General features: G+C 64.6%; 199 protein-coding genes, 1 tRNA gene and 6 pseudogenes (1 of these 206 cut by a window edge). 91 read left to right on the forward strand and 115 right to left on the reverse strand.

Annotated features, from left to right (window positions below; all coding sequences use genetic code 11):
• Positions 1-543: 543 nt before the first annotated feature.
• The 8 genes from QW861_RS15110 to ubiE all read right to left on the reverse strand — a co-directional run bounded on the left by QW861_RS15110 (position 544) and on the right by ubiE (position 10496).
• Positions 544-1266, reverse strand: a complete 723-nt coding sequence (locus QW861_RS15110) for a nucleotidyltransferase family protein (RefSeq protein WP_315751761.1) — start codon at positions 1264-1266, stop codon at positions 544-546.
• 150 nt (positions 1267-1416) lie between these two features.
• Positions 1417-1722, reverse strand: coding sequence for a PilZ domain-containing protein (locus QW861_RS15115; protein ID WP_315716899.1), 306 nt, complete (start codon positions 1720-1722; stop codon positions 1417-1419).
• A gap of 184 nt (positions 1723-1906) precedes the next feature.
• Positions 1907-3460, reverse strand: a complete 1554-nt coding sequence (tsaE, locus tag QW861_RS15120) for a tRNA (adenosine(37)-N6)-threonylcarbamoyltransferase complex ATPase subunit type 1 TsaE (RefSeq protein ID WP_316193231.1) — start codon at positions 3458-3460, stop codon at positions 1907-1909.
• A complete protein-coding gene (locus QW861_RS15125; protein ID WP_316183706.1) occupies positions 3457-5964 on the reverse strand; it encodes a sensor histidine kinase in 2508 nt (835 codons plus the stop codon). Before QW861_RS15125 ends, tsaE begins: the two co-directional genes overlap by 4 nt.
• A 189-nt stretch (positions 5965-6153) precedes the next feature.
• Positions 6154-6612 carry a dUTP diphosphatase gene (gene dut, locus QW861_RS15130; protein WP_315825659.1) on the reverse strand — a complete coding sequence of 153 codons (459 nt, stop codon included), beginning with the start codon at positions 6610-6612 and terminating at the stop codon, positions 6154-6156.
• Positions 6609-8036, reverse strand: coding sequence for a bifunctional phosphopantothenoylcysteine decarboxylase/phosphopantothenate--cysteine ligase CoaBC (gene coaBC / locus QW861_RS15135; protein ID WP_316193232.1), 1428 nt, complete (start codon positions 8034-8036; stop codon positions 6609-6611). Before coaBC ends, dut begins: the two co-directional genes overlap by 4 nt.
• 127 nt (positions 8037-8163) lie before the next feature.
• Positions 8164-9738, reverse strand: a complete 1575-nt coding sequence (gene ubiB, locus QW861_RS15140) for a 2-polyprenylphenol 6-hydroxylase (protein ID WP_315716904.1) — start codon at positions 9736-9738, stop codon at positions 8164-8166.
• A complete protein-coding gene (gene ubiE / locus QW861_RS15145) occupies positions 9735-10496 on the reverse strand; it encodes a bifunctional demethylmenaquinone methyltransferase/2-methoxy-6-polyprenyl-1,4-benzoquinol methylase UbiE (RefSeq protein ID WP_315716905.1) in 762 nt (253 codons plus the stop codon). Before ubiE ends, ubiB begins: the two co-directional genes overlap by 4 nt.
• Positions 10497-10601: 105 nt before the next feature.
• On the opposite strand from ubiE, the gene mutM reads away from it, so the two are divergent.
• Complete coding sequence (mutM, locus tag QW861_RS15150) at positions 10602-11483, forward strand: bifunctional DNA-formamidopyrimidine glycosylase/DNA-(apurinic or apyrimidinic site) lyase (RefSeq protein ID WP_315825657.1); 882 nt, start codon at positions 10602-10604, stop codon at positions 11481-11483.
• 78 nt (positions 11484-11561) lie between these two features.
• Complete coding sequence (locus tag QW861_RS15155; protein WP_315825656.1) at positions 11562-12044, forward strand: cyclic nucleotide-binding domain-containing protein; 483 nt, start codon at positions 11562-11564, stop codon at positions 12042-12044.
• Positions 12045-12166: 122 nt separating this feature from the next.
• Here the strand turns inward: QW861_RS15155 and QW861_RS15160 are convergent, their stop codons facing one another.
• Together QW861_RS15160 and QW861_RS15165 are read right to left on the reverse strand one after the other, a co-directional pair.
• Positions 12167-12970 carry a ParA family protein gene (locus tag QW861_RS15160; protein ID WP_315751768.1) on the reverse strand — a complete coding sequence of 268 codons (804 nt, stop codon included), beginning with the start codon at positions 12968-12970 and terminating at the stop codon, positions 12167-12169.
• A 451-nt stretch (positions 12971-13421) separates the two neighbouring features.
• A complete protein-coding gene (locus QW861_RS15165) occupies positions 13422-14780 on the reverse strand; it encodes a peptidoglycan-binding protein (RefSeq protein WP_315751769.1) in 1359 nt (452 codons plus the stop codon).
• 153 nt (positions 14781-14933) lie between these two features.
• Here QW861_RS15165 and QW861_RS15170 point away from each other — a divergent pair, with 153 nt between their 5' ends.
• A complete protein-coding gene (locus QW861_RS15170; protein WP_315751770.1) occupies positions 14934-15737 on the forward strand; it encodes a molybdopterin-synthase adenylyltransferase MoeB in 804 nt (267 codons plus the stop codon).
• Between the two features lie 219 nt (positions 15738-15956).
• Here the strand turns inward: QW861_RS15170 and QW861_RS15175 are convergent, their stop codons facing one another.
• A complete protein-coding gene (locus QW861_RS15175) occupies positions 15957-16961 on the reverse strand; it encodes an aldo/keto reductase (RefSeq protein ID WP_315751771.1) in 1005 nt (334 codons plus the stop codon).
• Between the two features lie 122 nt (positions 16962-17083).
• On the opposite strand from QW861_RS15175, the gene QW861_RS15180 reads away from it, so the two are divergent.
• Positions 17084-18028 (forward strand): LysR family transcriptional regulator, encoded by a 945-nt coding sequence (locus QW861_RS15180; RefSeq protein ID WP_315751772.1) that lies wholly within the window; start codon positions 17084-17086, stop codon positions 18026-18028.
• A gap of 111 nt (positions 18029-18139) precedes the next feature.
• Here the strand turns inward: QW861_RS15180 and QW861_RS15185 are convergent, their stop codons facing one another.
• Positions 18140-19141, reverse strand: a complete 1002-nt coding sequence (locus QW861_RS15185) for a D-glycerate dehydrogenase (protein ID WP_315716913.1) — start codon at positions 19139-19141, stop codon at positions 18140-18142.
• Between the two features lie 413 nt (positions 19142-19554).
• On the opposite strand from QW861_RS15185, the gene QW861_RS15190 reads away from it, so the two are divergent.
• Positions 19555-20040 carry an SH3 domain-containing protein gene (locus tag QW861_RS15190; RefSeq protein WP_409977910.1) on the forward strand — a complete coding sequence of 162 codons (486 nt, stop codon included), beginning with the start codon at positions 19555-19557 and terminating at the stop codon, positions 20038-20040.
• Positions 20041-20147: 107 nt separating this feature from the next.
• Here QW861_RS15190 and irrA read toward each other — a convergent pair whose 3' ends face one another.
• Positions 20148-20618 (reverse strand): iron response transcriptional regulator IrrA, encoded by a 471-nt coding sequence (gene irrA / locus QW861_RS15195; RefSeq protein ID WP_315716966.1) that lies wholly within the window; start codon positions 20616-20618, stop codon positions 20148-20150.
• 456 nt (positions 20619-21074) lie between these two features.
• Here irrA and fabA point away from each other — a divergent pair, with 456 nt between their 5' ends.
• From fabA to QW861_RS15215, 4 genes are all read left to right on the forward strand, one after another.
• Positions 21075-21596: a 3-hydroxyacyl-[acyl-carrier-protein] dehydratase FabA gene (fabA, locus tag QW861_RS15200; RefSeq protein ID WP_315716914.1), complete on the forward strand. Its 522-nt coding sequence runs from the start codon at positions 21075-21077 to the stop codon at positions 21594-21596.
• A 76-nt stretch (positions 21597-21672) separates the two neighbouring features.
• Positions 21673-22896, forward strand: a complete 1224-nt coding sequence (gene fabB, locus QW861_RS15205; protein WP_315716915.1) for a beta-ketoacyl-ACP synthase I — start codon at positions 21673-21675, stop codon at positions 22894-22896.
• A gap of 147 nt (positions 22897-23043) precedes the next feature.
• Positions 23044-23844 carry an enoyl-ACP reductase FabI gene (gene fabI / locus QW861_RS15210; RefSeq protein ID WP_315751773.1) on the forward strand — a complete coding sequence of 267 codons (801 nt, stop codon included), beginning with the start codon at positions 23044-23046 and terminating at the stop codon, positions 23842-23844.
• A 224-nt stretch (positions 23845-24068) separates the two neighbouring features.
• The gene (locus QW861_RS15215) at positions 24069-26054 is read left to right on the forward strand and encodes an autotransporter outer membrane beta-barrel domain-containing protein (RefSeq protein WP_315751774.1); all 1986 of its coding nucleotides are present in this window, start codon (positions 24069-24071) and stop codon (positions 26052-26054) included.
• Positions 26055-26072: 18 nt separating this feature from the next.
• Here QW861_RS15215 and QW861_RS15220 read toward each other — a convergent pair whose 3' ends face one another.
• The 4 genes from QW861_RS15220 to pnp form a co-directional block, all read right to left on the reverse strand.
• Positions 26073-26855: a hypothetical protein gene (locus tag QW861_RS15220; protein ID WP_315751775.1), complete on the reverse strand. Its 783-nt coding sequence runs from the start codon at positions 26853-26855 to the stop codon at positions 26073-26075.
• A 109-nt stretch (positions 26856-26964) separates the two neighbouring features.
• Positions 26965-27801 carry a hypothetical protein gene (locus QW861_RS15225; RefSeq protein WP_316193233.1) on the reverse strand — a complete coding sequence of 279 codons (837 nt, stop codon included), beginning with the start codon at positions 27799-27801 and terminating at the stop codon, positions 26965-26967.
• 114 nt (positions 27802-27915) lie between these two features.
• Entirely contained in the window at positions 27916-28386 is a 471-nt protein-coding gene (locus tag QW861_RS15230; RefSeq protein WP_315751777.1) for a GNAT family N-acetyltransferase, read from the reverse strand.
• Positions 28387-28527: 141 nt separating this feature from the next.
• Positions 28528-30684, reverse strand: a complete 2157-nt coding sequence (gene pnp, locus QW861_RS15235; RefSeq protein ID WP_315716921.1) for a polyribonucleotide nucleotidyltransferase — start codon at positions 30682-30684, stop codon at positions 28528-28530.
• Between pnp and QW861_RS15240 the strand changes: the two genes are divergently transcribed.
• Positions 30683-30835 carry a hypothetical protein gene (locus QW861_RS15240; protein ID WP_315751778.1) on the forward strand — a complete coding sequence of 51 codons (153 nt, stop codon included), beginning with the start codon at positions 30683-30685 and terminating at the stop codon, positions 30833-30835. The two genes, pnp and QW861_RS15240, sit on opposite strands and share 2 nt — an antisense overlap.
• A 211-nt stretch (positions 30836-31046) precedes the next feature.
• Here the strand turns inward: QW861_RS15240 and rpsO are convergent, their stop codons facing one another.
• The 7 genes from rpsO to rimP all read right to left on the reverse strand — a co-directional run bounded on the left by rpsO (position 31047) and on the right by rimP (position 39054).
• On the reverse strand, positions 31047-31316 hold the full coding sequence (gene rpsO / locus QW861_RS15245) for a 30S ribosomal protein S15 (protein WP_009025947.1): 270 nt from the start codon (positions 31314-31316) through the stop codon (positions 31047-31049).
• A gap of 2 nt (positions 31317-31318) precedes the next feature.
• The gene (gene truB, locus QW861_RS15250; protein ID WP_315751779.1) at positions 31319-32425 is read right to left on the reverse strand and encodes a tRNA pseudouridine(55) synthase TruB; all 1107 of its coding nucleotides are present in this window, start codon (positions 32423-32425) and stop codon (positions 31319-31321) included.
• Positions 32425-32841, reverse strand: coding sequence for a 30S ribosome-binding factor RbfA (gene rbfA / locus QW861_RS15255; protein WP_315716923.1), 417 nt, complete (start codon positions 32839-32841; stop codon positions 32425-32427). The genes truB and rbfA overlap by 1 nt, the downstream gene beginning before the upstream one ends.
• Before the next feature lie 160 nt (positions 32842-33001).
• Complete coding sequence (gene infB, locus QW861_RS15260; protein ID WP_315751780.1) at positions 33002-35761, reverse strand: translation initiation factor IF-2; 2760 nt, start codon at positions 35759-35761, stop codon at positions 33002-33004.
• A 94-nt stretch (positions 35762-35855) separates the two neighbouring features.
• The gene (locus QW861_RS15265; RefSeq protein ID WP_315751781.1) at positions 35856-36569 is read right to left on the reverse strand and encodes an RNA-binding protein; all 714 of its coding nucleotides are present in this window, start codon (positions 36567-36569) and stop codon (positions 35856-35858) included.
• Positions 36570-36649: 80 nt separating this feature from the next.
• On the reverse strand, positions 36650-38272 hold the full coding sequence (gene nusA / locus QW861_RS15270; protein WP_315716926.1) for a transcription termination factor NusA: 1623 nt from the start codon (positions 38270-38272) through the stop codon (positions 36650-36652).
• Between the two features lie 14 nt (positions 38273-38286).
• Positions 38287-39054 carry a ribosome maturation factor RimP gene (rimP, locus tag QW861_RS15275; protein WP_315716927.1) on the reverse strand — a complete coding sequence of 256 codons (768 nt, stop codon included), beginning with the start codon at positions 39052-39054 and terminating at the stop codon, positions 38287-38289.
• A 425-nt stretch (positions 39055-39479) separates the two neighbouring features.
• On the opposite strand from rimP, the gene QW861_RS15280 reads away from it, so the two are divergent.
• On the forward strand, positions 39480-40556 hold the full coding sequence (locus QW861_RS15280) for a DUF2336 domain-containing protein (protein ID WP_316193234.1): 1077 nt from the start codon (positions 39480-39482) through the stop codon (positions 40554-40556).
• A 21-nt stretch (positions 40557-40577) separates the two neighbouring features.
• Here the strand turns inward: QW861_RS15280 and QW861_RS15285 are convergent, their stop codons facing one another.
• The 16 genes from QW861_RS15285 to murJ all read right to left on the reverse strand — a co-directional run bounded on the left by QW861_RS15285 (position 40578) and on the right by murJ (position 56245).
• Positions 40578-41312 (reverse strand): tRNA (guanine(46)-N(7))-methyltransferase TrmB, encoded by a 735-nt coding sequence (locus QW861_RS15285; protein ID WP_316193235.1) that lies wholly within the window; start codon positions 41310-41312, stop codon positions 40578-40580.
• Complete coding sequence (locus tag QW861_RS15290; RefSeq protein WP_316193236.1) at positions 41309-42439, reverse strand: M20 family metallopeptidase; 1131 nt, start codon at positions 42437-42439, stop codon at positions 41309-41311. Before QW861_RS15290 ends, QW861_RS15285 begins: the two co-directional genes overlap by 4 nt.
• 322 nt (positions 42440-42761) lie before the next feature.
• Positions 42762-43178, reverse strand: a complete 417-nt coding sequence (locus QW861_RS15295) for a helix-turn-helix domain-containing protein (RefSeq protein WP_006615449.1) — start codon at positions 43176-43178, stop codon at positions 42762-42764.
• Between the two features lie 232 nt (positions 43179-43410).
• Positions 43411-45021, reverse strand: coding sequence for an apolipoprotein N-acyltransferase (gene lnt, locus QW861_RS15300; protein ID WP_315751784.1), 1611 nt, complete (start codon positions 45019-45021; stop codon positions 43411-43413).
• The gene (locus QW861_RS15305; RefSeq protein ID WP_315751785.1) at positions 45018-46187 is read right to left on the reverse strand and encodes a hemolysin family protein; all 1170 of its coding nucleotides are present in this window, start codon (positions 46185-46187) and stop codon (positions 45018-45020) included. The genes lnt and QW861_RS15305 overlap by 4 nt, the downstream gene beginning before the upstream one ends.
• A gap of 2 nt (positions 46188-46189) precedes the next feature.
• The gene (gene ybeY, locus QW861_RS15310; protein WP_315751786.1) at positions 46190-46699 is read right to left on the reverse strand and encodes an rRNA maturation RNase YbeY; all 510 of its coding nucleotides are present in this window, start codon (positions 46697-46699) and stop codon (positions 46190-46192) included.
• Between the two features lie 63 nt (positions 46700-46762).
• Positions 46763-47740 carry a PhoH family protein gene (locus QW861_RS15315; RefSeq protein ID WP_315716934.1) on the reverse strand — a complete coding sequence of 326 codons (978 nt, stop codon included), beginning with the start codon at positions 47738-47740 and terminating at the stop codon, positions 46763-46765.
• Between the two features lie 64 nt (positions 47741-47804).
• Positions 47805-49202, reverse strand: a complete 1398-nt coding sequence (gene miaB / locus QW861_RS15320; RefSeq protein WP_315751787.1) for a tRNA (N6-isopentenyl adenosine(37)-C2)-methylthiotransferase MiaB — start codon at positions 49200-49202, stop codon at positions 47805-47807.
• A 56-nt stretch (positions 49203-49258) separates the two neighbouring features.
• Positions 49259-49978, reverse strand: coding sequence for an HAD family hydrolase (locus QW861_RS15325; protein WP_315751788.1), 720 nt, complete (start codon positions 49976-49978; stop codon positions 49259-49261).
• Positions 49971-50423 (reverse strand): Fur family transcriptional regulator, encoded by a 453-nt coding sequence (locus QW861_RS15330; protein ID WP_315716937.1) that lies wholly within the window; start codon positions 50421-50423, stop codon positions 49971-49973. Before QW861_RS15330 ends, QW861_RS15325 begins: the two co-directional genes overlap by 8 nt.
• Before the next feature lie 43 nt (positions 50424-50466).
• Complete coding sequence (gene rimI / locus QW861_RS15335) at positions 50467-50949, reverse strand: ribosomal protein S18-alanine N-acetyltransferase (RefSeq protein WP_315751789.1); 483 nt, start codon at positions 50947-50949, stop codon at positions 50467-50469.
• Positions 50946-51647, reverse strand: coding sequence for a tRNA (adenosine(37)-N6)-threonylcarbamoyltransferase complex dimerization subunit type 1 TsaB (tsaB, locus tag QW861_RS15340; RefSeq protein ID WP_315716939.1), 702 nt, complete (start codon positions 51645-51647; stop codon positions 50946-50948). Before tsaB ends, rimI begins: the two co-directional genes overlap by 4 nt.
• Positions 51648-52221: 574 nt before the next feature.
• Positions 52222-52791, reverse strand: a complete 570-nt coding sequence (locus QW861_RS15345) for a NifU family protein (RefSeq protein ID WP_315716940.1) — start codon at positions 52789-52791, stop codon at positions 52222-52224.
• A 108-nt stretch (positions 52792-52899) separates the two neighbouring features.
• Complete coding sequence (locus QW861_RS15350) at positions 52900-53394, reverse strand: universal stress protein (RefSeq protein WP_315716941.1); 495 nt, start codon at positions 53392-53394, stop codon at positions 52900-52902.
• A 190-nt stretch (positions 53395-53584) separates the two neighbouring features.
• The gene (gene trpS, locus QW861_RS15355; RefSeq protein ID WP_315751791.1) at positions 53585-54637 is read right to left on the reverse strand and encodes a tryptophan--tRNA ligase; all 1053 of its coding nucleotides are present in this window, start codon (positions 54635-54637) and stop codon (positions 53585-53587) included.
• A gap of 48 nt (positions 54638-54685) precedes the next feature.
• Positions 54686-56245 carry a murein biosynthesis integral membrane protein MurJ gene (murJ, locus tag QW861_RS15360; protein WP_315716943.1) on the reverse strand — a complete coding sequence of 520 codons (1560 nt, stop codon included), beginning with the start codon at positions 56243-56245 and terminating at the stop codon, positions 54686-54688.
• Positions 56246-56315: 70 nt separating this feature from the next.
• Between murJ and QW861_RS15365 the strand changes: the two genes are divergently transcribed.
• Positions 56316-57317 carry an adenosine kinase gene (locus QW861_RS15365; RefSeq protein WP_315751792.1) on the forward strand — a complete coding sequence of 334 codons (1002 nt, stop codon included), beginning with the start codon at positions 56316-56318 and terminating at the stop codon, positions 57315-57317.
• 188 nt (positions 57318-57505) lie between these two features.
• Here the strand turns inward: QW861_RS15365 and QW861_RS15370 are convergent, their stop codons facing one another.
• Complete coding sequence (locus tag QW861_RS15370) at positions 57506-58699, reverse strand: serine hydrolase domain-containing protein (protein ID WP_315751793.1); 1194 nt, start codon at positions 58697-58699, stop codon at positions 57506-57508.
• Between the two features lie 341 nt (positions 58700-59040).
• Here QW861_RS15370 and QW861_RS15375 point away from each other — a divergent pair, with 341 nt between their 5' ends.
• Both QW861_RS15375 and QW861_RS15380 read left to right on the forward strand, forming a co-directional pair.
• Positions 59041-59361: a hypothetical protein gene (locus QW861_RS15375; RefSeq protein WP_011942561.1), complete on the forward strand. Its 321-nt coding sequence runs from the start codon at positions 59041-59043 to the stop codon at positions 59359-59361.
• A 152-nt stretch (positions 59362-59513) separates the two neighbouring features.
• A complete protein-coding gene (locus tag QW861_RS15380; RefSeq protein WP_316173108.1) occupies positions 59514-61007 on the forward strand; it encodes an NAD-dependent succinate-semialdehyde dehydrogenase in 1494 nt (497 codons plus the stop codon).
• A 28-nt stretch (positions 61008-61035) separates the two neighbouring features.
• Here the strand turns inward: QW861_RS15380 and QW861_RS15385 are convergent, their stop codons facing one another.
• On the reverse strand, positions 61036-61638 hold the full coding sequence (locus QW861_RS15385) for a hypothetical protein (RefSeq protein WP_315751795.1): 603 nt from the start codon (positions 61636-61638) through the stop codon (positions 61036-61038).
• Between the two features lie 298 nt (positions 61639-61936).
• Between QW861_RS15385 and QW861_RS15390 the strand changes: the two genes are divergently transcribed.
• The 7 genes and pseudogenes from QW861_RS15390 (at position 61937) to QW861_RS15420 (ending at position 67052) form a co-directional block, all read left to right on the forward strand.
• Entirely contained in the window at positions 61937-62620 is a 684-nt protein-coding gene (locus tag QW861_RS15390; RefSeq protein WP_315751796.1) for a phytanoyl-CoA dioxygenase family protein, read from the forward strand.
• Between the two features lie 194 nt (positions 62621-62814).
• A complete protein-coding gene (locus QW861_RS15395; RefSeq protein WP_316193328.1) occupies positions 62815-63309 on the forward strand; it encodes a glutathione binding-like protein in 495 nt (164 codons plus the stop codon).
• A gap of 4 nt (positions 63310-63313) precedes the next feature.
• Positions 63314-63982 (forward strand): HAD hydrolase-like protein, encoded by a 669-nt coding sequence (locus tag QW861_RS15400; RefSeq protein WP_315751951.1) that lies wholly within the window; start codon positions 63314-63316, stop codon positions 63980-63982.
• A gap of 121 nt (positions 63983-64103) precedes the next feature.
• Complete coding sequence (locus QW861_RS15405) at positions 64104-64781, forward strand: nitroreductase (protein ID WP_315751798.1); 678 nt, start codon at positions 64104-64106, stop codon at positions 64779-64781.
• Between the two features lie 188 nt (positions 64782-64969).
• On the forward strand, positions 64970-66055 hold the full coding sequence (locus QW861_RS15410; RefSeq protein WP_315751799.1) for an alpha/beta hydrolase family protein: 1086 nt from the start codon (positions 64970-64972) through the stop codon (positions 66053-66055).
• A 144-nt stretch (positions 66056-66199) separates the two neighbouring features.
• Positions 66200-66753: pseudogene (locus QW861_RS15415) on the forward strand (IS5 family transposase); the annotation flags it as partial.
• Entirely contained in the window at positions 66744-67052 is a 309-nt protein-coding gene (locus QW861_RS15420; protein WP_315751800.1) for a DUF1833 family protein, read from the forward strand. The pseudogene QW861_RS15415 and the gene QW861_RS15420, both read left to right, overlap by 10 nt.
• Here the strand turns inward: QW861_RS15420 and QW861_RS15425 are convergent, their stop codons facing one another.
• The gene (locus tag QW861_RS15425; protein ID WP_315715002.1) at positions 67053-67448 is read right to left on the reverse strand and encodes a hypothetical protein; all 396 of its coding nucleotides are present in this window, start codon (positions 67446-67448) and stop codon (positions 67053-67055) included. It lies immediately after the preceding gene.
• A 250-nt stretch (positions 67449-67698) separates the two neighbouring features.
• On the opposite strand from QW861_RS15425, the gene QW861_RS15430 reads away from it, so the two are divergent.
• Entirely contained in the window at positions 67699-68157 is a 459-nt protein-coding gene (locus QW861_RS15430) for a hypothetical protein (protein WP_315751801.1), read from the forward strand.
• A gap of 21 nt (positions 68158-68178) precedes the next feature.
• Here QW861_RS15430 and QW861_RS15435 read toward each other — a convergent pair whose 3' ends face one another.
• Positions 68179-68316, reverse strand: coding sequence for a hypothetical protein (locus QW861_RS15435; RefSeq protein WP_315751802.1), 138 nt, complete (start codon positions 68314-68316; stop codon positions 68179-68181).
• Between the two features lie 555 nt (positions 68317-68871).
• Between QW861_RS15435 and QW861_RS15440 the strand changes: the two genes are divergently transcribed.
• Positions 68872-69402 carry a 2'-5' RNA ligase family protein gene (locus QW861_RS15440; RefSeq protein WP_315751952.1) on the forward strand — a complete coding sequence of 177 codons (531 nt, stop codon included), beginning with the start codon at positions 68872-68874 and terminating at the stop codon, positions 69400-69402.
• Between the two features lie 885 nt (positions 69403-70287).
• Here the strand turns inward: QW861_RS15440 and QW861_RS15445 are convergent.
• On the reverse strand, positions 70288-70581 hold the full coding sequence (locus QW861_RS15445; RefSeq protein ID WP_316193237.1) for an Lrp/AsnC family transcriptional regulator: 294 nt from the start codon (positions 70579-70581) through the stop codon (positions 70288-70290).
• A gap of 136 nt (positions 70582-70717) precedes the next feature.
• Here QW861_RS15445 and QW861_RS15450 point away from each other — a divergent pair, with 136 nt between their 5' ends.
• Positions 70718-71110 carry a nuclear transport factor 2 family protein gene (locus QW861_RS15450; RefSeq protein ID WP_315751804.1) on the forward strand — a complete coding sequence of 131 codons (393 nt, stop codon included), beginning with the start codon at positions 70718-70720 and terminating at the stop codon, positions 71108-71110.
• An 828-nt stretch (positions 71111-71938) separates the two neighbouring features.
• On the opposite strand, the gene QW861_RS15455 is transcribed toward QW861_RS15450, so the two are convergent.
• Entirely contained in the window at positions 71939-72853 is a 915-nt protein-coding gene (locus QW861_RS15455; protein WP_315715007.1) for a phosphoribosylaminoimidazolesuccinocarboxamide synthase, read from the reverse strand.
• A 42-nt stretch (positions 72854-72895) separates the two neighbouring features.
• On the reverse strand, positions 72896-73813 hold the full coding sequence (locus tag QW861_RS15460; protein WP_315751805.1) for a pirin family protein: 918 nt from the start codon (positions 73811-73813) through the stop codon (positions 72896-72898).
• A gap of 138 nt (positions 73814-73951) precedes the next feature.
• Here QW861_RS15460 and QW861_RS15465 point away from each other — a divergent pair, with 138 nt between their 5' ends.
• Both QW861_RS15465 and QW861_RS15470 read left to right on the forward strand, forming a co-directional pair.
• Positions 73952-75004, forward strand: a complete 1053-nt coding sequence (locus tag QW861_RS15465) for a helix-turn-helix domain-containing protein (protein WP_315751806.1) — start codon at positions 73952-73954, stop codon at positions 75002-75004.
• Positions 75005-75145: 141 nt separating this feature from the next.
• On the forward strand, positions 75146-76552 hold the full coding sequence (locus QW861_RS15470; RefSeq protein WP_315751807.1) for a serine hydrolase: 1407 nt from the start codon (positions 75146-75148) through the stop codon (positions 76550-76552).
• An 8-nt stretch (positions 76553-76560) separates the two neighbouring features.
• On the opposite strand, the gene QW861_RS15475 is transcribed toward QW861_RS15470, so the two are convergent.
• Positions 76561-77931, reverse strand: coding sequence for an MmgE/PrpD family protein (locus QW861_RS15475; RefSeq protein WP_315751808.1), 1371 nt, complete (start codon positions 77929-77931; stop codon positions 76561-76563).
• A gap of 121 nt (positions 77932-78052) precedes the next feature.
• Here QW861_RS15475 and QW861_RS15480 point away from each other — a divergent pair, with 121 nt between their 5' ends.
• Entirely contained in the window at positions 78053-79195 is a 1143-nt protein-coding gene (locus QW861_RS15480; protein WP_315751809.1) for an FUSC family protein, read from the forward strand.
• Between the two features lie 5 nt (positions 79196-79200).
• Here QW861_RS15480 and QW861_RS15485 read toward each other — a convergent pair whose 3' ends face one another.
• The 9 genes from QW861_RS15485 to dnaA all read right to left on the reverse strand — a co-directional run bounded on the left by QW861_RS15485 (position 79201) and on the right by dnaA (position 92864).
• The gene (locus QW861_RS15485; protein WP_315751810.1) at positions 79201-80586 is read right to left on the reverse strand and encodes an MATE family efflux transporter; all 1386 of its coding nucleotides are present in this window, start codon (positions 80584-80586) and stop codon (positions 79201-79203) included.
• Between the two features lie 769 nt (positions 80587-81355).
• Positions 81356-81835, reverse strand: a complete 480-nt coding sequence (locus tag QW861_RS15490; RefSeq protein ID WP_315751811.1) for a DUF2867 domain-containing protein — start codon at positions 81833-81835, stop codon at positions 81356-81358.
• A 142-nt stretch (positions 81836-81977) separates the two neighbouring features.
• On the reverse strand, positions 81978-83273 hold the full coding sequence (gene murA / locus QW861_RS15495; protein WP_315751812.1) for a UDP-N-acetylglucosamine 1-carboxyvinyltransferase: 1296 nt from the start codon (positions 83271-83273) through the stop codon (positions 81978-81980).
• Between the two features lie 173 nt (positions 83274-83446).
• Entirely contained in the window at positions 83447-85882 is a 2436-nt protein-coding gene (gene gyrB / locus QW861_RS15500; RefSeq protein WP_315751813.1) for a DNA topoisomerase (ATP-hydrolyzing) subunit B, read from the reverse strand.
• Between the two features lie 282 nt (positions 85883-86164).
• Positions 86165-88306 (reverse strand): hypothetical protein, encoded by a 2142-nt coding sequence (locus tag QW861_RS15505; RefSeq protein WP_315751814.1) that lies wholly within the window; start codon positions 88304-88306, stop codon positions 86165-86167.
• A gap of 131 nt (positions 88307-88437) precedes the next feature.
• Complete coding sequence (gene recF / locus QW861_RS15510; RefSeq protein ID WP_315751815.1) at positions 88438-89574, reverse strand: DNA replication/repair protein RecF; 1137 nt, start codon at positions 89572-89574, stop codon at positions 88438-88440.
• A gap of 63 nt (positions 89575-89637) precedes the next feature.
• Positions 89638-89925 (reverse strand): GIY-YIG nuclease family protein, encoded by a 288-nt coding sequence (locus QW861_RS15515; protein ID WP_315751816.1) that lies wholly within the window; start codon positions 89923-89925, stop codon positions 89638-89640.
• Between the two features lie 69 nt (positions 89926-89994).
• Positions 89995-91113: a DNA polymerase III subunit beta gene (gene dnaN, locus QW861_RS15520; RefSeq protein ID WP_315751817.1), complete on the reverse strand. Its 1119-nt coding sequence runs from the start codon at positions 91111-91113 to the stop codon at positions 89995-89997.
• A 311-nt stretch (positions 91114-91424) separates the two neighbouring features.
• Positions 91425-92864, reverse strand: coding sequence for a chromosomal replication initiator protein DnaA (gene dnaA, locus QW861_RS15525; protein ID WP_315715023.1), 1440 nt, complete (start codon positions 92862-92864; stop codon positions 91425-91427).
• A gap of 490 nt (positions 92865-93354) precedes the next feature.
• Between dnaA and QW861_RS15530 the strand changes: the two genes are divergently transcribed.
• Positions 93355-93675, forward strand: coding sequence for a hypothetical protein (locus tag QW861_RS15530; RefSeq protein ID WP_315715025.1), 321 nt, complete (start codon positions 93355-93357; stop codon positions 93673-93675).
• A 539-nt stretch (positions 93676-94214) separates the two neighbouring features.
• Here the strand turns inward: QW861_RS15530 and rpsT are convergent.
• On the reverse strand, positions 94215-94481 hold the full coding sequence (gene rpsT / locus QW861_RS15535) for a 30S ribosomal protein S20 (RefSeq protein ID WP_315715026.1): 267 nt from the start codon (positions 94479-94481) through the stop codon (positions 94215-94217).
• A 357-nt stretch (positions 94482-94838) separates the two neighbouring features.
• Here rpsT and QW861_RS15540 point away from each other — a divergent pair, with 357 nt between their 5' ends.
• The 3 genes from QW861_RS15540 to QW861_RS15550 all read left to right on the forward strand — a co-directional run bounded on the left by QW861_RS15540 (position 94839) and on the right by QW861_RS15550 (position 96891).
• Positions 94839-95156: a hypothetical protein gene (locus tag QW861_RS15540; protein ID WP_315715027.1), complete on the forward strand. Its 318-nt coding sequence runs from the start codon at positions 94839-94841 to the stop codon at positions 95154-95156.
• Between the two features lie 184 nt (positions 95157-95340).
• Positions 95341-95997 (forward strand): peptide-methionine (S)-S-oxide reductase MsrA, encoded by a 657-nt coding sequence (msrA, locus tag QW861_RS15545; protein WP_315751818.1) that lies wholly within the window; start codon positions 95341-95343, stop codon positions 95995-95997.
• A 177-nt stretch (positions 95998-96174) separates the two neighbouring features.
• Positions 96175-96891, forward strand: coding sequence for a polysaccharide biosynthesis/export family protein (locus QW861_RS15550; RefSeq protein WP_315715029.1), 717 nt, complete (start codon positions 96175-96177; stop codon positions 96889-96891).
• A 99-nt stretch (positions 96892-96990) separates the two neighbouring features.
• Here QW861_RS15550 and QW861_RS15555 read toward each other — a convergent pair whose 3' ends face one another.
• Positions 96991-97662, reverse strand: coding sequence for a dienelactone hydrolase family protein (locus QW861_RS15555; RefSeq protein ID WP_315751819.1), 672 nt, complete (start codon positions 97660-97662; stop codon positions 96991-96993).
• Between the two features lie 31 nt (positions 97663-97693).
• Entirely contained in the window at positions 97694-98008 is a 315-nt protein-coding gene (locus QW861_RS15560; protein ID WP_409998654.1) for a hypothetical protein, read from the reverse strand.
• 296 nt (positions 98009-98304) lie between these two features.
• Between QW861_RS15560 and QW861_RS15565 the strand changes: the two genes are divergently transcribed.
• The 4 genes from QW861_RS15565 (at position 98305) to QW861_RS15580 (ending at position 103814) form a co-directional block, all read left to right on the forward strand.
• Entirely contained in the window at positions 98305-98793 is a 489-nt protein-coding gene (locus QW861_RS15565) for a (2Fe-2S)-binding protein (RefSeq protein WP_315715032.1), read from the forward strand.
• Positions 98790-101072 (forward strand): xanthine dehydrogenase family protein molybdopterin-binding subunit, encoded by a 2283-nt coding sequence (locus tag QW861_RS15570; protein WP_315751821.1) that lies wholly within the window; start codon positions 98790-98792, stop codon positions 101070-101072. Before QW861_RS15565 ends, QW861_RS15570 begins: the two co-directional genes overlap by 4 nt.
• A gap of 218 nt (positions 101073-101290) precedes the next feature.
• Entirely contained in the window at positions 101291-102400 is a 1110-nt protein-coding gene (locus tag QW861_RS15575; RefSeq protein WP_315715034.1) for an HD-GYP domain-containing protein, read from the forward strand.
• Positions 102401-102512: 112 nt separating this feature from the next.
• Positions 102513-103814 (forward strand): cytochrome P450, encoded by a 1302-nt coding sequence (locus QW861_RS15580; protein ID WP_315751822.1) that lies wholly within the window; start codon positions 102513-102515, stop codon positions 103812-103814.
• Between the two features lie 8 nt (positions 103815-103822).
• Here QW861_RS15580 and QW861_RS15585 read toward each other — a convergent pair whose 3' ends face one another.
• Complete coding sequence (locus QW861_RS15585) at positions 103823-105397, reverse strand: AMP-binding protein (RefSeq protein ID WP_315751823.1); 1575 nt, start codon at positions 105395-105397, stop codon at positions 103823-103825.
• Between the two features lie 155 nt (positions 105398-105552).
• Here QW861_RS15585 and QW861_RS15590 point away from each other — a divergent pair, with 155 nt between their 5' ends.
• Both QW861_RS15590 and QW861_RS15595 read left to right on the forward strand, forming a co-directional pair.
• Positions 105553-106377, forward strand: coding sequence for an RnfABCDGE type electron transport complex subunit D (locus QW861_RS15590; protein ID WP_315751824.1), 825 nt, complete (start codon positions 105553-105555; stop codon positions 106375-106377).
• Entirely contained in the window at positions 106374-107702 is a 1329-nt protein-coding gene (locus QW861_RS15595; protein ID WP_315715038.1) for a DUF2330 domain-containing protein, read from the forward strand. The genes QW861_RS15590 and QW861_RS15595 overlap by 4 nt, the downstream gene beginning before the upstream one ends.
• Before the next feature lie 18 nt (positions 107703-107720).
• Here the strand turns inward: QW861_RS15595 and QW861_RS15600 are convergent, their stop codons facing one another.
• A complete protein-coding gene (locus QW861_RS15600; protein ID WP_315751825.1) occupies positions 107721-108131 on the reverse strand; it encodes a VOC family protein in 411 nt (136 codons plus the stop codon).
• A gap of 112 nt (positions 108132-108243) precedes the next feature.
• On the opposite strand from QW861_RS15600, the gene QW861_RS15605 reads away from it, so the two are divergent.
• From QW861_RS15605 to QW861_RS15645, 9 genes are all read left to right on the forward strand, one after another.
• Entirely contained in the window at positions 108244-109218 is a 975-nt protein-coding gene (locus QW861_RS15605; protein WP_315715040.1) for a tripartite tricarboxylate transporter substrate binding protein, read from the forward strand.
• Between the two features lie 208 nt (positions 109219-109426).
• Positions 109427-109720, forward strand: coding sequence for a DUF3551 domain-containing protein (locus QW861_RS15610; protein ID WP_315715041.1), 294 nt, complete (start codon positions 109427-109429; stop codon positions 109718-109720).
• A 144-nt stretch (positions 109721-109864) separates the two neighbouring features.
• The gene (locus QW861_RS15615) at positions 109865-110482 is read left to right on the forward strand and encodes a hypothetical protein (protein WP_315715042.1); all 618 of its coding nucleotides are present in this window, start codon (positions 109865-109867) and stop codon (positions 110480-110482) included.
• Complete coding sequence (locus QW861_RS15620; RefSeq protein WP_315715043.1) at positions 110469-110849, forward strand: transcriptional regulator; 381 nt, start codon at positions 110469-110471, stop codon at positions 110847-110849. The genes QW861_RS15615 and QW861_RS15620 overlap by 14 nt, the downstream gene beginning before the upstream one ends.
• A 36-nt stretch (positions 110850-110885) precedes the next feature.
• Positions 110886-111629: a di-trans,poly-cis-decaprenylcistransferase gene (locus tag QW861_RS15625; RefSeq protein WP_315751826.1), complete on the forward strand. Its 744-nt coding sequence runs from the start codon at positions 110886-110888 to the stop codon at positions 111627-111629.
• A gap of 69 nt (positions 111630-111698) precedes the next feature.
• A complete protein-coding gene (locus QW861_RS15630; protein ID WP_315751827.1) occupies positions 111699-113645 on the forward strand; it encodes a tetratricopeptide repeat protein in 1947 nt (648 codons plus the stop codon).
• 152 nt (positions 113646-113797) lie between these two features.
• Positions 113798-114898: an HlyD family secretion protein gene (locus QW861_RS15635; RefSeq protein ID WP_315751828.1), complete on the forward strand. Its 1101-nt coding sequence runs from the start codon at positions 113798-113800 to the stop codon at positions 114896-114898.
• A gap of 8 nt (positions 114899-114906) precedes the next feature.
• Positions 114907-117654, forward strand: coding sequence for a ribosome-associated ATPase/putative transporter RbbA (gene rbbA / locus QW861_RS15640; protein WP_315751953.1), 2748 nt, complete (start codon positions 114907-114909; stop codon positions 117652-117654).
• Positions 117655-117657: 3 nt separating this feature from the next.
• Entirely contained in the window at positions 117658-118782 is a 1125-nt protein-coding gene (locus QW861_RS15645) for an ABC transporter permease (protein WP_315751829.1), read from the forward strand.
• A gap of 81 nt (positions 118783-118863) precedes the next feature.
• Here QW861_RS15645 and QW861_RS15650 read toward each other — a convergent pair whose 3' ends face one another.
• Positions 118864-119685, reverse strand: coding sequence for a porin family protein (locus QW861_RS15650; protein ID WP_315715048.1), 822 nt, complete (start codon positions 119683-119685; stop codon positions 118864-118866).
• A 331-nt stretch (positions 119686-120016) separates the two neighbouring features.
• Between QW861_RS15650 and QW861_RS15655 the strand changes: the two genes are divergently transcribed.
• Together QW861_RS15655 and QW861_RS15660 are read left to right on the forward strand one after the other, a co-directional pair.
• Positions 120017-120286, forward strand: a complete 270-nt coding sequence (locus QW861_RS15655) for a hypothetical protein (RefSeq protein WP_315715049.1) — start codon at positions 120017-120019, stop codon at positions 120284-120286.
• Positions 120287-120438: 152 nt separating this feature from the next.
• Positions 120439-121800 carry a UDP-N-acetylglucosamine-peptide N-acetylglucosaminyltransferase gene (locus tag QW861_RS15660; RefSeq protein WP_315751830.1) on the forward strand — a complete coding sequence of 454 codons (1362 nt, stop codon included), beginning with the start codon at positions 120439-120441 and terminating at the stop codon, positions 121798-121800.
• A 27-nt stretch (positions 121801-121827) separates the two neighbouring features.
• Here QW861_RS15660 and QW861_RS15665 read toward each other — a convergent pair whose 3' ends face one another.
• Complete coding sequence (locus tag QW861_RS15665; protein WP_315751831.1) at positions 121828-122388, reverse strand: hypothetical protein; 561 nt, start codon at positions 122386-122388, stop codon at positions 121828-121830.
• A 90-nt stretch (positions 122389-122478) separates the two neighbouring features.
• The gene (locus tag QW861_RS15670) at positions 122479-124068 is read right to left on the reverse strand and encodes an ATP-binding protein (RefSeq protein WP_315751832.1); all 1590 of its coding nucleotides are present in this window, start codon (positions 124066-124068) and stop codon (positions 122479-122481) included.
• 277 nt (positions 124069-124345) lie between these two features.
• On the opposite strand from QW861_RS15670, the gene QW861_RS15675 reads away from it, so the two are divergent.
• The 4 genes from QW861_RS15675 to QW861_RS15690 all read left to right on the forward strand — a co-directional run bounded on the left by QW861_RS15675 (position 124346) and on the right by QW861_RS15690 (position 127823).
• Positions 124346-124807 (forward strand): nuclear transport factor 2 family protein, encoded by a 462-nt coding sequence (locus QW861_RS15675; RefSeq protein WP_315715053.1) that lies wholly within the window; start codon positions 124346-124348, stop codon positions 124805-124807.
• A gap of 13 nt (positions 124808-124820) precedes the next feature.
• Positions 124821-125384 carry a TetR/AcrR family transcriptional regulator gene (locus QW861_RS15680; protein ID WP_315751833.1) on the forward strand — a complete coding sequence of 188 codons (564 nt, stop codon included), beginning with the start codon at positions 124821-124823 and terminating at the stop codon, positions 125382-125384.
• Positions 125385-125517: 133 nt separating this feature from the next.
• Positions 125518-126531, forward strand: a complete 1014-nt coding sequence (locus tag QW861_RS15685; RefSeq protein WP_315751834.1) for a formamidase — start codon at positions 125518-125520, stop codon at positions 126529-126531.
• Positions 126532-126626: 95 nt separating this feature from the next.
• Entirely contained in the window at positions 126627-127823 is a 1197-nt protein-coding gene (locus QW861_RS15690; protein ID WP_315751835.1) for an acyl-CoA dehydrogenase family protein, read from the forward strand.
• Positions 127824-127875: 52 nt separating this feature from the next.
• Here QW861_RS15690 and QW861_RS15695 read toward each other — a convergent pair whose 3' ends face one another.
• From QW861_RS15695 to QW861_RS15735, 9 genes are all read right to left on the reverse strand, one after another.
• Entirely contained in the window at positions 127876-128343 is a 468-nt protein-coding gene (locus QW861_RS15695; protein ID WP_315751836.1) for a hypothetical protein, read from the reverse strand.
• Between the two features lie 431 nt (positions 128344-128774).
• A complete protein-coding gene (locus QW861_RS15700) occupies positions 128775-129422 on the reverse strand; it encodes a hypothetical protein (RefSeq protein WP_315751837.1) in 648 nt (215 codons plus the stop codon).
• Positions 129419-130705 (reverse strand): type II and III secretion system protein family protein, encoded by a 1287-nt coding sequence (locus QW861_RS15705; protein WP_315751838.1) that lies wholly within the window; start codon positions 130703-130705, stop codon positions 129419-129421. Before QW861_RS15705 ends, QW861_RS15700 begins: the two co-directional genes overlap by 4 nt.
• A gap of 62 nt (positions 130706-130767) precedes the next feature.
• A complete protein-coding gene (locus QW861_RS15710; protein WP_315751839.1) occupies positions 130768-131460 on the reverse strand; it encodes a tetratricopeptide repeat protein in 693 nt (230 codons plus the stop codon).
• A 76-nt stretch (positions 131461-131536) separates the two neighbouring features.
• Positions 131537-133537: a flagellar biosynthesis protein FlhA gene (locus tag QW861_RS15715; RefSeq protein WP_315751840.1), complete on the reverse strand. Its 2001-nt coding sequence runs from the start codon at positions 133535-133537 to the stop codon at positions 131537-131539.
• Between the two features lie 69 nt (positions 133538-133606).
• Positions 133607-134596, reverse strand: a complete 990-nt coding sequence (locus QW861_RS15720; protein WP_316193238.1) for an FHA domain-containing protein — start codon at positions 134594-134596, stop codon at positions 133607-133609.
• Positions 134597-135109: 513 nt separating this feature from the next.
• Positions 135110-135562 carry a hypothetical protein gene (locus QW861_RS15725; protein WP_315751842.1) on the reverse strand — a complete coding sequence of 151 codons (453 nt, stop codon included), beginning with the start codon at positions 135560-135562 and terminating at the stop codon, positions 135110-135112.
• Positions 135563-135888: 326 nt separating this feature from the next.
• Complete coding sequence (locus QW861_RS15730) at positions 135889-136101, reverse strand: hypothetical protein (RefSeq protein ID WP_315751843.1); 213 nt, start codon at positions 136099-136101, stop codon at positions 135889-135891.
• 61 nt (positions 136102-136162) lie between these two features.
• Positions 136163-136759: a nodulation protein NolW gene (locus QW861_RS15735; protein ID WP_315751844.1), complete on the reverse strand. Its 597-nt coding sequence runs from the start codon at positions 136757-136759 to the stop codon at positions 136163-136165.
• 342 nt (positions 136760-137101) lie between these two features.
• Here QW861_RS15735 and QW861_RS15740 point away from each other — a divergent pair, with 342 nt between their 5' ends.
• The 21 genes and pseudogenes from QW861_RS15740 to QW861_RS15840 all read left to right on the forward strand — a co-directional run bounded on the left by QW861_RS15740 (position 137102) and on the right by QW861_RS15840 (position 162791).
• A complete protein-coding gene (locus tag QW861_RS15740; protein WP_315751845.1) occupies positions 137102-137539 on the forward strand; it encodes a hypothetical protein in 438 nt (145 codons plus the stop codon).
• A 2-nt stretch (positions 137540-137541) separates the two neighbouring features.
• On the forward strand, positions 137542-138399 hold the full coding sequence (gene sctJ / locus QW861_RS15745) for a type III secretion system inner membrane ring lipoprotein SctJ (protein WP_315751846.1): 858 nt from the start codon (positions 137542-137544) through the stop codon (positions 138397-138399).
• Positions 138400-138462: 63 nt separating this feature from the next.
• A complete protein-coding gene (locus QW861_RS15750; protein WP_315751847.1) occupies positions 138463-139125 on the forward strand; it encodes a SctK family type III secretion system sorting platform protein in 663 nt (220 codons plus the stop codon).
• Positions 139122-139739 carry a type III secretion system stator protein SctL gene (gene sctL / locus QW861_RS15755; protein WP_315715069.1) on the forward strand — a complete coding sequence of 206 codons (618 nt, stop codon included), beginning with the start codon at positions 139122-139124 and terminating at the stop codon, positions 139737-139739. The genes QW861_RS15750 and sctL overlap by 4 nt, the downstream gene beginning before the upstream one ends.
• Positions 139739-141082 (forward strand): FliI/YscN family ATPase, encoded by a 1344-nt coding sequence (locus tag QW861_RS15760; protein WP_315729338.1) that lies wholly within the window; start codon positions 139739-139741, stop codon positions 141080-141082. Before sctL ends, QW861_RS15760 begins: the two co-directional genes overlap by 1 nt.
• A gap of 32 nt (positions 141083-141114) precedes the next feature.
• Positions 141115-141567 carry a hypothetical protein gene (locus QW861_RS15765; RefSeq protein WP_315751848.1) on the forward strand — a complete coding sequence of 151 codons (453 nt, stop codon included), beginning with the start codon at positions 141115-141117 and terminating at the stop codon, positions 141565-141567.
• Positions 141564-142631, forward strand: coding sequence for a type III secretion system cytoplasmic ring protein SctQ (gene sctQ, locus QW861_RS15770; RefSeq protein WP_315751849.1), 1068 nt, complete (start codon positions 141564-141566; stop codon positions 142629-142631). The genes QW861_RS15765 and sctQ overlap by 4 nt, the downstream gene beginning before the upstream one ends.
• Before the next feature lie 9 nt (positions 142632-142640).
• Positions 142641-143288, forward strand: coding sequence for a type III secretion system export apparatus subunit SctR (gene sctR / locus QW861_RS15775; RefSeq protein WP_315751850.1), 648 nt, complete (start codon positions 142641-142643; stop codon positions 143286-143288).
• A 24-nt stretch (positions 143289-143312) separates the two neighbouring features.
• Complete coding sequence (sctS, locus tag QW861_RS15780; RefSeq protein WP_315715074.1) at positions 143313-143582, forward strand: type III secretion system export apparatus subunit SctS; 270 nt, start codon at positions 143313-143315, stop codon at positions 143580-143582.
• A 51-nt stretch (positions 143583-143633) separates the two neighbouring features.
• Entirely contained in the window at positions 143634-144452 is an 819-nt protein-coding gene (sctT, locus tag QW861_RS15785) for a type III secretion system export apparatus subunit SctT (RefSeq protein WP_315751851.1), read from the forward strand.
• Positions 144449-145498, forward strand: coding sequence for an EscU/YscU/HrcU family type III secretion system export apparatus switch protein (locus tag QW861_RS15790; RefSeq protein WP_315751852.1), 1050 nt, complete (start codon positions 144449-144451; stop codon positions 145496-145498). The genes sctT and QW861_RS15790 overlap by 4 nt, the downstream gene beginning before the upstream one ends.
• Positions 145499-145770: 272 nt before the next feature.
• Positions 145771-151410, forward strand: coding sequence for a LysM peptidoglycan-binding domain-containing protein (locus tag QW861_RS15795; protein ID WP_315751853.1), 5640 nt, complete (start codon positions 145771-145773; stop codon positions 151408-151410).
• A gap of 702 nt (positions 151411-152112) precedes the next feature.
• Entirely contained in the window at positions 152113-155019 is a 2907-nt protein-coding gene (locus QW861_RS15800; RefSeq protein WP_315751854.1) for a helix-turn-helix transcriptional regulator, read from the forward strand.
• Positions 155020-155278: 259 nt separating this feature from the next.
• On the forward strand, positions 155279-155992 hold the full coding sequence (locus tag QW861_RS15805) for a GntR family transcriptional regulator (protein ID WP_316193239.1): 714 nt from the start codon (positions 155279-155281) through the stop codon (positions 155990-155992).
• 173 nt (positions 155993-156165) lie between these two features.
• Positions 156166-158007, forward strand: a complete 1842-nt coding sequence (locus QW861_RS15810) for an ATP-binding protein (protein WP_316173590.1) — start codon at positions 156166-156168, stop codon at positions 158005-158007.
• Positions 158008-158025: 18 nt separating this feature from the next.
• Entirely contained in the window at positions 158026-159384 is a 1359-nt protein-coding gene (locus tag QW861_RS15815) for a sigma-54 dependent transcriptional regulator (RefSeq protein ID WP_315715081.1), read from the forward strand.
• A 283-nt stretch (positions 159385-159667) separates the two neighbouring features.
• Positions 159668-160945 carry an MFS transporter gene (locus tag QW861_RS15820; RefSeq protein ID WP_315751954.1) on the forward strand — a complete coding sequence of 426 codons (1278 nt, stop codon included), beginning with the start codon at positions 159668-159670 and terminating at the stop codon, positions 160943-160945.
• Positions 160946-160957: 12 nt separating this feature from the next.
• Positions 160958-161737, forward strand: a complete 780-nt coding sequence (locus tag QW861_RS15825) for a GntR family transcriptional regulator (protein WP_315715082.1) — start codon at positions 160958-160960, stop codon at positions 161735-161737.
• A gap of 302 nt (positions 161738-162039) precedes the next feature.
• A pseudogene (locus tag QW861_RS15830) lies at positions 162040-162231 on the forward strand (conjugal transfer protein TraA); the annotation flags it as partial.
• Positions 162232-162298: 67 nt separating this feature from the next.
• Positions 162299-162397 (forward strand): annotated as a pseudogene (locus tag QW861_RS15835) (conjugal transfer protein TraD); the annotation flags it as partial.
• 82 nt (positions 162398-162479) lie between these two features.
• Complete coding sequence (locus tag QW861_RS15840) at positions 162480-162791, forward strand: hypothetical protein (protein ID WP_315751956.1); 312 nt, start codon at positions 162480-162482, stop codon at positions 162789-162791.
• 787 nt (positions 162792-163578) lie between these two features.
• On the opposite strand, the gene QW861_RS15845 is transcribed toward QW861_RS15840, so the two are convergent.
• The 3 genes from QW861_RS15845 to QW861_RS15860 are packed head-to-tail and all read right to left on the reverse strand — an operon-like array spanning position 163579 to position 171964.
• Positions 163579-165126 carry a diguanylate cyclase gene (locus QW861_RS15845; protein ID WP_315751856.1) on the reverse strand — a complete coding sequence of 516 codons (1548 nt, stop codon included), beginning with the start codon at positions 165124-165126 and terminating at the stop codon, positions 163579-163581.
• A complete protein-coding gene (locus tag QW861_RS15850) occupies positions 165126-170417 on the reverse strand; it encodes a filamentous hemagglutinin N-terminal domain-containing protein (protein ID WP_410052330.1) in 5292 nt (1763 codons plus the stop codon). Before QW861_RS15850 ends, QW861_RS15845 begins: the two co-directional genes overlap by 1 nt.
• The gene (locus QW861_RS15860; RefSeq protein WP_316193242.1) at positions 170417-171964 is read right to left on the reverse strand and encodes a ShlB/FhaC/HecB family hemolysin secretion/activation protein; all 1548 of its coding nucleotides are present in this window, start codon (positions 171962-171964) and stop codon (positions 170417-170419) included. The genes QW861_RS15850 and QW861_RS15860 overlap by 1 nt, the downstream gene beginning before the upstream one ends.
• An 814-nt stretch (positions 171965-172778) precedes the next feature.
• On the opposite strand from QW861_RS15860, the pseudogene QW861_RS15865 reads away from it, so the two are divergent.
• Together QW861_RS15865 and QW861_RS15870 are read left to right on the forward strand one after the other, a co-directional pair.
• Positions 172779-173875: pseudogene (locus tag QW861_RS15865) on the forward strand (IS256 family transposase).
• 631 nt (positions 173876-174506) lie between these two features.
• Complete coding sequence (locus QW861_RS15870; RefSeq protein WP_316193243.1) at positions 174507-175922, forward strand: tyrosine-type recombinase/integrase; 1416 nt, start codon at positions 174507-174509, stop codon at positions 175920-175922.
• A gap of 356 nt (positions 175923-176278) precedes the next feature.
• On the opposite strand, the gene QW861_RS15875 is transcribed toward QW861_RS15870, so the two are convergent.
• The 5 genes from QW861_RS15875 to QW861_RS15895 are packed head-to-tail and all read right to left on the reverse strand — an operon-like array spanning position 176279 to position 180621.
• Positions 176279-177796, reverse strand: a complete 1518-nt coding sequence (locus tag QW861_RS15875) for an SAVED domain-containing protein (RefSeq protein WP_316193244.1) — start codon at positions 177794-177796, stop codon at positions 176279-176281.
• A 32-nt stretch (positions 177797-177828) separates the two neighbouring features.
• Positions 177829-178728 (reverse strand): CBASS oligonucleotide cyclase, encoded by a 900-nt coding sequence (locus tag QW861_RS15880; RefSeq protein ID WP_316193245.1) that lies wholly within the window; start codon positions 178726-178728, stop codon positions 177829-177831.
• Positions 178728-179234: an HORMA domain containing protein gene (locus QW861_RS15885; protein WP_316193246.1), complete on the reverse strand. Its 507-nt coding sequence runs from the start codon at positions 179232-179234 to the stop codon at positions 178728-178730. The genes QW861_RS15880 and QW861_RS15885 overlap by 1 nt, the downstream gene beginning before the upstream one ends.
• On the reverse strand, positions 179231-179701 hold the full coding sequence (locus tag QW861_RS15890; protein ID WP_316193247.1) for a hypothetical protein: 471 nt from the start codon (positions 179699-179701) through the stop codon (positions 179231-179233). Before QW861_RS15890 ends, QW861_RS15885 begins: the two co-directional genes overlap by 4 nt.
• Positions 179702-179703: 2 nt before the next feature.
• Positions 179704-180621, reverse strand: coding sequence for an AAA family ATPase (locus QW861_RS15895; RefSeq protein ID WP_316193248.1), 918 nt, complete (start codon positions 180619-180621; stop codon positions 179704-179706).
• 155 nt (positions 180622-180776) lie between these two features.
• Here QW861_RS15895 and QW861_RS15900 point away from each other — a divergent pair, with 155 nt between their 5' ends.
• The 3 genes from QW861_RS15900 (at position 180777) to QW861_RS15910 (ending at position 188737) form a co-directional block, all read left to right on the forward strand.
• Positions 180777-181661: a WYL domain-containing protein gene (locus QW861_RS15900; RefSeq protein WP_410052273.1), complete on the forward strand. Its 885-nt coding sequence runs from the start codon at positions 180777-180779 to the stop codon at positions 181659-181661.
• A gap of 94 nt (positions 181662-181755) precedes the next feature.
• Positions 181756-187596: a hypothetical protein gene (locus QW861_RS15905; protein WP_316193250.1), complete on the forward strand. Its 5841-nt coding sequence runs from the start codon at positions 181756-181758 to the stop codon at positions 187594-187596.
• A gap of 160 nt (positions 187597-187756) precedes the next feature.
• Positions 187757-188737, forward strand: coding sequence for a hypothetical protein (locus tag QW861_RS15910; protein WP_316193251.1), 981 nt, complete (start codon positions 187757-187759; stop codon positions 188735-188737).
• A 548-nt stretch (positions 188738-189285) separates the two neighbouring features.
• Here the strand turns inward: QW861_RS15910 and QW861_RS15915 are convergent.
• Positions 189286-189507, reverse strand: coding sequence for an AlpA family transcriptional regulator (locus QW861_RS15915; protein WP_316193252.1), 222 nt, complete (start codon positions 189505-189507; stop codon positions 189286-189288).
• Positions 189508-189635: 128 nt separating this feature from the next.
• On the reverse strand, positions 189636-192647 hold the full coding sequence (gene traA, locus QW861_RS15920) for a Ti-type conjugative transfer relaxase TraA (protein WP_316193253.1): 3012 nt from the start codon (positions 192645-192647) through the stop codon (positions 189636-189638).
• A gap of 171 nt (positions 192648-192818) precedes the next feature.
• Between traA and QW861_RS15925 the strand changes: the two genes are divergently transcribed.
• Both QW861_RS15925 and QW861_RS15930 read left to right on the forward strand, forming a co-directional pair.
• A complete protein-coding gene (locus tag QW861_RS15925; protein WP_316193254.1) occupies positions 192819-193145 on the forward strand; it encodes a conjugal transfer protein TraD in 327 nt (108 codons plus the stop codon).
• 1 nt (position 193146) lies between these two features.
• Positions 193147-193413 carry a conjugal transfer protein TraD gene (locus QW861_RS15930; protein WP_316193255.1) on the forward strand — a complete coding sequence of 89 codons (267 nt, stop codon included), beginning with the start codon at positions 193147-193149 and terminating at the stop codon, positions 193411-193413.
• A 276-nt stretch (positions 193414-193689) separates the two neighbouring features.
• Here the strand turns inward: QW861_RS15930 and tnpB are convergent, their stop codons facing one another.
• The 8 genes and pseudogenes from tnpB to QW861_RS15970 form a co-directional block, all read right to left on the reverse strand.
• On the reverse strand, positions 193690-194040 hold the full coding sequence (gene tnpB / locus QW861_RS15935; RefSeq protein WP_316193256.1) for an IS66 family insertion sequence element accessory protein TnpB: 351 nt from the start codon (positions 194038-194040) through the stop codon (positions 193690-193692).
• Positions 194037-194354 (reverse strand): annotated as a pseudogene (gene tnpA / locus QW861_RS15940) (IS66-like element accessory protein TnpA); the annotation flags it as partial. The gene tnpB and the pseudogene tnpA, both read right to left, overlap by 4 nt.
• A gap of 143 nt (positions 194355-194497) precedes the next feature.
• Positions 194498-194962: pseudogene (locus QW861_RS15945) on the reverse strand (PHP domain-containing protein); the annotation flags it as partial.
• Between the two features lie 94 nt (positions 194963-195056).
• A complete protein-coding gene (locus tag QW861_RS15950) occupies positions 195057-196511 on the reverse strand; it encodes a hypothetical protein (RefSeq protein ID WP_316193257.1) in 1455 nt (484 codons plus the stop codon).
• Positions 196512-196530: 19 nt separating this feature from the next.
• The gene (locus QW861_RS15955; RefSeq protein ID WP_316193258.1) at positions 196531-196887 is read right to left on the reverse strand and encodes a hypothetical protein; all 357 of its coding nucleotides are present in this window, start codon (positions 196885-196887) and stop codon (positions 196531-196533) included.
• Between the two features lie 383 nt (positions 196888-197270).
• Positions 197271-197621: a hypothetical protein gene (locus QW861_RS15960; protein ID WP_316193259.1), complete on the reverse strand. Its 351-nt coding sequence runs from the start codon at positions 197619-197621 to the stop codon at positions 197271-197273.
• 195 nt (positions 197622-197816) lie between these two features.
• Positions 197817-197996 (reverse strand): hypothetical protein, encoded by a 180-nt coding sequence (locus QW861_RS15965; protein WP_316193260.1) that lies wholly within the window; start codon positions 197994-197996, stop codon positions 197817-197819.
• Between the two features lie 43 nt (positions 197997-198039).
• The gene (locus tag QW861_RS15970) at positions 198040-198522 is read right to left on the reverse strand and encodes a hypothetical protein (protein ID WP_316193261.1); all 483 of its coding nucleotides are present in this window, start codon (positions 198520-198522) and stop codon (positions 198040-198042) included.
• A 177-nt stretch (positions 198523-198699) separates the two neighbouring features.
• On the opposite strand from QW861_RS15970, the gene QW861_RS15975 reads away from it, so the two are divergent.
• Entirely contained in the window at positions 198700-198936 is a 237-nt protein-coding gene (locus QW861_RS15975) for a multiprotein-bridging factor 1 family protein (protein ID WP_316193262.1), read from the forward strand.
• 195 nt (positions 198937-199131) lie between these two features.
• Here the strand turns inward: QW861_RS15975 and QW861_RS15980 are convergent.
• The 10 genes from QW861_RS15980 to QW861_RS16025 form a co-directional block, all read right to left on the reverse strand.
• Positions 199132-199208, reverse strand: a tRNA-Arg gene (locus tag QW861_RS15980).
• A gap of 311 nt (positions 199209-199519) precedes the next feature.
• Positions 199520-199924 (reverse strand): YccF domain-containing protein, encoded by a 405-nt coding sequence (locus QW861_RS15985; RefSeq protein WP_315715111.1) that lies wholly within the window; start codon positions 199922-199924, stop codon positions 199520-199522.
• Between the two features lie 145 nt (positions 199925-200069).
• Entirely contained in the window at positions 200070-203171 is a 3102-nt protein-coding gene (locus tag QW861_RS15990) for an EAL domain-containing protein (protein ID WP_316193263.1), read from the reverse strand.
• 203 nt (positions 203172-203374) lie between these two features.
• Positions 203375-204445 (reverse strand): branched-chain amino acid ABC transporter permease, encoded by a 1071-nt coding sequence (locus QW861_RS15995; RefSeq protein WP_315715113.1) that lies wholly within the window; start codon positions 204443-204445, stop codon positions 203375-203377.
• On the reverse strand, positions 204442-205452 hold the full coding sequence (locus QW861_RS16000; RefSeq protein WP_315715114.1) for a branched-chain amino acid ABC transporter permease: 1011 nt from the start codon (positions 205450-205452) through the stop codon (positions 204442-204444). Before QW861_RS16000 ends, QW861_RS15995 begins: the two co-directional genes overlap by 4 nt.
• Entirely contained in the window at positions 205449-206171 is a 723-nt protein-coding gene (locus QW861_RS16005) for an ABC transporter ATP-binding protein (protein WP_315715115.1), read from the reverse strand. The genes QW861_RS16000 and QW861_RS16005 overlap by 4 nt, the downstream gene beginning before the upstream one ends.
• Entirely contained in the window at positions 206168-206932 is a 765-nt protein-coding gene (locus QW861_RS16010) for an ABC transporter ATP-binding protein (protein WP_315751883.1), read from the reverse strand. The genes QW861_RS16005 and QW861_RS16010 overlap by 4 nt, the downstream gene beginning before the upstream one ends.
• A 66-nt stretch (positions 206933-206998) precedes the next feature.
• Complete coding sequence (locus tag QW861_RS16015) at positions 206999-208192, reverse strand: substrate-binding domain-containing protein (RefSeq protein ID WP_315715117.1); 1194 nt, start codon at positions 208190-208192, stop codon at positions 206999-207001.
• Between the two features lie 133 nt (positions 208193-208325).
• A complete protein-coding gene (locus tag QW861_RS16020; RefSeq protein WP_315751884.1) occupies positions 208326-210104 on the reverse strand; it encodes a putative bifunctional diguanylate cyclase/phosphodiesterase in 1779 nt (592 codons plus the stop codon).
• Positions 210105-210295: 191 nt separating this feature from the next.
• Positions 210296-211264 (reverse strand): sensor histidine kinase, encoded by a 969-nt coding sequence (locus tag QW861_RS16025; RefSeq protein ID WP_315715119.1) that lies wholly within the window; start codon positions 211262-211264, stop codon positions 210296-210298.
• A gap of 181 nt (positions 211265-211445) precedes the next feature.
• On the opposite strand from QW861_RS16025, the gene QW861_RS16030 reads away from it, so the two are divergent.
• Positions 211446-212288, forward strand: coding sequence for a glucose 1-dehydrogenase (locus QW861_RS16030; RefSeq protein ID WP_315715120.1), 843 nt, complete (start codon positions 211446-211448; stop codon positions 212286-212288).
• Between the two features lie 173 nt (positions 212289-212461).
• On the opposite strand, the gene QW861_RS16035 is transcribed toward QW861_RS16030, so the two are convergent.
• The 4 genes from QW861_RS16035 to QW861_RS16050 all read right to left on the reverse strand — a co-directional run bounded on the left by QW861_RS16035 (position 212462) and on the right by QW861_RS16050 (position 216367).
• A complete protein-coding gene (locus QW861_RS16035; RefSeq protein WP_315751885.1) occupies positions 212462-213838 on the reverse strand; it encodes a cytochrome P450 in 1377 nt (458 codons plus the stop codon).
• 908 nt (positions 213839-214746) lie between these two features.
• Entirely contained in the window at positions 214747-214905 is a 159-nt protein-coding gene (locus QW861_RS16040) for a hypothetical protein (protein WP_213737209.1), read from the reverse strand.
• Between the two features lie 216 nt (positions 214906-215121).
• Entirely contained in the window at positions 215122-215433 is a 312-nt protein-coding gene (locus tag QW861_RS16045; RefSeq protein WP_315715122.1) for a hypothetical protein, read from the reverse strand.
• Between the two features lie 115 nt (positions 215434-215548).
• Positions 215549-216367: an outer membrane protein gene (locus QW861_RS16050; protein WP_315751886.1), complete on the reverse strand. Its 819-nt coding sequence runs from the start codon at positions 216365-216367 to the stop codon at positions 215549-215551.
• Positions 216368-216656: 289 nt separating this feature from the next.
• Here QW861_RS16050 and QW861_RS16055 point away from each other — a divergent pair, with 289 nt between their 5' ends.
• On the forward strand, positions 216657-217067 hold the full coding sequence (locus tag QW861_RS16055; RefSeq protein ID WP_315751887.1) for a response regulator: 411 nt from the start codon (positions 216657-216659) through the stop codon (positions 217065-217067).
• A 212-nt stretch (positions 217068-217279) separates the two neighbouring features.
• Here the strand turns inward: QW861_RS16055 and QW861_RS16060 are convergent, their stop codons facing one another.
• Both QW861_RS16060 and QW861_RS16065 read right to left on the reverse strand, forming a co-directional pair.
• Positions 217280-218521: an LLM class flavin-dependent oxidoreductase gene (locus QW861_RS16060; RefSeq protein WP_315751888.1), complete on the reverse strand. Its 1242-nt coding sequence runs from the start codon at positions 218519-218521 to the stop codon at positions 217280-217282.
• Positions 218522-218566: 45 nt separating this feature from the next.
• The gene (locus QW861_RS16065) at positions 218567-218848 is read right to left on the reverse strand and encodes a hypothetical protein (protein ID WP_315751889.1); all 282 of its coding nucleotides are present in this window, start codon (positions 218846-218848) and stop codon (positions 218567-218569) included.
• A 134-nt stretch (positions 218849-218982) separates the two neighbouring features.
• On the opposite strand from QW861_RS16065, the gene QW861_RS16070 reads away from it, so the two are divergent.
• A complete protein-coding gene (locus QW861_RS16070) occupies positions 218983-220440 on the forward strand; it encodes a PHB depolymerase family esterase (protein WP_315751890.1) in 1458 nt (485 codons plus the stop codon).
• A gap of 44 nt (positions 220441-220484) precedes the next feature.
• Here the strand turns inward: QW861_RS16070 and QW861_RS16075 are convergent, their stop codons facing one another.
• Positions 220485-221153, reverse strand: a complete 669-nt coding sequence (locus QW861_RS16075; RefSeq protein ID WP_315751891.1) for an MBL fold metallo-hydrolase — start codon at positions 221151-221153, stop codon at positions 220485-220487.
• 153 nt (positions 221154-221306) lie between these two features.
• Here QW861_RS16075 and QW861_RS16080 point away from each other — a divergent pair, with 153 nt between their 5' ends.
• The 3 genes from QW861_RS16080 to QW861_RS16090 all read left to right on the forward strand — a co-directional run bounded on the left by QW861_RS16080 (position 221307) and on the right by QW861_RS16090 (position 224114).
• On the forward strand, positions 221307-222905 hold the full coding sequence (locus QW861_RS16080) for an alpha-amylase family glycosyl hydrolase (RefSeq protein WP_315751892.1): 1599 nt from the start codon (positions 221307-221309) through the stop codon (positions 222903-222905).
• Between the two features lie 239 nt (positions 222906-223144).
• Positions 223145-223486, forward strand: a complete 342-nt coding sequence (locus QW861_RS16085; protein ID WP_315715129.1) for a hypothetical protein — start codon at positions 223145-223147, stop codon at positions 223484-223486.
• A complete protein-coding gene (locus QW861_RS16090; RefSeq protein ID WP_315715130.1) occupies positions 223458-224114 on the forward strand; it encodes a nucleotidyl transferase AbiEii/AbiGii toxin family protein in 657 nt (218 codons plus the stop codon). The genes QW861_RS16085 and QW861_RS16090 overlap by 29 nt, the downstream gene beginning before the upstream one ends.
• Before the next feature lie 27 nt (positions 224115-224141).
• Here QW861_RS16090 and QW861_RS16095 read toward each other — a convergent pair whose 3' ends face one another.
• On the reverse strand, positions 224142-225863 hold the full coding sequence (locus QW861_RS16095; RefSeq protein ID WP_315751893.1) for an alpha-amylase family protein: 1722 nt from the start codon (positions 225861-225863) through the stop codon (positions 224142-224144).
• Between the two features lie 124 nt (positions 225864-225987).
• Between QW861_RS16095 and QW861_RS16100 the strand changes: the two genes are divergently transcribed.
• Positions 225988-226470, forward strand: a complete 483-nt coding sequence (locus QW861_RS16100) for an MmcB family DNA repair protein (RefSeq protein ID WP_316193264.1) — start codon at positions 225988-225990, stop codon at positions 226468-226470.
• 156 nt (positions 226471-226626) lie between these two features.
• On the opposite strand, the gene QW861_RS16105 is transcribed toward QW861_RS16100, so the two are convergent.
• The 3 genes from QW861_RS16105 to QW861_RS16115 all read right to left on the reverse strand — a co-directional run bounded on the left by QW861_RS16105 (position 226627) and on the right by QW861_RS16115 (position 227488).
• A complete protein-coding gene (locus QW861_RS16105; RefSeq protein ID WP_315715133.1) occupies positions 226627-226887 on the reverse strand; it encodes a DUF1488 domain-containing protein in 261 nt (86 codons plus the stop codon).
• A 103-nt stretch (positions 226888-226990) separates the two neighbouring features.
• Positions 226991-227233, reverse strand: a complete 243-nt coding sequence (locus QW861_RS16110; protein WP_315751895.1) for a hypothetical protein — start codon at positions 227231-227233, stop codon at positions 226991-226993.
• A 117-nt stretch (positions 227234-227350) separates the two neighbouring features.
• Positions 227351-227488, reverse strand: coding sequence for a hypothetical protein (locus QW861_RS16115; RefSeq protein ID WP_172115158.1), 138 nt, complete (start codon positions 227486-227488; stop codon positions 227351-227353).
• A gap of 504 nt (positions 227489-227992) precedes the next feature.
• Here QW861_RS16115 and QW861_RS16120 point away from each other — a divergent pair.
• The 3 genes from QW861_RS16120 to QW861_RS16130 all read left to right on the forward strand — a co-directional run bounded on the left by QW861_RS16120 (position 227993) and on the right by QW861_RS16130 (position 229135).
• Positions 227993-228262 carry a hypothetical protein gene (locus tag QW861_RS16120; protein ID WP_172115156.1) on the forward strand — a complete coding sequence of 90 codons (270 nt, stop codon included), beginning with the start codon at positions 227993-227995 and terminating at the stop codon, positions 228260-228262.
• Entirely contained in the window at positions 228255-228551 is a 297-nt protein-coding gene (locus QW861_RS16125) for a hypothetical protein (RefSeq protein ID WP_315751896.1), read from the forward strand. Before QW861_RS16120 ends, QW861_RS16125 begins: the two co-directional genes overlap by 8 nt.
• A gap of 218 nt (positions 228552-228769) precedes the next feature.
• A complete protein-coding gene (locus QW861_RS16130) occupies positions 228770-229135 on the forward strand; it encodes a hypothetical protein (protein WP_315715136.1) in 366 nt (121 codons plus the stop codon).
• A gap of 24 nt (positions 229136-229159) precedes the next feature.
• On the opposite strand, the gene QW861_RS16135 is transcribed toward QW861_RS16130, so the two are convergent.
• On the reverse strand, positions 229160-229714 hold the full coding sequence (locus QW861_RS16135; RefSeq protein ID WP_315715137.1) for an ActR/PrrA/RegA family redox response regulator transcription factor: 555 nt from the start codon (positions 229712-229714) through the stop codon (positions 229160-229162).
• 175 nt (positions 229715-229889) lie between these two features.
• Positions 229890-230686 carry the 3' portion of an ActS/PrrB/RegB family redox-sensitive histidine kinase gene (locus tag QW861_RS16140; protein ID WP_315751897.1) on the reverse strand. The gene runs 559 nt beyond the window's last position, so 797 of the gene's 1356 nt are visible here — the last part of the coding sequence; its start codon lies off the right edge, out of view — the gene reads right to left on this strand; its stop codon occupies positions 229890-229892.

Raw genomic sequence — 230686 nt, forward strand, 5'->3', positions numbered from 1 at the left:
AACTCCAGCAGAAGCGCTTGACGAGCTGCTGTCACGAATGAAAACACTTGGTGTTGCGACCACCGCTTGAGCCCGCCACCCGGCCTTCCCTGCGCGACGGTGTTACGGCTTATACGTCCTCTCCTCGGTGTGCCGGCTTGTAGCCACCGTCGCCCGCGCGCGGCGTCAGCAGCGGCGCGAGCTTGGCATCAGCGTCGGGATGCCGGGACCTTACGATTTCGCCGTCCTGCCCGAACCGTTCGTCCGCGCACCCGAAAGCACGCTGCAATCCTGACAGGCCATCGCATCCCGCGCTCAACGTCCGTGACGACCGCGATACGCCCCTCGCAACGAGGCGGGATGCGCATGAGAGAACATGAATTCTGTAAAAGCGAAAGAAGAATCTTGTGCGCGTCGGACGCGACGAGCGGGATCGGGTTGAATGTGCGGACGAAAATCGTTTCTCGACGCAGATGATTTGAGTGATCCCAGCGCAGGGTCGGCGCCAACGAGGTGGAGCAAATCGCGCAACGCGCCGACCTGATTCGCCCGTCGGGCAGTCCGCTACGCCGCACTCTCCATCAGAGCCTCTTCCGCTTCCGCCACCGCGGCCGGCGTGCCGACATGCATCCAGACGCCTTCGAGGCGGAGGCCGAACAGGCGGTCCTGCTCGTTCGCCTTGTCGAACATCTTCGTCAGCGAGAACTCGCCCTTCGGCGCGCCGTCGAAGATCGATGGCGAGATGATCGCGGCGCCCGCGTAGACAAACGGCACCACCTGATGCTCCCGCCGCTTGCGCAAGGTACCGTCGGCGAGCATCGCGTAGTCGCCTTGACCCGCGTAGCCGATCGAGGTCGCGGTCGGCGCCATCAGCAGCATGATGTCCATGCGTTCGGGATCGAACGCGTCGGCGAGCCGGGAGAGGTTCTGGCGCACGCCCTCGATCCACATCGTATCGGAGTTGACGTGGAAGAACGGCTCGTGGCCGAGCAGCGGCAGCGCCTTGACGACGCCGCCGCCGGTGCCGAGCACCTGGTCGCGCTCGTCGGAGATGATCACGCGGGGCGTGCTGCGCGCGGCCGTGTGCGCGATGATCTGGTCGGCGAGATAGTGGACATTGACGACGGCTTCGGTGACGCCGGCTTCGGCGAGGCGGTCGAGCACATGGTCGAGCAGCGGGCGACCGGCGACGCGCACCAGCGGTTTGGGCATCGTCTCCGTCAGTGGGCGCATGCGCAATCCGAGACCGGCGGCGAGGACCATGGCTTTGTGCGGCTTGACGGGCATCTTCAGGGCATCTCGATCAACGGTGGCATGTGCGAATCATACCACGCAAAAACATCTATCGTCTCGGCCGGTTGCGATAGCCCGGGCCGATGACGAATATGCGACGGCTGCCCGGCCATCGTGATGCAAGATGCCGCAGTCGTGGCTCGGTCAGGCTTCGGCCGCGGCGCGCTTGTTGGTCTTCTTCTTGCCTTGCTTCAGGAAGGTGACGCCGATCTGGTCGCCATTGACCCAGGCCAGCTCGCAGCGCCGGTAGGCCAGGCCGGTCGACGACAACAGCAGGAAGAACTCCTTCAGGTGAAGGCCTTCGACCGAGCCCTCGACCGTCAGCTTCGCCCCGGTCTCCGAGACGTCCTCGATGGTGCAGTTGCGTCGCCAGGTGCCGTCGATGCCCATCATGAAAGCCGGGATGCCGCGCTCGAAGACGACGCGTTCGCCCTTCATCCGCTCTGCCATCGCAACCTCCATTCACGCGCGGCGCGCAACCGGCGCCACGGGCGCAAGGTAAAGGGGGATGGCTAAGAACCGGTAAAGCCACGGAGGTGCGCGGTTTTGGCGCGTTCTCTTTCCACGGCGGCGATCGGCTCCCCTCCCCGCAAGGGGGAGGGGGAGCGCACCGGTGGTGCTGCGAGACGCTGCCTTAAGCCACCCCTGCCGGTGGCGGCACGTTGGCCGCGTACCAGTCGCGGACTGGGTCGAGCGCCGCGTGCGCCAGCGACCGGTGGAGATAGTCCCAGATGCGAGGCTGGTGCTTGAGGTAGTGCGGCTTGCCGTCGCGGCGGTTGAGGCGGGCGAAGGTACCGAGCAGGCGGGTGTTGCGCTGGACGGACATGATCGCGTAGTGCGCGCCGAATTCGTCGGCGTCGAAGTCCGTCGACGCCGCTTGGCGTGCGGCGATGTAGCGCTCTCGGAGCGCCCGCTCGAGTTCTGCCGACACGTCGATTCGGGCGTCCTGCGCCAGGGAGACCACGTCGTAGGCCGGCGGTCCCATCACCGCGTCCTGGAAGTCGATCACGCCCACGTGGGCGATGCCTTCGCGCGCGGGCAGCCAGAGCAGGTTGGGCGAGTGGTAGTCGCGGATCACCCAGGTCGGCTTAGATGTCGGCTTAGATGTGGGCTTGGCCGCGAGCGGCGTCTCCAGCAACTCGCGCCATATTTCCAGGAATTCGGCGCGTAGCACCTGCGACAGCTCCACGCCACGGTCGGGCAGGTACCATTCGAGCATCAGGCCGATCTCGATCAGCATGGCTTCGACGTCGAAGGTCGGGACCTCGTAGGTCACCTGCGGCGCCAGCGGCAGCACCGAGGGGACGTCCTGCGCGTGCAGCGCGGCCAACAGATCGGTCGCGGCCTCGTAGCGCTCCACGACCGGTCGTGGCGGGTCTCCCTCGATCACGCCCTCGCGTCCGAGATCCTCGGTGATGAGAAAGCCGTGGCCGAGATCGGCGTCGTTGATCTTCGGCGCCGAGATGCCGCGCCCGCGCAAGGCGGCGGCGATCGCGACGAATGGGCGGACGTCCTCGGCGAGATGCACGGCGCCGCTATAGGGCTTGCCGTTGTAGATCGCCGGGCCGTCGGGCCGCTTCGGCGAGTTCATCAGGATGGAGACGCGCTCGCCCTTGTGGAGCCGCGCATAGGAGCGGGTCGAGGCATCGCCGGCCACGCGCTCGCGGCGCGATTTGGCGTGCCCGGCCTCGGCGAGGAATTCGCGCAAGGCTTTCAGCCGTGCAACCACCGCGGCCGCCTTGCCGCTGCCGGTGATCTCGGCGCTGCGGGCGGTGTCGCCCTGCGATGGATCGTGGCGCAGCGCGATGTCGACGCGATCCAGCGGGAGAGTGCCGCCGGCGCGCTCCGGCCATTCGATCAGCACGACGGTCGCCTCCGGCAGCGGCGACAGGCCGATCTCCTCGAGCTCCGATGCATCGCTGATGCGATAGAGATCGGCATGCACCAGCGGGAAGCTCGGCAGGTCGTAGCTCTGCGCCAGAGTGAAGGTCGGACTCGGCACCTCCAGCTCGTCGTCGCCGGCGAGATAGCGGATCATCGCCCGCGCCGCCGCCGTCTTGCCGGCGCCGAGATCGCCCGTGAGCGTGATCAGTGCACCCGGGCCGATCAGCAGCGCGAGATCGGCCATCAGGGCGGCGGTGGCGGTCTCGTCCGCCAGCGTGGTGGTGAATGTCAGCTGGTCCGTCATTCCGCGGCGTTGCGTTGCGCGACGTGGTCGGTCGGGAAGTCACAGGTGACCGTGGTGCCCTTGCCGACCACCGAATCCATCCGCACCCTGCCGCCATGCAGCTCGACGAAGGAGCGCACCAGCGACAGTCCGAGGCCGGCGCCGCGATGGCGCGAGCCCTGCGAATGGCTCTCGAACCATTCGAACACCTTGTCCTTCACCTCGGGCGGAATGCCGGGGCCGGAATCGGTGACCGCGAAGACGACGCTGTGGTCGGTGCGGCGGGCGCTGACGACGACGCTCGAATCCGGCGGCGAGAAGCCGACGGCATTGGCGAGCAGATTGTAGAGCACCTGCACGACGCGGCGCTCGTCGCCGACGAAGGAGCCGACATCAGGGTCCACCGCGATCGTCAATCGGATGCGATCCGTGGCAAGCCGGTCCTGCACGCCCTCGGCGGCGGCCTCGATCGCCTTGGCGGCGTCGACCGGCCCGAGCTCGAGCTTCATGGCGCCGGCATCGATGGTGGCGAGGTCGAGAATGTTGTTGGTCAGCGCCAGCAGCGCGTTGGTGGATTTGGTGACGTAGTCGAGATACTCGGCCTGCTTCGGGGTCAGCGGCCCGGTCGACGGATCGGACAGGAAATGCGCGAAGCCGATGATCGTCGTCAGCGGCGCGCGCAGCTCGTAGGATACGTGGTGGACGAAGTCGATCTTCATCTGGCCGGCGGCTTCGAGCGCCTCGTTGCTCTCGCGCAGGGCTCGCTCGACATTCTCGGTGTCGGTGATGTCCTGGAAGGTCAGCATGGTCGCGCCGTCGGGCAGCGGGCGGCTCATGCAGTCGAGCACGCTGCCGTCCTTGCGCTCGAGCTTCAGCGCAACGTCGAGCCGGTTCTCGATCGACGTGATCGCCTCGCGGATGGTGCGCCAGGCGACCGCATCGTCATAGAGCTGATGGCACCAGGATTCCACGGTGTCGATGTGCGGATGCTCGCGCAACTGATCCGGCGACAGCCGCCACATCTTGGCGAAGGCCGGATTGAACAGCTCGACCCGGCCGTTCGAGCCGAACACCGCGACGCCCTCGGCAAGGCTGTCGAGGGTCTCGCGCTGGACCCGGATCAAGCCGTCGAAGCGGCGGGCAAGCGCGAAGCTCTCGGTGACGTCGTCGAACAGATAGGTGACGCCGCCTTCCGGGTTCGGCGTGGTGACGACCGACAGCGCGCGGCCGTCGGGCAGGAACCAGGTGTCCTTGGCGGCCTCGACGGCGCGATAGGCCTCGTGAAGCTTGGCCTTCCAGGCCCGGAAGTCGGCCTGCTCGGGCAACTTGCGCGCGGCGCGAAGACGGTCGAGCACCGACGAGTCATCCGGCTGGCTGTCCAGGAAGGCGGGATCGAGACGCCACAGCCGGCGATAGGAGTCGTTGTAGAAGGCGAGCCGGCGCTGGCCGTCGAACACGGCTACGCCCGAGGACAACTGATCGAGCGTGCGCCGGTGTGCTTCCCGCATCCGCACCACGGCCGCGTCCAGGGCCGCCGCCTCGCTGGCGTCGATGGCGACGCCAGCGCTGCCGTTTCCCAGCATGAAGGCGCGCACGTCGTACATGCGGCGCTCGCCGCCGGTCACGATCGGCAGCCGGCCCTCGAAACGGCCGTTGGTGGCGAGCGCGCGCTGCAGGTCGATACGGTCGGCCGAGTCGAGCAGCTCGATGTTGCGGCCGATCGCGTCCGGCACGTCGCGGGCATCGGCGGCACGGGCATAGGCGGCGTTGACGTAAGCGAGAGCGCCATTGGCCTGCCGTGCCCAGATCGGCCACGGCAGCGCCGCTGCCAGCGCGCGCAGCGACTCCGTCTCCTCGCCGAGCGCCTTGAAGCGGAGCTGCGTCTCGGCGAGCTCGCGGCGCAGGCCGGACAATTCGCGGATGCGCACGATGGCCTGGCCGCCGATGGCGCGGCCCATCGCCTCGATCGCATGGCCGTGCGAGGTGGTGAGATTGAGCATGAAGCCTTCGCCCGCCTCGCGCAGCGCGTCGACGGCGCGGTCGAGCTGCAGCGCGGGCTCCGGCGGCAGCCAGGTTCCAAAGGCGAGAATGCGCTGCGGCTGATCCTGCGGCACCAGCATCGAGGTGTCGCCGGAGATCTGCGGACGGTGGCCGCCGGCCGGCCAGGCGATCAGGATCTGCGGCTCGGCGAACAGCAGCGCACGGTAGCGATCGGCCTGCAATTGCAGCCCGGCGACGTCGGCGCGCAGCCGCGCTTCCTTCCGGCCGGCCGCCAGACGCGTGCGCACCAGCGCGACCGCGGCGACGACGGAGAAGCCGAGCAGCGCCAGCATCGCCGTGACCTCGGCGATATCAGGACGGCTCAGCTCGAACAGCGTCGTGATCGCATCCGGCGGCACGCCATCGCCTGCGAAGCCCGGTGTCGCCGGCGCAAGCGCAGTCGCAGCGAGACCCATCAGGCCCTTGCGCGCAAGTGACGTGCACGACAGCAGCGTCTGACGCATCACCACGATCACGCCCGACATATTTGCCCCAAACCGCACGAAGTTCCGCGCGGCGCCGATCGCGTCGACCGCGCCGTCTCACGAATCAATCAACCATAACCGCTTCGGGACTCCAGCGGTAAGAGTCCAGACCGTGAACGATGGTTGCGCCTGAGGAAAATGCGTCCACCGATCGACTCTTTCGAGTCGGAACAGTGGCAAGCCCGTAGTTCAACGGCCCGTCGAGCCGAAGCCGCCGCTGCCGCGCGCGGTCGTCGTCAAGGTTGTCGCGAGGCTGAGCTCGGCGCGCGCGACGGCGGCGATCACCATCTGCGCGATGCGCTCGCCGCGGCGGATCGTAAACGGTTCCTTGCCGTGGTTGATCAGCAGCACGCAGATCTCGCCGCGGTAGTCCGCGTCCACTGTGCCCGGTGAGTTCAGCACTGTGACGCCGTGCCGCGCAGCGAGCCCCGAACGCGGCCGCACCTGGGCCTCGTAGCCGTCGGGCAGCGCGATCGACAATCCCGTCGGCACCATCGCATGGCTGCCCGACGCAAGGACGAGCGGCGCATCGGGCGGAACCGCGGCGAGCAGATCGAGCCCCGCGGCATGTGCGGTCTGATAGGCCGGCAGCGGCAGGCCCTCGCCATGCGGCAGGATCTGCACGTCGATCGAGATCGTCTGTGTCACGCAACGGGTCCCATGGTTCTGGCGATCTCGGCGACGAGCGCAGTCGCGACCTCGTCCTTGGTCATGATCGGCCAGGACGCGACATGGACGCCATCGGCGTCCTTCGTCAAGAGATGTACGGTGTTGCGGTCGCCGCCCATCACGCCGGTCGCGGGCGAGACGTCGTTGGCGACGATCCAGTCGCAGCCCTTGCGGGCGAACTTTGCCTTCGCGTTGTCGATCAGGTGCTCGGTCTCGGCGGCGAAGCCGATGACGAGACCAGGCCGCTTCTCCTTCAGCTTCGAGATCGTGGCGAGGATGTCGGGGTTCTCGACCAGCGTCAGCGGCGGGATCGCCTTGTCCGTCTTCTTCAGCTTCTGGCCGCCCTCATTGGCGACGCGCCAGTCGGCCACCGCCGCGGCGAAGATCGCGACGTCGGCGGGCAGCTCGGCCTCGACGGCGTCGAGCATCTGCCGCGCCGATTCGACGTGGGTGACGCTGACGCCCTTGGGGTCGGCGAGCTCCACCGGTCCTGCGATCAGCCGCACGTCGGCGCCGGCGGCCTGCGCGGCGGCGGCGATCGCAAAGCCCTGCTTGCCGGAGGAGCGGTTGGCGATGTAGCGCACCGGGTCGATCGGCTCGTGGGTCGGGCCCGCGGTGATCAGCACGCGGCGGCCGGCGAGCGGGCGCGGCACAGGCGGCTTGAGCATGGCGACGACGGCGTCCGCAATCTCGGTCGGCTCGGCCATGCGGCCGACACCGGCCTCGCCCTTCTCCGCCATCTCGCCGGCGTTCGGCCCGATCATCTGGACGCCGTCGCGCTGCAGGGTCGCGGCGTTGCGGCGCGTCGCCGGATTGCTCCACATCATCGGGTTCATCGCCGGCGCCAGCAGGATCGGCCGGCTCGCCGCGAGCAGGATGGCGCTGGCGAGGTCGTCGGCGGCGCCGTGCGCCATCTTCGACATCAGGTCGGCGGTCGCCGGTGCCACCACGATGAGATCGCAGTCGCGCGCGAGCCGGATGTGGCCGACGTCGAACTCGCTGCGCGCGTCGAACAGATCGGTGAAGACACGATCTCCCGACAGCGCCGATGCGGCGAGCTCGGTCACGAATTGCGTCGCCGCCTTGGTCAGCACGCAGCGGACGTGGATGTGGCGCTCCTTGAGCCGCCGGATCAGGTCGAGCGATTTGTAGGCGGCGATGCCGCCGCCGATGATCAGGGTGACGCGAGCCTCGCGCGCCTGGCCGGGCTGGGGGACGAGCGGAGCGGACAGGTTGGCTGGAGCAGGCGGCGCCATCGGCGGCTCGGATGGATCGGCGGGCTCGATCAGCGCGCGCAGGATGACCCGGACTTCCTCTTCGACGGAGCGCCCGTTCTGCGCCGAGCGCAGTCGCAGATAAGTCTTGAGAGAGTCGTCCAGCTTGCGGATGGTCAGGCTCGCCATGACCGCCTCCCCAGCATTGCCCTTGTGAAGGCAATGCTAGCAGAAAATGACAGCAGTGCAATCAGAGGAAGGTGGGCAAAGCGGCCGCCATGGGCGGCAGCGCTGCGCCTTTGCCCAGGCTGCGAGTCTAAAGCCTGAGCACCGCGAACAGAATGCCGATGAAGGTCAGCGCGATGACCCACAGCGCGATGGCGCGCCAGCGGCTCTTCTTGCCTTCGGTGCGGCCCATGGCGGCGATGGTTTCCGGCGACAGGCGCAGGCCGTCGCGGGTCATGGTCTCCATGTGCTCCAGCACGGCGGCGGCGCGGGCGGCGAGCACGGGCAGGGTCGCGCTGAGCCGGACCAGGTCGCCGACGCCGGACACGGCGCCTTCGATGCGGCCGAGCGGGCCGAGATTGCGCTCGATCCATTCGCGCACCACGGGATCGGCGACCTTCCAGATGTCGAGCTTGGGATCGAAGCCGCGCGCGACGCCCTCGACCACCACCATGGTCTTCTGCAGCAGGATCAGCTCCGGCCGGGTGCGCATGTCGAACAGGCCGGTGACCTCGAGCAGCAGGGTCAGCAGCTTGGCCATCGAGATTTCTTCGGCCGTGCGGTTGTGGATCGGCTCGCCGATGGCGCGGATGGCCTGGGCGAAATTCTCCACCGAATGATGCGGCGGCACGTAGCCGGCCTCGAAATGCACTTCGGCGACGCGGCGATAGTCGCGGGTGATGAAGCCGAGCAGGATCTCGGCGAGGAAGCGCCGCTCCTTCATGCCGAGCCGGCCCATGATGCCGAAATCCACCGCGACCAGCCGTCCCTGCTGGTCCAGGAACAGGTTGCCCGGGTGCATGTCGGCGTGGAAGAAGCCGTCGCGCAGCGCGTGGCGGAGAAAGCTCTGGATCACCTTGCGACCGACGTCGGGCAGATCGACATTGGCCTCCGCGAGCCGGGCGTGATCGTTCAGCGCGATGCCGTCGATCCACTCCATCGTCAGCACGGTGTTGGCGGTGCGATCCCAGTCGACCGTGGGTACGCGGAAGTCCGGATCGTCCTTGATGTTTTCCGCCATCTCGGAGAGCGCAGCGGCCTCCAGGCGAAGGTCCATCTCCATCGCGACCGAGCGCGACATCGTGTTGATGACCTCGACCAGCCGCAGCCGCCGCGCCTCCGACGAATGCGCCTCGGCCTTTTCGGCGACGAAGAAGAAATCGGAGAGGTCGCGACGGAAGCGCGAGGCGACGTTCGGCCGAAGCACCTTCACCGCGACTGGACGACGAATGCCGTCGCGCTCGACCTCGCCGCGATGCACCTGCGCGATCGAGGCGGCGGCGACCGGAGGACCGAGATGCGTGAACAGCTGGCTGATCGGGCGCTCGAGCGCGGTGGCGATGACCGCCTCGGCCTCGGCCTGCGGGAATGGCGGCAGCCGGTCCTGCAGCGATTCGAGGTCGCGCGCCATGATGACGCCGACGACGTCGGGCCGCGTCGCCAGGAACTGGCCGAGCTTGAGATAGGCCGGGCCCATGCGCTCGAGCGCCCGCGACAATCTTGGCCCGGACTTGGCGCCGGGGCGCTCGACGAGGCGCGCCAGCTTCAGCGCGAGCTGGCCCGGCGGTGGCGCCAGGCTCGGATCGACGGCGCCGAACACGCCCTCGCGCGCGAACACGAAGGCGGCCCGGGCGAGCCGCGTAATGTGGGTGAGTGCGGAGATCACAAACGCCAGCCGGAATGAAGCGCGACGATGCCGCCGGAGAGAGTCTGCCAGGACACGCGGGAGAAGCCGGCCGCCGAGATCATCTCGGCGAAGGCGCTGGGGCGCGGAAACTGGCGGATCGATTCGACGAGGTAGCGGTAGGACTCGGCATCGCCGGTGACGGCGCGGCCGAGCTGCGGGATCACATTGAAGGAGAACAGGTCGTAGAGCTTGTCGAGCCCTGGCATCTCGACGGTGGAGAACTCCAGGCACAGGAAGCGGCCGCCATGCTTGAGCACGCGGAAGGCCTCGGCGAGCGCGAGCTCGATCTGCGGCACGTTGCGGATGCCGAAGGCGATCGTATAGGCGTCAAAGGAGCGGTCGGGAAAAGCGAGCTTTTCGGCATTGCCCTCGACGAACGAGACCTTGTCGTCGAGATATTGCTTCAGCGCCCGCTGGCGCCCGACCTCGAGCATGTCGCTGTTGATGTCGCACACGGTGGCATGGAAGCCGGCGCCGGCCTTCCTGGCGGCGCGGAAGGAGATGTCACCGGTGCCGCCGGCCACGTCGAGCAGCGCAAACGGCGCATCGCTCTTCGGCGGGTTCAGCGTGTTGATCATGATGTCCTTCCAGACGCGGTGCAGTCCGCCCGACATCAGGTCGTTCATCAGGTCGTAGCGCTGTGCCACGCTGTGAAACACGTCGTTCACCAGCGTCTGCTTCTCGCCCAGAGGCACGTCCCTGAAGCCGAAATGAGTGGTTTGGTCCGGCTGATCCATCACCCTTACTCCGATACGGCACCATAGCGCTGATGCGGCCAAGGCGCTATCACGTCAGCCGGACAAGGTGAATGGTTGCGGATGCAAAAGGTGAAATGAGCCGGCATGCCTGAGCTGCCCGAAGTCGAGACCGTCCGGCGCGGGCTGCAGCCCGTCATGGAAGGCGCCGTCATCGTCAAGGCCGAGGCCCGGCGCGGCGATCTCAGGTTTCCGTTCCAGCCCGATTTTGCGAAGCGCCTGCAGGGCCAGACCGTCAGGGGACTCGGCCGGCGCGCCAAATATCTGCTGGCCGACCTTGGCTCCGGCGACGTGCTGCTGATGCATCTGGGCATGTCCGGCTCGTTCCGGGTGATCAAGCCGGAGCACGAGGAGACGCCGGGCGAGTTTCACTATCCGCGCGGCAAGGACAGCGTGCACGACCATGTCGTGTTTCACATGTCGTCTGGCGCCGACATCGTGTTCAACGATCCGCGCCGCTTCGGCTTCATGAAGATCATCGGCCGCGGCGAGATCGAGACCGAGCCGCATCTGAAGGATCTCGGGCCCGAGCCGCTCGGCAACGAATTCGATGCCGCCATGCTGGCGCGCGCCTGTGCCGGCAAGAAGACCAGCCTCAAGGCGGCGCTGCTCGACCAGCGCGTCGTCGCCGGGCTCGGCAACATCTATGTCTGCGAGGCGCTGTTCCGCGCCCATCTGTCGCCGCGACGGCTGGCGGCAACGCTGGCAACGAAGAAGGGCGAGCCCACGGATCACGCCAGGCGTCTGGTGGAAGCGATCCACGCCGTGCTCAACGAGGCCATCCGCGCCGGCGGCTCGTCGCTGCGCGATCACCGCCAGACATCAGGCGAACTCGGCTATTTCCAGCACTCGTTCCAGGTCTATGACCGCGAGGGCGAGCCGTGCCGGACGGATGGCTGCGAGGGCGTGGTGAAGCGTTTCGTGCAGAACGGGCGGTCGACGTTCTGGTGCCCGAAGTGCCAGAAGTGATGCAGCGGCCGACGAGCCGGCATGGCCGGCTTGCCCCAGTCTGCTTGTGACGGACGGGGGTGGGGGTATACTGCCGCCATGGCTGTCAGCTCGCCCGATCTGAAAGCATTCCTGCTCGCGACGCCGTTCTTCGGCGGCCTGCCCAATGCGAGCCTCGATCTGCTGGTCTCGATGCTGGTCGCGCGTGAGTTCGAGAGCGGCGCCGTGGTCGTCGCCGAAGGCGAGGCGGGTCGTTCGATGTTCGTCGTGCACAGCGGCACGCTGGAGGTGAGCGAGCGCCTGGAGACGGGCGTTGCGATCCATATGTCGCGTCTCGAGCCCGGCGATTTCTTCGGCGAGATGACCCTGCTCGACATGCAGAACAGATCGGCCACCGTCGTCGCGGAAGCGCCGACCGTATTGTACGAGCTGACGGCGCAAAAGCTGTATGCCTTCTACAAGGCTGACATCCACGCCTATGTGATCGTGCTGCAGAACATCAATCGCGAGCTATGCCGCCGCCTGCGTCGCGCCGATGCGCGGATCAAGCAGCTGGAGATGCGCGAGGCTGGAGAGCGCTAGGCCCGGTTGGATTCGGTGGACTCGATCCCGCGGTCGGTGATGTTTCCCTCGCTCCGCTTGCGGGGCGAGGGAGCGCACCGCATTTGCGGTAGCTCGTATCCGATGACGACCACAGCCCGCCTTTACAGCCCCGCCTTCCAGTTGATGCCATTGTCGGCCCAGGTCGGGTAGGCCCGCGTCACCGGCAGCTTCGCTTCCTCGGCGGGCGGCGTCAGCATGATCGGGAATTCGACCTCGGCGTGCTCGCTCGCGTCCTTCAGCTCGCCAGCGTCATGCATGACGTGGTCGCCGGCGAGCTTGCCCGCGGTCCAGCGCCACAGGCTGCGAATCTCCTGCGCCGACTTGCCGGCCGCATCGAATTCGCTGACGCCGAGACCGGCGGCGAGCGCGTCCTGGTGGTCGTTGCGCATCATGATGAAGGGCTGCGCCAGCACTTCTGCGATGTCGCGCGGCGCGTCGGCGTCGAGTGCAGTCGTCGCATCGGTGACGCGATGGCCGCCGCGGATCGGGGCCTGGTTGAGCACGAAGGCAAACGGCTTGCGCCAGGCGCGCACGACGCTCAAGGTCGGTGCCGTCGCTTCGATGTCGGCGACGCTCGGACGCGCCGGAATGAGGCACAGATCGCAGTGGCGGATCGCGGCCGTTGTGGATGCCGTGATGCCGGCCCCGGTGTCGATCACGCAGAGGGTGACGCCGTCGCGGGCCAGCGCTTCGAGGCGAGGCTCGATCGTCTTGGCATCGTAGACGGCTTCGACGATCGGCTCGCTCGCGGCGCGGCGCGCCTGCCATTTGGTCAGCGTGCCCTGACGGTCGGTCTCGATCACGCGCACCTTGTGGCCGGCCTGCTGGGCCGCCACGGCCAGACCAATCGCCAGCGTGCTCTTGCCGCTGCCGCCCTTCTGCGTGGCCAAAACGATCGTGTACATCGGGAGACAGTCCTTCGGATGTTGACGGAACTTATGAGAACGCCAAAGCTGAGCGCATCGCGATCGCGGTGCAGAGCTATTCTCGCTCAGGACAGTCCCGGCCCGATCCAACTCATGAAGAGCGATCGCGGTGGTCCGAATCAGCACGCCGACAAAACTGTTCGAACTATTTCACGCTCGGCCTGTGCCTGCACAGACCGGTTGACTACGGCGGGAGCCGTTCCGAGTTGATAGCAAGGTGCTAGGAAGTTGAGTGGCAGCGAGCCGCGGGCGAGCGATCGGCATCGCCGAGCATCATCCCATGCAGTCGCGATGCTGCACGTCCGATCCCCGCCGGCCGCCGTTGGGCCCTTAATTTTTTCTAAAACGACATGCTTAACATTGCGTAAACGCCGCCGCGCCGCAGGGCGCGGCGGCATGATCGCGATGCCGGACCGGTTTGGCGCAGGCGCTACTTCCGCACGCAGATCACGCGCACCGTCGCCGCCTTGGCGTCGAGCGAGGTTCCGTCGGGCTTGACGCCATGCGTGGCGAGAAAGGCGCGCGTCGCATCGGCGCTGACCATCACGACCTGCGTCGATGGGATCAGCGCCGTGCCGGCGAGGACGCCGGGCTTGAGCAAGGTGACGCCGGCGAACTTGCCGTCGCCGTCGAGCGCCGCCGCTCCGGAAAAGCCGAGCCCGGGCGCCGGCGCCAGCGAGGCGTCGCCGGCGCCATTGCCGGCGAGCTGCGCCTTGACGGTGCTGATCGCGGCACCGCCGCCCTGGCTCTGCGGATCGGCGATGCCGACGATGTCGACCGACGATTTCGCACTGCCGCCCGACAGCGCCAGCGGCTTCAGGCCGCGCGCGCCGTAGATGCGCAGCAGCGCCAGGCCGCGCTCCTTGTCCTCGGCCACGCGCTCGGCATGGCCGAAACCGGGAATGGTGATCGCCACGCAGGCATCGGTCACCTCGCGATCGGCGATGATGGCGCCGTCCTGGGTAGCGATGATGCCGGTGCCGTAATCGACGCGGCGCCGTGGCGCGGGCTGCGCGGCCAATGTCGACGGAAACGCGGTGAAAGCGCTCGACATCGCGATCACGACCGGCTCGACCGTGTTCTCGGTGGCCTGATCGTAGAGGATGGTCAGGATACGCACCTCGTCGCCCCGAAAGGTGCCGCGGATGTAGAACTTCTTCAGGTTCTGCAGGCCCGAGAGCACGAAGAAGTCGGGCTTCACCACGCTGTAGTCGACGGTGCGGCCGGGCTCCTTCTTCTCGCGGTCGGCGAGCGCCGCGGTGGTCGGGTTCGCCTCCTTGCGGCGTGACAGCACGACCTGCACGGTGCCGGTGGGCGAGGTCCATTTCGAGCCGGTGCCGTCGCTGGTCTGTTGCGGCACCAGCTTTGCGGGAATGCCGAGCCGTGCGCCGCTGACCGGCTCGGTCACGAGCTTCCAGCCGACGCCCTCCTGCTTGCGGCGCGCGGTGTCGGCGAGCACGGCGCGCTCCTGCGGGTTCAGCACGCCGGTCGGCTTGCCGCCGACGAGCTTCTGGTATTCCTTGATCGCGTTGACCATGCGCTCGCTGACGTCGCCGGTGATCGCGCCATTGTACTGGCCGACCCAGGCGAGATCGGATTGCAGCGCGAGCCGCTCGGCCTGGCTCATCGCATTGGCGGTGTCGGCGGGAGCCTGCACGCCCGGGCGCGCCGGCTGGGTCGCGACGGGCTTGGGCTTGGCGCCCGGCGACGCGCCCTGCGGCGTCTGTGCCTGCGCCGACGCGCATGCGGCGATCCCGCAGATGAAGGTTGCCGTGGCCAGCCGTCTCATGACAAATCCCGATGCTCTTGCCGCGCCGCTAAATAAGCACATCTGCTTGGTCGGTCACAATCCGGCGAGGGTTCAGTGCGGAGATCCGCCGTCTTCGCCATGGGCCGGCAATGGGCTGACAGCGGTGCGGCAGCGGAAGGGCGTGGTGGAACGATGCTGAGCGACGAAGAAGTGGAGCGCTATGCCCGTCACATCGTGCTGCGCGATGTCGGTGGTCCCGGTCAGGCGGCGCTGAAGCGCGCTGCGGTGCTGGTGGTCGGCGCAGGCGGCCTCGGCGCACCGGCGCTGATGTATCTCGCCGCGGCTGGCGTCGGCACGATCGGCGTGGTCGACGACGACGTCGTGTCGCTGTCGAATCTGCAGCGCCAGGTCATCCATGCGACCCCCGACATCGGCAGACCCAAAGTCGAGAGCGCTGCCGAGCGCATCAACGCGCTCAATCCGCATGTGAGCGTCATGGCGCATCGGACCTGGCTCAATGCCGACAACGCCCTCGATCTGATCGGCGCTTATGATCTCGTGCTCGACGGCTCCGACAATTTCGACACCCGCTATCTCGTCTCCGATGCCTGCTTTCTGGCCGAGAAGCCGCTGATCACCGGCGCGCTCGGCACCTTCGATGCGTCGCTGACGACGATCCGCGCGCATGAGCGGAATGAGAAGGGCCAGTTTAATCCGACCTATCGCTGCCTGTTCCCCGAGCCGCCGCCGCCCGGCACGGTGCCCGCCTGCGCCGAAGCCGGCGTCATGGGTGCGCTCGCCGGCATGCTCGGCTCGATGATGGCGCTGGAGGCGATCCGCGAGATCGTCGGCTTCGGCGAGGGGCTGGTGGGACGGCTCTTGATGCTGGATGCGCGCACGATGCGGTTCGAGACCCTGCGCTATGGGCGCGATCCGACGAATCCGCTGAACGGTGATGGACCTGTCATTGCGGACTTGAGCGCGCATCGGAAGTGACGGCCGCTTGAGTCGAGAGGCGCGCCACAAATTCACTGTCGTCCCGGACAAGCCCGGCGACGCAACGCGTCGTCGGGCGCCGATCCGGGACCATACTCCGTGTATGCAATGAGGCGCGCGGAACGGGTCATCTGCCTGTTCCAGACATCACGCGGTATGGGTCCCCGCGTTCGCGGGGACGACACCGAGTTTGTTGCGCGACCTGGACTCGCATGACGCTCAGCCCGGCTGACCGCGCTCGCTGTCCATATGCACCAACTGCGCCTCCGGATAGCGCTCTCCGGCGGCGACACCAATCGGGAACGCCTTGTCCAGCGCGGCGAGTTGGATCTCGGTGAGCTTGACGCAGAGCGCGCCGAGCGCCTCGTCGAGACGGTCGCGGCGGCGGGCGCCGACCAGCGGGACGATGTCGTTGCCCTGCGCGGCCACCCAGGCGATCGCGACTTGCGCCGGCGTGGCGCCGACCTCGCCTGCCAGGCTGCGCAGCGTGTCGACCAGGCTGAGATTGCGATCGAGATTGTCGCCACTGAAGCGCGGCGAATGGCCACGGAAGTCGGCAGCGTTGGCGCGGTCCTTCGACCAGTGCCCGCTGATCAGCCCGCGCGACAGCACGCCATAGGCGGTGATGCCGATGCCGAGTTCGCGGCAGGTCTGCAGGATGTCGCTCTCGATGCCGCGCGAGATCAGCGAATATTCGATTTGCAGATCCGAGATCGGGTGCACCTTGTGCGCCCGGCGAATCGTCTCTGAACCGACCTCCGACAACCCGATATGCCTGATGTAGCCGGCCTGTTTCAGCTCGGCCATCGCGCCGATCGTGTCCTCGATCGGCACCTTGGGATCGAGCCGCGCCGGGCGGTAGATGTCGATGGCGTCGACGCCGAGCCGCTGCAGCGAATAGGACAGGAAGGTGCTGATGGCCTCGGGCCGGCTGTCATAGCCGAGCCAGCTCCTGTCGGGGCCGCGCAGCGCGCCGAATTTTACCGAGATCCGGACGTTGCGCGGACCTGCGGACGCCAGCGCCTCGCGGATCAGCATCTCGTTGTGGCCCATCCCGTAGAAGTCGCCGGTGTCGAGCAGCGTGATGCCGGCGTCGAGCGCGGCGTGGATGGTGGCGATGCTCTCGGACCGGTCGGTGGGGCCGTAGAAGTCCGACATGCCCATGCAGCCTAGTCCGATGACCGAAACGTCGGGGCCGGTCGAGCCGAGTTGGCGGGTTTGCATGATCAATCTCCTCTTGCTGGCGCAGGCGGCCTGCTGGCCCGCCCGGACAACGCGGATATCGGCGCATTTCCTCGGTTCGATAAGCTGGACAATTTCGAATGGACTGTTCAACATATCGAACAATGAGCGAGCCGGACCTCCGTGATCTTCAAGCCTTCGCTGCCGTGGCTCGCAGCGGCAATTTCCGCCGGGCTGCGCGCGAGCAGGGCCTCGCGGCATCCAGCCTCAGCCAGCGGCTCAAGGAGCTGGAGCAGCGGCTCGGCGCCCGGCTGCTCAACCGGACCACGCGAAGCGTCGGCCTGACGCAGGCCGGCGAGGCGCTGCTGGCACGGCTCGAGCCGGCGCTGTGCGAGATCGAAGCGGCGATCCATCAGGTGCGCGGCCAGCAGCAGGTCGCGGCGGGGCGCCTGCGCATCAATGCGCCGCCGCCCGCGGTCGATCTGGTGCTGGCGCCGATGGTCGCGCCGTTCCTTCAGGCCTATCCGCTGATCGAGCTCGAGATCGTCGCCGACAGCGGCTTCGTCGACATCGTGCAGGCCGGGTTCGATGCCGGCGTGCGCTATGGCGAGCACCTGGCGCAGGACATGATCGCCGTGCCGCTCGGCGAAACGCAGCGCTACGCCATCGTCGCCTCACCGCACTATGTGGCGCAGCATGGCCGTCCCGCGCATCCGCGCGACCTGCTGCAGCATGGCTGCATTCGCACGCGCTTCTCGTCCGGTGCGATGCTGGATTGGGAGTTCGAGAAGGACGGGCAGGTGATCAGGATCGCGCCGCCGGCCCGGCTGATCGCGGTCCAGCTCGGTCTGGCCTTCCGTGCCGCCTGCGACGGGGTCGGCTACTGGGCGACATTCGAGGGACATGTGCGCGATGCGCTGGCGGCAGGCCGCCTCGTCAGCGTGCTGGACGACTGGTGCCCGCCGTTCCCCGGACCGTATCTATATTACCCGAGCCGCCGGCAACCGCCGCCGGCGCTGGCGGCGTTCGTCGCGTTCGTCGGGGAGGGGCGGAAGCGCGCGGGCGCCCCGCACCCAGCTGCCGTCCCGGCCTTGAGCCGAGACCCATAACCACCAGCGTGAACGAGACGATGACGACCAGCGATGTCCCACGCGGGCATTACGCGGTACGGGTCCCTGCGTTCGCAGCGGCGACGCTGATTATGGGGTCGAGTGACCGGCCTACAACATGCTCGGCAGCACGCGGTCCGGCGGGCGGTGGTTGTCGAGGAAGGTCTTGATGTTGATGATGACCTTCTCGCCCATCTCGACGCGGCCTTCGATGGTGGCCGAGCCCATGTGCGGCAGCAGCGTCACCTTGCCGGCCTTGGCGAGCCGGACCAGGCGCGGATTCACCGCGGGCTCGTGCTCGAACACGTCGAGACCGGCGCCGGCGATGTCGCCGGCCTCGATCAGCCGCGTCAGCGTCTCCTCGTCGATCACCTCGCCGCGTGCGGTGTTGACGATGTAGGCGTCCTTGCGGATCAGCTTCAGCCGGCGTGCCGACAGCAGATGGAACGTCGCCGGCGTGTGCGGGCAGTTGACCGAGATGATGTCCATCCGCGCCAGCATCTGGTCGAGGCTCTCCCAGTAGGTAGCGCCGAGCTCGTCGGCGATCACGGGAGCGACCGGGCGGCGGTTGTGATAGTGGATCTGCAGGCCGAAGGCGCGGGCACGCCGCGCCACGGCCTGGCCGATCCGGCCCATGCCGATGATGCCCAAGCGCTTGCCGCCGATGCGGTGGCCGAGCATCCAGGTCGGCGACCAGCCCGCCCAGTTCTTGCCCTCGGTGAGGATCGAGGCGCCCTCGATCAGCCGCCGCGGCACGGCGAGGATCAGCGCCATGGTCATGTCGGCGGTGTCCTCGGTAAGGACCTTCGGCGTGTTGGTGACGGTGATGCCGCGCGCCACCGCCGCCGCGACGTCGATGTTGTCGACGCCGTTGCCGAAGTTGGCGATCATGCGCAGCTTGCAATCGGGCTGATTGAGGATGTCGGCGCTGATGTGGTCGGTGACGGTCGGAACCAGCACCTCGGCGGTGCGCACGGCGTCGGCGAGTTGTTCCTGGCTCAACGGCTCGTCGTCGAGATTGAGCCTGGCGTCGAACAGCTCGCGCATGCGCGTCTCGACCGAGTCCGGCAGCTTGCGTGTCACCACGACGAGGGGCTTTTTCCTACCTGACATGTGCTGCTCTCATGAGATCCTTCAGACCTCATTAACCGGGTTCGCCGAAACTACCGTCGTCGCCTGAGAGCGGCGCTTCCCTGGACTGGTCGTGTCGGATCTCGCAGGTGGGCCGATCCGTCCCTGACAGGGCTTCGCGAGCGATTCTCAGGCGCTTCCTGGCCGCTTGTGTTCGGTCCTGTCTAGCAGAAGGCCCGGCCAAGACAAGAAGCCAACGGCAGGTCGGGACTGGCGCTTTCGGCAAGCCCTCTCCGAGCACGAAGGGGGGCAGCCGGGCGGTTCGATGGGGATCGGGCGAAGGATCGCAACGTAATCCGCTTTGATCGGAGCGCGGGTCGATCCTTTCGAGGGAGAGTGAGTTGAGTAAATTGACGTTGTGGCGTTTCGGTGCTGTCGTGGTGCTGCTGGTCTGTCTGTTCGACGTTGCCGTCGGCAGGGGCGGCGTTGCGGCGAAGGACTCCGTTCTCACCACCAGCGGCCTGCCGGTGCCGCGCTATGTCAGCCTGAAGTCGGATCATGTGAACGTTCGCGCCGGTCCGACCAAGGACAACGACGTGGCCTGGGTCTATACGCGCTCCGGCCTGCCGGTCGAGATCACTGCGGAATATGAGAACTGGCGCCGCGTGCGCGATTCCGAAGGCTCGGAGGGGTGGGTCTATCACTCGTTGCTGTCGGGGCGCCGCACGGCGGTGGTCACGATGAAGAACAAGGACGATCTCGCCCCGATCTACGAGAGCGCCGACGCGACCAGCGCGGTCACCGCGCGGCTGCAGGCCGGCGTTGTCGCGCAGGTGAAGAAATGCGGCAACGGCTGGTGCCGCGTGCTCGGCAATGGTTTCGAAGGCTGGATCCAGCAGCAGCGGCTGTGGGGCGTCTACGCCGACGAGCAGGTCAATTGAAGGCCCAGGTCAGCGCAATGCGCTGACCTCCATCCTGACGCGCTCCCGACACAAAAATGCCCGCAGCGGGTGCGGGCATGGTGCTTCGATGAAGACCTTCCGGAGGCTCAGCGCTTCTTGCGCAGCCGGACGACCATGTCGATCCGGGCGATCTCGTAACCTTCGGGCGCCTCCGGCAGCTTCGACAGCGCCAGATGCTGGTCCGGGATGTCGACCAGCTCGTGGTTGTTCTCGAGATAGAAGTGATGGTGGGCGGTGACGTTGGTGTCAAAATACGTCTTCGTGCCGTCAACGCTGACCTGGCGCAGCAGGCCGGCGTCGGTCAGCTGGTTCAGCGTATTATAGACCGTGGCGAGCGAGACCGGAACCTTGGCCAGCGTCGCTTCCTCATAGAGCATTTCGGCGGTCAGATGCCGCGCGCCCTTGCCGAACAGCAGCCAGCCGAGGGCCATGCGCTGGCGGGTCGGGCGCAGCCCGGCCGCCTGCAGCATCTCGTTGACGTCGTGCCATGGGCAGCCATTGAGTGCTGGCTGCCGGCCGTTCCCGAGATCCGGGTTGCCGCGGTCATGACCACTCATCGAGGCGTTGTTGCTGACATCCACTTCAAGCACCGCACAATCTCGCTCTCATCCACAACCGATATAGGAAGAAACCCATTCAGATGCAAGCTTATCGCAACTAACGTATCTAGAACGCTCCTAAACTGCATTTGCCGCCCGGTTCGGGCGCCGGCCCTGGTGCTGCGTCGATTTACCTGGATACGCGCATTGACGCCGCAATCCTCTATGTTAGAGAGCGCCCGGACCCGATTTGCCCTGCCATGGTGAGCGCCGCCGGCCGTGATGGCCATGTGCGCGAATCCAGGCGTCGTTAGGCCCGCCGCTGACAGCGGTCATGTTCGCCAAGTGCGATGGCCCAGCCTTCGTGCCGACGCGATGACCGGCCAGCGCGGCGCGGAAGGGGGCGGCGCGCGGGAAGGGTCCATGTCGCGCGGCACAAATTCCACCGGGGATCGTTGAGAAAGGCCACCAAGCATGCTGGATCGGCGCAGCGCATATGAATACGAGGACCTGCTGGCCTGCGGCCGCGGGGAGCTGTTCGGCCCCGGCAATGCACAACTGCCGCTGCCGCCGATGCTGATGTTCGATCGGATCGTCGAGATCTCCGAGACCGGCGGCGAGTTCGGCAAGGGCGTCGTCCGCGCCGAGCTCGACGTGAAGCCGGATCTCTGGTTCTTCGGCTGCCATTTCAAGAATGATCCGGTGATGCCGGGCTGTCTCGGCCTCGATGCGATGTGGCAGATGGTCGGCTTCTACCTCGGCTGGACCGGCGGCGCGGGGCGCGGCCGTGCGCTGGGCCTCGGCGATCTCAAGTTTTCCGGCCAGGTGCTGCCGACCGCCCGCAAGGTTGTGTACAACGTCGACATCAAGCGCGTGATGCGCTCAAAGCTGGTGCTCGGTATTGCCGACGGGTGGCTTTCGATGGATGGCGAGATTATCTATCGCGCCAAGGACCTGAAGGTCGGCCTGTTCAAGCAGGGCGCCGCGCCGACTTGAACCGGCAGGCTGCGACCACAGACAGTGCAGCAGGCACGGCTGCAACACAACACACGAGCAAGGTGAGGCGGACATCATGAGGCGGGTTGTCATCACGGGCATGGGCATCGTCTCATCGATCGGCAACAACACCCAGGAGGTGCTCGCCAGCCTGTACGAGGCGAAGTCCGGTATCTCCCGCGCCGAGAAATATGCCGAGCTTGGTTTTCGTTCGCAGGTGCAAGGTGCGCCGACGCTGAATCCCGCCGATGTGGTCGACCGCCGCGCCATGCGCTTCCTCGGCGAGGGGGCGGCGTGGAATCATGTCGCCATGGAGCAGGCCATCCTCGATTCCGGGCTGGAGCCGACCGACGTCTCCAACGTCAGAACCGGCATCATCATGGGCTCAGGCGGGCCATCGACGCGCACGCTGGTGGAAGCGGCCGACATCACCCGCACCAAGGGCCCGAAGCGCGTCGGTCCGTTCGCCGTGCCGAAGGCAATGTCGTCGACGGCCTCGGCGACGTTGGCGACCTGGTTCAAGATCAAGGGCGTCAACTACTCGATCTCCTCGGCCTGTGCGACGTCCAATCATTGCATCGGCAATTCCTACGAGATGATCCAGTACGGCAAGCAGGACGTGATGTTCGCCGGCGGCTGCGAAGAGCTCGACTGGACGCTGTCGGTGCTGTTCGACGCGATGGGTGCGATGTCGTCGAAGCACAACGACACGCCTGCGACCGCGTCGCGGCCCTATGACGTCACGCGCGACGGCTTCGTGATCGCCGGCGGCGCCGGCGTCCTCGTGCTGGAAGAGCTCGAGCACGCCAAGGCGCGCGGCGCCAAGATCTACGGCGAGATCGTGGGCTACGGCGCGACCTCGGACGGCTACGACATGGTGGCGCCGTCGGGCGAAGGCGCCGAGCGCTGCATGCAGCTCGCGCTGTCGACCGTGAAGACGAAGATCGACTACATCAATCCGCATGCGACTTCGACGCCGGCCGGCGATCCGCCGGAGATCGAGGCGATCCGCAAGGTGTTCGGCCGCGGCGAGAAATGTCCGCCAATCTCGGCGACCAAGGCGCTGACCGGCCACTCGCTCGGCGCCACCGGCGTCCAGGAAGCGATCTATTCGCTGCTGATGATGAAGAACGGCTTCATCTGCGAGAGCGCCAACATCACCGAGCTCGATCCCGCCTTCGCCGACATGCCGATCGTGCGCAAGCGCATCGACAACGCCAAGCTCGGCACCGTGCTGTCGAACTCGTTCGGCTTCGGCGGCACCAACGCGACGCTGGTGTTCAAGCAGCTCGACGCCTAAGATTTCCAACAGCAGTGGTTTCGTCGGCGTCATGGCCGGGCAGCAGCGCGAAGCTCATTCTTCGCACCGATGTCCGGCCATTGGCGTCTCGAAGGCGGAACGATCATCCTGGCTGGGTCGATCCCGGCATGACGAAGGAGAGACATCATGCAGGGACTGATGGCAGGCAAGCGCGGCCTGGTCATGGGCATCGCCAACGACCATTCGATCGCCTGGGGCATCGCCAAGACGCTGGCTGCGCATGGCGCGGAGATGGCCTTCACCTATCAGGGCGACGCGCTCGGCAAGCGCGTCCGTCCGCTCGCCGACGAGCTCGGCGTCAAGCACGTGTTGCCTTGCGACGTCGAGGACATCGCCAGCGTCGACGGCGTGTTCACCACATTGCGCGAGGCCTGGGGCGGGCTCGACTTCGTCGTCCATGCGGTCGCCTTCTCCGACAAGAACGAGCTCAAGGGCCGCTACGCCGACACCTCGCGCGAGAATTTTGCGCGCACGATGCTGATCTCCTGCTTCTCCTTCACCGAGATCGCCAAGCGCGCCGCCGAGCTGATGCCGGAGAGCGGCGGCAGCATGATCACCTTGACCTTCGACGGCTCCAACCGCGTGATGCCGAACTACAACGTGATGGGTGTCGCCAAGGCCGCGTTGGAAGCCTCGGTGCGCTATCTCGCCGCCGACTACGGCCGCCGCAGCATCCGTGTCAACGCGATCTCGGCCGGCCCGGTGCGCACGCTGGCGGGCTCGGGCATCGGCGATGCCCGCTTCATGTTCGCCTTCCAGCAGAAGCACTCGCCGCTCGGTCGCGGCGTGACCCTGGAGGAGCTTGGCGGCTCGGCGCTCTATCTGCTGTCGGAGCTGTCCGGCGGCGTCACCGGCGAGATCCACTACGTCGATTCCGGCTACAACGTGATCTCGATGCCGCGCCCCGAGGATCTCAAGGCGGACTGACCTCCCCGCGCATCGGCGGTATCAGGGGAACGCGAGACTCCGTCCCGCGATCGACCCAAATTTTCCCAGTTGAAGGCGATGTTCCTGAACGGCTAATCAGGAAGCATTGGCGCGACTCGTGTTGGTTGTTGCGACGACGCTGCGATGCATCATGACCGGTGCATCGGCCGCGGCCGTCAGCCAGCCGCTCGCGCCGGCAGCAAGACAAGTCGTGGGGGCGATTGATGCTGCGTTCGAAGGCCCGTGTCATCGCTCTCTGCGCGATGACCGGCATTGCGCTTGTGGCAGGGGGCGCCGGGCCGGCGCAGGCGCAATCGAGCGTCTGGGACTCCACGATCTCCAACACCAGCTGGTATGTGCCGACGGCGCAGCTGCTCGCGTACATGTCGCCGAAGACGGGCTTCTCCAATCCGGTCCCGATCGGTGACCAGACGTTGTGGACCTTGGGCACCGCGACCAACGGCGCCTTCACCGGCACCAGCGTCGCGCAGCTCAGGATCGGGCTGGCGCTGCTGACGGACACCTCGACCATCCAGGGCTTCGTCACCACCAGCGGCCAGATCACCATGCTGTTCACGCCGACCGGCGGCGGCACCGTGACGGTCGGACTCGGCTATATGCGCAACGTCAACGGCGTGACCAGCATGGAAATGCAGATGATCACCGGCGACAGCCTGCTGGTGACGCATTGGGCCTACATGCTGCCCTATGATCCCGCGACCTTCACGCCGCCGCCGTCAGCACCGGTGCCGGCCAACTCCGTGCCGCAATGGGCGTGGACCGCCGGCACGCCTTGGCGGATCGTCAGTCCGACGTTGTTCGGCACGCAGGCGCCGGGCCGTTTCGTCATCACCAACTATCAGAACGGCTATTTCTGGGGTGCGGGCGTCGCACCGCCCGGCAGCGCCGCGGCGGGCTTCACGCTGCTCGGCTCGGTGACTCCCGAGGGCAGCCTGCTGTTCAACACCCTCTCGCGCGGCACCCTGACCAGCCTCTATGGCACGGCGAGCGGCAACGCCGCGGGCGCGCAGATGCTGGTGTCGACCTACGACCTTACCGGGAATTTGACTGGAGGACTGGCGACGATGTCGCTGATCCGGCCTTATGCGGATACGCTGCGGTCTGCAGGCGGCCGCGTCGGCTTGGAAGCGGCTGACGTACTGTACCGGCTGTCGATGACGTCGGCCGGCTGGACCGGATCGATGGTCTCGGGCTTTGCCGCGCTTGATAATCTCAGCGGTCCATCTCTCAGCGCCGCCGTGAAGCAGACGTTGCCGGTGTTGACCGGGGCGGCCTCGCAGGCGACCCATGTCAGCCAGCAGGCGTTCCGGCAGACGATGACCAACAGGCTCGACGATGTCGGCAGCATCGGCTGGGCCGCTGGTCGCAATGTCTGGATGCAGCCCCTCGGCAGCACCGCGCAGCAGACGGGGCGCGATGGCGTTCCCGGCTATGACGCCTCCGGCGGCGGTCTGGCGTTCGGCGCCGACGTCGCAGTCTCGTCCCGCGCCATCATTGGCGGCGTTCTCGGTTATTCTCATCACACGATCACCGGAAGCGACGCCGCCGTGCCGAACCGTCTCGGTCTCGCCTCCTATCAGCTCGGGCTCTATGGAGCCTACGCGATCACCCGTGATGTCCTCTTCGACTATCAGCTCGATGGCGGATCGACCGATAACGGCGAAAACAGGTCGCTGAGCTTCATGGGCGCATCCGCCGGCGGCAGCTATCGTTCCTACAGCGGCCATGCCGGCGCAGGCATCAAGACGCGCATTCCGCTGCAGGACCGATTCGCGCTCGTTCCAGCACTGCGCCTGGACTACGGCACGGTTCGCAGCAATTCCTACGGCGAGAACGGTGCCGGCGGTTTCAGCCTCAACGTCGATCCTCAGATCTATCAGGAGCTCGTGACGACGGCGCAGCTGAAAGCGGTCTACGCGCCCACCAGGCAGATTCGTCTGACCAGCGATATCGGCGTCGGCTACAACACGCTGAATCAGCCATTGCAGATCCGCGCGACGTTCTCGGGCGGCGGCGAGAGCTTTGTCACCCATGGCCTCGGCCTGTCGCCATGGATCTATTCGGCGGGCCTTGGTCTTGTGGCCGCCGGCAACGACCGGCTCGACCTCAGCATCCGCTATGGCATCAACGCGACATCGTCCGGTCTCGTCCAGCAGTCGGGCCACGCGGTGCTGAAGATCAGGCTGTGACGCGCCGAGCTCGTCGTTCTATTCGCGCCCGAAATAGGCCGGCAAGCGCTGGTCGAGCCGGAATTTAAGCATCGAACGCGCCATGTCGCGCAGCACATTGTTGTTCGCAGCCTCCGGCGGCGAAGCGGGGAATGCGGAGTTGTCGACGTCCCCGGCGTGAGACGGCGGTCCGACGCCGGACGTCAGCCGTGAGAGCAGCGATCTGGAGCTCGTGGCAGGCTCGCGCGTCTCGAACGTCGCGCCGTCATAGAGCTGGATATCGATCATGGTGAAGACGTGGCTGATCCGGCCGAATCCCTCGCCCCGGTTGATGACACCGACGCCGGTAACCTCGTCGTTTGTCGAGGGTTCGCTGTCGGTCCGGCGGGTGATCACGAGGTAGCGAGCGCACCCTGCCGTGCCGGCCACCTTCCTGACGATGGGCGTGAGCTTCCCGTTCTCGGCCTTGACCGGTGGCGACTGATAGAACGGATCGAATGCGCCCTTGGGGACGCTGATGCGGCGGATCCCGCTATCACCCGCGGCTGCCTTCACACGCGCGTAGACGATGTCGTCGAAACCCCAGGACACCGGCACTTCGGCGTACTCGTTGCCCAGGCGGGTCATGCCGTTCTTCTGCACCGTGAAGGCATCGCCGAGCGCGGCGATCACCCCGACCTCGCACGGTCCGCCCTCGCGAAGGGCCGTCGTCGGCTTGGCTGCCTTGGCAGCGGTGCCCGCGGTCTTTGGCGCTGTTTTGGCATTCAGCGGCGCCGGCGCCGATTGCGCCAGGGCATTGGTGCACGACCAGATCACGGCCATGAACAGCGGCGCCAGTCGGCGAGAGATTGTCACTGGGAGAGCTCGTCGCATAAGGGAGGGGATTGGGCCAATGAAGCTCGTTCGAACCGTGTGAACGCGGGCGACGGCATCATTCGATCTTCAGATAGCTCGGCAGGTCGCGATCGAGCTTCGCCGCGACCAGGGTGCGCAGCCGCTCGCGCAGGACCGTGCTGGAGGCCGCAGCTGCGAGAGGCTCGGGGAAGTCGGCATTGTCGAGCTTGTTGAGAGGGTCTTCGGTGAGCCTCATGGTTTCGGCAAGCCTGGCGCCGGTGTCGGCCGAGAACGAGCTGATCTTCTCGTAGGACTGGCCGTCGATGAGCGTGATGTTGACGTTCGCAAACAGATGCGAGTGCCTGAGGATCGATCCGACCCCCTGATTGTAGGCGCCGATGCCTCTGAGCCTCAGGGTCGTGTTGGGAATGGTCGTCTCGAACCTGGTGACGACGAGGTAGCGTGTGCAGTTGGCATTCGTGGTGACGTTGCGCACGATGGATGTCAGGCTCTCCTTCGGATCGGGCAGGAAGCGCGACGTCGGATGGTAGTAGGGCTCGAACGCGCCTTTCGGATAGCCGATCCTGTGCACGGTCGGGGCGCCGCCGGTGGCCGCGCGCACGCGCGCCATGGCGAGGTCGTCCAGTCCCCATCCCGGCAACGTGACTTCGTCCTCTTCGATTTCGAACACGGTGAGGCCGAACTTGCTGACGGCGAGCTGGTCGCCGAGTGCGGAAATGACGCCAAGACGGCACGGACCGCTTTCGATGGCGCCTGGTTTCGCCATTGCCTTTGTCTTGCCGGAGGGTTTCTTGGCCGCGGGGGCGGCCTTGGGCGCCGTTGCTGACGGAGCCTGGGCCCAAGCCCCGGTTGCGAAGGCAGCGGCGAGGACGGCGAGCGCAAGACGACGGATCGGCAGGAGCGGCACGGACATGGGGACGGTTCGAGAATGCAAGGTCGTCGGGAACTCGAACTTAGTTCGCCTGCGAAGGCGCACGCAACGGTTTCCGGTCGCCACGCGCAAGATTTGCGCTTGCACGCTCTGCGATCAGGAGGCCGCCGCCTGACCGTCACGCTTCCAGCGATAATATTTCATGATCCGGCCGTGCAGCGGGTCAGCTTCCTCCTTTTCCAGCACGAAGCCCTCGCGCTCGTACCAGCGCCACGCCTTGTCGTTGCCCTTCGCGCAGCGCAGCCACACTTCGTCGGGGAGCAGCTCGCGGGTGAAGGCGAGCAGCCGGCGGCCGAGCGAGCGGCCCTGATGGGACGGGGCGATCATCAGCTGGTCGAGATAGAGCGTGGGGACGTTGATCGCGAGCATCGCCGCGAGGCCGCCGCAGTCGTCGGCGACATACAGGCTCCAACCGCCAGCGACTTCGCGCGGCACGCGCTCCCTGAGGACCGCGAGCAGCCTCTCGCTCTGCGTTTCCAGGCCCGTCGAACACCAGCTCTCCATCCAGAGCCTGGCGACGGCGTCGTATTCGTCCGGGCGGGCAGGGCGGATGATAGGATGGTGCATGTGGGGTGACCTTAAGCGGGGTGACGGCCTCTGCATCCGCAGCCGTGACCCGGGACGCGCGAGGGTGCGCGACCAATAGGACAACAAAAAAGGGCGGCTCGAAAGCCGCCCTTTGTGTTTCACTGGAATGGTGCCGCGGCTTTACTCGCCGGCGGCTTCGCGCGCCTCGGCGGGCGCGTCCTTCTGCTTGGCCTCGAGATCCTCGCCGGTGGTCTGGTCGACCGCCTTCATCGACAGCCGGGTCTTGCCGCGGTCGTCGAAGCCGAGCAGCTTGACCTTGACCTTGTCGCCTTCCTTGACGACGTCGGTGGTCTTCTGCACGCGCTTGTCGGCGAGCTGCGAGATGTGCACGAGGCCGTCGCGGGTGCCGAAGAAGTTCACAAAGGCGCCGAACTCCATCACCTTGACGACGGTGCCGTCATAGATCTGGCCGACCTCCGGATCGGAGGCGATCGACTTGATCCACTTGATGGCGGCCTTCATGGCCTCGCCGTCGTTGGAGGCGACCTTCACGGTGCCGTCGTCCTCGATGTTGACCTTGGCGCCGGTCTTCTCGACGATCTCGCGGATCACCTTGCCGCCGGTGCCGATCACTTCGCGGATCTTGTCGGTCGGGATCTTGAAGGTCTCGATGCGCGGCGCGTATTCGCCGAGCTCGGCGCGCGCGGCGGTCAGCGCCTTGGACATCTCACCCAGGATGTGGATGCGGCCTTCGCGGGCCTGGCCCAGCGCAACCCGCATGATCTCCTCGGTGATCCCCTCGATCTTGATGTCCATCTGCAGCGAGGTGATGCCGCTCTCGGTGCCTGCGACCTTGAAGTCCATGTCGCCGAGATGGTCCTCGTCGCCGAGAATGTCGGACAGCACGGCGAAGCGGCTGCCTTCCAGGATCAGACCCATCGCGATGCCCGCGGTCGGCCGCTTCAGCGGCACGCCTGCATCCATCAGCGCCAGCGAGGAGCCGCAGACGGTGGCCATCGACGACGAACCGTTGGACTCGGTCACCTCCGACACCACGCGCGTGGTGTAGGGGAACTCGTGATGCGGCGGCAGCACCGGGTGGATGGCGCGCCAGGCGAGCTTGCCGTGGCCGATCTCACGGCGCTTGGTGCCGCCGAGACGGCCGGTCTCACCGACGGAGTAGGGCGGGAAGTTGTAGTGCAGCAGGAACGTCTCTTTGTACGTTCCCGACAGCGCGTCGATGTACTGCTCGTCCTCGCCGGTGCCGAGCGTGGTCACGACCAGCGCCTGGGTCTCGCCGCGGGTGAACAGCGCCGAACCGTGGGCGCGGGGCAGCACGCCGACCTCGCAGACGATGTTGCGCACGGTCTTGGCGTCACGGCCGTCGATACGCTTGCCGGTGTCCAGGATGTTCCAGCGGACGATCTTGGCCTCGAGCTCCTTGAACACGGCGGCGATACGGAGCTTGTCGTATTTCGGCTCCTGCCCCTCGGGGAAGAAGTAGGCCATCACCTTTTCCTTGACGGCGCCGACGGCGGCATAGCGCTGCTGCTTGATCGGAATCGCGTAGGCGTTGCGCAGGTCCTGCTCGGCGATCCCAAGCATCTCCTTCTCGATCGCGCCGTTGTCGATGATCGCGACGTCGCGCGGCTCCTTGGCGGCCTTCTCGGCGAGCTCGATGATCGCGTTGATCACCGGCTGGAAGTGACGGTGACCGAACATCACCGCACCGAGCATGATGTCCTCGTTGAGCTCCTTGGCCTCCGATTCCACCATCAGCACGGCGTCCGAGGTGCCGGCGACGACCAGGTCGAGCTGGGTGTCGGCCATCTCGTCGAGGGTCGGATTGAGGATGTATTCGTCATTGGCGAAGCCGACGCGGGCCGCGCCGATCGGGCCCTTGAACGGAACGCCCGACAAGGTCAGGGCGGCCGACGCGCCGACCAGCGCCACGATGTCCGGATCGTTCTCCATGTCGTGCGACAGCACGGTCACGATCACCTGGGTCTCGTTGCGCCAGGCATCGACGAACAGCGGGCGGATCGGGCGGTCGATCAGGCGGGAGACCAGCGTCTCCTTCTCGGTCGGACGGCCCTCGCGCTTGAAATAGCCGCCGGGAATGCGGCCCGCGGCGTAGGTCTTTTCCTGATAGTCGACGGTCAGGGGCAGGAAGTCGACGCCCTCGCGCGGCGCCTTGGCGGCGACGACGGTCGCGAGCACGACGGTCTCGCCATAGGTGGCGACGACGGCGCCGTCAGCCTGGCGGGCGATCTTGCCGGTTTCCAGCCTGAGCGGACGCCCACCCCAGTCGATCTCGACGGAATGCTTGGTAAACATGGGTATCTTCTTTCATGAGATGATCGAAGGCGGACTCCCCGGAAACAAAAAAACCATGCGCAAGATTGCAGGGCGCTGGAAAACGATCAGCGCCCTGCGATCCTGCCATGGTTTTCTTATTTCGGATGGCGTCCATCCTTCTCGTAAATAACGGGCACCTTGCCCGTTACGCCCAGCGGCCGGATTGCTGCTGAGGCGTACTGCATGGTCCGGGCAGGATCAGGCGAAGAGCGTATCTGCCTCTTTCCAGACCCAGCCGGACCGCACGATCCCGGACTCGCGAACGCCGCGATCGAAGCGGCGTCCTCGGCATCATGCCATCAACGCGCGCAATACCGCGCGCGCCCATTCCAACGCGAAGCTCAACGACGGATGTTGTGCTTCTCGAGCAGCGCCTTGTAGCGCGCCTCGTCGTTCTTCTTCAGATAGTCCAGCAGCGAACGGCGGGTCGACACCAGCTTCAGGAGGCCGCGGCGGGAGTGGTTGTCCTTGCCGTGGGTCTTGAAATGGCTGGTCAGGTTGTTGATGCGTTCCGACAGGATCGCAACCTGCACCTCGGGAGAACCGGTATCACCGGCCTTGGTGGCGTTCGCCTTGATGATTTCCGCCTTGCGCTCTGCGGTCACCGACATCGTCAGTCTCTTTCGTTGCGACCGGAGCTGGCAGTCAGTCCGGTCAGGTTGAACACGCGCTTGGGGATGAGTTCGCCATTGCCAATTTCGGCAAGCGCCAGAAGGCGGCCTGCGACCGTGACATAGACTGTGCCGCTACTATTGGGCGCATCCCGTCCGCGCAACAAAACGGCCTGGCCCCTGTGGAGCCTTGCCGCATCAGCCCGAGTGACGGCCAGTGCCGGGATGTCGTCCAGCGCGGTCTCAACGGGCAGGAGTGCGTCGGCGAGGCTTCCCTCACCGGACGCGGCTCTATTGCACAAAGCCTCCAACTGTTCCAGCGGAATCATGTCGTTCTCGGTAAACGGACCCACCAGGGTCCGCCGGAGCGCGCTGATATGGCCGTAACAGCCGAGGAGGCGGCCCATGTCGCGGGCCAGCGCCCGGACATAGGTTCCCTTGCCGCATTCCGCCTCGAATACCGAATGGTCGGGGTCGGGCTGGTCGACGAGGGTCAGTTCATGGATCTCGACCGGGCGCGGCTGGAGCTCGACGACCTCGCCGTCGCGGGCGAGATCATAGGCGCGCTCGCCCTGGATCTTGATCGCGGAATAGCGCGGCGGCGTCTGCTCGATCCGGCCGGTAAATTGCGGCAGCAGCGCCCGGATCGCCGCGGCATCCGGCCGGCCGTCGCTGGTCTCGACGACCCGTCCTTCGGTGTCGTCGGTATCGCGCTCCTCGCCCCAGGTCACGGTGAAGCGGTAGCGCTTGCGGCCGTCCATCACGAAGGGAACCGTCTTGGTGGCTTCGCCCAGCGCGATCGGCAGGCCGCCGGAGGCGAGCGGATCGAGCGTGCCGGCATGGCCGGCGCGCTTGGCCTGGAACAGGCGCTTCACCACCGCCACGGCCTGGGTCGAGGTCATGCCGATCGGCTTGTCGAGCACGACCCAGCCATGGACGTCGCGACGATCGCGGCGCGGCTGGTTGCCCTGACCGTTCCCTTGGCGCGGCTTGTTGCGCGGATCGTTGTTGTCGCGCGGCGGGCGTCCGTCGGCAGAATGGATCGTCTTGGCCGCGGTCGGTTCGGCGCTCGGCGCGTCGACAGTGCCGGTTTCGGGGGGAATGGTCATCAGCTCTCTTCCGAATCCGAATTGAGGTCTCTCTGCACCGCGGGTGTTCGCAGTAATTTCTCGATCCGTTCCGCTTCGTCGAATCGCTCGTCGACGCGGAAGCGGATGTCAGGTGCAAATTTCAGGTTAACGCGCCGCGCGATGTCGCCGCGCAGGAACTTCTTGTTGCGCTCCAGCGCCGTGAGCACCACGTCCGTATCCTGTCCGCCGAGCGGCATGATGTAGATCGTGGCGAGCTTCAGATCGGGCGACATGCGGACTTCGGGCACCGTAATGATGTGTCCCTCCAGGTCCGGGTCGTGCACGTCACCGTGGCTGAGAATGTCGGCGACAGCGTGACGCACGGTCTCGGCCACGCGCAACTGACGCTGCGAGCCGCCGGAAGCGGCGCTTCCCCTCTGGTGATGGCGAGGCATTTTTCAAAAATCCAATGGATCGTCGCCCGGCGTGAGCACGGGCGAGAGGATCATTCTGATTGAGTTCAACGACGCTTCGTTAAGTTCAAGAGGCGCGGCGATTCCGCAGGTGCACGGAATCGCTGCTCGCTCGAATTGCAGCGCTCTGTAGGATTCGGACTTACAGCGAGCGCTGGATGGTCTCCACGCGATAACACTCGATGACGTCGCCGACACGCATGTCGCCGTAGCTCTCGAAGGCCATGCCGCATTCCTGGCCGGCCTGCACTTCCTTCACTTCGTCCTTGAAGCGCTTCAGGGTCGACAGCTTGCCCTCGTGAACCACGACGTTGTCGCGGATCAGGCGGACATTGGCGCCGCGTTCGACAGTGCCGTCGGTGACGCGGCAGCCGGCGACCTTGCCGACCTTGGAGATGTTGAACACCTCCAGGATCTGCGCATTGCCGAGCATGGTTTCCCGAAGCGTGGGGGCCAGGAGGCCGCTCATCGCCTTCTTCACGTCATCCACGAGGTCGTAGATGATGTTGTAGTAGCGGATCTCGATGCCGTTGCGCTTGGCGAGTGCGGCCGCTTCCTTGTTGGCTCGCACCGAGAAGCCGATGATCGCGGCGTTGAAGCCTTCGGCCAGCGTGACGTCGGACTCGCTGATGCCGCCGACGCCGGCATGCAGGATGCGGGCGGCGACCTCCTCGGTGCCGAGCTTCTCCAGCGAGCCGAGAATGGCTTCCAGCGAGCCCTGCACGTCGGCCTTGATGATCAGCGGGAATTCCTTGCGGCCCACAGTCTTCAATTGCGACATCATCTGTTCGAGCGAACCGCGCATGCCGGAGATCGAGGCTGCCGCGTTCTCGCGCTTCTGATGCGCGCGGTAGCTGGTGACCTGGCGGGCACGGGCTTCGTTCTCGACGACGGCGAGGCGATCGCCAGCTTCCGGCGGACCGTTGAAGCCGAGCACCTCGACCGGCACCGACGGGCCTGCCTCCTGCAGCGTCTCGCCCTGGTCCGAGATCAGCGCGCGGACGCGGCCCATCTCGGCGCCGGCGACGATGATATCGCCGACCCGCAAGGTGCCGCGCTGAACCAGCACGGTGGCGACCGGGCCGCGGCCGCGATCGAGCTTGGCTTCGATCACGGTGCCTTCGGCCGGGCGATCCGAATTGGTCTTGAGGTCGAGGATGTCGGCCTGCAACGCGATCATCTCGAGCAGACGATCGAGATTGGTCTTGTTCTTGGCGGACACCTCGACGTCGACGACCTCGCCGCCCAGCGATTCGACCTGCACCTCGTGCTGGAGCAGCTCGGTGCGGACGCGCTCGGGACGGGCGTCGGGCTTGTCGATCTTGTTGATCGCCACGATCATCGGCACCTTCGCCGCCTTGGCGTGATTGATCGCCTCGATCGTCTGCGGCATGACGCCGTCATCGGCCGCGACCACCAGCACGACGATGTCGGTGACCTTGGCTCCGCGGGCGCGCATCGCGGTGAACGCGGCGTGGCCGGGCGTGTCGATGAAGGTGATCTTCTTGCCGGAATCCGGCGCGGTCACCTGATAGGCGCCGATGTGCTGGGTGATGCCGCCGGCTTCACCCGAGACCACATTGGCGTGGCGCAGCGCGTCGAGCAGCGAGGTCTTGCCGTGGTCGACGTGGCCCATGACGGTGACGACCGGCGAGCGCGGCTCGGTGTCGGTCGAATCGTCGACGACGTCGAACAGGCCCTCCTCCACGTCCGAGGCGGCGACGCGCTTGACGGTGTGGCCGAGTTCTTCCGCGATCAGCTGCGCGGTGTCGGCATCGATCACGTCGGTGATCTTGTGCATCGCGCCCTGGCGCATCAGCAGACGGATCACGTCGACCGCGCGCTCCGACATGCGGTTCGCCAGCTCCTGGATGGTGATGGCTTCCGGAATCGTCACCTCGCGGACGAGCTTCTCCTTCTGCTCGTTGGCGGCATGGCCCTTCAGGCGCTGCGTGCGGCGGCGGAACGACGCGATCGAGCGCTCGCGCACATCGTCGGCCGTGAGCGCCGTGACCACCGTCAGGCGGCCGCGCTGCTTCTGCGGGCCCGGCTTGTGCGTGGTCTTCGGCGGCGGCGCGGGACGTGCGGCTCCGCCGGGACCCCTGCGGATCTGGCGCGGACCCTCATCCTCGTCCGGACCGGCGGCAACCGCCGCCGGCGCGCGGCCGAGCGGACCGCCGGCGGCAGGACGGGCGCCGGCCGGGCGTGCGCCCGCCGGCTGAGCGCCACCGGGCCGCGAGCTCGGACCACCAATCTGCTGCGGCCGGCTGCCCGGTGCGCCGACGGGCCTGCCGGGGGCGGGCGTCGAGCGGGCCGGTGCGGCTGCGGCGGGCTGGGGCGCGGATGTCGCCGGACGGGGCGCCTCGCCTTCACCGAACCGCTTCTTGGCTTCGAGCTCGGCCTTGCGCTTGGCTTCCTCTTCGTGACGGTGCCGCTCTTCCTCGGCCTTGCGGCGCGCCTCGGCAGCCTCGCGCTCGGCGCGTTCGGCGGCTTCGCGCTCGGCGCGGCGGCGGGCTTCCTCTTCGGCCTGGCGGCGTTCCTCGATGTCGCGCACGCGGGCATCAGCCAGCGCGCTGGCGCGCGCCGAGCGCTCGTCCTCGGTCAGGGTGCGGAGCACGACGCCGGACCCGCCGCGCTGCGACGAGCCGGATGGGCGCGGTCCGGATGAGCGCGGCGTTGGCGGGGGCGGCGGCGCCTTGGCGACGGTCGGCTCCGGTGCATGCGGAGCATCGGGCCCCCCATCGCCGACGCGGCGCTTGCCGCGCTTCTCGACCACCACCTGCTTGCTCCGGCCATGTGGGAAGCTCTGGCGTACCGTGCCGGTCTCGACGCGCGGCTTCAGCGTCAAGGTCTTGCTCGGGACACTCAGTTTCTTGTCGCCCGGAGTGTTGTTGTCGGCCATTCAGTCGTCCTAATCTCGTTACCAGCGTGCGGGCTACCGCACCGTCTCATTCGTGCAATCGTCGCGATGTCTTCGTAGCTATGGCTTCAAAGTGCTATGTCTTCGAAGTCGAAGCAGATTTCGTGGCCGCGGTTCCGGCAATCTTGTCAGCGTCGGCCGACCGGTATCGGACCAGTGTCTGGCTGCGCGACAGGAATGTCCTGCTCGCCGGGCCTGCGAGCACGGCAGCATGTATCACATTTGAGCGCCCAAGTGCCAAATCCAATTCTGCCGAAGTGAGACAGCAGATGATCGGAATTGTCGGGGCTTGGTCCTGACCCCCGTCGTTCGGCCGCACCAGCGCGTCGAGCTTGCGGATCCCGTCGGCTGCGCCGTCCGCGGCATGGACGAGGGCTGCCAATGTCGACCGTGATGGCCGCTGCGACAGCGCCGCTTCCACCTTGGAGAAACCGGAGACGACCTGACCGGCCTTGGCGGCAATCCCCAGCGCTTCGATCGCGCTGCGGGCCAGCAAGGCTTCCAGGTCTTCGGCAAGGGTTGGCGGGACGCGGACGTTGGTCTTGAAGCCCCGGCTGAAATGGTGACGCCGCACCGCCTCCGCAACCGCCTGGCGCGAGGCGGTGATCCACAAGCCCCGTCCGGGCAGCTTGCGCTTGATGTCGGGCACGACCTCGCCCGACGGGCCGACGACGAAGCGGATCAGCTCGCCGATCGGCCGCACTTCGCGGCTGACCGCGCACATGCGCATGGTCGCGGACTTCTCGGTCCGCGGTCCATTGTCGAGCTCGGGGTCGGCCAAAGCGAGCATGCGGTGATGCGGCTCCTCATCTCACGCGAGCTGGGTCAGGGTGGGGGTCATCGTGGTGTCCATGGGGCGAGCCAAGCGGGTCAGGCGGGCTGTCCTTCGGTCGTTTCGTCCTCATTCTCGGGTTCGGCTTCGGCCTTGGCGAGGTCAGCCTCACTGACCCAGCCGGCCTTGACGCGGGCCTGCATGACCATGGCCTCGGCATCGTCGCGGGAGATATCGAGACCGTCGAGAATGCCGGGGAATTTGGTGGCTTCGCCACCCTCCTTGCGCTCGGTCCAGCCGACCAGATCGTCGGTCGCGCAGCCCGCGAGGTCCTCGACCGTCTTGATGTCGTTCTCGCCGAACTTGACCAGCATCTTGGTGGTGACGCCGGGCACGTCCTTCACCGCGTCCTCGACGCCGAGCTCCTTGCGCCTGGCCTCTAGCTCGGCTTCCTGCTGCTCGAGGAATTCGCGGGCGCGGGTCTGCAGCTCGGTCGCGGTCTCCTCGTCGAAGCCCTCGATGCCGGCGAGATCCTTGAGGTCGACCAAGGCGAGCTCCTCGACCGAGGTGAAGCCTTCGGACGCCAGCAGCTGGCCGACGACCTCGTCGACGTTCAGCGATTCCATGAACACGCGGGTGGAATTCTCGAAGTCGGCCTGGCGGCGCTCGGATTCCTCCTGCTCGGTCAGGATGTCGATGTCCCAGCCGGTCAGCTGCGAGGCGAGGCGGACGTTCTGGCCGCGGCGGCCGATCGCCAGCGAGAGCTGGTTGTTGGTGTCGGGCACCACGACCTCGATGCGCTCGCGGTCCTCGTCGATGACGACCTTGGCGACCTCGGCCGGCGCCAGCGCGTTGACCACGAAGGTCGCGATGTCGGGCGACCACGGAATGATGTCGATCTTCTCGCCCTGCAGCTCGTTCACCACCGCCTGCACGCGCGAGCCGCGCATGCCGACGCAGGCGCCGACGGGGTCGACCGAGGAGTCGCGGGAGACAACGCCGATCTTGGCGCGCGAGCCGGGGTCGCGAGCGACCGCCTTGATCTCGACGATGCCGTCATAAATCTCCGGCACCTCCTGCGCGAACAGCTTGGCCATGAACTGCGGATGGGTGCGCGACAGGAAGATCTGCGGGCCGCGGGTCTCGCGGCGGACGTCGAAGACGTAGGCGCGGACGCGGTCGCCGTTGCGGAACACCTCGCGCGGCAGCATCTCGTCGCGGCGGATGATCGCCTCGCCGCGCCCGAGGTCGAGGATCACGCTGCCATATTCGACGCGCTTGACGACGCCATTGACGATATCGCCGATGCGGTCCTTGAACTCCTGGTACTGCCGGTCGCGCTCGGCCTCGCGCACCTTCTGCACGATGACCTGCTTGGCCGACTGCGCGGCGATGCGGCCATATTCCAGCGGTGGCAGGGTGTCGGCGATGGTGTCGCCGATCTGCGCGCCCGGGTTGGCGCGGCGCGCATCATCCAGCGAGATCTGGTTGGAGGGGTTCTCGACCTTCTCGACCACCAGCATGTGGCGCGACAGCCGCAGCTCACCCTTCTTCGGATCGATCTCGGCATGAACGTCGGTCTCGCTGCCGTAGCGGGCGCGGGCGGCCTTGGCGATCGCGTCTTCCATCGCGGCGATCACGATGCCGCGGTCGATCGACTTCTCGCGCGCGACGGCGTCGGCGATCTGCAGCAGTTCCAACCGGTTGGCGCTGACGGCCATGGCTCAAATCTCCTCTAATCAGGATCGATCTCGCCTCTGCGCGCGCGATCGGCGGCGAGGCGATGTTTCTTGGTATTGGTCGGCAGCGGCTTCTTGGCCGGCTTGTCGTCTTTTGCTTTCGGCTTCGGCTTGGGCTTCGCCTGGGCCGCCGGCTTGGCGTGCGGCGCCAGCGGTGGGACGATTCCAAGCTCGCGCTTCTTCTCGCGCTCGGCCGCCTTGCCGCGGCGCATGGATTCGGCGATCAGCTCGTCGGTCAGCACCATCTTGGCGTCGCCGATGTCGGCCATCGGCAGCACGACATCCGGCTCCTGGTCCTTGGCCACGTCATCGCGGGTGATGCGCACGCCGTCGCCTTCGACGCCGGCGATGATGCCGCGGAAGCGTTTGCGGTTCTGATGTGCCACCGCCATCTCGATCTTGACGAGATGACCGATGTGACGTTCGAAATCGGAGCGGCGGACCAGCGGCCGGTCGATGCCCGGCGAGGAGATCTCGAGCCGATAGGCACGGTCGATCGGATCGGCGATGTCCAGCACCGGCGACAGCGCCCGCGACACCGCCTCGCAATCCTCGATCTGCATCGTGCCGTCGGGACGCTCGGCCATCACCTGGACCGTGCAACCACCTTCGCCCGAAATGCGGATCCGCACCAGGCGGTACCCCATTCCCTGCAGCACCGGGTCGGCCACCGCCGCCACGCGCGCCGCGACGCCCGGCTCGACGACGAGGCGGGGCTCGGTCAGGAGGTCGGTGTCAGCGGTTGCGAACGTAGGTTCCGTCATCGAGGCGTCGATCGCGTGTCTTGCTTGGTTGGGCCGTCGGGCCTGTTCGATCGCGCTCACCGGACCGATCCCGCCCGTGGCGGAGCGATCCAGGTAACAAAAAAGAGCGGGTCCGGAAGGGCCCACCCTCACTACGCGATCGTATATGAGATGATGTTTGATGGCGCTCATATAGCCGCTTTGCCGCCTGACGGCAAGGGTCGTGTCGCCTCAAACGGCGCCTGGAACTGGGAATTTGCTCCGCGCCCGGACTGCGGATCGGATCGTTTTCCCTGACCGGGAACGGCCGAATGCCGCAGGGTCTAACCCTTCATTCACCAAGATCGCTTAAAAATGAGCTGAGTTCGTGCTTTTCGCCCCCGTCGTCGTGCCGCACGGAGTGGAGCGCACGGAAACGTGGCGTGTTGCGTATCGAGTAGACGTCCATGACCCCGGCAACCGCGCTGATCCCCGGCCTCGGCGGGATCGTCAGGCAGGGCAATGCTGAACGCGGCCTCGAGGCCACGCGCCGCATCGCCGACCTGTTCTTCGAGGATGCGACGAAGCTGCGTCCCGAGCATATCAATCTGTTCGACGGTCTCCTGATCGATCTGGTCCCGTTCGCGGATCTGCCGACGCGGATCGATCTGGCGGAGCGGTTGTCGCGGCTCCTCAAGGCGCCCCGTGCCGTCGTCAGCCGGCTGGCGCGCGACGACGAGGTTGCGGTGGCGGGTCCGCTGTTGCGCCGTTCGCTCGTGCTCGACGATCCCGTGCTCATCGCTATTGCGCGCGACAAGAGCCAGGGTCATTTGCTCGCGATGGCAGAGCGGACGCGCCTATCGGCCGATACGACCGATGTGCTGGTGCGCCGAGGTGATCGCGACGTGGTGCGGCGGACCGCTGCCAATGACGGCGCAGCATTTTCCCCGCGCGGCTATGCCGCGCTGATCCACCGCGCGAGTTCAGACGGCGTGCTGACGCTCACGGTCGGCCGGCGCGCAGATGTTTCCGACGATCATCTGAAACAACTGCTGGCCGGCTCGCTCGATGTCATCAGGCGGCGGCTGTTCGATGTCGTGCCGCCGGACAAGCAGGCGAGGATCAGGCAGGCTCTCGCCGAACTCGCCGATGCGGAGCGTACAGCGCATAGCACGCGCGATTTCGTGCCGGCGCAGCGGACCATCCTGTCGCTGTATGAAGCCGGTGCCTTGGACCAGTCGGCGTTGTTCGGCTTCGCATCCGAGCACAAATACGAGGAGGTCATCGCGGCGCTCGCCGCAATGACGGGATTGAAGATCGCGACGCTCGACCGGCTGGTATCGGGCGATCGTCACGATCCGCTGCTGATCCTGGGGCGCATGATCGGGCTCGATTGGCGCACCGTGCACGCACTGATCCTGCTGCGCCTCGGACCGAAACGCGTGCCGGCGCCGCGCGATATCGATGCGATCAGGGTCAACTACGCGCGCCTGCTGCCATCGACCGCCGAACGCGTCGTCGCGTTCTGGAAGACACGACACTGAGTGACCTCGCCGGCGCAGCGGTCAGCGCCGGCTGAAGATCAGATAGTTGGCGACGCGGCCTTCGCGCGTGGCCTTCCGCCCGTAGCGCGTCATGGTGTAGCCCAGCCAGGGCAGACGCCAGTCGTCGGCGCGCTCGGCCGTCCAGGCGAACTCCGGCGAACGCAGCAGATGCCACAGCGTCCAGGCGCAATAGTCGGCGATGTCGCTGACGAAGCGGAACTCGCCGCCGGGCTTCAGGACGCGCGCCATCGCTGCGATCGTCGCATCCTGCACGAAACGCCGCTTCCAGTGCCGCCGCTTCGGCCAGGGATCGGGATGGATCAGGTCGATGCGCTGCAGCGACTGCGGCGGCAGCCAGGCCAACAGCTCGGCGGCGTCGCCCGCCACCAGCCTGATATTGCCGATGTTGTCGGCCTCGATGGCCGACAGGATCTTGGCCATGCCGTTGACATAGGGCTCGCAGCCGATGAAGCCGGTGGTCGGACACGCCTTCGCTTCGGCGGCAAGATGCTCGCCGCCGCCAAACCCGATCTCCAGCCGCAGCGCGTCGACCGGCGGATGGTACAGCGTGGGCAGCACGGCTTCCGCGGGCGCGGCGAGATCGAGCGCGAGGTGCGGCAGCAGGTTGTCGACGAGGCCGGCCTGATGCGCCCGCAGCTTGTGGCCCTTGCGCCGGCCGAAGAACGAGCCCTGACCGTGCAGGGCCTCGGTGCCGGTGTGATCGTCGTCGACGGGCATGTTGATCGCGGGGCTCATCGCAGGGTTTGATAGAGACGGTAGAGCAGCCTTGTCCGCGGCTCGATCGAGGAGATGTACATCTGCTCGTAATGCGTATGCGCGCCCTTGCCATCGACGCCGAGCCCATCGAGCGTCGCCGTGAACGGTGCGGTGAAATTGCCGTCGGATCCGCCTCCGGTATAGGTGTCGACCAGCTCGAAGCCGATCTCGTCGGCCAGGGATTTCGCATGCTCGAACAGGGCGGCGCCGGCGTTGCCCTTGACGTAAGGCGGCCGGTTCACCTCGCCGCTCACTTCGACCGTGACGCCATCGCTGCGCGAGGTCAGCCCCAGGATCTTGGGCAGGATCTCCTCGGCGTCGGCAGGCGTCGGCAGCCGTGCATCGACCTCGGCATAAGCTTCCTCAGCGATCACGTTGGGACGGGTGCCGCCGCGCACGACGCCGACATTCACGGTGATGCCGCGGGCGGGGTCGTTGAGCGCTTCGAGCGCATGGATGACGTTGGCGAGTTCGCGGATCGCACTGCGTCCATCCTGTGGACGCGCGCCGGCGTGCGCGGGCACGCCGCGGATTGCCACGTCGAACCGCGCCACGCCCTTGCGTCCGGTCACGATCTTGCCGCCGTCGCGCGCCGGCTCGGTGACGAGGACGTATTTGGCCTTGCGGCCTTCCTCCTCGATCAGCGCGCGCGAGGTCGGGCTGCCGATCTCTTCATCCGAGACGAACAAATGAGTAATGCCGAGCGGCGATTTTTGACCCTCTGCGCAGAGCTGACGAAAGGCGTGAAAGGCGAGATAGGCGCCGCCCTTCATGTCGTAGATCCCCGGACCGTACGCAACGTCGCCGTCGACTGCGAACGGCAGCCGCGCGATGAACCCGATCGGATGCACCGTGTCGAGATGGCTCAGGACCAGGATGCCCGGCTCGTCCTGTCCCCACGACGACCGTGCGACGAGGTGGTCGCCGCAGCCGTCGCGTCCGGCGATCCGTTCGATCGTGACATCGAGCCCGCGATAGCCGTCCGCGACAAGGGAAGCCAGCTTGTTGACCTGATCAGGCGCCTCGGTCGGGGTCTCGATCTCGACCCATTGGCGGATGCCTTCGAGAATTGTGCGACTATCGAACGGGCTGCTGTCGGCGGTCATGAGCTTTGTAAATCGTTCTCGATGGTTACGAAGTGGTAGCAGGCGGTGGACGCGCTGGCGCGTCGCTGGGCGGGTTGGCGGCTGGGACGCCGGAGTTCCAGGCCACATGTGCATAAAAAGATTTAGAGCGCGATAGCCTTTCCCGAAGGGGAGCCATCGCGCTCTATTGGTCGTGATCCAACCTGTCTATCGGCTCATTCGTCCGGCGGAACGCAGCGTGCCCAGCGCGTCGTCCGCAAACGTGCCCCGCTGATGGCCCCCCGAGGGCGCTGACATTCCTATGAGAGTGATCACGATAGGAATGTCAGCGCCGGCGCATCAGCTAGCCTTCTTCCGGAGCTTCGCGATCAGCGATCTGCTCGACCAGGTCGACGATGCTGCGACGAAGCTTCGAATCGTGGATCCGCGTGAATGCGCGGGTCAACGCCAGTCCTTCGGAGGTTGCCAGGAAATCAGACACATAGGCGGGCGAAGCGCCTTCGCCGAAAGCTTCACCGTTGGTCCCGCCACTCGGGACCCCTTCGAACAGGAAGGAGACCGGGACCTGCAGAACCTCCGAGATCTGCTGAATCCGGCTGGCGCCGACTCGATTGGTGCCTTTTTCGTACTTCTGTATCTGCTGGAACGTGAGTCCGAGAGCCTCACCGAGTTTTTCCTGGCTCATGCCCAACATGATACGGCGCATCCGCACCCGGCTGCCGACATGCTTGTCAACAGGGTTGGGCGCTTTCGTCGACATCTCTCAACTCCTTAGAATGGGCCTCGGAACGAGGCGGTCGCAGTATGCCTCAGGCGCTCACACCGTCAATTTATGTTCGCATGTCGTACTAACGAAGACGGCCGAGCAACGAACTGGACGGCTCATGCTGCCGCGCGAGAATGCGAATTGCAGCAGCTATCTGTCAACACTTGGGGTTTTGCTTGTCAAAAAAAATCTTACGGACCCGGAAAGAATCGAGATCTTGCTGTCGTCAGGGAAGCTTTTGAGCAACACGTCTGCGAACGACGGTGCTCAGGGCGATCACTAACAGGATCGCAACCGGAATGTCGCCGAGCCTTGCATAGGCTGTCGGCTGCAACGCAACAGGCAGCGCGGAATCCAGCACGCCCTCTGCGCCGAGAGGCAATTGCTTAACGATACGGCCGACGGGATCGATCACTGCGGAGATGCCGGTGTTCGCAGATCGAACTAATGGAAGTCCTTGCTCGATCGCGCGCCACTGCGCTTGCTGCAGATGCTGATGAGGCCCAGTCGAAATGCCGAACCAGCCATCGTTCGTCAAGTTGACGATCCAGCCCGGTCGTTCTTCGGTCGGCACGCTGTCACTCGGAAAGATCGCCTCGTAGCAGATCAAGGGAAGAACACGCGGAGCGTGTGGCACGTCCAGGTTGCGTCGCGCCGTGCCGGGGATGAAGCCGCCCTGCACCCGCGTGAGTTGCTCGAGCCCGATCCGCTCCAGCAGATTCTGGAACGGCAGGAACTCGCCGAACGGGACCAGATGGAGCTTGTCGTAGACCGACAGCACGGTGCCGTCGTGATCGATCACGTAGATCGAATTGTAGGCCCGGGTGATGGGGGTGTTGCGAGGCGCGTCAGGGGCGCGGACCGAACCGGTGATCAGCACCGTGCCCGGCGACAGCAGGTCGGCGATCTGGCCCATCGCGTCCGCCTCGCGGGTCAGGAAGAACGGGAACGCCGATTCCGGCCAGATCAGGACGTTGGTGTCCCGGACACCGGTGGCGTTCGGGCCGGAGGCGCGGTCCGACAGCGCCAGATAGCGGCGCATGACATCGGCCTTGGCGCCATAGTTGAACTTCACGTCCTGCTGCAGGTTCGGCTGCATGATCCGCAGCTTGAGGTCGGCGACGAAGGCTGTCGGATGCAGGCCGAGCCGGATGGCGCCGAACACGCCCATCATCACGAGCAGGGCGGCGGCCGCGGCCGGCGCCCGCCAGCGCTCACGCCATGTCTTGCCGTCGATCAGCACCGCGGGGCTGGCAAAGATCGCGATCGCCAGGAACGTCATGCCCCAGATCCCGATCAGCGAGGCCGTCTGCGCCAGCGCGAGCGGCTGCGACAGGGCATAGCCGAACGTGTCCCAGGGGAAGCCGGTGAGCGCGTGGCCGCGCAGCCATTCGCTCGCGGTCAGGCAGACGGCGAGCGCCAGGATGCGGGTTGCATCACGCGTCCAGATCAACCGGGCCAAGGCGAAGCCTAGGGCCGGAAACAGCGCGAGATAGGCCGGCAGGCCCAGCACGGCGAACGGCATCAGCCAGGCGAAGGTGTCGGCATCGACCAGGAACGCGTTGCCGATCCAGTAAAGGCCGGGCACGAAATAGCCCATGCCGAAGCAGAAGCCGGTGAAGGCGGCAGCCGGGATGCCGCGCCGCCGTCCCGCCGCGGCGCCATCGATCAGCCAGACCAGAACAGGGAAGGTGATCGCAAGCACCGGCCAGGCGTTGAACGGGGCCATCGCGAGCGAGGAGAGCGCGCCGGCGGCGAGCGCGATCGCCGCACGCTTCCAGCCCCAGGCCAGGACAACGCCAATGGCGAGGCCGCGAATCGTCGATGGGCGGATCACTGTGAGCTGGCTCCATCGCCCCGTGGCGGGCTGCTATCGTCGTGGACCGGCGCAGGGCCGGCCTCTGTCGGCGGCGGCTCGGCCGGGACGTCCGTGTCCGCCGGGGTCACTTCCGGCGCAACGTCTCGACGCCGGCTTTCGCGCTGCGGGCGGGGCGTCGGGCGTTCCTTGCGCGGCGCGATGCGCAGGCGCTTGACCCGGCGCGGATCGGCATCGAGCACCTCGACCTCGAAATTGCCGGGGCCGGAGATCAGCTCGCCGCGCACCGGCAGCCGGCCGACATGGTTGACGAGATAGCCGCCGAGCGTCTCCACCCCTTCGCCCGCCTCTCCCGTCACGAACTCCTCGCCGATCACCCGGCGTACGTCGTCGAGGCTGGCGCGGGCGTCCGCGATGAAGGCGTTGTCGGCCTGCCGCACGATCGCCGGCGGCTCGTCGCTGTCGTGCTCGTCGTCGATCTCGCCGACGATCTGCTCGACGATGTCCTCGATGGAGACCAGCCCGTCGGTGCCGCCATATTCGTCGACGACCAGCGCCAGATGGATGCGCGAGGCCTGCATTTGCGCCAGCAGGTCGATCGCGCGCATCGACGGCGGCACGTAGAGCAGCTTGCGGATGATGTTGGCCTCGAACAGCGGCATCGACAGATCGACGGCCTTGAGATCGAGGCCGGCGGGCAGCGGCTTCTTGCGCCGCGCCTTCACCTCGTCGGAGACCCGGGCCTGCGCCGTGGTGAAGGCAAGCAGGTCGCGGATGTGCACCATGCCTTCGGGGTCGTCGAGCGTGTCGTTGTAGACGACGAGGCGCGAATGCGATGCGCTCTCGAACAGGCTCATCAGTTCGCCGAGCGTGATGTCGCGCCGGACGGCGACGATATCTGCACGATGCACCATCACGTCGGCGATGCGCCGCTCGTGCAAATCGAGGATGTTGCGCAGGAGCGTGCGCTCGACCGCGGAGAAGCCGATGTCATCGGGCGTCGAGGCATCGAGCACGACCTGCAGGTCGTCGCGAACCGAGCCGCCGCCTTTCCAGCCGAACAGGTTGCGCAGCGCGCGAATCAGCCAGTTCTCGCCCGGCGAGCGGCCGAGCTCGGCCGGCGGCACCACGGCCGGCAGATTGCGCGTCTGGCGCGGATTGTCATGGATGGGCTCGGAATCGGCCATGGTCAGGTCATCCGTTCCCGATCGGCATAGGGATCGGGGATGCCGAGATGGGCCAGGATCTCGGTCTCCAGCGCCTCCATCTCCTCGGCCTCGTCATCGGTCTCGTGATCGTAGCCGATCAGATGCAGGAAGCCGTGCACGGCGAGATGGCTGAGATGATGCTCGAACGGCTTCTGTTCGTCGTCGGCCTCGCGCCGCATCGTCTCATAGGCGATGGCGATGTCGCCGAGCATGCGCGGGGCATCATCCTCGCCGCGCGGTCCGGTCGGCTGCAGCGCCGGAAACGACAGCACGTTGGTGGGCTTGTCGATGCCGCGCCAATTGCTGTTCAGGGTGCGGATGCCCTGGTCGTCCGTCAACATGACGGCGATCTCGGCGTCGCCGACATCGGCATCGACCATCTCGGCCGCGGCGAGAATGGCACGTTGTATGACGTCCTCGGCGTCAGGCTGGTCCTGCCAGCAATCGGCTGCGACGATCACCTCGGTCGTTGGAATGGGACTTTGTGGCATCCTGGTCGATATCTGTGCGGATGGCGCTGGAACGACGCGACCATCGGCGTGCTTGCTCTCGCGTCAGCGGGCTTTCGGCCCCTCATAGGCGGCGACGATGCGCGCCACCAATTCGTGGCGGATGACATCCTCGCCGGTGAACCGGACCTGTGCGATCCCCTCGACACCGTCGAGCAGGCGCGCGGCTTCGGCGAGTCCGGAGGTCTGGCCGTTCGGCAGATCGACCTGCGAGGGATCGCCGGTGATGATCATGCGGCTGTTCTCGCCGAGACGCGTGAGGAACATCTTCATCTGCATCGATGTGGTGTTCTGCGCCTCGTCGAGGATGATCGCGGCGTTGGTCAAGGTGCGCCCGCGCATGAAGGCGAGCGGCGCGATCTCGATCTCGCCGGCCTGCAGCGCGCGCTCGACGATGCGCGCGTCCATCAGATCGTACAGCGCGTCGTAGATCGGGCGCAGATAGGGATCGACCTTCTCGCGGAGGTCACCAGGCAGGAAGCCGAGCCGCTCGCCGGCTTCGACCGCCGGGCGTGAGAGGATGATGCGGTCGACTTCCTTCCGCTCGAAGAGCTGCGCGGCATGCGCGACCGCAAGCCAGGTCTTGCCGGTGCCGGCCGGGCCGATGCCGAACACGAGCTCGTGCCGCTTCAGCGCGCGGATGTAGGAATCCTGCGCGGCGGTGCGGGCGCGCACCGGGCGCTTGCGCAGGTTGATGCTCTCGAACGCGTTCTTGGCGTTCTTGGCGTCGAACTCGAACAGCGAGCCCTGCGCCACCACGGCGCGGATCGCGCCCTCGACGTCGCCCTGCGCCAGATCGTGGCCCTTCACGGCCTGCGCATAAAGCGATTCGAGCACGCGCCGCGCGGCATCGCAGCCGTCGCGTGTTCCGCCGATGGTGATGTGGTTGCCGCGGGAATCGACGACGACGCCGAGCCGTCGTTCGACCAGGGCCAGATTCTGGCCGTAAGGCCCAACCAGGGCGGAGGCGGCACGGTTGTCGTCGAAATCGATGACGACCTGGGTCTCGGGGGGCATGGACATGTCGCGGTCGTACTTGCGGCTGGGAGCGAGGGAAGACGGATCCGATGCGCTCTTGGGCAAGTGCTCAGCCTCCGATGGACACGAGGGGCGTGGGGGAGATCACTGCCGGCGCGGCCGTGACGAGCTCGCCGAGCAGGCTGTAGCGTTCGAGACTGTCGATCCGCACCGGCAGAACCTGGCCGATGATGTCGTCGGACGCCATGACGTGGGCCGGTTGCAGATACGCGGTCCGTCCGACCAGTTGCCCGGGCTTGCGCGCTGGCCGCTCGAACAACACGTCGACGACCTGGCCGATCGCGGCCTTGTTGAAGGCTGCTTGCTGGCTGTCGATCAAGCTCTGGAGGCGCTCCAATCGCTCGTCCATCTCGGTCGCTGACACCATCTCCGGCATGTCCGCTGCCGGAGTTCCCGGGCGCGGCGAATACTTGAACGAATACGCCGCAGCGTAGCCGATTTGGTCGATCAGGGCGAGGGTGGCGCGAAAATCTTCCTCGGTCTCGCCCGGGAACCCGACGATGAAATCCGAAGAGAATGCAATGTCGTGACGGGCGGCGCGAAAACGGTCGACGACTTTGCGATAGTCAGTCGCCGTGTGTTTGCGGTTCATGGCGTTCAGGATGCGGTCAGATCCCGACTGAACCGGCAGATGCACGAACGGCATCACCGCTTCGAGATCGCGATGCGCCGCGATCAGGCTGTCGTCGACGTCGTTGGGATGGCTGGTCGAGTAGCGGATCCGCGCCACGCCCGGAATCTCGGCGATCCCATGGAGCAGCCGCCCCAGCGTCCAGGGCCGGCCGTCAGGGCCTTCGCCGTGATAGGCGTTGACGTTCTGGCCGATCAGGGTGATCTCGCGAACGCCATTGTCGACGAGCTGCGTCACGTCGTCGACGATGCGTGTCACCGCACGCGACATCTCGCTGCCGCGCGTATACGGCACCACGCAGAAGGTGCAGAACTTGTCGCAGCCTTCCTGCACGGTCACGAAGGCCGAGACGCCGCGGGCGCGGATCGCCTCGCGGCTGGGCTTCGCCAGGAAGCCGAACTTGTCCTGGGCCGGGAATTCGGTCTCGATCGCCCGCTCGCCGCGGCGGGCCTGGGCCAGGAGCTGCGGCAGATGGTGGTAGCTCTGCGGGCCGACCACGACGTCGACGGTGGGGGCGCGGGCGATGATCTCCTCGCCTTCCGCTTGCGCCACGCAGCCGGCCACGGCGATCTGCATCGTCCGGCCGGCCCGCGCGGCGTCCTCCTTCGCGACCCGCAGCCGCCCGAGCTCCGAATAGACCTTCTCGGAGGCCTTTTCGCGGATGTGGCAGGTGTTGAGGATCACGAGATCGGCGTCGCCGGCCTCGGCGGTCTCGACGAAGCCCTCAGGCCCCAGCGTGTCCACCATGCGCTGGGCATCGTAGACATTCATCTGGCAGCCATAGGACTTGATGTGCAGCTTGCGCGGCGGCGTCATGAACCCTTGCATGCAGTCGGAGGCGCGCCCAATTCGGCGCCGCGCTCAGATATAGGCTAGGGGGCCGAAAATCCAGCGATCGCGGGCTTTTTCTCGGCCAGCCGGCTCAGAATCGCCGGCAACTGCCGCATGTCGTCGAAAACCACGGTGGCGCCGGCCGCTCGCAGGTCGTCGGCGTGCCCGGGCCGGCAGTGGCTGCCGCCGTGAAACCCGAGCACTGTCATGCCGGCCGCGACACCGCCCCGGATACCGGCCGTGCTGTCCTCGATCACCACGCAGGCCGCGGGACGCGCCTTCATCTGCGCTGCCGCGAACAGGAACAGATCGGGCGCGGGCTTGCCGTTCTCGACTTGGGAGGATGAGAAGATGTGCGGGGCGAGGCGATCGTAGAGCCGGGTGGCGCCAAGGCTGACGCGCATGCGCTGGTGCGAGCCGGAGGAGGCGACGCACACCGGCACGTCGATGGTGTCGAGCGCCTCCGCGATCCCGTCGATGGCCGCGAGGTCCTGCTCGAAGGCGCGGAACAGGCGATCCTGCAGTTTCGGGTTGAAATCGTCGGGCAGGGAACGACCGAGCTCGGCCTCGACCTCGAGCTTCGCCTGTTTCAGGGAGCGGCCCAGGAACCGCGCGAACACCTGCTCGGTCGTGATCGGATAGCCGCACAGGCTGAGCACGTCGGCGTGCGTCTGACAGGAGATCACCTCGCTGTCGACCAGCACGCCATCGCAATCGAAAATGACGAGATCGAGGTTCGAAGCCGGCGCCGCGTCAGCCATTCGTCTCTTCGTCGAGCGGCACGCAATACAGCTCCAGCCGGTGATCGACCAGCTTGTAGCCGAGCTTGCGGGCGATCTCGGCCTGCAGCTTCTCGATCTCCTCGGAGGTGAACTCGATCACCTTGCCGTCGCGCAGATTGATCAGATGATCATGATGGCTGTCGCGCATCTGCTCGTAGCGGGCGCGACCCTCGCGGAAATCATGGCGTTCGATGATGCCGGCATCCTCGAACAGCTTCACGGTGCGATAGACCGTGGAGATCGAGATCTTGTCGTCGACGGCGACGCAGCGCCGGTACAACTCCTCGACGTCGGGATGGTCGCAGGCTTCCGCGAGCACGCGGGCAATGACCCGGCGCTGCTCGGTCATGCGCATGCCGGTGGCGGCACAGCGGGCCTCGATTCCGGTGGAATTGAGCGCTGGCGTGGTTTTCAAGGAGGTCATCGTGTCTCGCCTCAAGGATGCGCTTTCTGCCACCAAGCGCAGGTTACGACAAGTCCCGGCGCATCAGAAGCGCATTCAACTGTTCCCCGCCGGGCTGAAGGTAATAGCGTTCCCGACGGCCCACGGTCGCAAATCCGGCGCGTTCATAGAGTCGGCGGGCCGGCTGGTTGTTTTCCTCCACTTCGAGAAAGACCGTCCGGACCCCGCGCCCCGCGAGGTGCCCGAGATGCTGCAGCAACAGATCACGAGAAAATCCGCGGCCGCGCTGATTTGGGTCAAGTGCAACTGACAATATTTCCGCTTCGTCCGCGCCGATTCGCGAGACGATGAAGCCGATGAGCTTCCGCCCGAGCCGCAGCCGATGGATCATGGTGTTGCGCTCGGCCAGCATCGCCTCGAACTCGCCTTCGCCCCAGCCGCGGTGAAACGAGGCGGCGTGGATCTGGGCGAGCCTGGCGGCGTCGCGCGGCGCGGCCGCTTCGACCAACGGTTTGGGGCTGCCGAGCCAGCGGAAGAACATGTTCATGACGAGACGGCCGTCTGCGCCGGTTGACGCGCCGCACCGGCGGGCGGCTTGACGTCGGGCGCGCGCAGATAGAACGGCCGCGCCGGCGCGTGCGCCGGGTCGGCGGCCGCGCCGAGCCAGGCGACCCAGCCGATGTCGGGCCCGTCTTGCGAGTCGACCGCAACTGGCGCGGCTGCGTCCTTGGGCCACCGCTCGGCCAGCAGCGCCGCGGCGTTGCCGACGAGGTGCGGGGCGCCGAGCCGCGCGGCCGCCAGGACGTCGTCTGTCGCAGCGACCTGGGGCGCGACCAGTTCCTCGCCGCTGCCGCTCACGACTTGGTAGTAGACATGGTCGTGCCGGGCATCGATCGCCGAGATCACCGGGTTGGCGCGGTCCTCGCTGACGATCGGCGCCGCGTAGGCGGACAGCGTGGTCACGCCGACGACCGGCTTGTGCGCCGCCAAGGCAATGCCGCGCGCGGCGGAGAGGCCGACGCGCAGCCCGGTGAAACTACCAGGACCCGTCGTCACCGCGATGCGGTCGAGCTCGTGGAAGCCGACGCCCGACTGGCGCATCACGCGCGCGATCAGCGGCATCAGCGCCTCGGCGTGGCCGCGCTTCATCGGCAGCGTTTCCTCGGCGCGCATCGCGGCCGAATCAGTGTCCAGAACGGCAGCCGCGCAATGGTCGAGGGCAGTATCGATGGCGAGGATCAACATCCGGTCAGATTCACATTGAAAGGAGCGCCGAATACCTTTTTGGGGCTTTGATAAAGTCGGTTGCCGCTTTCTTACATCCTGATCGGGAAAAACGCATCACGGCGCACGACCGCAAACTACTGAATTGGCGCTCATTCAAGCAAATCTTTCCGGGCTGTTGGATTGATCGTCCGGTTCGACGTTCAGGCCGCCGCGCCATCCCGGTGGCAAAGGCGATGCCGGCGCGATGGGGCCGGGTCGAGGCGATCAATCGCTCGCAAGCCGGTGCTCGGGTTCGGCACCGATGGCATGGGGGTCGCCGCCTCATCCGGACCAGCCTCAAACGCCCAATTCCGCTCGGTCAAGTTCGAGCGCAGTGGGGGGCGACGAACAGGTCCGGCGAAAGTACCGATTGGCGCAAGTCTGGGCGGCGCCGGCGAAGCCGGTCGGCACGCCGAGCGCGGTGACGAGCGAGATACCGTCGAGCATGCGGTGGGGGCGGCCGTGGCCGCCACCCTCGGCAGCGCAGCGTGAGCAGAGGCAAATGCTGATTAGCGCGCAGATCTGTTCGCCAACCCCATTCGCCATTGCCTTCCTACATCGGCCGGACTTCAACCACCTCGGGCACGAAGTGCTTCAGCAGGTTCTGGATGCCGTGCTGCAGGGTCGCGGTCGACGACGGGCAGCCCGAGCAGGCGCCCTTCATGTTGAGATAGACGATGCCGTCCTTGAAGCCGCGGAAAGTGATGTCGCCGCCGTCATTGGCTACGGCCGGGCGGACGCGGCTCTCGATCAGGTCCTTGATCATGCCGACCGTCTCGGTGTCGGCCTCGTCGTAGAACTCGTCGTCCTCGTCGGCGGATTCATCATTGGCGGCGCTGCCGTCGGCGAGCAGCGGCGCGCCCGACATGTAGTGCTCCATGATCGCGCCGAGGATCGCCGGCTTGAGGTGCTGCCACTCACCGTCGCTCTTGGTGACGGTGATGAAATCGGCGCCGTAGAACACGCCGCTGACGCCGTCGACGGCGAACAGGCGCTCGGCCAGCGGGGAGCGCGCGGCGGCGTCGCGGCTGCCGAACTCCATCGTGCCCGCGGGCAGCACGACGCGGCCCGGGATGAACTTCAAGGTGGCGGGATTGGGGGTGGCTTCGGTCTGGATGAACATGGTTTTCTCCGGCAGCGCCGGTTCAAGGCCGGCCTGTGGTGTCCTCATAGCAGATGGCGCGAACGCGCGCACGATCAAGGGGGCATGGCCGGCGTTTCCGATCTAAGCCTATGAAAGGGCGTCGAGATCGGCGTCACCGAGATCGCCCGGCACGATCACCAGCGGGATCGGGAAGGCACCGCTCGTCTTGGTGACATGGGTGACCAGGGGGCCGGGGCCCTCGGGGCCGGAATGGGCGGCGAGCACCAGCAGCGCGATGTCGCTGTCGTGCTCGATCGTCTCCAGGATCTGCGCCGTCGGCTCACCCTCGCGGATCACCCGTTCCGGCGCGGTCACGCCGATCGCCGACAGCAGCGCCGCGGCCTGGTCGAGCTCGGCATGCGCCTGCTCCTGCGCCTCGGCCCGCATCAGATCGGCGACCCCCAGCCATTGCTGGTTCTGGTCCTCCGTCTCGATCACGTGCAGCATGACGATACGGCCGCCGGAACGGACCGCCCAGCGGCCGGCATAGCGGACCGCGCGGTCCCACTCCTCGCTGTCGTCGACCACGACCAGGCATTTCGGCGCATGGCCGGTCTGGTAGCTCTGCCGCTGCGCCGCCATCGCGTTCCCGCCTGCTGCTGCGAGTCGATCCGACCGCGATGCTGCCACAGCCCATCTCCGTTGGGGAGAGGGCTGCGGGTTCCATCGCGCCCGCAACGACAGCGGTGGTGCGGCTCCTAGTAGCGAGGATGCCGCTTCGCTCATCCGGGCTACGGCCGCAAGGCCGACTCCGGAGCGCGCGCCGTGCTGCTCAGGGCTTGCGGATGAAGCCGACGATGTCCTTGGCCGTCTTCATGGTCTCCGCGGCGATGGCCTGGGCGCGGTCGGCGCCGTCGACCAGCACGGACTCGACGTAGCCGGGATCGGCGGTCAGGCGCTTCATCTCCCCGGCGATCGGCCCGAGCTTGGTGACGCACAGCTCGACCAGCGCGTTCTTGAAACTGGAGAACTGGCCGCCGCCGAAATCCCTGAGCACATCGGCCTTGCTGCGGTCCGACAGCGCCGCGTAGATGCCGACGAGGTTGTCGGCCTCGGGACGCGCGTCCAGCCCCTTTTCCTCGGTCGGCAGCGGCTCCGGATCGGTCTTGGCCTTGCGGACCTTCTGCGCGATCGTATCGGCATCGTCGGTCAGGTTGATGCGCGAATAGTCCGAGGCATCGGACTTCGACATCTTCTTGGTGCCGTCGCGCAGCGACATCACGCGCGTCGCGGGACCGGTGATGAAGGGTTCCGGAAGCGGGAAGAACAGGCCGTCGCCGAAGCCGTGGCTGCGGATCGAGTCGCCGTAGTCATTGTTGAACTTCTGCGCGATGTCGCGCGAGAGCTCGAGATGCTGCTTCTGGTCCTCGCCGACCGGAACATGGGTGGCGCGGTACAGCAGGATGTCGGCGGCCATCAGCACCGGATAGTCGTACAGACCGACCGATGCGTTCTCACGGTCCTTGCCGGCCTTCTCCTTGAACTGCGTCATGCGGTTCAGCCAGCCGATGCGCGCGACGCAGTTGAAGATCCAGGCGAGCTCGGCGTGCCCTGAGACCTGGCTCTGGTTGAACACGATGTGCTTCTTCGGATCGATGCCGGCGGCGATGAAGGCGGCGGTGACCTCGCGGGTGTTGCGCGCGAGTTCGGCGGGGCCGCCCCAGACATCGATCGGCATGGTGATCGCGTGCATGTCGACGACGCAATAGATGCAGTTGTGGGTCTGCTGCATCTTCACGAAGTTGACGATCGCGCCGAGATAGTTGCCGAGATGCAGGTTGCCGGTCGGCTGGACGCCCGAGAAAACCCGTTCCACGAAGGCCATGGTCACTGTTCCGGATGAATGGATTTGGGGTCGTTTGGCACGTGCGCCTCAAAGGTGCAAGTCGCCGGCGGGCTTTTGCCGGATCGCCCGGACGGTTTCGCGCCAGCTTACGGCGCCCAGGGACAACAGAAGCACGCCGTAGAGGATGATGGCGCCGCTGATCAGGGCGGCGAGCAGGGCGGCCGCGCCGAGATGGCTGCTGCTCCACGTGCCGGCGAAGCGTCCGGCGACGGTCCAGAGGACCGCGCCCATGACCATCGCAGCCAACGTGATGCGCGGCAGCCGGCGCCGCGAGGCAGGGGGAAGCGCGAAACCGAAGCGCGTGGCGCCACGCCGGATCAGGACCGCCGCATTGGCCCAGGCACCGAGCGCGAGCCCTGCCGCGATGCCACTTGCCGCAAACAATTGTGCGAGCAGGAACGCCAGCGCGATCGCGACACCGCATCCGATCAACGTCGCGCGCAGCGGCGTCCGCGTGTCCTCGCGCGCGAAGAAGGCGGGCTGCAGCGCCTTGGTCAGCACCTGCGCCGGCAACGCTGCCGCGAGCCAGGTCAGCACCTGCGCCGTCGCGGCGGCATCGTCCGAACTGAATGCGCCATGTTCGAACAGCAAACGAATGATCGGCTCGTTCAGGATCATGAGTCCGAGCGTCGCAGGCAGCGCGAGCCCGATCGTCAGCTCGAGGCCGCGCGATTGCACCTCCGCCAGAGCCTCCTCGTTGCCCTCGTGCAGCGCGCGCGTCAGCTCCGGCACCAGCACCGTGCCCATGGCAACGCCGACGAGCCCGAGCGGCAGCTCGATCAGGCGGTTGGCGAAATACAGCCACGACACCGCGGAAGGCGAGGTGGAGGCGATGACCGCGCCGCCGACCGCGAGCAATTGCGGGCCGGCGCTGGCGACCATGCCGGGCAGCGCCTTGGCGAAGAAGCCGCGCATTTCGCCATGGAAGGTGACGCGCACCGGCGAGGCGAGGGGGCCGTCGCGGCCTCGCCGCGCGAGCATCGCGAGCTGCAGCAGCCCGGCGACACCGATCGTGGCGGCGAGCAGCAGCGCGGCGCTTCCAGGGTCCGGATGTTGCATCAGCAGCACGATGGTCACGCTGATCAATGCCACGTTGAACAGCAGCGGGGCGAAGGCCGCGAGCGCAAAGCGTCGTTGCGCGCTGGACAGTGCGAGCAGCACCGTCGAGGGGCCGGCAAAGGCGAGATAGGGCAGCATCAGCCTGGCATCGTTGACGGCCAGGGTGAGCGTCTCTTCACCGGCGAAGCCCGGCGCGAGCACGGTCATCACGAACGGCATCAGCAGCGCCAGCACCAAGGTGGCGGCGAGCAGGCCGGCGCTGACGGTGCCGAGCACGCGGCCGGCAAAAGCTGCCGCATGTGTCCTACCAGACTGCTGGTATATTCGCAGCCAGGCCGGCACCAGGGCTGCATTGAGCGCGCCCTCCGTCAGCAATCGCCTGACGACGTTGACGAGCTGAAACGCCGCGAGAAATGCGTCCGCGACCGGACCGGCGCCGAGCAGCGCGGCCATCAGCGCATCCCGGACGAAGCCGAGCAGGCGCGAGGCCAGTGTTCCTGACAACACAGTCACGAATGAGCGGATCATCAGGCTTCTATAGCAGCGCCGCTTGTGATAGGCCGCAGCGTTTGCAAAACGCCGTAAACGGGGCCAGTGGATGACTGACGCGAAATACGATGTTCTCGGGATCGGCAACGCGATCTTCGACGTGCTGGTGCATGCCGATGAAGCCTTTCTCACCCGGCACGGCATGACCAAGGGCAGCATGGCGCTGATCGACGAGGCCCGCGCGGCCGCGATCTATGCCGATATGGGTCCGGCCACCGAGATGTCCGGCGGTTCGGGGGCCAACACCATCGCTGGCCTCGCCAGCCTGGGCGCGCGTGCCGCTTACGTGGGCAAGGTCAAGGACGACCAGATCGGCCGGATGTACCGGCATGATATCCGCGCCGCCGGCGTCACCTTCGATACCGTGCCCGCTGCCGACGGCCCGGCGACCGGCTGCTGTTACATCCTGGTGACGCCGGACGGCGAGCGCACCATGAACACCTATCTCGGCGCCGCGCAAAATCTCACCGCCGCGGACATCGATCCCGCGCAGATTGCGGCGGCGCGCATCATCTATCTCGAAGGTTATCTGTGGGACCCGAAGGACGCCAAGGATGCGTTCGTGAAGGCGGCGGCGATCGCGCATGACGCCGGACGCGAGGTCGCGCTGACCTTGTCGGATTCGTTCTGCGTCGATCGCTATCGCGAGGAGTTTCTCGACCTGATGCGCGGCGGCACCGTCGATCTCGTCTTCGCCAACGAGGCCGAGCTGCATTCGCTGTACCAGACCTCGGATTTCGACGGCGCGCTGAAGCAGCTGCGTGAGGACGCCACGCTCGGCATCGTCACCCGCAGCGAACAAGGCTGCGTCGTGGTGTCGAATGACGGCGTGATCTCGGTGCCGGCGCATCCGATCGAGAGCCTGGTCGATACTACCGGCGCGGGCGATCTGTTCGCCGCCGGCTTCCTGTTCGGGCTGGTGCGCAAGACCGGCTATGAGATGGCCGGCCGCCTCGGCGGCCTCGCCGCCGCCGAAGTGATCCAGCACATTGGTGCAAGGCCGCAGGTGTCGCTGAAGGAATTGGCGGCTCAGAACGGACTGAAGGTGTAGGTCGAAGCTGAGGTCACGCGTTCTTTTTCACCGGAGACACACAACTCTCTCCACCGTCATGGCCGGGCTTGACCCGGCCATCCACGTTTTATCGAGCTGCGGGACCGAAGACGTGGATGCCCGGGCCAAGCCCGGGCATGATGCCAACTAACTCATTCCGAGCTCACTCCGGTCAGTTGGCAATCTGATCACGCCGCCTTCTGTCCGCCCGCGGCATCGAGCCCGGCATAGACCCCGCGCTCGAAGCCTGCAAAGGTCTCCAGGCACAGCCGGTCGGCGAACGGCAGGAGCTGCATCAGGATCACGCCGGTGACGTCGCGCGCAGGATCGATCCAGTAGTAGGTGTTGGCGAGGCCGGCCCAGGCGAGGCTGCCGGCACTGCGGCCCTCCGGGGTCTGCGCCGTCGTGATCATGAAGCTCAAGCCCCATTTCTTGACGATGTCGGGATAGAGATCGACGTCGTTGGTCACGCCGGGCACCGCCGCGGCCATCTTCGTCATCTCGAGCTCGCCGATATGGTTGTCGCGCATCGCCGCGACCGTCTCGGGCTTGAGCACCTGGTTGCCGTTGCCGCGGCCATTGTTGAGGATCATCCGGGTGAAGCGGATGTAGTCGCCGGCCGTGCCGTAGAGCCCGCCGCCGCCCATGTGGAATTCCGGCTCCTGCTCGAGCTCGAACGGGATCGGCGCCAGGCTGCCGTCCTCGCCGCGGGCATGCATGCCGACCAGACGCGCGCGCTGCGACGGGCCGAGCTTGAAGCCGGTATCGTCCATGCCGAGCGGTGCGAACAGATGGTCGCGCAAGTACGCGTCGAGCTTCTGGCCGCTGGCGGCCTCGACCGCCTTGCCGACGAAATCGATGTTGATGCCGTATTCCCAGCGCGTGCCGGGATCGGAGGCGAGCGGCAATTTGAGAGCGTCGTTCTTGCAGGTGATGATGCCGGGCGTTCCGGCCTTCTGCACATAGGTGGCCATATCGCCGTTCCACATGTCGTAGCAGAAGCCGGCGGTGTGGGTCATCAGATGGCGCAGCGTGATCGCGGTCTTCGCCGGCCGCAGGATCGGCTCGCCATTGGCGTCGAAACCGTCGAGCACCTTGGGCGCGGCGAGGTCCGGCAGCACCGTGCCGATCGGCGCATCCAGCGACAACCGGCCCTGCTCGACCAGCTGCATCCCGGCCGCGCAGGTGATGGCCTTGGTCATCGAGGCGATCCAGAACACGCTGTCGGTGGTCATCGGGTCGTCGCGGCCGAGGTCGCGCTTGCCGAAGGCGCCTTCGTAGATGATGCCGTTGCTGTCAGCGGCAAAGGCGACGACGCCGGGAATCTCTCCCGCCTCCGCCTTCTGCCGCAGCACGCCGTCGATGTCGGTCTTGTTCTGCATGGTCTCCTCCGTTCCGTTCTTGATGACGGTAGGCGATTGTTTCTCGGGCCGGCCTGGGCAGCAAGGACCGCCGGTCTCACGGCCGGTCGCGATCTCGTGATGATGCGGCGCGAACGAAGCAGGCGGGGACAACAGCGCCGCGGAGGCCACAGCGCTTCAATTTCTCGCCAGAATCATGATTAGTTCCACTCAGTCGCGAGTCCGACACATGGGGGCCATGTTCCCACCACGGGCTTGCGACTGTTGTGAGTTGCAACCATTTTTGCATTAAAGGGTTGAAGAACCGGCTTTTTCGAGCCGATGGCATGGCTTTGGCGGCAATGTCCGCCGTTGGGGGCGATATGATTTCAACGTGGAGCGAGTGGAAGCGGTATCCCCGCCCGGGGCGCGGCGACAATATCGAGGCGCCGATCACGCCCGGCATCTACGAAGTGCGCATTGCGGCGACCGGAGCGCTGTATGCGTTCGGCGCGGTCGACAATGTGGCGCAGGCCCTGGCGCTGCTGCCCGTGGGGCAGAAATCATGGTTTGGCCGCCGTGATCCCGCCGCCTTGCCGGACCTGGAATACCGCACCTGCGCGACCTCGACCAAGGCCGACGCCAAGGCGGCGGCGGAGCGCATGATCGGCCGGCGCGAGACCTATATGAGCGGCGCGGCCTGATCCCGGGTCGGCTCGTCAGCATTCAGCATTTGGTGCCGTACAGGCACGGATCGCCGGATCGAATGTGCCGTTCAGGAGGCGCACGCGCCGTGCGCCGCCGCCGGGGCGTGGCTATATTCGGAGACGATCGCTCGCTTTCGAGGAGTAGCCCGATGACACCGCCCGCCGCCGCCCGTGCCTCCACTGCCGCCCCGAGCCTGCGTGACCGCCTGAAGGATCCGTCGCTGCTGCGTGAGCAGTGCTACATCGATGGTGCGTGGGTCGGTACGCCGGTGCTTCCGGTCAACAATCCGGCCACCGGCGCCGAGCTCGCCAAGGTCGCGCAGCTCGGTGCGGCGGAGACCACGCAAGCCGTCGAGGCCGCCGCGCGCGCGTTCCCGTCCTGGGCCCGGCTGACCGCCAAGCAGCGCTCCAATACCTTGCGCAAATGGTTCGAGCTGATCACGGCCAACCGCGAGGACCTCGCGCTGATCCTCACCTCCGAGCAGGGCAAGCCGCTGGCGGAGGCGCTCGGCGAGGTCGATATCGGCGCCGCCTATATCGAGTTCTTCGCCGAGGAGGCGCGTCGCGTCTATGGCGAGACCATCCCGACCCAGAAGCCGGATGCGCGCCTGCTGGCGCTGAAGCAGCCGATCGGCGTCTGCGGCGCCATCACGCCATGGAATTTCCCGAACTCGATGATCACCCGCAAGGTGTCGCCTGCGCTCGCCGCCGGCTGCACCGTGGTGCTGAAGCCGGCCAACGAGACGCCGCTGTCGGCGCTGGCGCTCGCCGTGCTGGCCGAACGCGCCGGGATTCCGGCGGGCGCGCTCAACATCGTCACCGGCGACGCGCCGCCGATCGGCAAAGTGCTGTGCGAGCATCCGTCGGTGCGCTTCATAGGCTTCACCGGCTCGACCGAGGTCGGCAAGATTCTCTATCGCCAGTCGGCCGGCACGGTGAAGAAGCTCGGGCTCGAGCTCGGCGGCAACGCGCCGTTCGTGGTGTTCGACGATGCCGATGTCGATGCGGCTGTCGAAGGCGCCATGGTCTCGAAATATCGCAACATGGGCCAGACCTGCGTCTGCGCCAATCGCCTCTATGCGCAGGACGGCATCTACGACGCCTTCGTCGCGAAGCTCGCCGCCAAGGTCGCGGCGATGAAGATCGGCGAGGGCACCGAGGCCGGCGTGACCCAGGGGCCGCTGATCAACGAAGAGGCGGTTGAGAAGGTCGAACGCCACATCGCCGACGCGGTCAAGGGCGGGGCGAAGGTCGTGACCGGCGGCAAGCGCCATGCGCTCGGCCGCACCTTCTTCGAGCCGACCGTCCTTCGGGACGTCAAGGCCGACGCGCTGGTCGCGCAGGAGGAGACGTTCGGCCCGCTCGCCCCCGTCATCCGTTTCAAGGACGAGGCCGACGTCATTGCGATGTGCAACGCCTCGCCGTTCGGTCTCGCGTCCTACTTCTATGCCCGCGATCTCGGCCGGGTCTGGCGCGTCGCGGAGGCGCTGGAATCAGGCATGGTCGGCGTCAACACCGGTCTGATCACCACCGAGGTCGCGCCGTTCGGCGGCGTCAAGGAGAGCGGCTTGGGCCGCGAGGGCTCGCATCACGGCATCGAGGAATACCTCGAGATCAAATACGTGATGATGGCGGGCGTCTGAGCTCTGGACGCCTGGGCTCAGGCCGAGCTCAAGCAGTCTTGGGCAGCTTGTCCACTGGCACAAGATAGGACTTGTTGCCGACCTGGAAGATGACCTTGCCGCTCTTGCCGTCGGTCGTCGAGATCTGCGACTGACCGAACATGATGACGTTGTTGTAGACGATCCCCGTGCCCTGGCGCGTGACGCCGTTGGTCGTGACGCTGACCTGGGCCTCCTTGCCGCTGACGGACAGCACGCGAAAGCTCGCGCTCTGGCCGTTTTCGCCGTTATAGCCGGCCCAGCTGCCGACCAGATTGCTCTCGTCGGCGGGAGGCGCCTGCTTCTCCAGCATCGCGGTGGCCTTGCCGCCGCCGGCCGAAAACAGCAGCACCGCGTTCTTGCCGTTCTTGGTGCCGAGCGTGACCGCGCCGAAGTCGATGGTCGAGCCGTTGACCTGGCCGATGCCGCGTTCGGTGCGGCCGTTATGGGTGTATTCCACCGTGGCGGCGGCGCCTCTGATGTTGACGACCTTGAAGCTCACGGCCTGGCCGTTGGCCGTCCAACTGCCCTTCCACTCGCCCAGCAGGTTGCTCTGGCGATAGACCCGCTCGTTGGCGGGCGAGATCTGGTTGGTGCTTTGGATGGCGACCATGTGTGCTTCCAAGGAGCTCGACTGCTCGTTTACCCCGTGTGTCGGATCGTTGCAGAGTGTTGCTAACGAGACGTAGGTCGAGGGGGTTAACGAACGGTGAACTGCGGCTACGAGCCGCCCGTTCCGCGCTGCGGCCCATCGTCTCAGCGTCTTCCTGTGGCGACGAATAGCCCTCGGATGAATGCGACGGCGCGAAGCCCCACCGGGCTGCACGGGCGTAAGCGAGCCGCTTGCCCAGACGCGCCGGATCGTCGACCATGACGCGGCGAACCACGACCTTTCAATGTGCGAGCTCACCATGACCGCAGCCTTCACGCGCGTCGGTGTCGGCCAGCTTCCGGACGCGGATGCGCGCCGCCTCGATGCGGACGGTTATCTGCTGCTGCGCGGCGCGATTCCGGCGGACTGGCTCCCGCCGCTGCGCGATGCGTTCGAGGCGGGCACGCTGCCATCCGAGCAATGGCCGGTGCCGCGCGGCCGCGACTGGCGCCACGCGATGGTCGATCTCGATGCCAGGGTGCAGCGCGCCTGCCGGCTGCCGGTGATGCTCGCGGCCGTGTCTCACATTCTCAAGGCGCCGTTCTTCCTCGGCCAAGTCGAGGGCCGCGAGCCGCTCGCCGATGGCGGCCAGCAGCCGTTGCATCGCGACGGCGTCGACCGGTTCCGTACCGACGCCGTCTCGGCGCTCGCCTTCCTCGATCCGTTCGGCCCCGACAACGGCGCGACGCAGGTGGCGCCGGGCACGCATCGCCGCGACACGGATGATGCGCAGGCCGCCCCGTTCGTCACGACAGGCGAAGCCGGCGACATCCTGCTGTTCGACGTCAACCTGCTGCACGGCGCGACCCGCAACCGCAGCGGCGCCCGCCGTCGCTCGCTGCTGATCACCTACGCCACCTCGGTGCAGCTGGACGCGTGGCGACGGACCCGCGCCTTGCGCGCGGTGCGCATGGACCAGGACGAAATCTTCGGCGCGGAGTAGCTGCGCCATCCGCCGAAGCTGCCAAGCTTCCAGCCCAAATCCCGCAGAGAGGACGCTCATGAGGCTGTACGATTCCGCGACGGCGCCAAGCCCGCGCCGCGTGCGCATCTTCCTCAGCGAGAAGGGCCTCACGATTCCCCACCGTTCAGCTCGACCTGCGCGCCGGCGAGCAGTTCCGGCCGGAATTTCGCGCGCTGAACCCGCAATGCACGGTGCCGGTCCTGCAGCTCGACAGCGGTGCTGCGATCACCGACATCATCGCGATCTGCCGCTACCTCGAGGAGCTGCATCCTGAGCCGGCCCTGATGGGGCGGAGTGCGGAGGAACGCGCGCTGATCGAATGCTGGGTGCGGCGGATCGAATGGGATGGCATCTACGCCATCCAGGAAGCGTTCCGGAACAGTGCGCCAGGGTTGGAGAGCCGCGCTCTGCCCGGCCCGTTGCCGCTCGAGCAGATTCCGGCGCTGGCGGAGCGCGGGCGTCTCCGCGCCACGCACTACTTCGCGTGGCTCGATGCGCGGCTGGCCGATCACGCCTTCGTCTGCGGACCCGACTTCACCATTGCCGACATCAGCGCCATGGTGACGGTGGATTTCGCGGTCCGCGCCAAGCTCGATCCGCCGGATCACCTCCACCATCTCGCGCGGTGGTATGGTGTAGTTTCGAGCCGTCCCAGTGCGAAGGCTTGATATGATGAGCCTCGGTCGTCACTCCGTCCTGCTCGACCTCGACGGCACTCTCATCGACTCCCAGCCCGGCATCGCCGCGAGCGCCCTAGCGGCGTTGCGCGCGCTCGGGCATGCACCGGACGAGACGCTCGATATCCGCCGTGTCATCGGGCCGCCGCTGCAGGACATGTTGCGGGCGCTGCTGCAGGCCTATGACGACGATCGGGTCGACGAAGCGGTGACCGCCTATCGCCAGCATTACGGCGAGAGCGGACTGTTCGGCAGCGCGCTCTATGCTGGCATCCGGGACGCGCTGCACGAGATGCATGGCGCGGGGGTGCGGCTCTATCTCGCGACATCCAAACGGGAGGTGTTTGCGCGCCGCATCCTCGAGCATCTCGATCTCGCGTCGCTGTTCGACGCCATCCACGGCTCGGTGCCGTCAGGCCTGCTGGACCACAAGCCGGAGCTGCTCGCGCATATTCTCACCGAGCGGAATATCGCACCCTCCGACGCGATCATGGTCGGTGACCGCCGCCACGACATTGCCGGCGCCCATGCCGTCAGGATGCGCAGCCTCGGCGTGCTCTGGGGCTATGGCAGCCGCGACGAGCTCGAGATGGCCGGCGCCGACCGCCTCGTGGAATGTCCGGCCGATCTCGCGCGCGCCGTGCTGTCGATGCTGAAGGTCTAGCTCGATCACAACCTCCTGTGTTCGCGACACCCCGATCGGTCCGCGCGTCAACCTTGCACCGGAACCGGAAAGCCGCGAATATTCGCGGCAGGTCAGTTGTCATCACGGGACTATCACACACATGCAGTTCGACGACGTCATCCTCGGCCGCCGCAGCATCCGCGGCTACAAGCCCGATCCGGTGCCGCGGGCGCTGATCGAGGAGATCATCGGGCTTGCGATGCGCGCGCCGTCGTCGATGAACAGCCAGCCCTGGAATTTCTACGTCATCACCGGCGAGCCGCTGAACCGCATCCGCGCCGGCAACACCGAGCGGATGGTCGCCGGCGTCCCGCAGTCGCGTGAATTCCGTATCGGCCAGCCCTTCGCGGGCGCGCATCGCGAGCGCCAGGTGCAGGTCGCCAAGCAGTTGTTCTCCGCCATGGGCATCGCGCGCGACGACAAGGACAAGCGACAGGACTGGGTGCTGCGCGGCTTCCGCCAGTTCGACGCACCGGTCTGCATCATCGTGACCTATGATCGTGCGCTCGACGGCAGCGACGACACGCCGTTCGACTGCGGCGCCGTCACCAATGCGCTGGTCAACGCCGCCTGGTCGCGCGGCCTCGGCGCCGTCATCAACAGCCAGGGCATCATGCAATCGCCCGTGGTCCGCGAGCACGCCGGCATCGCCGACGACCAGGTCATCATGAAGAGCATCGCGCTGGGCTGGCCGGATCACGATTTCCCCGCCAATGCCGTGGTGTCGGAGCGGAAGCCGGTGAAGGAAGCGACGGTGTTCGTGGGGTTCGAGGACTAGAGCGCGTACTCATAAAGCTCGATCAGGTCCACTTTGGAGGTAAGGCCAACCTGGCTGCTGCGCGACATCGAAGTGACGCGATAGTATTTCGAAGCTGAAGGGCCTCGTGGTATCAAGAGCTGGCCGACTTCGCAGCGGTCATTGCGTTGCCGGCCTACATGTTTTGCGCGTCTAGGATCGGACATCTGATGAAATTTCTGGCCCTGTTGCTGGCCCTTCTCGCAGCGCCAAATGGTGCTTGCGCAGAAGGAGCAGTCTTTAGGGTCGGTGTAACCGAGCGTGATTTTGTTCCTGCTGAGCCTTACAATTGGCGCGGCGCCCAGACACATGCGCTCCGCGCAACGATATGGTATCCGGCCGCAGCGGATGCGCCCGAGAGACCGCAGTGGATCGGGCCGCGCATCATCCCGTTCTTCAGCGCCGGCAGCGCCGCGCCCGATGCGGAGCCGGCATCGGGACCCCGGCGTGCGTTCGTCGTCCTGTCCCACGGTAACGGCGGCGCAGCGTTCCAAATCGCTTGGCTCGGCGCAGCACTGGCGGGGGCTGGCTTTATCGTCGTCGCAGTCAATCATCCCGGCAATAGCGCTCTCGAGGACTATACCGTCGAGGGTATGTCATTGTGGTGGCTGCGAGCTGTGGATGTTAGCGCCGTCATCGATGCGATGCTCGTCGACAAGACATTTGGCAGCCGAGTCGATCCCGCGCGCATCGGTGCCGCCGGTCATTCGCTCGGTGGCTACACTGTCCTCGCGGCCGCCGGTGGCATCAGCAATCCGGAACTGCTGCAGGTGTTTTGCCGCTCGCCTGCGGCCGACGCGTCATGCAAACCGCCGCCGCCCGCTGCCGTCATGCGCCGGGAGACCCTAGCACGTCTGAGCGTCGATCCCAATTTCCGGCAACGCTACAGCGAGGCCGGCAAGTCCTATCGGGACGAACGCATCCGCGCGGCCTTCGCCATGGCGCCCGGGCCAGGCCCGATCTTCGCACCGAACAGCCTTGAGAAAATCTCGATTCCCGTTGCGATTGTCGCCGGAAGCGCCGACGAAATTGTCCCGACACCCGCCGCTGCCGAGACATTCGCTAGGTTGATCCCGCATTCGACTCTGAAGATATTTCCGAAGGCCGGCCACTTCATATTTCTGGACACGTGCACTCTGGTCGGAAGCGCATTCTTTCGGAGCACGTGCCGCGATCCCGATGGCGCCGACCGTGAGGCAGTTCATGCCGAGACGATCAGACTTGCGGTCGATTTCTTCACCACGTATCTGCGCTGAGCGCTTTCATTGTTGGTCTTCTCGACTGCAATTTATCTGCTGGCTTGTGTTTAGTCCTAATAGCGATCCGTTGTCGTGCTAGGCTGTGGGCATTGTGTTTGGCGGGGTGCATGTGATTCGAACTCCCAAACTGGGGAGCGAATCATGCGCTACGAACTCGCCGACTATGAATGGGTTGCCATCAAGCCATGCTGCCCAACAAGCCGCGTGGCGTTCCTCGGGTGAACGACCGTCGGGTCCTTAATGGCATCTTCTGGGTCTTGCGATCTGGAGCGCCATGGCGCGACCTGCCAGACGCCTACGGCCCGTACACGACCTGCTACAATCGCTTTGTTCGTTGGCGACAAGTCGGTGTTTGGGCCAAGATTCTGAACGCACTGGCAGGCGCCCATGATGCCGCTGTCCAGATGATCGACACCTCCATCGTCCGCGTCCATCAGCATGGAGCTTGCATCACAAAGAACCAGCGTCAATCGATGGGACGGTCACGCGGCCGCCTGACGAGCAAAATTCACGCGGTTGTCGATAGCAATGATCTGCCGGTACGGCTTGCGTTGAGCCCCGGCGAAGCTCACGACGTTCGACTTGCCGGGAAACTGCTGTCTCGTCTGAAATCCGGATCAATGCTGCTTGCGGACCGTGGCTATGACGCCGACTGGATCAGGGAGCTTGCCATGAAGAAGGGCGCGTGGGCAAACAGCGCGAGGGCCAGCCGCCTTTCTGCAGGATCTCGATCGACAATGTCGCGCGCGATGTGGTGCCGCAGATCCGCGCTGCGCTTGGGGTGCGCGCCTATATCGATGTGCTCTACCGCGAATATCTCGGCAGCGACCTGACCGGCCCGGCCTATGGTCCCGTGCAGTTCGAGCTGCGCAACAATCAGATGACGGGGACCACCGTGACTGGCACGGTCATCGCGAAGAATCTGCAGAACAAGCGCTTTCCGCGCATCACCAAGAACTACGACTATCAGCAGTTTCCGAGCCTGTTGTCCTGATCATGAAAATGAGATGGCTCGATAGAAATAGCTCGCGATGTATCCATAAGCGACAGCGAGCAGGACGGCCTTCAGCAGGAACAGAATGTGCATGGGAAGATCGAGCAGCGGTGTGTGACGGAAATCCTCGTTCTCCTTGATGCCAACGATCTCCTGCTTCCGATAGTACAAGAACCAGATGATTGCTCCGAGGAAATACTGGAGGAGATCAGCCAGTAGACCGCACGCAATCAGAAGGAGCGGAATCAATAGCTCGCGCGGAATAGCGGATCGTCCTGTGACGTCCTTCTTGAACGTCCAAATGATAACAACGCCTGTCAGGCCCAGATGACGACAGATGTCGCTTACCTTGCCGGAGTACGTCGCGAACGCGTCTCGGCAGTCCTGAAGGTTCATCGTGTTTTCGAGTCACGGCTGAAGATCTTCAGGCGACCAAACCGCTCCCTTTGTTTTGCCTCTAAAGAACCGCGCCCGGCTGTCGGACCTCTGAAGAGGTCTTCCCACCATCGCCTCTTGCGGTGCACGGATTCCACCTTTGGCTTCTCCACGAATGCCGTCGGCGTGTCGGGCTTATGGTTATCGACCATGTCGCAACCTCCAATTGCAGGGCGCAATATGACAGCGTGGCCGAGAGAATTCAACTGACATGGGACGCGGCGACCGAGCGGCCTTTCTCAGCCTCCTGATCGGCGAGCCCTGGGCCTGGGCCCAGCACAATTGCTGGCAGTTTGCGGCGGCGGTGCAGCGCGAGCTGTTCGGCCGCGAGCCGCCGCATGTCGGCGTGCCCACCGGCTTTTCGCGGCGCTGGGTGATCGAGGAGTTCGCCGGCCATGCCGCTCGCGCGGCCGCGCCCGACTGCGCGTCGCAAGCGTGCGCCGAAATCGCCGCCAAGGATGACCAGGACTGCCGGAGCTACGGCGCGCAGCCGGGCACGGACGCCTATGTTCAATGCCGGGCGACGCGCGCATCTGCTCACGAGACGGCCGACGCCGTCCAGGCTGCGGCGCCTCCGCCATCCAGCCCGCCGCCGATCCCGGAAGCCTCGTATCCTTCGCGCCCGCCGGTGCACTGCGTCACGACGGGGCGCTTCACGAACTGCATGTGAAGATGTCGCGCAAGTCTGACCTCAGGCGAGGATCTCTTTGCCCGCCTCGGTCAGCTTCACATAGGTGCCGCTCTCGTGCAGCCAGAGCCAGCCCCGAGGGACCGCCAGGTCGAGGCCGGCCTTGTACTCCGCCGGCGTGGCTTTCAGGTCGGCCAGCATCGGCCAGTTGATCTTCTCGATGTGGACGCGGCCGTCTGAGCCGGCTCGATGCCGGCTGAAATCCTAACCAGCTCGCGCGCGGCGGTCTCCGGGGCGGCATAGGGGCGGGGAGAGGCGAATTTCATCAGCGTCGCGTTCGTAGTTTTTCGACCGCAATGTGGCGTTCCGGTCCGGGACGTGTTCCGGGACTTTTCATCGACATCGGTCCCGGAATGTCCACTTTGATCCTCATTTGTTTCGCGAGAGTTCGATGAGACCCAGACGCGATGGTGCTCGCAAACATCTATTTTTCCAGGTTTTCAACGATGACGACTGGCGATCCCAGCAAGGCTCTCCGGAGGATCCGGATCAAAGGTGTTAGCGCCGAGTGGGTCACAACCCGTATCCATGCGATTCCCGAGAGTTATTAGGGCTTGTGACCCACTACAACCGACGGGCGGAGGCCAACTTGCTCACCTCGAGAGGAATGTCAGTTTTAAAGTCGGCGGACGCAGACGTTGGAGCGAGCACTGATCAATTGCCATGGACGAGGGGGGCAGAGTAAATCTCGTGTCCATGCCGTTCGCAATCACACTTCCGTTCGACCACATCAGCGCTAGCAAGATCCAAGCCATGTGGCGTCATCTCGCCGCCGACGGAATCGACGCCGATCGGCATCAGCTTGGCTACGCTCCACACGTCACCGTTGCCATCTATCCGGACGAAACACCTCTTAACAGGCTGCGCAGCGCTATTGAAGATACGTGCCGAAACTGGGAGCCGCTCCCTGTTCGCCTGAGCGGATTGGGTGTGTTTCCCGGAGACGGCGCCGTTCTATGGGCAGTACCAGTAGTGACGGCCGGTTTGCTTGCTCGTCATGACGCTATCCACTCCGCACTGGGCGATCTTAATGTGCACGAGCACTATCGACCAGGAGCGTGGGTGCCACACGTGACGTTATCGGGTGCCTTGCATGACCCGGGGGCGGCTCTCAAGGCCCTCCTGTCCGGTTGGGAACCGATCACCGGTTTTCTTGATCGTGTCGAATTGGTCAGCTTCCGTCCAGTTGAAGTGCTGCTGAGTTCGGCGTGCCGTGGCAGCGATTAATTTGTTCAGGCCATTTTAGGTCACTTTCTTCTCGGCCGCAGGTCGCTCACTCGTTGGGCCATCGCAGAAGGTCTCGAACGCAAATATCGGGTTTCGGTTGCAACCGAAGGTCGGTCGCTGGCTCAGTAAGTTGGTCGGTACGTAAAGGAGGCGTAGTTGCCTTGCAAAATCGATCTAATATTCCCTGGCGTTGCTGGAAAAGTTCGTCGAATTACGACCGCATCCGTTCTGGTCGCTGCCGGGGCGGTACCCTATCTCTCCCTTGCCAACGATGGCCAGCTAGCTCCACTGCCAATAGTTTGCGAGGCCGATCAAAGCGCCCTAGCGGAAGATCCCTCTTGCTTGAAACGCTTTCAGGGGATTGCCTCGCGAAAGGGCGATCTGCTGCTGCTGCTAGAGAATAGGCAAATTAAGACCTACAGGAGTGATCGAGAGGCATGTCGGCGAGATCCAAACGGCGAGAGGTGCGTCGTCTTCCGGCTAGACGCACTATATCCTTCGCAGAACTCGCTCCTGATTGAGGCAATTCTGGGCGACTGCGGGGCACTATGAGTTCATTAGCCGCAAGACCGGCAGTATCGTCCAAATGTCCAATGCCACGAGGCCGGTACAGTCACCGAACGGCCGGTATCTGGTATCCATTGATCGGAGCGACGAATGCAGTCGTCCCTACGACGTCTCGATTTGGTCAACCGATTCCGATCCGCCGACACAACAGCTTAAATACACAGCTAAGCGGTACGAAAATTGGAACATCTTCACATGGGTCGGAGATGAACTAATCAACTTCAAAGTCATCGTTAGTGATCACGACGGATCCTTCGAGCAAGAAGCCCAAGCGACTCGGTCTGCAGAAGGCTGGAAGCTGGTATGGGGAAAGCGAACTCAGACTTCCGGCATGGCGCAGACGGTCTCCTCGAACGCCAGGGCGTGCTCGTTGGCGTGTCCTTCGATCTTGATCGCCAGGAACGCCGAAAAGCCGAGACCGACGCCATCGCGATTCAGGACGGCGCGATAGCCTTGGATGATGCCCTCCTGCTCCAGCCGCTTGACACGCCGAAGGCAGGGCGAGGGTGACAGACCGACCCGATCGGCAAGCTCGACATTGCTGAGCCGCGCATCGGCCTGCAATTCCCCGATGATGCGCTGGTCGATCGCATCGAGCTTGGCTTTTGGCATATTTCTGACAATCCGGGCGCGCCGGGAGGACGGTTTATTGCGCGGCAGGCCGTTATGGTAGCACAGTTCGCAAGGACATGCCCGCCGGTCCGGAGCGAAGATGAGGTGAGATCAACCCGCCCGGAGATCCCTCGACATGACCGATACTGCTACCCATCAAGGACTGTTCGCCGCCGTCGAGCGATACTTCGACCTGATGTTCGATTCCGACGTCGACCGGTTTGACCGCGTGTTTGCGCCGACCGCGCAACTGCATGGTCTGCGTGACCAGGCTCTGCGCGTTCTGACCGCGACCGACTATCGTCAGCTGCTGGCGACCACTCCCTCTCCGCAGTCGAAGGGAGCGCTCCGCCAACAGGAGATTCTGCTGATCGACTTCGCGTCGCTCTCGCAGGCGGTCGTGAAGGTGCGCGTCAGGATCGATCCGATCCTCTATCTCGACTATCTCTGCCTTCACCTGATCGATGGCGAGTGGCTGGTCACGGCCAAGTCGTTTCATGTCGAGCGGCGCTTTACGGACGGAGAGTGATCTCGGTCTGGTGCCGCGCCGCATATCCGCTGCCTGCAGATAGCCCGTCGGGCTAATCTGTCGCATGAGATTTTGATTGCTATTTTTCCGAAGTCGTGCTCTTATCCGTGCATCCCGTCCTCATGCAGAGGGGCGTACGCGTCGTCACGATACGTAGAGGCGGGGAGCGGTGGCCGCGTGCCTGTCAGGCGCTCTTGCGCTGACGAACGGCAGCGCGCGGACGGTCAAGCCGTGTGGTCCTGGCGCCCCGATGCTGGCGCCAAGCTCGCGATGACGTTCGTGCGTCGTGGCGGGCGACGGGGGCAAACAAGCCGGTCCCCGGGGAGAGTACGGAGCAGCCGTTAAACCCATCGCGCAGGGAGGGCCGGGATGTCTCGGCTGAACCTGTGGTGACCGCCGCGTGCATTTTTTTTCGCACGCGGGCCATGGGGGCGGCCAGCTCCCGGCCTTCCCTGCGCCCTCGCATTTTAAGAGGGCGAGATCGATCAGCATAGCTCGGGCAAGCATGGCCGCGAGATCGACGCAGCGCGTCTCGTTAGCAACTCTCCGATGATCAACGATGCCTTGGCTGATGTGAGCACGCGCCTCGCAGAACGATCAGTTCTCACCTCGCCCCGCTTGCGGGGAGAGGTCGGATTGCATCGAAGATGCAATCCGGGTGACGGGGGCTCTCCGCGAGTCTGGTGTGCATGGAGAGTCCCCTTCACCCCAGCCCTCTCCCCGCAAGCGGGGCGGGGGAGCGCACCGCCGATACGGTACCAGTTCGACTCCCACTCCGAAGAAAATACTGCCTTCGGATCCGTCATCGCGGCGAGAGACGTGCAGTGCTCAGATCTTCAGCTCGCTGCCCGTCACCCGCCGGAACGCCTCCAGATAGCGCTGGCTGGTCGCATCCACCACGCTCTGCGGCAAGGGCGGCGGGGGGGCGTCGCCGTTCCAGCGGCCGGCACGGCGCTCGGCATCGAGATAGTCGCGCAGCGGCTGCTTATCGAAGCTCGGCTGCGGCTGGCCCGGCTGATAGGCATCGACCGCCCAGAAGCGCGACGAGTCGGGCGTCATCACCTCGTCGATCAGGATGATGTGACCGTCCTTGTCGCGGCCGAACTCGAACTTGGTGTCGGCGATGATGATGCCCTGCTCGCGCGCCAGCTTTTCACCCAGCGTGTAGACCGCGCGCGTCATGCTCTCCAGCGTATACGCGGTGTCGTCGCCGACCACCTCGCGCATTCGCGCAATGGTGATGTTCTCGTCATGGCCGGTCTCGGCCTTGGTCGCGGGGCTGAAGATCGCGGGGTCGAGCTTCTGGCTCTCGACGAGGCCGGCGGGAAGCTGCTCGCCGGCCAGCGTGCCATGGGCCGCATATTCCTTCCAGGCCGAGCCGGAGAGATAGCCGCGGATCACGCATTCGATCGGGAACACGGTGGTGCGCTTGCACAGCATCGCGCGCCCGAGAATCTCGTCGCGATGCGGCGCCAGCGCTGGCACCTCCGCGATGATCGTGTCGGTGTCGGCCGAGATCATGTGGTGATGCACCACGCCTTCGAGCGCGTTGAACCAGTAGGCCGAGATCTGCGTCAGCACCGCGCCCTTCATCGGGATGGTTTCGTTCATCACGACGTCGAAGGCCGAGATCCGGTCGGTGGTCAGCAGCAGCACGCGGTCGTCGCCGACGGCATAGATGTCGCGGACCTTGCCGCGGCCGATCTTCGGGAGCGGCAGATTGCTGGCGAGAAGCGTGGTCATCGTGCAGAGCCTTCGAAACGGGAGCGTTGCGACCGCAATAGCCTATTCCGGCAGCGGAATGAACTCGTGCTCCTGCGGAACGGCGGCGAAGCGGCCGGTTTTCCAGTCCTGCTTGGCCTGCTCGATGCGCTCCTTGCTGGAGGAGACGAAATTCCACCACACGTGCCGCGGCCCTTCCAGGGCGTCGCCGCCAAGGAACATCATCCGGGTCGGCTTCACCGTGCGCACGCTGATGGCGTCGCCCGGGCGGAAGATCAGGAGCCGCGGGCCCTCGTGGCGCTCGCGCGCGATCTCGACCTCGCCATCGACGATATAGATGGCGCGCTCCTCGTGATCGGGATCGAGCGGCACCACCGTGCCGGCCTGCGCCGTGACCTCGACATAGAACCAGGGCGAGACCATCGTCACCGGCGAGGTCGCGCCGAAAGCCTTGCCGGCAATGACGCGCGCGGAGAAGCCGGTGTCGCTGACCGTCGGCAGCGCGTCCGCCGCGTAGTGCTGGAAGCTCGGCGCGATCTCTTCCGATTCGACCGGCAGCGCGATCCAGCTCTGCAGGCCCAGCATCCTCTGCCCGTTCTGCCGCTGCAGGTCGGGCGTGCGCTCGGAATGGGCGATGCCGCGGCCCGCCGTCATCAGGTTCATCGCGCCGGGCTGGATCTCCCGCACGTTGCCCTCGCTGTCGCGATGCATGATGGCGCCGTCGAACAGATAGGTGACGGTGGCAAGCCCGATATGCGGATGCGGCCGCACGTCCATGCCCTTGCCGGACATGAACTGCACCGGGCCGAAATGATCGAAGAAGATGAACGGGCCGACCATCTGGCGTCGGCCGTGCGGCAGCGCGCGGCGCACCGCAAAACCGTCGCCGAGATCGCGGGTGCGCGGCACGATGACGTGCTCCAGCGCATCGCACGAGGTGGGATCGCCGAACTCGGGATCGATCGATGGCTGCCAGCTCATGGGGCGCTCCTGCAATGTGGTCGCGCGAGCTTAGCAGCTTCACGAAGGCGAGGGCAGGGCACGAGGTCGCGGCATCCGCGATTTGAACGAAGCGAAGCTCCGGCCTAGAGTTCCGGCGCTGACAACGGACCCGTGACGATGACGCTCGAAAGCCTCGATCTCGCGCTTCGCGCCGCCGCCATCGCGCTGCTGGCCGTGCTCGCCGTCGCGCTGGGACGCGATCTCGGCAGGCAATGGCGCGGCCGGCTCGCGATCGCGCTGGCGCTGGGCTCGGCCGCGCATGCCGCGACCTTCAACATCGGCGGCACGGCCGCGCCATCGCTCGCTTCCGCGCCGCTGATTGCGGTGGCGACCGCCGATATCGTCGTGCTCTGGCTGTTCTGCCGCGCGCTGTTCGACGACGGCTTTGCGTTGCGTTGGCTGCACGGCCTGATCTGGCTCGCGGTGTTCGGCTTCAGCCTGCTGAGCTGTCTCGTGCTGGGGCCTGCCGGACATGGACGGCTCGTGATCGTCGCCAATAATGTGCTGGCTCTCGGCTTCCTCGGCCTGACCTTGGCGCAGACCATCCGTTCCTGGGCGGCGGATCTCGTCGAGGGACGGCGGCGCATCCGCGCCTTCGTCGTGATCGCGGCGCTGTCCTACGGTGGCGTCAATGCGCTGCTGCAGATGGCGTCCGCCGGCAGCGGCCCGTCCGAGCTTGCCAATGTGGTCAATGCGGCGATGTTCTTGGTCGTGGTCGGCGCCGTTGCGCTGATGCTGCTCAAGGTCGGTGCCGGCGATGTGCTCGCGCCGGAGGCGCCACCGGCCGCGGCGCTCGAAGCGATGGCTCCGAAAGCCGCCGACCGCAGGTTGGTGGACGCGCTGATGCGGCTGATGGCGGACGAGCGGATCTATCGTCAGGAGAACGTCACGATCGGCATGCTGGCGACGAAGCTCTCCATTCCTGAATACCGGCTGCGGCGGCTGATCAATGGCGAGCTCGGCTACCGCAACTTCAACACCTTCCTCAACACCCACCGCATCGAGGAGGCCAAGGCCGCGCTCGCCGATCCTGCCCAGGCCGAGGTGCCCGTGATCACCATCGCGATGGACGCTGGGTTCCAGTCGCTTGGGCCCTTCAACCGCGCCTTCAAGGCGGTGACCGGGGTGACGCCGACCGAATACCGGCGCATGAGGCTGTCGGCGGCGTGATCTGTTCAGCCTTGAAACTGCAAAGGAATTCCAGAATCGGCGAGATCCCGACGATTCTCGGCTGGGATGATTTCCGAAATCGGCGAGCGTCCGGGCCGCGGCCGCAGTCTGGTCCGGCAGATCCAACTGCCGGAGCTCCTCATGACCAAACGTCGCCTGCTGCTTGCTCTCGTTGCCACCACCGCGCTGACCGCCCTGGCGGTCGGCGGCGCCCGCGCCCGCGATGTGCCGAAGGTGGCAACCGGTTTCATCGCCAGCCTCCTGTGCTCGGAGACCTTCGTCTCCGGTCTCGACCCGGACCGCACGCTCTCCGAGACCCGGGCCGCGATGCCCGGCGCCGGCCTGCTGAGCTGGGCGATGGACGTCCGCGTCGATCGCGCCGCCAAGGACGTCACCGTGACGCTGCTCGGGATCGGGCAGAGCCGGGCCGTGTATCGCGACGGGCTCGGCTGCCACATGGACCATGGCGAAGCGGCGGATTGGCCGGCCATCCGGCCCGCTGCGCCAACCCCCGCTTTGCTGCCCGACGTCGCTCCGCCACGCGTCGTCGCGCCGGTCACTCCGGCCCTCGCGGCAGCGCTGGATCGCGCCTTTGCCGAGCCGGACTCGCCGCCGTTCCGGCATACCCATGCTGTCCTGGTGATGAAGGACGGCAAGGTGATCGCCGAGCGCTACGCCCAGGGCTTCACGCTCGACACGCCGCTGCTCGGCTTCTCTGCGACCAAGTCGATGACCGCGACCTTGATCGGCATTCTCGTCCGCCAGGGCAAGCTCGCGCTGCATACGCCCGCGCCCATCGCGGCGTGGCGGGACGACAAAGATCCGCGCCACGCCATCACCGTCGATCACCTCTTGCGCCACACCGCAGGCCTCGCGCTCGGCAGCTCGCTGCAGGCCTCGCTGTTCTCTGTGCTCGAGCCTGTCAACCGCATGAAATTCGTCGAAACGGACCGCGCCGCCTTCGCCGAAACCATGCCGCTCGAAACCACGCCGGGCGCGGTCAGCAATTATCACGACGGCAACACCGTCATCCTCTCTCATCTCATCCGCGACGCCGTCGGCGGCAGCGCTGCGGATGTGCTGCGCTTTGCGCATCGCGAGCTGTTCGATCCGCTCGGCATGACCAGCGTCACCCTCGAATTCGATGCCGCCGGCACACCGGAGGGATCGAGCCAGATGCTGGCCTCGGCGCGCGACTGGGCGCGGCTCGGCCAGCTCTATCTCGACGACGGCGTCGTCGCCGGCCGGCGCATCCTGCCCGCGGGCTGGGTCGCGTATGCCAGCGCGCCGACGCCCGGCGCGTTCGTCGGCCTCGGCGCTGGCTTCTGGACCAACAGTGGCGACAGCTTTGGCGCCAACTACCGCACCTCCCATGGCTGGCCGCGCGACGCGTTCTTCGCCAAGGGCACGCTCGGCCAATATGTCATCGTCGTCCCGTCGGAGCGTCTCGTCATCACGCGTTTCGGCCGCACCGTGAATTGGCCGCCGGAGGCCGATGGCGTGGCGCAGCTCGTGAGCGACGTGATCGCGGCGACGCAGGGAGAATGACGCATGCGTTACGCTCTTCCCAAAGCGGTGGCCTGCTCGACACGTTCGAATCGCTCCAGCGACAGGATCGCGTCGGCGAAGCTCTGTGCCCGGCTGCTCAGCACTGGCCGCGCCAGCGTCAGAAACTTGTCGCTCATCGCCTGCGCAGTCGGGAACGAGGTCGGCTCGCCGGAGGGATCGTCGTGCAGCCGCTCGTGCACGCCATCCGCGGTGGTGATGGTGACGCGCGCGCCGAACGGATGGCTGCGGCCGATCTCCAATTTGTCGTCCTGCACGACGTCGAACTTGTCGGCCAGTGCATTGATCGCGGCGTCGCCAAGGCGCGTGTAGTCGTCCCAGCCGAAGCGGCCCTGGTCGAGCGCAAGCGCGCCGGTGAAGAACATCGAGAACTGGCCGCCGACGATCGAGGTCGGATGGCGCTTGGTGGCGGCATCGCCCGTCAGGGTGATGCCGTTGCGATGCAGGCCGATCTCGACGCGCTTGACCTGGTCCGGCGTCAGATTGTGCTCGCGGCGCAGGGCGATGATGGCGTCGATCGCAGCATGGGTATAGCGGCAGCTCGGATACGGCTTCACGCCGATCTTCATCGTCTCATAGGTGGAGCCGAGCCCTGCGACCGCCTTGTCGTGATGCGGCGTGTCGGTGTAGCCGACGAGGAGGCCGTGCTTGCCCTCGACGGATTCGATCGCGCCGACGAAGTCGTTCTTGGCGAGCGTCGCCGCGATCACGCCGTTCATCGCCGACGCCCCGACCTGATAGCGCTTGTTCCAGGCGCCGTTGACGAGAAACTGCAGCGAGCCCGCGGCCTGGCTGCCGGACACGCCGAAAGCGTAGATCAATTGCTGCTCCGACAGGCCGAACAGCTTGCCGGCGGCGGCCGCCGCGCCATAGGTGCCTGCGGTCGCGGTCGGGTGGAAGCCGCGGGCATAATGCGAGGTCGGATCGAGCGCGTTGCCGAGCCGGCAGCACACCTCGTAACCGGCGACGATCGCGGTCAGCACCTCGCGGCCCGAGGCGCCGACCATCTCGCCGACGGCGAAGGCGGCCGGCACCACCGGCGCGCTCGGGTGCAGCGAGGAATCGGCGTGGGTATCGTCGAAATCGAGCGAATGGCCCATCGTTCCGTTGAGCAGCGCCGCCACCGCCGGCGTCCAGGTTCTGCCGTCGCCGAATACGGTCGCCTCGCCCGCCGCATCGAGCTTCAGCGCCGCCAGCATCTTCACCACCGACGGCGTCGATTCCGCCTCGCGCCGGGCCCGGATGGCGCTGCCGAGGAAGTCGAGCGTCAGCACCTTGGCGCGGTCGAGCACCTCGGGCGGGATATCGTCATATTTCAGCTCCGCGACATAGGCGGCGAGCGTTGCGGTTTCCTGGGCCATCGTGTTTCCTCGCATCGTTGCAATGACCGTAGGCAAGCCGATTCCGCCTTTCAAGCCGGTTCGGCCCGGTGGGGAGCTGCCATGCCGCGATCGCGCTGGTGCTTTTCGAGGTGAGCGACTGATGGTGTCCTTGAAACGGCTGTTCGGCCGGTTGCGCGCCCGCAAGGCGCCGATGTCGCTGGCGGTCCGCGGCACGGTGGCGGCGACGCTTGCCTTCGCGATCGCCACGGCCTTCCACCTGAAGCTGCCGCTGTGGGCGGTGCTGACCTCGCTGATCGTGACGCAAGGCAGCGTCGGGCGCTCGTTGAAGGCAACGCGCGACTACATGTTCGGTACCATCGGCGGTGCGATCTATGGCGGCGCCATCACGGTCTTCATCCCGCATTCGGGCGAGCTGCAACTGCTCGGCATGCTGATCCTGGCGGTGACGCCGCTCGCCTTCATCGCCGCGATCAATCCAAGTCTCAACGCGGCGACGGTGACGGCCGTGATCGTGCTGCTGGTGCCCACGATGGGCCATCTCGATCCGCTGGGATCGGCGATCGACCGTGTGTTCGAGGTCGCGGTCGGCGCGCTGACCGGGCTCGCCGTTTCGTTCATCGTGCTGCCGTCGCGCGCGCATGTGCAGATGCGTAGCGCGGCGGGGCGTCTGCTCGAACTGATCGCAGCCGCCTTCACCGAGCTGCTGGCCGGCCTGTCGCGCGGCCGCGACAACGACGCGCTGCATCGGATCCAGGACGGCATCGGTACCGCGCTCACCGAATTGAATGCGACAGGAGCGGAGGCCGAGCGGGAGCGCTCGGCGCGGCTGTCCTCCGGCGCCGATACCGGCCCGCTGCTGCGGACGATCCTGCGCCTGCGCCACGACGTCGTGATGATCGGCCGTGCCAGCGTAGTGCCGCTGCCATCCGAGCTGCAGGCGCGCTTGTCGGGACCGGTGGCGCGCGTCAGCGATGCCATCGCGAGCTATCTGCGCGGCTGTGCCGCAGCCATCCGCAACGGTTCCGGCCCGCCGGCGATCTGGCCGATCCACGTCGCGGTGAAGGCCTATGCGGAAGAGGTCGCCGCCGTCCGCAGCGACGGTCTCACGCGGGGCCTGCCGGGTGACGCCGCCGAGCGCTTCTTCGCGCTCGGCTTCTCGCTGGAGCAGATGCGCCAGAACCTGATCGATCTCGAGCGCGTCGTCGCCGAATGGGCGGGAGCGTCGACCGGGAAACCGCATCGACCGGAGCGCGACGAGACGCCGGATACAGCGGGGGCCTGATCTCCTCATCGTGACAACCGCAGGAAGCGCAGCACCAGAAGGGCTGCATATATGGCGGTGCCGACCGACAGGCCGATCCAGATCCCGGTCGCGCCGAGCGCGGTGTGGAAGGCGAGTGCATAGGAGGCGGGAAAGCCGATCAGCCAGTAGCCGAGCACGGCGAGCAGCAGCGGGATGCGCGTGTCCTTGATGCCGCGCAGCGCGCCGACCGCGATCGTTTGCAGCGCATCGGTGATGAAGAAGGTCGTGCCGATCAGAAGCAGCATCGCGGCGAGCGCCGCCGTCGCTTCCGCATCGGCGATGCCGGCGCCGAGGAACAGCTGCACGATGTCATAGCGGGCAATGACGATGCCGAGCGTGAACAGCATTGCGAGACCTAGGCCGAGCGACATTGCCATCAGTCCGGCGCGACGGACTCCGGCCGCATCGTTACGTCCGGCGGCGTGGCCGACGCGCACGGTCGCAGCCATGCTGATGCCGAACGGCACCATGAACAGGATCGCCGTGATCTGCAGCGCGATCTGATGCGCGGCGAGAGCGGCCGTGCTGATCAGTCCCATCAGGATCGCCGCCGCCGAGAACAGGCCATATTCGAGCAGGAACGACAGCGAGATCGGCGCGCCGATGATCAGGAGCTGCCGCATCAGCCGCCAGTCGATGCGCCCGAGCCGGGCCAGGACATGATAGTCGCGGAACGGCGGGCGCAACGCGGCGAACCACAGACCGGCAAGAAACGTTCCGAGGTTGACGGTCGAGGTGGCGAGGCCGACGCCGGTCAGGCCGAGCTGCGGAAAACCCCAGTGGCCGTAGAGCAGCGGATAGACCAGCAGCGCGTTGAGCGGGATCGCGGCCAAGGTGATCCAAAGCACCGGCTCGGGGCGGTTGACGGCGCCCATGAAGCTGCGCAGCGCCAGGAACCACAGCATCGGCGCGATCCCCCAGGCGAGACCGGCGAGATAGTCCTGCGCGAGATGCGCCACGTCCGGCGCCTGTCCGAGTGCGAGCAGGATGATCTCGCCGTTCAGCGCGATCAGCATGATCGGCAACGCGATGAACAGCCCGGCCCACAGCCCGACACGCAGCGCGCGCCGGACCAGCCCGGCATCGGCCGCGCCGAACGCCTGCGCGGCGAGCGGCGCCACCGCGGACATCAGACCCATGCCGAAGGTCGAGCCGACGAAGTAGACGGTGCCCGCTAACGCGGCCGCTGCAACGGCATCGCCGCCGAGACGGCCGATGAAGGCGAGATCGGTCGACATCATCGCGATCTGCGACAGCTGCGTCAGCGCCATCGGCGCGGCGAGGCGGACCGTCTCCCAGAGGTCGAGCGCGAGAGAAGGTGTCGGCGCCGCCGGCGGCGGCGCGTGGTCGGTTCCGGCTGTGGAGGTCATGATCGAGGCTATAGCAGTCCCCGCAGTGTCGTGCACATCACGCCGTCGTCGTCATGGGCCGTGCGAGATGCGAGCGTCGCGGCAACATCATCGTTGGAGCTTGGGTTCGCGACGTCGGCCATCGCGGACTGCTCTCGTGCCGAACCAGATCGGATCGGACGGCCACACACGTTCCCGCGACACGGCGTGCCCGGGTGATGCTCGATTTGCTCCCCTCGAACAGGAAGAGGGGCAGGGAAGGCCGGGTGCTTGACCACACCCATGGCCCGCCTGCAAAAGAAGTAGCAGGCGGCAGTCACCACAGGTGGGCCGCACATCCGGCCTTCCCTGCGCCATGGTTGGAACGGCTTATACGTACTCTCCCCGGGGACCGGGCTTGTTTGCCCCCGTCACCTGCAGATCGCTCGCCGGCTTGACCTCAGCATCGGGAGGCCAGGACCATACGATTTCGCCGTATGCGACAGCCCCTTCGTCCACGCGCCAGCCTCAAGAGAACCTGAGTGCGCGTTGTGAGCCGCCGCATCCATCGCATCCCACCCTCAACGGTCCGTGACGATCGCGAAGCGCCCCTCTCATGAGGACGGGACGGGTGCATTGTTTCTGATTTTCGAAATAGAAGCAAGCGAAAAATTCTGAAAACCGGCAAAACGCAACGTGGTGGCTCGGCTGGGCTGCCGCGCGGTTCGATGCGTTCTCCGTCATTGCTTGCGGAGTATTCAATCCGGGGACGGAGAGCCGGCGCGGCAGCGGGTCGAAGACTTGCGCGGAATCAGGCGGCCGTTGCGACCTGCCGGAGCATCGCCTTCACGACGAGGCGGTGAAACGGCTTTATCACGGCGAGATAGACGCGGCCGAGAGCGTTGTGGGTCTGCACCAGAGTGCTCGCTGTTACTTGCGTGGTCGCGCGATGAGAGACCACGTCGACCAGGACACGAAAATCCAGATGCTTGTCGTCGAAGCCGAGCACGATTCGTTGCGGCGTTTCGTCCACGACAGGAAACATCCCGATCAGAGGACGTGGGTTGCCTGGGTCCGCGCCCGAGGTCTTCAGACCGAAGGGTCTGACCAGCAGGTTACGGAGCTTCAGGAGCGCCGCCATCCACCAGGGCGCGTGACCGAGCATGCGCTCGGCCGCCGTGCGGGCATCGATGGCCGGCTCGTCAATCGCGATGCGAAATGCATCAGCGAACTCCGCGCCGGCGAGCCATCTGGTACGGTCGACGTTGGGAGTGATCTCGCTGATGGCCATGTGCAATGAGCCTCACATGTCACGGTTGTTCCCGCGCTGTGCGCGATACGAAGCATCATCGCACACGGATGTCCGCGAAGCCAGCACGCGAATGCCATAGCGCTGCTCGCAATGACGGCGGAGAGATCCTGCGCGAATAGCGCTACCGTCCGCGTTCCGGAACGCGCGTGATCTTGGCGCCCAGCGCATTCAGCCGCTCGTCGATGCGTTCGTAGCCGCGCTCGATCTGGTCGGCATTGTCGATATACGAGGTCCCCTCGGCGCACAGCGCGGCCAGCAGCATGGCCATGCCGGCGCGGATGTCGGGGGAGACGACGCGGGCGCCGCGCAGGCGGCTCGGGCCGGCGACGATGGCGCGGTGCGGGTCGCACAGCACGATGCGCGCGCCCATCGAGATCAGCTTGTCGACGAAGAACATCCGTGACTCGAACATCTTCTCGAACATCAGGATCACGCCCTCGCATTGCGTGGCGGTGACGAGTGCGATCGACATCAGGTCGGCGGGAAAGGCCGGCCAGGGCTGGTCCTCCAGCTTCGGCACGCGGCCGCCGAAATCGTCCTTGATCCGCAGCGTCTGCTCCGAGGGCACGATGAGATCGTCGCCGGCAACCTCGCAGACGATGCCGAGCCGCTCGAAGCCCATGCGGATCGAGCGTAGATGCTCGGTGCCGGCGCGCACGATGCGTAAGGGAGAGCGCGTCACCGCGGCGAGCCCGATCAGCGAGCCGACCTCGATGTGATCGGGCTGGATCGAGTAGCTCGCCTGGCCCAGCGTGCTGGCGCCATGGATCACCATCGTGTTGGTGCCGATGCCCTCGATGTTGGCCCCGAGCGCGACCAGGAAATGGGCGAGATCCTGGACGTGCGGCTCGGAGGCGGCGTTGCGCAAGTAAGTCGTGCCATGCGCGGCCACCGCGGCCACCAACGCGTTCTCGGTCGCGGTGACACTGGGCTCGTCCAGGAAGACGTCGGCGCCCTTGAGGCCGGAGGCGCGCAGCTCGATCCTGTCGGTCGCGGTGACGGTGGCGCCGAGCTGCTCGAAGGCGAGGAAATGGGTGTCGAGCCGGCGGCGGCCGATGACGTCGCCGCCTGGCGGCGGCAGCGCCACTTCGCCGCAGCGGGCGAGCAGGGGCCCTGCCAGCAGGATCGACGCGCGGATGCGCGCGCAGAGGTCCGGATCGAGGTCCGCGGCGCGGATCTCCTTGGCATGGATCGTGAGCCTGTTCCGGCCGCGCCATTCGGCGGAGGCGCCGACCGAGCGCACCAGCTCGACCAGTGTCTCGGTGTCGCGGATGCGCGGCACGTTGTCGAGCGTGACCGGATGCTCGGTCAGCAGTGCGGCGGCGATGATCGGCAGCGCGGCGTTCTTGTTGCCGGACGGCTCGATCGCGCCCTTGAGCCGGTGACCGCCCTCGACGATGTATTGAATGGGCGCCATGCGCGAAAAGTCCGTTCTGAGATGGTGATTCGCCCGGGGACCGGCGAAAGCGGAACATCGATCTTCAACGGAATTAACACGGAAGGCACGGGCAGGCCACTGCTCCGCAGACTCAGGGTGCGCCTGGTCGTCTATCGCGCCAGTGCGAGGTAGACTCGGGCTGGACGTCGCGACTACACGTCCACGTTGGCCGACAGCGAGTTGTCCTGGATGAACTCGCGGCGCGGCTCGACCACGTCGCCCATCAGCTTGGTGAAGATGTCGTCGGCCTCGTCGACCTCCTTGACCTTCACCTGGAGCAGCGTACGGGCCTCAGTGTCGAGCGTGGTCTCCCAGAGCTGTTGCGGGTTCATCTCGCCGAGGCCTTTGTAACGCTGCATGTTGATGCCCTTGCGGCCGGCATCGGTGACCGCCTCGAACAAATCGACCGGGCCATGGATCACGGTCTGGACGTCGCCACGGCGCAAGGCGCCGGGCTTCGCATAGGCCTCTTGCAGGCGGGCCGCATATTCGTCCAGCTTGCGGGCATCGACGGACGCGAGCAATGCGTCGTCGATGACGGCGACGTCCTTGACGCCCCGCACGGTGCGCTCGAAGGTGAAGCCCTGGCCCTCGACGAAGTGGCCGATCCAGCCGCGCTCGACCTCGTCGGCCAGCACGTCGAGCCGCTTTGCGATGTAGGCGGCCGCGGCGTCCGCCGTCGGGATGTCGCGGGTGATGTCCGGGCGCAGCACGCCGGCGATCGCGGCCTGCTCGACGACCTTGCGGTCGTAGCGCGTGTGCAGGTTGCGCAGGATGTTGCGGACGAGACGCGCTTCCTCGACCAGCGCCAGGAGGTCACGCCCCTTGCGCTCCTCGCCTTCCGCCGTCTTGAACACGCAATCGTCGAGGCCGGTGCCGATCAAATAGTCCTCGAGCGCGCGCTCGTCCTTCAAATACTGCTCGGACTTGCCGCGCGTGACTTTGTAGAGCGGCGGCTGGGCGATGTAGAGGTGGCCGCGATCGATGATCTCGCGCATCTGCCGGTAGAAGAAGGTCAGCAGCAGCGTGCGGATGTGGGCGCCGTCGACGTCGGCGTCCGTCATCACGATGATCTTGTGATAGCGCAGCTTGTCGATCGAGAACTCGTCGCTGATGCCGGTGCCGAGCGCGGTGATCAGGGTGCCGATCTGCTCGCTCGACAGCATCTTGTCGGGGCGCACGCGCTCGACATTGAGGATCTTGCCGCGCAGCGGCAGCACCGCCTGGAACTCGCGGTTGCGGCCCTGCTTGGCGCTGCCGCCGGCCGAGTCACCCTCGACGATGAAGAGCTCGGACTTGGCCGGATCCTTCTCCTGGCAGTCGGCGAGCTTGCCGGGCAGCGAGGAGACGCTGAGCGGGCTCTTGCGGGTCAGCTCGCGCGCCTTGCGCGCGGCCTCGCGTGCCGCTGCGGCCTGGATCACCTTGCCGACGATGGTCTTGGCCTCGCCCGGATGCTCCTCGAACCAGGCGGCGAGCGCCTCGTTCAGAACGTTCTCGACCACGGGACGCACTTCCGAGGACACCAGCTTGTCCTTGGTCTGCGACGAGAATTTCGGATCCGGCACCTTCACGGAAAGGACGGCGGTGAGACCCTCGCGACAGTCGTCGCCGGTCAGCGCGATCTTCTCCTTCTTCGCATTGGCCTCGGCGTAGCCGTTGACCTGGCGCGTCAGCGCGCCGCGGAAGCCGGCGAGATGGGTGCCGCCGTCACGCTGCGGGATGTTGTTGGTGAAGCACAGCACGTTCTCATGATAGCTGTCGTTCCACCACAGCGCAGCTTCCACCGTGATGCCGTTGACCTCCGAGCGCACCATGATCGGCGCCGGAACGATCGCCTTCTTGTTGCGGTCGAGATATTTGACGAACTCCTCGACGCCGCCGTCGTAATGCATCTCCTCGCGCTTCTCGACCGCGTGGCGCATGTCGGAGAGCACGATGTTGACGCCGGAATTGAGGAAGGCGAGCTCGCGCAGGCGATGCTCGAGCGTCGCGTAGTCGTATTCGACGTTCTTGAAGGTCTCCGTCGAGGCCAGGAACGTCACCTCGGTGCCGCGCTTGCCCTTGGCCTCGCCGACCACTTTCAGCGGCGCAATCGCGTCGCCATGGGCGAACTCGATGAGATGCTCCTTGTCGTCGCGCCAGACCCGAAGCTGCAGCTTGCTCGACAGCGCGTTGACGACGGAGACGCCGACGCCGTGCAGTCCGCCGGACACCTTGTAGGAGTTCTGGTCGAACTTTCCGCCGGCGTGCAGCTGGGTCATGATGACCTCGGCGGCGGACACGCCTTCGCCCTTGTGAATGTCCACAGGAATGCCGCGGCCGTCGTCGCGCACGGTGACCGAATTGTCCGGATTGAGCACCACCTCGACCGCGGTGGCGTGACCAGCCAGCGCCTCGTCGATCGCGTTGTCGACGACCTCGTAGACCATGTGATGCAGGCCGGAGCCGTCATCGGTGTCGCCGATATACATGCCCGGGCGCTTGCGCACGGCATCCAGGCCCTTCAACACCCGGATCGATTCTGCGCCGTATTCGTTCGCGGTTGCAGGCTCGTTGTCGGCGATGGTTTGCCGGGCGGGTTCGGTCATGTGGGGCCTTCGGAAGGGGTGGTCGAATCGGCATTGCAGATCGCATGCCGAGAGCGCTCTTTCTCTCACGAAAGAAGCCACGCGCCTAGCGCAAAGTGGCCCGTCGTAAGACATTGAAGAGATAGCGCTTTTTAACGGTTTTTCAAGGCCTGGCGAGGGTCGTTTTCGTCCCCTCCGAAAGCCGGATTCAGGCCATTCCCGCGGCTGGTTTTGAGGCGTGCAGCGGGGCGCTTTCGCGTGCGATTCAGGGCACGAGTCACGCGTGACGCGGCAGGTGCCGCCTCAGTAGAGCGGGAGCGGCAGGGCGGTGCCACCCGGGCCAACCATGAGGCCCCAGGCATCGCCGGCGGCGAGCTCCAGCGTGTCGATCACGGCGGGCCGGCGGGCGATCTTCAGCTCGTAGCGGTGCTTGCCTGGCGGCAGGTCGAGCAGCGGGCCCTTGGGCGATTGCGGGCTGCCGGTGCCGGCCGCGATCCTGATCGTCTGCCCGTTGATGGTCAGCACGGCGTCGGTGTCGCCGATATTGCCGAGCATCAGCTTGGCCCGGCCAGGCTTCGGCAGGATGCCGGCCTTGGCCGCCGCTTCTGCATTCCTTTGCACCAGGTTGACCGAGGTCTCGCCTTTGGCGCGCCCGAGCGTGAGCACGGCGGGTCCCTGCGACGAGGTAAAGGTGAGCCGGACCCGATCGGGGCTGGCCTGCGCGTCCTCGGGCTTCTCCCGCCAGCCGAGCCTGGTCAGCTCGGCGCGGTAGAAGGCCGTGACGGCACCGAGCTCGGCCGGGACGCTGGCCTCCAGCTCCAGCCGCAGCGGCGTGTCCATTCCCGGCGCCCTGGACCGCGACAGCGCGGTCGCGCTGTGCTGCTTCGGCACCGGCAGCGCCGAGTCGGGATCGGCCTCGAGCGGCGTCGCGTCCTTGGCCGGTCGGGCCGCGGCCGAAGGCCTGGCGGCGGCGAGCAGGCCGGTGCCGTCGGCCGTGACGTTCACCTTGGGGCCCATCTGCATGATCGTGAACGCCACCGACTTGCCCTTCGCCGAGAACTCCAGGCGCGCCATGGTCGGATTGTCGATCACGGTCGGCGCCTCCTTCCAGCCGGCCGTCTTCAACGTGGAACGGAAGAAGCCGGCGAGTGTCTTCACCGACGAAGCCGACTTGAACGCGAGCTGTCCCCGGTCGCCATCGAAGCTCACGGCCTCGGCGGTCTCGGGCAGCGCGATCGGCGCCGGATTGCCGGCCAGCGGCTTCACGGGCGCATCCGACATGGCGCCGGCCTGCACGGCGCGGCGCGCCTCGTCGGCGGCGATCACCTGCTTGGCCATCGCGGCGGCATCCGCCATGAACCTGTCGTCGGCGTCCTTCTTCGCCTTGGCGCGGGCGGCCAGGGCGGCTTCGGTGGTGCGCATCGATAGCTCGACCATGGTGAGATCGTACTTGCGGGACAGCTTCAAGGTCCCGTTGTCCTCGGGCGCGACGACCTTGAGCGTGACCTCGTCCGGCGTTCCCGGACCGGCCGTCTCGATCCGCCAGCCGCGCGCGGGGATCTGCCGCGTGTAGAAGGCGAGCACGGCCGGCAGCTCGGCGATGACGGCGCCATTGGCCTGGCGGCTCGACGAGGCCGCGCTGCCGAGGCTTTGCGACCACTTGGTCGGCTTCGGCATCGGCAGGCCGGCGTGGTCGTCGCCGGCTTCGAGGGTGGAGGGTAGCGCGAATGGCGCGATCCGGATCTCGACATGGGTCCGGCCGTCGTCGCGCCGGGTCAGCGTCAGCATCACCGGATTCTGCCGGCGATAACCGTCGCCGTCGTCATGGCCGTAGAAGGCGCGCACGCCGCCCGGCGCGGTCTCGCCCAGATCGGCATTGGGCCAGCGCGCGGCGGCCTCGGCCGTCAGCGGCTCCCAGCCGAGGGCGGACATCTCCTTGCGGAACAAGGTCAGCGCCGCATCCAGCGTCATCGGCGCGATGCATGACAGATAAGGCCGCGTCTCGTCGAACACGATGTCAGCAGCGCCATCGGGGAACGGCAAATTGGCGTAGATCCGCTGCGGCGAGTAGGTCACCTCCGACTGCCCGGCGCGGCCGGCGCTGCCTGTGAAGAAGACCAGGAGCCCCTGCTTGTCCTTCTTGTAGCTGAGCGTCGGATTGCGCTCTTCGAGCGGCCTGACATAGCGCACCCAGCCGTCGGCGCCGAGCAACTGCTGCGTGGCGGCATTGGCCGCTGCGACAGGCGCCGGCAGACGATAGATGGCGCGGTAGCGATCGGGATGCGACGTGTCTTCCACCGCACCCTCGAGCCGCGGCAGCGCGTGGACGTCGACGATGGCGTCGTCGGCGCGCGCAGGTCCGGCACAGCTCGCGAGCAGCAACAGCCCGCACGCAAACCGACTCAGCCGCGGCGCGGCGATGGCCTGCTGCCAAAGCTCTGACATCATCGATCTCCGGGATTTCGAGTTCGGGGCGCTTGTGCCCTCGGGCGCTGGAGGAGAGCGGTTGGCGCCGGCGTGCCATCCAACGACAACTAGTCGAGCCGGCGAACTGGTAGGTTCAACGGCGGAATGAGCTACCGCCGCGCGCTGATCCGCCCCGCCTCGACGTCGAAGATCTCGCCGAGCTCGCGTAGTTCGGCAAACGCCGCGGGATCGGCGCCGGTCAGCCATACCTGGGCACCGAGCGTGCCGAGCTCGGCGAACAAAGCGGTGCGGCGGCCGGGATCGAGATGGGCGACGATCTCGTCGAGCAGCAGCATCGGCACGATGCCGGTGGTTTCGGCGACCAAGGTCGCATGCGCAAGGATGAGGCCGATCAGCAGCGCCTTCTGCTCGCCGGTCGACGCGTCGCGCGCCGGCATGCTCTTCGGCGCATAGACGACATGGAGATCGGTGAGATGCGGACCGTCGAGCGTGCGGCCGGCGGCGGCATCGCGCGCGCGATTGTCGCGCAGGACAGCGCGATAACGGTCCTCGACGGCGAGGGCCGGCTCGCTCAGCAGCGCATTCTCCATCCAGCCGTCGAGCGCGATCTCGGCGGACGGGAACGCCGAGGCTTGTCCGCGCTGCCGCAGCATCGCGGCGAGCTTCACCGCGGTCTGGCCGCGGCTCGCGGCGACGGCGACCGCGAGCTCCGCGGTCTCGCGCTCGATCGCGTCACACCAATGATCGTCGAAATTGCGGACCTCGAGCAGCCGGTTGCGCGAGCGCAGCGAGCGCTCCAGCGCCGACACCCGGCTCGAATGCTCGCTGTCGATCGCGAGCACCAGGCGGTCGAAGAAGCGCCGCCGCTCCGAGGCCGCGCCCATGAACAGGCCGTCCATCGAAGGGGTCAGCCACACCATGCGGATGTGATCGCCGAAGGCGGCCGCCGAGCCGACCGGTTCGCGGTCGATGCGGCAGCGGCGTGTTGTGCTCGCATCGCTGCGCGGCGGCTCGATGCCGGTGCCGAAGGTCGTCAGCCCCAGCGCGCCCTCGACCTCCGCCGAGACCGCCCACGACCCGTCGCCCTGGTTGTCGGCGACGTCCTCCAGGGTGGCACGGCGCAGGCCGCGGCCCGGCGCGAAGAACGAGATCGCCTCCAGGCAATTGGTCTTGCCGGCGCCGTTGGCCCCGACCAGCGCGACCATGTCCGCCTGCACGCTGACGCTGGCAGCGCGATAGCTGCGAAAATGCGTCAGCGCGAGACGGTGGATGCGGGAGGGGGTCATGGGGTGGAGTTGCAAGCCCAGTTCTGTCATTGCCGGGCTTGACCCGGCAATCCATCGTCCGCGTCAGCGGACCATTTCATCATAGAGATCGCGCCAGTCCGGATTGTTTGCGACGATCAAGTCGACCTTCCATTCGCGTGACCAGTGCTTGATGTTCTTCTCACGCTGCAATGCTGCGGCGATCGTCTCATGCGCCTCGAAATAGACGAGGCGCTCGATGCCATAGCGGCGCGTAAAGCTCTCGGCGAGACCTTCGCGGTGCTCATAGACGCGCCGGACGAGATCATTGGTCACGCCGACATACAGCGTGCCGCCCGGCTTGCTCGCGAGGATGTAAACCCAGTAGGCCATTTGTAAGGATGGATGGCCGGGTCAAGCCCGGCCATGACGGGTTAAACTCGATCTCGCAGAAGTCTCGCCTCACACCCGCATCGGCATCAGCACGTACAGCGCATTCCTGTTGTCGCGGTCCTGGATCAATGTCGGCGAGCCTGGATCGGCGAGCCGGAGCACGGCGACCTCGCCCTCGATCTGGGCAGCGATGTCGAGCAGATAGCGCGAGTTGAAGCCGATATCGAGCGCGTCGGCGGCGTATTCAACCTCGAGCTCTTCGGTCGCGCTGCCGGAATCCGGATTGGTCACCGACAGCACCAGCTTGCCGGGCGCCAGCGCCAGCTTCACGGCGCGGCCGCGCTCGGAGGAAATGGTGGAGACGCGGTCGACGGCGGCGGCGAAATCGGCCTTGTCGACGACCAGCTCCTTGTCGTTGTTCTGCGGAATGACGCGGCCGTAATCCGGGAAGGTGCCGTCGATCAGCTTCGAAGTCAGCACCACCTGCCCCAAGGTGAAGCGGATCTTGCCCTGCGACAGCTCGATCCTGATCTCGCTGTCATTGTCCTCGATCAGCCGCTGCACCTCGCCGACGGTCTTGCGCGGCACGATCACGCCGGGCATCTCGGCGGCGCCGGCCGGCTGCGGCAGGTCGACCTGGGCGAGGCGGTGACCGTCGGTGGCGACGGCGCGCAAGGTCGGCTGCTTGGCGGTGCCGCCGGCGTGCAGATAGATGCCGTTCAGGTAATAGCGCGTCTCCTCGGTGGAGATCGCGAACTGCGTGCGGTCGATCAGGCTCTTGATGTCCTTGGCGGGAACCCCGAACGCATGCGTCATGTCGCCTGCGGCGAGATCCGGGAAGTCGCTCTCCGGCAGCGTCTGCAAGGTGAACTTGGAGCGGCCGGCGCGGATCGCGAGCACCGCGCGCTCGCCGTCGCTCTCCAGCACGATCTGCGAGCCGTCCGGCAGCTTGCGGACGATGTCGTAGAACATGTGCGCCGGAACTGTGGTCGAGCCCGCGGTGGCGGTCTCGGCAGCCAGGGTTTCCGTCACTTCGAGATCGAGATCGGTCGCGCGCAGCGACAGCCGGGCATTCTCGGCGCGCACCAGCACATTGCCCAGGATCGGGATGGTGTTGCGGCGCTCGACCACACGATGGACGTGGCCCAGCGACTTCAGGAGCTGTGCGCGTTCGACGGTCACCTTCATTGTATTATACCCGCCCGTTCCAACTGAGCTTGTCCTGGAATGCCGGCGGGCTATAGCAGCGCCGCGGCCGATGGCACCTCGCGCCCGAACGGCGCTTGGCCAGCGTCCAGGAGCGTGAGGGGGAGGCGTAAAGTGGCGCGGATGGGGCTCAAGCGCAAGGGATGCGGAGCCGATTTCCCATGTTTCGGCAGGCTCTTCCGTGACCCGGAGGCGGGGGCCGAGCATGACGTCCGAGGACAGCGTCGAACGGCCGGGACAACGGCCCGGCTGGGGGCGAACCTTCTGTCCGCTCCCCTGGCCGTGCGTGCCCTCTAATCCTGCAACTGGCGCTTCAGCGACTCGACTTCGTCGTTCAGCGCGACGTCCTTGCCGACGAGCGCCTCGATCTTGCGCACCGCATGCAGCACGGTGGTGTGGTCGCGCCCGCCGAAGCGGCGGCCGATCTCGGGCAGCGAGCGCAGGGTCAGCGTCTTGGCGAGGTACATCGCGACCTGGCGCGGGCGCACCACGTTGGCGGTGCGGCGCGACGACAGGAGGTCGGAGCGGCTGACGTTGTACTGCCGCGCCACGACGCGCTGGATGTCCTCGATCTTGATGCGCTTCGGTTCCTGCGGCCGCACCAGGTCACGCACCTCGCGCTCGGCCATGTCGAGCGTGACCGGCTGGTTGTTGAGCTTGGAATGCGCCAGCAGGCGGTTGATCGCGCCCTCGAGATCGCGGCCGTTATGGGTGATGGAGCGGGCGAGATAGTCGAGCACCGGCTCCGGCACGTCGAAGCTCGCATGATGGGCGCGGGCCGCCGCGACGCGCGACTTGAGAATGCCGAGGCGCAGATCCTCGCCCAAAGTTGCCATCTCGACGACGAGGCCGCCGGCAAGCCGCGAGCGGACGCGATCATCGAGACTTTCGAGGTCGGACGGCGGCCGGTCGGCTGCGATCACAACCTGACGCCCCGCGTCGATCAGCGCATTCAGCGTATGACAGAACTCCGCCTGGGTGGATTTGCCCTGCAGGAACTGCAGGTCGTCGATCACCAGCACGTCGATGCCGCGCAGCGCCTCCTTGAAGGCCAGCGCCGTCTGCGATTTCAGCGCTGCGACGAAGCCGTACATGAATTTCTCGGCGGTGAGGTACAGCACCTTCCGTTCGCCGCCGGCGTTGCCGGCCCAGGTCACGGCCTGCAGCAGATGCGTCTTGCCCAGCCCGACACCGGCATGGATGTAGAGCGGGTTGAACATCACGGGATCGCCGCGGCGACCGTCGGCGACCTGGCGCGCCGCCGCATGGGCCAGCGTGTTGGCGCGGCCGACGACGAAGCTGGCGAAGGTCAGCCGCGGATCGAGCGGCGAGCCGCCGAGCGCATCATGGCTCGTGGCGAGCGAAGCCGCAGCCGACGCCGTTCGCGCGTCGGCGCTGGTCGCCGGCCTGGCGTCGTTGCGTTCGGCGCGGCGGGCTTCGACGGCGACGGGAGCTTCCTTGACCGGCGCCGCGCAGCGCATCGCGGTGCGAACGGACAGATCGATACGGTGCACCTCCGGCATCTCGGCCTGCCAGCACGACAGCACGCGCTCGGCATAATGCGCCTGGATCCAGCTCTTCAGGAAACGCGTCGGCACCGACAGATGAACGCTTTCGTCCTGGACGGCTTCGAGGTCCATCCGCGCGAACCAGCTCGTATAGACGTCCTCGCCGACGGTCGAGCGCAGCCGACCCTTCACGCGAGACCAGCGTTCCTGTTCCGAATTTGTCATGGCAGTCGCAACTTTTCGAATTGAGTGGTGGTGTCGTGTGATCGCCGGGCAGACGTCCCGTGAAAGGACACGTGTGCCGCAGCGAGACCTCGAGCGGAGGCTCAACTCCAGACATGGCTCGCCGTTCGGCGTGGACGCCGTCGGGCCATCAATGCTGGTGGAAGAAGCTTCTCCGCGAGGTCAGCGCATACTCAGATGCGCGATGGACGCGGGAGGGCCGATCGCCGTGCTGGCAATGGCCGGGCTGGAGATGTCGATCACTTCAGTGTTGACCGCCAAGGGTGCGTTGTCCGGAACCAGCCTATAGTGTGTGCTCGCAATGTGTCCGTAAAACATGCAACCTCCCCGCCCTGCCGTGATTGCTCACGGCAAGTTGTCATCCCAATGCCGCCGCGCCCGAACCCCAAGATTCAGCCGCACCGCCGTACATCCCCGTCCAACTTGTCCACTCGGTGAGCGAAGCCGCCACGAGCTCCAGCCGGGTCGACCGATGTCGTATTTCTCTTGTTCAAAGCGGCGCAACGATGATGCTGCGCCCGAGAAATTTCGACAAAGTTCGATCGTTCCCCATATTGCTATGGGTACAGATCCGGCCATCGCTTTGGAAAGCGTCGCCAACGCGCACACCGCCGCCGATTTGCACGTCCGCCCCGTTTCTAAAACCGCGCTGGTCTCAAGATCGTGGGCGCCGCGAGTGATTAAAGAAATACACGATGCGTCAGGACTCGCAATCCATAAGATCGGAGCACGCGTTACGAGTCTTCGCAGCGGTTGCGACGCGGTGTTGCGCGTTAAGAAAGCAACGTTTTGAATCATCGCGAGGAATCTCGGATGTGACAAACAACATCGTCTGCCCAAAATTTCTTCATAATTTTTTTATGTTTCGACCGGCCTCACCCGCTTTTCCAATCACTTGGTCGCGCTATGCACTTAAGTCATTTTCGAAACGATGTTTTTCGCGATTGCTCGAAGCGGGTAACTCCCGCGATGCGCGGTGCGCAAAGTGAGCGGCGCATCGCGCGCTCTTGACATCGATGCGCAAGCGCGGCGCGCAGATTCGCAGCTGTTTCAGATGAGACAATATTGTCACTGCGTAAAAATACGGAACTTCGTGTAGTTCCGACGGAACATGTGTCAGGCGCGCACGACATCGCGCGGGTTCCACCACGCGCGAAGATCGTATTCGCGATGCGATATCACCATCAAGATGTGACCATCAAATGGAGAAGGCGCGGCGAGCGATGGAGGGATGCGCGACAGCGGAACGCGCAATTGAAGATGGTACAAAAGAAAAGCCCGGCGCGAGCCGGGCTGTTTGCATCTTGATAGTTCGTCAGCCGATCGTCAGCGTCACTTCGCGAGCTTGGCGATCTGATGCGTGAGGCGCGACACTTTGCGGCTCGCGTTGTTCTTGTGAATGATGTTGCGCTGCGCGGCGCGCATCAGCTGCGGCTCGGCATTGGCCATCGCCTTCAGCGCGGCGTCGCGATCGCCCTTCTTGATCGCGTCCTCGACGGAGCGAACCGCGCCGCGCATCTGGGTGCGGCGCGACTTGTTGATGATGGTGCGGCGGGCAATCTTGCGCGTCGCCTTCTTCGCGGAGGTCGTGTTGGCCATGCTCTCAAATATCCTTCGGCGGCGAGCAGTCGCCGCTCTTGCGGGTACGCGCGCGGCCCGCTTGACGCGGCCCCATCGACGCGGTGGGTTGTTCGGACGCCTCTCTGAGAATGCCATGACCGGAGCGGGTGCTCGGCGGATCGGCGCTGCTCAAAGAACAGCGGCGGCGGGATTGCGCCCACCGCCAATGGCGACCTTATAGGGGCAGCCCTGCCGAGCGTCAACGGTCTCGGAGCGCCCGCGGCGGCCGGAATCGACCAAAACCCGGTTCTAAGCCCCTGACGAGGTTGAATTTCTGCGGGGCCCCCGCTATGGCCTTGCTGCCCGCAAGGGCGAGCGAGAGAGGGCAGGTGAGGCATGATCCGCGGTTTTTTCCGTCTGGTAGGGCTGTTGCTGCTGGCCGGAAGCTTCATCTTCCTGGTCTATGACGGCGCGCGCTGGGTGGCCGACCAGACCCTGCAGTTCACCCGTTTCGGCCAGCTCTGGAACGACGTCCACCAGGCGAGCCAGGCCGCCTTCAAGGCCTGGATCGAGGCCAAGGCCCCGTTCCTGTGGGAGTGGATCGTCAAGGTATTTTTGGATCAGCCAGTGTTTGCGGTGCTTGGCCTGCTCGGAATCCTGCTGATGCTGCTGTTCCGGCCGCGCAAGCCGCTGATCGGCTACGGGCGCGACTGAGCGCGGCGGTTCGTCTCGTCGCGCCGGCAGCGGTCTTGGATTCCGCCGGCAGCGCGGCGCGGGAACCGCTGGCGCGGCGTAACAGCGCTACTGCCGGACCCGTAGAGCCCTATATATTCCCCTGACAAGAGGTCATCGCGCCGTGGGCCGTCCCGCGGGCGCTGGCCATGAGCGGAGACATCCCATGTTCTTCATGCGCAAAGCCCCTGTCATGCCGTCTGCCGCCGAGGCGCTGCCCGGCCGCGCCCAGCCGATCCCCACCGCCGCGACGCATTTCGTCAACGGTCGCCGCCTGTTGCCGCCCTATCCGGACGGCCTCGAGCAGGCCGTGTTCGGGCTCGGCTGCTTCTGGGGCGCGGAGCGTAAGTTCTGGCAGCTCGGTGACGGCATCCACGTCACCGCCGTCGGCTATGCCGGAGGCCATACGCCGAACCCGACCTACGAGGAGGTGTGCTCGGGGCAGACGGCGCACACGGAGGTCGTGCTGGTGGTGTTCGATCCCAAGATCATGTCCTACGAGCGCCTCCTGAAGACGTTCTGGGAGAGCCACGACCCGACCCAGGGCATGCGTCAGGGCAACGACGTCGGCACGCAATATCGCTCGGCGATCTACACGTTCAGCGACGCGCAGCGCGAGGCGGCCGAGGCGTCGAAGACGGCCTACGAGTCGGCGCTGCGCGCCAAGGGGCTCGGAGCGATTACGACGGAGATCGTCCCGGCAGGGCCGTTCTATTTCGCCGAGGATTATCATCAGCAGTACCTGGCCAAGAATCCGGCCGGATATTGCGGCCTGGGCGGAACGGGCGTCGCGTGCCCGATCGGAGTCGGCGTGAGCGCATAGGCAGGCTGAGCGCGCCCGATCACGGTGAACATCGGATCCCTCTCCCACGCCGTGGGAGGGGGATTTTTTCGGGCGGCTTTGACCGTCGCCCGCTTGCGACGGGGACTACACGCGCCAACGGTTTGTTAACCTTAACCGCGCATGACTAGCGCACATCCTCATTCAAGGATTGTTCGAGTGCGCGCGTTGTTTGTTCCGGTCATTGCCGTCCTGTCCGCGATCCTGTTGTCGGGCTGCATGCAGACGATCTCCCCCGTCGCTGCCGTCCAGCCGCAGAGCGATCTCGACGCTATGGCCTATGGAACGCCTTCCACCGGCCCGGTTGCCGCCACCGGGCAGGGCGGGGCGATCCCGGCGCTGCGCAACTCGTTCGCTGCCGCCACCGGCGCAGGCGCCTATGTCGTTCCCGCCGGCTATGCGCCGGCGCGCCGCGACTCCGCCTATCATCTCGACGCCGGCGACAAGCTGCGCGTCGTCGTCTACGGCCAGGAGGGCCTGACCAACACCTATGCGATCGATGCGTCCGGATCGATCACGATGCCGCTGATCGGCAGCGTGCCGGCGCGCGGCCGCACCACCGCCGGCCTCGCTGCCGAGATCACCGCCAAGCTGCGCAACGGCTACATCCGCGAGCCCTCGGTGGCCGTCGAGATCGAAGCCTATCGCCCGTTCTTCATCCTCGGCGAGGTGCAGGCGCCCGGCCAATACCCCTACGTACCCAACATGACGGTGGAGAGCGCGATCGCGATCGCCGGCGGCTTCTCGCCTCGGGCGCGGCGCGACGTCGTCACCCTGACCCACACCGATGCTTCCGGGGCCGCGCGCTACGAGGTGCCGCTCGGCACCTCGCTCAAGCCGGGCGACACCATCCAGGTCGGCGAGCGCTGGTTCTGATCTCCGCACGAGTGATTGCGGCTCAACGCCTACCTGAGCACCTGCGTCGACCTGACGCTGAGTGACGCGAGGCTCCTCGCAATGACGGTGGTTGGACGTTCAGTGCAGGTGCTGCGCAAGGAACGCCAGGCTGCGCGTCCAGGCGAGATCGGCGCTCGGCTGGTCGTAGCTGGCGCGCTCGTCGCAACCGAAGCCGTGCTGTGCGCCGGGATAGACGAAGATCTCGACGTCCGGCCGCTTGGCCTTGATGGCCTCGACGTCGCGCAAGGGGATGCCCGCGTCCTTCTCGCCGAAATGTAGCTGGGTCGGCACCGTCGGCTTGTCGTCGGCGAACCGCGCGACAGCGCCGCCGTAATAGCCGACGGCAGCGCGGAGGCCCGACAGCTTGGTCGCAGCCGCATAGGCGATGCTGCCGCCGAGGCAGAAACCGATGATGCCGACCGGCCCGACATTCTTCACGCCGTCGATTGCGGCCTGGGTGTCGCGCAAAAAGGCCGCCCAATCCGGATTGGCGACGAACTTGCGCGCGACCGCGATCTCGTCTGGCGAATAGCCTGAGGTGAAGCCGGGTTCGACGCGGTCGAAGATCGCCGGCGCGATGGCAACGTAACCCGCGGCGGCGAGGCGGTCGCAGACGTTGCGGATGTGATGGTTGACACCGAAGATCTCCTGGATGACGACCAGCGCGCCCTTTGCACTTCCCGTCGGATCGGCGCGATAGGCGCCGAGCTGGAAGCCGTCGGATGCCGTCAGCTTGATATCTTGTCCCACGTTCTGTCCTCTTGCGGTCGTCAGGCGCGCGTCAGCGCCACATCCAGTTGGTGCCGTAGTCCTCTTTCCAGCCGGTCAGCCGTCCCCTGCGGAACTTCAGGTAGAGGCGGTGATGGTGCGGGACCAGTCCGCTGCCGCCGAGATTACGCAGTGCCAGAAAGGTCTCGTTGCCGGGCGCGCCGTTCAGATAGATCAACGGCTGCTCCAGCACGCGCGATGTCTCACCGACATCCATGCCGAAGGCAAGCGGCGTGACGTTGGATAACGTCGCTGTGAAAGGCGCGTCGGCGACGCCGAGCGACTGCCCTGCCGCAGCAGGGCTTACGGCCGACAGGCTCGGCAGCATGGCCGCAGCCAGGCACAGCGTCATACGTACGGATGGTCTCATGGGCTGAAATCTCCTTTCGCTGTCGGCGTTGGCTGCACCTTCTTAACCTGCCCGGCGTCACCAGCCCAGCATCGTTCGCGCTGCACAACGCAAATGCCATTTCATGTGGCAGGCCGGCGTTCAAATCCCGTTGCGTCGCCGTCGCAACGGGATCATTCTTATGATGGCTGGCATCTATCCGGTGGGTCCCAGCGAATCGATAAAACCGAACTTCGCCGTAAGCGAAGTCGCACGCCGGGCGGGGAAGAAACCAAATGCCCAATCTCACCATCAACGGGCGGACCATGTCCGTCGACGCGGCGCACGACACGCCGCTGCTATGGGTCATCCGCGAGCAGTTGCAGATGACCGGCACCAAGTTCGGCTGCGGCGCCGGGCTGTGCGGCGCCTGCACCGTGCATGTCAACGGCGAGGCCGTGCGCTCGTGCCAGACCATGGTCGGCGACGTCGCGAACAAGAAGATCACGACCATCGAGGGGCTGTCGCAGAAGGGCGATCATCCCTTGCAGAAGGCGTGGATCGCCGAGCAGGTGCCGCAATGCGGCTACTGCCAGTCCGGCCAGATCATGCAGGCGGCCACGCTGCTCGCCAAGACCACGAGCCCGACCAAGGAGGAGATCGTCGCGCATATGGACGGCAATCTCTGCCGCTGCATGACCTATTCGCGGATTCAGAAGGCGATCCAGCGCGCCGCGTCCGAAATGCGCACCGCGTCCAACTCGAGCGACCGGAGAGCGACATGAACCAGCACGTCAAAACCAATTCCTCGGTCGCGACCGATCTCAGCCGCCGCTCCTTCCTGGTCGGCACCGCCGCCACCGGCCTCGTGCTCGGCTATGCCGGCCTCGCCGACAGCGCACTGGCGGCCGCGGCGCCGGCCAATTTCGAACCCAGCGTCTGGTATGCGATCGCGCCGGATGGCCTGGTCACCGTGACCTGCGGCAAGGCCGACATGGGCCAGCACATTGCGTCCACCATGGCGCAGATCGTCTGCGAGGAGCTCGGCGCGGCCTGGAAGGACATGCGGGTCCAGCTCGCCTCCAACGATCCGAAGTTCAACGATCCCGTGCTCGGCGCCCAGATCACGGGCGGCAGCTGGAGCACGATGATGAACTTCGATGCCATGAGCCGCGCCGGCGCCGCGGGCCGCATCGCGCTCACCGAAGCCGCTGCGACCGCGATGGGCGTGCCGGCCAACGAACTCGTGGTGCGCGACGGCGTCGTGATGCATCCGAAGTCCAAGAAGCAGATGAGCTACGCCGAGATCGTCAGGAGCGGCAAGATCACCAAGAGCTTCACGCCTGACGAATTGAAGGCGCTGACGCTGAAGACGCCCGATCAGTACACGATGATCGGCGTCTCGGTGCCGCAGCTCGACATTCCCTCCAAGACCAACGGCACGGCGAAATATGGCATCGATACGATGCTGCCGGGCATGGTCTACGGCAAGGTCGTCACGCCGCCGGTGCGCTTCGGCGCGACGGTCACGGCGGTCGACGACTCCGATGCCAAGAAGGTGCCGGGCTTCATCAAGGCGGTGACGCTCGACGACAAGACCGGCTCGACCTCGGGCTGGGTGGTGGCGGTCGCCAACACCTATGCCAACGCCAGGAAGGCGGCGGACGCGCTCAAGATCAGCTATGACAAAGGCCCCTATGCCAATGTCAGCACCGACACCATCATCACCGAGGCGATGCGGCTGCAGGCGCAGGACGATGCCGGGCAGTTCTTCGTCAAGGACGGCGATCCCGTTGCAGCGATGTCGGGCGCGGCCAAGGTGCTGGAGGCGGAGTACACCACCAGCATCAACATCCATGCGCCGCTGGAGCCGATGAACGCGACCGCCGAGTTCAAGGGTGACATCCTGCACATCTACACCGGCAATCAGTTCGCGACCCGTTCCGGCGCGATCGCGGCGGCTGCGGCCGGGATCGATCCGAAATACGTCGTGATGCACCAGGCCTGGCTCGGCGGCGGCTTCGGCCGCAGGCTCGATGCCGACATGATGGTGCCGGCGGTGCAGGCGGCCAAGGCGGTCGGCAAGCCGGTCAAGGTGATCTACTCGCGCGAGAACGACATGACGATGGACTACTCGCGGCCGCTCACCTACCAGAAGGTCAAGGCCGGGCTCGACAGCAACGGCAAGCTGATCGCGCTCAGCCATGACGTCGTCTCGGCCTGGCCGACGGCGCGCTGGGGCATCCCGGACTTCCTGTCGCCCTCGGTCGACAAGAAGGGCCCGCTCGACTCGTTCACGGTCAATGGCGCCGACTTCTTCTACACCGTGCCCAATCATCATGTGCGCGCGATCAAGAACGAACTCGCGCATAATGCGACGCCATCGGGACAACTCCGTTCGGTGGCGCCGGGTTGGACGTTCTGGGCGGTCGAGAGCATGATCGACGAGATCGCGGTGGCCTCGGGGCAGGACCCGGCGCAGTTCCGCATTGCGCTGCTCGACGGCAAGGGCAAGAACGACGGCGGCGCGCAGCGATTGCGCAACACGCTGCTGGCAGCGATGGGCCTGTCCGGCTACGGCGCCAGGAAGCTCCCGCAAGGCGAAGGCATGGGCGTCTCCTGCGTTTCATCGCAGGAGCGTGCCACGGCGAGCTGGACGGCGTGCGTCGCCCATGTCGCGGTTGCGCCCACGGGCGCGGTCACGGTGAAGAAGCTCACCGTGGCGACCGATGTCGGCACCCAGGTGCATCCCGACAACATCCGCGCCCAGGTCGAGGGCGCGGCGCTGTGGGGGCTGTCGCTGGCGATGTACGAAAAGGCGACGCTGAAGGACGGCGGCATCGAGCAGACCAACTTCGACAGCTACACGCCGCTGCGGATGAGCCAGGTGCCGGAGGTCGCGATCGCCGTGATCGCCAATGGCGAGAAGGCGACCGGCGTCGGCGAGCCCGCGGTGACCGTGGTCGCGCCGGCGCTCGGCAACGCCATCTACAACGCCTGTGGCGCGCGGTTGCGCTCGCTGCCGATCACCGCCGCAGCGGTCAAGGCCGCGATGAAGGCCTAGCGTCGTCGCGAGACCATTCCTGTATCTGGGAACCGCCGGAGCTCGTCTCCGGCGGGTCTTTTTTGCGCTGCGGTCAGGTTCTCGCGCGGCACGATTTGAATGATCCTCTTAACGTCTCGCTCACCTGAAACGATACAGCTTGAATGATCGGCTTAAGCCGCGACGAACCCGTATCCCGGTAACTTGCATGGGCAGCAAACCGCAGGGGGCGAGCACGTATGAGCGCGACAGCCAAGCAGACCGTGACCCAGACCGCGAACAGGCGCCATCTCCTGCTCGCGTCGGATCGCGGTGACCAGAGCAGCGAGCTGGCGCGCATCCTGCGCTCGGTCGGCGACGTCGACATGATGCCGACCACCGAAATCCCCGAGAACCCCGGCAACCGCTTCTCCGGCGTCATCGTCGACATCAACCTGCGTTCGCCCGAGAGCGTGCAGCGGGTGCGCAAGAAGCTGTCGTCACGCGCCTATAGCGACGTGCCGCGGCTGTTCGTGCTCGCGGAGGCGCTGCACCACGCCACCATGCAGGCATGGGCGCTCGGCGCCACCGATACCATCGCGCGGCCGTTCAGCCCGGCCGACGTGCTGCAGCGCATCCGCTCGGCGCTTCCCGCCGACGACGGCTATGACGAGACCGATCGCGGCAAGCTGCTCAATCGCGGCGTCGAGGCCGCGCAGGCCATCATGGTCAAGATCTTCGAGAAGCTGCCCACCGGCGCGCATCTGACGATGGAGGACATCGTCGCGGCCGAGAACAAGATCCTGAAGGCGATCAAGCACTCCTCGCTGCGCGAATGGATGACCGTGGTCGGCTGTCATCACAACGACACCTATCGGCATTGCCTGTTCGTGACCGGCCTTGCGGTCGGCTTCTCGATTCATCTGGGCATGCGCGACGACGACCAGCGCCGGCTGGTCCGCGCGGCGCTGCTGCACGACGTCGGCAAGGCGTTCATCCCGGTCGCGATCCTCGACAAGCAGGGCAAGCTGACGGCGGAAGAGATCGCGCTGCTTCGCCAGCATCCGCGCCGCGGCTACGAGGCGCTGTGGCGGCAGGGCGGCTTCCCGCCGGAGATGCTCGACGTCATCCTGCATCACCACGAATTCCTCGACGGCTCCGGCTATCCCGACGCGCTGCACAACGAGCAGATCAGCGACATCGTGCGCCTCACCACGATCGTGGACATCTACGCCGCGCTGATCGAGCACCGCGCCTATCGGCCGGCCTTCACCCATGCGCGCGCGTTCCAGATCATGGAGAACATGGGCCCGAAGCTCGACCAGCAGCTGCTACAGGCGTTCCGCCCGGTCGCGATGGGCGCGCATTGACGCGATCGCCTGAGAGCGCATCCATCGCCCGAGGGTAGCCGCTCGACGCAAGTGCATCTCGGCCGAGGCGCACTATCCTACCCGCCAATCGGTGAAAGGCGGGAGGAGCAGCATGGGCGCAGCCGAACAGGCCGGCGAGGTCATTCCCGGGCACATCGCCGCCGCGCTGGTCGATCCGGCCTGTTATGCCGACCACCGCATCCATGATGCCTATCGCTGGCTGCGCGCCAACAATCCGCTCGGGCGGGCCGAGCTCGATGCGTTCGATCCGTTCTGGGTGGTGACGCGGCACGCTGACATTCTCGCCATCAGCCGTCAGAACGATCTGTTCCACAATGCCGACCGTGCGACCACGCTGACCAACAAGGCGGTGCTGGAGCGCGTTCACAAGATTACCGGCCAGCCCAATCTCGTGCGTTCGCTGGTGCAGATGGATGCGCCGGACCATCCGAAATATCGCGCGCTGACGCAGGGCTGGTTCATGCCGGCCAACATCGCCAAGTTCGAGCCGCGCATTCGCGAGATCGCGCGGGCGACCGTCGGCCGCATGGCGGCGAAGGCCGCGGCGAATGGCGGCGTCTGCGATTTCGTCGCCGACGTCGCGCTCCACTATCCGCTGCACGTGATCATGGAGATTCTCGGCGTGCCGGAGGAGGACGAGCCGCGCATGCTCAAGCTGACGCAGGAGCTGTTCGGCCCGCAGGATCCGGACACGGCGCGGGTGCGGGAGGCGCTGTCGGCCGAGGTGTTCGCGGCGATGCTGCAGGCGGTGGTGGCCGATTTCGCCGCCTACTTCCAGCGCATCACCGGAGACCGCAAGGCTCATCCGCGCGACGATCTCGCCACCGTCATTGCCAACGCCAGGATCAATGGCGAGGACATGCCGCTGCACGACCGCACCAGCTACTACATGATCGTGGCGACCGCGGGTCACGACACGACGTCGTCGTCCACGGCAGGCGCGATCTGGGCGCTGGCGGAAGATCCCGAGCAGTTCGCGCGCGTCAAAGCCAATCCCGAGCTGATCCCGGGCCTCGTCGACGAGGCGATCCGCTGGATGACGCCGGTCAAGCATTTCATGCGCAGCGCCACCGCCGACACCGAGCTCGGCGGACGCAGGATCGCCAAGGGCGACTGGCTGATGCTGTGCTACGCGTCCGGCAATCGCGACGAGGCGGTGTTCGAGCAGCCCGACACGTTCCGCTGTGACCGCAAGCCGAACCGCCACGTCGCGTTCGGCTATGGCGCGCATCTCTGCCTCGGCCAGCATCTCGCCAAGCTCGAGATGCGCATCCTGTTCGAGGAACTGCTGCCGCGGCTCACATCGCTGTCGCCGGCGGGGCCGGTGCTGATGACGCGGGCAACGTTCGTGAACGGACCGAAGAAGCTGCCGATCCGCGTCACGATGGGCTGACGCGGCGCTCAATCCAGCAGCTTGCGCAGCTCGGCCTTTGCGACCTTCTCGAGGGTCGAGCGCGGCATCTCGTCGACCAGCTTGACCTCGCGCGGCACCTTGAAGTCGGCGAGCCCGGCGCGGCAGGCGGCCAGCACCTTGTCGGGCAGTTCGTCGCGCGCGATCCCGGGCTGCGGGATCACGAACGCGACCGGCACCTCGTCCAGCATCGGATGCTTCCTGGCGACGACGGCGGTCTCGCGTACGCCGGGCACGGTGATGATCACCTGCTCGATCTCGGACGCCGCGACGTTCTCGCCGCCGACCTTGAGCATGTCCTTGGTGCGATCGCCGAACGTGATGAAGCCGTCGGCCAGGCGCGTGACGCGGTCGCCGGTCAGGAAGAAGCCGTCGGCATCGAAGCTCGTGCGCGTCGCTTCGTCGTTGTAGAGATATTCGGCGAACAGCGACAGGCCGGGCACGCCCTTGATGGCGAGATTGCCGGTGGCGCCGACCTCGGTCGGCCGGCCGTCATCGTCGGTGATGCGGATGGTGTATTCCGGCGCCGCGCGGCCGATCGACATCGGCGCGTTCGGCTGATCGACCTCGCCGACGATGCCATGGGTGATGGTCTCGGTCATGCCCCACCAGCCGATGATCTTGATGCCGAACTTGGCGAAGGCGGGCGGCTCGGACACCGCCGTGCCCCACAGCCGGAACTTGTGATGCTTCGGTACCTCCTGGTCGAGCAGCGCCTTCATGCAGAACGGGATGGTCGAGGTCCAGGTGCTGCCATGCTCGAGCGCCGCGCTCCAGAACCGGCGCGCGGAGAAGCGCGGCTGGATCACGCAGGTCGCGCCGACCCAGAGTGTGGCAAGCATCGAATAGGCCAGCGCGTTGGTGTGGAACAGCGGCAGATAGGTCTGGTGCACGTCGCCCTGATGCAGATCCTCATGGACGGCGTTGACCTTGGCGCCCCACAGCGCGTTGGCATGCGTCCACAGCACCGCCTTCGGCCGCGATGTCGTGCCCGAGGTGTATTGCACGCTGCACGGCGCCAGCGGATCGGCCGGCCGCCGCGGCCGATCGGCGCTGTCGGCAAACAGCGCTTCGAAGCGCTCGCCTCGTTCGACGGCCGACGCCTCCGCCTGACCCGGATCGTGCGAGATCACGGCGATCCATTTGAGACCGCGGCAATGCGCTGCGATCATCTCGGCATAGGCCGGCTGCGTGATCGCAGCCACCGCGCGACAGTGCTCCGCGAAGTAGCTCATCTCGGCGGCTGCCGAGCGCGTGTTGGTCGTGACGGCGAGCGCGCCCAGCTCGACGCAGGCAAACCAGGCAAGCATCGCCTCGACGCAATTGTCGAGATGGATCAGCACGGCATCGCCGGGCTGGACGCCGCGCTTGACCAGCCCGGCCGCCAATGCGCCGACACGCTCGTGAAACGCGCCATAGGTCCAGCGGCGCGCCGGTGCCTCGAACGGCGCCGAGATCAGGAACGGATGATCGCGCCGGGTCTCGCTGCGCAGCTTCAACAGCCACGGCACGTCCATGCCGTCGAACGGCGTCACCGTGCCCGCTGCCATCGTCGTTCCCGTCATCTTCGCTCCCGTCGTTCTTGAGTACGGCCTGTCTCCGGCCGCTTCGTTCTCGTCGTCATCTTCTGCCACCTTGCGCCGTCGCGATCAAATCGGGATTGAACCCGTCTCCGTTCGCGGGCGACCAATGGCGCGGCAAGACACGCCCGGAGGTTTGCATGCAGGCCGAGCCACGACCATGGCGGCTGCCCGATGCCCGCTATTTCCAGATCGCGGCATTGGCGACGCTGCTGGCGATCAATTTCGCCATGATCGATTTCGGCGCGCGTCCCGCAGCGAGCGTGGTCGCGGTCGCCATGGCGCTGCTCACGCAAGTGGTCTGCTGCCGCATCTCCGGCGCGCCGCTCGATCTCAAGTCTCCGCTGATCACCGGCCTGTCGCTCAGCCTGCTGCTGCGCGCCGATGCGCTGTGGCTGCATGCGGCGGCAGCCGTGATCGCCATCGGCTCGAAATTCGTGCTGCGCGTCGACGGCAAGCACGTGTTCAACCCGGCGGGGCTGGCGATCGTGGCGCTGCTGTTCAGCTCCAAGGGCGTGTGGATCTCGCCCGGCCAATGGGGGACGGAGATCTGGTTCGCGAGCCTCGCCGGCTTCTTCGCGATCCTGGTGCTCGGCGCCTCTCGACGCGCGGACATCGCATTCTATTTTTTCGCCAGCCATGCCGCACTGCTGCTGCTGCGCGCCGCCTGGCTCGGCGATCCCCTGGCGATTCCGCTGCATCAGTTGCAGAGCGGCTCGCTGCTGATCTTCACCTTCTTCATGATCTCCGACCCGCGCACCTCGCCGGACTCGCGCGTCGGCCGGCTGCTGTTCGCGCTGAGCGTTGCGGTCGCGGCGCACTACCTCACCTTCGCCATGCAGATGCGGCCGGCGCTCTACGTGTCGCTGATCGCGCTGTCGCCGCTCACGCTGCTGCTCGACCGGCTCGTCCCTGAGACCCGCTTTTCCTGGCGTTCGCCCGTTCCCGAAGGAGTGTCGACATGACCCTGCGTTACAGCAAGCTCTTCCGCACCGGCGTCGCGGCCGCCGCGATCCTGGCGAACGCAGCGATGGCGCCCGCGAATGCCTTTTGCGGCTTCTATGTCGCCCAGGCCGACGCGAAGCTGTTCAACCAGTCATCGAAGGTCGTGCTGGCCCGCGACGGCGAGCAGACGGCGATCACGATGGCCAGCGACTTCGAGGGCGACGTGAAGGAGTTCGCGGTGGTCGTCCCCGTGCCGACCTTCATCGAGCGCAAGCAGATCGGCGTGGTCGAGCCGAAGACCATCGACCATCTCGACAAATACACCGCGCCGCGGCTGGTCGAATATCATGATGCCGATCCATGCGCGCCGGTCGTCGTTGCGGCGCGGGCGATGCCGGCGGCGCCGATGATGGCAGGCGCTGTCTACGAAATGACCCGGCGGAACTACGGCGTCACCGTCGAGGCCAGCTACGACGTCGCCGAATACGACGTGCTGATCCTGTCGGCGCAGGAGAGCGACGGACTGACGCGCTGGCTGACCGACAACGACTATCGCATCCCGCAAGGCGCCGAGGCCGTGCTCGGCAGCTACATCAGGCAGGGCATGCGGTTCTTCGTCGCGAAGGTCAATGTCGAGCGGATGAAGGGGATCGGCAACGGCTCCCTGCGGCCCCTGCAGGTGCGCTACCGGAGCGCCAAGTTCATGGTGCCGCTGCGGCTCGGCACGGTCAACGCCAGGGGACCGCAGGACCTGATCATCTATGCGCTCACCAGGAGCGGCCGCATCGAGGCGGCCAACTATCGAACGGTGAAGATCCCATCCGATATCGATGTTCCGCTCTATGTGAAGGACGAGTTCGGGCCGTTCTACAAGGCGCTGTTCGAGCGGGCGGTCGCGCGCGAGAACATGCAGGCGGTGTTCGTGGAATATGCCTGGGACATGGGATGGTGCGACCCCTGCGCCGCCGATCCCATGAGCAACAAGGAACTGGTCGAGCTCGGCGCGCGCTGGATCGGCAGCGACGATGACACCGCCTTCAGTCTCCGCCGGGGCACGGCCGGAGCCAGCGCCTTCGTGACCCGGCTGCACGTGCGCTACGATGCGAAGTCCTTCCCCGAGGACATCGTCTTCGCCGAGACCAAGGACCGCAGCAATTTCCAGGGTCGCTATGTCCAGCACCATCCCTGGCGCGGCGAGGCGTCCTGTGCCGCGGCGAAGACCTACCGGGACAGTCTCGCCGCACGTTTCGCCACGCAGGCGACGGATCTCGCGCAACTGACCGGATGGTCGCGCAGCGAGATCATCGCGAAAATGGACAAGAGCGGCGAGACCGTGACGAAATGACCTAAGGGCGGCCTCGGCTCAATCCTGATACGAGGAGATCTCGATCAGGCTGCCGTCGGGATCGCGGCAATACACCGAGCGCAGCGTGCCGCGCGCGCCCTGCTTGGCGACCGGGCCCTCCTCGATGGCAATGCCGAGCGCCTCGAGATGCGCCACCACCTCGTCGGGGGTGCTGGTGGTGAGGAAGCAAACGTCGTCGCTGCCGGCCGCGACATGGTCGGCCGTGAACCAATCGACCTTGTCCGCGTCCTTCGGTCGCACGTTGATCTTCTGGTTCCCGAATAGCAGCGACGTGCGCCTCGCCTTGCCTTGTCCGGGATCGAACACCTGGACCGTCATGCCCAGCACCTGTTGGTACCACGCCGTCGTGCGGTCCACGTCGGCGACATTGATGACCAGATGATCGAGCGCATCGACCTTGACCGGCATGGGGCTCTTCCCTCCTGATGGGGCATCGATCTCGCCGCAATCGCGGCACTCTGCTACAATCGATCCCGGCGGCTCGTTAACCGCCGCTCAACGATAATGCCTGAGGAAACGCATGATTTCACGTCGTACCGCGCTTGGTCTGATCGCCTCCGCCGTCCCGTCCATCGCTGCCGTTCGCAAGGCGTCCGCGGCCGACTATCCCACCCGTCCCGTCCGCTTCGTGGTGGGTTATCCTCCGGGCGGCGCGACCGACATCCTGGCGCGGCTGATCGGCCAGCGGCTGTCCGAGACGCTCGGTCAGCAGTTCATCGTCGAGAACAAGCCGGGGGCCGGCAACAATATCGGCACCGATGCCGTCGTGAACGCGGCGGCCGACGGCTACACCGTGCTGCTGGTCAATCCGGCCAACTACATCAATGCGAGCCTCTACACCAATCTCAAGTTCAACTTCGTCCGCGACATCGCGCCGGTGGCCTCGTTCAACCGCGTCCCCAACGTGATGACCGTCAACAAGGACATCGAGGCCAAGAACGTCGCCGAGTTCATCGCCTATCTCAAGGCAAACCCCGGCAAGGTGAACATGGCCTCGTCCGGCAACGGCACCTCGGTGCATCTGTCGGGCGAGATGTTCATGGCGATGACCGGAACCAAGATGCAACACGTGCCCTATCGCGGCGCGGCGCCCGCGATCACCGACATGCTCGGCGGCCAGGTGCAGGTCATCTTCGACAACATGCCCTCCATCATCCAGCACATCCGCTCCGGCTCGTTGCGAGCGCTCGGCGTCACCACGCAGCAGCGTTCGCCGCAATTGCCGGACGTCCAGGCCGTCGCCGAGACCGTACCCGGTTACGAGGCGAGCGCGCTGTTCGGCATCGGCGCGCCGAAGAACACGCCAAAGGAGATCGTCGAGAAGCTCAACAAGCAGGTCAACACCATCCTGGCCGAGCCCGAGATCAAGGCCCGTCTGGTCGATCTCGGCGGCGAGCCGCTGATCCAGTCGCCGGAGCAGTTCGGCGCCCAGATCGCCGCCGAGACCGAGAAGTGGAAGAAGGTCGTCGAGTTCGCCGGCCTGAAGGTCGAATGAGTCGACCTGGCGACGCCGCAATCGCTGGGCCGCGTGCCGCGACGGGTCTTCGATGAGGCGCCGGCCCGCGAGACGGGCGTCGAGGGCTGAAGGTGACGTGCCGCGCATGCGACACGTCACGGCCTTGGTTGGTGATCCGTTCCGCCGATTTGTCGTTTTTTGACCATGCCGGTGTGGTGCAACCCTCCGGCCAAAAGAGGAACAGATCATGCGCAAGGTTATGATGATGGCAGCCGGCCTCGTCGGCGTTGCACTTGGTGGCGGTATCGCGCCGGCCTCCGCAGGCGGTTACGACTATCCCTGGTGTGTGCAGGGCCGAGGCGTCGGTTACCCCGGCGACTGCTCCTATCAGACCTTCGAGCAATGCCGGGCGAGTGCCTCCGGGCGCAATGCAGGCTGTGGCATCAATCCGCGCGTCGCGTTCGATCCTGCCCGCCGCGGCCCCTCGGTCTATGTCGACATGCCGCCGCCGCGCCGCGTGCACCGGTATCAGTATTACTGACGCCTCTACGGAGCGGGTCGGCACGCGCGGCCCAGCGGCTGACGCAGGCGCGCTTCCGGAATCGCGCGGGCTTGCATCGACTTTGCGTTCGTATATACTTTGTATTGCAAAGTTAAACGAGCCGTTCCGGGCCTCAGGTGAGACATGCGCGACCTCGATAAGGCGCTGGCGGACATCATCGCGATCCGCAGCCAGCTTGCGGCGGGCACGGCATTTCGCGGCTACGGGCCGGCGACGATGGCCGCGACCTCGGCCGTAGCGCTGGTCACTGCGCTGCTTCAGCAGCTGTTTCTGCGCGACCCGACGGCCGACGCGTGGACGTTCCTGCTCGGATGGGCGGCGGCAGCCTGCGTGTCGCTGACGATGATCTGGTTCGAGATGCGGGCGCGGTCGCGCCGGCATCATTCCGGCCTTGCGGACGCGATGATTCATCAGGCGGTCGAGCAGTTCCTGCCAGCGGGCATCGCTGGCGTGCTGCTCGCGGTGCTGCTGTGGAAGTTCGCGCCGGAGGCGCTGTGGATGCTGCCGGGCCTGTGGCAGATCCTGATGTCGCTCGGCGTGTTCGCGTCGGTGCGCTCGCTGCCACGCACGGTGGCGCTTGCCGGGGCGTTCTATTTCATGGCCGGCTTCGCCGTGCTGCTGGTCGGCAGCGCCACGCATGCGCTGTCGCCCTGGACGATGGGGCTTCCGTTCGCGATCGGACAGGGGCTGATGGCGGGCATTCTGTATTTTGCGACCGGAGAGTCCGATGTCGAAGACTGACGGCAGCGCGCCGTTCTCCTATGACGGCCTCGATCGCGTCATCCACGAGAAGGCACGGCTCGGCCTGCTCACCTCGCTGATGGCGCACCCGAAGGGTCTGGCTTTTGCTGACCTCAAGCAGCTCTGCGGGCTGACGGACGGCAATCTGTCGCGCCATCTGCAGGTGCTGCAGGAAGCCGGTCTCGTCGAGGTCACCAAGGGGTATGAGGGCAATCGCCCTCATACCACCTGCCGGCTGACCAAAGCGGGACGCCGCCGCTTCCTCGATTATCTCGCCGTGCTCGAGCGCCTCGTCCGCGACGCCGCGGCGGCTGCCGGCAAGGAACATACGCCATCGTCGGTCGGCCTGATCCCGGGCCGCATCTGAATCGCGCATCGCACTTTTTTGACCTGGAGCTTTGCAATGCAAAGTAGTCTGCAACCTAAATCGCCTGCTGTGGTGGATGGCCTGCATGTCGGCATCATCATGGACGGGAACGGCCGCTGGGCGACGCGCAAGGGCCTGTCGCGGCTGCGCGGGCACGAGGCGGGGGTCGAGGCGATCCGGCGCGTCGTCGAAGCGGCGCCCGACCAGGGCATTGGGACCCTGACGCTGTATGCGTTCTCCAGCGACAATTGGCGACGCCCGCGTGCCGAGGTCGCCGCCTTGATGGCGCTGTTGCGGGTCTATCTCGCCAGCGAGGTGGAGTCGCTGGTACGCAACGGCGTCCGCCTCACCGTGATCGGCCGTCGCGACCGGCTGCCCGGCGGCATCGCCGACGCGATCGGCCGGGCCGAAGCGGCAACCCGCGACGGCAGCACCCTGCATCTGCGCATCGCCGTCGACTATTCGGCGCGCGACGCGATCCTCGAGGCCGCGGCGAAGGCCCGCGAAATCGACGGCCTGACGCGTGCGGCGTTCTCCGACCTCGTGACCGGCGAAGCCGGCTTGCGCGACGTTGACCTGATCATCCGCACCTCCGGCGAGCAGCGCCTGTCCGATTTCCTGCTCTGGGAAGGCGCCTATGCCGAGCTGCATTTCACCCAGCGGATGTGGCCCGATTTCGATGCTGCAGATCTCGCGCAGGCGCTCGCCTCGTTCCGCGGCCGCGAGCGCCGCTTCGGAGGACTCGAGGCGGTGCCGCTGGCGCCGGCACCGGTCGCCTGACGACGGCCCAATCTTTCCGCACATCGGGGAATCATCTACCGCTTGCAGCACGAGCGCAGAGATCCCCTGATGAAGCACAAGCAGCGCCGGCCTGCCGGCAAGCCTCCGGTCAGATCCGGATCGATGGGCCACACCGATACGCCCGATGCGCTGTGCGCCGCCGCGCTGCGGCTGCTGCGCGCCGGCCGGCTCGCGCAGGCCGAGGATGCGTGCCGCCGCGCGCTGACGCTGGACGCGGCCTCGCTCGACGCGCTGCGTGCGATGGGACAGGTCTGCCTGGCGCTCAAGCGCGTCGATGATGCGATCGAGTGGTTTGCCCGCGCCGTTCGGCAGGATATGTCCGCAGCGGAGTCCTTCGTCGGCTTGGCGCAGGCGCTGCGGGGCTCCGGCCGCGTCGATGAAGCGATCAAGGCTTATGATCGCGCGCTGCAGCTTCAGCCGGATGCTGTGGAGAGCTGGGATGCGCTTGGCGAACTGCTGCAACTGAGGGGGCGGCACGCCGAGGCGGCGCTGGCCTGTGATCGGCTGCTGCAGCTCGCGCCCGATCGTGCCGCGACGTGGTTTCGTCTCGGCGAGGTGCTCGAAGCCCAGGGCCGGCGTGACGAGGCGGCGCTGGCCTTCGATCAGGTGGCGCAGCTCAAGCCAGATCACGTCGAGGCGGCCAATAAGGCCGGAGCGCTTCATTTCGATGCTGGCCATTACGAGCAGGCCATCTCGCGCTTCGGGCAGTCGCTGGCAGTGATGCCGGATCAGGCGGGTGTGCTGTACCTGAACGGCATCGCGCTGCGGCGGCTGCGCCGCTACCAGGAAGCCGAGACTCTCGGCCATCGCGCGCAGCTGCTGGCGCCCGACAATCCCGACTTCGCCAATGGCTATGGATGCATCCTGCAGAACCTCGGCCGTCACGATGACGCCGTCGCCATGTTCGACAAAGCGATCGCGCTCCGGCCGCAGACCGCGGATTTCCACAATCATCGCGGCACGTCGCTGGCCGAGCTGCATCGCTTTGCAGAGGCGTTCGAAAGCTTCGATCGCGCCGTCGCGCTGAAGCCTGATCTGGCCGATGCGCATTGGAACGCGGCGCTGTTCCGGCTGCTGACCGGCGACTTCGCCCGCGGCTGGGCGGCGCGCGAATGGGGACGAAAATGTCGCGCCGTCGGCTTCGTCGAGCGCAGCTTCGAGGCGCCGCTGTGGCTTGCGGACGCGCCCCTCGCCGGCAAGACGATCCTGCTCCATAGCGACGAGGGGCTCGGCGACACGATCCAGTTTTCGCGCTACGCCACCCTGGTGGCCGCGCAGGGCGCGCGCGTCGCGCTCGAGGTCGACGCGCCGCTGCAGCCGCTTCTGTCCGGCCTGGACGGCGTGGCGCAGTGTCTTGCCCGCGGCATCGATGCGCTGCCTGCCATCGACTATCACTGCCCGCTGTCGAGCCTGCCGCTCGCCTTCGCCACCCGGCTCGACACCATCCCTGCTGCGCCGTGCTATCTGCCGCGCCCTCCCGAGGCGCGCCGGGCGATCTGGGAACAGCGACTCGGTCCGCATGACCGCTTGCGGGTGGGCCTGGTCTGGTCGGGCAACCCCGCGCATCTCAACGATCACAACCGTTCGATTTCGTTGCCGACGCTCGCGCCGCTGCTCGAGACCGGCGCGCGGTTCGTTAGTCTGCAGAAGGAGCCTCGGCCATCCGACAAGGCCGCGCTCGCCGCGCGCGACGACATTCTCGATCTCACCGCTGACATCCGTGACTTCGTCGATACGGCGGCGCTGATCGACAATCTCGACCTGGTCATCACCGTCGATACCAGCGTGGCGCATCTGGCCGGCGCGCTGGGCAAGCCGACTTGGATCATGCTGCCCTTCACGCCGGATTATCGCTGGCTGCTCGGCCGTGACGACAGTCCCTGGTATCCGAGCGTGCGGCTGTTCCGCCAGGACGCGCGACGTGACTATGCCGACGTCGTCGCGCGCGTGCGCGAGGCGCTCGCCGCACGGCTCGCGATGGTCAGCGTGTGCTGAACGTTTGAGCATCAACGACGCCATAACTGAAACGTGATCGGCTGGCTGAGCCGCCGGCGCGTGCCGCCCGATGGCGATTGAGCTGCGTCAACGGATTTCTGCGTGCGTATGGCACACGGAACGCCTGCTTCAGCGACGAAGGCGTTTTTGGAATGAATCAGCAGGAATCCGAGCTTGTCAGTGACATCCGGCCTGTTCGTGATACGCATGCTGGACCCGGCGCTGTCGTTCCCTCGTCGGCGGTGCCTGTTCCCGTGTCCCATCAGCCGCGGCGCAGGTGGGCGTTGTGGCCGTTTCTGCTGCTCGTGCTCGCCGTCGGGGCTGCCGGTGGTGGCGGCTACGTCTGGTGGCAGCGCCTGCATCCGCCGCTGCCGGTGGGCATCAGCGTCAGCAACGGCCGCATCGAGGCTGACGAGATCGACATCGCGACCAAATATGCCGGGCGCGTTGCCGAGCTGCGCGCCGATATCGGCGATCGCGTCGAGGCCGGGCAGATCGTGGCGCGGATGGACACGAAGGAGCTGCAGCAATCGCTGTCGAAGGCGCAAGCCCAGGCCGAGCAGGCGCAGCACGTCGTCGACCAGGCCCGTGCCAATCTCGCGCAACTGCAGGCGCAGAAGACGCTCGCCGAGCAGGAGATGGAGCGCACCCGCAGCCTGCTGCAGAGCGGCTGGACCACACGCGAGCTCGCCGATCAGCGCCAGCAGGCGCTCGACAATGCGACCGCCGGCCTTGCCGGCGCGCAGGCGCGGATTTTCGAAGCCGAACGCGGGCTCGAAGCGGTTCGTCACGACGTCGCGCTCTACACCGTTCAGATCGCCGACAATTCCTTGATCGCGCCGAAGCCCGGCCGCATTCAATATCGTCTCGCCAATGTCGGCGAAGTTCTCGCCGCCGGCGGCAAGGTCTTCACCATGCTGGACATCGGCTATGTCTACATGGACGTGTTCCTGCCGACCGAGGAGGTCGGCAAGGTCAAGATCGGCACCGAAGCGCGGATCGTGCTCGATGCCTATCCGGATCGTCCGATCCCGGCGAAAGTTGCGTTCGTGGCGAGCCAGGCGCAGTTCACGCCGAAGACGGTCGAGACCCGCAGCGAGCGTGACAAGCTGATGTTTCGCATCCGTGTACGCGTCGATCCGGACAGACTGGCTGCGCATGCCGATGCCGTCAGGAGCGGATTGCCGGGCGTGGCGTATGTCAGGTGGAATCCCGACGTCGCATGGCCGGCGCGTCTGCAAGTCTCGCCATGATGGCCGACATGATCGGCGATGCGTCACCGGTCGCGATGGTCAGGAACGTCTCGCAGCGCTATCGCGGCGTGATCGCGCTCGACAACGTCTCGATCGACATTCCCGCCGGCCGCGTGGTCGGGCTCATCGGTCCCGATGGCGTCGGCAAGTCGTCGCTGCTGTCGATCCTGGCCGGCGCGCGCGCGATCCAGGACGGGCAGGCGCGCGTGCTCGGGGCCGACATGGCGGACCGGCGCGCCCGCACGCAGGTGTGTCCGCGGATCGCCTACATGCCGCAGGGTCTCGGCAAGAATCTCTATCCCGATCTCAGCGTGCGCGAGAACATCGCGTTCTTTGCCCGGCTGTTCGGCCAGTCGAGGTCCGAGCGCGACTGGCGCATCGCCGAGCTGATGGAGGCGACGGCGCTGTCCGATTTCGCCGACCGGCCGGCAAAAAAGCTGTCCGGCGGCATGAAGCAGAAGCTCGGCCTGTGCTGCTCGCTGATCCATGATCCCGATCTGCTCATCCTCGACGAGCCGACCACCGGCGTCGATCCGCTGTCGCGCCGGCAGTTCTGGGACCTGATCGACCGTCTGCGCGCGCGCAGCGCGGCGGGCATGAGCGTCATCGTCGCCACCGCCTATATGGAGGAGGCGGAGCGTTTCGACTGGCTGATCGCGATGAACGACGGGCGCATCCTCGCGACCGGCACGCCGACGGAGCTCAAGGCGCAGACCCATGCGGCGTCGATCGAGGACGCGTTCGTCGCGCTGCTGCCCGACCGGCCGGCGCGCGACCGCGCCGAGATGCCGGCCAAGTCCGAGCTCGACGGCAGCCACGAGACCGTGATCGTCGCGCGCGACCTGACCTGCCGCTTCGGCGATTTCACCGCGGTCGACGGCGTGAACTTCCAGATCCGCAAGGGCGAGATCTTTGGCTTCGTCGGCTCCAACGGCTGCGGCAAGACCACGACGATGAAGATGCTGACAGGGCTGCTGCCTCCCAGCGCCGGCGAGGCGCTGATCTTCGGCCGCTCCATGGAGGCCGGCAATCATGAATCGCGCAGTCGCGTCGGCTACATGTCGCAGGCGTTCTCGCTGTATGGCGAGCTCACCGTGCGGCAGAACCTGGTGCTGCATGCGCGGCTGTTCCATCTGCCGCTGGCCGCTGCCGGGAAGCGGATTGCCGAACTGGTCGAGCGCTGCGACCTCACCGACCATATCGACAGCCTCGCGGCCGATCTTCCCCTCGGCATCCGCCAGCGCCTGTCGCTCGCGGTGGCGATCGTCCACGGACCCGATCTGCTGATCCTGGACGAGCCGACGTCGGGCGTCGATCCGGTCGCGCGCAATCAGTTCTGGCGCCTGCTGATCGAACTTTCGCGTCAAGATGAGATGACGATCTTCGTCTCGACGCATTTCATGAACGAGGCGGCGCGTTGCGACCGGCTGTCGCTGATGCATGAGGGGCGGGTGCTGGCGACCGACACGCCGGACGGCCTGATCCGCGCCAAGGGCGCGCAGACGCTGGAGCAGGCGTTCATCGCCTTCCTCGAGCAGGATGCCGGCGTCGCCGATCCGCCGGTCACGCTGACCCAGGCGAGACCCGATCCACGCCCCGCCGATCGGCCGCGGGACGAGCAACGGCAGGCCGCCGTCAGCCCGCGGCGGCTGCTCGCTTACACGATCCGCGAAGGTCTCGAGCTGATCCGTGACCCGATCCGGCTGATGTTCGCGCTGTTCGGAACGGCGTTCCTGATGATCGTGATCGGCTTCGGCATCTCCACGGACGTCAACAACCTGACCTTCGCCGCGCTCGACCGCGATCAGTCGCCGGAGAGTCGCGCCTATCTGTCGGAGCTCAGAGGCTCGCGCTATTTCGTCGAAAGGCCACCGCTCGCCAACTATGCCGAGCTCGAACGGCGGATGAAGAGCGGCGACATCAAGGCCTCGATCGAGATCCCGCCGAACTTCGGTGTCGACATCAAGCGCGGCCGGCCGGCTTTCGTGTCGGCCTGGATCGACGGCGCGATGCCGTTCCGCGCCGAGACCATCCGTGGCTACCTCGAAGGCACACATCAGCTCTATCTCTCCGATCCCGCCGTCAAGACGACGCAGCCGTTGCCGGCCTCGCCGGTCAATGTCGAGATCAGGTTCAAGTACAACCAGTCCTTCGACAGCATCTACGCGATGGCCCCAAGCACGATCGCACTGCTGCTCGCGCTGTTTCCGGCCATCCTGATGGCGCTCGCGGTCGTGCGCGAGAAGGAGCTGGGGTCGATCACCAATCTCTATGTCACGCCGGTGACGCGGCTCGAATTCCTGCTTGGCAAGCAGCTGCCTTACATCGCCGTCGCGCTGGTGAATTTCGCGCTGATGTACGGGATGGCGATGGTCCTGTTCCGAGTCCCGCTCAAGGGCGCCTTTCTGCCGCTGATGGTCGGCACCTTGGTCTACGTCGTCACCACGACCGGCTTCGGCATGCTGATCTCGACCTTCTGCCGTACCCAGATCGCGGCGCTGTTCGGGACCGCGATCCTGACCGTGCTGCCGGCCACGCAGTTCTCGGGCATGCTGGTCCCGGTGTCGTCTTTGTCCGGTGTGGCCAAGCTGATCGGCATGGTCTTCCCGATGACGTACTACCGCCCGATCGCGGTCGGCACCTTCACCAAGGGGCTGGGCTTTGCCGATGTCGGCGCCGACATCCTGATCCTTTTGATCTTCATTCCCGTCCTGACCGGATTCAGCCTGGCGATGCTGCCGAAGCAGGAGGCGTGAGCCATGATGCGCTCGCTCTCCAACGTGTTCTGGCTCGGAACCAAGGAGCTGCGCAGCCTGTTCGGCGACGTCGTGCTGATCGGGCTCGTGATCTATTCGTTCACGGTGGCGGTGATCAGCCAGGCGCAGAGCAGTTCGCAGGAGCTGCATCGCGCCTCGATCGCCGTCGTCGACGAGGACAGCTCCGAGCTGTCGCGTCGGATCGCCAGCGTATTCCAGCTGCCTTACTTCCAGCCGCCTGTCTACATCAGCCAAGGCGAGGTGGAGCGGCTCATGAACAGCGGTCGCTTCACGTTCGTGCTCGACATCCCGCCGAATTTCCAGCGTGACGTCCTTGCCGGGCGGAAGCCGTCGGTGCAGGTCAACGTCGATGCGACCGCGATGATCCAGGCGGGAATCGGATCCGGCTATGCGCTGCAGATCATCAATACGGAGGTCGCCTGGTTCGTCGCCCGCTCCGAGACATCCTCGTCCGCCCCGGTCAACCTGGTGACGCGGATCGCGTTCAATCCCAACGTCACGACGGCCTGGTTCGAAGGCGTGATGGGCATCATCAACAGCGTCACCATGCTCGCGATCATCCTGGCCGGCGCGGCGCTGGTGCGTGAGCGCGAACATGGCACCATGGATCATCTGCTGGTCATGCCGCTGTCGCCCTTCGAGATCGCGATGTCGAAGATCTGGGCCAATGCGCTGGTGATCGCGGTCGCCGTCGCCATCGCGCTCTACGCCGTCGTGCGGTGGTATCTGCGCGTGCCCATCATGGGCTCGATCCCGCTGTTCATGGTGGGCACCGTGCTGTATCTGTTCTTCGCGACCGCCGTCGGGCTGTTTCTCGGCACCATCGCGCGGTCGATGCCCCAGCTCGGTCTGCTCTATATCCTCGTCGCCGTGCCGATGAACCTGTTGTCGGGCGGGATGACGCCGGTGGAAAGCCAGCCGGTGTGGCTCGCCACCATCATGAAGGCGTCGCCGTCGACGCATTTCGTGTCGTTCGCCCAGTCGATCCTCTATCGCGGCGCCGGCATCGATGTCGTCTGGCCGCAATTCGTAGCGGTGGCGGCGATCGGCGCGGTGGTCCTGGCGTTGACCTTGCGCCGCTTCCGGGCGGCGATCGCGGCGGCCTGAGCCCGCCCTCGACCCTAACAAAAAAGCCTCGGCACTGGGCCGAGGCTCTTCCTTGAATGGCGTCGCTATGGATGACGGCGATCAGTAGCGCGCGGCCGCCGGGCCGCCAAACTTGTAGTTCACGCCGACCCGGACCGTGTGGAATGAGAAGTCCTGGGACAGGCGCTCGACGTAGTTCGAGCCGGGCGGGGCGAAGGTGCTGCCCGGGACGTAGGCCGAGGTGTAGTTGATGCTGCCGAGGTCGGTGTAGAGATACTCTGCCTTGACGGTCCAGTTCGGTGCGAACGCATGCTCGACACCCGCGCCGACGGTCCAGCCGACCCGGGTCTCGTTGGCCGAGGCGGTCTTGGTGTAGCCGTTTGCCGAGGTCAGATCCCAGCTGCCCTTGACATTGCCGACCGCGAGACCGCCAGTGACGTAGAACAGCGTCGTATCGACCGCGTAACCGGCGCGGCCGCGCAGGGTCATGAACCAGTCGTTCCGGATGCTCTCGTTGAAGGTGCGGGTCGTGGGCGGGTTGGCCGCCGTGTAGACAGTCCGCTTGTTGAGGTCCGATCCGTTGATGTCGGCCTCGATGCCGAAGACGCCGGCGCCGCTCTGCCAGTTGTAGCCGGCCTGGAGACCGCCGAGCACGCCGGCCGGATTGAGCCGGTTGTTGCTGATGTTGACGAACTCATTCTGGAAGGCGGCGCCCTCGACCGCCCAGCTGCTGGTCTGGTCCAGCGTCGTGTTCAAGTTCGACCGGCCCCAGCCGTAGCCGACGCTGCCGCCGAAGTAGAAGCCGGTCCAGTTGTAGATCGCGACCGGAGGGGGAGCCTTGGTGTAGCGGGCCGGCAGATCCGCGGCGAATGCGCCGAGCGAGCTGGCGAGGAGCAAAGAGACGGCTGAGGCAAGAGTCTTCATCGGTCACAATCCTCAATCAAAATCAGCAACATTGAGACAAGCTTTTCTCACAATTCGGCCGATTAGGCTGTAGTTCAACTACAACACTCGTGAGCGTAAGTATCTGTGACGATGTCACTTCCCGCGCGTGTGGTCTTAACCTTAAGTCATTGTAAATCCGACGAGGCGGTCAACTGATACCGAGCCGTTTCGACGAAGCGGACAATCGGCCGCACCGCGTTAGTCAAGGATTCGCCAACCATCCGGGCACGCGGTCTTGCCCGCTAACGATTTCGCAAATCGGGCGCGTGCACCTTCGGCGCGTCCTGGGGGACGGAGAGGGGAGAGCATCATGATGATGAATGGGGAAGCGGTTCTCGAGAACGTGCGGCGCTATCGGACCATCGCCTCCTTGTACCGCCAGACTGCGGCATTTCGCCCACATCAGCGTGACTCGCTGCTGGCGCAGGCGGCCGAATGGGAAAGCCGTGCGGTCGCCGAGCTCGAGGATTATTTCGTCGCTCGCCAGGCACCATCGCAACCGCCGGCGAACATCAACTACAATATTGGCCATCACGGGGGCTCCTACCGGCCGTCGCACCGGCAGATGGCGGCCGCGTAGTTCTTCGGGCACAGCGCGTCATTCCTGCGGCGCGATCGGCGCCCGAGCGACAGTGAGGGAGTTGTCACAGCGCGTCTCCATTTCATCTGCAGGCCGGGGTCTGGCGCAGGACTTGCTGGGTCTGATGTCAGCTCCGCCATGGATGGACCTGAATGAGATCGCTCGGGCGCGACCGCGGCATGTGTGCCTGGGACGATTTCGCCCGGTCGTCGACCGATGCCCGGCTGTCGCTGGCGCAGGCGCGATCGGGGCAAATTCCGCCATTCCTGCTGCTATCGGTGCCCGGCATGAGCGCCGGCGAGCATCGCCTTTGCTCCGAGCTGTGGACCCGCGACCGGATCGCCGCCAGCAGCGCCGAGCGGGCGCGGCTGGATTTTCGCTTCGATCTGACATTCCGCGACAAGCTTCGTGTCGGATACCTTTCAAACGACTTCCACGACCACGCCACGGCGCATCTGCTGATCGAAGCGCTCGAGGCGCATGACCGCGATCGCTGCGAGCTGCATGCGTTCTCGTTCGGCGCCGACGATCGCGGCGCCATGCGGGGCCGGCTGCACGCCGTCTTCGACGGCTTCCACGATGTGACCGCGCTGAGCGACAGCGCCGCCGCGGCCGCGGTGCATGCCGCGCAGATCGATATTCTGGTCGACCTGAAGGGCTATACGCGCGGCGCCCGGACCGGAATCCTGATGCTGCATCCGGCGCCGGTCCAGGTGAATTTCCTCGGCTATCCCGGGACGCTGGGCGGCGACATCTGCGACTACATCATCACCGATCCGTTCATGACGCCGCTGGCCGTTGCGGCCGATTATTCGGAGAGTTTTGCCTACATGCCGCATTCGTACAAGCCGCACGGCCGGGCGGCGCTGGGCCCGGCGCCGACCCGTGCCGAGGTCGGCCTGCCGGACGCCGGCATCGTGTTCTGCTGCTTCAACCAGGCCTACAAGTTCACGCCCGCGGTGTTCGACCTGTGGTGCCGCCTGCTCGACGCGACGCCGGACAGCGTGCTGTGGCTGCTGGCGTCCGATCCGGCCGAGGGCAATCTGCGCGGCGAGGCGCTTCGGCGCGGCGTGGCGCCCGGTCGCCTGGTGTTCGCGCCGGAAACGACGCAAGGCGAGCATCTGCGCCGGCTCCAGCTCGCCGATCTCGTGCTCGACACCGCGCCCTATGGCGCCCACACCACGGCGAGCGACGCGCTGTGGGCCGGCGTGCCGATCGTGAGCTGCGCCGGGGATACGTTTGCCTCGCGGGTGGCTGGCAGCCTGTTACATGCGGTCGGATGTCCCGAGCTCATTGCATCGGACGAGGCCGACTATCTGGCGGTGGCGCTGACGCTCGCCGCCGAGCCGGATCTGCTGCAGGCGGCCAAGGCCAGGCTCTGGCGCAACCGGCTGGCCGCGCCGCTGTTCGACGCTGCCGCCTATGCCCGGTCGCTGCAGGATCTCTACGACCAGATGTGGCACCGCCGCCGCAGCGGCGGCGCGCCAGGGCCGATCTGGGCGTCGAAGTCTTGAGCAGGGACGAGGCGGGCCTGCTGCGCCTTACTGCGTCGCCATGCGTCCGGCAGCGAGGATCCCGATCAGGGCCGTCAGCGCGCCGACGCTGGTCGCGTTGATTGCGACGAGCGACCCGTAATTGGAGTTGGCGACCTTCATCAGCGGCGCGCCAAGGCGGGCATCGATCAGCAGATAGGACACGAATGGCAGTCCCAGCAAAGGCAACGACATCAGGCGCTCCGCTGGCCGGAACAGCAGCGCGCCGAGCAGGGCGCAAGGCAGCAGGAACAGCTCGACGCCGCTCTGCGCGCCGAACAGCTTGACGGAGAACACCGTGTTGGCCGTGCCGGTCAGGACCATCAAGGCGCGGCCGGCGAACGGACTGCGCCGCGCGAGCATCGGCACGCTGGCGAACAATGGCGTCGTGAGCAGCGTCAGCCAGGCCGGCCACGCCGCCGCGCCCACGATAGCATGGAGATAGAGCGGATAGAACGGCTGGTTGGAGACGATGATCAGCGCGACCTTGGCGGCGATGTCGGACTGCGGGTCATCGGCCGACGCATAGGCCTGCACGGCGGCCAGCCCGCGTGAAAACATCTCAGCCATTCAAGTCCCTCAGCTCCGCAAGAAGGTGCGCATCACCGGCCCGGAAACGCGCGCGCCCGCAGGCCGGATCATGCGTCGCGCATCGCACGGTCAAGAGTTCAGTGCGGTCCGCAGCATGCGTGCGAGATCGGCGCTCTGATACGGCTTGGTGAGCAGCAGCACACCGGCATCGAGGCGGCCGTGGTGAACGATCGCGTTCTCCGTATAGCCCGACGTGTACAGCACCTTGAGGCTGGGACGCCGCTTCAGCGCCTCGATCGCGAGCTGGCGGCCGTTCATTCCGCCAGGCATGATGATGTCGGTGAACAAAAGATCGATCCGCGTCGCGCTGTCGATCAGCGCCAGCGCCTCGTCGGCCTTGCTGGCCGCGAGCGTCGTGTAACCGAGCCGCTTGATCTGGGCGATGACATATTCGCGCACCAGCGAATCGTCCTCGACGATCAGGATCGTCTCGTCGCCGCGCTCCATGCCCTCGGCGCCGATGGTCGACAGTGCCGCATCGGCATCGGCATTGGCCTGCGGCAGGTACAGCTTGACCGAGGTTCCGTGCCCCGGCTCGCTGTAGATCTTGATGTGACCGTTGGACTGCTTGACGAAGCCGTAGACCATGCTGAGGCCGAGGCCGACGCCCTTGCCGACGTCCTTGGTGGTGAAGAACGGCTCGAACACCTTGTCGAGCAGGTTGGCGGGAATGCCCTCGCCGGTGTCGCTGACCGCGATCATCACGTAGTTGCCGGGGATCACCTCCGGGTTCATGCGCGCATAGGCGGCGTCGAGCAGGACGTTCTTGGTTTCCAGGGTCAGCTTGCCGCCGTCCGGCATGGCATCGCGCGCGTTGAGCGCGAGGTTCAGGATCGCGGTCGACAGCTGGCTGGGGTCGATCATCGCCGGCGCCGAATCGTGCGCCAGCATGGATTCGATCTCGATCTGCTCGCCGAGCGTCCGGCGCAGCAGGCGCGCGGTGTCGACCACCATGCCGTTGATGTCGACGCTGCGCGGCTGCAGCGGCTGGCGGCGGGCGAACGCCAACAGGTGCTTCGTCAGGTCGGCGCCGCGCGCCGCCGCCGAGTTGATCAGGCTGGTGATCTGCACCAGCTGCGGCCGGTCCTTGACCGCCTCGGCCAGGATCTCGATGGTGCCGGTGATCACGGTGAGGATGTTGTTGAAGTCGTGGGCGACGCCGCCGGTGAGCTGGCCGATCGCCTCCATCTTCTGCGCCTGCCGCACCTGCGCCTCGGTGGCCTCGATCTCCTGGAACCGCCGGACCATGGCTTCCGCACTGCGCCGCTGCCGCGTCTCCTCCTCGAGTTGCGCATAGGCGTTCCGCAGCTCGGCGCGGGACGGCATCGTCAGCACCCGCGGCAGCAGCAGCAACAGCGCGGCGGCGATGCCGACCGACAGGAAGGCCAGGAAGCCCTTGGTGGCCGCCTCCAGGCTGTAGGCCGGAACCCAGATCGTGAGCACCTCGATCAGCCGTGTCAGCCCGCAGACGGACACCCACAGCGCGAAGGCCCAGAAGATGTAGCTGAACTGAAAGTCGCGGCGGCGATAGACGATGAAGGCGAGCACGAACGCGATGGTGAAGAAGGCGAAGGAGATGAGGATGTCGGACACCGTGTTCACCCAGATCAGCTCAGGTGTCCACAGCAGGCACTCGCCATGCGGCGTGAGCATCGACATGTCCGATATCCCCAAAAGTGTGGCCGACGGACCGTGTCGCCCCCGCGGCGCGGTCGGTTCCCTTAGCAGATCATCGAATTTCCGTTGAGCACACAAGGGTCCTGACTGTCGCGACGCGCACATTTGGTAGAGGGGCACCGCAGGCATAGGCCCCCGCGCGTCGACGCGGATTGGCGCACGGCCGAGCCTGTGCCTGGAGCTCCGCTCGACATCTGAGGCTTGACGGTGTGTACCGATCGGTATAGTCTGTACGATATAGTACACAAGGAGATGTCCCGTGAGCTCTCTCGCCCCGCCGTTCACGCTGCAGACCGCCACCCAGAAGGTGCGCATGGCCGAGGATGGCTGGAACAGCCGCGACCCTGAGCGCGTGTCGCTGGTCTACACGCCCGACAGCCGGTGGCGGAATCGGGCCGAGTTCATCACCGGCCGTGCCGAGATTGTCGCCTTCCTCTCCCGCAAATGGGCCAAGGAGCTCGACTACCGCCTGATCAAGGAGATCTGGGCCCACAGCGATGACCGGATCGCGGTGCGCTTCGCCTATGAGTGGCACGACGACAGCGGCAACTGGTTTCGCTCCTACGGCAACGAGAACTGGGAGTTCGACGCGCAGGGGCTGATGCAGCGCCGTTACGCCTGCATCAATGACCTGCCGATCAAGGCGGTCGATCGCAAATTCCACTGGCCTCTCGGGCGCCGGCCGGACGATCATCCCGGACTGACCGACTTGGGACTTTGACGCAGGGAGAGCCATGCGGACGCTCAACGAGCGCGCCGACGTCATCCCGCTGATTGCCGAGGTGTTCCGCGAGTTCGGCTTCGAGGGCACCTCGCTCAGCCGGATCACCGAGATGACGGGATTGGGCAAAGGCAGCCTCTATCACTTCTTTCCAGGCGGGAAGGACGAGATGGGGCGGGCGGTGCTGGCGCATGTCGACGCCTGGTTCGAGCGCGAGATCTATGCGCCGCTGCGCGATGATCCGCCGGAGCAGTCGATCGCGCGGATGTGGAGTGGCGTCGACGACTACTTCCGTTCCGGCCGACGCGTCTGCCTCGTCGGGGCGTTCGCGCTCGACGAGACGCGGGATCGCTTCGCCGCCGCCATCGCCAGCTACTTCACACGCTGGATCGAGGCCTTGCGCGATGCGCTGATCCGCGACGGCTGGCCGGCGGCACAGGCCGCCGACGGCGCCGAGGAGGTGGTGCTCGGCATCCAGGGTGCACTGGTGCTGGCGCGCGCAACCGGTGAGGCGGCCGTTTTCGGCCGCGCGCTGACGCGGTTCCAAGCGCGCCTGCAACGATCATCCGGCGTCTGACTCCCGAAGCGCCGGCGACCGCTGCCTCAGCAAGCGGCAAATGGCGGGCTGAAATATCGGCGCGCGGCCCTCGTGAAATCGTGGTTGTCTCGAGCAACGTCTCGAGCAGCGGCGACATCCAGGGAGGTCCGGCATGAACGGGTTAGGCGGTCTCAATAAATCCGACAACGGCGTGGTCATCGGCCTGGTGCAGCTGCAGCTGCCGGTCGTTGTGAGCAAGGACGACCTCGCGCGGCAGACCGAGAAGATCGTCTGGATGGTCGGCAAGGCCCGGCGGAATCTCGGCACCATGGATCTCGTGGTGTTCCCGGAATACTCGCTACACGGGCTGTCGATGGACACCAATCCCGAGATCATGTGCCGGCTCGACGGGCCGGAGGTCGCCGCGTTCAGGCAGGCCTGCATCGACAACAAGATCTGGGGCTGCTTCTCGATCATGGAGCACAACCCCGACGGCAACCCCTACAATTCGGGTCTGATCATCGACGACCACGGCGACATCAAGCTGTATTACCGCAAGCTGCATCCGTGGATTCCGGTCGAGCCGTGGGAGCCCGGCGATCTCGGCATACCCGTGATCGAGGGACCGCGCGGCGCCAAGATCGCGCTCATCATCTGCCATGACGGCATGTTCCCGGAGATGGCGCGGGAATGCGCCTACAAGGGCGCCGAAATCATGATTCGCACCGCCGGCTACACCGCGCCGATCCGCGACAGCTGGCGCTTCACCAACCAAGCCAATGCGTTCCAGAACCTGATGGTGACGGCCAATGTCTGCATGTGCGGCTCCGACGGCTCGTTCGATTCGATGGGCGAGGGCATGATCGTCAATTTCGACGGCAGCATCATCGCGCACGGCACGACGGGGCGCGCCGACGAGATCATCACCGCCGAGGTGCGCCCCGATCTCGTGCGCGAGGCCCGCATCAACTGGGGCGTCGAGAACAACATCTATCAGCTCTGGCATCGCGGCTATGTCGCAGTGAAGGGCGGCGCGATGGATTGTCCCTACACCTTCATGCACGACATGGTCGCCGGCACCTACCGGCTGCCGTGGGAGGACCAGGTCAAGGTCACCGACGGCACCTCCTGCGGCTTCCCGGCCCCGACACGCGCCTTCGGCAAGCTCGGCAGGGCGGCGGAGTGAGCGAATGCGGCGGCGCGCCCGGCCGCCGCAAGCTTGACAGATCGATCCTCCGCCAAGTATTTTATACTTAAAATAATTGGCGGACAGGTCTTGTCATGAGTGTTTCGGCGAAGGTGATCCCCCGCGACTGGCTCGACTGGCCGTTCTTCGAGTCGCGTCACCGCGCTCTGTGCGACCAGCTCGACCGCTTCGTCGGCTCGGGCGTTCTCGACGACGTCGATCACGGCGATGTCGACACCGCCTGCCGCAAGATCGTTCGCGCGCTTGGTGCCGCAGGCTTGCTCGACAGCGCCGTCGTGGCGCCCGACGCGGATGCCGGCGCGATCGACTCACGCGCGATCTGCCTGTCGCGCGAGACGCTCGCTTATGCCGACGGTTTGGCCGATTTCGCCTTCGCCATGCAGGGACTTGGCTCCGGCGCCATCGCACTCGGCGGCTCGCCGGAGCTGCGCGCCAGTGTGCTGCCCAAGGTGCGCGCCGGCGAATGGCTCGCGGCCTTCGCGCTGTCAGAGAAGGAGGCGGGCTCCGACGTCGCCGCGATGACCTGCACGGCGCGGCTGGACGGCGATACTTACGTGCTCGATGGCGAGAAGACCTGGATTTCCAATGGCGGCATCGCCGACGTCTACACGCTGTTCGCCCGCACCGGCGAGGCGCCCGGCGCGCGCGGCATCTCCGCCTTCGTCGTGTTTCCCGATGATCCCGGGTTCTCGGTCGCCGAGCGCATCGAGGTGATCGCACCGCATCCCCTGGCGACACTCCGTCTGCAGAATTGTCGCATCCCGGCCAGCCGCCGGCTCGGCGCGCCGGGCGGCGGCTTCAAGCTGGCGATGCAGACGCTCGACATCTTCCGCGCCTCAGTGGCGGCCGCCGCCCTCGGCTTCGGCCGTCGCGCGCTCGACGAGGCGCAGGCGCATGCGCAGAGCCGCAAGATGTTCGGCGCCACGTTGTCGGACTTGCAGATGACGCAGGCGGCGTTCGGCGAGATGGCGACCGAGACCGATGCCGCCGCGCTCCTGACCTACCGCGCGGCCTGGCGCCGCGACGTGCAGAAGCTGCCGACCACGCGCGAGGCCGCGATGGCCAAGCTCACGGCCACCGAGACCGCCCAGCGCGTCATCGACCGTGCCCTGCAGATGTTCGGCGGCCGCGGCGTCCGCAAGGGCGAGATCGTGGAGAGCCTCTACCGCGAGATCCGCGCGCTGCGCATCTATGAAGGCGCGACCGAAGTGCAGAAGCTGATCGTCGCGCGCGAGTTCCTGAAGGCGCGGGCCGGCGTGGTGCGTGGCTGAGGCGCGCTGCGCGTCAGGCCCGCAGACGCAAGGGCGCCTGCCAGCCGGGATCTCAGTCGCACGCAGCCTCGCCCATGGTCACGCGGCGGCCTCGGTCGTCACGCAGCAGTTGGATTTCGATCTCGTCGAAGGCGAACCGAGCGATCGCCTGCAATGGGGCGACCACCCGTTTTCCGAACGTCCACGGATCGGAGTTTCCGCGCGGCATGGGAAACGCGAAAGGACGCGAGGGGATGCGGAAGAGAAGGCGGCCATCCCAGGACTCGCGATCGCGCAGCTCAGGTTGCCGCATGCCGACGTGACTCAGATAGGCTTGGCAGGCCTGCTCTCGTAGCGAGATGGTCACCCTGAAGCCCGTGAAGTCGATGTCGCCGCGCATGTACTGATCGTAGACCAGTGCCTCCTTCACCTCGACGCTGCCCAGTGCGCTGCCGCTCTCGTCCGGCCGAAAAGAGAAGAAGCGGTCCGAACACATGCGATTGTAAGGGACGATGTCGTGGCGCGGCGGTCGCTGCGTCAAAGCCCGATCCAGGCCGCTGCAAAAGCCGATGTCATCTATGTCGCCGCGGACAGGCTCGAAAAAGAGTCCTTTGGGGGGGGGAGCGACGTCTTCGTGCAGTGAACTCGAAGAGACCGAGGGAGAGAGTGACTTAGCCGCGTAGTCCAACACGTACAACTTGGTAGCTGAGCCAGCGCGCCGTGACGCTGCGACGTCGAGATCCGCTGTCTCGAACCCGACCGCGTCTTCAAGTGGAAGTCGGAGGCGTACCTCCTCTGGATACTTCGCTCCCGACCTCTTTCGCAGGAAAATATTTGAGCTCTCCGAGGGCTTGCGATCAAGAAATCTGCGGATCAACGGCACCATCGCTTCCGCTTTATCCTTGAGCAACGTGCGACGCTGAGGTCTCTCCAGGTCGGAATGGCGACGGCTGAGCTCTTCGGCTTGAACAATCATTGCGCGGGATGAGCCGTGGTCTGCGGGCGGTCCTCGCCGGTTGGTTCGGCACGGGTTGGCTGCTCCCCGCGCAAATTCGCGACCGCGCGGGTGGCCGGTTCCCCTTCGGCGCGGCTGCGTCCTTTTCCGGCTTGAAGATCCTCCGGATCCGCAACCATGCCGCCAAAGGCCGCAGCCGTGCTGCAGCCGAGGGCCGGATCGGCAGCATTGTCGGCGAAGATGCCGCGATTGAAGCCATCCGACAGATGGCAGCGAACGGAGCTGATGAGCAGGCGATCGATGTGAACACGCGTCGCGTGGTGCATTGCCGAGGCAACGTCGTGCCTGACGTGGGAGCGATCCACGCCGGCTCGGATGATGGAATGCTCGATCGCCGCCGTGCATGGCCCCGGCGGTCCTTCGATCCAGGCACGGACGCTTTCAGGGCGGCCATTCGCCGTCGCGGCCACGAAGTGTTCGACGCCGGAGCTCGCCGCAGAACAGCGTCCTGCAGGTACATCGTAGACGTAATGAACGGTCTCACCTGCGAGCTGCGGTGGCGGTGCCGTCCGGTCCACAGCGCAGCCTGCAGCCAGCACCGCGAGGGCGATGGCGAGGCCGCTTCTGATCGGTGCCATGTTTATCGCTCCTTGGAGGACCGTCATTCGATCAGGAAGCCGGCATCGCCACGCAATCTCCGGCCCGGCACCGGCACCTCGATCGGGCCTGCCCCGGGGCGGGTCGTTCCAAGACGGCCGAATATGATGCGCTCGAGCTCGGAAGGCGGCCCGACGAAGTCGGTCGGGACCGGTATGCGTGCCGATTCGCCGATCGGGCGAACGATTGTCGGTGTGACGATGATGATCAGTTCGGATTCGTTCTTCCGGAACTGTGTCGACCTGAACAGAGCCCCCAGTACCGGCAGGTCGCCCAGCCCCGGCAACATGTCCAGGCCGGTATTGAACTTGTTCTGCAGCAGTCCGGCGATTATGAAGCTCTCCCCGCTGCCGAGCTCGACTGTGGTCTCCGCCCGCCGGGTAATCAGGCTCGGGACGCGGGCGCCGTTCATGATCAGGGCGCCTTCGTTCGAGAGCTCGCTGACCTCGGGCTTGACCTGCAGGTTGACCAGACGATCGGAGAGCACCGTCGGTGTGAACTCCAGTCCCACGCCGTAGCGACGAAAGTCGATCGAGATGCGGTCCAGCCCTTGGGCGACGGGGATCGGAAATTCGCCGCCTGCCAGGAAGTTCGCCTTCTGACCCGAAACAGCGGTGAGCGTCGGTTCTGCCAGGATTGAAACCAGTCCCTCCTGAGCGAGCGCATCCACGATGGCAGTCACACTGTAGCTGCCGTTTGCCGGCGTATTGATTCTCCCTGAGGCCGCCGACGAGAGCCCAAAGCTGAAACCACCGGCCGAGCCTGCGGCCTCCCAGTTGACGCCGAGTTGCTTCACCGCGTTGCGCGAGACTTCGGCAATACGGACCCGCAGGTTCACCTGCGTGCTACCGCCGATCTTCAACTGATTGAGCAGCACCTCGTCCTCGCCGAGGAACTGCGCGCAGGTGGAGCGGACCTTCTCGGCGGTGTCGGCGTTGGGCACCAGCCCGCTCAGCACCGCGCCGCGCGGCGTCCGCGACAGCCTGACGTCGAGGTCTGCGAATTGAGCTCGCAGCAGCTGCCGTAGATCACTCTCGTCATAGGCAATCGCAATCCGGAACGTCGCGACGGTCGCGCCGGAATCGTCGAGCGCGAAGAGCGTCGTACGGCCGGGCTTTTTGCCGAAAACGAAGACGCGGTTGGCGGCCGCGACCTGGACGTCCGCAACAGCCGGCTCGGCGACGAAGACCTTGGAAGCCGGACGGGGCAAGGTCAGCATCTCGCCCTGAGACGCGTAGATCCGCACCTGTTGCCGCGCATTGGATGATGCCGGCGCGCAATGAACCAGCATCGTAAGGATCACCACGATCGAGGTCAGCCAGGCGGATGGCGAAATTCGAAACGGTCCCATCGTCAGCGCCGCATCGCCGAGAGCATCTCGAGATTGAGCCTCACGTCCTCTTCCCGAAGGTCGACCCGCGCAAGCTTGGCGGCGCCATCGCGATCTCCGCTCAGCGCCATAGCGATCACGAGGTTCTGGCGTGCACGAGGCGAGGCGCTCTCACCGAGCGCGATCGGCCGCAGAACCGTCATCGCGTCGGCGTACCGGCCCGTCAAGGTAAGCGACAGGCCCAGATTGTTGCTTGCGATCATGTCGGCGGGAGCGATTGCGAGCACCTGACGATAGGCTGTCTGAGCTTCGTCATGGCGGCCGAGCATGTCGAGAGCCACTCCGAGGCCGTTGAGCGCCGGAATGTTCTCGGGGTCCGAGGTGAGCACGCTGGTGAAGATTGCCAGGGCGGGCTCGGCTTGATGTCTGGCGAGCTCGCTTCGCGCTTTTCTGATTCGATCGTCCTTGTCTTCCATCCCGGCGACTTGGTTGGCGGGAGCTGCTGCGGTTGCCGTGGAGGCCGGGAGATTGCGACCCTCGACCGAGGCGGGTGCGGTCGTGGGCGTCGGCACCGGTCCGCCAATGTCTGGGCTCAGCGACGAACAGGCGCAGAGCAGACCGGCGATGCTGCCAGCCAGCGCCATTCGCCTGCAAACACCGGCACTTGGTTTCAGATGGTTGTTGAACGCGGTTTCCCGGCCTTCAGAGCTACGCATGTACTTCCTACGGATATTGCACTGTCTTATAGTTCAAGTCTCGAAACCTCGCAGGTGTCGTCGCGGGTTGACTGGTTCATTGCATCGCCGAGATCGGGAAAGGTTCAGCCTGCTCGCGTGATTCATCCAATCCAAGGACGGCGATCGGCTCGACCCGAAAATCCTTTGAGATTTCCTGATAGGAGAGCACGACCACATTGAGACCGGACGGCGCAAGCAGCGTCCAGACCACCCGGCGCAGGTCGGCGGAGGCCAGTACAATACTCGGCGATGCGGCAAGATGATCGACGTCGGCAAGCTGCCGGGTCAACGCATCAAGCAGGCGCGTGCTGACGGCAGGATCGAGAGACGTCTGAGCGTTTTCATCGAGGGCGTGCACTGCCGTTCGGATCGCTTCCTCTGTCTGTCGATCAAGCACGAAGCAGCGCAAGGTCCGATCAAAGCCTGAGCTTTCGAAGCAGATCTGCCGGCGCAGCGCCAGCCGCACGTGCTCGACCAGCATGACGCTGCTCTGCTCCCGCATTCCCCACTCGGCCAGCGTCTCAAGAATCAGCCGCAGATTGCGGATGGAGACCCGCTCGTCGAGCAGCCGGCGAAGGACATCGGTGATGCGCTGTGTAGGGACCACACGCAAGGCCTCGCGCACCAAGTCGGCGTAGTCAGCCTCTAACTGGTTGAGCAGGCGCTTGGTCTCCTGTATGCCGAGGAACTCCGGCGCATAGCGGACAAGAACGCGCCGCAGCTCGGCATCGACTGCGGAGATGGCCGCTCCCCCCGCCGTTCGGGTTGCCGGCTGATCCAGTTCACCGGACGAGAGCAGAAGAGGCACGCCATGCAGCTCGATCCTGAAATGACCGGGCGCCAGGGCGCTGCTTTCGTCGACTGCCGCCCCTGGACAGGCGCATCCGAGCCAGTCTGCCACGTCCTGTCGCGTCCGCCTGATCCGATCATGAATGCCGGCTCTCCGCAGTTCATCGCACAAGGCGGCTTCCGCGAGGATCATGATCGGTGCAGACTTGGCCGCCGGGATAGCGATCCGCGAACTTCTCGTGGGCTCTGACGGGTCGGACGGTTGCGCCGTGCCGGAGGTTCGTTGGGCTCGCCGTCGAGCCAAGAGCATCGCAACGCCGGAGCCGCCGAACACGGTGGCCATAAAAAGGAAAATCGGCGCCGGAAAACCCGGTACGAACGCCAGCCCGAGCATCATGAGACCGGCCAGCTGCAGGGATTGCGGCTGCGACGTGATCTGCTCCATGATCTCGGAACCAAGATTGCTCGGCGCTTCTGTCGCAACCCGGGTCACGACCGTTCCCGCCGCCATCGACACGAACAGCGCCGGGACTTGGGAGACCAAGCCGTCGCCGATCGTCAACAACGAGTAGAGCTGGATCGCTTCGCTGATGCGCAGCCTATGCTGCACGGTGCCGACAACGATGCCGCCAACGAGGTTGACGGCGATGATGATGAGACCGGCGATCGCATCACCTTTGACGAACTTCATGGCGCCGTCCATCGCTCCGTAGAGCTGGCTCTCGCGCTCCAGCCGGCGTCGGCGGCGCCGGGCCTCGGCCTGGTTGATGTCGCCATTGCGAAGGTCGGCATCGATGCTCATCTGCTTACCCGGCAGCGCATCGAGCGTGAATCGGGCAGCAACTTCGGCGACCCGTTCAGATCCTTTGGTGATGACGACGAACTGGACGATCGTGATGATCAGGAACACCACGAGCCCAACCACGACATTGCTGGAAACGACGAACTCGCCAAAGGTCTGAACGATGGACCCGGCATCGGCCTGGCTGAGCACTAGGCGCGTAATGGTGATGGAAATCGAGAGCCGGAACACCGTGGATATGAGAATGATTGCCGGAAGTGCGGAGAATTCGACCGCGGCGTTCAAGTAGAACGCCACCATCAGCAGCAGAATCGACGCGCCGATGTTGACGGACACCATGACGTCGACGAGCGCCGTCGGAATCGGCAGGATCATCGCCGTGATCGTGGTGACGATCAGGATGACGACGAGAAGCTCGCGCTTGTCGTTCGACCAGCGGGTCAAGCTCTCGACAATGGCCGTCATAGTTTGCGGTTCCATCCAAGCGGGATCGAAACCTTCGTCACATTGATCGAAACGCAGAGCGGCATGGTCTTACAAGCTCACGGCGAGCAGGTCTGCGCCGCGACGCAATACGACCCGGTCTTGTTCGATTCGATCGACGATCCACCCTTCGCTGATAACGGCGCCTGCGAACAGCTTCTGACCGCGTCCATCAATGACATACGGCCCATTTCCGGCCCAAATCGCCTGAACGGTCAAAGGGGCGCTACGCTTTACAGATTTCGCCTCGACCTGGCTCGTCAACACGATGGCAATGCCGAACGTGCCGTCGAACCATCGCTCAATGTCGCGCCACCTGCCTAACGCCGCGGGTTCAATGCTTCCTCTCGCCGTGATGGCGTTTGAGTCGCTGACAATCTCGACGGTCGTGAGGCCCGCAGTCAGCAATCGCTGGCGCAGCGCGTCCGCCGCGCTGTTCAAATCCGCCACCGGCGCGCCGGGCTCCGCGCCGGCCCGTCCCGTTCTGTCCTGGCCGGGCAGTCGTGCGGGGGTAAGGGTGGGGGCGGGCGAATTGGGCGCGTGCCTGCTCGGATATTTCGTCGAACAGTCGGAGTCGCAGCGGGGGGATCTCAGCCGCTCAGCTGTGGCATAGCCGCCATCGCCGGGCACCTTGTCCGCACCAGCGGGAAATCCCTGCAGAAGCAGGGCTAGACAGACCAGGATCGCGGCGGTGCCGAGTCCATACCTCAAGAAGGTAGAGCGGGTCGTTCTGCGCTTGCGGGTGAAGCGGAGCTGAATTCCATTCAGAACGACATCGGCCGGATAACGACTGATCCGTGCTTCTCCGGCACCGAGCAGGGTGCCGTTCAGCAGAACATTATCTGCGGTGCCTTCGATTTCGCAACAGTCCGCCTCTAGCGCGAACCGCGCGTGCAAAGGAGCCAGACAGTCATCCATGAGAACGACATCGGCGTCCATCGAGTGACCCACCAGATAGGTCCCGGCGTCGAGTTCTTGCCGGACCCCGGCATGAAGGCCCGATCGGATTGTGAGTTCGAATGGGGACGGTGATGCCGGCATTCTCTGCCTCTCCATCAGGGCCTAGCAGCCATGTTGGCAGCGGAGCGCTCGGTACGAACGCCCCGTGCCGTAAGCGGTTGGTAGCTGTCCGAGGGCGATCGCTGGATCAGCCGACGTTCGGGCGCTGCTGCGCGACCGTCTCGATCGATCCCCAGTGCGTCTTCTTGGTCGTGATCTCGGCATTCGTCTTGATCGCTTCGTCGAAGGCACTCTTCATCTTCGCGATCGCGCTATCGATGCTCGAGTTCGATGACGTCGTCGAAGAAACGGAGCCTGTTGAATGGGACATCGCTTTATCTCTCTATGTTCGTGTTGCGTTGAGGATTGGGCTGTCGGGGAATGCCCTCCAGCCGGGAAGTGATCGTTAGCGTTGTCCACGCTGATCACCTCTCGGCTGAAGCGGCGGCTTGGATCCCGTCCCGAGGCGCACCTTGCGAGGTACGCCTCTCGCGCTTCCTTCAACGTCCTGGTCTCATCGCCCTCGTCGCGTTGCGAGAATGAGGCCTCGTTGCTTTACTCAGCTCTGTCGGTGATATGGTTGTCGGCCGAGAGGTGTCCCGCGGAGCGGTCGCATGGCGATCCCGAGCTTGAATCCGCGAGTTGCAGAATGATCGAGGAAAGCTTGTCGAGGATGTTGTTCTTCGTCGCTTGGTCAAGGCCCTTTGCCTCTGAGACTTGGCTGACGAGCTGATTCAGCGTCTTGAGTATCGAGCTGTTCGCGCCGGGTTGATGGGATGGGCCGGACACGAGTTGCTTCAGGATCTTCGCGATCCCGTCGAGCAGCTGACCTTTGGCGGGATCGCTGGGCCCAGTGGAATTCGTGATCTGATGGGTCAGGTCACCAAGGATCTTGGCAACGCGGCCGTTGTTCCGCGCGTCGCACTGGCTCGGTCCGCCCCTCAGGATGCTGATGGCCGCCGAGATCAGAGCCGCCTTGTCTGCAGGTGTCTTTGCGTCCGCGACCAATCCAAGAACGTCCGATGCTATGGAAGACGTCCGCGGATCTTGCTGCTGCGAAGCGGGCGGCATCGACGACTGCCACCAATCCCCCGCATCACAGCGATGAGCCGGATGAGCTGACGACCCGCCGGGCGTGGGCTGAAATCCTGCAAAGCCGGGCCAGGACGACGCGTGTCCGTGCGGACCCATCATGTGACCGGTGTGAGCTTCACGTGAGGATGATGCGTGGGAGCTGACCCTAGACATGCAACTCTCTCCTTGTTTGCGATCCGATGTCTTATCTGTCTTGTTCTGAGCAAAGGGTCTAACGAGGCGTCAGTCGGCAGGCTCCGTCACGGATCCGGGGTTGCACTATTCTCGTCGCCAACGGATGCCATCTCCTGAATACCGTCCTGAGCAACAGTCATGAGCATGAACGCGGCCGCCTGCGGCATTGCGCTGAGAAACGCCTCCTCGAACTTTGCTTGATCCTCAGCCGAGACTGCCTCGCTGCTGCTCGAGGCGCTTGCCATCGCGGTCGTCATGCTCGATGCTTCTACGGCCATTCTGACCCTCCTTTGATCCGTCCGGTCGATCTGGCAGGACTTGCGAACCCGTTGATCTGCGTCATGGCACGTCGCCTGGGGCGTTGAGCTTGACCACTTGGACGTGCTCCCCGCGATAGACGGTGACGGACGATGGCTGGTCAGCTCGAGGCTTCAGTGCTGCGAGCGTACGCTCCACCGCTTGGATGTATTGCGGGGGACCCGAGACCAGGGCCATGTCGGCCTGCTTGATGGATCTGAGTGAGAATCGCGCGTCGGAGAGCGCGAGATCGCGAAGTGCGGCTTCGAGACGCTGGAGCGGCACGGCACCGAGTTGAACGAGCCTGCTCGAAGCTTCCTTGTTGCTAGTGACATAAATCCGGAAGCCGTCGAAATACCAGTCGAGTCCGTAGTTCCGGGATAGATGCTCGATGAATTCTCTTGCCTTGAGTTCAGGCAGAGGCCCGCGCACACGTCCCCGTACTTCCGGGCTCACCTCTAACCGCAGGCCGGTATTTCGTCCGAATTCCTGAAGAACGTTGCCAAGGTCTTGGTCGACGATGGTGTACCTGTAGGACTCGGTTGGCCAAGCAGGTTCACCCGCGTCTGCGGACGTGGTGTGGATTGCAGCCGCCGAGAGCGTCAGGCAGACGGTCGCGATCGCAGCCCCGCTGCGCAATGGGACCAGAACCCGAGATGCCAAAGGGTCGCATGGGAAAACGTGGCCTTCGTGCGGCCTTGTCGCGGAACAATCGTGGCAATCGTGTAGTTGATCGCGCGTACCCACGAGCAGACTCACATGTACTTGTTGCTATCAGCTCATCTCATTCAATCACAGCGGTCGCGGGTGCGTCGGAGAATATATTAGGAAAATATTATGCTCTGCCCCGCTGGGCGCCGTGCAAAGCTCTGTCTGATCCGTTGTGCAAGCCATGGTCCGGCTGTCCTTGTGAGTCATTATTTGTTTGGAGTGAGCAATGGCGAGAGCACGAGGGGTCCTGAGACGGCATGGAGCGGTGACATGACGACGATTGCGCCGTTGGGTGGCGTCACAGCTTCCGGAACAGTTGGTGTCAGTTTCGGAGCCGTTGAGCCCGGAGCGGCCGCCCAGCAGTCGTTTCAGGACGCTCTGCATAGATCGGTCACTAAACTGCCTATGGAGCCTGAGCACGCCGTCGACCAACTCGGCGGCAAGGTGATGGAGTGGATGGAGAGTTCGTACGAGCGGGTCCAGCGCAATGTCGCGCCCGAGCTCAATCTCATGCCGGAGCCGGCAGCATCCGGTCCAGCGTCTTCCAACATTGGCGGAACGGCCCTGGGAGCGGACAAGCCAGACGCGGGCCGTCAGGCCCTGCAAATGCTGGAGCACGCATTCTCGTTTGCCATTGAGGCGACGCTGATGTCGAAAATCTCGACCGAGTCGACCCGGATCTTCAACACGTTCTTGAAGGGACAATGAGAATGGCCGGTTGCGGCAAACAATGGCTGGCCGCTCGAGGGCGCGGATTGAATTTGGCGCTGGTGCTGGGCTTGGCGTTCATGCTGAGCGGTTGCAAGGGTGAGCTCTATAGCCGCTTGAGCGAGAAGGAGGCTAATCTGATGGTGGCCCTTCTGCTGCACCACGGCATCGCCGCCGACCGACTCCAGGCAAAGGACGGTAGCAATACTGTCAGGGTCGAGCAGGAGCGATTTGCCGACGCTGTGACGCTGCTGAATGCGTCCGGGTTGCCGCACGCGAAGTTCGAAGACATGGGCAGCATATTCTCAAGCAATGGTCTGGTGTCGTCACCCACAGAGGAGCGAGTCAGGTTGATTCACGCGCTCAATCAAGAGTTGGCAAGGACGATCATGGAGATCGACGGAGTCATCTCTGCCCGAGTCCACGTGGTGCTGCCTAAGATAGACCCGTTGCGTCACGATCAGGTTCCGTCGTCGGCGGCATCGGTGTTCATCAAGCACGACGCGCGCGCCGAAATCGCCGTGCTCCTACCGCAGATCAAGACCCTCATTGCCAACAGTGTCGAAGGACTGACGTACGACAGGGTGGCCGTGGTTTTCGTGCGTGGCAGTTCGGATCCCGTCGAAGTCAGCCCCTCCACGTCGATCGAGACGACGGCATCCGTTCTATCTCACGACGGATCTGCCCTGCGTGACCGTCCGCTCATCCTGCAGGTGTCAGCCGCGGTAGGGGTGGGGCTGCTGGGATCGATCGGAATCTTCCAGCTCTGGCGCCGGGCACGCGTGGGATATGCGCAACGCAACGCGCCGCGTCGTGAGGCGCGAATGCCGGCGCGTGATCCGCTGCGTGTCGTATCCTAGTGCGATTGAAGTGGGCTTGGCCGGCAAATGAGTAGGCTTGTGCAACCTGGAGCATCCCTTGGTTTGCGTGCTCCGAAGGTCGGCGGTGGCTGCGAACCCGGCGCGCCGGTGGGGCATTGGCCGGTGATGGATATGGACACGTTTTGTCGATTACCGGCACGCTACATCCACGTTGAACGATTTCTCGCGTGCGTACCGGGCGTTTCGCCCGGGCTTGCCGCACGGATACTCGCCTGCGACCGACTCCACCGAGATATCTCAGAGCGGATCGTTGTGCATTACGAGCTTGATTGCTGCACGGCAGCCGACGTCGCTGACACGCGCAGTCGCATTGCGTTTCTCGACTGCGAGCAACTATGCCGCGTCGGTGAGCTGGCCGGCGGTGTTTGGCATGCCCACGCAATTCGTTCCACGGTCCTCAAGACTACGCTCCGGGAGCATCTCGGAGAATTCGATTCCCGACTCCACAAGGTCGCGCTCGCCAATATCGATCTGTCGCCCAAACCCGATCGCCCCCCGAATCCATCTGCGCTTGCGGACCTCATCCGAGGTGATGGGATGCAATGTCTCAATGCCGCAATCTGGCGACTCCCCGCCACCTTGCGCAGCCGCATCCTTCTTCGATTTCCGATTAACTCGCCGCTGGGCTCCTCGGTCTCGCGGCGACACCAGCAGCTTGGTCCGGAGATTGTTGATCGCGTTCTAGCCGATGGGATGGTGCCGTGAAAGCCCGCGAGAGTGACAAGCCTGTCGGCACGTTCCATCCGCTCGGACCCGTGGTTCGAGCCGAAGAGGCGGAGACCTGGTTTTCCGCGGCTGCCTCTCTTGCCGACGCCCGGCGGCAATGCGAGCAGATCGCCGCGCAGGCCCGGCTCGCGTTCGAAGAGCAGCGCATGAGAGGCTTTGAGGATGGTCGTCTCGCGGGAGTTGAGGAGGCGGCTCGCCTGATTGCGGAAACGAAGGTCACGGTTGATGATTTCGTCGCCGATCTGCAAGACGAACTTATCACGCTCGTCGTCGAGATCATCAGGGAGATCCTCGGAAGTTTTGAGCCGGACGATCTCGCCGCGCGCGCCATCACCAGAGCACTCGAAGAGATCCGTTCCGGTACGGCCCTCGTGCTGATGACTGCGCCGCAGGAGATGGAGTCCATCCGTGTACGAGTGGCGACGCTGCTGGAGGATGGGGCCGACCAGCTCACCATCGTGTCCGACCCGCAGTTTGCGCCGGGGCGCTGTATGCTTTGGAGCGAGTTCGGGCAGATCGATGTTTCCGTTGACGCTCAACTGGAGCAGCTCGCCTTGGCGCTGCGTGCCGGTTTCGAGGGCGTGGAGCCATGATGCCGGCAGGCTCTGCCACGCACCGACTCGCGCGAATCCTGCCGCAGTTGCGTGAAGCTGCAGGCCGTTCGCAACTGCGCCCGATCCGCGGGCGCGTGATTCAGGTGTCGGGGACCCTCATCAGGGCGATCGTTCCCGATGCGCGTGTTGGCGATATCTGTTTGCTCCGTTCTGCCCATGCCTCGCCTGATCTGCGGGCCGAGATCGTGGGCATCGAAGGCGGAGTCGCGTTGCTGACGCCTCTCGGAGACGTGGCGGGTCTCTCAACAAGAACGGAAGTCGTCTCGACAAGGCAGGCCCTCGGCATCATGGTTGGGCCAGCGCTGCTCGGCCGCGTCGTCGACGGGCTCGGGCGCCCTCTCGACGTTCAGGAACGAGGATGGCCCGAGTTCGACCAGATTCGACGAGTCCGCGGAGCTGCGCCGGCGCCCTTGGCACGGCGGCTCGTTGACGGCCCTTTGTCACTTGGTATCCGGGCGATCGATGGTCTGCTCAGCTGCGGCGAGGGGCAGCGGATCGGCATCTATGGCGAACCCGGCGCGGGCAAATCGTCGCTTGTCGCCCAGATCGTCCAGAACGCGGACGTCGACGTCTGCGTTGTCGCACTGATTGGCGAGCGTGGGCGCGAAGTTCGAGAAATGGTCGAGCGCTGCCTGGCCGGAGCGGCTCGGGCGCGATCAGTCGTGATTGTCGCAACCTCCGACCGGCCGCCGACGGAGCGCGTCACGGCTGCCTATGTCGCCGTGACGATCGCGGAGTACTTCCGGGATTGCAACGCACGCGTGCTCCTAGTGCAGGACAGTGTCACTCGCTTTGCGAGGGCATTGCGTGAGATCGGACTGGCCGCGGGCGAGCCGCCGACGCGCCGGGGCTTTCCGCCGTCGGTGTTTGCGGCATTGCCCGAGTTGCTCGAGCGGTCCGGTCCCGGAGTCGCCGGCTCAATCACTGCATTTTACACCGTGCTGGTTGAGGGGGATGGTACCGCGGATCCGATCGCGGAGGAGACGCGCAGCATTCTGGACGGGCACATCGCGTTGTCACCTAAGCTCGCACAGTCGGCGCATTTCCCTGCGATTGACATCGTGTCCAGCCTCAGCCGCGTCATGGATCAGGTCGTGACGAGCCGTCATCGCTCTGCAGCCAGGAGGGTGCGTGAACTCATAGCTCGCTATGCAGAGCTTGAGTTCCTGCTGCAGGTTGGGGAGTACAAGGCCGGATCCGATCCGATCGCCGATGAGGCGATCGCCAAGCAGGATGCTATCAAGTCCTTTCTGCGGCAGGGCCTCGGCGAGGTCGTTCCGTGGGATCGCACGATCCATCAACTCGAGCAGCTCGCGTCATGAGGTACGATCCACTGCTCACGCGCATACGCAGGATGCGGATCGTTCTCGGAGAGAGGGAGCGGCGGGCGAATTCCGCGCTTCAGCGCGGCGTGGAGGCACAGGTCGAAGCGACTGCAGAACTGACGCAGATCAATCATGCGCTTGCGTTGCAAGCAGCGGCGCGTGGCGCACGCGAACGTCAGATCTACCAGCAGATGGTAGGGCGTCCAATTTCCGCGCGGGAGATCACCCAACTTGACGCGCAACTCAGGCGCCTCGAGTCGCTGGCAATGGCGCTTGCCGAGCAGCGCCTTGCGAGCATCCGTACGCTCGACCATGCGCGTAACGAAGTTCAGGGTCTACGCCTCGAATTCGTGAAGGCTCATCGGAGGCGTCGCAAGTGGGATGAGTTATCGCAGCAATCACGTCGCCGTCGCGAGGACCGTGAGACGTTGCTAGAGGAGATGGCTAATTCGGACGGCAGGGCGGCGGGGCGGCAAGCATGAACGCGCCATTCCCCGCTCGCAGGCGCGGAGCGCCTGACGGTGAGATCACCGAATTTCATCCGGACGCGCTATCCATTGCTGATGTTCTACGTGCCCGTCGTTGGTGTCGGCGGCTGGCTGAACTCACCTGCGAGTTGGCAGGTCTGCCGCTGCGGATTTCCTTCTCGGGCGCCTCCTCGGGCGTTTCGAGCCGGCCGGCGTGTCGTCTTCATTTTACGATCGGCGGTGATCCATGCGCCGTAAGTCTGCCTGTCGAGGTGATCGATGCAACGCTGCAGGCGATTGATGGTCCGCCTCGAACTACGCTTGCCGAGCCCGATCTGCTGCTTCTGATCGAGTTCGCCTGCGCCGCCATACTTGATTCAATCGAGGAGACGCTCGGCCTCCCCGTCATCCTCACGCATGCTTCCTTCGATGGCAGCGTTCCGGACTCGATTGGAATCCTGTGTCGCGGCAGGTTTGGCGAACGATCGTTCAGTGCTTACCTGTCTTTACCAGAGCCATACGAATCCCGCTTGGCAAATCAAGTTCAAGCATTGGGTCCGGCTGCTGCCGCCGGAGTTCCGATCTGCGCGGCTTTCCGGCTTGGTGCTACGCGCGTCAGCGCCCGCTTGCTTGCGAGCTTACGGCCGGGAGACGTCGTGATCGTCGAACACGCGATGCCGGATGGACGCGTCGCCGCCGTCTTCGGCGAGCGTCGTCTCACCTCATGTCGCTTCGAGGGAAGCGACGCGACAGTGGTGGACACGTTGCACCAGATAAGAGGCGATCTTCATCATCATTGGACGGCTGTGGACATGACTGCACATGAAAGCGTCGATACAGGCGCAGACGATGTGAGCCTGGACGACCTCCAGATCAAGCTCCTATTTGAGATCGGCCAGCTCGAGATACCTCTCGGCGAGTTGCGCATGATCGCGCCCGGCTATGTCTTCAATCTCGGTCGGGATCCGCGACATGCAATTGAGATTCACGCGGGGAATCGGCGGATCGGGCAGGGCGAGATCGTCAGGATCGGCGAGGCAATCGGCGTGCGGATCAACAGATTGTTCAATCACGAATGAGCTGAAGCCGTGACCCAGTTCAATTTGTTCGCTGTTCTCGCGGTCATCGCCGGGCTTGGCCTTGTCACCTTTGCCGTCGTGACGATGACATCGTTCGTCAAGATCGCCGTGGTGCTGTTCCTGATTCGGAATGCGCTGGGAGTGCAGCAGACGCCTCCAAACCTCGTGCTCTATGCCATTGCGCTGGTTCTGACGGCCTATGTCAGCGCGCCGCTGGTGCAGGCCGTGTATGAGCGCGTCAATGATCGGCCCAGCGAGTTTCAAACTTTTACCGACTGGAAAGATGCTGCTGAGCGGGCAGGCCAGCCAATTCGCGAACATTTGAGCCGGTTCACGACGGTCGCGGAGCGAGATTTTTTCGTCACGGCCACTGGCAGCTTGTGGCCCGATAGCAGCAGAGCCAAGCTATCGAGCGAAGATCTCGTTATCCTCGTTCCCTCCTTCATGAGCTCGGAGCTCAAGCGCGCCTTCGAGATCGGCTTCCTGCTCTATCTGCCCTTCATCGCGATTGATCTCGTGGTGTCCGCGGTCTTGATGTCCCTTGGCATGTCGATGGTGCCGCCATCGACGATCTCCGTCCCATTCAAGTTGTTCTTGTTCGTGATGGTCGAGGGCTGGTCGAAGCTGATGCATGGCCTGGTGTTGAGTTACGGATAGCCTGCGAGATGGGGAGGGGAAGCAATGGGCCAAGCGACAATCGTCGATCATCTGGTCAGGGGTCTGACGGTCGTTCTCATATTTGCCATGCCTCCCCTGGGTGTGGCGATGGTTGTTGGCCTCTTCGTCTCAATTCTTCAGGCCGCAACCCAGATTCAGGATCAGGTGCTGCCGCAGACGATCAAACTGATTGCCGTCGTGGCCACGCTGGCGGTGTTCGGCGCAGTGTTGGCGGCACCGCTGATCCAATATGCCGATCAGATCCTTGCGGATTTTCCTGCACTGACGCGTTGACGGGCCTTCCCTTCATCGTGCTCGGAGGGACATGGGCGACGCGGAGTGGCGATGGGGCTTGACCTCATGCCGTTGGACAGCATCGAGGCGGGGGCCAATCTCGTCTTCCGTCATCTTCTTTCGTTGGCGCTCGCCATCGCGCGTCCCAGCGCCTTCGTCATGACCTTTCCGGTGTTTGTTCGCCTCGGGCTGACCGGCTTGATTCGTGGTGCCTTCGTGGTCGCGATCTCGCTACCGGTCATGACCGGACTTGTTGAGGTGCTTCCTCCGATCGGCACGCAAACATTGCGATTGGTCGCGGTCGGGTTCAAGGAAGCGATCATCGGAGGGCTCCTTGGTCTGCTGCTTGGGATCCCGTTCTGGGCCGCCGAGGTCGCGGGCGACCTGCTCGACTACGAACGTCAGGCCCCCGATGCCCAGCTTCAGGATCCCAACGCCATGACCGAGTCCACCGCGTCTGGCACGCTTTTTATGCTCGCTGCGGTGGTTCTGTTCGTCGCAGCCGACGGCTTTCATAGCGTCGTCGAAGCCCTTTATGGCAGCTACAGGCTCTGGCCGGTCATTGAGCTCGCGCCGTTGCTACGCGCGGAGAGCGGCCTATTGGCGCTGGAAATGCTCGTCCGCGTGCTGCAGTTGGCATTGATCCTGGCATTCCCAGTGCTGGCGGCCATGTTCGTTGCGATGTTCGCGCTGATGGTGATTGCCCGTTTCGCACCGCAGTTGAATGTGTTCGATCTTTCGATGGCGGCGCGCAACTTGGTCTATTTCCTGGTTCTGCCGCTCTATGCGGCCTTTCTGCTCGATCACTTCGGTACTCAGCTTGGAGAGTTGACCGGAATCCTGGACCAGCTAGGGCAGTTCCTGCGATGAGCGAGGATGGCGGCACTGAGGAGCGGACGCTGCCTCCGAGCGAGCGGAAGTTACGTAAGGCGCGCGAAAAGGGACAGGTCTTTCGCAGCACCGATATGGTCGCCGGTGCATGCCTGTCGTCCATGCTGCTCTATCTCTGGCTGACCTTGCCGGAGCTTTTCGCGCGGCTACGGGGAGCCATGATGCTCGTGGGCGATGCGGGCGGGCAACCGTTTCGGGAAGCTGCGGGCACGATCGGAACGATGATGTACGAAGCCGCCGTGCCATACCTTGCAAGGGGGGCGGCCATCGTCGTCCTAATGTCCCTCGTCGTCAACGTCGCCGTCACCAAGGGGATCGTCTTCAGCCTTGACCCTATCAAGCCCCGCGCAGAGCGCTTGCATCCCACAAAGGGTTTGAAGCGAATTTTCGCGCTCAAGAGCCTGATCGAGCTGGTGAAGAGTCTGGTCAAGACGACCCTGCTCGTCACGATCTCGGTTTTCGTCCTCGAGATGTCGCTCAACTCCTTGGTTCACACGCCAGGATGCGGCCTTTCGTGCCTCGCGCCGGTGATCGGGGCGGTGATGGCACCGCTCGTCGTCGCGGCAATCGTCGTGCTGATGGTGGGCGGCCTTATCGACGTTCTCTTGCAGCGCGGACTGTTCATGCGCGAGATGCGGATGACACGAAGCGAGGCGAAGCGCGAGCGGAGAGACCAGGAGGGCCTGCCGGAGGTGCGCTCCGCACAACGCCGTCAGCGTCAATCGCTGGCGCACGGGGGAGGGCGGGGAGGAATCGAAAGCGCAACACTGGTCATTGAGGGCGACGATGTGATGGTCGGGTTGCGCTATGTTCCGGGTGAGACACAGGTCCCAAGGCTCGTGTGCAAAGGACGTTCCGTCCGTGCGCACAATCTCACCGAAGCTGCGGCTGAGCTTGGCATTCCTCGTTTCCGCAATCCAGACCTCGCAGAGGAACTCGATCGCCGCATCGCTCAGGACCATTACATCACCGAGGAGTTTTTCCAGCCGGTGGTGTCGGCCTTGCGCGCGAGCGGCATATCCTGAGTGTAGCCGTGCTGCCCGACAGTATTTTCACAATATATTTCGGATCGGCCGCCGGCTGATGCCCTAAACTGTCGCTCGGACATGATCGCCGAGCGGGCTGCATGGCTGACGAACTGCGTCTGCCAGAGCAGAGCCGCCGCCGCTAACGGGGAGACGCACGAATGCGGATAGATGACGCAGGTGGCTCGGTTGTCGCCAGTCCGCCTCCTCCTCCGCCCCCACCCCCACCCCCGCCACCTCCGCGGCCGAAGTCCGCGGCATCATCGTCGGGCATGCTCGATCGCAATTCGGCGCGCAGCGTTGGATCATCATCGACCGCACCTTCGCCGCTCTTTCAGCCCCTTCGGCCTTTCATAGGTCCGGTTCTGCAGCCGACGCCTGTGTTGCTTGGCCCGCCTGCTCCGCCGAAAGCGGCGGCAACATGTCCGGGAGTTCCCGCCCCGGCGCCGGCGGCGCCGGTCCCGGACGCCGTTTCGCAGGCAAAATCTGTTCAGACAAAAGCGCAGACCACTCTCGACGGTGATGCTGGAAAGCTGCATAAACTGCAGACCGAACTGAATGATGCGCAGGGAACGAAGGCTCCGATCGGGTACGGTCGCGGCGCGGGCGCCGCGGCGGCTGCGCATCAAGCCCATATCAGCGATCTGAAGAAGCAGGTTGCGGCCGCTCAGCAGCAAGTCACCGCCGACCAGGCGGTGTTGAGTTCGGCCAAGAGCAATCTGAGTGCTGCACAACGCATCGACGCCGCCGCAGCGAACTACAAGCCGGCACCGCCGCCGGTCACCGTGAAAGATCCAGTCGCGCGGAAAGTTGCCCCGCTCGTCGACGCGGCCTCGGCCCAGGTTTCCGCGGGAAAGGCCAAGGTCACCGCCGATACGGCTGCTCTCGAGCAGACCAAATCGCAGCTCGGCCGTCTGGACACCGAGATGGACCGGGGGATCAGCGCCGGAACATTGCACCGTCTGTCGTTGCTGAATCAGCAGCAGGATGCGCAGCAACACAAGCTGGCGACGGACCAGCGCAAGCTTGATGCCGCGAGCGCCGACCTTGCGGCAGGGAAAAGCGTCGTCTACGGGCAGCAGGCCGCGGCGGACAAGAAAGAGCTCGAGAGCGCTTCCACAGCGCTGAAGAAAGCCGGTGTCACGATCGACCAGAACGAAAATCCGACCCAGGCGAATTTGACGCCATCGCAGCTGCGCGCCTATGACGACTTCACCGTGGCGCGGAGCAAGCTCAACGCCGATGTCGGCATGGTCGCGCAGGGCAAGGCCCAGCTCCAGTATTATGCTTCGAATTCCGAGAAATACGGGACGGTTGCGAAGGATGCCCAGGATCGGGTGAACGACGCTCTGCATCCATTGGGGTACACCGTACGTGCAACGCGCGGCAGCGATCCGCAGCAGGCATCGCTCGATCTCAAGCTCGCGAACGGGAACGCTGATTACCAGAATGCAGGCTGGGCCGCGGCTCAGCACCGAGTGGCATTTGCGGCGGCAGCGCAGACCGATCTTGAGGCAGCGCAGGACTCCGATCTTGCCAAATTGTCCCCGCAAGCCCGGCAGACCGCTACCACGGCGAAGATCGACTACGATCAGGCAAGCGCCTATCAGAACAAAGTCGGGACCGACCTCGCCCTGATCAAGGGCCACCAGGCCGTCTCGGATGCGCAGGCCGCCTATATCAAGAATCCGACGGCCGCCACGGAGCTCAAGCTGAACCAAGCGCAGCATCAGTTGCGCGAGCTCTCGACAATGTCCGACATTGCGACGGCGGGCTTCAAGTCGGCAACCGGGCTTGCCTACGCCGACCGGCGCAATACGACATTGGCTAATCTGGAGCAGACCTATAGCCATGTTCCCTTGCCCTCAAACTCGCCGGTGTTGCAGCAGATAGCGCAGGCAAGAACTGATGCGGCATCGGCCGGCCTGATCACGAAAGAGCTGGCTGCAACGACCAACAGGCTGGTTCAGGATTATCGTGTCACACAGAGCGAGGCGGCGGTCGCAACCGCGCGGCAGTCCGCCAACACTGATTTGGTACAAGCTGGCAATGTACAGGCTGTGGGTTTCACCAAAGCGGGCAGCGCCCTGACGACGGCTCAGCAATCGCTTCAATATGCACAACTTCAACAGAAGCTGGCTCAATATCAGCTGCTGGACTCCCAGTTTCGGCTGACGTTGCCGCAAAATCTACTTGATCCGCAAACGGCCGCTGACCAGAGCGCGCTCTCGCATGCGTACAATACATTCTTTGCGCAGCATCCGGGTGCCTTGAGCGATGGCGCGGTCGCTGAGCAGCTTGCGAGCCTCAAGGACGCGAACGCGCGAGTGGATATCGGTCAAGGGCTGCATGAGCTGCAGGATGCCATCGACAGGGAAGACAAAGCGCTCGGCAACCGCAGCCTTCTGCAGAAGGGCGGCGATTGGGTCGGGGGGCTGTTCGGTGCCAACCGGTCTGAGCTCGAGTCGGATCTGCAGGACAAGAAAGAGGCGCTCACGGCCCTGCAGAAAAATCAGGGAGGGATGACTGCCCAGGAGGTCAACGGCGAGTATCTGAAAATCATGGGTAATCTGGCCACCCAGAATGACCGGATGTTCGAGAACGAGCGCAAGACCGACGCCAATTGGTCGAGTGCACAGGAAGTCGTGCGCGACGTCGCGATCGCCGCGGCTGCGACCGCTGTCACCATGGCCACGGCCGGAGCCGGCGCGCCTGTCTTGGCCGCCCTCGCAGCGGGCACCTTGGTAGGAACGGGAACGGCAGAAGCCATCGACACGGCCCAGAATGCAGCGACTGTGTTCGGTGGCGGCGACATTCACAGCAGCTCTCACGTCTCCCTCGATGCGGCGCTGACCAACAACTTCTTCCAAGGTGGCGGCAGCTGGGATGAAGTGAAGCAGGCGGGCGTCGATGCGACCGTATCGGGCGTGCAGTCCCTGGGCGCAGCAGGCGGGGCGTTGACGGGCGGAGCGACGGAGGCCTTCGTTACGCGCGGCCTCGACCAGGCTGCAAGCTCGGTCGTCTCGAAGCTGGCAACCGGATCAACGGTCATGGTCGCCAATCAGGGGGTCATGGGCCTCGGCAACGTCGCGGGGACCTACGTCGAGTCCCAGTATCAGCTCTCCGAGGGACGGCTCACGCAGGACGAAGCCAACGCGCAGATGAAGGACGCATTCTCGGGGTACTTCAAGAATGTCGCGATGGCCGGCGTGACTGGCGGTCTGACGAAGTTCGTCGACGGCAAGGTCGCCGTGCGGACCTCAAGCGCGGCACGGCCGAATGGCCTCGTGTCGAACCCGCTTTATCAGACAGCCTCCCAGCTGGGCGCGAACACCATGCTGACTGCGGGTCCCGGCCTCCTGTCAGGCAAGGCGCCGACCACGCAAGACTATCTGTCCATCGGACTCAATACAGTTTCCGGTGTGGCTTCTCATCACTATCAGCAGAGCAGATCCCGCACCGCGACCGAAGCGGGCCTCGCCGGACAGCCCGCTGCGTTCGACGCGGGAAGGAAGGTGTTTGACGCCTATCAAGGTCGGACGAGCGGCTCAGCGCCGAATGGCATCCGGCAGCAGGCCATGGATCCTGCCGATTTCGCCCGTGCATATCAAAAAGCCGGCGGCCAGCACGATCCGGCGGCCGTCGATGCTTTCAGCATCGCATCGGATCGGGGGCATCGCGTCTATGTGCGGACCGACAGATTGAGCCCGGACGTGGTCGCGCACGAGGCGGTGCATGCACTGACTTCGGAATCGTTCAAGAAGCTCGCAAGCACCTTGGTCGTTGATTCAAGCCGGCCACATTCGAACTTGAACGAAGGTGTGACCGAGTTTCTCGCCTCGCAGGTCGTGCCGCGCCGCGGCACATCGCCCTATGCGACGGAGGCAAAGATCGCGGAGGCCATTCGCGACCGGATGGGGGAGACCGACTTCCACAAGGCGGTTTTCGGAGGCGATCCAGCGGCACTCGCATCGTTCCGGCAGACCGCTTTGGGGTTGCAGGATACGCCAATCAGCCAAGATCACGCGGCCGATTGGGCTCTGGCCGCCTCGACGACACCTCAGGCGGGAGGCGGCGCCAAGCGCATCGCGAATCGATTGAGAGAATGGGTCGCTGCCGCTCCGCCGGCCGCAGCATCGGCAGCCGTTGCCGGCGAACTGGTGTTGGCCACGCATGGTGCGCCGGCATTGAGCGAGGCCATCGCTGATCTTAATCCAGTAGGTCGCGCGTTTTTCAACAGTCCCCTGGCGCATGCGCGGGTTAGGACGTGGCTCGGGTCGTCTCGTGAAGCGGCGGCTCGCGCCGTCGTCGCCTCGAGTTTCGGGACCAACGCCTCGATCAATTTCATGAAGGCTGCGAGTGGATGGCATACAGACAGGGCCGCCGCCATATCGGACGGTTTGCTCGGTCTTGGGCAGGCAGCTTTCGCCTTGCGCAATGGTGTGAGCTCCCAAGCGCTGATGCGCTCGCGCGGGACGAAAGTCGACGTTCTGCCAGGCGATACGATGGTCAGCATTGCCCAAAGGCTTGGCCTCATACCGCGCGACCTCACGCGAAGCAATCCTGGCGTTCAAGACATCAATCCGACAGTTACCGCTCTCAACAGTTCTGGTGCGACATGGGCCGAGATTGCGAAGCGCGAGGGGGTCGATGTCAAGACGCTCGTGGCGCTGAACCTGGATCGGCATGGATGGTCGATCCCCGCTCGGAAGGATTCCGCAGGCGCATCCGTTCCGGCAGTCGATGACGCACGCGTGCAAGCCGGTCAAAGCCCGCAGGAGTTTCTCGACAGCCACAGCACCTCGCTGCGATCGATCGCCAAGGCCAACGCCAAGAATGTAGCGCCCGCCGAGATCCTGGTTCCTCAGCGGCTTCGTCAGGTCACGAATGGCGTGACCTACGGGGAATTTGCAACCGATCAGGGACTCAGCCTGAAGCGGCTGTTGGAGGCGAACGGGCACCGTGGTTTGTCCATCCCACCACGACGGGTTTATGATGCAGCGAGCGGTGGCCGCGTGCTTCGCGGGGCAACGACCGATCGCTTGCAACCAGGCGAGTCACTGGAGAGTTTCGCTCGCAGGCATGGTGTCGGGATCAAGAAGCTGATCACGGCAAACAAGGACAGTCGTGCACCTTTGCGGATTGACGTTCCGGGCCAAGCCTCGTCGGCCAGCAACCCAACAGCCGTGACATGGGAACAGATCGCCAAAAAAACCGGTGTGCCTCTCCGACGTCTGTTGTCGATGAGCGGCCAGAATCTGCACGTTCCCGGGCAAAAGCAAGCCGTCGATCTCCAGCCGGGACAATCTCTGAGAGATCTCGCAAAGGAGCATGGCACAACAGTCAGAAAGATCGTGTCCGAGAACCGGACTTGGATCCCCCAGACTTACGAGCTTCCGCGGGCCGGGGCTTGGGTCGGTGACAAGCTCTCGGTCGACCGCGTCTACGATAATCGTGACGTCCAAGATCCGTCGAAGGGCAGGCTGACATGGGTGCAGGTGGCGCGGAGAACGGGGCGCACGACGAAAGAATTGATGAGCTACAATAAGGCCAGCTCTGCAAACAAGAAGGACTTGGCTCCTCCAACTGTAAATATTCCCACCAAGTCAAGTTGGGAAACATCAACCAAATCCGGAAAAGGCCTTCAATTTGTCGGCGCGATTGGGCTCGTTCCGGGCAATCTGGTAGCGGCTGATGTACACGCTCACGCGGGGAACTGGGCGCTCATTGGTCCCGATGTCGGTGTCGCTGTCGGGGTCGGCCTTGCTGCAACGCGTTCAGCGGTCGGGTCCGTTGCGAAGAGTGGTGCAGCAAAGAAATGGGCGAGGGCCCGTCCCCGCGACGCGTGGACCTCCGGACTTTCTTTCGGCGCCAAGGGTTTGATCAAGTACATCGAATCGTTCCGGCCCTAAGGAACGGTTCTGACATTCGGTTCAGTAGATCTGCGTGCCGGATGTCATGTGCCAAGCCGCACTCGTCACTGGTTTGCCGCGGCTCCGATGCGCGCAATCCGACGCTCCGAAATGATTCGCGCGTCGGGGTTCGGCACCAAGCCGCCGAACGCTGAAGGTGCGTTGTTGGACGATATGAAGGACCCGCGATCTCCTGAGGCCATCGCCATCTCCTGAGCCTGTATGCGAACGCATGGTTCTCTCCGGCGTTGCAGCAGATGCTTGGCCCATGTGTGCGTCGCCTCCGACGCCGAGTAGTCGAGAACGGCGTCGCCGCGATTCCTCGATCGCCAGCTCGTTGGGCCAGGGGAATTTCGTCAAGAAAACGACTCAATGATGTTTCATGCTTCGGTTGAGTTTTGTAGTTGCACCTCATGATGGTTGTGTGTCTTTTAGGGCAAGCAATCATTGGCTGAACTGGCCATGGAGATCGTGATCGATCTGAGTCCTTCGGGTCTCGCCGGTCGCGATTGCGCGACAGTCTTCGCGAGATGAGTCCCATATGCGCAGCGCAACATTGATTTGACGCTTGGTATTATCGTGCCGAGCTGATATTTTCTCAAAGCAATCTTAAGTTGTCGGAGACGGTTGAATCGCACGGGCGGCAGTGCGTCGTGCCGCAGCCATGAAAGAGTATCGTGTAGGTTGGCCATTGGTTAGCGCATGAAGGATAGCGGTGTTCCGCTTATAGGAAGGGACCAGGAGTCGAACCGGCTTCGCGAGCTTCTCCCGAGCACGAATGGACGCGCTGTCGGCGCGGTCCTGATAGGAGAGGCTGGTATCGGCAAGAGCCGTCTGGTCGAGGCACTGGCCCTAACTGCGAAGCAGCGCGGTTTCTGTGTCGCGAGGGGGGCCGCCTACGAGATGGCCGAACCTCTGCCCTATGGATTGTTCGCCGACACTTTCTCCCAATGGGCTCGCGAGCAGCCGACACTCCTCAACCATGCTCGCAATGATATGATTCGGCCGCTGTCTCGCCTGGTGCCGGCGTTCGCGGCCGCTGCGGATCTTCCTGCTCTCAAAGGACTCTCCGGACCGGACGAGCGGTTTCGGCTGTTCGAATCCGCCGTTCATCTGCTTCATGCGGTTGCAGTCGAATCTCCACTGTTGCTCGTGCTGGAGGACTTGCACTGGGCCGATCGCGAATCCTGGTCGATGTTGCTGCATTGCTTACGCTCGACGCGATCTCTCCCCTTGCTAACCGTCATGACCCTCCGTCCCGACGAGACCGGTGGCGAGCCGCTGGAACTCAGTGCGATGGCGCGTGAGAGCGAACTTCACCGGATCGCGGTTCGGCCGCTCGAGCCTGCGGACACGATGCGCATGCTTGAGTCGTTGGCAGGCGAGCGGCTTCCCGCATCGCTTGCGACGGCAATTCACCGTGAGACTGGTGGCAATCCGTTCTATGTGCGCCAGCTCTTCAACCACCTCGTCGACGAGGGAAGATTTCCGGGGCGCCAGGGCCAATGGCCCGCCGATCTCGTGACCAACGGTGTCGGCATCCCGGCCGGATTGCGTCCGCTGCTGTCGCGACGGTTCGCGCGGCTCTCGGGGCCGACCCTGGGGATGCTACGGATCGCTGCGATATTTCCGGAAGGCTTCGATCTCGGCCGATTGCAGCTTCTGATATCGGATTCCGAAGAGACGATTCTCGACCATATCGACGAGGCGATGAGGGCCGGGGTCCTCGTCGTGCGAGGTGATGGCTACGTCTTTGCGCATGCGTTGCTGCGGCGTGCCATGTACGACGAACTGAACCCCGACCGGCGAGCGATCTTGCATCGGCGCGCCGCGACGCGTCTCGCCGAGCTCGATGCCGATCCCGGAGAGATTGCACATCAGTATCACGCTTCACAGCGCATCGCGGGCGCCGAGATCGGCCGGGTCTTCGCACTGAAGGCAGCCGAGCGCGCGCGAGCGAACTATATCAGCGAGCACGAAGCTGCATTCCTTCGGATCGCTTGCGATCTCGCAGGCGATGCTGTCTCGGACGAGATGCTTCGTGATCTCGCGCTTGCCCAGGCCGCATCACTCGACGTCGAAGCCGCCGACGCGACGTCGCGCCTTCTGTTCGGCCGATGCTGGGAGCGGCAGCCATCATGGATCATGAGTTTCTTGGTGACGATTGCCCGCAGGCTGCGCGACGCCGGCGCTCCCACCGAGATGTGGCAGCCTCTGGTGGAGCGCGGACTGGAGGCCTGCGGTGCTCGCCGAGATTTGCACTGGGCCCGATTGGAGGTGCTCCGACAGCACTGGCGATGCCGATGGAATGACGGGACGTTTGAGACGATCTACCACGCGCCGGATCCGCGTGCGCTCGATCTCGTTCATCAGCTTGGAGACGAAGAGGACCGTGCCTCGGCGCTCGACCTGTATGCTCCTCGATCAATCGAACAGACAGAGCAGGTGCAACGTTGGGCCGCCGAATGGCAGAGTCCGGCGGCCATCATCCGGGCTCGAGAGGTCGTCACCCATGATTGGATCTATCGGCATGGACAACTCGCCATGGGGGTCGAAACTGCGCACGACCTGTTGCGGGATGCCAAGTGTTTCGGGTCGCTTCCTGGCCAGATCGAGGCCTTAACCTCTCTCGCGATTGCCGAGGCGAGCCTGGGCCATTTGACAAGCTCCGACGCGGCGCTGCGCGACGCGCGTGCGCTGGCTGTCCGACTGGGACCGTGGCACCGGTTGCATCTCGCCCTGGAGCTTTCCGCGGTCGCATGGCGGGCCTATTTGTATGGTGGCGACTGGACGGCAATCGGCAGAATCGCTTCGCGTGCGCTGCAGATCGTCAAGGATCATCCGGTGCGCCTTGGACAGATCGTGCTCGGCTTCGCCGCTCTGACTGAAGCGTTCTTGCCTGGCGAAAACGAATATGACGTTCGCATCGAGGCGCTGCTCCGATCCTTGGAGAACACAAATTGCGACAGACAACTGTCGGATGATGCACTTGGGCTCGGGGTCTGCGCCGCCTGGCAGCGTGAGGACGTCAAGCGCGCGCGCCGGTTCGAAGCGTTGGTCCGCACTCCAAAACACGGAAGCACGATCGGTGCAGCCGGTGAATGCCGTGAATTCATCCTCGGACGTCTGGCCGCCCTTCAGGGTCACACGGTTGCGGCATGCACACACTTCGCAAAGGCCCGCGGCGACCTTGAGCGGGCAGGCCAGGTCTGCCTCCGAGCGCTCGTCGATCTTGACGAGGCGATCGTGACGGGAACCTCAGGCGACAAGCCGTCCTCGCATGCGCTGCTGCAGCGGGGACGCGAGCAGTTCGTAGCACTCGGCATGCGAAGCTGGCAGGAGCGTGTCGATCGAGCACGGATAGAGGGAGTCGAGGTCGGGCCGCGCAACTTATACGCGCGAGGCCCTGATGATCTTTCGCCGCGAGAAATGGAGATCCTCAGCAAGCTCGCTGCCGGCAGCCGCTCCAAGGCCATTGCCGCGGAACTACGCCTTAGTGTGCCGACCGTCAACAGACACATTGCGAACATATATATGAAGATCGGCGTGAGCTCGCGCGCCGCTGCAACCGCTTACGCGATGAGACACCGTCTGAGCATGCTCCAGTGAACCAGTACACATCGATTGCATAGTTTTTATGATGGTGACGGCTGCAATGAGTGCGTAAGCTTACAGTGTGTAAAAAAATGACAGTCATGGGCGGACAACGAGTAGCAGGGCAAGGGTTCGACGTCGGGCGTCGCCGAACCCGTTCATGCGTGCTCGTCGGCGCGGTCGGAGCATTCCGGGAACAAGGCATACGCCTCTCCGGTGCTACGTCTGCGGCCGGCAAGTTGCGTCCGCCTAGGGTGGTTCAAGGGGACGTGGCATGCGTGATACAGACGGGGATATCAGCAAGGTAGACACCGCTTACACTAAGCTCAAGGACCTCGTCATCCACTATGATCTGGTCCCTGACAGCAAGGTCCGGGTGCTTCCGGGAGAGCATCTGCACATTGACGATCTGGCGGATCGCGTCAATGCGAGCGCAACGCCTGTGCGCCAAGCGCTGGAGCGCCTGCAAGGCGAGGGACTGATCGACAGCATCGCGAAGCGAGGCTTCTTTTCCAAGGTTCCGAACGCGTCCGAGCTGCAGGACCTGTATGAATTTGCCCGGCTGGTTCTTGAGCACAATATCACGAGGCCACTCGATCCGTCCTCGGTCGCGCGTCTCGGCCGGGGTTTGATGAAAGTGGAAGCCGTTGCAGTGGGCCACTCGGCAACGAAGTGCGTCAAACATCATGCGATGACCATCGAAGGCGTCTTCGAGCAGATCACGCAGCTGTCGCGAAACGAGCAGATGCTGAGAATGATGCGGAACTTCAATGATCGCAGCCGATATGTCCGATGCCTCTCGATCCTGCAAAGCCCGGATCAAGGCGCCCAGGTACGAGAATGTCTCGAGTTGATCGAATTGCTCCGCGATCAAGATCCGAAAGGTGCGTGTGCCAAATTGGAAACGCACATGTGCCGGATGATCGTCGATCTGCCTGAGCTCATCAGGGAGGCCAGGTCACGCTGGACGATGGCCGCGGCCATATAGATCTCATTTTGACCGTAATGCCTGGGGCACATCGACCTTCGACCTGTAAGAGGGTCCAAGACTCCGGTTGCGGGTGAAGCTCTGGATCCGGCATGCGGGGGGAGAATTCGCGAGGTGACCGAAGCGTAGGTCAGGTCCATCATTCGAGCCCTGGCGTGAGCGGGAGTGTATCAATGTCGGCGTGGTTTTCGAGCCGACTGGAACTGCCGCGTGAGCTCTCAAGGGCTTGGCCGGTTATCGCGGCCATTGCCATCCTGGCAATCGTGGGAGTCGCGCTGCTGTCCTACCGATTGGCCCTGAGCGCTGGGCTCGCGCAGATGAGCCGCGATTCCGATGATCGGCTCACGTTGATCGGCAGCACGTTCGATGCAACCGTTGCCCGCTTCCGATATCTGCCCACGGTTCTTTCACTCGCCGACCCGGTGCGCCGGCTGTTCCGGACACCGGGCGACGGGGCAGTCGTCGAAGCCGCTAACCGCTATCTCAAGTCGCTAAATCAGGCCGCGGGATCGGCCGAGCTCTACGTGCTGGACACGGCAGGGGTGGCGCTGGCAGCAAGCAACTATGATGGAGCAAAGAGCTTCGTCGGGCATGCGTACGACTTTCGCCCCTATTTCCAGAGCGCAATCCGTGACGGGGAAGGGCAGCTCTATGCCGTCGGGGTGACGACCGGCCTGCCTGGTTACTTCTTGTCGCAACGGATCACGGAAGGCGAGCTTACGATCGGGGTCGCCGTCGTGAAGATCGATTTGACGCCGCTGGAAGCCGATTGGGTCAGGGCCGGTGATCTGGTGGCCATGGAAGATGAAGGAGGTGTGGTGATCCTGGCCAGCCGCGCGCGGTGGAAATATCACCCGCTGCAAACGCTGCCCTCGAGCGCGGTCGCGCGTCTCAACAAGTCCCGGCAGTTCGGCGACACGATCGAGAATGCCCCGATCCTGCATTCCTCGGCGGCATCAGGCAACGTATCGGTCGGACTGGGCGACGACAATGACGTCCACGAATATGCGCTGCGTGCGCGGCATCTGCCGGCGCATGGGTGGCAGCTCCTGATCTTCTCGGATATCGGAGACGCGCGACGGCATGCAATGACGGTCGCCGCCACAGCCGGTTTTGCCGTTCTCACGGTACAGCTGCTTGGACTTGTAGCCTATCAATGGCGGCAATCGATGAAAGCCAAGGGCGAAGCAAACGAGCTGCTGGAACGAAGTGTTGCGGAGCGCACGATGGAGCTTCGCGAAGCCAATCGTCAGCTGACGAGCGAAGTCCTGGAACGGACGCGCACCGAACAGGAGTTGCGACAAACCCACGAGAGCTTGGTGCAGAGTGCGAAGCTTGCCAGTCTTGGACAGGCGCTGGCCGGGGTGGCGCATGAAATCAACCAGCCACTCGCGGCACTCACCACTTACATCGCAAGCAGCCGAGTCTTGTTGCAACGCAACGAGATCGAACGAACGGCCTTGAACCTCGACTTGATGTCGTCCATAGCCGAGCGAATGATGGCATTGATCGGTCACTTGCGCATGTTCGCGCGCAAGGAGACAGGGGCAACCAGCAGAGTCGATGTCGGTGTGACACTTGGCAATGCGATGCGGCTTCTGCAGTACCGGATCAGAAATGAAGGTATCGAGGTTGTCCTGGACTTGCCCGCGGAGCCGGCTCACGTCGAAGCGAACCCGATCCGTCTGGAGCAGGTCTTCGTCAACCTGCTCTCGAACGCGGTCCAGTCGATGCGTGATCGCCCGCGCCGAGTTCTCACGGTCTCCATCCGTCGTGCGGGGAGCACCGTTACGACCGAGGTCGCAGACACCGGGAGCGGAATCTCCGCGGATCACATGAAGTCGCTGTTCGATCCGTTCTTCACCACCAAGGAAATCGGTGAAGGGCTCGGCCTCGGTCTTTCAATCAGCTATGGAATCGTGAGGGAGCTCGGAGGCACGATTTCGGTTGAGAGTGAACCGCAAATCGGAAGCCGGTTTTGGGTGACCCTGCCGGCGCCGTCCGCGCCGGCCTAGATCTATCGGGGTATGTGGATGAGCAAATCGATTCTTGTCGTCGACGACGAGGAGATCGTTCGCAGCTCGATCAGACAATGGCTGGAGCTGGGCGGCTTCGACGTGCGCACCGCCCGAAATGCGGACGAGGCGCTTTCGATGCTTCAGGCCGAGCTGCCCGACGTGGTACTGACCGACTTCCGGATGCCGCATCGATCCGGCATCGAACTGATGCGCGACGTGCAGCGCATCGATCCCGACATTCCGGTCATACTGCTGACTGCTCACGGCGACGTTGCACTCGCGGTAGCGGCCATGCGCGAGGGCGTCTACGACTTTTTGCAGAAACCTGCCAACCCGGATCATATGTCTGCCGTGCTGGCACGGGCGGCAGAACAATCAGGATTGAAGCGTCAACTCAGGCAACTCACGAGCCGGCTCGGCGCCGAAGGTGAGCTGGAGCGACGTCTCCTCGGGACATCGCCAGCGATGGCCACGCTGCGAAAGTCCGTTGGCGAGCTCGCCGAGCACGACAGGGATGTGATCCTCTTCGGCGAGAGCGGCACGGGAAAGGAGGTCGTCGCTCGCGCACTGCACGACCTTGGTCCGCGGGCACGAGCTCCTTTCGTTGCGGTGAATTGCGCGGCCGTCCCCGCCGAGCTGTTCGAGAGCGAACTGCTGGGTCACGAGGCGGGGGCGTTTACCGGCGCACGCGGGGCTCGCATCGGGAAGTTCGAACATGCCAGCGGCGGAACCCTCCTGCTCGATGAAATTGAAAGCATGCCACACGCGTTTCAGGTCAAGATCCTGCGCGTTCTTCAGGAGCGCGTGGTCGAGCGGGTGGGATCGAACCGGTTGATCCCGATCGACGTCCGTGTGATCGCCGCCGCGAAGGCCGATCTCGCGGCCGACAGCCGCAGCGGCCGCTTTCGTGCCGATCTCTACTTCCGCTTGGCCGCGGCGGAGATCCGTCTGCCGCCGCTGCGCGAACGGGGCAACGACGTGCTGCTGCTATTCCAGCATTTCGCCGCGGAAGCCGCCCGGCGCAGCGGCCGTGACTTGACCCCACTCGGAGCCGAGGATTTCGATGCGCTGCTGACCCATGACTGGCCAGGCAACGTTCGGGAATTGAAGAACGTGGCTGAACGCTACGCGCTCGGCCTGGCCGCAACGGGTCGCCGCGTCGCGGAAATTCTGCGGCGGGCCGAAGGAGCGGGCGCAAGGCGCTCGCTCTCCGAGCGTGTCGCAGCTTATGAGCGCATGCTGATCGAGGCGTCTTTGCTGGAGCACAACTGGTCGGTTGTGGCGGTCATGGAAAGTCTCGGCGTGCCACGGCGGACGCTCAACGAAAAAATGGCAAGGTACGGCTTGCTGCGACCCAGCCGAACCTCCTGCTAGGCACGAGGCGGATTCCCGCTCACACGCCGACGCGGATCGGCGGAATTCCGCTGAGCGCCGCGAGCCCGTTTCACGCGGGGCGCAATGCAACCATCTGAAATCGCTTTGTTTGCCGGCGCGGTCGGCGGCCGCGGCCGGCTGGCACGCGGGTTGCTCAGGCATGAGCACGATTGGCCTTAGAGCCTAAGAAAACGTGCACTCGGAGGACGCCATGAATTTTGAGCGAGCTATCAACCCCACCCTCGTTGCGGCCGCCGATGAAGCACGCCGTGACGGCCTTGGGATGGGTAGCCGCTTGCGCGCGATCTTCGTCGGCTCGATCGGAAATCTGGTGGAATGGTATGACTTCTACGCCTATGCTGCGTTTGCGTTGTATTTCGCCAAATCGTTCTTTCCTGAGGGCGACGAGGTCGTGCAGCAGTTGAACGCCGCGCTGCTGTTTGCCGCCGGCTTTCTCGTCCGCCCACTCGGAGGCTGGCTATTCGGCCATTTTGCCGATCATCATGGCCGCCGCAATGCCCTGACCTTGTCGGTCTTGATGATGTGCTTCGGCTCTCTGATCATCGCCGTGACGCCCACCTATGCGTCGATCGGCTTTGCGGCGCCGGTCCTGCTTGGCTTCGCGCGAATCGTGCAGGGAATCAGCCTTGGCGGTGAATATGGCGCCAGCGCAACTTACCTGAGCGAGGTCGCGGACGAAAAGAACCGCGGATTCTATTCCAGCTTCCAATATGTGACGTTGATTGGCGGCCAGCTCTGCGCGATCGTCGTTCTCCTGGTCTTGCAGAAGGTGCTCCTGACGGAGGAGCAGCTTCGGGGATGGGGCTGGCGTATTCCGTTCGTCATCGGCGCGCTGCTGGCCGTCGTGGCCGCCGTCATGCGCCGCAACCTGCACGAAACGGATATATTCACCCGCGCGAAGTCTGCAAGACAGGGGAGTTCGCTGCGCGCGCTGGGGCAGTTCCGACGTGAAGTCCTGCTTGTTGTTGGACTAACAATGGGGGGAACTGCGGCCTTCTACACCTATACCACCTACATGCAGAAATACCTGAAGCTCTCCGTCAAGCTGACCGATGATCAAACGACCATGGTCACGGCCTGTAGCCTGATCTTCGCAATGGTGCTGCAGCCGCTCTATGGCGCCCTTTCCGATCGCATCGGACGCAAATGGCTGTTGATCGGGTTCGGACTGGGCGGAACTCTGTTCACGATTCCGCTTCTGAACACGCTGCAGGGAGTCCACGATCCGTTTACCGCATTCCTCCTGATCGCGGCGGCGTGGTTGATCGTATCCGGCTATACCTCGATCAATGCGGTGGTCAAGGCCGAACTGTTCCCAACTGCAATTCGAGCAACGGGCGTAGCTTTGCCATATGCATTGACCGTCTCGATCTTCGGCGGCACGGCAGAGTCGATCGCGCTTTGGTTCAAGTCGATCGGTCACGAAAGCTGGTTCTATTTCTACCTCACTGGCTGCATTGCGACCTCTCTTGTCGTCTATCTCGCCATGCGCGACACCCGGCGGCACTCGGCGATCGATCGTGAGCAGAAAGCGAGATGAGCGGCGCGTCGCATGAGCGCGCGACGCGCCGCGCAGCCTTCGGCTCAAGCCCGCCGGATCAGCAATCCTCGCGCAGCAGGTATCGATATGGACAGCGAATTCAATCGAGTCGATGTTGCCTACGCCCGAATCAAGGAATTGGTCACACATTACGAGTTGACGTCGGAGTCGAAGATCATTTTGCCAGGCGAGCACCTGCGCATCGACGAGCTTGCGGACTATGTCAGGGCGAGCGCGACACCGGTGAGACAAGCTCTCGAGCGTCTTCATGGCGAGGGACTGATTGATATCGTTCCGAAGCGAGGCTTCTTCTCGAGGGTCCCGGACGCAGCGGAGCTGCAGGACCTCTATGAGTTTGCTCGGCTGGTACTCGCGTATAATCTCAGGAAGGCTTTGGAGTCGTCGTCGGCCGTACGCTTTGGCCGAAGCGCGATGAGAGTGGCGGCGCTTCCGCCCGCGAATTCGGCAAGGAATCGCGCCAAGCATTATGCTGCCGCCATCGAGGGTGTGTTCGAGCAGATCGCGCAGATATCGAGGAACGAGGAGATGCTGCGAATGATAAAGAACTTCAACGACCGCAGCCGGTATATTCGATGCCTCGTCATCTCCCAAGACGCCGATCCGGACTCCGAGCTCCGTGACTGTCTTGATATCGCGGACGGCGTCCGCAGCCAGAACGCCGCGCGCGCGTGCGCGCGCCTGGAAGCACACATGCACCGAACGATCGCAAATTTGCCAGAATTGATACGGGAGGCCAGATCGCGCTGGGCCATTGCCGCCGCTGCAGGCTGAACCATCCCACCTGGTGGTCTCGCACTCACGGCGCCCGCGAAGTTCGACGGTCGATCGTTGCCATCGATCGAGCTGGCGGGTCGTTTGCGTTCGTGTGGACTGGCAAACTGGTCTTTAGCTGCAGTCTCGTGCCGACCTTACTCGACGTTTGCGGACGTGTGCGGCCGACCGCAAGGAGCCGCTCCTGATAGTTGCGCTCGAACCGTTCACGGTCGACGAGCAGCGGCCGCGCTTTGAGGGCTACCTCAGCATCCCGGGCATCCAGGCCCTGGAGCGCTATGAGGAAGTGGAGCTAAGCCGGTATTGATGAACTACAAAAGATCCGCCGGGTATTCGAGGAGGTGCGGCCTTATGGCTCGCTCGATGCCGAAGCCGCCTACAAGAACGCTGAGCTTGCCCGCGAAGCGGCTGGCAGCCGGGTCAACCGCGCCAGCCGCGCGCTCCAGCTCGAGACCGAACTGCGCATCGATTCGGGCCGCCGCGCCGACCGCTTCGCTGGCGGCTCTCGGGCGCAACCGGGCGGCGCGCAATCGTCAACAGGCAGCAAGGGTGCGGCATGATATGCGGCAGGTCGTGCGCCGCAAGCGCACGCGGCATCTCATTGAACTCGGCGGCCTCGTCGTCAAGGCTCGTGTCGTGGACTTGACCGGCGATGATCGCGGACCGATCGCCGCTCGGGATCATCGCGGCCGGGCCGGTCATGGATGGTCAGAACAGGGTCGAGAGCGCGCGCATCCTGACGATGAACGCAAAGGCGCGCGAGATCCTGCGGCAGGACCCATCACGTTTTCAGATTCACACCATCGGCGAACTGATCCGACATACCAGCAATCCGCTGGGCTGGACGGTCGTCAAGACCGTGCAGGATGGCCAGGCAACGCGGATCGACTATCACAGCCCGGACGGTGAGCTGTTCTCGATGGTGATCGAATATGTCGCCCAGATCGTCCTGATCTCCCTGGCGGAGCTGAACCGGTCGGAACAGCCGGAGATTGAACAGCAGCCGGAGGTGAGGACAGCAACCCTCTTCGCACGGATGATCGGGCTGAGCTGAGATCGGCAAGTCGTCTGCGCGCCGCCTCGCGCAGACGATGCTCAGGAGCCGTCCGCCGATCTCGGGATGGTCCAGGCGCTCCAGGGCCGCCCCAACGCCGTTGGGACGGTGTTTCTAGAATCTGTCCTGGCCACCGTAACTTGGTGCCGTTCAATGTTGACCAACGACCCTGTAACGCCATCTTACAAGAACTCCACCCGAACTAACTACGTCGGCTCCTTCGACCGAGAGTCGTTGTGGCAAGCGCGGCGTAGGCTTGCACGGAGCTCTCCGGCGCAAGGGTCCTTCAGTCGAGGCAACCTCAGTCCGCCTTACGACGAAGCTTGCGCTGCAGTTCTCGCTCATGCTCGCATATTCTTCGGCGACCCCGCCGCGCCTGCTTGGTGCGCTCGGGATGTGAAAGTAGTATCGGGACGGGAACGTTATCCCGGAACGTCCTAATCCATGACGGGCCCGGCTCTTTGAGAACCAGCGCTTTGATCTGAACGATCATCGGTCACTGCTCGTCGTGCAACATCCAAGACGACCTTGATTTCGCAAATCGGGTCGTTGAGGTGTCGACCATGCCGACCCGCTGCGTCGGCGTTTCGCCGAGCGTCACCACCATCAAGGGTACCGATGAGCGCAGCATGGCCCACGACCTACGAACCGGCGATCGCGAGGGCTTGCGTATCACCCATTGCTGGCATTCCGTCGTCCGGCGAGCCCGCTGGCCGAGCGCTGCGACGGCGTCCGCCCCGATACGGTAGGGCATCTAAGGCCGACCGCCTGCGTCGTTCGTTAGGGATCACAGCGCCAACCGGCCCGGGAAGCCGCTCTCGCACGACGTGGGCGCCGCATCCTTAGTGCGTTCCACGACCACGCGATTTCGGCCCGCCGTCTTGGCTGCGTAAAGCGCCTTGTCTGCGCGGTTGACCAGATCGAGGAGCTTGTCGCGCGGATCGTCGAGAGGCGCGAGCCCGATGCTGACGGTCACGCGTTCGCTGCCCGGCAGCCAAGTCCCGACGTTCGACACCGACCGTCTCACCTGCTCGGCCACGTGTTCGGCCGAGGTCTTGCTCAGGCCGATCAGCGCGACGCAAAACTCTTCACCGCCGTAACGGCCGACCAGATGCGGCGCGCCGCAGAATGTCTGCAACTGGTCGGAGAGCCCGACCAGCACCTTGTCGCCGAAGGCATGGCCGAACCGATCGTTGATCCGCTTAAAGTGGTCGGCGTCGACCATCATGAAGACAAACGGACGCCGAGTGCGGATTGCTTCGGTCAGCAGTGCTTCCGCCTGTTCGAAAAAGGTGCGACGGTTGAGACAGCCGGTCAGAGGGTCGCGCGAGGCAAGATATTGCAACTCGAGATTCTGATCGGAGATATGCCGCTGTGCCTTGCGCAGCTCCTCGACCGAGGCGCTCAGCCGCATATTGGTTTCATGCAAGGCCGTCACGTCGGTGAACGTGACGATGGCGCCGCGTGCCGTCCCGCTGCCGTCGAGGATGCGCGTCGCGTTGACGACGAGCCGGTGCATGCCGCCGCCGGCATCGCGAATGCTCAGCTCCGCGCCGAGCACCGGATGCTCATGTTCCAGGGCGACACGCCACGGCAGATCGCTTGGCGCAACCGGAGCCGCCACCGACGAAAGCCACGGCAATCCGCTGGCCGGAGAGCCGAGCTCAAGTTCGCCACCGGTCAGAACGTTGTGTTTGAAGGCCCGGTTTGCGAGCAGCACGCGCTCGTCGTCGTCAATGATCAGCACGCCCTCAGCGAGGGTATCGAACGCCGCCTCGATCCGCTTCGGAATCGTGCGACTCGGATCGAGCTCGCGCAGGGCGCGGCCAAGCACCAGGTAGAAGCCGGCAAAGCCCGTAACCGCCATGAATCCCACGAACGCGAACAGGGCCGGCCCCAGATTGAGCGGGTTCGCTCCGCTGGTGAGCGGCCTGAAGGCGATCTCGATCCGACCGGCAGGCGTGTCATCATTGAACAGCGGCACCTGGATATGCGTCGCGGTCGACTTGCCGTCGGGCAGCTCGCGCCAGTGGGTCAGGTGGCGATCGGATCCGGCGAGGATATTGCCATGCGCGTCGCGGATGGCAATGGAGAGGATGGCTGGGCTGCGGCTGACCACGACGTCGATCGTGTCCTTGATCGCGGCCGTGTCATTGCGGCTGGCGAGGACGGCGAGTTGCACCGCCAGCGCGGTTGCGGTGACGCCGCGCTGCTCCAGCTCGGCTCTCTCCTCGTTTGGCAGCAAGCCAAGCGAGGCGGCGACGAGAATTAGGCTGACGGTCAAGGATACCAGACCGAGGCTGAGCTGGAGTTTGGGGGACAGCCATCGCTTCATCACGTGATGTCCGCGAGCGATCGACCGGCTCCCTGGCCGCCCTCGAACATCGCATCAACCTCGGATGTGGCGCGGGTCCTTTCCGTCCTCCGCGGCCGCAGCACCACCATCAAAGGATCGAAGCCGCGCCACAGCGGGACCGAGGCCAGGAACGCGGCGAGCAGCGTCCCGCCGCGCAGCAGCCAAGCGATGAAGCCGACGGTCAGGACCGAGCTTGCGGCCGCAATGGTGAATTCGGCGGCCCTCAATGACCTCGCGGCGGAGCGGGCCACACGCGAAATTTCCTCGGCAATGGTGGTCGCGAGCGCTTCGCGATTGAGGCGCGACAGCGCAAGATCGACCATGCTTCCGGCTGGCGCAGGCGCGATCGTGGTGGGCGGCGCGGATAAGATCGGTGGCTCGGGGGCAGCTTGGGCGGGTTGGCTCGGCGGCGGCACGGGTGCGGCGGCCGGCGGAGCCGCAGCGGCATGCTCGGCTGCGGACTTTGCCGGGCCGGCTGCAGGGCCTTGGCCTGCCGAACCCTGGGAAGCGCTCGAGGCAGAGGCCGCACCGCCCAAGCCGCCATGGCCACCTCCAGCACCGCCGCTGGTCCTTCCATTGTTCACTGACTCAGCTGCGGCTCCAAAGCCGTTCAAGACGCCGGAATCGGGCGTGGAGGACGGCGAGGGGGGAATCAGAGCGGGCGTCGATGGGGCCGGAATGAGATCCGTGTTCGCGGACGATGAGCCATTGCCGGCCGTCCCGGGCGCGGCAGCCGCAAACAGGTAACGATTGCCCGGCGCACTCACGCTCCCCGGCGGCACCGACTGGTAGGTCGCGTTCCAGATCGCAGGATTGCCGCTGTCCAATCCGCCGAAACTGTCGGCGCCGGGTGCGGCCGAATAGATCAGCCAGCGGCCGGACGTCGCGCTCACCGCGCCGCTGCCGGCATTGTTGATGAAGGCACGAGCTGCCGATAGGACCGGGCTTGCGGCGACCACCGCGCTGCCGCTTGCGATCGTCAGGTCGCCGGCCGAGAGGATCGTCGCGTTGGCGTTGGCGCTGATTCCGCTGATCCCCTGTACCGCACCGATGGTCAAACTCTGTGCGTTGTTGAAGGTGAGCGCGCCGATGCCGCTGGCGGCAAGCGTGCCGACAGTGTTGTTGGCGCCAAGCACGTAGCTCGTTCCGCCCGACAGCCGCAGCGCCGTAGCAGCGATGGCGCCGCCGATCTGGCTCACCGCACCAGTGTCACTGATCACCACCGGCGCCGCGCCTGAGGTGATCGTGGCGCCGAGCCGGTCGCCGCCGCGACCGTCGAGGATGAGGGTGCCGGTGCCGTTGTTGGTGATCGCAACCCCGGCTGCAGACGTGTCGATTCCGACAGCCGAGGCGGACGAGGTGCTGCCTGCAAGGGTGACCGCGCCCGAGTTGGCCGTAATGGCGTTGCTACCGCTGGCGACGAGGCCGGATGCGGTGCTGCTCGTCCCCCTCAGCTGCAGGTCGCCTGAGGTCGTGAGCGTGCTGCCTTGATCGATCGTCACTCCGGCCCCGCTGGTGCTCGTGCCGGCGAACGTCACGGCGGTTCCGCTCAGATTGTCGATCGTGGTGCTGCCCCGCAAATAGATGCCGTTGCCGCTGGTCGAGCTGCCTGAGATCGACGTGGTGCCGGAGGAGGTCACATTGGCGTTGACCGCGACGCCGCTTCCGCCGCTACTCGTTCCGCTGATCGACACAAGCCCCGAGCCGCTGGTGGCGAGCGTCCCGCGCAGTTGCAGGCCATCAGCGGACACCGAAGTGCCTTGCAGGATCAAAGCGCCGCTCGTCGCGGTCAGCGTGTTGCCTCCGTTGGCGACCATGCCGACATTGCTGTTCGAGGTGCCGGTCAGCGTCACACTTCCCGTTGCGGTGAAGCTGGCGAGCGATGCCAACACGCCATAACCCGTGCTCGACGTTCCAGCCAGCGACATGGTGCCAGATGTAGTTACAGCAGAGAAATTCCGGAACTGGAGTCCGTAGCCGGACGGATTGAATCCCGAAATGGCCAGCGTGCCAGCGCCGGAATTGCTGATGGCGTCGGTGCCGGCAAAGAGCACGCCGGCGCTCCCGCTGTTCGTCGGCCCCGTGTCGTTGGAGGTTCCAGTGATGGTCAGCGATCCGCTGCCCGAGTTACTGACCGTCGCACCGGAGAAGTAAGTGCCGACCGTCGAGCCCGACCCGCTCGTGGCGGTGGAGATGCCGCTGACGGCGACGTTCCCGCCCGTTACGGCGAGGCTCGAGGCTGATCCAAAGCTGACGCCGTCGCTCGCCGTCGAGATGCCCGCGAACGATACGTTGCCGGACACAGTGTTCGTCCCGGTGAAGTTCACGCCAAAGCCGCTGTTTGACGTGCCCGAGAACGTCGCCGTGCCGGTCCCCTGGTTATCGATGGTCGTGGCGCCCTGGAAGAAGACGCCGCTGCCGGAGGTCGAGCTGCCTGCAAAGCTCGGCGTGCCGTTCAGAATCGTGACGATGTTGCTGCCTTTGAACGACAGGCCTTCACCGCTTCCCGACGACCCGTTCAGTGAGACGGAGCCCAGGGTGGTCAGATTGCTGCCGGTATTGAAGCGGATGCCACGACTGGCGCTGGGTGTGCTGCCGATCAGCTGGAATGTGCCGGTCCCCGCGTTGGTCAGCGCCAAGGTGCCGTTGCCCTGATCCCAGACGCCATTCGAACCCGTCGAGGAGCCGCTCAGCGTGAGATTGCCCGAGTTGCTGGTGATCGCGGAGCCGTTCAGGTACAGGCCGTAGGAGGTGCCGGTGTCGGTGCCGGAGATCGAGATGTTGCCCGACGTCGTCAGGTCGGAATTGATGGCCGCGCCAAATCCCCCTCCCGCGCCCGCAGCCGAACTGCCTGAGATCGAAAGAGCTCCCGTCCCGGAATTGGTCAGCGTTGTTGGTGTGGCGGTAAAGAAGACGCCGATGCCGGTGGTACTGGCTCCGCTGACGGTAAGGTTTCCGGCAGTGTTGGTGACGAGGTTCGAGCCTTGGAATTCGACACCGTTGGAGGTGATCGATGTGCCGGTGAGCGTGACCGTGCCCGACGTGGTCAGGCCCACGCCTGAGTTAAATGCGATGCCCTGGGATCCGGATGAGGTCGTGACCGTGCCGTTCAGCGCGAGCGTGCCGCCACCAGAGTTGGTGAAGGTGTTGTTGCCACTGTTGATCGAGAATCCGACGTTGGATGACGTCGTCCCGCTCAGGGTCAGACCGCCGGAATGATCGGTGATGGTGTTGTTGCCCAGCAGATAGACGCCGACACTGCTGTTCGACGTTCCGGTGATGCTGACTGCGCCGGCGGTATCCAGACTCGCACCGGCCTGCAACACGAACGCCGGCAACGTGGGGCTGCTTCCGCTGATGCTCAACGTGCCGCCGCCGGTGTTGGTGATGGCGTTCGATCCGGCGAATACGACCCCGTTGCCGGAGGCCGAGGTGCCCGTGAGCGTCAGAGCGCCGACGTTGAGGGTGCTATTGGCCAGCCAGACAGCCGCGTTGCTCCCCGCCTGAACTGCGGACCCGGTCAGCGCGCCGCCATTCGTGTCGATGGTTGCGCCGTTGATAACGAGCGAGCCCGAGCTTCCGGACGCAGCCAGATTGACGTTGAGGGCTCCGCCGGTGGCCGTGATGCTGCTGCTGACATTCACGTCGCGGCCGGCCGACACCGAGAATGTCCCGCCGCCGCTGGTGCTGATGCCCGCATTGACGTTGACGTCACGCGCGGCGTTCAACGTCAGCGAGTGGCCGCTGGCCCAGGTCACGGCGTTCGCCACGGTGATGTCGCCGCTCTGTGACCCGCCGCTTCCGGTGTCGACGGTGACATTTGCCGTCGCCAGCGCGCCTTGCAGCGTGGCGACCGACAGCACCGAGCTGTTGCCGGTCGGCGAGTAGGTGTTGCCGCTGCTCGACATGTTGCTATCGGCCGCGGTCGAGATGGTCACGTCATAGGGGTCGAGCAGCAGCGTGCCGGTCTTGCCGCCCGTGGCGGTCAGGTCGACACTGCCGCGGAAGTCCAGCAGGCCGTGGCTCGAGACCTCGGCGCCGCCGCCATTGCCGCCATCAGCGCCGGTCGCAACGACGCTGCCGCGGAAGTCGGTCGTCTGCTCCGACCACAGCACGACCTTGCCGCCATCGCCGGCACTGCCTTTCGCCGAGATGGTCGCGCCCTGCGCGACCGAAGTGGTCTCGGCCGTCGGCACGTCATCGGCGACCAGCTTCGCGGACGGATCCCGGTCGCCGCGCATATCGCCGCCGATCAGCACCTTGCCGCCGCTCTTGCCGTCGGCGCTCACCTTCGCGGTCGCGGTCAGCGCAACCTTCTTCCCGGTCACCACGATGGTGCCGCCGGCATTGCTGCGGCCGCCATTGGCCGCAAGCCGTCCTGATATGGTCACCGCGCCGCTTCCGCCGCCGAGCACGATGCGGCCGGAGCGGCCCGACAGCGAGCGGGCGCTGAGCACGCCGGACACGTTGACCACGTCGCGCACGGCCTGCTGGGCCGCCGCCGCCTTGATCTCGATCGCGCCGCCCGCCGCCTTGATCCTGCCGGCGATGTCGATGATCGCCTTGCCATCGGCGGTGGTGGACTTGGTGGGAAGCGCGACCTGCAGGAAGCCGTCGCCTGTCGGATTGAGCGTGATCGCCTCTCCGGCGCCGAGCCCGACGCGGCCGAGCGGCACGGTGATCGTGCCGCTGTTGGACACGGTCCCGCCGATCAGCCCGACAAATGCACCGCTCGCGCCGGAAATCGCGCCGGCATTGCTGACGGCGGCCGAAGCGCCCTTGCCGGTGAAGATCAGGCGGCCGGCGTTGAAATCGGCATTGCCGATGTCGAGCGTCGAGGCCACGAAGCCGCCGCCAACCTGCACCGACCCAGTTGGCGTGATTGCGATGCCGTTGGGATTGACCAGGAACACCTGCCCGTTTGCGCTGACCTGGCCGGCAATGGTCGAGGTCGTCGTCCCCGTGACCCGATTGAGGATGGCTGCGCTCGAGTTCGGCTGGACGAAGTTGACGCTGTTTCCGGCACTGACAGAGAAGCTGTTCCAGTCGACGATCGCCCTGGAGGATGTCTGGTTGATCGTGAGGGTATTGCCCGCCGGCGCGCCGATCGTGGCCTGACCTGACACGACGCTGCCGCCCTGCGGCAGACCGGCCTGCGCCAGCGCGCGCGATGATATGGCGAGCAGAGAGGTGCAGCCGAGCAAGAGGGCAGCGCGTCTGCGCCATCCGCTCGCCGCTCGCGCGTTTCGTGCGTGGTCGAACGCGCGCATCAGAAGCTCACCGTGCCCAGGACATTGGCCCGCCAGCCCTGCCGCACGCCGCTGACGTCGGTGAAGCCGCGCGCGATCTCGACTGCAAGGCTCGCATCGGCGGAGCTGCCGGGAATGCTGACGCTGCTGCGGACGCCGGTCCCCACGGCTCCCGCGTTGAGGGCGGCTTGTTCGACGGCCGAGGGACTCGCGATCCAGCCCCGGCCGCCGGCTGCAAACAGATAGGGCGATGCGGCGGCCCCCGTGCCGAACGCATTGAACACGAACGGGTAGGCCAGCTCTCCGCGCAAGGTGAAGCCCTCATCGGCATTCAACGTGCCGGACGCGAAGGCAGACAGCGCGTCGCTTCCGTCGAGCGACAGCTGCTCGGAGCGCAGCATGGCCTTGCCGCCGGTGATCTGGCTGGTGCCGATGACATCGAAGCGGAAGCCGGCGGGCAAAGGTTGCGACAGGCGCGCGGTGGCCGCAAGCTTGACGAAGTCGGGCGTCGCGCCGATCCGCGACAACGGCACGCGCGAGGTGATCGCGTCCTCGGCATTGCGTCCGCCGAGCCCCTTCGAGAGCTGCGCTCCGAGCTGCAGCCCTGCCTGCGACGGCAACGTCGTGGCGTAGTCGATGCCGCCGCGAAGCACGCGGTAATGATCGTGGCTGAGCGCCACCCCGAAATCCGGCGCCGAGATCTGCTGCTCGACATCCTCGACGGCGAGGTTGGCGTAGAGCGACGCCTTTCGCGACAGCTCGATCGGCCCGCGCAGGCGTAGCGCGAACCGGTCGAAGCTGCCGAGCGAAGCGGGGGCGCCGGGCGTCTGCTTCGTGACCGTCCGCGAATGCGTGTATTCCGGATTGACCGTGATGCCGTCCGCTCCGATCGGCACGACGGCCCCGCCGCCGTAGAGCGAGACCGGCGCGTCGCCTGCCGAGGCCGCACGCAAATCCGTGCTGAGTCCGGCCGTGCCGTAGATCTGCTCGCCAGCGCCGAGCGCGCTGTTGAGCGCCAGCGTGCCGCGCAGCTGCCAAGTGTCGAGCGAACGCGACAGGCGATCGTCGGCTCCGGCCGAGCCCGAGATCAGCCGATGCTCGCCCTCGAGCACGAGCCGTACCCCGCCTTCGCGCGTGCCGCGCACCAGGGTGCTGCGCAGCCTCAAGCCGGGAACGTCGCCCGCGATCAGCAGCGCACGCTCGATCTGTTCGGTCGTGAGATGCGGCCGCCCCAGCAGCAAGTTGGTCCGGCCGGCGACCACGTTTCGCACGCGCTCAGGAAGCGTATTGACGTCGATCGCTTCGATGAAGCCGTCGATGACAACAAGGCGAAGTGTCCCGCCGTCGACCAGCTGTTGCGGCGGCACGCTGACCCGCACCAGCGGATAGCCGGCGCGCGAATAGAGGCCTTCGAGGTTGGTCGCGAGCGCATAGATCTGGGCAACGCTGACACGTTGGCCCTTGACGCGAGCGATCAGGGGGTCGGTGAGCGTGCGAAGCTCGGGAAACGCGCCATCGAGCTGCGCCTCGCCGACCACGACGGCCATGGCTGCGTTGCCGGGCGGCACGGCCGTTTCCAGCGGCCCCGGTAGTCGCAACGGCTGCTCGCCCGCCGGGAATTGAGGTCGCAGGCTCGGCGGAGTCACCTGACTGGGAGCTGCGATCTGGGATAGCGCGGACGAGGAGTACATCAGCGCCCCGATACTGGCTGCGGCACATAGAAGGGAGCTGACAGGCTTCGCCATATGCCGCTTCGACTCATGTCACTCCGCGAGCCAACGGTGTTGTCCGAGGCGCGCGCACTTCTTTCAGCCCAACGACCTAAGCGCTTCATGCTTAATGGGACGTTGAAGTGGAGCTCTCTGCGGGGCCAGCCAGTAATTCCACGGAGCGATCATGAGCCAGCCAGCGCCAAGCCGTCCTCCTCGCCGACAGGTACACGCTCCATGAGACGCACGGCTATTCCGCAGCCATGATCTCATTGGGACTTCGGCTTCGTCAATTTCGGCGAGGCGGCCGAGATAAAGATCGACACCTTCAACTTCACCCATTACGGCCTTGTCTACGGCAGGGTGCTGAGCGTCTCGCAGGACGCCGGCGCCCTGGCCGAGACCGGCGTTAGGCGCCGCGAACAATCCGCAGATGTAAGCCTCACTAAAGTGCAGTTTGATTGACCATTATGCCATATTTGACCACCCGGCGATTGAGCGATGGGCTGGGGCGCGTGGTCGTGTCCCCGGTGGTGGTGTAGCTCGGTAGAGCAAAGCCGCTCGGACGCGCGCCTCCGATAGCGCCGTAGCGGGCGGGCGGCTTTGCGGTGGTCACCGGCAGTTCTCCGGTAGGATCGGGTTGCGACACGCCAACGCAACCGAGGAACCACCGATGACCGACGAAATGATGAACCTGCGCACGCTCGTGGATAAGACCCCCGAGCGCCTGGCCCAGCGCAACGGCTATCGCGACCGGACCTGGGAGACTCGTGCCGGCACGGTCGAGCTTCGCATCCCCAAGCTGCGCAAGGGCTCCTACTTCCCCGGCTTCCTGGAGCCGCGCCGGATGGCCGAGAAGGCGCTCACCGCCGTGGTTCAGGAAGCCTATGTGCAGGGCGTCTCGACCCGTTCGGTGGACGATCTGGTGCAGGCCATGGGCATGACCGGTATTTCGAAGAGCCAAGTGAGCCGGCTCTGCGCGGAGATCGACGACAAGGTGAAGGCGTTCCTCGCCCGTCGGATCGAAGGCGACTGGCCGTATCTGTGGATCGACGCCACCTACGTGAAGGTGCGTCAGAACGGGCGCATCGTGTCGGTCGCGGTGATTGTTGCGGTCGGCGTCAATAGCGATGGCCGACGCGAGGTGCTCGGGATGGACATCGGTCCCTTTGAAGCCGAGACGTTCTGGACCGCTTTCCTGCGCAAGCTCGCCCGCCGCGGCCTGCGCGGTGTCAAGCTGGTCGTGTCCGACGCCCATGAAGGTATCAAGGCCACCGTCGCCAAGGTGCTCAACGCCAGCTGGCAGCGGTGCTGCGTGCACTTCATGCGCAACGCGCTGGCGCATGCCGGCAAGAGCGGCCGGCGCGTGGTCTCCGCCTTCATCGCCACCGCCTTTGCCCAGGACGATGCCGGGGCTGCACAAGCGCAGTGGCGGAAGGTCGCCGATCAACTCCGCCCCAAACTGCCTAAGCTTGCTGCTTCCTCGACGAGGTCGAGACCGATGTGCTGGCCTATATGACGTTCCCACCGCAGCACCGGACCAAGCTGCACTCGACCAATCCGATCGAGCGCCTCAACGGCGAGATGAAGCGCCGGACCGAGGTTGTCGGCATCTTCCCCAATGAAGACGCCATCGTCCGCCTCATCAGCGCGATCCTGCTTGAGCAAAACGATGAATGGGCCGTCCAGCGCGCCCGCTACATGACACTGGAAACAATCGCGCCGTTGAGCGATGATCCCACCGTCAGCCTTCCGGCGATCGCCAGCTGACCTGCCCAGCTCTCCCCGGCGAACGCGCTGCCCCACCGCTAGCTACACCACGCAATGGGACACGATCCCGACGCGTCGATATTGCCGCCCGACAAAATCACCCCGACCTTCTTTCCGGCCAAGCGGGCGCGCTCTTGCAAAAGCCCGGCAAGCGGAGCGCCACCCGCGCCATCGGCAACGTTGTGCGTAACCGGAAAATAGGAACGCACCGCTTCGGCGAGGTCGTCCTCATACCAGCAACCCGATTGGACCAGCTAGCTAGGGCTGCTGCGATAATGGCACGCGACGATCAGAATGCTCGCCGGGGATATTGAGCAGGGCCGGGAGAGAATGCGCTGCGGACCGATGCGCAGGCGAGGCAAAAGCCAGCAGGCTGTCCAACCGCGTCACGGGACCAAGCCAGGACTGGCGCACCCGACACGATTCGAACGTGTGACCTTTGCCTTCGGAGCATTTTAAGTTGTGCTGCGCGAGAAAACGCCAGGACATCCAATGCTACGATATCCCTCTATAATCATTATCGAATCTGGAATGATCCTCCGCCGGCCGTATCCTGCGAAACGCTCCGGTTTTCCTCCGAGTGCTTACGTGGTGCTTACGCGGGAGACGGGCTTCGGAGGAGAGAAAATCCATGCCTAAGCTCAGTAAACGCGTTGTCGAAGGCGCCGCACCTCAAAGCACGGACTACGTCATCTGGGATGACGAACTGCCTGGCTTTGGCCTGCGCGTCTTCAAATCGGGCAAACGCAGTTACCTGATACAATACCGTTCAGCCGGCCGCTCTCGCCGCTATAGCATCGGTGTTCACGGTGTTTGGACGCCGGAGCTTGCCCGTAAGGAAGCCAAAATTCAGCTGGGGCGGGTGGCACAAGGTGACAACCCGGCCGAGGAGCGGCAGCTCGATCACAAGGCGGTCACGGTCAAGGAACTCTGCGAACTCTATCTCAAAGACTTTGAAGCGGGCCTTATTCTAGGCAAGGGCGGACGCCCGAAGAAGTCGACAACGTTGGTGACTGACACTGGGCGCATCAATCGCCACATCATTCCGTTGATTGGCACGCGTCGGGTCAAGGATCTCGTCAAAGCAGACGTCAACAAGGTCCTGAAGGACATCATGGCAGGGAAGACCCGTGCCAGCGTCAAGACCAAGAAGCTCCGTGGCAGAGCCAATGTCCGTGGCGGCGTCGGCACGGCAACGCGAACCGTCGGTCTCCTCGGAGGCATTCTCACTTATGCGGTCGAGGCCGGGATCATCGAGCACAATCCAGCCCACGGCATTCGCAAGCCGAAGGACAATGTCCGCAATCGTCGGCTCACGGAGGCCGAGTACCGGACGCTGGGCGAGATGCTGGAGGAAGCAGCAAAGGACGAAAAGTACGCCATAACGGTCGACATCATTCGCCAGATCGCGCTGACGGGCTGCCGTCGCGGTGAAATCATTGGCCTAAGGTGGTCCGAAGTGGATACCGAGTCGAGCTGTCTGCGTCTAGCGGACAGCAAGGAGGGTGCCTCAATTCGACCGATTGGGCTTCCTGTGGTGGAATTCATGGACGCCCGAAAGAGAAAGAAAATCGGTTCTTATGTTTTCCCGGGGTACGGCGACGATAACGCATTCGGCAGCTTTCCAAACCACTGGGAACAGTTGTTCAGCAAATCGTCGCTTCCAAACTTCACGCCTCACGTGCTGCGCCACAGTTTTGCTAGCATCGCGAACGATCTCGGCTTTACCGAGGTTACGATCGCAGCACTGGTTGGCCATTCGAAGGGTTCCGTCACCAGCAAGTACATCCATACACTCGACACCGCGCTCATCATGGCCGCCGATACAGTTTCGGGCTACATCAAAGGACTACTCGACGGGGTGAAATTCAAGCAAACGGTCTACGCGCTTGATCGGGACTCGCGTAAGGCCGCCTTGGCTCACTTTCTTAGGAAGGCAGTCGGTGGCGGTCCGACGGAAGCCGAAGATATGAGCTCACTTGCGGCTCAAGTCCAATGGACCGCGATGAGCAAAAAACCAGCGCAACCACTTCGAGTACCAATCTGAGGGACGGACGTACGAATCGGTCCGAGCGCGATAGAGCCTTGGCCCTGCGAGCCGTCTACGATCGGACGAAGGTGGATAGGCTCACTGATCGGGCGCCGATTCTTTCGGATCGGTCGCCGTCACCAGACGTCTGAAGCTAGCTAGGGTCGACGCTTCTGCGCTTGGCCCAGTACGACGGTCACGATCCAGGCGATCGCGATGCGCTAGAAAAATTTCTGATGACGAGGCCGAGATTTGCGCAATGGACCAGCCTTTCGATCAATCGAAGAAATTTCTACATAGCATGTTCATAAAGTGCGACCGACCCTGCTAGGAACATGGCTCGTTCCGTGATGTGTGCATGCAGTTCATCGCGATCAGTCCATGATCATGGAAGGCTGATAGGTCTTGTTGCCGCGTCTATCGAAATCGTACTCGTAAACCACGCAGGGCGAGATCGCTTGTTGCTGCTGGCCGAGGTAGAACAGCAATGCGTTCGGCGCAGCCGCAAATACGTGCGTTACGAGGTCGATGTCGTTGTCCTTCATGGCGCGTAGGTGATTGGCGACCGCTTCCGCAAGGGCCGCCGCGTGTCCGCCGCCGAGTACGACGCGCTGGCTCGGCCCGAGCGCGAAGACCACCAGGCGGCCAACGTTAGACAGCGACGCCTTGCAGTAGGCGCGAACGGCGGCTTCGGCGGACTGGGCGACGCTGATGGCGACGGCGATCTCCGGCCCGTCGCCCAGTACATGCTCCGCGACATCGAACACCGGCGCCCCGATTTCCGAGCCGTCGTCCGCCCGCCACACGCGGGAGCCGATCCTGCCTTTCTGCACCAGTTCGATGGAGACACCGGATTTGACGTCCAGCACCGCGCCGGCCACGAACGCGACCGAAGCGTGCGCGTCCAATATAAGACGCAGCATCGGGCTTTGCACGACCTTCGCGCGCAGGAAATCTTCGACCCGGGGGCGGACGTCGCGCTGCCATTCGAGGTCGTCGCGGAGATATCGCTGCTTGAAGGAACCGGTCAGCATCAGCGTATTCTCGGGAGTCGCGCCCACGATGTCAGATGCCGGGCCCAGGAACGAGCGGACAGCCACGGGCAGGTATGGATCCGCCGCGACCGCGATCTCGGCGAGGATCGACTCATCCTTGCACAGCTGCCTGAAGGTCTCGCGGGTGAACGAGTTAAGGCCGCGCTTTTTTAGCGCGCGGGCGAGTTCGTCAAGCCGGAAGTCGGAACTGGTCGGCAAGGTGGTCAGGACCCCGACCGTCTTGGCGCGCAAGACGATCGATTCTTTGAGTTCATCGAGCGAGCGATGTCCGTCGAAGATGCGGAAATTGGTGAGATTTTCGCGCAAGTCCTCGTTGTCGGAGAGACCGAGATGCTCGCGCCACAGCTTGCGGACCGCGCCCATTCTGCTGCCGTCGGTTTTGGTGCCGTCGAACAACCTCTCGACCAGTAGCGATCTGTCGTTGCCGGAGATCAGGTCGGCGAGCGGATCGCCGTCCTTAACGCGGTACGTGGTGATAAAAGAGAAGCAGGCGCCGGTGCCTGCGTTCTGCCGCGCCTCCTTAAGACGCTGGAGGATGGATGACGTTTTGGCGCCGATGAACTCGGGCTCGACGAGGTCGGCATAACCGAAGCGGCCACCGTACTCGACGTGCCACTTCACCTGATGATAGTCCGCCGTGACGCGCTCCGGCCCGGATCGCACTACCGCGGGATCGTAGCGGACCACGACGTCGTCGAAGGCTTTCGGACCGTCGGCTTCGAATGACACCTCCACGATGCACGACGCGCCGTCGTCGAGCAGGTTGAGCGCGTTCTCCCAGAACACGCGGGCCTGATAGTTGTCGCCGTGCCATCTCGGTATCACCGCGTCAGCCACGTTCCGCTCCCGTCAGGTTGCACATCGGCGCCTCACGAAATCGGAAACTTCTGGCCGAACAACACGCGCCACGCCTTTAGCGAGTCGCCCTGGCGGCCCTTGCGGGCGAGATCGATTGCGTAGGCCGCCTCCTGCTCGGCCGCGCGCAGCAGGCCCTGCGCACGCTGCTTGCGCGCCTGATCCATGCTGTCGCTGATCGGCGGCCCCAATCCCGCCGGATCCGGCCAGGTATCGAAGATCCGATCGCCGAGCGTCGCGAAGAAGCCCTGGATCTCACGGTCGAAACTGCCGCCGAAGCCTCCGTAAAGCACCTCCAGCGCCATGACCTCGATGAGGAACGACGGCTTGATCGGCTTCTCGCCATGCTTCGAATTGTTGTTCCAGTACTTGACCATTCGCACGAGACCCTTCCACTCGCTGGAATAGGCCTGGTGCGCGGCCGTCGCTTTTTCGGCGTGCTTCTTGGGATTGGTCTTGATCCATTCGTCAAGATCCTTGTCCGGAATCTCGTAGTCGTCGCCCGCGACGAAGGCTGGCACCGCGTCCACGCTCATGATCCGGTAATCGGTGTTGTCGTCGGAATCGACGTGCACGCCGAAGTCGATGTTGATCGATCGCCCCTGCTTCTTGACCGCGTTGGCGCCGTACTTCCCGACCAGGGCGTCGTGGAAGTGGTCCAACACCACCGAAGGCGTCTTGGACTGGTAATCGTGCTTATTCGGATTCAGCACAAAGAAGATGTCGACGTCTTTGAGCGGCTTCGTCTTGGTCCACCGCGCGTAGGAGCCGGTGAGGAAGTCGTTGACGATCGAGAACTTGGTGTCGAGGTATGCGCGCACTTCCTTCTCGCGCGATCGGGCGTTGTCCTCCTCGCGCTGGTTCAGCTCGAGCTCGCTCTTGAACTTGCGGAAGGCTTCGTTCGTGGTCAGCATCAGGGTCTCCGAAGATAGGACGTGCTGCCGCTGAGGGTGCCGTGGCCGATGGTCGTGCCGAGGCTCTGGCGGACCATGCCGTCGGTAGAGCGCGCTGCTCCCGTGCCCCAGCCCTCGATCTCGCGGTGTCCTGGCTTCAGTTTGAGACGCAGGTCGTACTTCGCCTCGCTTGGCGCCAGACCCGCCTTGCGGATCGCGTATTTCAGCTGCTCGGTGTCCGTCCAGAAGCTTCCGTCGCCACCGGTCCAGCCGTATGAGATCTCGATTCTCCACTGGAACAGAAGCACGCCAGTGCGCGGGTCATAAATGTCGAGCTTGACGAGCTCGAGCTCCTGCGACCTGAGCCAGCCGTCAATCCCGCGCATGTGCAGAGCCCAGTCGTTGACGAACTCGGCCGGATCGAGACCGCTGAGACGGATAATGTCTTTCATGCTCTTGAGGATGTTCTCGGCCACATAGGTGACCGAGTGCGTGTGGGAGTAGACGTTGACAGCGACGGCGGTCATTCGAGCAGCCCTTTCAAGTCGGGGACTAGCGAAAGCTGGGCCGACGCCTCGGTTGCCTCGTCGGCCGCGGTCGCTGCGTCGAGTTCGCGCGCGGTGACCCTATCGCCGTGCTTCTTCAGCGCCCGCTTCACCCAATCAAGTTCGTCGGCGTCGCACGGCAGCGACACGGCCCAGTCGCCCTTCAACGGATCGTAGCCGAGCGCGGCCTCGTTGGCGTCGGAGCCGACCGCATCGTCGTCGAACAGGCAGTAGATGCGCGTGCGGGGGCCGTCACAGGTGGCCACGATGGCGTGGTCTTTCGGCGAGCGGTCGGAGATGACACTGGCAGCGATGCCGGCGACGGCCGTTAGATCCTTGCGGGCTGGATGCGACGCGCCGGGCGCCAGCACGTCCACGATCGCGTTCCAGGTCGAAAGCGCGTCGCGGGCGGGCGTGGCGGCGAAGGTGCGACGATGGACGGTGCTCATGATCAGCGCTCCGTTGCCAAGCGTGCCGCTCTGGCGGCCTTGGCCGCGGCAAGGAGCTGGGCGAGGGTGACCTTCTCCGGATGAGCCGCCGTCTGCGGATCGCTCGCCAGCGCGCTCGCGACCATTTTGCGGATGGCGCGGCCGTCGAGCCCGACGCAGGCGGCGGCGCATTCGGCGAAGCCGTGCGCAGTAACGAGCCTGGCGACGGCGGGATAGGTCGTGCCGATCCCGGTCAGGCAGTCGGTGAGGATCCGCGCGCAGGCCTCCTTGTCGGGCAGCGGGATCTCGACGATGAGGTCGCAACGCGAGGTGAACGCGCCGTCCAACGCACGCGGGAAGTTGCTGGTCGCGACGAACAGGAGATTCGGATACCGCTCAGCGAGCGCGTCGAGCTGGACCAGCACGGCGTCTGTGGCGCGGTGCACGTCGACGGGATTGGCGTCCATGCTCAGCTTGACGCGGTCCACAGCGAGCGTCTCGACTTCGTCGAGCAGGACCACCACCGGTCCTTCAGCGGCGGCTTCGGCGATGGCCTGGCCGAACAGCTCAGTGACCGCGCGCTGGCTTTTGCCGAGGGAAGAACTCGCAAGCTGATGCGGTTCGACCTCGATCAGGCGAAACTTGCCGCCGGGAAATACCTTGGCGACGCGGTGCGCCAGGCCGCGGGCCAGCGACGTCTTGCCTGTCCCGGGGGACCCCACGAGCAGAATGACGCCGTGTAGGGGCAAGACGTTGCGCGAGACACTTTTGCGAACCGTGAAGTTCAGGATGGCTTGGGCTGTCAGCTTGTCCTTGATTTCTGCGTCAAGAACGATCGAGTCCCAAAGGAGGCCAAGCGGGTCGTTTGGTAGGGGAAGTATCTTCTGGATACCCTTAGGCAATTCGATTTCCTTGGGAGTTGCTTTGAGAGGCGCCGTCATGTGCGCCTCCGGCCTTGGCTGCAAATTGCCATGTGTTCCCTCTTGTTTGACGTCGCCATCTCTTGACGGGCTAGTCCGTAATGGGGACACTAACTACATCGGAATAATTTCTATGTCTATATAGTTTTTATTCCCTTTTGGCGAAAGGTATTATGATGGCGGATAACACTGCCCCGCTGAGCTGGGGTGTAGAACGGCGGCTTGAGTTCATCGAGTTCCGGTTGTTCTGGGAAGGCGGGGTCAACCGATCGGACATTATTGAAATGTTCGATGTTTCCGTTCCGCAGGCATCCAAGGATTTGACGCTCTACCAAGACCGTGCGCCTCACAACGCGCTCTACGACAAAAGCGCCAAGCGTTACGTTGCAAGTCCCCAGTTCTCGCCGATCTTTCTGAGGCCTGACCCAGACAATTATCTGTCGCGCCTGCGCGCGATCGCTGAGGGGCTCACTGAGCCCGGGCAATCATGGATTGCCAGCCTCCCGCAGATGGATATTGCGCTCACGCCCCGCCGCGATGTCAACGTGATGGTTTTGAAGTCAGTAATAGGTGCGATACGAGACCGACGCTCGATCGAAGTATATTATCAATCGATGAACCCCGAGCGCGCGGACGCAATGTGGCGCCGGATAACGCCTCATGCATTCGGCTATGACGGACTTCGCTGGCACGCTCGGGCGTTTTGCCATCTGACTGAGACATACAAGGATTTCTTGTTACCGCGCATGATGGATGCGCGGAGTCTTGGCGACCCCAAAGGAATCGATTCGGGCGACGATCTGTGGAATGACACGTTCTCTGTAGAGATCGGACCACATCCAGCATTGACCGCTGGGCAGCAAGCGGTTGTCGCCAAAGACTACGGTATGACGGATGGACGTGTGATCTTTAAGGTTCGCTACGCAATGCTGTTTTACGTCTTTAAGCGCCTCGGGCTATTGGGCGATGCTGCGAAATCCAGTCCGAGAACGCAGCACATCGTCGTCCTCAACCGCGAAGCGGCAGAAGCAGCATTGATTCGGGCCGACCTACAACTTTAACAAAGGCAGCCGGATTCCCTTCCCGAGCACGGGTCTCGATTGGAAACTCGTCTCTAAGTTGCTAAAGAGCAGGTTGCATATTCGGGGCAACAAATTGAGCAACAACCAAAGCGTCAGCAATCTCCTGAAACCCACTATTGAAGTTCCCCTTCTGGCGACCGCGAGCTGGGTAGCGACTAACATTGGAAATATTCAACCATCGGATATCCGCCACATTTCGCAAGAATGCCGGGGCGTGATCGCCGACTGGCCTGAAGGAAAGCTCGACCAGGCCAAGTTCGTCGAGCAGGTACATCGTACTTTGGGCGTCCCTGGAGGAATTCGCTTCCTCAACAAGGTACAAAAAAAGAGAAAACTGTTTGAGCCTGTTTTCGAGAGAGCCTTCGGTGTTTTACGCCAAGCCAACCGTTTGACGGAACTCAAAGCCCGGGCATCGCAGGCGGGCGCAGAGGATGAGGACATCAGCGTCTTCATCGCTCAGATATTGCTTTCGAAAAACGAGTCGGACCTCCTCAAGGATTTCACGTTGGCCGCAGTGCTGCGTGGTAAACTAAGCCGAAAGGCAATTACCTGGGGCGACGATACACAGGTCTGGCGGGATTTGTTGCGTTTTGCTGCTGACTATGAGCGTCAACCCTTGATCGCATCGGCAAATGACGCCGTTGAAGACCGTGAAACCACTAAGGCAGACGTTGTCGACGTCATTCAGGAGAAAACCGTCTCCAACATGTGCACTATCGAAGACGTTAAGTCCCATTGGTTTCAAGAGTTATCATGGTTCGCGAACATAACGGGCGCGGAGGAGCCCAATATTGCATTCGCGGCCGAGCTTTCGGAGCGAGCAAACGCCCTTCTTGTCCGCGCGCAACAGCACAGTGAGCTTGAGACGAGTCCGACACTTATTGTGAAGTTGGCGCTCAGCGCGCTACTCGATGCAGTGCCGGAGCCGGAGGCTTCGGAAGGCGCGTTCGACAAGAAGCTACTCAACGCATTACTCAAGCTATCGGCCGAGCGTCGGTATTCCGAGGCGCAGGCGGCCGAGATCGCATCAACTGCGGCAGATCTTAGCGCTCTCGCTGCCGAATGGAAGCAGCAGCGACAAGACTATGAAGCGGCAGTGCGAGAGTACCTTGCCGCTGCCGTGACGCGTCGCGCCGACTTGGATGGTCCGATGCGCGATGGCCAGAGCCGTTTGGTAGAAATCGCAAATCGCAGTTCCGCGCTTGCGAAGACGCTAGATGCGCTCGTCGATAACCAAGCCGGATCGGGTTCATCATTCGCAGCCCAATCCGAGGTGGTGAGAACCATCGACGCTCCAATCGACGATTCCGAGAACGCCGAGCCGGATCTCAATTCTGAGGTCACGGAGATGGAGGAGCAGGCTGCAGCTCCCTCGCCCGAAGATCAATCTGAACTGCATCGGTCCGATGCAATCCCCGAGGTCGTAGTTCAGGGATTAAATGCTCTCAACGAGCTGAGTGCGAGAGGGCGCCATGCACTAGCGAGTCATTTGGCCGAAGCGTTGAAAGAACTCTATCCAAGCTCCATTGACGACATAACTCTCGATTTGCGCAGACTGCTTGCGCTGACGACCGCGACACAAGAGGTCGTCGACGTGCCGCCTGAGCCGATAATTAACTGCTGCATCGCTCTTGCCGCTTATACGCTCGACGTACACTGGCATGCCGGTTCGACAGAGCGGGCCACACTACTGCTTCTGTTGTCGGGCCTTCTCTTCCCGGCGCTATTCATGCCTGCGTCGACAGCGCGAAATGTCATCCAGCGACATGTTCGCGGAAGATTCGGATCTGCGGCGCCGTTACATCGACTCGTCGAGCATCTGTCGGAGGCAGATCGCTACGGCGCCGCATTAGTCCCCGAGAGCCTATCCAAGGCGGACCAGCAAGAGTTTTGGAAAAAACGCCTGACGACGCTGCAGAAAACAGCCGCAGACTGGAAAGATAATGAAGATATCTACCATGGATTCGGAAACTTTAGACCTGCCGAAATTGCGTGGGCCGCTCTCATAGACCCCAATCGAGGATTCATTGGCAAAGCCATGCGCGCCTTCGCTACAACAGGGGAGGCTGCTTTAGAGCAGCTTCGACTCGCGACAGGCATTCTACGCCAAAACGACATCGACAGCCTCATCGAACAAAGCGGGGCCAGCAAGATCGCGCATAGGCTCGAAGGGCGCGCGCGAAACAATCTCGTCCACAATGTGTCGGCATCAGCTTCGTTTCTAGAAAGATGCTTGCGACATCTGCAAAGGGCGCCAGCTAAGTCGAATGGTAACACGGGTTCCGGGGTGGATAGGTTCACCGGAATGCTTCGCGAGCACTTACGTCAGGCTCTAAGCTTTCTTGAACTGCACCACGCCGAAACGGAATCGGAACGAACTGCTTTGATTGTCGCCCAGGGCTCCCTGGGGCAGCTCGTAAAGATGTTCGACGGATATCATCCGCCAGCATTAGACATACCATTGGACAGATGGTTAGGACGCGAATTGCTATTGATCCCAAGCCTCCGCTTCTCTGGTGGTTGGGATCCCGATCCGAGTGACAAGCAGGCGTTAGTCGACGGTGCTATCAAATTGGCGGAGCGAAAAGCGGAGCCTCTGTTCGAGCAGTACGAGCGGGCATTTCAGGAGCATATGGTCGCCGGTGCGCACATTCCGACCGGACGGATCATCAACGAGCTTGAGACACTCGGTATCTCAAGAGCTGATCTGTCGCTCATGCACACGAGACGCGATGAGGAGGTGCGCGATCTCCGCGCCGAAGTGGGAAGACTGCAAGCGAGCACGCGAGATCAGATCAACATGGCCATTGCACTCAACGTCATTAATGACGTCGAGAAGAGAGCACTCGAAACGCGAGTTCGCGGAATTCGGGTCAATCGTTTGCCGATCATGGACTTAAAGTCGGATGACATCCTAGATCAGCAGAAAGGACGTGGGACCATTGCGGCGGACTTCCCTGCGGCCAAAGACATTCTCGTCGGGGTGGAGCAGCAGTTGGACGAGAAGTTCGAGAGCGTACGCTCCCAACTTAAAAACACCGTTGAAAGGATGGCATCTGAGGGGCTTGCCAAGCCCGTCGCAGTTGATCGGATTAATAAGCTGCTCGAGATGAAGGACATCGTCACCGCAAATGAATATTTGCGGCTACTGCGCGATGGAGAAGATCTGCCAAGAGACTCGCGCGCGAATACTGTGCTGTTTGACTACATGAACAGCTTCCTGCCAAACCTGGAACGTGCATTCAGCTCGAACCGGAATAAAGTTATTGAGACTGCGTTGTCAGTGTTGAAGCGAGAGGCAGATCCGGTACCAGGGTTGTTCGAGTGTGGTTCTATGACGGCCGCCCAACGCGAAGACGCCAGCCGAATGCTCGAGGCATGGAGCGATCTCCGGACGTCGAGCGACGTCGCATCCGCGATCCAGCGGCTATTCGTGGGCGGCCTGAGCTTCGACGTCAAGCAGGTGGACGACCTGAGAGGGGCTGGCAGATCCTTCCGTTATTACCTTTCCTCCGCGCGTCTACTAGTCCCGGATGGATTTCTTATTCCGCTCTTTGGATCCGAAGCCGATGGCAACTACCTCGTCGAAGTACTGAGGGGGCAGATCAAGACGATCGAGCTGTTCCAGCATATGCAGGGAGATGCGGCCAAGCAGCGCGCGACCTTCCATCTTTATACTAGCATTCTAGGTCATGCTGACCGAGTAGAGCTCGCGCACCGTGCGCACAACCACGGTTATCTGAGCATCGCCGTGGACGACGCTTTGATTGCCTATCTCGCCTTCATTCAGGGGAGCCGGCTGGAGGCATTCTTCAACATCGCTAGCGCATTCATCCGCTACAATCCATACAACGAGATCACGCCACTGCCTCCTGAAATGTTTTACGGACGCGCAGAACAAAGACGCGAAATCCTCGCTCGCCGCGGAGGCAGTCTCGTTTTCGGTGGCCGACGGCTAGGAAAGTCCTCCCTTTTGCGGGACGTCGAACGCAAAGAGCACAAGCCAAACGAGGACGTCTTTGTGAAATGCATTGACATCAACGACATCGGGCAGACGGATGAATACGCTTCGCGGTTTTGGCAAAGACTAGCATCCGAGCTTCGAGAAGCTGGGGTAGGCATCCAACCTAGCAGCGTATCGGATGATGAAGTCGTTGACGACATACGGAAGTTCCTATCGAGCAAAAGCTCTCGACAAATCATTCTGATGCTTGACGAGGCTGATGTCTTTCTGCTTGCTGAAGAAGAGAAAAAGTACCGAAACGTAGTACGGCTCAGACAGCTTCTTGAAGGAACAGAGGGTCGCTTCAAGGTTGTTATGGCCGGTCTTCACAATGTTCAACGGACCGCCACAACTCCTAATCAGAGTCTCGGTCATTTAGGGACACCGATATGCATAGGCCCCTTCGTAGATAAGGATAGAAATGAAGGCTTGAAGCTCGTGACCGAACCGCTAGCTGCATTAGGGTTCGAGTTCCAATCATCTATGTTGCCACTTCGGATCCTTTCGCAGACGAATTACTATCCGGCTTTGGTCCAGCTGTATTGTCGAGAATTGTTGAATCATTTGCTTAGAACGAACAAGCAAGATCGCGGTGGGCCGCCGTTTGTGATCGTTGGTGACGATTTGGATGCTGCCTACAAAAACCAAACGCTTAGTGAGGAAATAAACAAGCGCTTTAGGCTCAGTCTCGATCTCGATGATCGATACAAGCTGATCACTCTAGTTATCACAAATGCGGCGATAGAGCAGAGCAGCTTCGGCGCTGTCGCGCCTCCGATGAAGCCTGACGAGGTTGGCAGGCTTTGTTTGGGATGGGCGCCTAAGCTCTTTGAGAACCGTACCCCCGGAGCATTTCTCGCTCTTCTAGAAGAGCTTGTTGGTCTTGGCGTGCTGTCCCAACAGGGCAGAGAGGGCTTCGTGCTGAGATCTCCGAACCTCGTCACGATGCTCGGCTCTAAAGAGTCAATCAGCGAGGAGTTGCTCCAGTTTGAGAGCCGCGAGCCGCTTAGTCGGGATCGGAGTACGCAGAGGCGCGTCCTCGATATTGCTCGCGGTGTGCCGTCGCCATTCACTCCGGCCCAAGAATACCGGCTCATGGAGGCGGAGTCGTCTCGTGTCTCGATCGTACTTGCGAGCCATGCAACAGGAATTGAAAGCATAGAGCGCGCGCTTCGTTCGATCCGTCCAGATAGCTCAGTCGAGGCCATGCGCGTCCGAAGTGTCGACGAGTTATTGCGAAAGGCCGCGGGGCGAAACCGCTCGTCTTTCGCCGAACCTCGCGTAGCTGTCGTGCCTAGCAACCTCGCTTGGGATATGTCGTGGGTTCGCCGAGCAAACGCTTCCGCCGACGAGCTTCGCGAACGAAATGTGCGCATCGTGTTCGTCGGCGCTGCGCCGCATGCTCGTATTTTGGCCGAGCAGCCTAGTCTCGGCAATGAGGTAAACTTGGAATCGGTAGAGCTGTGGTCGGAGGGCACGTTTCGCTCTTATCTTTCCGAGCGAGAGAGGCGCGATTGCGATGTTCCCGGGATTCGCGGTCAATTGCTTGAGATTGCCGGCTATTCTGGAGAAGGGGTCTATCGTCTGGTGAATCTGCTGCAGGACCGGGCCGAAAACATTGATATTGCAGCCGCGGAGTTTGAGAAAGATATTTGGCGCCGAGCAGGGGTATTGAGCAGCTTTGGCGTCTCGCCGGATCTCGAGCCGATTTTTTCGTCAATCGCGGGATGGTCGCCGATCGAGGATAACGATTTGAAAGTGATAGTTGACGAAGAATTTGCGGGTCACGCGCCGATGTCGCTGGAAGGCTTGATCCGCTACGGCAGCTGGATGGGTTCATTGTTCCAAATCGGATCCAAGATATTCATTAATCCGTTGGTCAAGAATCACCTGAAACCTCATGCAGAATGAGCTAGGACGGATATGGTGGTCCCTCCCGGGCCCACATAGTTTCATTTCCGAAGTCGTAGATTGCCTCGAGGAAGGTCGTTCGGTCATTCTAGCCCTCCCATCGACGATGCCGGCTGGTTTGCATGAACACTTGATCGCAAATGTCGACCTGCGAGGGATCTTGGAATGGAAGACGGTTGATATTTCTGGCGCAGGTCGGGTTGCGCAAATCATGGCCAATGAACTTATTCCGCTGGCGCGGCGGCCACCTAGGGCGTTCGCGAACGACATCGCTCTGGACCAAGGACTTCAGGCCACGGTTGTGCAACTAACTGGCATCGAACGGAAGGAGAGGTTTAAGGAGTTCGTAGCGTTTCTCGCTGAATTTTTCAGCTCCATTCGAAGAGCGGCTCGCTCAAGGCACGCGACGCCTCGCTTGGTCTTCGACTTGCCGCATGCGTTGTTGAGGAATTCGCAGATCGGAGCAGATGCCGAAACAGTCCATCTCTTCGAGTGGGCTGGCAGGGTGCGTCCTTCCGACATGCAGCTCTATGTATCTACACGTATGCAGGGAAAGAACGGACCCGGTCCGACTAATCTTTTCGAGCGAATCGTGGTCGAGTTCGCTGGATGGGATCCGATCGTCGCCGACATGTTGTCTGACTGGTCTCCTACCGATCTTTTAGACCCGCTTCCTGGTCTCCAGAAGCTCGCAATGAACAGTGCTTTGCGAGGGCTGTCCTGGCAAGCGGGTACCCAAGACATGTTCGGCGCGCGTATGGTCTCACACATTCTATATCACGTCATGAATGACGATCGTGAGGAGGTCACACGTAGGCTGTGGCGTGCCCACATTGCCGAGATATTTCCCTGGCTCGAAGAAATACGAACGTATCTCATTGACGGCTTTCGGGAGGACATTAAACTGCCTCACGAACTTGAGAGTGGTCAAATAATCCATGACCCGAATCTACTTGAAATTGGACAGCTCTATTGGAATTTGAGATACGTAGCTAAAATGCCGGAGCGGAAACTGAACCTCGTTAAGCTGTGCAGGTTGGCGCGCAATGATTTAGCTCATCGTCGGCCTGTCGAAACGGCGAGGCTGCGTGAGCTGGAACGCGAGTGGAATAGGGCGACGGCGTGTTCGCCCCAATCGTGATTTTCTTGAGATCATTGCGGCTACGTACTCGCTGCGCGATAACAAGGTGACTTCGATTGCAGGGGGCGCTTTCTGGCCACATCTGGGGACGTGTTCGTTCAGACGTTGATTTCTGTCGGCTCGATCAGATTCTTTGGGCCCAGTCCCGGAGGGGGGCCGTTCGATAGGGCCGCAGCGCCGATTACAAGATCCCAGACGTCGTCGTACTGCTGCCGTGGTGAGCCAGCCGTATCGATTGCGCCGCCTGATATGGCGCGCCAAGCAGCTGCGCCTTGCCACTATTCCCGCGCTGTCCAGCGACGATCCGGATCTCCGGGATCTAGTCGGATTGAAATGGTGCCCTCGGCTAGCTAAGATCCTGCTCTCGCCGAGAGTTTCGTAGCTGCTGCAATGCAAGATTGCTTGGGGTGGAGCGCATGGCCTCGAAGGTCTTTCTCGATCCGACTATCGTGGCCGTTGCGACTGACCTTTGGATACCCTTGCACTGGCCGCGCTGCAGTAACTCGAGCTGAGCCCTTACTTGAAAAACCCCTCGGCAAGCGTCCGTTCTACTCGTCACCGGATTTCGTCGAAATCGCGTCCGGACGCCACGACACGGGATCGGCAATCCATTGGTTGACGTCGGACTCATGCCAGCCGCTCCCATTGACGCTGATCTTGAGCTGAGCCGGGAACGTGCCCTCGCGGATTTTGCGGTAGATGGTGGACCGGGACAACCCGGTTCTTGCGAGGACGGATTTCATGCGGATGATACGGTCTGGTTTGCGCATGGCCGTGCTGCCCCTTCCTGGTTGTTTCTGATGCTTCTGAGATCAGACAGGCCAAGCAGTTGGAGGCAGACAAGAGGATCCTCGTGCGGTGTCGGTTGTGGCGTAGAGCCGGCGGCAAACAGGATGGGTCAAATTGCAATGCCACGGCCTCTGCCGAGATCGATGCCATGGGCGAGAGCCAGTTGCTGGCCGAGCCGTCGGCCTGACTCGAACGCGATGCCAAGGTCGTTCTTACGGCTGGCGAGGATGGATTCCAGCTGTGGATCACGTTCGAGGCTTCTCACCATGTCGCCCATTGCAGAGCGGGTCGCCTTGTAGCCGGACATGTCGCCGACCTGATATTGACGCCGGCTAGCTTGGTCGAGTTTCTGCCAGCGCTCCACGAAGCGGTCAGCGCGGCGGCTTGGATTGGTGCGCAGCCCGGTCTCGAGCTGGAGTGCGCGCACGGCGCGCCCGACCTGGCCGCCGGCGGCCTCACGGGCCAGCTCGGGGTTCTGCTTGTAGGCTGACTCGGCGTCATGTGAGCCATAGGGTCGCACCTGCTCGAAGGCCTGCCGAGCCTTCTGCAGCTCTTTAACCTGCGCAGGTGTGGCCGCGCCGCCCATCCCCTGCGCTGTGACGATGGCGTCGACTGCGCGGGCATGTCGGACGAGTGCCTGAGTGCGCAAGCGACGCAATTCCTCGCCAGGCTCTTCGGCTACCTGTCTTTCCAGCGCTTCAATGTCGCGCCAGTCGGCTCCCGTCCGCCTCGCGTCCCTTTCCGGCGATGCCTGCTCCGGCTTGCGTCCGCCATCCAGCCGGAGGGGATCTGCAGGCGGGCGCAGGCCGTCGAATATCTCGCGCAGCTTCTGCGGTACGATCTTGCGCACTATGTCGACCGAGCGCTCGCGGAACGCGATCCCGCGCCGTTCGGCATAGCTCTGGACCGGATCGGCCAAGTCGTAATCCGAGGCCATATCCTTGGCGCGGTCGCGCGACAGGGCGCGGGTGAGCCGGTCCGCATTGGCAAAATCGTCGCGACCATAATGCAGCTCGAGCCCGTCGCGATGCCGTGACAGGGCGACATAGCTGCTATGGGCGTCCATACCCGGCGTTGCGAGCACATGGACGCGGTCGACCGTCATGCCCTGGGCCTTGTGGATCGTGGCGGCATAGCCATGGTCAATCCGGTTGTAATCCTTGAGGTCGAAACGCACGGATCGGCCATCGTCGGTCTGCACGGTCATAGATTGCGCGCTGACCTGCTCGATGGTCCCGAGCGTGCCATTCTTCACGCCAAGCCCGCGCTCGTTCTGCAGGAACATCACCCGATCCCCGCTGGCAAAGTTTCTCGCGCCGCGCTCGACCGTTACACGTACCTCGTCGTCAAGATCGCCCGCAGCCCGCATCCGCTCGCGCGCTGCTTCGTTCAGCGCCCGCACCTCGTCATTGGTGTGGGCGAGGATGATCCGGCTCCGTTCCGGTGAGGACTGCCGATCGCGGTCCCAGCGCTCGATCAGATCGTCGCGTGCCTGCTCGCGGGTCTGGGCCTCGTGCAACATCCCGTGGGCGCGGTATGCTCCAAGCGCTTGTCCCACTTTGCCGGTTGCCAAATCGCGTGTGGCGTCCCGCTGCCAGTCCTCCCATTGACGGCGGACGTCGCCGATCTTTGCGCTGCCGTGACGCTCACTGATTGACCGGAACGCCGCACCCGCTTCGATCGCCTGCAGCTGTTGCGGATCGCCGACGAGGACCACCTTGGCTCCAGCCTCGGCAGCATGGGACAGCACGCGCTCGAGCTGCCGCGTGCCGACCATGCCCGCCTCGTCGATGACAAGCACATCGCTGGATTGGAGCAGATCACGGCCTTGTCCCCAGCCATGCTCCAGGCTGGCGATCGTGCGCGACGCAATGCCCGATCCGCCTTCGAGGTTTTCTGCGGCAATGCCGGACAGCGCAATGCCCCGGACCTCGAAGCCAGCTGCTTCCCACGCCTGCCGCGCTACCCCCAGCATCGCACTCTTTCCCGTTCCGGCATGGCCAACCACAACGCTGAGATCACGTCCGCTTGTGATTTGTGCCAGCGCCTCTGCCTGCTCACCCGAAAGCACCAGGCCGCGCGCTTCCGCTCGCGCCAGAGCGGCTCGGCGGTTCACGTCGCGAACCTGATGGCGCCCTCGTTCGGCCATCCGTTCAGCAGCCCGGTACAGGCGCTGTTCGGCCTCGATCATTCCGCGGGTGGTGAACCGATCCTGGCCGCGGCCGTCCTTGCCGAGTTCGACCAGATCGGGCGCCTCCTGCATCGCGCCCATCACCTGGTTGAACTGGTTGAGCCCGTCACTATGCCGGTGCGCGAACTTGGCGAGGTCGCGGTGCGTAAAGGTCGATTGCTGCTGCGTGATGGCATCCAGCCCGAGGGAAGGAGCTGCGACAATCCGCGCGCCATTGTTCCGCGCGATCTCGCGGTGCATCTCGGCCCGGTCGGCCTCACCGCCTTCGCCTGCGATGCCCCGAACCTCGATCCGCTTGGCTGGCGCGCCGATCTGGCTTTGCGGCTCCAGTGATATGCCCTGGTCTTCCAGACTCCGATGGTCGATCCGCGCGTCGATGTCCAACTCGGCCAGCCGTTCATTGGCGAACTCGGCCCAGCGCCTTCGCCAGCGCTCGACCATCTCCGTGCGATTCCAGTCCCGTACCTTTTGGCCAAAGCCGTTCTCGTCCACCGCGCGCATGGTCAACATCACGTGGGCATGGGGTTTGGTTAGACCGTCCTCGGCCCTGTCCCAATGCACATTGAGATCGGCGACCATGCCGAGACCCACGAACTCGCCCCGAACGAAGTCTTGAGCCAGCTCGATCCCCTGCGCCTCACTTAGCTCGCGCGGAAGGGCAAACTCGACCTCGCGGGCTAGCTGCGCGTCCTTCCGGACTTCGTGCGCTTCGACGTCATTCCAAAGCCGTTCGCGGTCTCCCCACGCCCCCGGCGCATTCTCCGGCAGCATCACCTCGGAATGGACGACGCCGCGCTTCCCGGAAAAATCCTGCTCGCGGCCGAGCCGCTCGTCACGCAGCCGCGAGCCTGAGCGGTAGGCCGCTGATGCCACCGCGCTGCTCCCGGCCTTCCGGCCAATGACCTTGACGTGAAGATGATAGATCGCCATCGCGATCCAATCACTGGCACAGCGAAGCGCACGTCGGAACGACGTATAAGCGCGCACTCCCTCGAAAAAATCCCGGGAGGGACTACCCCATCCCAGACCGTCCTGACGACCTTACAGCATTGCGCAGGTAGCCCAGCTATCATCTTTCCATCGACGCTCATGGAGACGAAGATGCGCAAACCGAGGGACTTTGATGCGGACCTGAAGGCACTCGAAGACAAGGCGCGCGAGCTCAAAACCCGCAAGGTGCGGCAGCTCGGTGAACTGGTTATCGCGACTGGAGCCGATGCGCTTAGCGCGGATGAACTGGCGGGCGCGCTGATCGTGCTGGCTGAGACAAAAGAGGCCGGAAAGAGGGAGGCATGGGCCAAGCGAGGGGCCGCGTTCTTTCAAAGCAGGGCGCGGCGACATGCGCCGGCAACTGACGGCGATACCGACGGCCCTCTTGCGCGACCGGGCGGCGCGCAACCGGCTTCAGGCCGCAAGGGCGCGGTATGACATGCGCAAGTGGCAGGTCGAGCGACGCAAGCGCACGCGACATCTCATCGAACTCGGTGGCCTCGTCGTGAAAGCTGGGATTGTGGACCTGACTGGCGACGACCGCGCCATGATCTATGGTGCACTACTCTGGATGGCCGAGAAGCTCCAAAGCGATCAGAGCGAACAGGCGCGAGCGCTGTGGGTGGCAAAGGGGAAGCAAGCGTTCGAGACGGATTCGGCGACGCACAGCAGAACTGATCAAACTGGTCCGGCGGTTCGTCGTTAACATGTTACACAGGATCTTAATGGAGAGACGGCCTGCCCGTGGCGACCTTCGAGTATGCAGGCAAGGGAAGCGAGCAATGGAATTCATTCCGCTTATTGACGCAGTAGACCGCAGCTCTTGGTCCTTCAGAACCGACGCAGCGGCTGAAGTCCCGCTTGCCGATGCCCGAGGAGTTTCCAACCTGTCAACCGGCGTTCAAATTTGCACGCCGGATAACAGACAGGGATGGAATCACAGCTCCGCCCGGCACGCATCAGTGCCGTTACGTTCGAGCGCTCAACCAACAGCTTCCGGGCGCCTCGTCCGCTGCGGATGCCGCCAGTCGATGCCTTCAAGCAGATAGCCGAGCTGGGCCGGCGTGATCGTCACCGCTCCGTCCTCAGCCTGTGGCCAGATGAAGCGGCCTCGCTCCAGCCGCTTCGCGAACAGGCACATGCCTTGGCCGTTGTGCCACAGCACCTTGATCAGGCCGCCGCTGCGGCCGCGGAACACGAACAGATGGCCGCCATGCCGATCGCGCTTCATGGTCTCCTGGACCAGCAGCGCCAGGCCGTCGAAGCCCTTGCTCATGTCGGTATGGCCGGTCGCCAGCCAGACCTGGGTCCCGGAGGGAATCGGGATCGTCATCGCGAGCCTGCCCGAAGCGCCGTGATCACCGCAGTCACCGTCGCTGCATCCGCCGCGCCGCTGATCCGGATCTTGGTCTCAGTCCCGATCTCGACCTCGATCAGACCTTGCACGCAGGCTGTTGCCGCGTGCGGCTCAGCGGTGATCGTCACGGCGGCAAAGCCGGGCGGCGGCGCCTCCTTGCCACACAGCTGCTGACGCCAGCGGAACACCTGGCTGGAATGCACGCCGAACGCCCGCGCCACGCCCAGGATCGTCGCATCCGGCTGCAACGCTGCAGCGACGACACGCTCCTTGTCAGCCCGCGACCAATGCCGCCGTCGCCGCTACGACGTGATCACTTCCACTTCCGATTTGGCCATAGGATTAGCTCCAGGACTAGTCCTATGGCTTCGCGAAGCCTCACTGCCGACGCAAGGCGGCCGTCACCGGGGGCTTACGCAGCATGCGCCGTTCGGCGAAAGCGTCGGATGAGGCCGCAGTACGCCCGATCTCCGAAGATCGCTTTGATGCGGCCGAGCTGCCCATCCAATTCATCATGCGGCTTGTCGGTGATCAGAACGGCCAGCAACCCTTCCGACCATTCTTCCACATCCGTGATCGAGAGCTAGCATTTGCCTTTGCCGGCTCTGGTTTTACCGATGGAGAGCAATCGGCAGAGGCGGCCATACGCGGCGCGGTCGGTCGGATAGATCAGAAGCGAAGGGAAATCTTCCAGATCAAGCCGGCAGCCGACAATCAGACGGACGCCGGTGACCTTGGCCGCCTCATGCGCGCGAACGATGCCCGCGAGCGAATTGCGGTCGGTGACGGCGAGCGCCGATATCCCAAGCACCGTGGCGGCCGCAAAGAGTTCTTCGGCGCTCGATACGCCGCGCAAAAAAGAGAACTGGCTTGTGATTTGAAGGTCGGCATACACCAGAACAAATAGAGAGCAATTCCATGGGCCAATCAAGGCTCATGCTCTGCTTATTCCGCCCAAACTCCATTGAAACGGGGTACAAGCAACCCATCCCTTAACCACAAACAGGCGCGTATCGGTGCCGCAAAACGCAATTCTCTTTGGGGAGATTTTTCACATCATCGAACCCGCTGCGGCAGATGGCGGTCTCTCCTTCGCAATCCTTCCCGATGAAAGGGCAAAACATAACCTTGCCGTTGCACAAGTGGTCCAGAAGGCGAAGGTCGGAGATACGGACCATAAGCTGGCCCCGCGTTTTACGGACGTCAACGACAGAGTCGATATCGGTGGTAAATACGGACACAGGTAAGCGGCTCGAGTTCCACCACCACAATCCGCCGCCTTGAATGAAATCCACTTGGAGTGGGCTTCTCCGTACTGAGACATTTGCAGTTTGGCGCGTCTTTGCGACGCGCTTGCGTGCGCGCATCATCACGTCGTCACCGCTGATTTTATCAAACACCTCTTGCCAGGCTGCGTATATCGCTTTCCGGTCCGGATATATGTCAGCGTATTCAGAGTCGGTGAAGAGAGCCGTTTGGAAGTCCAAGGCACCGTCCAGCCATTCTACCATCCTCTTACCTGCACGGGCGTTCATCTGGTGAAAGGCGCTTAAGCAGCAATAGAACTTCACGACGGGATCGAAATACATTCTGCGATCATCTGGAACATCCTCAAAGAACGATGGCGGAGGATAGGCGAGCGCGATATCCGTTAGCTGCTGCAGCACAATCCCAAGAAAATGAAGTAGTCCAATGGCGCCGTCCGCCGTCCCGGCTGCCGAGACGGCGTGCTCATTGCCCATGATAACTGCCCTTAGATCTTCAAAAACTGCGCGATACGCGGGTGGCATAGCATGGGGATTCCAAAGGTGGACGACGTTCTCGTCAAAAAGTAAGGAGGTCGCCGCTCTGGATTGTTTTAGAAGGCTTGAGGTATGGATCAGCACTTCTGCGATCGCATCCGCTTCCAGAAGGTTGGCTATGCCCAGGTAGCGAGGATCGTTTCCAGGCAGCGTTGCGATATTTCGGCGTTCGAGAAACTCGGCGCGTGCTCTTTTTCGTTTCTCTTCGATCTTTGGCGGAACGAACACCTGAAACTGTTCTAATTTTTTCTCGGCGCAGTCTGCTCTCAGGGTTTCTAGTCCCTGCCAATCCTGCTTGTCGCTGTACATTCCGACCAAGTTGAGAAACTCTGATCGAAATACCAGCTCGTCCGAGAAGCCAACGCCGGTCGCGATATCCTGAAGGTAATGACAAAACTCGTGGCGCAAGGTGAGGTCGGCTATAGCTTCTGCTGTATCCGTCCACGGTTGGGGAGAAGAGAGGGTTCCCGCGGAAGTCAGGAATTGCCCCAATTCCGCAGGCAAGAGGCCGTCATCGACAGCTTTCGTATTAAGCTCGAGGAGCCGATTCAATCCAATCGGCGAAGTGTCGTCAACGTAAATGACCGTGGAGAGCCATTCATAGTAAGCGGGCGCACCAGTCGGTAAGTGCAGTTTGATTGCCATAGCCGGCACTATCTTGCGTTCAGGTCACGGACGCCCACTTCGATGCGCAGTATTGTGAGATACCGCTGCGGAGCACGATCTCGGCAAGCGTTGCGAGTGGAAGTCCAACATAGTGGGCCGAGAGCACGTTCGAGATCGTGGTAATTAATTTTTCGCGTCCAGTCGGCTTGCCCTCGACAATGGCTCGGACGGAGGGAACGCAGACGAGACTGGCAATCGCATCGTTTTGCTCAGTCATCCACGTTTTTGCGCGCGTTATCAGTTCCGAGGGCTTCGGAGGCCGCGCCAAGGTGCCGCCGGCGTCTTTTTCGAAAATTGCGTAGCCCAGTTCTTCGAAAAGCTGGTCATCGCTGCGACGGTCGATTGGATCAGTCATGCGCACCTTCCCGACTGGCTTAACAATGCACCTGCCGTGCAACTATGAGCAGTGTCTCTATCAAATCGCGCGCACTGAGGCTAGAGGTTGCGTGCTAGTTCTGGGGACTGCCAACTTGAACAAAGCGAAGGTGATTATAGGGCTACGATCCAGTCGTGGGCGGGTTTGATGAAGCGTCGCTGCAGGTTTAAGCCGCGCCAATCCCGTGCAGCCACCAGCGTCCGCTATCCTCGGCCGGCGCATCGCGAAAGCGCCAGAAGCGTTCGCCGCCAGCGCACTCGACGCGGTAGTAGTCGCGCGACAAGCCGATATCCTTGTCGGAGACCCACCACTCGCCAAGAATTCGCTCGGGCCCATCGGCCTTGACGACGCGGCGTGTCCGGTTACGCTAGGAGAATTGCGCCGGTGGCGAGTCCGGCAATTGGGCGATCACTTTTACGGCTTCCGGCGTCATCAGAAGCCGCGCGGGACGGGGCAAGTCGTCCGGCCATAAAGCCCCCGGTCGGCGGCGCCGCGGGCGAAATGCGCTTCATCACGCGTTCCGGCATCTCGCTTTCAACGGGCGCAAGACGGAAGACGCGTTCGGGACCGAGCCGTGTGCGCAAGGTATCAACCAGCGTCCCGACATCGGCGTTAGTCTCATCCCCATCAACATGCCGTCCGATCGTTTGCGTTTCGGTGAGCGCTTCCACCCAGGAGGCGGTCAAGGTCGTGCGCTCGATGCATGCGGTCATGAATCGGCGCGAGGACAACGGTTCGCCGGCACCGTGATCAGCGCGAAGGTTCGCTCCCGAACGCATGGCCGCGCCGACGCTGCCGCGCGGAGACCATCAAAATAGGCTGACTCCAGCCGACCGTCTTTTGCAGTCCATCATCGGTCCGCTCTCTCCTCCATCCTCGGAAGCGGTCCGCAACACGTCAACAGTCCTTCAGTTCTCATCATCGAGGTGTGATCCGAGATGACGCTGTTTGATGTCTGCTTCGAGTTCGGCCGTGCGTTCAATCATGCTGTGAACAATCGTTTCGCGGTCGAGTTTGGTTAGTCCGCGAATGCCGTGCTCTCGCAACTCCTCTTCGAGGATCGCGGCCATGATGGATACGATGCTCATTCGCTCCAAACCTTCCATCGAAAGTTGAACAGCAACGGCGTCATTAGTTCTCGTCTGTTGGATTCGGCTCGAAGGAATATGGTACGGATGCCACCTCGCAAACCGCTTCAATCAAGGAACGGACAGCCCGAGCATGCCAGTCGGCCTGATCAAGCGGCGCATCCCAATATTCTGAAACGACGTAGGCTGCATGGCGAGCTTTTACGCTCAAGCCGGCTACCGTTCGTGCCGGAGTGCCCATAATGGCCTGTTCTACAGGCGCTAGCTCGGCGAGCATGGTTTCAAGTCTATCGAGATGATCTGGTGATGCCGGATCGTACAAGGCTCGTATCTTGGCCAAAGTCTCTTCGAGCTGCTTGCCCAATACGATCAAGCCTAAATCGTCGTCGGTTGCCTTTCGATTTTGGGCGAGGTCTGAAGTTGATCGTCTAGAGGCATTGTTCGGATTGTCGCGGTCGCGGTGGCTAGAGTGAGAACCGGCTTTGGTCTGAGACTCGAAGGACTGTTGGGACGAAAAGGGCTTCATTGCTCAGGCATCCTCAATAAACGGCACCATGCACCCGAAATCGGGCAGACGGCTCAGCTCGGAGCTCCCAAGGCTATCCACATGAGATTTTGGCCTCATATGGGTGTATAATACCCTTAAGAGGTGCATTTATAACCTTACAGTGGCGCTTTTGCTAGGGGTGTCGATGGTGATCTCATGATCACCTCTCGACAAATTCGGGCTGCTAGAGCGTTGCTTGGCTGGTCCCAGCAGGAACTCGCGGACAAGGCGATCGTATCGCTGAACGCCGTTGCTAGGCTCGAAGGCGGCGTTGTGGATTCTCGGATAAGTACGGTGCAAGCTGTTCAGGACGCTTTGGTCAAAGCCGGCGTAGAATTTCTCGATGCAGATCAGAAAGGCGAGGGCGTGAGGCTCAAGAGCCCCAGGGCCTAACTAGCCCCCAATCTATGCGCCCCACTTGCTCAATCGACGGCCGCAGGACCGAGGTTCGAAACAACCGGATTGAGTGGATTCAATTGACCAAGCGCAATCGGCCGATGGCGCCTCTGGCGCTGAACGCAAGCGCTAACGAGTGGTTGGGGGATGTGCAGCTAGCTCATCCCGGCTTGCGAGAGAGCGATCTATTGGTGGCGCACCCGACACGATTCGAACGTGTGGCCTTCGCCTTCGGAGGGCGACGCTCTATCCAGCTGAGCTACGGGTGCCTGCGCTGCTTACGCAGTGCTTACGCGGAAACTTCGTGGCTGTGAAGCAATCCGCGCCGATTTCCTAAGTACCTGAAGTTCCGTGCTTTTTTTGGTCTCACGCTCTCGCAAAACAGCTTGACATCTGCCTTCGGAGGGCAACGCTCTATCCAGCTGAGCTACGGGTGCGTACGGCAAATCGTTTAGCCGATTGCCTGGGCGACGGCAACGGCCTTGGATGCTCCCCGGACCAGGCGGACGGGCCGCTCGCGCCGCGAGGCGCGGGGGCAGTTCGGCGGGGTGCGCGGCCGGACCGCTCCCGCCGACCCGCCTTACGCCGGCACGATGGTCTTGCCGATCGGCCACAGCGCCAGCCCGGCGAGCTTCAGATGGGCCCAGGCGAAGGGCAGGCCGACGATGCTTACCGCGAGCACGATTGCGGTCAGGAGGTGGCCGAGCGCCAGCCACCAGCCGGCCAGTACGAACCAGATGATGTTGCCGAGCAGCCCGAGAACGCCGGTTCCGACGTCTTCCATGCCGGTGAGCTGGTCGCGGCGGACGGCGCGCGAGCCGAACGGCAGCAGCGTATAGGCGGCGATGTTGAATGCGGCGCGGGACCAGGGCAGCCCGACGATCGTGATCGCCATGACGACCGCGGCGACCAGCCAGCCGAACGCCATGTAGGCGCCGCCGCACAGGATCCAGAGGATGTTCAGAAGCATGGAAACCGGCTGCATGACGACCTGCCAACTCCGTTGTTGCCGCTCCGGATATAGGAACGCCGCGCCAAGGCCGGTAGCGGGCCGGTCGTCGAAATCTGCGTGGCCTCGCGCCGCAGGCTCGGCCGGGGCGGCCAGGCGTTGACGGCGCCGCAAAGCGGGCTCAGCCGGCGGCATGCAAGCTCCCTGCCGCCGCTTCCGGACTGAACAGCTTGCGCAGCTCGGCCGCCGGCTTGGGGGCGCTGAACAGGTAGCCCTGCATCTCCGTGCAGCCGAGCTGGCGCAGCGCCGTCTGCTGCGCCCCGGTCTCGACGCCCTCGGCCGTGGTCGTCATGTTGCTGGCGGTGGCGATGCTCACCACCGCCTGGACGATCGCCGACGAGCTGCCGGCGCCGATGTCGCTGACGAAGCAGCGGTCGATCTTGATCTTGTCGAACGGAAACCGCTTCAGATAACTCAGCGACGAATAGCCGGTGCCGAAATCGTCGAGTGCGATACGCACGCCCATGTCGTGCAACTGGTGCAGGATGCCGAGCGCGACGTCGTCGTCGCTGATCAGCACCGCCTCGGTGATCTCGACCTCGAGCCGTTCGGGCGCAAGGCCGGCCGTCGACAGCGCGCCTGCGATCCGCAGCGCCAGGGTCGGCGATTTGAGCTGCACCGGCGAGACGTTCACGGCGATGCGGATGCCGGCGGGCCAATGCGCGGCCTCGGCGCAGGCGGTGCGCAACACCCAGTCGCCGATCTCGTTGATGAGCCCGGTGTCCTCGGCGAGCGGAATGAAGTCGAGCGGCGGCACCATCCCTCGCTCCGGATGACGCCAGCGCAACAGCGCCTCGCAGCCGGTCATGACGTTCTCGCTGAAGCCGAGCAGCGGCTGGTAGTGCAGCTCGAACTGGCCTTCGGTGATCGCCCGGCGCAGGTCCTGCTGCAACTGCAGCCGCGCGCGCGCGGTTTCATCCATCGCGGGCTCGAAGAAACGGAAAGTGCGGCGGCCGCCGGCCTTGGCGGCATACATTGCGAGGTCGGCATTCTTGGTCAGCTGGTCGCGCTCGACGCCGTCATGGGGCGCCAGCGCGATGCCGATGCTGGCGTCGGTCGACAATTGGTGGCCCAGGCATTTATAGGGCTTGCGGATCGCGTCGAGGATCTCCTTCACGGCCACGATGACCTCGTCCCGGTCCGCAACGGTGGTCAGCAGCACCGCGAATTCGTCGCCGCCGAGCCGGGCCACCATATCCTCCGGCGCGAGACAGCTCTCGATGCGCCGCGCGATCGTCTTCAACAGCTCGTCGCCGACATGATGGCCGAGCGAATCGTTGATGCCCTTGAACTCGTCGACATCGATATAGAGCAGCGCGAAGAAGGTGCCGTGGCGCGCGCGTTCCAGCTCCTCGTCGATGCGTTCCTGGAACAGCACGCGGTTCGGCAGCTCGGTCAACGCGTCGAAATGCGCGAGATGGGCGATCTTCTCGTCGGCCAGCCGCCGCTCCGTGGTGTCCTCGATCACGTTGATCAGATAGCGCGGCCGCTGCGCATCATCCGCGATGGCGATGCGCCGCGACGTGATGTAACGCAATCCCAGCCCCGGACTCTGCCAGGGATGTTCGGCGAGAAACAGCCCGTCCGACTGCTCCAGAGCCCGGTCGTCGTCCGCGGTCACCTTTTCCGCGACCGGTCGCGGCAGCAGGTCGAACGCCGTCTTGCCGACGATCTCCTCGCGCGGCACGCCGAAGCGCTGCTCGGTCGACTGGTTGACCAGTACATAGCGCCGGTCGCGGACGTCCTTGACCATGATGTGCGACGGGATGTGGTCGATGATCTCGCGCAGGAATGCGTAGTTGCGGTCGCGCTCCTGCTCGAGCCTGCGATGCTCGCTGATGTCCTCGATCGTCGTGACCCATCCGCCCGAGGCCAGCGGCTTGTCGATGATGTTGAAGAAGCGGCCGGCTCCGCCCTCCGCGATCATCTGCGACGTGCCGCCTGCCGCGGCTCTGTCGATGATGTCGGCGCAGAAGTCGGTCACGTCGCCGTTGAAGGATCCGCGCGCCTTGCAGTGCGCGATGACCTCGCTGAGGTGGGCGCCGGGCCTGATCACGTCCGTGGACAGGCCGAGCAGGTCGATGAAGCGCTGATTGAACATCACGACGCATGCGTTCGCGTCGAACGAGATCAGCCCCTGCGTCATGTTGTCCAGCGCAGTCTCGACCCTTTGCTTCTCGGTCTCCAGCTGACGCGTTGCCGCACGCCCCTGTCGCACGATCTGCCGGATCATCAGGCTGAACGTCACGGCGATGACCGCGATCGCAAGCACCGCCGCACCCACGATCAGCACCATCTGCGATCGCCAGTCCGCGAGCGCATCGTCGACCGGCCTATTGGCCGAGATGACGAGCGGGAAGCGCCCGATCCTGGAAGCCGACGCGATCTTCTCCAGGTTGTCGACGGAGCTCGTGAGCAGGGTCGTGCGCAGGCCGCTCTCGGCGACCCCCTTCAGCAACTCGTCGTTCCCTATCCTGGCGCCCATCAGGGATTCGGCGTGCGGGTAGCGCGCCAGCACGGCGCCGTCGGAATGGACCAGCATGATCGACGAGCCCTTCCCGAGAGCCATCGATTCCAGGAACGTCTCGTAGGTGTGCGGATCCACCCGGCGGGTCAGCAAGCCGAGGAATTCCCCGTTGGCGCCGTTCAGGCGATGCGCGACGATGGTCGCCCAGCCGCCGGTGACGCGGCTCATGACCGGCAGGATCACGAAGCTGTCCGGCCGCGATGCCGATTGCAGGTCCTTGAAGTAGGAGCGGTCCGCGACGTTGATGGGCGGCAGTGGGTCGCTGGACGACCAGTTCACGAAATTGCCGTCGACGTCGACGATCGTGAGGTCTCCCATATAGGACAGGCCGCTGACCTGAGAGCGCAGCATCTCGCTGATCTCGGGTCTTGCCATCTCGGACCGGAACGCCTCCGGCGAACCGATCGACTCGAGCTGCATGCGGCGGATCGCATGCGACACCGCGGTCTCGGCGTCTTCGAACTGCTGCGCGAAATGCCGGCTCAACAGCAGCACGGTGTTTTCGAGTTCGCGCTCGTTGTTGGCGATCGCACGCGCCCGAAAACCGCTGGCCATGACGATCGTCCCGATGACGATGGCTGCGATCAGAAGCGCTCCGCACGCGATCAGCCATGGCACCGGACCGCGCCAGAGGGACGTGCCAATCCATTCCGGCTCGCTACCGCCGGTCCCTGACGTGTCTGCTGCGCCTTGCATGCCTTGATCGACCCGGGAGGAAATGACTTGTTGCAAGCTCGCTTGATAACAAGGCACTGGTGCCGGTCCGGTTAGGAAATGCGGTTAGCCGTCGCTTAAGCGCGCGTCGAAACTTCGCGGCAAACGATAATTTCCGCATGTGGATACCGTGCGGCCTAGGCTGCTCCGGCGCCGCCGCGCAGAATTTCGGGGGTACTTGCAGCTCAGCGCGCCGCGCCCGGCTTGTTGCGAAGGCGGCCGACGACGCCGGTCGGAAAGAAATAGACGCTGGCGATGAACAGGAGGCCGAGCCACAGCAGCCAGCGGTCGGGGTGCAGCAGGCCGGGCAGCAGCGGCAGTCCGGCGTCCGCCGCCGCGGTCGAAGCGATCCCCATCAGGGCCTGCAGATAATTCTGCGCCAGGATGAAGATGGCAGCCCCAATGATGGCGCCGTAGATCGTGCCCATGCCGCCGATCACGACCATCAGCAGGATGTCGAGCATGATCGAGAAGCTGAGCGACGTGTCGGGGCCGGCATAGCGCAGCCAGAGTGCGTTCAGCATCCCCGCGCAGGCCGCGATCATGGCTGCGATGCAGTTGGCATAGGTGAGATGAAAGACCGTGCGATAGCCGAGCGCCTCGGCGCGGAAGCGGTTCTCGCGGATCGCCTGCAGCACGCGGCCGAACGGCGAGTTGACGACGCGCAGCAGGGCCAGGATCATCAGCGCGCAGGCCGACAGCACCAGGTAATAGGTCAGGATGCGACCGTTGATCGGGAAGCCGAACCAGTCCTTGCCGATGAACACCGTGCCCGGGCGCAATAGCTCGGGCAGCTGGAAGCTGCGGCCGTCCTCGCCGCCCGTCAGCCACGACAATTGCGATGCCAGCACCAGGAAGGCCGAGGCGACCGCGAGCGTGATCATGGCAAAGAAGATCGCCTCGACCCGCAGCGAGAACAGGCCGATCGCGAGCGCCAGCAGCAGCGCGAGCGGCAACCCGGCGGCGGCGGCAATTGCCACCGATGACCAGTTGGGACCGAGGCCATAGAGCGCGATCGCGACCGCGTAGGAGCCAATGCCGTAGAACATCGTATGCGCGAACGACACCGAGCCGGTATAGCCGAGCAGCAGATCGTAGGAGGCGACCAGCGCGGCAAAGATGCAGATCTTGGCGGCGACGTTGAGCGCCTTGGCGCCGGGGAAGATGAAGGGCGTCGCCAGCAGCGCCAGGATGATGACGGTGAGCAGGATGGACAGCGCGCGGCTGCGGGGCGGATCGCCGGACAGGATCATCATCGGCTGGTCACCGCATAGAGACCGCGCGGCCGCCACATCAGCACGGCGACCATCAGCAGGATGTTGGAGACGAGGGCGAGCTTGGGCACCAGGAAGCCGCCATAGTTGGCGACCATCGCAACCAGGACCGCGCCGATGAAGCAGCCGGTGATCGAGCCGAGCCCGCCGATGATCACGACGATGAACACCAGCACGGTGAGCTCGTCGCCGATCGAGGCATGCACCTGCTCGCGATACAGCCCCCACATCACGCCGCCGAGGCCGGCCAGCGCCGAGCCGGTCATGAACACGCCGAGGAACAGCCGGCGGATGCGATAGCCGAGCGCCTCGACCATCTCGCGGTTTTCGACACCGGCGCGGATCAACAGGCCGATCTTGGTCCGGTTCAGCACCAGCTCGATGGCGACGAAGATCGCGAAGCCGACGAGCATGGCCAGCAGCCGGTATTTCGAGATCGCGACGTCGCCGATGATGAAAGACCCGCGCAACGCCGCGGGCAGCGGCATGGGAATGATCTGCGGACCGAACAGCGCATACAGCGTCTGCTCGGCGACGATGAGTCCGCCGGTGGTCATCAGGATCTGCTTGAGGTGCTGGCCGTAGACCGGCAGCACCAGCACGCGCTCGACCACGAGGCCGAGTGCGCCGGTCACGCCCATCGACAGCAGCGCCGCCGGAACGAGGACGGCAAGGTTGGTCAGCAGCGAGTCGGACTGGGCCCAGCCCGCCAGTGGCAGCAGCACCAGCGTCGCAACGTAGGCGCCGACGGCGATGAAGGCACCGTGGCCGAAATTGAGCACGTCCATCAGGCCGAAGACGAGCGTCAGGCCCGAGGCCATGATGAAGATCATCATGCCCATCGCGAGGCTCGCGACCGTCAGGGTCACCCAGGAGCTCGCTGACCCGACCAGCGGGATCATCAGGAGCGCCAGCACGACCGGCAGCAGCAGCGGCGCGATGTCGCGCTTCGGTTTCGGCAGTGCCTCGGTCGCAGCGATCTCGCTCATTGATGCGCCTCCAGGCTGAGGCCGAGCAGGCGCTCCTGCAACGGCACGTCGGCCGCGAGCGCGGCCATCTCGCCGCGATGGACGATGGTGCCATTGTCCATCACAAGCACCTGGTCGCCGAGCTCGCGCGCGGCGTGGAAATTCTGTTCAACGAGGAGAATGGTTGCGCCACGGCGCTTGATCTCCTTGAGGCATTCGATCAGCGACACCACGATCGCCGGCGCCAGGCCCTTGGTGGGCTCGTCGATGAGGAGCAGCTTGCGCGGCTCGACGATGGCGCGGGCGATCGACAGCATCTGCTTCTGGCCGCCGGACAGGCTGCCGGCGCGCGACAGCCAGAACTTCTTCAAGGCGGGAAAGAAGCCGAAGATCCAGGCGAGCTGGGCATCGTCGAGCGGGCCGTTGCGCGCCGCCAGGATCAGGTTCTCCTTCACCGTGAGGTCGGAGAACACGGCCATGCTCTCGGGCACGTAGCCGACGCCGCGCTGCGCGATGTCGGGCGTTGCCAGCCTCTCGATCGGCTCGCCGGCGAGTGAGATGGTGCCGTTCCTGGCCTGCCAGAGGCCCATGATGGTGCGCAAGGTCGTGGTCTTGCCGGCGCCGTTGCGGCCGAGCAGCATCGTGGTCTGGCCCTCGGGCACCTCGAAGTCGACGCGCTGCAGGATGTGATAGCGTCCGATATAGGTCTCGACGCCCGCAAGCTTCAGTAGCGTGCTCATGCCGCACTCCGCGGCGCCACGCCAAGGTAGGCTTCCTGCACGATTGGCGAGGCGATGACCTCCGCGGGCGGACCGTCGGCGACCAGCTGTCCGTTGTGCAGCACGATGATGCGGTCGGCGAGCGAGCGCACGACGTCCATCTTGTGCTCGACCAGCAGGATGATCTTGCTCGTGTCCTGCTTGAGCCTGCCGATGAGGTCGAGCACGACCGGCACCTCGTCGATGCTCATGCCGGCGGTGGGCTCGTCGAACATGAAGACCTTCGGCTCCAGCGCCATCATCAGCGCGACTTCGAGCTTGCGCTGGTCGCCATGCGACAGCGTCGTCGCGGTGACGCTGCGGCGGCCGCCAAGCGCGACCTGGTCGAGGATCGCGTCCGCGCGCGCAATCAGGTCGCGCCGCGCCATCCAGGGGCGGAGCAGGTCATAGTGCACGCCGCTCTGCGCCTGCACAGCGAGCCGCACGTTCTCCTCGACGCTGAGATTGGGAAACAGGTTGGTGAGCTGGAACGCGCGTCCCAAGCCGGCGCGGGTGCGCAGCGGCGCCGAGAGACCGGTGATGTCGCGGCCGTCGAACAGGATGGAGCCCGAGGAGGCCGTCAGCTGGCCGGAGATCAGATTGAAATAGGTGGTCTTGCCGGCGCCGTTGGGGCCGACGATGGCGGTCAGCTCACCGGGCCTGAAGCTGCAACTGACGCTGTTGACCGCGACATGACCGCCGAAACGGATGGTGAGGTCGCGGGTTTCGAGGGTAAGGGCCATGTCGCCAGCTTGTCACTGCCAGTAAGAATGTGCCCGGCGCGAGGGCCGGGCACGCGATCCATTATCTCACCGCTTGTTGCGGATCGGCACCGCCATCTCGTCGATCTTGATCTCGCGCACCGGCTCGTTGACGGCCCAGGCAAGGTTCGGATCGACCTTGACGCGGAAGTGATACATGCTTTGCAGCGCCTGGTGATCCTCTTTCCGGAAGATCATCTTGCCCTTCGGCGTGTCGAACTCCATGCCCTCCATCGCCGCGATCAGCTTCTCGGTGTCGGTCGACTTGGCCTTGGTTACGGCGGTGACGACGGCCATCGCGGCCGAGAAGCCGCCGGCGGTGAAGAAGTCCGGCGGCGCGTTGAAGCGCTTCTGGTGCTCGGCCACCAGCCAGTCGTTCACCGGGTTCTTGGGAATGTCATAATAGTAGTAGGTGGCGCCTTCCATGCCGGGCAGACGCTTGTAGGCGGCAAGCGCCGGCAGGATGTTGCCGCCGGTCGACAGCTCTATGCCGTAGCGCTTCGGATCCATGTCCTGCAGCTTCGTCAGTGGATCGCCGGCGCCGGCCCAGATCACCCAGATGATCTTCTTGCCGGGCTTGTCCTTCAGCGCGTCGAACAGGCGCTGGCCGACGGCGGTGAAGTCGGTGGTGCTGGTCGGCACATATTCCTCGGCGCCCAGCGTCGCGCCGGTCTTGGCCAGCGCCTCCTTGAAGGCAGCGACGCCGTCGCGGCCGAAGGCATAGTCCTGCGCAAGGGTGGCGACCGTGACGCCGGGCTTGCCGATCGCGACCGCGTTGGAGATCGCGTCCTGTGAGGAGTTGCGGCCGGTGCGGAAGATGTAGCGGTTCCACTTCTCGCCCGTGATCTGGTCGGCGACCGCCGGCTCGACGATGAGGATCTTCTTGTTCTCCTCGGCGACCGGCAGATCGGCCAGCGCTGCGGCCGAGGAGGTCGTGCCGATCGCGATGTCGGCGCCATCGTCCTGATAGGCTTCGGAGAGCGCGGCCTTCGACAGGTCGGGCTTGCCCTGGTCGTCCTTGGTGATGATGACGATCTTGCGACCGTCGATCATGTTGGTGCCCTTGGTGGCATATTCGAAGCCGAGGCGGAGACCGGCTTCGGTCTGCTTGGCATAGGCCTCGAGCGGGCCGGTCTTGCCGTAGATGAGAGCGATTTTCAGATCATCGGCCTGGGCGGCGGTCGCCAGCAGGGCGGCGGTCAATGATGAAACAATACCTTTGAGAATATGTGACGTCTTCACGAGCCTTCCTCCCAGCTACTGGCGGCTGTTGCCTGCAACTGATAGTGTGCAGGCTCGGCCTGGGTCAAGGCGCTTTCGGCGGCAGCCCGTGACGGCTCATACCTTGGGTCGAAGGGTGTCGTCCTCCAAAAGCTCAGCGCCGATAGCGGCTGCTGCGCGCATAGACCTGGCGATTTTCCTGCACAGGGCGACTGGCGAGACTGATGCGCGCTTCGCTTGCAAGCGGGGCCGCCGGCTTCAGCTCCTCCAGGAAGATCGGACGCGAGAAGTAGTAGCCCTGCGCATAGCGGATCTTGGTCGCGGCCTGCAGATAGGCGAGCTCCTCGAACGACTCGATGCCCTCCGCGATCACCGTCATGCCCAGCGCCTCGCTCAGGGATTCGATAGCACGCAGGATGCCCTGGCTGCGCGGTCGCTTATGAATGTCGGTGATGAAGGAGCGGTCGATCTTGATCTCGTCCGCCGTGATGTCGGCGAGTGCCGACAGCGACGAATAGCCGATGCCGAAATCATCGATCGAGATGCCGACGCCGATCCCGCGCAGCAGCGGCACGATCTCGTCCTGGAAATGGCTGCGGGTCACGAACGCGTCCTCGGTGACCTCGATCATGAACCGCTTGGGGAAGCCCGTCGCCTCGATCGCCCGCGCGAAGGGCTGCATGAAGTCCGGGTTCGACGCCTGCTTGGCCGCGACGTTGATGCTGATCGTCGCCTCCGGCCCAAACGCGTCGTTGATCAGGTCGATCGACTTGACGATCTCGTCGAGCACGAGATGGGCGAGCTCGTCGATGAGACCGAGCTCGACCGCGAGGTTGATGAACGATCCGGGTGCCTGGATCACGCCTTCATTGTCGCGCAGCCGCACCAGCGCCTCGATGCCCTTGATCTCCTCGGTGCGGATGTCGACCTTGGCCTGGAACGCGCAGCAGAAGCGCTTCTCCAGGATCGCGAGCCGCAGCGACTGCTCGACCTTCATGCGCGCCAGCGCCTCGTGCTCCATCGCGCTGGAGAAGAAGGCCAGCGTGCCCTTGCCGCTGTTCTTGACGCGGTACATCGCCAGATCCGCGTTCTGGCGCAGCACGTCGTAGCTTGCGCCGTGCTCGGGAAACAGGCTGACTCCGACGGACGCGGAGGCGAACACCTCGGCGCCGTCGATGAAGAAGGGCGCGTTCAGGCGTTCCAGCATCGCGTGCAGGAATTCGGCGACCTCCTCGGCGCGCTCGATCGGATGCAGCAGCAGCAGGAACTCGTCGCCGCTGATGCGCGACAGCAGGTCCGACTCGCGCAGGTCGCGGCTGATGCGCTTGGCGAGCTCGACCAGCAGCGCATCGCCGGTGGCGTGGCCGTAATAGTCGTTGATGTACTTGAAATTGTCGAGGTCGAGAAAGGCGAGTGCGAAGCGTCCGTCGACGCGGCCGCGCCGGACCAGCAGGTCGGCGCGATGCTCGACCACGCGGCGCATCGGCAGGCCGGTCAACTCGTCGTAATAGGCGGCGCGAAACAGCTGGTCCTCGAACTCCTTCTGCTCGCTGATATCGGCCGAGCTGGAGATGAGGACGGCCTGGTCGCCGATGCGAACCGGCCGATGCGCGGTCAGCAGGGTCTGCGCGCCGCGCTCGCCTGCCACTTTTTCCTCGCCGATCACCGTTCGACCCCGGCCGAGGATCTCGCGGCAGGCCGTGCGCCGGTTATGGAGATGCGGCGCCGAGAGGCCGTCGATGCTGTTGGCGGCGGCGCCGAGCTGGACGGCGGCCGTATCGTTGACCAGCAGAAAGCGACCGTGCTCGTCCTGGACCGTGACGCCCGACGGCAGCTGGCTGAGGACGCTGCGCAGGAAGCGCAGCTCGGCCTCGGTCGAGCCCAGCCCCTCGTTCGGCCCGGGGGAAAAGTTGAATCGGTCGCTGCTGTACATGCGCCGATTGTGCAAAGTTCCCGCTTCATTTTAGTTAAGCGCTACGTAGAAACCCGGAACGCGCGAGCCAAGTCTCGGGAATGACGGAGCTTTGTGCCGCGGCGTCATTAACCGTTCCTGAATCGGAGCAGCGACGCGGCCGCGCGCATGCGGCGAAAGTGGTAGGCAGGAATGGCCGTCCGGCAGCCGGTTCAGCTTGGTGGCACGCGACACTGCAAGGTGCAGTGAAGGCCGGATTCGAGAAATCTGGTCTCGGTCCTGCCATCGAACGACGACAGCACGGACTTCAGCAATTTGCTTCCGAAACCGGGCTTGCCGATCGGACCGATCGGCGGACCCGCGGCCTCGTCCCAGGTCAGATGGAGGCGGTCCTCCTGCATCGTCCATGACACCTGAAGGAAGCCGCGCGGCGAGGCAAAGGCGCCGTACTTGCCGGCATTGGTCGCAAGCTCGTGAAAGATCAAAGCGAGGCTGACGGCGAGCTTGGCAGGCAGGAACAGCGGCGGGCCGTGGAGCTCGAAGCGGACATGGCCATATGGCCCGAGCTCCGAGACCAGCAGATCCTTCAGGTCGCAGCCCTGTCCGTCGGCGCGCGCGATCAGGTCGTCCGCGGTCGCGAGCGCGCGGATGCGCTGGTCGATGCGGCTCCACACCTGCGGCTGGTCGTACAGCACCTGATGCAGCACGGCGTGAATGGTGGAGGTCTTGTTCTTGAGCCGGTGGTGCAGCTCGTCGACCAGGAGCTTGCGATACTGCTCCTCCTGGGTGAGCCGCCGGGCGATCTCGCGCTGCTTGGCGGCCAGGCGCCGGTAGTGATCGACGCCCCAGATCACCAGCAGCGCCACGACCATATACATCGCCATCAGCGCGAGCCGGGCGCCATCGGCCGGACCGCCGCCAAAATCGAGCGTCAGGCCGAGCGCCGCGCCTGCGATCGCCGTCGCCAGGCCGACGCCCGATCCGCCCATCGCGGTGGCGAAGAAGACGGCCGGCAGGTAGGGCGTGAAGAACACGTCGGGCCGCAGATGCGCCATGCCGTAGCGGATCGCCGTGGCTGCGAGCAGGCACATCGCTGCAAACATGCAGCTCCATGTCAGGGAAGGCTGCTGCTCGCCGCGCCAGATCCGCTTGATGTCGTCGATGAGTCGCGTCATGGACATCCATGAGCCTCAACTGCGCAACCAAATTAAGGCCGACGTGGCGGTAATTTGTCCGGTTGATGGAGGCCGTCTTGCGTGTGTTGCAACCTGGCGCGCAGGATGATGGTTCCGCGGCGGAACTCAGGCGCTTGTTATTCCGCCGCCCAGAACGAGCACGCAGCAGCAAAGGAAGGAGCAGGGAATGGGACGGTTGGAGGGCAAGGTCGCCGTGATCACGGGCGCGACCAGCGGCATCGGCCTGCGCACGGCGGAAATCTTCGTAGCCGAGGGGGCGAAGGTCGTCGTCGCGGGCCGGCGCAGCGCCGAGGGCGAGGCGCTGGCGAGCAGGCTCGGCGCGAGCTGCGTGTTCCGGCAGACCGACGTCACGGTCGACGGGCAGATGCGGGCATTGATCGATGGCGCGGTCGAGCGCTTTGGCCGGCTCGATTGCGTGTTCAACAATGCGGGCGGTCCGGCGCAGACCGGCGGCATCGAAGGCCTCGACGCCGATCGGTTCGACCAGGCCATGGCGGTGCTGGTGCGCAGCGTCATGCTCGGCATGAAATACGCCGCGCCCCACATGAAGCGGCAAGGCTCCGGCAGCATCATCAACAACGGCTCGATCGCCGGCCGGCTCGCCGGCTTCTCCACCTCGGTGGTCTACAGCACGGCGAAGGCGGCGGTGATCCATCTGACGAAATGCGTGGCGATGGAGCTCGGCGAGTCCGGCGTGCGCGTCAACTCGATCTCGCCCGGACTGATCGCCACCGGCATCTTCGGCAAGGCGCTGGGCCTGTCGACCGAGGCGGCCGAGAAGACGCCGGAGACGATCCGCAACGCCTATGCCACGGCGCAGCCGATTCCGCGTGCCGGCCTGCCCGACGACATCGCCTACGCTGCAGTGTTTCTCGCCAGCGACGAATCGAGCTTCATCAACGGCCATGATCTCGTCATCGACGGCGCCATCACCGGCGGCCGCAACTGGAGCCAGCAGCAGCAGGGCTATCAGGCGATGCGCAAGCTGCTGGGGGATGCGGTGGAGTAGGGGACGGCGAAGTATACATTTCGTCATGCCCGGACATCCACGTCTCTCATCCGCGCGTTGCAGCAGGATGGATGGCCGGGTCAAGCCCGGCCATGACGAGGAGGAAGACGAGGGGGAAAGAGTCCGCAACAAACCAAGATACTTGGCGCCCTCGCTGTATCAATGCGCGCGGGTCACACCGCCTTCAGCATCACCTTCAGCCCGTCGCGCGGTTTCGGGATCGGCCAGACCTGCCAGTTCGGCTGATAGCCGGGGGCGAAAGAGACCTCAAGGTTGGCGAGGAAGTGCCGCGCGAAGCACTTCACCTGCATGTAGGCGAAGTGCAGGCCGAGGCACATGTGCGCGCCGCCGCCGAACGGCACCCAGGCGAAGCGGTGGCGGCCGCGCTGGGCCTCGTCGGTGAAGCGCATCGGGTTGAACCGCTCCGGCTCGGGCCAGATCTCCGGCATGTGATGGGTGTACATCGGATTGATGCCGACGCCGGTGCCGGCGGGAATCGCGTAGCCCTTGAAGGTGAAATCCCGGATCGGCCGGCGCGGCAGCGACGGCACCGGCGGCATCAGCCGCAGGGTCTCCTGGAACGCCATCTCGGTCAGCTTCATCTTCTCCAGATGCTCCGAGTTCATCGGTTCGTCCTTGGCGAGGCCGAGGCTCGTCACCTCGTCGCGCAGCTTCTGCTGCCACTGTGGATGCGCGGCGAGCTGGGCGACGAAGGAGGTCAGCGACGAGGTCAGCGTGTCGTGCGCCGCCATCATCAGGAAGCTCATGTGGTCGACGATGTCCTGCGTCGACAGCAACGCGCCGTGGTCATCGGTGGCGCGGCACAGATGCGAGAACAGATCGTCGCCATCGCCTTTCGCACGTCGCAACGGGATCTGCTCGGAGAAATAGGCGACGATGCGCTGCCGGCCCTTGACCCCGCGCGCCATCTGCGTGCCTGGCAGCGGCCTGCGGATCGGCGCCACCGAGGCCGCGACCATGTCGACGAAGGCGCGGTTGATGGCGTCGACCTCCGGCCCGATCTCGGTGCCGAGGAAGGACGTCGCGGCGAGGTCGAGCGTGAGCTGCTTGATCGCCGGATAGAACAGCATCTCGCCCGGATTTGCTTTCCACTGCGCGATGCGCGCGGCGATGCCGCGGTCGAGGCCGGCGAGATAGGACTTCATCGGCCCGGCCTTGAAGGCGACGGACAGCGCCTTGCGGTGCATGCGGTGCTCGTCGAAATCGAGCAGCATCAGGCCGCGCGGAAACAGCAGGTTGAGGATGTGGCCCCAGCCATGCGCCGAGGAGAACAGCTTGGCCTGGTCGAACAGCACCAGCTCGTTGGCCTCGGGGCCGAGCAGCACGACGTTGACCTCGCCGAACATGTGGGTGCGGTAGACGGGGCCATACTTCCTGGCGTTGCGCTCGACGTGACCCTTGGGGTCGGCGAGGGTCTCGAATGTCTTGCCGATGATCGGCCAGCCTTCGTCGCCGGGGATATGGGTCAGTGAGTTGCGCCGCGGCGAGGTCAGGCGGAACGATGGCGTGGCCACACTTTGCATCGACATCAAGGAGGCTCCGTTTTCGAGGCGGCGGGGCGCGGCGACGCGCCGGCACACATTGAAGGGCGGTTGCAGCCATCATGCAATACGCTGCGTTATTTCGTCTCGGTGTAGTTGTGCTGCATCGCACGCGTTGGCGATCTCGCGACGCGCTTCATGCGTCCGAGTCCTGCTGGACTTGCTGCCCCCCCAAGCAGAGGGCACGGGGAATGCCGGGCGCTGGCCGCACCCATGGCCCGCCTGCAGAAAAAAATGCAGGCGGCAGGTACCACAGGTTCAGCCGAGGCATCCCGGCATTCCCCGCGCGATGGTTTTCACGGCTGCTTCGCGTTCTCCCCGGTGCGCCGGGCTTTTTGGCCACCGTTGCCTGCGCGACGCGTGAGCGCCGCTGCAAGCGTAACACCAGCATCGGGGTGCCAGGACCACGCGACTTGACCGTGCGCATCGCCGCCGTTCGTCCGCGCGGGATAACCACGCTGCGACATCGACACGCCCACCGCATCCCGCCTCAACGTTCGTGACGACCGCGAAGCGCCCCTCTTAATCGAGACGGGACTGCGTTAAGGTATGCTTGATTCGGAAAAACGAAAGCAGAATATTTTTGCGCGCAGGACTGGACAGGGATGATGTGATTGAGGTGTTTCGTGAAATGAGTTTTTCGGCGCGCACCGCTTCATGGTGATGAGCCTGTGATCGACAGGCCGGCGCGGTGCGGTTTCGCCTTCTCAAAGGCGCTTTGCTGGAAGCGATTTGCCCGTCGGCCCCGACGGTCGCCAATACGTCCTGCTGTCGCTCGCCGGTGATGCCGCGATTTCGGCGGTCAATCCGCGCAGGGTCAGCGGATCATCTTTCGAGGCGGGCAAGCCTCGCCGCAGGCAGAAGCCGCCACGCGTTCCGACCTGGAGCCAAGTCCATCAGCCGCCCGATTTGTTGATCTTCTTCACCTTGGCGTCGGTTGCCTCGATCGAGGCCGCCAGCTCCAGGATCGCCTTTGCCAGGAGGTCGGCGGCCTCCTTGGGGTCCTGCGAACGTTCGGCGCGCAGCGCGTAGTTCTTGGCTGAGGAGAGCGACATTTGCGACCTTTCTCGCGGAAAAACCTGCCGGGTCGAGACGGCGGGCTGCCTGGCGCATCCTACGCGCGAGCGGTCCCCCGCGGACCGTGCGCGATTGGCGGCGAACATGGCAGGCCGGGGTTAAGAAAATCCTCGTGACACCCGAGCGCCGATGCGTCCTCGGCTGCGCGCGTAGCCGCGTCGCGCACGCGTCGGTTCGTCCCAAGGCGCCGATTTTCAAAGTGCGACGCCATGACGGTAGGCGAGTTTCGCGTGGCCGTATATCCGTGTGCCCCGCCGCGTCACCTCAAGGGCGATCTGATCGCGGTCGATTCGGGTCATCAAGACGCCGAGGCAGTCATATCTCGCCGCTCCAATGTCGCGGCTGGTTTCGACGTGCAGCTGTAGGCGAGCCGGGTCTGGGCCGAAGTTGCGCACGATCGCGTCGTCGCCATAGAATCGCTTGATCGTGTCCTTGATGAAGATGATTTCATCAGCAGACACGGGGGCGGGCGGCCGTGGAAAGCATTGAGGTTTGGCAGCAGGCATGCCGCTCAAAGTAGCGCCCGGGCAGTTTGGAGCCAAGCCTCGCCGGCCCTATGGTTTGACGGTGCTCACTCTCATCGGCGAGCGCATGACAGTGCGCGTCAGGACCAGCCGCGCCTCAGAACTTGTAGGCGAGGCCGATCGTCGCCGTATGAGTTCGCGTCGTCACGTGCGCGGTGAAGCGGTCGTCGAACCCGACCCCGACGCCGCCGGCGACGAAGAAGGGCTGAGTCCAGGTGCCGAAATCGGCGTAGCGGTAGTCGGCCCGCACCAGCCAGCGGCCGCCGATCATGTGCTCGATGCCGCCGCCGACGGTCCATCCGACCCGGGTCGAGGCGTAGGTCTCATCGTGCGGACTGCCGAAGCAGAACGGGTTGCCGGGAACGATGGTGCAACTGGCGTTCAGCTCGAGGCGCTGCCATGCCACGCCGCCGCTGCCATAGACCAGCGTAGATGGCGCGATCAGATAACCCAGACGGGCGCGCACGCTGCCGTCCCATGTTTCCTTCACTGAGCCGGACGGAAGGCCGACCAGCGGGATGCCGAAGAACAGCCCGGCCGTGCCCGGCAGCGCACTCGCCCGCTTGGTGTTGTCGGCCCAGCCGAAGTCGCCCTCGACGCCAGCCACCCATGACGGAGCGAACTGCCAGTTGACGCCGAGATAGCCGCCGATCCTGGCGGCGACGCTGTCCATCGCCCCGCCGGTGCCGGCCGTCGGCACGAACACGCCGGCACCGAAGTTCGGGGAGATGTCGCTGGTCCGCCAATCATTGTCCGCCCAGCGGGCGCCGACCGACACGCCGGCATAGACGCCGGTCCACGACGGCGCGGCGACAACCGGCGGTGCCTTCACCGGCAGGTCGGCCGCCTTCGCTGCTCCCGCCAGCGCGATGCTCGCGAACGCGAACGCAATCGCCGCTACTCCAGATTTCGTCATGCTTTGCCCTAGCGCGCGACGTCGATTCGACATGGTTGCGGCACCATCGCCGGTTGCATCGAACGCGGCAATTGCATCGCGATCGGCTGAGCCAAAAAGTTCGCGGTGTTGCTGGTGGGATACGTCGACTTGGCCGAAGCGACGTTGGACGGTCCGCCCCGCCCGAGGTCGGCCCCTGCGTGCTCTTGACCCGTAAATCCACGGAGCCAAATGTTTACCACCCGGCCATCGGCCTCATCTAGCAACGGCCAGACCTGACGTCTGGTCAGCAGACAACGAGGGCAAGGGCATGAGCAATCAGTTGCTGGTGATCGAGGATGCCGAGGTGCATCTGTCGATCCTGCGCAAGATCGCCGCGCAGTGCGGCTACGAGGCGACCTGCGTGACCTCGGTCGGGGCTGCGGCGGAGGTGCTGCGCCAGCGGACCTTCGACTGCATCACCCTGGATCTGTCGCTCGGCGATCGCTGCGGCGCCGATATCCTGCTGCTGCTCAACGAGCTGAAATCGCGCACGCCGGTGATCTTCATCAGCGGCGCCGAGGACGCCACGCGCGAGGAGCACGTCCGGCTCGCGACCGTGCTCGGGCTCGTCGTCTATCCGCAATTCCAGAAGCCCGTCGACCTGCCGGCGCTCCGCGAGACACTGAAGCAGATCGCGACCATCGCCGACTGCGGGAAGCTGGTCGCGGCGGTGAGGTAGGCGCGGCGGGCGGCGAACGGCGCTTCCTCCTCGTTGCCCCGCACACCGTCATTCCGGGGCAAGGCCGCAGGCCTTGAACCCGGAATCTCGCTGTCGTCTTGCGGGCATTTCAACAATCTCGGGATTCCGGGTTCAATCGCCAACGCGCCGCCGCTTCGCAACGGCGCATTGACGATTGCCCCGGAATGACCGTGCTACGCGGAGCGCGGACGTCACCCCCGCTGCTTCGCCGCGGCCTGCTGCAGGTCCGGCGCATTCACCGCGGGAATCGCGACGCGGCCGGGTCCCGTCTGCGACAGCGCCGCGGCGGCCTTGTCGTTGTCCATGATCTTGGCCATCACGGCCTGACCGGCGCGCTCGAAGATGGCGCGGTTCTCGATGACGAATTTCTGCGAGCGGCGCAGCCCGTCGATGTAGCCGTTGATCTCCGGCACGACGTAGCGCGCGACCATGTCCCAGCTGCGGCGCGTGTTCTCCGGATTGGCCCAGTCGTGCACGAAGCCGATGATGTGACCGACGCCGCCCGACACCTGCATCAAATTCTTGATCGTCTTGACGAGATCGTCGGGCGTGCCGATCGTCGACGCCGCGCCGTCGACGAAGGCGGTCTTGTCGACGGCTTCATCGGGCGAAGAGAACGGCTTCAGGCCCGGCCGCATCAGGGTGCCCACGGTATACTCGTTGTGCCAGCGCATCAGCCCGGGGCCCGCCTCGCGGCGTGCCTGCTCGCGCGTCTCGGCGATGTGCCAGGACAACAGCACGCGCCAGTTCGCGCGGCTCACGCTCGTGCCGTGCTTCTTCGCAGCATCTTCGGCGAACTCCCATTGCTGCGGCAGCGCCATCAGGCCCTGCGTCGACATCGAGCCGAGCGAGATGATGCCGATGCCGTATTTGCCCGCGAGCGTCATGCCGGACGGCGAGATCTGCGATGCCACGACGAACGGCATCTCCTCCTGCAAGGGGAGGATCTGCAGCGCTGCGTCATTCATCGTGAACCAGTCGCTCTTGGCGGTGACGCGCTCGCCGTTGAACAGGCGACGGATGATCGCGATCGCCTCGTCCTGACGATCGCGCTGCGTCATCGGATCGATGCCGAGCGTGTGGGCATCGGAGGCGAGCGCGCCCGGGCCCGAGCCGAAGATGGCGCGGCCGCCGGTCATGTGATCGAGCTGCACCATCCGCTGCGCGACGTTGTAGGGATGATGATAGGGCAGCGAGATGACGCCGGTGCCGAGTCTGATGCGCTTGGTGCGCTCGCCGGCTGCGGCGAGAAACATCTCGGGCGAGGCAATCATTTCCCAGCCGCTGGAATGATGCTCGCCGCACCAGAACTCGTCATAGCCGAGCTCGTCGAGCTGAGAAACCAGATCGAGGTCGCGGCGGAATTGCAGCATCGGATGCTCGCCGATCGGATGATGCGGAGCGAGGAAAGCGCCAAATTTGAGCCGCGCCATGTGTGTTTTCTCCCAAGCGGAATTCGTTGTTGCTTGCCGATCAGGCTAGTTGGCGCCTCGGTGTGAGGCAATCATCTTGCCGCGCACGGCGACCGGTGCATGGCTGCCATTTGTTTGTTTACTGATCGCCGATCGGTGCTCACACTTCATTCGCGCGGAGCGATTCGCCATGTGATGAAGAATGATGCCGTCGAGCGCGTGGTGCGGGTCTTGCTGGTTGCGGCGCGCCTCGCTCTCACGTTCGCGGCGATTGACGTGCCCCGCGGTTCGCGTTTCGGTGATTGCTGCGTGAAGTGCCGCCTCGGCGTGGCATTTAGATCGCAGCAAGAACGAAATTCGCAATCAAATTGCTGAGGTCCGCAGTCTCGCGGGCTTTTTCTTTTGCACTGCAGCAACCATCTGGGTGATGGTGGATTGTCTACCCGCTGACGTGAATACGTGAATGCCTAAGGAGCTTGCCGTTGTCCCTCGCTGAAAATGTTGAGTACTTGCGACGGCTGCGCGAGCTGAACAGCATCACCGGATTTGCCGATTTTCATCGTCAGCCGCGTCGCGCCCCGGAGACTCCGCTGATCGAGATCGAGCATTTCGGCACCAATCCTGGGCGCCTGAAGATGTTCGCCCATGTGCCGGCGCAGCGTCAGCCGCTGGCGCCGCTGGTCGTCGTGCTGCATGGCTGCGGGCAGGGCGCCGCCGAGTACGATCTCGGCGCCGGCTGGTCGACGCTCGCCAAGCATTTCGGCTTCGCGCTGCTGTTGCCGGAGCAGCAGCGGGTCAACAATCCGCAGCGCTGCTTCAACTGGTTTCAGTCGGAGGACATCACGCGCGACCAGGGCGAGGTCGCCTCGATCCGTGAGATGATCGCGCGCATGGTGGCGGACTATGCCATCGATCCCAGGCGCATCTACGTCACCGGCCTGTCGGCGGGCGGCGCGATGACCATGGCGCTGCTCTCCGCGCATCCCGAATTGTTCGCTGCCGGCGCCGTCATCGCCGGGCTGCCGTTCGGCACCGCGCGCAGCATGCGCGACGCGATCCTGCAGATGCGGATGCCGCCGGCGCGCCCCGCCGGCGAACTCGGCGATCTCGTTCGCCGTGCCTCGAACCACCGCGGCAAGTGGCCGAAGCTGTCGGTGTGGCACGGCACAGCGGACTACACGGTGCATCCCGACAATGCGGGCGAGATCGTCAAGCAGTGGCTGGACCTGCACCATCTGCCGTTGGCGCCAATGGCCGCAGCCGAGGTGAACGGCTATCCGCATGAGCAATGGTGGAATGCCGACGGCGAGACCGTCGTGGAATCGTTCACGATTTCCAACATGGCGCATGGCACGCCGATCGGGCTCGCGGCCAACGACAAGCGCTATGGCAAGGCCGGACCGTTCCTGCTCGAGGCCGGCATTTCCTCGTCCTATCACATCGCGAAATTCTTCGGCGTCACCGATTGGATTCGTCCGCTCAAGGCGGCCACGACGTCGCCGAGCACGAAGCTGATCCCGCAGGTGTCGCCGATCTCGGCGGTGCCGGCCTTGACCAAGATCTTGCGACGCGCGGCGGACGCCCCATCCCCCGCTGCGGAGCCGGTCGACGTCAAGCCAGCCGAGATCAAAGTGGTCGAGCCCCGAATGTCGCCGACCGGCATGTTGCTCTCTGCACCGGCATCCGCTGCGGTCCCGCAGCCCAAGGTCGCGCCCGAGGCGCCGGCATCCGAGTCGCGGAAAGCGGCGAAGCCCAAGCCGGACCAGAAGCCGGAGTCCAAGCCCGTGGCCGTCTCCAAGCCCCCAGAGCCGAAACGGCTGGAGTCGTCGACCGGCGAATCTTCGATCAACGGCAGTGGCGCGACCGCCAAGCCGCGGCGCCGGACCATCAACGTCGCCGCCGTGATCGACCGTGCCCTGCAAGCGGCCGGCCTGAAGTAGACGCGCCGTAGCCGTTCATGGCTCGCGCGCGAGAGACGCGCGGGTCAGACGGTCCCCGTCAGGAACGGGTTCGTCATCCGCTCCTGGCCGAAGCTCGATCCGGCGCCATGGCCGCAGATGAAGCCGACGTCGTCGCCGAGCGGCAGCAGCTTGTCCTTGATCGAGCGGATCAGCGTGTCGTGGCTGCCGCCGGGCAGGTCGGTGCGGCCGACCGAGCCGTTGAACAAGACGTCGCCGACATGGGCGAAGCGCATTTCCTTGTTGAAGAACACGACACTGCCCGGCGAATGGCCGGGGCAGTGCAGGATGTCGAAGACGAGCTCGCCGATCTCGACCGTATCGCCTTCCTCGAGCCAGCGGTCGGGCGTCACGTCGCGCACGCCCGTGATGCCGAAGCGCGCGCCACTGGCGACGACGTTGTCGAGCAGGAATTTGTCGGCGACATGCGGCCCCTCGATCGGCACCTTCAGCTGATCGCGCAGATCGGCCGCGCCGCCGACGTGATCGATATGGCCATGCGTCAGCCAGATCTTCTCCACGGTGACATTGGCCTGCGCGATCGCCGCCTGGATGTTCGGCACGTCGCCGCCGGGATCGATCACGATCGCCTTCTTCGTCGCCTCGCACCACAGGATGGTGCAGTTCTGCTCGAACGGCGTCACGGGCACGATCATCGCGCCGGCCTTCGCCCTGGTCTGGTTCTGCTCGGTCATGGCGCCAGCATGCCGATTTTTCGCAATGCGCCAAGTGAAAAACACCTGCGGGCGACGGCTCGACGTTCCGGCCAGGGTGACCAAGGCGGGGGCTTGTGAACCTGCCGCCGGTTCCTGCGTTGGGCCGCAGGTTGCGAGCAGAAAGCGGTCGACATGGCGGAGCAGGGCGCCTGGTGGCGCGAGGGGATTTTCTACCAGATCTATCCGCGCTCGTTCCAGGACAGCGACGGCGACGGGGTCGGCGACCTCACCGGCATCATCCATCGCCTGCCCTATCTCTTGACGCTCGGTGTCGATGCGATCTGGCTGTCGCCGATCTTCACCTCGCCGATGGCCGATTTCGGCTACGACATCGCCGACTACACCGGTATCGATCCGCTGTTCGGGACGATGGAGGATTTCGACGCGCTGGTGAAGGCCGCGCATGACGGCGGCCTCAAGCTCATTCTCGATCTCGTGCCGAACCACACCTCCGATCAGCATCCCTGGTTTCTGCAGGCGTGCCACTCGCGCGACGACCCGCACCGCGACTGGTACATCTGGCGCGATCCCGCCGCCGATGGCGGGCCGCCGAACAACTGGCTGTCCGAGTTCGGCGGCAGCGCCTGGCAGTTCGAGTCCCAGACCGGGCAGTACTACTATCACGCCTTCCTGGCGCAGCAGCCGGACCTGAACTGGCGCAATGCGCAGGTGCGGGCGGCGATCTATGACGTCATGCGGTTCTGGCTGCGCAAGGGCGTCGACGGCTTTCGCGTGGACGTGATCTGGCACCTCATCAAGGACGCCGAGTTTCGCGACAACCCCGCCAATCCGGAATATCACGGCGGAAGGCCGCCGCATGAGCAGATCCTGTCGCGCTACTCCGCCGACCAGCCGGACGTGCACGAGGTCGTCGCCGAGATGCGGCAGGTGATCGACGAATTCGACGACCGCGTGCTGATCGGCGAGATCTACCTGCCGCTGGAGCGGCTGATGACCTATTACGGCAAGGATCTCGGCGGCGCGCATCTGCCATTCAATTTCGCGCTGCTGTCCGCGCCCTGGCATGCGCGCGAGATCGAGAGGATCATCGCCGACTACGAAGCCGCGCTGCCACCGGGCGCCTGGCCCAACTGGGTGCTCGGCAACCACGACCGGCCCCGGGTGGCGAGCCGTGTCGGGCCCGAGCAGGCGCGGGTAGCGGCGATGCTGCTGCTGACCTTGCGCGGCACGCCGACGCTGTATTACGGCGACGAGATCGGGATGCATCAGGTCGCCATCAGCCCGGAGCAGGTGCGCGATCCCTTCGAGAAGAACGTGCCCGGCATCGGCGTCGGCCGCGACGGCTGCCGCACCCCGATGCAATGGAGCGCGCTGCCGCAGGCCGGCTTCAGCCAAGCCGCGCCGTGGCTGCCGGTTGCCGATGACTACATGCATGAGAATGTCGTCAATCTGACCGCCGACCGGCGCTCGATCCTCAATCTCACCCGTGCGCTCATTCGTCTGCGGAAGCAGCACCGCGTGCTCGTCACCGGGTCCTATCGGTCGGTCGCGGCGCAAGGCGATCTCCTGCTCTACCGCCGCGAAGACGACGGCGAGGTGCTGACCATCGCGCTCAATCTCGGCGGCGAGCCGGTTTCCATCGCGATCGAAGCAGGCGGCCTTACCGGCGAGATCCTGCTCTCGACCTGGCTCGACCGCGGCGGCGAGCGCATCGACGGCACGCTGGATCTGCGCGGCCATGAGGGCGTGGTCGTCGGCAGGAGGACGTAGCCACTTCTCCGGCGAGGGGGCGGCGCGTCGCAATCGATGTCGTTGAGGCCCGATCGCAGGGCTTCGCTGGACGCCTTCAGCCGTATTGCTCGGGTCTTCCGTGCCGCCGTGTCCCCGGAATTGTTGAGGTTCCCACCGAACGGCGCCATATTGCGCGACAGATGCCGGGGAATCTTCGGCCTTCAAGGAGATGACGTGTACTGGTCTCCGAAACCGGTACTTCGCGGGAGTTCGAACTGATGAATACGCTGCCGCCGACGACGTCTGACAGTCTCACCGCGGCCGTGACCACGATCAATACGCCGCTGCCGGTCCGCATTGGCGAGGCGACGTTGCTGGCCTGCCTCAAGGCCGAGAAACTGGAGCCGAAATGGCGTGTCCACGTGCAGGCGTTCTTTGACGAAATTGATGCCTCTGTGATCCATCATCTCGTCCTCGACAAGGCTGTGACGTTCGAAGAACTATCGAAGGCGATCGACACTTGGCAGGTTGTGGGGTCCGAAAATGAGAGATGGGTCAGGGAAATGGCGGCCTTCGAGGTGGCAAGACCTCATGCAGAAGGCGCTGCTGTCCCTCGATAGCCTGGAGGGCGGCCCTGGGGCGTGGACGTTCGGGGGCGGCACGGCCCTGGCGCAGAGCTTCGATCATCGCATCAGCTACGACGTCGACATCTTTCTGGATTCGAGCACGGCCCTGAAGCGGCTCGCGCCGAACATGAATCCTGTCACGAAGGCCCTTTGCGATACGTGGCAATGGCCGGGCAAATATCTGAAGCTGATTCTCCGGGACGTAGGTGAGATCGATTTCTTGAATGCGCCCACCTTTACGGATCATCCGACGTATCCGTTGAGCTTCGGCGGCCGGATTATACCGGCGGAGCGACCGGCAGAGATTGCGACGAAAAAGTTGATCTATCGTGCATCGACCTACACGGCGCGCGACACGTTCGACCTTGCCGCGGTCTATCTCTATGATCGACCGGCGCTCGGCGAGATCGCGCAATCTCCGGCAATGACCCGCGATGTCGTATCGGCCGCACACAATCGTTTAAGTCTGGCAAGATATCAGTTCCAGGCGGAAATGCGAGACCTCATCAATTTGACGGCTCGCGGAGAGAAGTTCGTCGACACCTCCTGCGAAATGGCGTTGGAGGCGTTGGTCGAAATTCAGCGCCTCGTTCACGAACGAGATGCGCAGCCGAGCGGCTGAAGCCGTTCTCCTTGAAGACGCCCGTCATCAGTTGGTCGTCGATCGCCGCCGCGCCTTCCGCCGCTTTTTCACCGGGCTCTTCGTCTCGATATCGCTTCGCCGCAGCAGATAGTCCAATCCGCCGACGCGGTACCAGCGGTAGCCGTAGGGCTCGAGCACCAGGGTGTGGCGGCCGCGGTCGTCGGCCTGGCTGTGATCCTCCGACAGCAGATTGATCAGCAGCTTCCCGCCATCGTCCGGCAGTCCGGCATCGAAGCTGATCTCCCGCGGCTTCTCGTCGAGATTGTGCACGAACAGCACCGAGTTGTTGCGCCAGTCGTAGCGCATGATCAGCACGGCCGGATCCCTGGTCGCGATCACCTCGAAATCGCCCCAGCCGACTTCCGGCACCTCCTTGCGCATGCGGATGATGCGCTCGGTCCAGTTCAGCATGGAATTCGGATCACGCCGCTGCCGGGCGGCGTTGATGTGATCATAGCCATAGGGGCCGTGATCGATCACCGGAGACGCCGGCGCGTCGCTCTTGGTGAAGCCGCCATGCGGCTCGGTCGACCATTGCATCGGGGTGCGCGCGCAGTTGCGCTCGGCCAGGCTGAGATCGTCGCCCATCGCGAGCTCGTCGCCATAGCGGATCACGGGCGTGCCGGGCAAGGTGAACATCAGGCTGTAGGCGAGCTCGATGCGGCGGCGGTCGCCGCCGAGCATCGGCGCCAGCCGCCGCCGAATGCCGCGATCGTACAACTGCATGTTCTTGTCCGGGCCGAACGCCGCGAACACCGCCGCGCGCTGCGGCTTGGTCAGGCGTCCCAGATCGAGCTCGTCGTGATTGCGCAGGAACAGGCCCCATTGCGCCGAGGCCGGCCGCGCCTTCGTCTGATAAAGCGCCTCGGCCAGCGGCCGCGTGTCGGAGGCCGCCAGCGCGTAGAACAGATGCTGGTTGACGTGGAAGTTGAACATCATGTGCATGCGGTCGCCGTCGTCGCCGAAATACTCCATGTCGGTTTCCGGCAGCACGTTGGCTTCGGCCAGGATGATCGCTTCGCCCTGGCGCCATTGCAGGAATTCGCGGAAGGTCCTGAGCATGTCGTACTGCTCGACCGGCTTCCTGACATCGGCGCCCTTGGCCGCGATCACGAACGGAACCGCGTCCATGCGGAAGCCGGAGACGCCGAGCTGGATCCAGAAGCCCATGATCTTCAGGATCTCTGCCTGCACCTCGGGATTGGAGGTGTTGAGATCGGGCTGGAAGTCGTAGAAGCGGTGGAAGTACCAGGCGCCCGATTCCTTGTCGCGGGTCCAGGTCGACTTCTGCACGCCGGGAAACACCATCCCCTTGTCGGCATTGGCCGGCTTCTTGTCCGACCAGACATACCAGTCGCGGTAGCGGGCGCTCTTCGAGCTGCGGGCGTCGACGAACCAGGGATGCCGGTCGGAGGTGTGGTTGACGACGAGGTCGATGATCACCCGGATGCCGCGCTGCTTGCAGCCATGCGTGAACTGGACGAAATCACCGAGCGTGCCGTAGCGCGGGTCGACGCCGTAATAGTCGGCGACGTCGTAGCCGTCGTCGTGCTGCGGCGAGGGCTGGAACGGCATCAGCCAGATCGCGGTGATGCCGAGCCCGTGCAGATAGTCGAGCCGGCGCGTCAGCCCCTTGAAATCGCCGATGCCATCGCCGTCGGCGTCCATATAGGTGCCGACCGACAGACAGTAGAACACCGCGTTCTTGTACCAGAGATCGTCGATCATGGACGGCGCCTCGCTGCGCCGCCCGGCCGGCGGCCGGCTTGTTAAGCGGAAGGCCGGCGTCAGGTTCCGGTTCCCGGGTGATCGGCGGGCTTGGGCGACGCCTGGAATCGGTTATGCTGCGGCAATGGAATCGTCCGCCGCCAGGATCAGCCTCGTTCCCACCGACCGCCGCCAGTCGGAGACGGCGCTGGCGATCGCGCGCGGCACCTCGCGCCTGCTGCGCTCGCTCGGCTTTGCCACCATCAGCGAGCTGCCGCTGCCGTCGGGCCGTCGCGCCGACCTGGTGGCGCTGAACGAGCGCGGCGAGATCTGGATCGTCGAGATCAAGTCGTCGGTCGAGGATCTGCGCGCGGATCACAAATGGGAGGACTACCGTGCCCATTGCGACCGGCTGTTCTTCGCCTTCACGCAGGATCTGCCGTACGAGATCTTTCCGCAGGACACCGGCCTGATCGTCGCCGATGCCTATGGCGCCCACCTGCACTGCGAGGCGCCTGAGCACCGATTGCCGGCGCCGACGCGCAAGTTGATGACGGTACGCTTCGGGCTCGCGGCGGCGCAGCGGATCAACCGGCTGATCGACCCGCAGGGTCACGCGGACCTCTAGAGAATCCTCAAGTGCGCTCCACTGGACGGGATTTCCCCGCCTAGGTAGGTGACAGAGGCTCCGTCAGGTCACGAGTCTCGAGATGAGAGACATCAGCATCGCTGAGAGCCGATCCGCATCACCGCCGGCCTGGCCGATCGCCGGCAGGCATCGCCTTCAGAAATTGGCGGCGACGAGATCGTAGGAGCCCCGGCTGCCGCGGACATAGAGCCGGGCGGCGGCGGCGCAGATCCGCTCGCGGTTGGAATCGAATGCGGTCAGAAAGCCCGACTCGTCGGGGCGGGCGTCGGGCTGAAGGCGTCTCAACGCACCCTCGTCGACGAAGAACGACGCTTCCATCGCGCTGTCATAGCCCCAGAACCGTACGGCACGTCGCGTGCGGTCATAGGAGCGGCTGTGATTTGGAAACTCAATCATGTGTGTGACCGATCAGGTTCGGAGGACACCGCGGTGAGGGCGGACGTCATCCAAGGGGCGTCGTTCGGTAATGGTCGCCGGCGACAAAGGGGTTGCGCGCATCTCAATCGAAGGCCGACGGCAATTCGCCGTGGCGGAAGAAGATCGTCGGCTCATCGTCATAGTCGCCCATGTCGGGATCGCCCGAGGATGAGAACGCGACGACGCCTGCCTTGCTGGACACCAGCCGTTCCGCAGTCCGGAGCGCGCTCGCTTCCGTCTTGCAGGCGATCGGCGTCTCGGCTTTCGCGCGTCCGCCCCGGCCGGCGCTGAACGCCTGAACGACATAGATCGTTTCGCGCGCCATGTTCTGTCCTTTGGGCTGTCTACCGGTCGGCCGCGTCGTCGCTGCTTGCGCGCGGCCTTGATTGCGCACGGCCTTGCGTGCGGGAGACCATCCAGACTGATGAGGACCGGAAATCCCCTAGCGCTTCTTCTTGTCGCTGGAAAAATCCGGCTGCCATGCTCCGGCCTTCTGGCTCGGCGCTGCGGCAATGCTCTTGGGCTTTTCCTTCTTGGGTTTCTTGGCTTCGCGATTGCCTTTTTGCTGACCTTTGGCCATGTCGGTCTCCTCGACTCGGGTTGGAGCTGGTTCAACGCATCGGACGAGCGCCCCGTCGATCCTGCGTGCGCAGCGTCACTGCCGGTCGGCCGGGCGGCCGTCGTCCACCGGTTGCCGATGCGGGCGCCGCGGTGGTCGGATCTACGAATGCAGTGCGGCAACTGCGAGCGCGAGAAGGATCAGCAGAAGCGGCACGATAATGGGTGGAACGATCCACTCGCTCAGACGAAACTGCGGCATTGGCTACCCCTCGCGTGGTTTGCGGCGGGAGCGCTCGTGACCCTCAGTCACCGGTGAATGCCGTCGGAATGGCGGTGATCGCCATTGATACACCCTGGCCCCTGCAATAGCGAGCACCAAAGCGCAGCGACACGGTTCGATGACGCCACGCCGCTCATCACGTCGTGCTGATGAGAAAGCGGTGGCTATTGCCGGCCGCAAGGCGCATGCTTCGAAAGACTTCGAAGTCGCGACAGCGACAGCCGTTGCGAAAGGTAGGCGCAGATGAGCATCCGCTCGCGGCGCGAATTCGTCACATTCAAACACCCGTTCCGGATCAGGAGCATCGAGCGTCTCTTGCCCGAGGGCACCTACGAGGTGGTCACGGACGAGGAACTGATCGAGGGATTGTCCTTTGCTGCCTACCGCCGGGTTGCGACAATGATGATGGTCCCGGTCGCCGGTTCGCGCTCCGCTGCCGTCGAGATGCTGTCCATCAGCTCGGTCGATCTTGCAGACGCGCAGCGTGTCGACGCGAGTGCGTCGGATGACTGACGAGCCGCTCGATCTCGACAGGCACCGCGGGATGAGCGCGCAGAAGGCCGTGGACCTCCGTCGCGCGTTGGCAGAGGCCGAAAGTCATGCGCGGGAGCTGCGCGAGCGGCAGGCTGTTCTCGAGCAGCACCTGCTCGCCAACGCGGCCGAGTCATGGCCGGAAGCCGCCGCGAAGGCGCGCTATCTCCTGAACATCTACGCCGCGAGCCTTGCGGAACAGGATACCAGGCATCGGGAGCTGATCGCTGCCGTCCTGGCCGATTTCTCCCGGCTGACGGGGGAGAGCTGACATCGGGCCGGCGCATCGTGGCGCCTTCCAGATCCACCTGTGAATCCGCCCGCGCCCGATTCAGGACCGTTGCCAGCGCGCGACAACATCCGCTCGTCCCGGCCTCCTGGCAATTTCCCCGGCTCTGCCCGACAATTGCCCCGCATGGGGCGCAACATGCCGGAACATTTTTAAGGCTCGAGCGGTATCCAGCCCAGGGGTGCGGACAGGGACGACAGATGCGACGGGTGGTCTTGGCGTTGACACTGCTCTTCGCGACCGGAGTCCGCGCGGAGGAAATGGCGTTCTACGTCCTGGGCGTGGGCGCCGATTCCTGCGAGCGCTTCATCGCCGCCGCCGAGGAGCAGCCACCCGGCACCTACAAGGCCATCACCAGTGGCGACGGCCCCTACGTCAACGCCATCTCAAAATATCAGCAGTGGATGATGGGCTACGTGTCCGCCATCAACGCGGATCGCGGCGATGAGGGCCGGCAGATCAAGCTCGATTTGACCGAGGTCGACAGCTGGATGCGCAATTGGTGCAGCCGCAACCCGCGGCGCACCGTCTTCCATGCGTTGCAGGCGTTCGTGAAGTCGCATTGACCCGCGGCGAGCAAAAAAATCCGCCTATTTCGGTGCGCGCTTGGCGAGGATACGCTGCAGGGTGCGGCGGTGCATGTTGAGCCGGCGCGCCGTTTCCGAGACGTTGCGGTTGCACATCTCATAGATGCGCTGGATGTGCTCCCAGCGGACACGGTCGGCCGACATCGGATTCTGCGGCAGCTCGGATTTTTCGCTGGTGGTCGACAGCAGCGCTGCAACGACGTCGTCGGCATCGGCCGGTTTGGCGAGATAGTCGACGGCGCCCATCTTCACCGCCGTCACGGCGGTGGCGATGTTGCCGTAGCCGGTCAGCACGATGGCGCGCGCTTCGGGACGCTTGCGCTTCAGCGCCGACACCACGTCGAGGCCGTTGCCGTCGCCCAGCCGGAGGTCGACCACGGCGAAGGCCGGCGCCGCCTTGCCGATCTGTGAAATACCTTCGGCGACGCTCTCGCAGGAGGTCACCGTGAAACCGCGGGTCTCCATGGCGCGCGACAGGCGCTCCAGGAACGGCTTGTCGTCCTCCACGATGAGGAGAGAGCGGTCCGGATGGTTCGTCAGTTCGGCGATGGCGCCCACGGTCATATCCTTGAGAAGAAGGCTCGATGGTTGCGAGACGATCTGGTCCATCCTCATATGGTCTGCCGAGTCGCCGCTGCCAAGATCGCGGGTTGCCGCAGTCTGCGGCGTGACGCCGCGCGGGGCCGGTTTGCTGTATGCCAGGACCGCGCCAGCGGCGGCTGCCCCGGAGGTTTCATTCCGGCTCCGCCTCGCCATCATCGTCCTCGCTGGCCTCGAAGCGCCGCCGCGGCCAGACGATCTGGACCACGGCGCCATGGTCGGGGAAGGTGCGGTTGCTGAACGAGACCTTGGCTCCGGTCCGCTCCAGCAGGGTGCGGGCGATGAACACGCCGAGCCCGAGGCCGCCGCCCTGGTTACCTCCCGGGCCGTCCTCGACGCTGGGCCGGCGTGACAGATAGGGCTCGCCGATCCGCTTCAGGATATCAGGCGCAAAGCCGGGGCCGTCGTCGGACACCACGATCTCGACCGTCTCGTTGTTCCACCAGGCGTTCACCTCGACGGCGTTGCGCGCGAAATCGACGGCGTTCTCCAGGATGTTGCCGACGCCATAGAGGATTGCGGGGTTGCGCGAGCCGACCGGCTCCTTGGCCGCGGTGACCGCGACGCGCACCTTGATGTCGACGCCAAAGTCGCGATGCGGTGCGACCGTCTCCTCGATCAAGGTCGACAGCTTCATCCGGTCGTACATCGACCCGATCGAGGACAGCTGGGTGATCTTGCCGAGAATGTCGCGGCAGCGCTGCGCCTGCTCGCGCAGGGTCTTGATGTCGGAGGTGACCTGGCTGTTGTCCTGCAGGGCGCGCTCCAACTCGCGCGAGATCAGCACGATGGTCGCGAGCGGGGTGCCCAGCTCGTGCGCGGCGGCCGCCGCGAGGCCGTCGAGCTGGGTGAGGTGCTGCTCGCGCGCCAGCACCAGCTCGGTCGCCGCCAACGCGTCCGACAGCTTGCGCGCCTCCTCGGTCACCTGGA

Origin of the sequence: Bradyrhizobium sp. SZCCHNRI1029 (genome assembly GCF_032487555.1) — a bacterium.
Classification (GTDB): Bacteria; Pseudomonadota; Alphaproteobacteria; order Rhizobiales; family Xanthobacteraceae; genus Bradyrhizobium.

Coding starts and splice junctions, on each gene's coding strand:
- QW861_RS15110 (WP_315751761.1), bottom strand. CDS start 1,266: ATGCCCGTCAAGCCGCACAAAGCCATGGTCCTCGCCGCCGGTCTCGGA.
- QW861_RS15115 (WP_315716899.1), bottom strand. CDS start 1,722: ATGGCAGAGCGGATGAAGGGCGAACGCGTCGTCTTCGAGCGCGGCATC.
- tsaE (WP_316193231.1), bottom strand. CDS start 3,460: ATGACGGACCAGCTGACATTCACCACCACGCTGGCGGACGAGACCGCC.
- QW861_RS15125 (WP_316183706.1), bottom strand. CDS start 5,964: ATGTCGGGCGTGATCGTGGTGATGCGTCAGACGCTGCTGTCGTGCACG.
- coaBC (WP_316193232.1), bottom strand. CDS start 8,036: ATGGCGAGCCTGACCATCCGCAAGCTGGACGACTCTCTCAAGACTTAT.
- ubiE (WP_315716905.1), bottom strand. CDS start 10,496: ATGGATCAGCCGGACCAAACCACTCATTTCGGCTTCAGGGACGTGCCT.
- mutM (WP_315825657.1), top strand. CDS start 10,602: ATGCCTGAGCTGCCCGAAGTCGAGACCGTCCGGCGCGGGCTGCAGCCC.
- QW861_RS15155 (WP_315825656.1), top strand. CDS start 11,562: ATGGCTGTCAGCTCGCCCGATCTGAAAGCATTCCTGCTCGCGACGCCG.
- QW861_RS15160 (WP_315751768.1), bottom strand. CDS start 12,970: ATGTACACGATCGTTTTGGCCACGCAGAAGGGCGGCAGCGGCAAGAGC.
- QW861_RS15165 (WP_315751769.1), bottom strand. CDS start 14,780: ATGAGACGGCTGGCCACGGCAACCTTCATCTGCGGGATCGCCGCATGC.
- QW861_RS15170 (WP_315751770.1), top strand. CDS start 14,934: ATGCTGAGCGACGAAGAAGTGGAGCGCTATGCCCGTCACATCGTGCTG.
- QW861_RS15175 (WP_315751771.1), bottom strand. CDS start 16,961: ATGCAAACCCGCCAACTCGGCTCGACCGGCCCCGACGTTTCGGTCATC.
- QW861_RS15180 (WP_315751772.1), top strand. CDS start 17,084: ATGAGCGAGCCGGACCTCCGTGATCTTCAAGCCTTCGCTGCCGTGGCT.
- QW861_RS15185 (WP_315716913.1), bottom strand. CDS start 19,141: ATGTCAGGTAGGAAAAAGCCCCTCGTCGTGGTGACACGCAAGCTGCCG.
- irrA (WP_315716966.1), bottom strand. CDS start 20,618: ATGAGTGGTCATGACCGCGGCAACCCGGATCTCGGGAACGGCCGGCAG.
- fabA (WP_315716914.1), top strand. CDS start 21,075: ATGCTGGATCGGCGCAGCGCATATGAATACGAGGACCTGCTGGCCTGC.
- fabB (WP_315716915.1), top strand. CDS start 21,673: ATGAGGCGGGTTGTCATCACGGGCATGGGCATCGTCTCATCGATCGGC.
- fabI (WP_315751773.1), top strand. CDS start 23,044: ATGCAGGGACTGATGGCAGGCAAGCGCGGCCTGGTCATGGGCATCGCC.
- QW861_RS15215 (WP_315751774.1), top strand. CDS start 24,069: ATGCTGCGTTCGAAGGCCCGTGTCATCGCTCTCTGCGCGATGACCGGC.
- QW861_RS15220 (WP_315751775.1), bottom strand. CDS start 26,855: ATGGCCGTGATCTGGTCGTGCACCAATGCCCTGGCGCAATCGGCGCCG.
- QW861_RS15225 (WP_316193233.1), bottom strand. CDS start 27,801: ATGTCCGTGCCGCTCCTGCCGATCCGTCGTCTTGCGCTCGCCGTCCTC.
- QW861_RS15230 (WP_315751777.1), bottom strand. CDS start 28,386: ATGCACCATCCTATCATCCGCCCTGCCCGCCCGGACGAATACGACGCC.
- QW861_RS15240 (WP_315751778.1), top strand. CDS start 30,683: ATGGGTATCTTCTTTCATGAGATGATCGAAGGCGGACTCCCCGGAAAC.
- pnp (WP_315716921.1), bottom strand. CDS start 30,684: ATGTTTACCAAGCATTCCGTCGAGATCGACTGGGGTGGGCGTCCGCTC.
- rpsO (WP_009025947.1), bottom strand. CDS start 31,316: ATGTCGGTGACCGCAGAGCGCAAGGCGGAAATCATCAAGGCGAACGCC.
- truB (WP_315751779.1), bottom strand. CDS start 32,425: ATGACCATTCCCCCCGAAACCGGCACTGTCGACGCGCCGAGCGCCGAA.
- rbfA (WP_315716923.1), bottom strand. CDS start 32,841: ATGCCTCGCCATCACCAGAGGGGAAGCGCCGCTTCCGGCGGCTCGCAG.
- infB (WP_315751780.1), bottom strand. CDS start 35,761: ATGGCCGACAACAACACTCCGGGCGACAAGAAACTGAGTGTCCCGAGC.
- QW861_RS15265 (WP_315751781.1), bottom strand. CDS start 36,569: ATGCTCGCTTTGGCCGACCCCGAGCTCGACAATGGACCGCGGACCGAG.
- nusA (WP_315716926.1), bottom strand. CDS start 38,272: ATGGCCGTCAGCGCCAACCGGTTGGAACTGCTGCAGATCGCCGACGCC.
- rimP (WP_315716927.1), bottom strand. CDS start 39,054: ATGACGGAACCTACGTTCGCAACCGCTGACACCGACCTCCTGACCGAG.
- QW861_RS15280 (WP_316193234.1), top strand. CDS start 39,480: ATGACCCCGGCAACCGCGCTGATCCCCGGCCTCGGCGGGATCGTCAGG.
- QW861_RS15285 (WP_316193235.1), bottom strand. CDS start 41,312: ATGAGCCCCGCGATCAACATGCCCGTCGACGACGATCACACCGGCACC.
- QW861_RS15290 (WP_316193236.1), bottom strand. CDS start 42,439: ATGACCGCCGACAGCAGCCCGTTCGATAGTCGCACAATTCTCGAAGGC.
- QW861_RS15295 (WP_006615449.1), bottom strand. CDS start 43,178: ATGTCGACGAAAGCGCCCAACCCTGTTGACAAGCATGTCGGCAGCCGG.
- QW861_RS15305 (WP_315751785.1), bottom strand. CDS start 46,187: ATGGCCGATTCCGAGCCCATCCATGACAATCCGCGCCAGACGCGCAAT.
- ybeY (WP_315751786.1), bottom strand. CDS start 46,699: ATGCCACAAAGTCCCATTCCAACGACCGAGGTGATCGTCGCAGCCGAT.
- QW861_RS15315 (WP_315716934.1), bottom strand. CDS start 47,740: ATGTCCATGCCCCCCGAGACCCAGGTCGTCATCGATTTCGACGACAAC.
- miaB (WP_315751787.1), bottom strand. CDS start 49,202: ATGACGCCGCCGCGCAAGCTGCACATCAAGTCCTATGGCTGCCAGATG.
- QW861_RS15325 (WP_315751788.1), bottom strand. CDS start 49,978: ATGGCTGACGCGGCGCCGGCTTCGAACCTCGATCTCGTCATTTTCGAT.
- QW861_RS15330 (WP_315716937.1), bottom strand. CDS start 50,423: ATGACCTCCTTGAAAACCACGCCAGCGCTCAATTCCACCGGAATCGAG.
- rimI (WP_315751789.1), bottom strand. CDS start 50,949: ATGAACATGTTCTTCCGCTGGCTCGGCAGCCCCAAACCGTTGGTCGAA.
- tsaB (WP_315716939.1), bottom strand. CDS start 51,647: ATGTTGATCCTCGCCATCGATACTGCCCTCGACCATTGCGCGGCTGCC.
- QW861_RS15345 (WP_315716940.1), bottom strand. CDS start 52,791: ATGTTCATCCAGACCGAAGCCACCCCCAATCCCGCCACCTTGAAGTTC.
- QW861_RS15350 (WP_315716941.1), bottom strand. CDS start 53,394: ATGGCGGCGCAGCGGCAGAGCTACCAGACCGGCCATGCGCCGAAATGC.
- trpS (WP_315751791.1), bottom strand. CDS start 54,637: ATGGCCTTCGTGGAACGGGTTTTCTCGGGCGTCCAGCCGACCGGCAAC.
- murJ (WP_315716943.1), bottom strand. CDS start 56,245: ATGATCCGCTCATTCGTGACTGTGTTGTCAGGAACACTGGCCTCGCGC.
- QW861_RS15365 (WP_315751792.1), top strand. CDS start 56,316: ATGACTGACGCGAAATACGATGTTCTCGGGATCGGCAACGCGATCTTC.
- QW861_RS15370 (WP_315751793.1), bottom strand. CDS start 58,699: ATGCAGAACAAGACCGACATCGACGGCGTGCTGCGGCAGAAGGCGGAG.
- QW861_RS15375 (WP_011942561.1), top strand. CDS start 59,041: ATGATTTCAACGTGGAGCGAGTGGAAGCGGTATCCCCGCCCGGGGCGC.
- QW861_RS15380 (WP_316173108.1), top strand. CDS start 59,514: ATGACACCGCCCGCCGCCGCCCGTGCCTCCACTGCCGCCCCGAGCCTG.
- QW861_RS15385 (WP_315751795.1), bottom strand. CDS start 61,638: ATGGTCGCCATCCAAAGCACCAACCAGATCTCGCCCGCCAACGAGCGG.
- QW861_RS15390 (WP_315751796.1), top strand. CDS start 61,937: ATGACCGCAGCCTTCACGCGCGTCGGTGTCGGCCAGCTTCCGGACGCG.
- QW861_RS15400 (WP_315751951.1), top strand. CDS start 63,314: ATGAGCCTCGGTCGTCACTCCGTCCTGCTCGACCTCGACGGCACTCTC.
- QW861_RS15405 (WP_315751798.1), top strand. CDS start 64,104: ATGCAGTTCGACGACGTCATCCTCGGCCGCCGCAGCATCCGCGGCTAC.
- QW861_RS15410 (WP_315751799.1), top strand. CDS start 64,970: ATGAAATTTCTGGCCCTGTTGCTGGCCCTTCTCGCAGCGCCAAATGGT.
- QW861_RS15425 (WP_315715002.1), bottom strand. CDS start 67,448: ATGAACCTTCAGGACTGCCGAGACGCGTTCGCGACGTACTCCGGCAAG.
- QW861_RS15430 (WP_315751801.1), top strand. CDS start 67,699: ATGGGACGCGGCGACCGAGCGGCCTTTCTCAGCCTCCTGATCGGCGAG.
- QW861_RS15435 (WP_315751802.1), bottom strand. CDS start 68,316: ATGCTGGCCGACCTGAAAGCCACGCCGGCGGAGTACAAGGCCGGCCTC.
- QW861_RS15440 (WP_315751952.1), top strand. CDS start 68,872: ATGCCGTTCGCAATCACACTTCCGTTCGACCACATCAGCGCTAGCAAG.
- QW861_RS15445 (WP_316193237.1), bottom strand. CDS start 70,581: ATGCCAAAAGCCAAGCTCGATGCGATCGACCAGCGCATCATCGGGGAA.
- QW861_RS15450 (WP_315751804.1), top strand. CDS start 70,718: ATGACCGATACTGCTACCCATCAAGGACTGTTCGCCGCCGTCGAGCGA.
- QW861_RS15455 (WP_315715007.1), bottom strand. CDS start 72,853: ATGACCACGCTTCTCGCCAGCAATCTGCCGCTCCCGAAGATCGGCCGC.
- QW861_RS15460 (WP_315751805.1), bottom strand. CDS start 73,813: ATGAGCTGGCAGCCATCGATCGATCCCGAGTTCGGCGATCCCACCTCG.
- QW861_RS15465 (WP_315751806.1), top strand. CDS start 73,952: ATGACGCTCGAAAGCCTCGATCTCGCGCTTCGCGCCGCCGCCATCGCG.
- QW861_RS15470 (WP_315751807.1), top strand. CDS start 75,146: ATGACCAAACGTCGCCTGCTGCTTGCTCTCGTTGCCACCACCGCGCTG.
- QW861_RS15475 (WP_315751808.1), bottom strand. CDS start 77,931: ATGGCCCAGGAAACCGCAACGCTCGCCGCCTATGTCGCGGAGCTGAAA.
- QW861_RS15480 (WP_315751809.1), top strand. CDS start 78,053: ATGGTGTCCTTGAAACGGCTGTTCGGCCGGTTGCGCGCCCGCAAGGCG.
- QW861_RS15485 (WP_315751810.1), bottom strand. CDS start 80,586: ATGACCTCCACAGCCGGAACCGACCACGCGCCGCCGCCGGCGGCGCCG.
- QW861_RS15490 (WP_315751811.1), bottom strand. CDS start 81,835: ATGGCCATCAGCGAGATCACTCCCAACGTCGACCGTACCAGATGGCTC.
- murA (WP_315751812.1), bottom strand. CDS start 83,273: ATGGCGCCCATTCAATACATCGTCGAGGGCGGTCACCGGCTCAAGGGC.
- gyrB (WP_315751813.1), bottom strand. CDS start 85,882: ATGACCGAACCCGCCCGGCAAACCATCGCCGACAACGAGCCTGCAACC.
- QW861_RS15505 (WP_315751814.1), bottom strand. CDS start 88,306: ATGTCAGAGCTTTGGCAGCAGGCCATCGCCGCGCCGCGGCTGAGTCGG.
- recF (WP_315751815.1), bottom strand. CDS start 89,574: ATGACCCCCTCCCGCATCCACCGTCTCGCGCTGACGCATTTTCGCAGC.
- QW861_RS15515 (WP_315751816.1), bottom strand. CDS start 89,925: ATGGCCTACTGGGTTTACATCCTCGCGAGCAAGCCGGGCGGCACGCTG.
- dnaN (WP_315751817.1), bottom strand. CDS start 91,113: ATGAAGGTGACCGTCGAACGCGCACAGCTCCTGAAGTCGCTGGGCCAC.
- dnaA (WP_315715023.1), bottom strand. CDS start 92,864: ATGACAAATTCGGAACAGGAACGCTGGTCTCGCGTGAAGGGTCGGCTG.
- QW861_RS15530 (WP_315715025.1), top strand. CDS start 93,355: ATGTCGTATTTCTCTTGTTCAAAGCGGCGCAACGATGATGCTGCGCCC.
- rpsT (WP_315715026.1), bottom strand. CDS start 94,481: ATGGCCAACACGACCTCCGCGAAGAAGGCGACGCGCAAGATTGCCCGC.
- QW861_RS15540 (WP_315715027.1), top strand. CDS start 94,839: ATGATCCGCGGTTTTTTCCGTCTGGTAGGGCTGTTGCTGCTGGCCGGA.
- msrA (WP_315751818.1), top strand. CDS start 95,341: ATGTTCTTCATGCGCAAAGCCCCTGTCATGCCGTCTGCCGCCGAGGCG.
- QW861_RS15560 (WP_409998654.1), bottom strand. CDS start 98,008: ATGCTGCCGAGCCTGTCGGCCGTAAGCCCTGCTGCGGCAGGGCAGTCG.
- QW861_RS15565 (WP_315715032.1), top strand. CDS start 98,305: ATGCCCAATCTCACCATCAACGGGCGGACCATGTCCGTCGACGCGGCG.
- QW861_RS15570 (WP_315751821.1), top strand. CDS start 98,790: ATGAACCAGCACGTCAAAACCAATTCCTCGGTCGCGACCGATCTCAGC.
- QW861_RS15575 (WP_315715034.1), top strand. CDS start 101,291: ATGAGCGCGACAGCCAAGCAGACCGTGACCCAGACCGCGAACAGGCGC.
- QW861_RS15580 (WP_315751822.1), top strand. CDS start 102,513: ATGGGCGCAGCCGAACAGGCCGGCGAGGTCATTCCCGGGCACATCGCC.
- QW861_RS15585 (WP_315751823.1), bottom strand. CDS start 105,397: ATGACGGGAACGACGATGGCAGCGGGCACGGTGACGCCGTTCGACGGC.
- QW861_RS15590 (WP_315751824.1), top strand. CDS start 105,553: ATGCAGGCCGAGCCACGACCATGGCGGCTGCCCGATGCCCGCTATTTC.
- QW861_RS15595 (WP_315715038.1), top strand. CDS start 106,374: ATGACCCTGCGTTACAGCAAGCTCTTCCGCACCGGCGTCGCGGCCGCC.
- QW861_RS15600 (WP_315751825.1), bottom strand. CDS start 108,131: ATGCCGGTCAAGGTCGATGCGCTCGATCATCTGGTCATCAATGTCGCC.
- QW861_RS15605 (WP_315715040.1), top strand. CDS start 108,244: ATGATTTCACGTCGTACCGCGCTTGGTCTGATCGCCTCCGCCGTCCCG.
- QW861_RS15610 (WP_315715041.1), top strand. CDS start 109,427: ATGCGCAAGGTTATGATGATGGCAGCCGGCCTCGTCGGCGTTGCACTT.
- QW861_RS15615 (WP_315715042.1), top strand. CDS start 109,865: ATGCGCGACCTCGATAAGGCGCTGGCGGACATCATCGCGATCCGCAGC.
- QW861_RS15620 (WP_315715043.1), top strand. CDS start 110,469: ATGTCGAAGACTGACGGCAGCGCGCCGTTCTCCTATGACGGCCTCGAT.
- QW861_RS15625 (WP_315751826.1), top strand. CDS start 110,886: ATGCAAAGTAGTCTGCAACCTAAATCGCCTGCTGTGGTGGATGGCCTG.
- QW861_RS15630 (WP_315751827.1), top strand. CDS start 111,699: ATGAAGCACAAGCAGCGCCGGCCTGCCGGCAAGCCTCCGGTCAGATCC.
- QW861_RS15635 (WP_315751828.1), top strand. CDS start 113,798: ATGAATCAGCAGGAATCCGAGCTTGTCAGTGACATCCGGCCTGTTCGT.
- rbbA (WP_315751953.1), top strand. CDS start 114,907: ATGATCGGCGATGCGTCACCGGTCGCGATGGTCAGGAACGTCTCGCAG.
- QW861_RS15645 (WP_315751829.1), top strand. CDS start 117,658: ATGATGCGCTCGCTCTCCAACGTGTTCTGGCTCGGAACCAAGGAGCTG.
- QW861_RS15650 (WP_315715048.1), bottom strand. CDS start 119,685: ATGAAGACTCTTGCCTCAGCCGTCTCTTTGCTCCTCGCCAGCTCGCTC.
- QW861_RS15655 (WP_315715049.1), top strand. CDS start 120,017: ATGATGATGAATGGGGAAGCGGTTCTCGAGAACGTGCGGCGCTATCGG.
- QW861_RS15660 (WP_315751830.1), top strand. CDS start 120,439: ATGAGATCGCTCGGGCGCGACCGCGGCATGTGTGCCTGGGACGATTTC.
- QW861_RS15665 (WP_315751831.1), bottom strand. CDS start 122,388: ATGGCTGAGATGTTTTCACGCGGGCTGGCCGCCGTGCAGGCCTATGCG.
- QW861_RS15670 (WP_315751832.1), bottom strand. CDS start 124,068: ATGTCGATGCTCACGCCGCATGGCGAGTGCCTGCTGTGGACACCTGAG.
- QW861_RS15680 (WP_315751833.1), top strand. CDS start 124,821: ATGCGGACGCTCAACGAGCGCGCCGACGTCATCCCGCTGATTGCCGAG.
- QW861_RS15685 (WP_315751834.1), top strand. CDS start 125,518: ATGAACGGGTTAGGCGGTCTCAATAAATCCGACAACGGCGTGGTCATC.
- QW861_RS15690 (WP_315751835.1), top strand. CDS start 126,627: ATGAGTGTTTCGGCGAAGGTGATCCCCCGCGACTGGCTCGACTGGCCG.
- QW861_RS15700 (WP_315751837.1), bottom strand. CDS start 129,422: ATGACGGTCCTCCAAGGAGCGATAAACATGGCACCGATCAGAAGCGGC.
- QW861_RS15705 (WP_315751838.1), bottom strand. CDS start 130,705: ATGCTGGTTCATTGCGCGCCGGCATCATCCAATGCGCGGCAACAGGTG.
- QW861_RS15710 (WP_315751839.1), bottom strand. CDS start 131,460: ATGCGTAGCTCTGAAGGCCGGGAAACCGCGTTCAACAACCATCTGAAA.
- QW861_RS15715 (WP_315751840.1), bottom strand. CDS start 133,537: ATGACGGCCATTGTCGAGAGCTTGACCCGCTGGTCGAACGACAAGCGC.
- QW861_RS15720 (WP_316193238.1), bottom strand. CDS start 134,596: ATGCCGGCATCACCGTCCCCATTCGAACTCACAATCCGATCGGGCCTT.
- QW861_RS15730 (WP_315751843.1), bottom strand. CDS start 136,101: ATGGCCGTAGAAGCATCGAGCATGACGACCGCGATGGCAAGCGCCTCG.
- QW861_RS15740 (WP_315751845.1), top strand. CDS start 137,102: ATGACGACGATTGCGCCGTTGGGTGGCGTCACAGCTTCCGGAACAGTT.
- sctJ (WP_315751846.1), top strand. CDS start 137,542: ATGGCCGGTTGCGGCAAACAATGGCTGGCCGCTCGAGGGCGCGGATTG.
- QW861_RS15760 (WP_315729338.1), top strand. CDS start 139,739: ATGCCGGCAGGCTCTGCCACGCACCGACTCGCGCGAATCCTGCCGCAG.
- QW861_RS15765 (WP_315751848.1), top strand. CDS start 141,115: ATGCGGATCGTTCTCGGAGAGAGGGAGCGGCGGGCGAATTCCGCGCTT.
- sctQ (WP_315751849.1), top strand. CDS start 141,564: ATGAACGCGCCATTCCCCGCTCGCAGGCGCGGAGCGCCTGACGGTGAG.
- sctS (WP_315715074.1), top strand. CDS start 143,313: ATGGGCCAAGCGACAATCGTCGATCATCTGGTCAGGGGTCTGACGGTC.
- sctT (WP_315751851.1), top strand. CDS start 143,634: ATGGGGCTTGACCTCATGCCGTTGGACAGCATCGAGGCGGGGGCCAAT.
- QW861_RS15790 (WP_315751852.1), top strand. CDS start 144,449: ATGAGCGAGGATGGCGGCACTGAGGAGCGGACGCTGCCTCCGAGCGAG.
- QW861_RS15795 (WP_315751853.1), top strand. CDS start 145,771: ATGCTCGATCGCAATTCGGCGCGCAGCGTTGGATCATCATCGACCGCA.
- QW861_RS15800 (WP_315751854.1), top strand. CDS start 152,113: ATGAAGGATAGCGGTGTTCCGCTTATAGGAAGGGACCAGGAGTCGAAC.
- QW861_RS15805 (WP_316193239.1), top strand. CDS start 155,279: ATGCGTGATACAGACGGGGATATCAGCAAGGTAGACACCGCTTACACT.
- QW861_RS15810 (WP_316173590.1), top strand. CDS start 156,166: ATGTCGGCGTGGTTTTCGAGCCGACTGGAACTGCCGCGTGAGCTCTCA.
- QW861_RS15815 (WP_315715081.1), top strand. CDS start 158,026: ATGAGCAAATCGATTCTTGTCGTCGACGACGAGGAGATCGTTCGCAGC.
- QW861_RS15820 (WP_315751954.1), top strand. CDS start 159,668: ATGGGTAGCCGCTTGCGCGCGATCTTCGTCGGCTCGATCGGAAATCTG.
- QW861_RS15825 (WP_315715082.1), top strand. CDS start 160,958: ATGAGCGCGCGACGCGCCGCGCAGCCTTCGGCTCAAGCCCGCCGGATC.
- QW861_RS15840 (WP_315751956.1), top strand. CDS start 162,480: ATGAACGCAAAGGCGCGCGAGATCCTGCGGCAGGACCCATCACGTTTT.
- QW861_RS15845 (WP_315751856.1), bottom strand. CDS start 165,126: ATGAAGCGATGGCTGTCCCCCAAACTCCAGCTCAGCCTCGGTCTGGTA.
- QW861_RS15850 (WP_410052330.1), bottom strand. CDS start 170,417: ATGCGCGCGTTCGACCACGCACGAAACGCGCGAGCGGCGAGCGGATGG.
- QW861_RS15870 (WP_316193243.1), top strand. CDS start 174,507: ATGCCTAAGCTCAGTAAACGCGTTGTCGAAGGCGCCGCACCTCAAAGC.
- QW861_RS15880 (WP_316193245.1), bottom strand. CDS start 178,728: ATGCTGACCACGAACGAAGCCTTCCGCAAGTTCAAGAGCGAGCTCGAG.
- QW861_RS15885 (WP_316193246.1), bottom strand. CDS start 179,234: ATGACCGCCGTCGCTGTCAACGTCTACTCCCACACGCACTCGGTCACC.
- QW861_RS15890 (WP_316193247.1), bottom strand. CDS start 179,701: ATGAGCACCGTCCATCGTCGCACCTTCGCCGCCACGCCCGCCCGCGAC.
- QW861_RS15895 (WP_316193248.1), bottom strand. CDS start 180,621: ATGACGGCGCCTCTCAAAGCAACTCCCAAGGAAATCGAATTGCCTAAG.
- QW861_RS15900 (WP_410052273.1), top strand. CDS start 180,777: ATGGCGGATAACACTGCCCCGCTGAGCTGGGGTGTAGAACGGCGGCTT.
- QW861_RS15915 (WP_316193252.1), bottom strand. CDS start 189,507: ATGCGCAAACCAGACCGTATCATCCGCATGAAATCCGTCCTCGCAAGA.
- traA (WP_316193253.1), bottom strand. CDS start 192,647: ATGGCGATCTATCATCTTCACGTCAAGGTCATTGGCCGGAAGGCCGGG.
- QW861_RS15925 (WP_316193254.1), top strand. CDS start 192,819: ATGCGCAAACCGAGGGACTTTGATGCGGACCTGAAGGCACTCGAAGAC.
- QW861_RS15930 (WP_316193255.1), top strand. CDS start 193,147: ATGCGCAAGTGGCAGGTCGAGCGACGCAAGCGCACGCGACATCTCATC.
- tnpB (WP_316193256.1), bottom strand. CDS start 194,040: ATGACGATCCCGATTCCCTCCGGGACCCAGGTCTGGCTGGCGACCGGC.
- QW861_RS15950 (WP_316193257.1), bottom strand. CDS start 196,511: ATGGCAATCAAACTGCACTTACCGACTGGTGCGCCCGCTTACTATGAA.
- QW861_RS15955 (WP_316193258.1), bottom strand. CDS start 196,887: ATGACTGATCCAATCGACCGTCGCAGCGATGACCAGCTTTTCGAAGAA.
- QW861_RS15960 (WP_316193259.1), bottom strand. CDS start 197,621: ATGACCGCATGCATCGAGCGCACGACCTTGACCGCCTCCTGGGTGGAA.
- QW861_RS15965 (WP_316193260.1), bottom strand. CDS start 197,996: ATGAGCATCGTATCCATCATGGCCGCGATCCTCGAAGAGGAGTTGCGA.
- QW861_RS15970 (WP_316193261.1), bottom strand. CDS start 198,522: ATGAAGCCCTTTTCGTCCCAACAGTCCTTCGAGTCTCAGACCAAAGCC.
- QW861_RS15975 (WP_316193262.1), top strand. CDS start 198,700: ATGATCACCTCTCGACAAATTCGGGCTGCTAGAGCGTTGCTTGGCTGG.
- QW861_RS15985 (WP_315715111.1), bottom strand. CDS start 199,924: ATGCAGCCGGTTTCCATGCTTCTGAACATCCTCTGGATCCTGTGCGGC.
- QW861_RS15990 (WP_316193263.1), bottom strand. CDS start 203,171: ATGCAAGGCGCAGCAGACACGTCAGGGACCGGCGGTAGCGAGCCGGAA.
- QW861_RS15995 (WP_315715113.1), bottom strand. CDS start 204,445: ATGATGATCCTGTCCGGCGATCCGCCCCGCAGCCGCGCGCTGTCCATC.
- QW861_RS16000 (WP_315715114.1), bottom strand. CDS start 205,452: ATGAGCGAGATCGCTGCGACCGAGGCACTGCCGAAACCGAAGCGCGAC.
- QW861_RS16005 (WP_315715115.1), bottom strand. CDS start 206,171: ATGAGCACGCTACTGAAGCTTGCGGGCGTCGAGACCTATATCGGACGC.
- QW861_RS16010 (WP_315751883.1), bottom strand. CDS start 206,932: ATGGCCCTTACCCTCGAAACCCGCGACCTCACCATCCGTTTCGGCGGT.
- QW861_RS16020 (WP_315751884.1), bottom strand. CDS start 210,104: ATGTACAGCAGCGACCGATTCAACTTTTCCCCCGGGCCGAACGAGGGG.
- QW861_RS16025 (WP_315715119.1), bottom strand. CDS start 211,264: ATGTCCATGACGCGACTCATCGACGACATCAAGCGGATCTGGCGCGGC.
- QW861_RS16030 (WP_315715120.1), top strand. CDS start 211,446: ATGGGACGGTTGGAGGGCAAGGTCGCCGTGATCACGGGCGCGACCAGC.
- QW861_RS16035 (WP_315751885.1), bottom strand. CDS start 213,838: ATGTCGATGCAAAGTGTGGCCACGCCATCGTTCCGCCTGACCTCGCCG.
- QW861_RS16040 (WP_213737209.1), bottom strand. CDS start 214,905: ATGTCGCTCTCCTCAGCCAAGAACTACGCGCTGCGCGCCGAACGTTCG.
- QW861_RS16045 (WP_315715122.1), bottom strand. CDS start 215,433: ATGCCTGCTGCCAAACCTCAATGCTTTCCACGGCCGCCCGCCCCCGTG.
- QW861_RS16050 (WP_315751886.1), bottom strand. CDS start 216,367: ATGACGAAATCTGGAGTAGCGGCGATTGCGTTCGCGTTCGCGAGCATC.
- QW861_RS16055 (WP_315751887.1), top strand. CDS start 216,657: ATGAGCAATCAGTTGCTGGTGATCGAGGATGCCGAGGTGCATCTGTCG.
- QW861_RS16060 (WP_315751888.1), bottom strand. CDS start 218,521: ATGGCGCGGCTCAAATTTGGCGCTTTCCTCGCTCCGCATCATCCGATC.
- QW861_RS16075 (WP_315751891.1), bottom strand. CDS start 221,153: ATGACCGAGCAGAACCAGACCAGGGCGAAGGCCGGCGCGATGATCGTG.
- QW861_RS16080 (WP_315751892.1), top strand. CDS start 221,307: ATGGCGGAGCAGGGCGCCTGGTGGCGCGAGGGGATTTTCTACCAGATC.
- QW861_RS16085 (WP_315715129.1), top strand. CDS start 223,145: ATGAATACGCTGCCGCCGACGACGTCTGACAGTCTCACCGCGGCCGTG.
- QW861_RS16090 (WP_315715130.1), top strand. CDS start 223,458: ATGCAGAAGGCGCTGCTGTCCCTCGATAGCCTGGAGGGCGGCCCTGGG.
- QW861_RS16095 (WP_315751893.1), bottom strand. CDS start 225,863: ATGATCGACGATCTCTGGTACAAGAACGCGGTGTTCTACTGTCTGTCG.
- QW861_RS16100 (WP_316193264.1), top strand. CDS start 225,988: ATGGAATCGTCCGCCGCCAGGATCAGCCTCGTTCCCACCGACCGCCGC.
- QW861_RS16105 (WP_315715133.1), bottom strand. CDS start 226,887: ATGATTGAGTTTCCAAATCACAGCCGCTCCTATGACCGCACGCGACGT.
- QW861_RS16110 (WP_315751895.1), bottom strand. CDS start 227,233: ATGGCGCGCGAAACGATCTATGTCGTTCAGGCGTTCAGCGCCGGCCGG.
- QW861_RS16115 (WP_172115158.1), bottom strand. CDS start 227,488: ATGGCCAAAGGTCAGCAAAAAGGCAATCGCGAAGCCAAGAAACCCAAG.
- QW861_RS16120 (WP_172115156.1), top strand. CDS start 227,993: ATGAGCATCCGCTCGCGGCGCGAATTCGTCACATTCAAACACCCGTTC.
- QW861_RS16125 (WP_315751896.1), top strand. CDS start 228,255: ATGACTGACGAGCCGCTCGATCTCGACAGGCACCGCGGGATGAGCGCG.
- QW861_RS16130 (WP_315715136.1), top strand. CDS start 228,770: ATGCGACGGGTGGTCTTGGCGTTGACACTGCTCTTCGCGACCGGAGTC.